194 protein-coding genes and 1 pseudogene (2 of these 195 running past the window's edge) are annotated in these 230686 nt (G+C 40.6%); 89 read left to right on the top strand and 106 right to left on the bottom strand.

Annotated features, from left to right (window positions below):
• From PSPO_RS17340 to PSPO_RS17320, 5 genes are all read left to right on the top strand, one after another.
• On the top strand, nucleotides 1-360 hold the 3' portion of the coding sequence (locus PSPO_RS17340) for a peroxiredoxin-like family protein (protein ID WP_010559285.1). 264 nt of this gene lie to the left of the window's left edge; the window shows 360 of its 624 coding nt (coding positions 265-624); the start codon falls outside the window, past its left edge; the stop codon is at nucleotides 358-360.
• A 249-nt stretch (nucleotides 361-609) separates the two neighbouring features.
• On the top strand, nucleotides 610-1488 hold the full coding sequence (locus PSPO_RS17335; protein ID WP_010559286.1) for an HDOD domain-containing protein: 879 nt from the start codon (nucleotides 610-612) through the stop codon (nucleotides 1486-1488).
• Nucleotides 1489-1570: 82 nt separating this feature from the next.
• Complete coding sequence (locus tag PSPO_RS17330; protein ID WP_021033029.1) at nucleotides 1571-3382, top strand: sensor histidine kinase; 1812 nt, start codon at nucleotides 1571-1573, stop codon at nucleotides 3380-3382.
• A gap of 168 nt (nucleotides 3383-3550) precedes the next feature.
• Nucleotides 3551-4249, top strand: a complete 699-nt coding sequence (locus tag PSPO_RS17325) for a hypothetical protein (RefSeq protein WP_010559288.1) — start codon at nucleotides 3551-3553, stop codon at nucleotides 4247-4249.
• Between the two features lie 67 nt (nucleotides 4250-4316).
• A complete protein-coding gene (locus PSPO_RS17320; RefSeq protein ID WP_010559289.1) occupies nucleotides 4317-5594 on the top strand; it encodes a S41 family peptidase in 1278 nt (425 codons plus the stop codon).
• Between the two features lie 81 nt (nucleotides 5595-5675).
• Here PSPO_RS17320 and PSPO_RS17315 read toward each other — a convergent pair whose 3' ends face one another.
• The 12 genes from PSPO_RS17315 to PSPO_RS17260 all read right to left on the bottom strand — a co-directional run bounded on the left by PSPO_RS17315 (nucleotide 5676) and on the right by PSPO_RS17260 (nucleotide 16866).
• Complete coding sequence (locus tag PSPO_RS17315; protein ID WP_010559290.1) at nucleotides 5676-8042, bottom strand: TonB-dependent hemoglobin/transferrin/lactoferrin family receptor; 2367 nt, start codon at nucleotides 8040-8042, stop codon at nucleotides 5676-5678.
• Between the two features lie 350 nt (nucleotides 8043-8392).
• Nucleotides 8393-9778, bottom strand: a complete 1386-nt coding sequence (locus PSPO_RS17310; RefSeq protein ID WP_040641731.1) for a DUF2271 domain-containing protein — start codon at nucleotides 9776-9778, stop codon at nucleotides 8393-8395.
• Nucleotides 9779-9844: 66 nt separating this feature from the next.
• Nucleotides 9845-10780, bottom strand: a complete 936-nt coding sequence (locus tag PSPO_RS17305; RefSeq protein WP_010559292.1) for an EF-hand domain-containing protein — start codon at nucleotides 10778-10780, stop codon at nucleotides 9845-9847.
• Between the two features lie 12 nt (nucleotides 10781-10792).
• Nucleotides 10793-11593, bottom strand: a complete 801-nt coding sequence (locus PSPO_RS17300) for a hypothetical protein (protein ID WP_010559293.1) — start codon at nucleotides 11591-11593, stop codon at nucleotides 10793-10795.
• Nucleotides 11586-12476: a metal ABC transporter permease gene (locus tag PSPO_RS17295; protein WP_010559294.1), complete on the bottom strand. Its 891-nt coding sequence runs from the start codon at nucleotides 12474-12476 to the stop codon at nucleotides 11586-11588. The genes PSPO_RS17300 and PSPO_RS17295 overlap by 8 nt, the downstream gene beginning before the upstream one ends.
• Before the next feature lie 7 nt (nucleotides 12477-12483).
• Complete coding sequence (locus PSPO_RS17290) at nucleotides 12484-13197, bottom strand: metal ABC transporter ATP-binding protein (protein ID WP_010559295.1); 714 nt, start codon at nucleotides 13195-13197, stop codon at nucleotides 12484-12486.
• A complete protein-coding gene (locus PSPO_RS17285) occupies nucleotides 13194-14090 on the bottom strand; it encodes a metal ABC transporter solute-binding protein, Zn/Mn family (RefSeq protein WP_010559296.1) in 897 nt (298 codons plus the stop codon). The genes PSPO_RS17290 and PSPO_RS17285 overlap by 4 nt, the downstream gene beginning before the upstream one ends.
• Nucleotides 14091-14098: 8 nt before the next feature.
• Nucleotides 14099-14617, bottom strand: coding sequence for a hypothetical protein (locus tag PSPO_RS17280; protein ID WP_010559297.1), 519 nt, complete (start codon nucleotides 14615-14617; stop codon nucleotides 14099-14101).
• The gene (locus PSPO_RS17275; RefSeq protein ID WP_010559298.1) at nucleotides 14601-14921 is read right to left on the bottom strand and encodes a hypothetical protein; all 321 of its coding nucleotides are present in this window, start codon (nucleotides 14919-14921) and stop codon (nucleotides 14601-14603) included. The genes PSPO_RS17280 and PSPO_RS17275 overlap by 17 nt, the downstream gene beginning before the upstream one ends.
• A 6-nt stretch (nucleotides 14922-14927) precedes the next feature.
• Nucleotides 14928-15749 carry a DUF4198 domain-containing protein gene (locus PSPO_RS17270; RefSeq protein WP_010559299.1) on the bottom strand — a complete coding sequence of 274 codons (822 nt, stop codon included), beginning with the start codon at nucleotides 15747-15749 and terminating at the stop codon, nucleotides 14928-14930.
• 2 nt (nucleotides 15750-15751) lie between these two features.
• Nucleotides 15752-16225: a DUF2271 domain-containing protein gene (locus PSPO_RS17265; RefSeq protein WP_010559300.1), complete on the bottom strand. Its 474-nt coding sequence runs from the start codon at nucleotides 16223-16225 to the stop codon at nucleotides 15752-15754.
• Between the two features lie 11 nt (nucleotides 16226-16236).
• Complete coding sequence (locus tag PSPO_RS17260; RefSeq protein ID WP_010559301.1) at nucleotides 16237-16866, bottom strand: PepSY-associated TM helix domain-containing protein; 630 nt, start codon at nucleotides 16864-16866, stop codon at nucleotides 16237-16239.
• A 231-nt stretch (nucleotides 16867-17097) separates the two neighbouring features.
• Between PSPO_RS17260 and PSPO_RS17255 the strand changes: the two genes are divergently transcribed.
• Nucleotides 17098-18909, top strand: coding sequence for a flavodoxin domain-containing protein (locus tag PSPO_RS17255; RefSeq protein ID WP_158523463.1), 1812 nt, complete (start codon nucleotides 17098-17100; stop codon nucleotides 18907-18909).
• Nucleotides 18910-18986: 77 nt separating this feature from the next.
• Here the strand turns inward: PSPO_RS17255 and PSPO_RS17250 are convergent, their stop codons facing one another.
• A complete protein-coding gene (locus PSPO_RS17250; protein ID WP_010559303.1) occupies nucleotides 18987-19616 on the bottom strand; it encodes a class I SAM-dependent methyltransferase in 630 nt (209 codons plus the stop codon).
• Nucleotides 19617-19848: 232 nt separating this feature from the next.
• Here PSPO_RS17250 and PSPO_RS17245 point away from each other — a divergent pair, with 232 nt between their 5' ends.
• From PSPO_RS17245 to PSPO_RS17215, 7 genes are all read left to right on the top strand, one after another.
• Complete coding sequence (locus PSPO_RS17245; RefSeq protein WP_158523462.1) at nucleotides 19849-20607, top strand: DUF3450 family protein; 759 nt, start codon at nucleotides 19849-19851, stop codon at nucleotides 20605-20607.
• Nucleotides 20604-21884 carry a MotA/TolQ/ExbB proton channel family protein gene (locus PSPO_RS17240; RefSeq protein WP_010559305.1) on the top strand — a complete coding sequence of 427 codons (1281 nt, stop codon included), beginning with the start codon at nucleotides 20604-20606 and terminating at the stop codon, nucleotides 21882-21884. Before PSPO_RS17245 ends, PSPO_RS17240 begins: the two co-directional genes overlap by 4 nt.
• Nucleotides 21881-22261 (top strand): MotA/TolQ/ExbB proton channel family protein, encoded by a 381-nt coding sequence (locus tag PSPO_RS17235; protein WP_010559306.1) that lies wholly within the window; start codon nucleotides 21881-21883, stop codon nucleotides 22259-22261. Before PSPO_RS17240 ends, PSPO_RS17235 begins: the two co-directional genes overlap by 4 nt.
• Nucleotides 22251-22652, top strand: coding sequence for an ExbD/TolR family protein (locus PSPO_RS17230; RefSeq protein ID WP_010559307.1), 402 nt, complete (start codon nucleotides 22251-22253; stop codon nucleotides 22650-22652). Before PSPO_RS17235 ends, PSPO_RS17230 begins: the two co-directional genes overlap by 11 nt.
• Nucleotides 22649-23287 carry an energy transducer TonB gene (locus PSPO_RS17225; RefSeq protein ID WP_010559308.1) on the top strand — a complete coding sequence of 213 codons (639 nt, stop codon included), beginning with the start codon at nucleotides 22649-22651 and terminating at the stop codon, nucleotides 23285-23287. Before PSPO_RS17230 ends, PSPO_RS17225 begins: the two co-directional genes overlap by 4 nt.
• On the top strand, nucleotides 23284-24627 hold the full coding sequence (locus PSPO_RS17220; RefSeq protein ID WP_010559309.1) for a tetratricopeptide repeat protein: 1344 nt from the start codon (nucleotides 23284-23286) through the stop codon (nucleotides 24625-24627). The genes PSPO_RS17225 and PSPO_RS17220 overlap by 4 nt, the downstream gene beginning before the upstream one ends.
• A 146-nt stretch (nucleotides 24628-24773) precedes the next feature.
• The gene (locus PSPO_RS17215) at nucleotides 24774-25208 is read left to right on the top strand and encodes a hypothetical protein (protein ID WP_010559310.1); all 435 of its coding nucleotides are present in this window, start codon (nucleotides 24774-24776) and stop codon (nucleotides 25206-25208) included.
• A gap of 76 nt (nucleotides 25209-25284) precedes the next feature.
• On the opposite strand, the gene PSPO_RS17210 is transcribed toward PSPO_RS17215, so the two are convergent.
• Nucleotides 25285-25812 (bottom strand): GNAT family N-acetyltransferase, encoded by a 528-nt coding sequence (locus PSPO_RS17210; protein WP_010559311.1) that lies wholly within the window; start codon nucleotides 25810-25812, stop codon nucleotides 25285-25287.
• Between the two features lie 108 nt (nucleotides 25813-25920).
• Nucleotides 25921-26808, bottom strand: a complete 888-nt coding sequence (locus tag PSPO_RS17205) for a cation diffusion facilitator family transporter (protein ID WP_021033026.1) — start codon at nucleotides 26806-26808, stop codon at nucleotides 25921-25923.
• 141 nt (nucleotides 26809-26949) lie between these two features.
• On the opposite strand from PSPO_RS17205, the gene PSPO_RS17200 reads away from it, so the two are divergent.
• Nucleotides 26950-28161 (top strand): M24 family metallopeptidase, encoded by a 1212-nt coding sequence (locus PSPO_RS17200; protein WP_010559313.1) that lies wholly within the window; start codon nucleotides 26950-26952, stop codon nucleotides 28159-28161.
• Nucleotides 28162-28199: 38 nt separating this feature from the next.
• Here PSPO_RS17200 and PSPO_RS17195 read toward each other — a convergent pair whose 3' ends face one another.
• Nucleotides 28200-28799 carry a hypothetical protein gene (locus PSPO_RS17195; protein ID WP_010559314.1) on the bottom strand — a complete coding sequence of 200 codons (600 nt, stop codon included), beginning with the start codon at nucleotides 28797-28799 and terminating at the stop codon, nucleotides 28200-28202.
• A 335-nt stretch (nucleotides 28800-29134) separates the two neighbouring features.
• Between PSPO_RS17195 and PSPO_RS17190 the strand changes: the two genes are divergently transcribed.
• Nucleotides 29135-30628: a leucyl aminopeptidase gene (locus PSPO_RS17190; RefSeq protein WP_010559315.1), complete on the top strand. Its 1494-nt coding sequence runs from the start codon at nucleotides 29135-29137 to the stop codon at nucleotides 30626-30628.
• 110 nt (nucleotides 30629-30738) lie between these two features.
• On the opposite strand, the gene PSPO_RS17185 is transcribed toward PSPO_RS17190, so the two are convergent.
• Entirely contained in the window at nucleotides 30739-32949 is a 2211-nt protein-coding gene (locus PSPO_RS17185; protein ID WP_010559316.1) for a carbohydrate binding family 9 domain-containing protein, read from the bottom strand.
• 211 nt (nucleotides 32950-33160) lie between these two features.
• Here PSPO_RS17185 and PSPO_RS17180 point away from each other — a divergent pair, with 211 nt between their 5' ends.
• A complete protein-coding gene (locus PSPO_RS17180; RefSeq protein ID WP_148665284.1) occupies nucleotides 33161-35989 on the top strand; it encodes an ATP-binding protein in 2829 nt (942 codons plus the stop codon).
• Between the two features lie 180 nt (nucleotides 35990-36169).
• On the opposite strand, the gene PSPO_RS17175 is transcribed toward PSPO_RS17180, so the two are convergent.
• Entirely contained in the window at nucleotides 36170-38191 is a 2022-nt protein-coding gene (locus PSPO_RS17175; protein WP_010559318.1) for a winged helix-turn-helix domain-containing protein, read from the bottom strand.
• Between the two features lie 242 nt (nucleotides 38192-38433).
• Here PSPO_RS17175 and PSPO_RS17170 point away from each other — a divergent pair, with 242 nt between their 5' ends.
• Both PSPO_RS17170 and PSPO_RS17165 read left to right on the top strand, forming a co-directional pair.
• The gene (locus tag PSPO_RS17170) at nucleotides 38434-39801 is read left to right on the top strand and encodes an L-serine ammonia-lyase (RefSeq protein WP_010559319.1); all 1368 of its coding nucleotides are present in this window, start codon (nucleotides 38434-38436) and stop codon (nucleotides 39799-39801) included.
• A gap of 76 nt (nucleotides 39802-39877) precedes the next feature.
• On the top strand, nucleotides 39878-41110 hold the full coding sequence (locus PSPO_RS17165) for a M12 family metallopeptidase (protein WP_158523461.1): 1233 nt from the start codon (nucleotides 39878-39880) through the stop codon (nucleotides 41108-41110).
• A gap of 102 nt (nucleotides 41111-41212) precedes the next feature.
• Here the strand turns inward: PSPO_RS17165 and PSPO_RS17160 are convergent, their stop codons facing one another.
• Complete coding sequence (locus PSPO_RS17160) at nucleotides 41213-41773, bottom strand: HD domain-containing protein (protein ID WP_010559321.1); 561 nt, start codon at nucleotides 41771-41773, stop codon at nucleotides 41213-41215.
• Between the two features lie 103 nt (nucleotides 41774-41876).
• On the opposite strand from PSPO_RS17160, the gene PSPO_RS17155 reads away from it, so the two are divergent.
• Nucleotides 41877-42830 carry a GlxA family transcriptional regulator gene (locus tag PSPO_RS17155; protein ID WP_010559322.1) on the top strand — a complete coding sequence of 318 codons (954 nt, stop codon included), beginning with the start codon at nucleotides 41877-41879 and terminating at the stop codon, nucleotides 42828-42830.
• Nucleotides 42831-42928: 98 nt separating this feature from the next.
• On the opposite strand, the gene PSPO_RS17150 is transcribed toward PSPO_RS17155, so the two are convergent.
• The 4 genes from PSPO_RS17150 to PSPO_RS17135 form a co-directional block, all read right to left on the bottom strand.
• Nucleotides 42929-43306: a ribosome recycling factor family protein gene (locus tag PSPO_RS17150; RefSeq protein WP_010559323.1), complete on the bottom strand. Its 378-nt coding sequence runs from the start codon at nucleotides 43304-43306 to the stop codon at nucleotides 42929-42931.
• Between the two features lie 140 nt (nucleotides 43307-43446).
• Nucleotides 43447-45393: a methyl-accepting chemotaxis protein gene (locus tag PSPO_RS17145; protein WP_148665283.1), complete on the bottom strand. Its 1947-nt coding sequence runs from the start codon at nucleotides 45391-45393 to the stop codon at nucleotides 43447-43449.
• A gap of 325 nt (nucleotides 45394-45718) precedes the next feature.
• Complete coding sequence (locus PSPO_RS17140; RefSeq protein WP_010559325.1) at nucleotides 45719-47659, bottom strand: methyl-accepting chemotaxis protein; 1941 nt, start codon at nucleotides 47657-47659, stop codon at nucleotides 45719-45721.
• A gap of 146 nt (nucleotides 47660-47805) precedes the next feature.
• Nucleotides 47806-50211, bottom strand: a complete 2406-nt coding sequence (locus tag PSPO_RS17135; RefSeq protein ID WP_010559326.1) for an alpha/beta hydrolase family protein — start codon at nucleotides 50209-50211, stop codon at nucleotides 47806-47808.
• Between the two features lie 229 nt (nucleotides 50212-50440).
• On the opposite strand from PSPO_RS17135, the gene PSPO_RS17130 reads away from it, so the two are divergent.
• Both PSPO_RS17130 and PSPO_RS17125 read left to right on the top strand, forming a co-directional pair.
• Complete coding sequence (locus PSPO_RS17130; RefSeq protein ID WP_010559327.1) at nucleotides 50441-51673, top strand: glycosyltransferase; 1233 nt, start codon at nucleotides 50441-50443, stop codon at nucleotides 51671-51673.
• Between the two features lie 140 nt (nucleotides 51674-51813).
• Complete coding sequence (locus tag PSPO_RS17125) at nucleotides 51814-53778, top strand: methyl-accepting chemotaxis protein (RefSeq protein ID WP_010559328.1); 1965 nt, start codon at nucleotides 51814-51816, stop codon at nucleotides 53776-53778.
• Between the two features lie 118 nt (nucleotides 53779-53896).
• On the opposite strand, the gene PSPO_RS17120 is transcribed toward PSPO_RS17125, so the two are convergent.
• Nucleotides 53897-54193 (bottom strand): antibiotic biosynthesis monooxygenase family protein, encoded by a 297-nt coding sequence (locus tag PSPO_RS17120; protein ID WP_010559329.1) that lies wholly within the window; start codon nucleotides 54191-54193, stop codon nucleotides 53897-53899.
• Between the two features lie 140 nt (nucleotides 54194-54333).
• Nucleotides 54334-55146, bottom strand: coding sequence for a substrate-binding periplasmic protein (locus PSPO_RS17115; RefSeq protein ID WP_084616544.1), 813 nt, complete (start codon nucleotides 55144-55146; stop codon nucleotides 54334-54336).
• Nucleotides 55147-55494: 348 nt separating this feature from the next.
• Between PSPO_RS17115 and PSPO_RS17110 the strand changes: the two genes are divergently transcribed.
• From PSPO_RS17110 to PSPO_RS17100, 3 genes are all read left to right on the top strand, one after another.
• Nucleotides 55495-56721 (top strand): threonine/serine exporter family protein, encoded by a 1227-nt coding sequence (locus PSPO_RS17110; RefSeq protein ID WP_010559331.1) that lies wholly within the window; start codon nucleotides 55495-55497, stop codon nucleotides 56719-56721.
• A 1012-nt stretch (nucleotides 56722-57733) separates the two neighbouring features.
• Nucleotides 57734-60286, top strand: a complete 2553-nt coding sequence (locus tag PSPO_RS17105) for a TonB-dependent receptor (RefSeq protein ID WP_010559332.1) — start codon at nucleotides 57734-57736, stop codon at nucleotides 60284-60286.
• Nucleotides 60287-60560: 274 nt separating this feature from the next.
• Nucleotides 60561-61946: a TonB family protein gene (locus PSPO_RS17100; protein ID WP_148665282.1), complete on the top strand. Its 1386-nt coding sequence runs from the start codon at nucleotides 60561-60563 to the stop codon at nucleotides 61944-61946.
• 29 nt (nucleotides 61947-61975) lie between these two features.
• Here the strand turns inward: PSPO_RS17100 and PSPO_RS17095 are convergent, their stop codons facing one another.
• Complete coding sequence (locus PSPO_RS17095; RefSeq protein WP_010559334.1) at nucleotides 61976-64027, bottom strand: winged helix-turn-helix domain-containing protein; 2052 nt, start codon at nucleotides 64025-64027, stop codon at nucleotides 61976-61978.
• 123 nt (nucleotides 64028-64150) lie between these two features.
• Between PSPO_RS17095 and PSPO_RS17090 the strand changes: the two genes are divergently transcribed.
• Nucleotides 64151-66778 carry a TonB-dependent receptor gene (locus PSPO_RS17090; RefSeq protein ID WP_010559335.1) on the top strand — a complete coding sequence of 876 codons (2628 nt, stop codon included), beginning with the start codon at nucleotides 64151-64153 and terminating at the stop codon, nucleotides 66776-66778.
• Nucleotides 66779-66907: 129 nt separating this feature from the next.
• Nucleotides 66908-68263 (top strand): hypothetical protein, encoded by a 1356-nt coding sequence (locus PSPO_RS17085; protein WP_010559336.1) that lies wholly within the window; start codon nucleotides 66908-66910, stop codon nucleotides 68261-68263.
• 266 nt (nucleotides 68264-68529) lie between these two features.
• Here PSPO_RS17085 and PSPO_RS17080 read toward each other — a convergent pair whose 3' ends face one another.
• On the bottom strand, nucleotides 68530-69024 hold the full coding sequence (locus tag PSPO_RS17080; RefSeq protein WP_021033025.1) for a hypothetical protein: 495 nt from the start codon (nucleotides 69022-69024) through the stop codon (nucleotides 68530-68532).
• 130 nt (nucleotides 69025-69154) lie between these two features.
• Nucleotides 69155-69505 (bottom strand): hypothetical protein, encoded by a 351-nt coding sequence (locus PSPO_RS17075; protein WP_010559338.1) that lies wholly within the window; start codon nucleotides 69503-69505, stop codon nucleotides 69155-69157.
• 97 nt (nucleotides 69506-69602) lie between these two features.
• Between PSPO_RS17075 and PSPO_RS17070 the strand changes: the two are divergent.
• Nucleotides 69603-69815 (top strand): annotated as a pseudogene (locus tag PSPO_RS17070) (IS110 family transposase); the annotation flags it as partial.
• Between the two features lie 896 nt (nucleotides 69816-70711).
• Here PSPO_RS17070 and PSPO_RS17060 read toward each other — a convergent pair.
• On the bottom strand, nucleotides 70712-71932 hold the full coding sequence (locus tag PSPO_RS17060) for an iron-containing alcohol dehydrogenase (protein WP_010559341.1): 1221 nt from the start codon (nucleotides 71930-71932) through the stop codon (nucleotides 70712-70714).
• Between the two features lie 108 nt (nucleotides 71933-72040).
• Between PSPO_RS17060 and PSPO_RS17055 the strand changes: the two genes are divergently transcribed.
• From PSPO_RS17055 to PSPO_RS17045, 3 genes are read left to right on the top strand one after another with little or no spacing between them, the layout of a single operon-like run.
• Nucleotides 72041-73264 carry a paraquat-inducible protein A gene (locus PSPO_RS17055; RefSeq protein ID WP_010559342.1) on the top strand — a complete coding sequence of 408 codons (1224 nt, stop codon included), beginning with the start codon at nucleotides 72041-72043 and terminating at the stop codon, nucleotides 73262-73264.
• A complete protein-coding gene (pqiB, locus tag PSPO_RS17050; RefSeq protein ID WP_010559343.1) occupies nucleotides 73261-74916 on the top strand; it encodes an intermembrane transport protein PqiB in 1656 nt (551 codons plus the stop codon). The genes PSPO_RS17055 and pqiB overlap by 4 nt, the downstream gene beginning before the upstream one ends.
• Nucleotides 74917-74920: 4 nt before the next feature.
• Nucleotides 74921-75526 carry a PqiC family protein gene (locus tag PSPO_RS17045; protein ID WP_010559344.1) on the top strand — a complete coding sequence of 202 codons (606 nt, stop codon included), beginning with the start codon at nucleotides 74921-74923 and terminating at the stop codon, nucleotides 75524-75526.
• On the opposite strand, the gene PSPO_RS17040 is transcribed toward PSPO_RS17045, so the two are convergent.
• The 6 genes from PSPO_RS17040 to PSPO_RS17015 form a co-directional block, all read right to left on the bottom strand.
• Complete coding sequence (locus tag PSPO_RS17040; protein ID WP_010559345.1) at nucleotides 75501-75995, bottom strand: GNAT family N-acetyltransferase; 495 nt, start codon at nucleotides 75993-75995, stop codon at nucleotides 75501-75503. The two genes, PSPO_RS17045 and PSPO_RS17040, sit on opposite strands and share 26 nt — an antisense overlap.
• Before the next feature lie 78 nt (nucleotides 75996-76073).
• Nucleotides 76074-76913, bottom strand: a complete 840-nt coding sequence (gene yghU, locus PSPO_RS17035) for a glutathione-dependent disulfide-bond oxidoreductase (protein WP_010559346.1) — start codon at nucleotides 76911-76913, stop codon at nucleotides 76074-76076.
• Nucleotides 76914-76944: 31 nt separating this feature from the next.
• Nucleotides 76945-77331: an MAPEG family protein gene (locus tag PSPO_RS17030; protein WP_010559347.1), complete on the bottom strand. Its 387-nt coding sequence runs from the start codon at nucleotides 77329-77331 to the stop codon at nucleotides 76945-76947.
• Between the two features lie 52 nt (nucleotides 77332-77383).
• Nucleotides 77384-79084 (bottom strand): bifunctional ornithine lipid synthase OlsF, encoded by a 1701-nt coding sequence (olsF, locus tag PSPO_RS17025; protein ID WP_040641793.1) that lies wholly within the window; start codon nucleotides 79082-79084, stop codon nucleotides 77384-77386.
• Nucleotides 79085-79214: 130 nt separating this feature from the next.
• Entirely contained in the window at nucleotides 79215-82100 is a 2886-nt protein-coding gene (locus PSPO_RS17020) for an insulinase family protein (protein ID WP_010559349.1), read from the bottom strand.
• 259 nt (nucleotides 82101-82359) lie between these two features.
• Nucleotides 82360-83130, bottom strand: coding sequence for a peptidylprolyl isomerase (locus tag PSPO_RS17015; protein WP_010559350.1), 771 nt, complete (start codon nucleotides 83128-83130; stop codon nucleotides 82360-82362).
• Between the two features lie 222 nt (nucleotides 83131-83352).
• Here PSPO_RS17015 and ushA point away from each other — a divergent pair, with 222 nt between their 5' ends.
• A complete protein-coding gene (ushA, locus tag PSPO_RS17010) occupies nucleotides 83353-84960 on the top strand; it encodes a bifunctional UDP-sugar hydrolase/5'-nucleotidase UshA (RefSeq protein WP_021033023.1) in 1608 nt (535 codons plus the stop codon).
• A 447-nt stretch (nucleotides 84961-85407) separates the two neighbouring features.
• Here the strand turns inward: ushA and PSPO_RS17005 are convergent, their stop codons facing one another.
• Together PSPO_RS17005 and PSPO_RS17000 are read right to left on the bottom strand one after the other, a co-directional pair.
• Nucleotides 85408-86343: a hypothetical protein gene (locus PSPO_RS17005; protein ID WP_010559352.1), complete on the bottom strand. Its 936-nt coding sequence runs from the start codon at nucleotides 86341-86343 to the stop codon at nucleotides 85408-85410.
• On the bottom strand, nucleotides 86330-87058 hold the full coding sequence (locus PSPO_RS17000; protein ID WP_148665281.1) for a type 2 periplasmic-binding domain-containing protein: 729 nt from the start codon (nucleotides 87056-87058) through the stop codon (nucleotides 86330-86332). The genes PSPO_RS17005 and PSPO_RS17000 overlap by 14 nt, the downstream gene beginning before the upstream one ends.
• A gap of 336 nt (nucleotides 87059-87394) precedes the next feature.
• Between PSPO_RS17000 and PSPO_RS16995 the strand changes: the two genes are divergently transcribed.
• The 3 genes from PSPO_RS16995 (at nucleotide 87395) to PSPO_RS16985 (ending at nucleotide 94733) form a co-directional block, all read left to right on the top strand.
• Nucleotides 87395-88216, top strand: coding sequence for a S1/P1 nuclease (locus PSPO_RS16995; protein ID WP_010559354.1), 822 nt, complete (start codon nucleotides 87395-87397; stop codon nucleotides 88214-88216).
• Nucleotides 88217-88290: 74 nt separating this feature from the next.
• Nucleotides 88291-91476, top strand: a complete 3186-nt coding sequence (locus PSPO_RS16990; RefSeq protein ID WP_010559355.1) for a TonB-dependent receptor — start codon at nucleotides 88291-88293, stop codon at nucleotides 91474-91476.
• Between the two features lie 164 nt (nucleotides 91477-91640).
• Nucleotides 91641-94733 carry a TonB-dependent receptor gene (locus PSPO_RS16985; RefSeq protein ID WP_010559356.1) on the top strand — a complete coding sequence of 1031 codons (3093 nt, stop codon included), beginning with the start codon at nucleotides 91641-91643 and terminating at the stop codon, nucleotides 94731-94733.
• A gap of 70 nt (nucleotides 94734-94803) precedes the next feature.
• Here the strand turns inward: PSPO_RS16985 and PSPO_RS16980 are convergent, their stop codons facing one another.
• Nucleotides 94804-95229, bottom strand: a complete 426-nt coding sequence (locus tag PSPO_RS16980) for a MarR family winged helix-turn-helix transcriptional regulator (protein WP_010559357.1) — start codon at nucleotides 95227-95229, stop codon at nucleotides 94804-94806.
• A gap of 224 nt (nucleotides 95230-95453) precedes the next feature.
• Here PSPO_RS16980 and hmgA point away from each other — a divergent pair, with 224 nt between their 5' ends.
• A complete protein-coding gene (gene hmgA / locus PSPO_RS16975; protein WP_010559358.1) occupies nucleotides 95454-96749 on the top strand; it encodes a homogentisate 1,2-dioxygenase in 1296 nt (431 codons plus the stop codon).
• A gap of 99 nt (nucleotides 96750-96848) precedes the next feature.
• Complete coding sequence (gene maiA / locus PSPO_RS16970) at nucleotides 96849-97475, top strand: maleylacetoacetate isomerase (RefSeq protein WP_010559359.1); 627 nt, start codon at nucleotides 96849-96851, stop codon at nucleotides 97473-97475.
• Nucleotides 97476-97481: 6 nt separating this feature from the next.
• On the opposite strand, the gene PSPO_RS16965 is transcribed toward maiA, so the two are convergent.
• Entirely contained in the window at nucleotides 97482-98288 is an 807-nt protein-coding gene (locus PSPO_RS16965) for a hypothetical protein (protein WP_233430575.1), read from the bottom strand.
• A gap of 140 nt (nucleotides 98289-98428) precedes the next feature.
• Between PSPO_RS16965 and PSPO_RS16960 the strand changes: the two genes are divergently transcribed.
• Complete coding sequence (locus PSPO_RS16960) at nucleotides 98429-98713, top strand: DUF1496 domain-containing protein (protein WP_010559361.1); 285 nt, start codon at nucleotides 98429-98431, stop codon at nucleotides 98711-98713.
• Nucleotides 98714-98748: 35 nt separating this feature from the next.
• On the opposite strand, the gene PSPO_RS16955 is transcribed toward PSPO_RS16960, so the two are convergent.
• Nucleotides 98749-99333: a hypothetical protein gene (locus PSPO_RS16955; RefSeq protein WP_010559362.1), complete on the bottom strand. Its 585-nt coding sequence runs from the start codon at nucleotides 99331-99333 to the stop codon at nucleotides 98749-98751.
• A 68-nt stretch (nucleotides 99334-99401) separates the two neighbouring features.
• Between PSPO_RS16955 and PSPO_RS16950 the strand changes: the two genes are divergently transcribed.
• Nucleotides 99402-100286, top strand: coding sequence for a LysR substrate-binding domain-containing protein (locus tag PSPO_RS16950; RefSeq protein ID WP_010559363.1), 885 nt, complete (start codon nucleotides 99402-99404; stop codon nucleotides 100284-100286).
• 159 nt (nucleotides 100287-100445) lie between these two features.
• Nucleotides 100446-101831, top strand: coding sequence for an aspartate ammonia-lyase (locus PSPO_RS16945; protein WP_021033022.1), 1386 nt, complete (start codon nucleotides 100446-100448; stop codon nucleotides 101829-101831).
• 192 nt (nucleotides 101832-102023) lie between these two features.
• Here the strand turns inward: PSPO_RS16945 and soxR are convergent, their stop codons facing one another.
• Nucleotides 102024-102464, bottom strand: a complete 441-nt coding sequence (gene soxR / locus PSPO_RS16940; RefSeq protein ID WP_010559365.1) for a redox-sensitive transcriptional activator SoxR — start codon at nucleotides 102462-102464, stop codon at nucleotides 102024-102026.
• A gap of 888 nt (nucleotides 102465-103352) precedes the next feature.
• Here soxR and PSPO_RS16935 point away from each other — a divergent pair.
• Together PSPO_RS16935 and PSPO_RS16930 are read left to right on the top strand one after the other, a co-directional pair.
• On the top strand, nucleotides 103353-104726 hold the full coding sequence (locus tag PSPO_RS16935) for a coiled-coil domain-containing protein (protein ID WP_010559366.1): 1374 nt from the start codon (nucleotides 103353-103355) through the stop codon (nucleotides 104724-104726).
• Between the two features lie 108 nt (nucleotides 104727-104834).
• Nucleotides 104835-106067: an EAL and HDOD domain-containing protein gene (locus PSPO_RS16930; protein ID WP_010559367.1), complete on the top strand. Its 1233-nt coding sequence runs from the start codon at nucleotides 104835-104837 to the stop codon at nucleotides 106065-106067.
• Between the two features lie 47 nt (nucleotides 106068-106114).
• On the opposite strand, the gene PSPO_RS16925 is transcribed toward PSPO_RS16930, so the two are convergent.
• The 4 genes from PSPO_RS16925 to PSPO_RS16910 all read right to left on the bottom strand — a co-directional run bounded on the left by PSPO_RS16925 (nucleotide 106115) and on the right by PSPO_RS16910 (nucleotide 111991).
• Nucleotides 106115-108688 carry a TonB-dependent receptor plug domain-containing protein gene (locus PSPO_RS16925; RefSeq protein WP_010559368.1) on the bottom strand — a complete coding sequence of 858 codons (2574 nt, stop codon included), beginning with the start codon at nucleotides 108686-108688 and terminating at the stop codon, nucleotides 106115-106117.
• Between the two features lie 140 nt (nucleotides 108689-108828).
• On the bottom strand, nucleotides 108829-109239 hold the full coding sequence (gene arfB, locus PSPO_RS16920; RefSeq protein ID WP_010559369.1) for an alternative ribosome rescue aminoacyl-tRNA hydrolase ArfB: 411 nt from the start codon (nucleotides 109237-109239) through the stop codon (nucleotides 108829-108831).
• Between the two features lie 137 nt (nucleotides 109240-109376).
• The gene (locus PSPO_RS16915; protein ID WP_021033021.1) at nucleotides 109377-109682 is read right to left on the bottom strand and encodes a DUF1294 domain-containing protein; all 306 of its coding nucleotides are present in this window, start codon (nucleotides 109680-109682) and stop codon (nucleotides 109377-109379) included.
• 338 nt (nucleotides 109683-110020) lie between these two features.
• Nucleotides 110021-111991: a BCCT family transporter gene (locus PSPO_RS16910; protein ID WP_010559371.1), complete on the bottom strand. Its 1971-nt coding sequence runs from the start codon at nucleotides 111989-111991 to the stop codon at nucleotides 110021-110023.
• A gap of 312 nt (nucleotides 111992-112303) precedes the next feature.
• On the opposite strand from PSPO_RS16910, the gene PSPO_RS16905 reads away from it, so the two are divergent.
• Nucleotides 112304-113233, top strand: coding sequence for a hypothetical protein (locus PSPO_RS16905; RefSeq protein WP_010559372.1), 930 nt, complete (start codon nucleotides 112304-112306; stop codon nucleotides 113231-113233).
• Nucleotides 113234-113337: 104 nt separating this feature from the next.
• Here PSPO_RS16905 and PSPO_RS16900 read toward each other — a convergent pair whose 3' ends face one another.
• Nucleotides 113338-113988, bottom strand: a complete 651-nt coding sequence (locus PSPO_RS16900) for a hypothetical protein (protein ID WP_010559373.1) — start codon at nucleotides 113986-113988, stop codon at nucleotides 113338-113340.
• A 180-nt stretch (nucleotides 113989-114168) separates the two neighbouring features.
• On the opposite strand from PSPO_RS16900, the gene PSPO_RS16895 reads away from it, so the two are divergent.
• Entirely contained in the window at nucleotides 114169-114861 is a 693-nt protein-coding gene (locus PSPO_RS16895; protein ID WP_010559374.1) for a glutathione S-transferase family protein, read from the top strand.
• On the opposite strand, the gene PSPO_RS16890 is transcribed toward PSPO_RS16895, so the two are convergent.
• On the bottom strand, nucleotides 114862-115830 hold the full coding sequence (locus PSPO_RS16890) for a DUF4382 domain-containing protein (RefSeq protein ID WP_010559375.1): 969 nt from the start codon (nucleotides 115828-115830) through the stop codon (nucleotides 114862-114864).
• A 239-nt stretch (nucleotides 115831-116069) separates the two neighbouring features.
• On the opposite strand from PSPO_RS16890, the gene PSPO_RS16885 reads away from it, so the two are divergent.
• Nucleotides 116070-116801, top strand: a complete 732-nt coding sequence (locus PSPO_RS16885; protein ID WP_010559376.1) for a glutathione peroxidase — start codon at nucleotides 116070-116072, stop codon at nucleotides 116799-116801.
• A gap of 32 nt (nucleotides 116802-116833) precedes the next feature.
• Here the strand turns inward: PSPO_RS16885 and PSPO_RS16880 are convergent, their stop codons facing one another.
• The 5 genes from PSPO_RS16880 to PSPO_RS16860 form a co-directional block, all read right to left on the bottom strand.
• Nucleotides 116834-117604 carry a hypothetical protein gene (locus PSPO_RS16880; RefSeq protein ID WP_021033020.1) on the bottom strand — a complete coding sequence of 257 codons (771 nt, stop codon included), beginning with the start codon at nucleotides 117602-117604 and terminating at the stop codon, nucleotides 116834-116836.
• A 353-nt stretch (nucleotides 117605-117957) separates the two neighbouring features.
• Entirely contained in the window at nucleotides 117958-120102 is a 2145-nt protein-coding gene (locus PSPO_RS16875) for an alkaline phosphatase family protein (RefSeq protein ID WP_010559378.1), read from the bottom strand.
• A 230-nt stretch (nucleotides 120103-120332) separates the two neighbouring features.
• Nucleotides 120333-120725 (bottom strand): hypothetical protein, encoded by a 393-nt coding sequence (locus tag PSPO_RS16870; protein WP_148665279.1) that lies wholly within the window; start codon nucleotides 120723-120725, stop codon nucleotides 120333-120335.
• Between the two features lie 491 nt (nucleotides 120726-121216).
• A complete protein-coding gene (locus PSPO_RS16865) occupies nucleotides 121217-121594 on the bottom strand; it encodes a hypothetical protein (protein WP_010559380.1) in 378 nt (125 codons plus the stop codon).
• A 194-nt stretch (nucleotides 121595-121788) separates the two neighbouring features.
• Complete coding sequence (locus tag PSPO_RS16860) at nucleotides 121789-122016, bottom strand: hypothetical protein (RefSeq protein WP_010559381.1); 228 nt, start codon at nucleotides 122014-122016, stop codon at nucleotides 121789-121791.
• Nucleotides 122017-122497: 481 nt separating this feature from the next.
• On the opposite strand from PSPO_RS16860, the gene PSPO_RS16850 reads away from it, so the two are divergent.
• On the top strand, nucleotides 122498-123127 hold the full coding sequence (locus PSPO_RS16850) for a LysE family translocator (RefSeq protein WP_010559383.1): 630 nt from the start codon (nucleotides 122498-122500) through the stop codon (nucleotides 123125-123127).
• On the opposite strand, the gene PSPO_RS16845 is transcribed toward PSPO_RS16850, so the two are convergent.
• On the bottom strand, nucleotides 123124-124278 hold the full coding sequence (locus tag PSPO_RS16845; RefSeq protein ID WP_010559384.1) for a murein transglycosylase domain-containing protein: 1155 nt from the start codon (nucleotides 124276-124278) through the stop codon (nucleotides 123124-123126). The genes PSPO_RS16850 and PSPO_RS16845 overlap by 4 nt on opposite strands.
• Before the next feature lie 166 nt (nucleotides 124279-124444).
• Between PSPO_RS16845 and PSPO_RS16840 the strand changes: the two genes are divergently transcribed.
• From PSPO_RS16840 to PSPO_RS16825, 4 genes are all read left to right on the top strand, one after another.
• Nucleotides 124445-125392 carry an alpha/beta fold hydrolase gene (locus PSPO_RS16840; RefSeq protein ID WP_010559385.1) on the top strand — a complete coding sequence of 316 codons (948 nt, stop codon included), beginning with the start codon at nucleotides 124445-124447 and terminating at the stop codon, nucleotides 125390-125392.
• Between the two features lie 79 nt (nucleotides 125393-125471).
• Nucleotides 125472-126026: a rhomboid family intramembrane serine protease gene (locus PSPO_RS16835; protein WP_010559386.1), complete on the top strand. Its 555-nt coding sequence runs from the start codon at nucleotides 125472-125474 to the stop codon at nucleotides 126024-126026.
• A gap of 272 nt (nucleotides 126027-126298) precedes the next feature.
• The gene (gene paeA / locus PSPO_RS16830; protein WP_010559387.1) at nucleotides 126299-127627 is read left to right on the top strand and encodes a polyamine export protein PaeA; all 1329 of its coding nucleotides are present in this window, start codon (nucleotides 126299-126301) and stop codon (nucleotides 127625-127627) included.
• A gap of 15 nt (nucleotides 127628-127642) precedes the next feature.
• Complete coding sequence (locus PSPO_RS16825; protein ID WP_010559388.1) at nucleotides 127643-128125, top strand: MgtC/SapB family protein; 483 nt, start codon at nucleotides 127643-127645, stop codon at nucleotides 128123-128125.
• Nucleotides 128126-128562: 437 nt separating this feature from the next.
• On the opposite strand, the gene tnpA is transcribed toward PSPO_RS16825, so the two are convergent.
• Nucleotides 128563-129003: an IS200/IS605 family transposase gene (gene tnpA, locus PSPO_RS16820; RefSeq protein WP_010559389.1), complete on the bottom strand. Its 441-nt coding sequence runs from the start codon at nucleotides 129001-129003 to the stop codon at nucleotides 128563-128565.
• 498 nt (nucleotides 129004-129501) lie between these two features.
• On the opposite strand from tnpA, the gene PSPO_RS16815 reads away from it, so the two are divergent.
• Entirely contained in the window at nucleotides 129502-136527 is a 7026-nt protein-coding gene (locus PSPO_RS16815) for an Ig-like domain-containing protein (protein WP_010559390.1), read from the top strand.
• A gap of 124 nt (nucleotides 136528-136651) precedes the next feature.
• On the top strand, nucleotides 136652-137686 hold the full coding sequence (locus PSPO_RS16810) for an NAD(P)H-dependent flavin oxidoreductase (RefSeq protein WP_010559391.1): 1035 nt from the start codon (nucleotides 136652-136654) through the stop codon (nucleotides 137684-137686).
• 72 nt (nucleotides 137687-137758) lie between these two features.
• Here PSPO_RS16810 and PSPO_RS16805 read toward each other — a convergent pair whose 3' ends face one another.
• Complete coding sequence (locus PSPO_RS16805) at nucleotides 137759-139798, bottom strand: S9 family peptidase (RefSeq protein WP_010559392.1); 2040 nt, start codon at nucleotides 139796-139798, stop codon at nucleotides 137759-137761.
• A 175-nt stretch (nucleotides 139799-139973) separates the two neighbouring features.
• Here PSPO_RS16805 and PSPO_RS16800 point away from each other — a divergent pair, with 175 nt between their 5' ends.
• A complete protein-coding gene (locus tag PSPO_RS16800; protein ID WP_010559393.1) occupies nucleotides 139974-141344 on the top strand; it encodes a hypothetical protein in 1371 nt (456 codons plus the stop codon).
• Between the two features lie 60 nt (nucleotides 141345-141404).
• On the opposite strand, the gene PSPO_RS16795 is transcribed toward PSPO_RS16800, so the two are convergent.
• Complete coding sequence (locus tag PSPO_RS16795; protein WP_158523460.1) at nucleotides 141405-143345, bottom strand: TonB-dependent receptor plug domain-containing protein; 1941 nt, start codon at nucleotides 143343-143345, stop codon at nucleotides 141405-141407.
• 139 nt (nucleotides 143346-143484) lie between these two features.
• Between PSPO_RS16795 and PSPO_RS16790 the strand changes: the two genes are divergently transcribed.
• From PSPO_RS16790 to PSPO_RS16765, 6 genes are all read left to right on the top strand, one after another.
• Nucleotides 143485-143877, top strand: coding sequence for a hypothetical protein (locus PSPO_RS16790; protein WP_010559395.1), 393 nt, complete (start codon nucleotides 143485-143487; stop codon nucleotides 143875-143877).
• Nucleotides 143878-144467: 590 nt separating this feature from the next.
• Complete coding sequence (gene betI, locus PSPO_RS16785; RefSeq protein ID WP_010559396.1) at nucleotides 144468-145058, top strand: transcriptional regulator BetI; 591 nt, start codon at nucleotides 144468-144470, stop codon at nucleotides 145056-145058.
• A gap of 2 nt (nucleotides 145059-145060) precedes the next feature.
• Nucleotides 145061-146524 carry a betaine-aldehyde dehydrogenase gene (gene betB / locus PSPO_RS16780; RefSeq protein WP_010559397.1) on the top strand — a complete coding sequence of 488 codons (1464 nt, stop codon included), beginning with the start codon at nucleotides 145061-145063 and terminating at the stop codon, nucleotides 146522-146524.
• Nucleotides 146525-146535: 11 nt separating this feature from the next.
• Nucleotides 146536-148185, top strand: a complete 1650-nt coding sequence (gene betA, locus PSPO_RS16775) for a choline dehydrogenase (protein ID WP_010559398.1) — start codon at nucleotides 146536-146538, stop codon at nucleotides 148183-148185.
• 134 nt (nucleotides 148186-148319) lie between these two features.
• Nucleotides 148320-149537 (top strand): choline transporter, encoded by a 1218-nt coding sequence (locus PSPO_RS16770; RefSeq protein WP_010559399.1) that lies wholly within the window; start codon nucleotides 148320-148322, stop codon nucleotides 149535-149537.
• Nucleotides 149538-149541: 4 nt separating this feature from the next.
• Complete coding sequence (locus PSPO_RS16765) at nucleotides 149542-150240, top strand: TorF family putative porin (protein ID WP_010559400.1); 699 nt, start codon at nucleotides 149542-149544, stop codon at nucleotides 150238-150240.
• A 67-nt stretch (nucleotides 150241-150307) separates the two neighbouring features.
• Here PSPO_RS16765 and PSPO_RS16760 read toward each other — a convergent pair whose 3' ends face one another.
• The 25 genes from PSPO_RS16760 to PSPO_RS16640 form a co-directional block, all read right to left on the bottom strand.
• Nucleotides 150308-150835: a hypothetical protein gene (locus tag PSPO_RS16760; RefSeq protein WP_010559401.1), complete on the bottom strand. Its 528-nt coding sequence runs from the start codon at nucleotides 150833-150835 to the stop codon at nucleotides 150308-150310.
• 68 nt (nucleotides 150836-150903) lie between these two features.
• Entirely contained in the window at nucleotides 150904-151164 is a 261-nt protein-coding gene (locus PSPO_RS16755) for a DUF3081 family protein (RefSeq protein WP_010559402.1), read from the bottom strand.
• Between the two features lie 67 nt (nucleotides 151165-151231).
• Nucleotides 151232-151447, bottom strand: coding sequence for a VF530 family protein (locus PSPO_RS16750; protein ID WP_010559403.1), 216 nt, complete (start codon nucleotides 151445-151447; stop codon nucleotides 151232-151234).
• Nucleotides 151448-151509: 62 nt separating this feature from the next.
• Complete coding sequence (locus PSPO_RS16745) at nucleotides 151510-151938, bottom strand: hypothetical protein (protein WP_010559404.1); 429 nt, start codon at nucleotides 151936-151938, stop codon at nucleotides 151510-151512.
• A gap of 9 nt (nucleotides 151939-151947) precedes the next feature.
• A complete protein-coding gene (locus tag PSPO_RS16740; RefSeq protein WP_010559405.1) occupies nucleotides 151948-152751 on the bottom strand; it encodes a MipA/OmpV family protein in 804 nt (267 codons plus the stop codon).
• A 3-nt stretch (nucleotides 152752-152754) separates the two neighbouring features.
• A complete protein-coding gene (locus tag PSPO_RS16735) occupies nucleotides 152755-153978 on the bottom strand; it encodes a beta-ketoacyl-ACP synthase (RefSeq protein WP_010559406.1) in 1224 nt (407 codons plus the stop codon).
• A complete protein-coding gene (gene fabG, locus PSPO_RS16730; protein WP_010559407.1) occupies nucleotides 153978-154703 on the bottom strand; it encodes a 3-oxoacyl-ACP reductase FabG in 726 nt (241 codons plus the stop codon). Before fabG ends, PSPO_RS16735 begins: the two co-directional genes overlap by 1 nt.
• Entirely contained in the window at nucleotides 154700-155155 is a 456-nt protein-coding gene (locus PSPO_RS16725; RefSeq protein ID WP_010559408.1) for a hotdog family protein, read from the bottom strand. Before PSPO_RS16725 ends, fabG begins: the two co-directional genes overlap by 4 nt.
• A gap of 150 nt (nucleotides 155156-155305) precedes the next feature.
• Entirely contained in the window at nucleotides 155306-156481 is a 1176-nt protein-coding gene (locus PSPO_RS16720; protein WP_010559409.1) for a beta-ketoacyl-ACP synthase, read from the bottom strand.
• A 1-nt stretch (nucleotide 156482) separates the two neighbouring features.
• Nucleotides 156483-157025 carry a DUF3261 domain-containing protein gene (locus tag PSPO_RS16715; protein ID WP_010559410.1) on the bottom strand — a complete coding sequence of 181 codons (543 nt, stop codon included), beginning with the start codon at nucleotides 157023-157025 and terminating at the stop codon, nucleotides 156483-156485.
• A complete protein-coding gene (locus tag PSPO_RS16710) occupies nucleotides 157007-158254 on the bottom strand; it encodes an NAD(P)/FAD-dependent oxidoreductase (protein WP_010559411.1) in 1248 nt (415 codons plus the stop codon). The genes PSPO_RS16715 and PSPO_RS16710 overlap by 19 nt, the downstream gene beginning before the upstream one ends.
• Nucleotides 158251-160494 carry an MMPL family transporter gene (locus PSPO_RS16705; protein ID WP_158523459.1) on the bottom strand — a complete coding sequence of 748 codons (2244 nt, stop codon included), beginning with the start codon at nucleotides 160492-160494 and terminating at the stop codon, nucleotides 158251-158253. The genes PSPO_RS16710 and PSPO_RS16705 overlap by 4 nt, the downstream gene beginning before the upstream one ends.
• A gap of 1 nt (nucleotide 160495) precedes the next feature.
• Nucleotides 160496-161035: an outer membrane lipoprotein carrier protein LolA gene (locus tag PSPO_RS16700; protein ID WP_010559413.1), complete on the bottom strand. Its 540-nt coding sequence runs from the start codon at nucleotides 161033-161035 to the stop codon at nucleotides 160496-160498.
• Entirely contained in the window at nucleotides 161028-161459 is a 432-nt protein-coding gene (locus PSPO_RS16695) for an acyl-CoA thioesterase (RefSeq protein WP_010559414.1), read from the bottom strand. Before PSPO_RS16695 ends, PSPO_RS16700 begins: the two co-directional genes overlap by 8 nt.
• Nucleotides 161452-163005: an HAL/PAL/TAL family ammonia-lyase gene (locus PSPO_RS16690; RefSeq protein WP_010559415.1), complete on the bottom strand. Its 1554-nt coding sequence runs from the start codon at nucleotides 163003-163005 to the stop codon at nucleotides 161452-161454. The genes PSPO_RS16695 and PSPO_RS16690 overlap by 8 nt, the downstream gene beginning before the upstream one ends.
• A gap of 13 nt (nucleotides 163006-163018) precedes the next feature.
• Entirely contained in the window at nucleotides 163019-163933 is a 915-nt protein-coding gene (locus tag PSPO_RS16685; RefSeq protein ID WP_040641709.1) for an LpxL/LpxP family acyltransferase, read from the bottom strand.
• 13 nt (nucleotides 163934-163946) lie between these two features.
• A complete protein-coding gene (locus tag PSPO_RS16680) occupies nucleotides 163947-164681 on the bottom strand; it encodes a glycosyltransferase family 2 protein (RefSeq protein WP_010559417.1) in 735 nt (244 codons plus the stop codon).
• A 4-nt stretch (nucleotides 164682-164685) separates the two neighbouring features.
• Nucleotides 164686-165042, bottom strand: coding sequence for an ApeI family dehydratase (locus tag PSPO_RS16675; RefSeq protein WP_010559418.1), 357 nt, complete (start codon nucleotides 165040-165042; stop codon nucleotides 164686-164688).
• The gene (locus PSPO_RS16670) at nucleotides 165035-166348 is read right to left on the bottom strand and encodes an AMP-binding protein (protein WP_010559419.1); all 1314 of its coding nucleotides are present in this window, start codon (nucleotides 166346-166348) and stop codon (nucleotides 165035-165037) included. Before PSPO_RS16670 ends, PSPO_RS16675 begins: the two co-directional genes overlap by 8 nt.
• A 6-nt stretch (nucleotides 166349-166354) precedes the next feature.
• Nucleotides 166355-166954 carry a COG4648 family protein gene (locus tag PSPO_RS16665; protein WP_010559420.1) on the bottom strand — a complete coding sequence of 200 codons (600 nt, stop codon included), beginning with the start codon at nucleotides 166952-166954 and terminating at the stop codon, nucleotides 166355-166357.
• A gap of 5 nt (nucleotides 166955-166959) precedes the next feature.
• A complete protein-coding gene (locus tag PSPO_RS16660) occupies nucleotides 166960-167208 on the bottom strand; it encodes an acyl carrier protein (RefSeq protein WP_010559421.1) in 249 nt (82 codons plus the stop codon).
• Between the two features lie 13 nt (nucleotides 167209-167221).
• Entirely contained in the window at nucleotides 167222-167476 is a 255-nt protein-coding gene (locus PSPO_RS16655; RefSeq protein ID WP_010559422.1) for a phosphopantetheine-binding protein, read from the bottom strand.
• Entirely contained in the window at nucleotides 167469-168242 is a 774-nt protein-coding gene (locus tag PSPO_RS16650) for a lysophospholipid acyltransferase family protein (RefSeq protein WP_010559423.1), read from the bottom strand. The genes PSPO_RS16655 and PSPO_RS16650 overlap by 8 nt, the downstream gene beginning before the upstream one ends.
• The gene (locus PSPO_RS16645) at nucleotides 168236-168967 is read right to left on the bottom strand and encodes a beta-ketoacyl synthase chain length factor (protein ID WP_010559424.1); all 732 of its coding nucleotides are present in this window, start codon (nucleotides 168965-168967) and stop codon (nucleotides 168236-168238) included. Before PSPO_RS16645 ends, PSPO_RS16650 begins: the two co-directional genes overlap by 7 nt.
• 154 nt (nucleotides 168968-169121) lie before the next feature.
• The gene (locus PSPO_RS16640) at nucleotides 169122-170348 is read right to left on the bottom strand and encodes an esterase/lipase family protein (protein ID WP_010559425.1); all 1227 of its coding nucleotides are present in this window, start codon (nucleotides 170346-170348) and stop codon (nucleotides 169122-169124) included.
• A 236-nt stretch (nucleotides 170349-170584) separates the two neighbouring features.
• Between PSPO_RS16640 and PSPO_RS16635 the strand changes: the two genes are divergently transcribed.
• A complete protein-coding gene (locus tag PSPO_RS16635; RefSeq protein ID WP_010559426.1) occupies nucleotides 170585-173176 on the top strand; it encodes a sensor domain-containing protein in 2592 nt (863 codons plus the stop codon).
• Nucleotides 173177-173202: 26 nt separating this feature from the next.
• Here the strand turns inward: PSPO_RS16635 and PSPO_RS16630 are convergent, their stop codons facing one another.
• The 3 genes from PSPO_RS16630 to PSPO_RS16620 form a co-directional block, all read right to left on the bottom strand.
• Nucleotides 173203-174582, bottom strand: a complete 1380-nt coding sequence (locus PSPO_RS16630; protein WP_010559427.1) for an MATE family efflux transporter — start codon at nucleotides 174580-174582, stop codon at nucleotides 173203-173205.
• 31 nt (nucleotides 174583-174613) lie between these two features.
• Nucleotides 174614-175060: a YaiI/YqxD family protein gene (locus PSPO_RS16625; protein WP_010559428.1), complete on the bottom strand. Its 447-nt coding sequence runs from the start codon at nucleotides 175058-175060 to the stop codon at nucleotides 174614-174616.
• An 81-nt stretch (nucleotides 175061-175141) separates the two neighbouring features.
• The gene (locus tag PSPO_RS16620) at nucleotides 175142-175468 is read right to left on the bottom strand and encodes a hypothetical protein (protein ID WP_010559429.1); all 327 of its coding nucleotides are present in this window, start codon (nucleotides 175466-175468) and stop codon (nucleotides 175142-175144) included.
• Nucleotides 175469-175647: 179 nt separating this feature from the next.
• Here PSPO_RS16620 and PSPO_RS16615 point away from each other — a divergent pair, with 179 nt between their 5' ends.
• The 3 genes from PSPO_RS16615 to PSPO_RS16605 all read left to right on the top strand — a co-directional run bounded on the left by PSPO_RS16615 (nucleotide 175648) and on the right by PSPO_RS16605 (nucleotide 178897).
• Nucleotides 175648-176478, top strand: coding sequence for a mechanosensitive ion channel family protein (locus tag PSPO_RS16615; RefSeq protein WP_010559430.1), 831 nt, complete (start codon nucleotides 175648-175650; stop codon nucleotides 176476-176478).
• A gap of 56 nt (nucleotides 176479-176534) precedes the next feature.
• Complete coding sequence (locus PSPO_RS16610; protein ID WP_010559431.1) at nucleotides 176535-176906, top strand: VOC family protein; 372 nt, start codon at nucleotides 176535-176537, stop codon at nucleotides 176904-176906.
• A 155-nt stretch (nucleotides 176907-177061) separates the two neighbouring features.
• Nucleotides 177062-178897 (top strand): DUF885 domain-containing protein, encoded by a 1836-nt coding sequence (locus PSPO_RS16605; protein WP_010559432.1) that lies wholly within the window; start codon nucleotides 177062-177064, stop codon nucleotides 178895-178897.
• A gap of 64 nt (nucleotides 178898-178961) precedes the next feature.
• Here PSPO_RS16605 and PSPO_RS16600 read toward each other — a convergent pair whose 3' ends face one another.
• Entirely contained in the window at nucleotides 178962-180257 is a 1296-nt protein-coding gene (locus PSPO_RS16600) for a Glu/Leu/Phe/Val family dehydrogenase (RefSeq protein ID WP_010559433.1), read from the bottom strand.
• Between the two features lie 329 nt (nucleotides 180258-180586).
• Between PSPO_RS16600 and PSPO_RS16595 the strand changes: the two genes are divergently transcribed.
• On the top strand, nucleotides 180587-181024 hold the full coding sequence (locus PSPO_RS16595; RefSeq protein WP_010559434.1) for an MgtC/SapB family protein: 438 nt from the start codon (nucleotides 180587-180589) through the stop codon (nucleotides 181022-181024).
• Between the two features lie 7 nt (nucleotides 181025-181031).
• Here the strand turns inward: PSPO_RS16595 and PSPO_RS16590 are convergent, their stop codons facing one another.
• From PSPO_RS16590 to PSPO_RS16580, 3 genes are read right to left on the bottom strand one after another with little or no spacing between them, the layout of a single operon-like run.
• On the bottom strand, nucleotides 181032-181286 hold the full coding sequence (locus PSPO_RS16590; protein WP_010559435.1) for a hypothetical protein: 255 nt from the start codon (nucleotides 181284-181286) through the stop codon (nucleotides 181032-181034).
• A gap of 1 nt (nucleotide 181287) precedes the next feature.
• Nucleotides 181288-181713, bottom strand: a complete 426-nt coding sequence (locus PSPO_RS16585) for a hypothetical protein (RefSeq protein WP_010559436.1) — start codon at nucleotides 181711-181713, stop codon at nucleotides 181288-181290.
• Nucleotides 181714-181728: 15 nt separating this feature from the next.
• Entirely contained in the window at nucleotides 181729-182046 is a 318-nt protein-coding gene (locus PSPO_RS16580) for a hypothetical protein (RefSeq protein WP_010559437.1), read from the bottom strand.
• Between the two features lie 721 nt (nucleotides 182047-182767).
• Between PSPO_RS16580 and PSPO_RS16575 the strand changes: the two genes are divergently transcribed.
• Both PSPO_RS16575 and PSPO_RS16570 read left to right on the top strand, forming a co-directional pair.
• Entirely contained in the window at nucleotides 182768-183583 is an 816-nt protein-coding gene (locus tag PSPO_RS16575) for an endonuclease/exonuclease/phosphatase family protein (RefSeq protein WP_233430574.1), read from the top strand.
• Nucleotides 183584-183772: 189 nt separating this feature from the next.
• Nucleotides 183773-184348, top strand: coding sequence for an outer membrane beta-barrel protein (locus PSPO_RS16570; protein WP_010559439.1), 576 nt, complete (start codon nucleotides 183773-183775; stop codon nucleotides 184346-184348).
• Nucleotides 184349-184434: 86 nt separating this feature from the next.
• Here PSPO_RS16570 and PSPO_RS16565 read toward each other — a convergent pair whose 3' ends face one another.
• The gene (locus PSPO_RS16565; RefSeq protein WP_010559440.1) at nucleotides 184435-184713 is read right to left on the bottom strand and encodes a superinfection immunity protein; all 279 of its coding nucleotides are present in this window, start codon (nucleotides 184711-184713) and stop codon (nucleotides 184435-184437) included.
• Between the two features lie 134 nt (nucleotides 184714-184847).
• Complete coding sequence (locus tag PSPO_RS16560; protein ID WP_010559441.1) at nucleotides 184848-185120, bottom strand: ribbon-helix-helix domain-containing protein; 273 nt, start codon at nucleotides 185118-185120, stop codon at nucleotides 184848-184850.
• Between the two features lie 15 nt (nucleotides 185121-185135).
• Between PSPO_RS16560 and PSPO_RS16555 the strand changes: the two genes are divergently transcribed.
• From PSPO_RS16555 to PSPO_RS16530, 7 genes are all read left to right on the top strand, one after another.
• Complete coding sequence (locus tag PSPO_RS16555; RefSeq protein ID WP_010559442.1) at nucleotides 185136-185531, top strand: VOC family protein; 396 nt, start codon at nucleotides 185136-185138, stop codon at nucleotides 185529-185531.
• Nucleotides 185532-185816: 285 nt separating this feature from the next.
• Nucleotides 185817-187892 carry a TonB-dependent receptor gene (locus PSPO_RS16550; RefSeq protein ID WP_010559443.1) on the top strand — a complete coding sequence of 692 codons (2076 nt, stop codon included), beginning with the start codon at nucleotides 185817-185819 and terminating at the stop codon, nucleotides 187890-187892.
• A gap of 99 nt (nucleotides 187893-187991) precedes the next feature.
• Complete coding sequence (locus PSPO_RS16545) at nucleotides 187992-189125, top strand: PepSY-associated TM helix domain-containing protein (protein ID WP_010559444.1); 1134 nt, start codon at nucleotides 187992-187994, stop codon at nucleotides 189123-189125.
• 215 nt (nucleotides 189126-189340) lie between these two features.
• A complete protein-coding gene (locus PSPO_RS21605) occupies nucleotides 189341-189595 on the top strand; it encodes a hypothetical protein (RefSeq protein WP_010559445.1) in 255 nt (84 codons plus the stop codon).
• 139 nt (nucleotides 189596-189734) lie between these two features.
• Nucleotides 189735-190199: a radical SAM family protein gene (locus PSPO_RS16540; protein ID WP_010559446.1), complete on the top strand. Its 465-nt coding sequence runs from the start codon at nucleotides 189735-189737 to the stop codon at nucleotides 190197-190199.
• Nucleotides 190200-190414: 215 nt separating this feature from the next.
• Complete coding sequence (locus PSPO_RS16535; RefSeq protein WP_010559447.1) at nucleotides 190415-190750, top strand: 5-carboxymethyl-2-hydroxymuconate Delta-isomerase; 336 nt, start codon at nucleotides 190415-190417, stop codon at nucleotides 190748-190750.
• 268 nt (nucleotides 190751-191018) lie between these two features.
• On the top strand, nucleotides 191019-191414 hold the full coding sequence (locus tag PSPO_RS16530) for an ExbD/TolR family protein (RefSeq protein WP_010559448.1): 396 nt from the start codon (nucleotides 191019-191021) through the stop codon (nucleotides 191412-191414).
• Between the two features lie 64 nt (nucleotides 191415-191478).
• On the opposite strand, the gene PSPO_RS16525 is transcribed toward PSPO_RS16530, so the two are convergent.
• On the bottom strand, nucleotides 191479-192249 hold the full coding sequence (locus PSPO_RS16525; RefSeq protein ID WP_010559449.1) for an isocitrate lyase/PEP mutase family protein: 771 nt from the start codon (nucleotides 192247-192249) through the stop codon (nucleotides 191479-191481).
• A gap of 125 nt (nucleotides 192250-192374) precedes the next feature.
• Between PSPO_RS16525 and PSPO_RS16520 the strand changes: the two genes are divergently transcribed.
• The gene (locus PSPO_RS16520) at nucleotides 192375-193304 is read left to right on the top strand and encodes a LysR substrate-binding domain-containing protein (protein ID WP_021033019.1); all 930 of its coding nucleotides are present in this window, start codon (nucleotides 192375-192377) and stop codon (nucleotides 193302-193304) included.
• 18 nt (nucleotides 193305-193322) lie between these two features.
• Here the strand turns inward: PSPO_RS16520 and PSPO_RS16515 are convergent, their stop codons facing one another.
• The 4 genes from PSPO_RS16515 to PSPO_RS16500 form a co-directional block, all read right to left on the bottom strand.
• Complete coding sequence (locus tag PSPO_RS16515) at nucleotides 193323-194066, bottom strand: LytR/AlgR family response regulator transcription factor (RefSeq protein ID WP_010559451.1); 744 nt, start codon at nucleotides 194064-194066, stop codon at nucleotides 193323-193325.
• 5 nt (nucleotides 194067-194071) lie between these two features.
• Complete coding sequence (locus tag PSPO_RS16510) at nucleotides 194072-195070, bottom strand: sensor histidine kinase (RefSeq protein WP_010559452.1); 999 nt, start codon at nucleotides 195068-195070, stop codon at nucleotides 194072-194074.
• 16 nt (nucleotides 195071-195086) lie between these two features.
• Entirely contained in the window at nucleotides 195087-195824 is a 738-nt protein-coding gene (locus PSPO_RS16505) for a hypothetical protein (RefSeq protein WP_010559453.1), read from the bottom strand.
• 194 nt (nucleotides 195825-196018) lie between these two features.
• A complete protein-coding gene (locus PSPO_RS16500) occupies nucleotides 196019-196708 on the bottom strand; it encodes a hypothetical protein (RefSeq protein WP_010559454.1) in 690 nt (229 codons plus the stop codon).
• Between the two features lie 178 nt (nucleotides 196709-196886).
• Here PSPO_RS16500 and PSPO_RS16495 point away from each other — a divergent pair, with 178 nt between their 5' ends.
• Nucleotides 196887-197630, top strand: a complete 744-nt coding sequence (locus PSPO_RS16495) for a substrate-binding periplasmic protein (RefSeq protein ID WP_040641708.1) — start codon at nucleotides 196887-196889, stop codon at nucleotides 197628-197630.
• A gap of 22 nt (nucleotides 197631-197652) precedes the next feature.
• Here PSPO_RS16495 and PSPO_RS16490 read toward each other — a convergent pair whose 3' ends face one another.
• Complete coding sequence (locus PSPO_RS16490; protein ID WP_021033018.1) at nucleotides 197653-198450, bottom strand: AraC family transcriptional regulator; 798 nt, start codon at nucleotides 198448-198450, stop codon at nucleotides 197653-197655.
• A gap of 120 nt (nucleotides 198451-198570) precedes the next feature.
• On the opposite strand from PSPO_RS16490, the gene PSPO_RS16485 reads away from it, so the two are divergent.
• Nucleotides 198571-199743 (top strand): MFS transporter, encoded by a 1173-nt coding sequence (locus tag PSPO_RS16485; RefSeq protein ID WP_010559457.1) that lies wholly within the window; start codon nucleotides 198571-198573, stop codon nucleotides 199741-199743.
• Nucleotides 199744-199822: 79 nt separating this feature from the next.
• On the opposite strand, the gene PSPO_RS16480 is transcribed toward PSPO_RS16485, so the two are convergent.
• Nucleotides 199823-200218 carry a MerC domain-containing protein gene (locus PSPO_RS16480; protein WP_010559458.1) on the bottom strand — a complete coding sequence of 132 codons (396 nt, stop codon included), beginning with the start codon at nucleotides 200216-200218 and terminating at the stop codon, nucleotides 199823-199825.
• A 203-nt stretch (nucleotides 200219-200421) separates the two neighbouring features.
• On the opposite strand from PSPO_RS16480, the gene PSPO_RS16475 reads away from it, so the two are divergent.
• Nucleotides 200422-201939 (top strand): serine hydrolase domain-containing protein, encoded by a 1518-nt coding sequence (locus tag PSPO_RS16475; RefSeq protein WP_010559459.1) that lies wholly within the window; start codon nucleotides 200422-200424, stop codon nucleotides 201937-201939.
• Nucleotides 201940-201993: 54 nt separating this feature from the next.
• Here PSPO_RS16475 and PSPO_RS16470 read toward each other — a convergent pair whose 3' ends face one another.
• Complete coding sequence (locus PSPO_RS16470; protein WP_010559460.1) at nucleotides 201994-203025, bottom strand: LacI family DNA-binding transcriptional regulator; 1032 nt, start codon at nucleotides 203023-203025, stop codon at nucleotides 201994-201996.
• Nucleotides 203026-203210: 185 nt separating this feature from the next.
• Here PSPO_RS16470 and PSPO_RS16465 point away from each other — a divergent pair, with 185 nt between their 5' ends.
• The 5 genes from PSPO_RS16465 to PSPO_RS16445 are packed head-to-tail and all read left to right on the top strand — an operon-like array spanning nucleotide 203211 to nucleotide 211489.
• Nucleotides 203211-205544: a GH92 family glycosyl hydrolase gene (locus PSPO_RS16465; protein ID WP_051320901.1), complete on the top strand. Its 2334-nt coding sequence runs from the start codon at nucleotides 203211-203213 to the stop codon at nucleotides 205542-205544.
• A gap of 20 nt (nucleotides 205545-205564) precedes the next feature.
• Complete coding sequence (locus PSPO_RS16460) at nucleotides 205565-208090, top strand: GH92 family glycosyl hydrolase (RefSeq protein WP_010559462.1); 2526 nt, start codon at nucleotides 205565-205567, stop codon at nucleotides 208088-208090.
• Complete coding sequence (locus PSPO_RS16455) at nucleotides 208090-209298, top strand: sugar MFS transporter (protein WP_010559463.1); 1209 nt, start codon at nucleotides 208090-208092, stop codon at nucleotides 209296-209298. Before PSPO_RS16460 ends, PSPO_RS16455 begins: the two co-directional genes overlap by 1 nt.
• The gene (locus tag PSPO_RS16450) at nucleotides 209295-210299 is read left to right on the top strand and encodes a carbohydrate kinase family protein (RefSeq protein ID WP_010559464.1); all 1005 of its coding nucleotides are present in this window, start codon (nucleotides 209295-209297) and stop codon (nucleotides 210297-210299) included. Before PSPO_RS16455 ends, PSPO_RS16450 begins: the two co-directional genes overlap by 4 nt.
• On the top strand, nucleotides 210296-211489 hold the full coding sequence (locus PSPO_RS16445; protein WP_010559465.1) for an AGE family epimerase/isomerase: 1194 nt from the start codon (nucleotides 210296-210298) through the stop codon (nucleotides 211487-211489). Before PSPO_RS16450 ends, PSPO_RS16445 begins: the two co-directional genes overlap by 4 nt.
• Before the next feature lie 89 nt (nucleotides 211490-211578).
• Here the strand turns inward: PSPO_RS16445 and PSPO_RS16440 are convergent, their stop codons facing one another.
• Together PSPO_RS16440 and PSPO_RS16435 are read right to left on the bottom strand one after the other, a co-directional pair.
• Nucleotides 211579-213693, bottom strand: a complete 2115-nt coding sequence (locus PSPO_RS16440; RefSeq protein ID WP_010559466.1) for a TonB-dependent receptor — start codon at nucleotides 213691-213693, stop codon at nucleotides 211579-211581.
• A gap of 21 nt (nucleotides 213694-213714) precedes the next feature.
• Complete coding sequence (locus PSPO_RS16435) at nucleotides 213715-215148, bottom strand: PepSY domain-containing protein (protein ID WP_010559467.1); 1434 nt, start codon at nucleotides 215146-215148, stop codon at nucleotides 213715-213717.
• 187 nt (nucleotides 215149-215335) lie between these two features.
• On the opposite strand from PSPO_RS16435, the gene bcsD reads away from it, so the two are divergent.
• The 3 genes from bcsD to PSPO_RS16425 all read left to right on the top strand — a co-directional run bounded on the left by bcsD (nucleotide 215336) and on the right by PSPO_RS16425 (nucleotide 216528).
• A complete protein-coding gene (bcsD, locus tag PSPO_RS16430; protein ID WP_010559468.1) occupies nucleotides 215336-215788 on the top strand; it encodes a cellulose biosynthesis protein BcsD in 453 nt (150 codons plus the stop codon).
• 8 nt (nucleotides 215789-215796) lie between these two features.
• A complete protein-coding gene (locus PSPO_RS21710; protein ID WP_158523458.1) occupies nucleotides 215797-215958 on the top strand; it encodes a hypothetical protein in 162 nt (53 codons plus the stop codon).
• 90 nt (nucleotides 215959-216048) lie between these two features.
• On the top strand, nucleotides 216049-216528 hold the full coding sequence (locus PSPO_RS16425; RefSeq protein WP_010559469.1) for a hypothetical protein: 480 nt from the start codon (nucleotides 216049-216051) through the stop codon (nucleotides 216526-216528).
• On the opposite strand, the gene PSPO_RS16420 is transcribed toward PSPO_RS16425, so the two are convergent.
• Nucleotides 216506-219145: a serine/threonine-protein kinase gene (locus PSPO_RS16420; protein WP_010559470.1), complete on the bottom strand. Its 2640-nt coding sequence runs from the start codon at nucleotides 219143-219145 to the stop codon at nucleotides 216506-216508. The two genes, PSPO_RS16425 and PSPO_RS16420, sit on opposite strands and share 23 nt — an antisense overlap.
• A gap of 98 nt (nucleotides 219146-219243) precedes the next feature.
• Between PSPO_RS16420 and PSPO_RS16415 the strand changes: the two genes are divergently transcribed.
• Entirely contained in the window at nucleotides 219244-220167 is a 924-nt protein-coding gene (locus PSPO_RS16415) for an FHA domain-containing protein (RefSeq protein WP_010559471.1), read from the top strand.
• 149 nt (nucleotides 220168-220316) lie between these two features.
• Here the strand turns inward: PSPO_RS16415 and PSPO_RS16410 are convergent, their stop codons facing one another.
• Complete coding sequence (locus PSPO_RS16410; RefSeq protein WP_010559472.1) at nucleotides 220317-221162, bottom strand: DUF2306 domain-containing protein; 846 nt, start codon at nucleotides 221160-221162, stop codon at nucleotides 220317-220319.
• Between the two features lie 187 nt (nucleotides 221163-221349).
• Here PSPO_RS16410 and PSPO_RS16405 point away from each other — a divergent pair, with 187 nt between their 5' ends.
• Nucleotides 221350-222444 (top strand): helix-turn-helix domain-containing protein, encoded by a 1095-nt coding sequence (locus PSPO_RS16405; RefSeq protein WP_010559473.1) that lies wholly within the window; start codon nucleotides 221350-221352, stop codon nucleotides 222442-222444.
• Nucleotides 222445-222506: 62 nt separating this feature from the next.
• Here PSPO_RS16405 and PSPO_RS16400 read toward each other — a convergent pair whose 3' ends face one another.
• From PSPO_RS16400 to PSPO_RS16390, 3 genes are all read right to left on the bottom strand, one after another.
• Entirely contained in the window at nucleotides 222507-223184 is a 678-nt protein-coding gene (locus PSPO_RS16400) for a manganese efflux pump (RefSeq protein ID WP_010559474.1), read from the bottom strand.
• Nucleotides 223168-224781 (bottom strand): hypothetical protein, encoded by a 1614-nt coding sequence (locus PSPO_RS16395; RefSeq protein ID WP_010559475.1) that lies wholly within the window; start codon nucleotides 224779-224781, stop codon nucleotides 223168-223170. Before PSPO_RS16395 ends, PSPO_RS16400 begins: the two co-directional genes overlap by 17 nt.
• A 219-nt stretch (nucleotides 224782-225000) precedes the next feature.
• Entirely contained in the window at nucleotides 225001-226827 is a 1827-nt protein-coding gene (locus PSPO_RS16390; protein WP_010559476.1) for an alkaline phosphatase PhoX, read from the bottom strand.
• Between the two features lie 505 nt (nucleotides 226828-227332).
• Between PSPO_RS16390 and PSPO_RS16385 the strand changes: the two genes are divergently transcribed.
• A complete protein-coding gene (locus tag PSPO_RS16385; RefSeq protein WP_010559477.1) occupies nucleotides 227333-227620 on the top strand; it encodes a hypothetical protein in 288 nt (95 codons plus the stop codon).
• Nucleotides 227621-227916: 296 nt separating this feature from the next.
• Here the strand turns inward: PSPO_RS16385 and PSPO_RS16380 are convergent, their stop codons facing one another.
• Nucleotides 227917-229686: an endonuclease gene (locus PSPO_RS16380; RefSeq protein ID WP_010559478.1), complete on the bottom strand. Its 1770-nt coding sequence runs from the start codon at nucleotides 229684-229686 to the stop codon at nucleotides 227917-227919.
• 316 nt (nucleotides 229687-230002) lie between these two features.
• Between PSPO_RS16380 and PSPO_RS21705 the strand changes: the two genes are divergently transcribed.
• Both PSPO_RS21705 and PSPO_RS16375 read left to right on the top strand, forming a co-directional pair.
• Nucleotides 230003-230176 carry a hypothetical protein gene (locus tag PSPO_RS21705; protein WP_158523457.1) on the top strand — a complete coding sequence of 58 codons (174 nt, stop codon included), beginning with the start codon at nucleotides 230003-230005 and terminating at the stop codon, nucleotides 230174-230176.
• Nucleotides 230177-230234: 58 nt separating this feature from the next.
• Nucleotides 230235-230686 carry the beginning of a TRAP transporter substrate-binding protein gene (locus PSPO_RS16375; RefSeq protein WP_010559479.1) on the top strand. It continues 673 nt past the right edge of the window, so 452 of the gene's 1125 nt are visible here — the first part of the coding sequence; the start codon lies at nucleotides 230235-230237; the stop codon falls past the right edge of the window.

Genomic DNA, 230686 nt, shown 5'->3' with positions numbered 1-230686 from the left:
AAGCAACTTGGCTTTAAACTCGTTGGCATTTCCACTGACGCACCGAAAGACCTAAGCAAAAGCGTTGAAACAATGTCACTGCAATACGATTTATTATCTGACTACAACAGCGAGATCAGCAAAGCCTTTGGTATTGCATTTTTTACTGACGCCAAAACAACTCAGCGCTATGTTAAACGCCTTAATTTAACCAACCCGCTAAAGCGTAACAAAGCCGGTGAACCTCGATTAGTATTACCTGTACCCGCTATTTACGTAATTGATGAAAAAGGATTAGTGCAGTTTAATTACGTAAACCCTAATTTTAAAGTTAGATTACATGAGGATGTTTTACTTAAAGTGGCTGAAGTTTATAAGTAAGCAACCAGCCTATTAATAGCCTCACGAAGCTAGATTCATGTTAAGCAATTTGAGTTAGCTAAATACACTGATTTAACACTGAATAACTTATTTGGGTAAATGCAATTGTGCTTATCAATCGTAAGCTTATTAAAATCACCAAACATCTGAGTAAGTAAACATTACTTTTATGTTGTAATTTGTTATCTCGAGTTTTGGTTAACTATACTTATTGGCAAATTGAAATGACTTTCATCTTAAGGTTTGTGAATGGCAACACGCCAAGCATCACCACAAGAACAGGTATCCGATTTGCCAATATTACCGACAATATTGGTCGAGTTGTTGAGCATTCCGCTTGATGATAAAGATTACTTCAACAAAATTGAAAAACTCGCAGAGCGCGATCCGCCCCTTGCCCTCAAAATAATTCAACTTAGCAACACCGCCAAACAAGCCGCTATTAAACCCATTCGCAGTATTAAAGATGCGATTGTACGCATGGGCACAAAAGAGGTATTTAACTTAATAAACTTAGTGGCACTGACCAAGGTATTTGTGCCCACCAGTCAATTTGAAAAACAATTGTGGCGTCAATCGTTAATCTCAGCGGAATTACTAAAAACCACCTATGACGTACTGTTACGCAGCGTGATCACCGCTGATATGGCTTACTTAGTTGGTTTATTACACGATATAGACATCACATTAAACCACAAACTGTATGCCAAGTACTTTGAATCGCTTGACGATTTAACCTGGTATTTACCAAAGCCCTATGAAAAGCACCGTATCGCTTATTTACAGCGTCAACACGCGTTTAATGGCGCAAAAATTTGTAAAACATGGCATATCCCAAGCCCTATTCCCGAGATAATTTACTTCCATCACCACGATAACCTGCCCGATAAATTTAAACAGTTTATGCCTTTGTTAGAGACAATTCGCCGAGTGCAGTTTTGCGATTTAACGACCCAAATTTATTTCACGCATCAGGCACTTGAGCTTGATGTATTAAATGAGTTAATCGCGAGCAATGAAATTCTACTTAGTTGGCAAAACCAGCACGCTAACTTTGCGCAATTGCTAAACCAACTGCCAACAGCCATATCGCTTGCTGAAGAAAAGTACCGTTTACTGGCCATTTAACGTTTGAAACTAACATAAGTTCAATCGTTTACAGCTAAATATTTTGACCTACACTTTATAAAAACGGATCAGGCAGCCAATTATGAAATTAAAAACAGCCTTTATAAGTTCGCAAGTCGCTTTGTTAATCAGTTTTATCGTGGTGCTCATTTGTGGTGCCATAATCTATCAAAACGTCACTAATCACTACCGAATTACGAAATTACTGACCGACTTTAAACAAGTATTGTCTGACACCGTTAATTTACAACAAGAGTTTTCTCTTGATAAAGACGAGCAAATGATGGAATGGTCAAAAGAACAATTTGATGATTATTCACAACTGCATTTTGCGTTATTTAAACAAGTCGCAGACATTGAAATCGCAACGCGACTGCTTACGCAAATTCAAGAAGCAATGCGCGAGTTTGAACAAAATCTCAATAAGCAAATCGCCATTCAAAAACAGCTTGGTTTTAATGAAGACCAAGGTATTCGAAGCAGCTTTAGAAAATCCATTCATGCAGTTCAAGCCGTTAGCCAGCAAATTGACGATAAAACCCTTGAGATAATGATATTAGAATTAAGGCGCCGAGAAAAAGACTACCTATTGCGCTGGGATAAAAAGTACTTAGAACTGCATAAAAAAATGTTTGTGCAAGCAAAGGCTTACCTACAAACTCATAACAGCGAATTAAAAAGCCAGTTGATTGATAATTTAAAAGACTATGATTACAACTTTACCCAATACACCGCCCTATTAAACACCATGGGGCAGTCGTCAACCCTAGGTGTTGCCGGTAAAAATAAAGTGCTGGCACAGGTTATTAATGAACGCTTTACTAACCTATCGTTACTATTAAACGAGCGCGCAAAAGACGCCAGTAATCAAGTGTTGTTCATCACATTCAGCGTTACATTTGTATTTTTAGCATTCAGTTTACTAAGCTCATTTTTAATTAATCGGCGTATTGGATATGGCTTGTTTGAGTTAAATACATTTATCAGCTCGATTTGCCAATCTGATACCTTTTCAATGCGCAGTAATATACGCGGTGATGATGAAGTAACCGATCTGGCTAAAAATATTGATAACCTACTTGCCCATATTGAGGAACTAATTAACCGCTTAAGTTTGGCGCAAAAGCGCTTAATTGAAGACGCGAAAATGGCAAGTCTTGGTACTATGGTAAAAGGATTTGCCCATGAATTAAATACACCCCTTGGCATTGCTATTACCAGCGAGTCACATTTACGAGATCAAGTAGAGCAACTAAAGCACTCATTTAACCAAGGCACATTGCAAAAAAACACCCTAGAGCAAATGATCTTGGATGCGGAAAATTGTTTAAGTTTGATGGAGTCAAATTTAAACCGTTCAGCTAATTTAATTAATAACTTTAAGCAAGTTGCGTCGCATCAAGAATACGACGAATTAGTCGAATTTAATGTCGAAACCTTTTTAAATAATCTGTTTGATAGCCTAAAACACGAACTTGATAAATACGATGTTAACGTTAGTGTCGAAGCGACAAATGGACTGGTTATTAAAAGCTATTTAGGTGCGTTTAATCAGATATTTACAATCCTTATTGTTAACAGTTTACGTCACGGCAGTGAACCAAATAAAACCTTAAACATTAATATCGTGGCGAAAATGGTGGGGGCAACACTGCACTTCCGTTACATGGATGACGGTGCAGGTGTAAAAGAGTCATTGCTCGACAAAATTTTCGAGCCCTTTGTAACAACAAAACGTGCCAAAGGCGGAACCGGTTTGGGGCTGAGTATTGTGTACAACTTGGTCACGCAACGCCTTAAAGGTGAAATCGAATTTCAAAGTATCGAAGGTGAAGGCGTATGTATTTACCTGCATTTTGATGACGTTGATTACAATCTTAAATTTGATGAGTAACAAGCTTGTTGATTTAGTTTTACAGCGTTATCGGGGTTACCATCTAGCAAAATACATAAACGGTTACTATTTTCGCTAAGCCATGCGCTCTAGAAATAGACAGCAAAGGTCAACACACTTAGCTTTCTGTGTTAATGTAAACGCGTATAAAGTTAATTGAATTACATTATGGATCAAGTTGTTAGCCATTTCATAGGCTTGCTTAAAACAGGCAATATAAAAGAAATCACCACCTTTTATTTAACGCAAACGCCTCAGAGTCAAGCACACATAATGCTGTTTTTAAACTTGCAGGCCAATAAAAGCGTAGAATCGTTTGATTATTTTCAACGTTTAAGTGTCACGCTAAACGGCGAACACCCGATGCCCACTCCGTTAGTAGCGCAGCTTAAAAATAACCAAGCATTATCGTTTTTTACGCCGTTATTGCAGAAAATGGCAAACTTTTCACTGCAAGATACAATGAAGCGCAATGTCTTACATTACCTATTTGTTGCCCGCGGTGAACACACAAACGTGCCCTTTACTTATGTTCGCTCACTCTTATTATTTGAAAGTAATGTGTTTTTACCAAAAGCACTGAGCCAACGTGAATCTAATGGGTTAACGCCGCTGGAGTGTTACCTGCATTTAAACATCCAAGGTACAGTGTTACCAAATCATGAACTCACTGCATTTATTGCGCTGTGTGAAATAGAGCGTAGCCAAATCACCTTAAACAGCGACAACTTAAATTCTGCATTAAAGCGATTTAAAAAACAGCGTGCCGATTTTGACCTAACACCCGATTACATCGAACAAAAATGTTTATTGCTAGCCAGTTACTACGGTGTCTCAGAGCAGTACATTACTACTTCGCTTAACTAGCTTAAGCTCTCAACAATTTGTAATCAACGACACAACAAATAAAACAATAACAAAGGTTTACCGATACATGCTTTCATCACTAAAAACTAAGTTAATTACACCACTTTGCCTGAGCTTGCCGACTTTAACGCTTGCTACGTTTAATATAAACGCTGCCACAGCGTTTAACGCAACAAGCGCATGGCAAGAGGTTGAACACGTACTGACAAAACAATACGCCTATTTTGATAGGTTAAACAATGCAAATACAGTATTGAACCAGTTTAAAAGTAAAGCGCTGAAGGCGAAAAACAAGGCTGAGTTTAATGACATTAGCCAGCAACTTATGCGTAACTTTTCCGACCCGCATTTAAACCTTGGTCCCTACGATAAAAAAGATTTTAGTGTGTTTCCAACCGGCTCAGATATCCGTGCTATTTATCAAAACGGCCAATTTATTGTGCAAGATATCAAAGCTGGTTCAGCTGCAGATAAAAGCACTCTCACATTAGGTTCAACAATTATAAAAATGGATAACCAGCCAATAAAGGCTCTTGTCGCCAGCTTATTTGGTCAAGGGTTTGAAACCTTATCGCCACAACAAATTGAGTATGGGGTAAATGTTGTACTTGGCGGCCTTCGTAAACAAACGCGAGCGATTACCTTTACTAATAACAAAGGGACTCAAAAAACCATTACACTTGCCGCCAGTTATGATGCGATTAATGCACTCAACGATGGTCCGACATTAAGCTACCGTAATTTAGATGGTCTCGGCTATATCCGCTTTAATAATTCCCTTGGTAACAACCAAACGGCGGCCTCGTTTAAAAAAGCGATTAACGCACTTAAGCATACACGCGCACTGATTATTGATTTGCGTAATACACCAAGTGGCGGCAATACTGGCGTTGCAGAACCCATTCTGGGTCACTTTGTTAGCGCAAAAACACCGTATCAAACCTATCGCACGCAAACGCTTAACATGGCGTATCACAAAGCACCAATGCAAACAGCGTTTGTTACGCCAACTAAACCGCACTATGCAAAACCATTTATTGTGCTTGCTGGTCGTTGGACCGGCAGTATGGGTGAAGGTATGACTATTGGACTTGACGCCCTTGGCGCACAAACCGTGATTGGCGCACCCATGGCCGACTTACTCGGTGGTATTAAAACAGTGACATTAAAACAAAGTGATGCGTGGCTAGAAATGGCATTTGAGCGTTTATATCATGTAAATGGCACGTTTAGAGAAGATTTTGAGCCACATATATTAGTTATCCCAACAGATAGAGATCATCAAGGTGGTGATCCAGCCCTTAATAAAGCGATTGAGTACTTACAACACTCTACCAGTATGTAACGGCTGAATATAAATAAAAAAGCCTGCATACAGTGCAGGCTTTGTTATTAAACCAACGGGAAATTTATGATTGATTAACGCTTAAAATCTAACGTTAATGTTGGCAGAAACACTTCTACCCGGCTCTGAGTAACGTTTAATGCCGTCGTTAGCAACACCGCCTCTAAAACCACCTGAACCTTCTGACACAAAACGAATGCGCTGCCAGTTGTAATATTCTTCATCGAATAAGTTACGTGCCGCGATATTAATCACCATGTTATCTGTGATATCGAAATTAGCGATTAAATCAACTACGGTCGATGTATCACTTAGGAAATCAGTCGCTTGAACCTGCTCACCTTGTGCATTTGTGGTGTATGCATCGCTTGCCTTTTTCTCAGCTTGGTGACGAACTTGCGCCATAACACGCCATAGTGACTTTGAATCATAACCAACACTGACAACTGCCGAGTCTGGCGAAACAGTTAACATTGGGTCGCCATTGTCATATTCACCTTCAGAATGGGTGTAAGCAGCGCGCAACTCTAAACCATTGTTAAAACGATAAAGCGCATCTAACTCAACACCTTGAACACTTGCTTCACCGATGTTTTCAGGTCGTTGATAGTCATCTGTCGTGACTTCCATTTGCTTGTAACAACCACATGATGGGTCGTACACGCGCTTTGTTGTTGGTATCGCTAAATCGCGGGTGTAAGTAACATTATCAATAAAGTCTGTGTACTCACTGTCAAATACCGACACACGTACTCGGCCGTTATCATTTTGCCATTGATAACCGAGCTCCATATTAAATGCTGATTCAGGTTTTAAATCATAGTTTGGTACAAGTTGCCAATCGTCAACCGTTGCACCGCGTGAGCCATAATAAACTTGCTCAACAGATGGCGCTCTAAAACCTGTGCCAAGGTCAACAATCACTGAGTGATTTGGTGTTATTTCATAGTTTGCAGAAAGCTGCCAAGTAAATGCATTCATATCAACGTCTTTAACAAGGCCTTGATCATTGGTGAAATACTGATCGAACTCTGGCTGATAGCTGTAATCGTCATATCGCAATCCCGCAGCTAACGTTAACGCGTCTGTTACAGTCACGCTATCACGTAAATACGCATTCCAAATCGCAACGTCTGTTTGAGGAATAAAGTTAGCATCTTTTATTGGATAATGGGTGGTGCCATCAGCAAGAGGGCGTCTTAATTGTTGATAACCTGAATCAGTTGTCAGCCCATTGTAACGGTGGTCCCACATATTATTTTCAAGTTCACGCGTTTCAAAACTTGTACCGTAAACAATATCGTGGCGCATTTGCCCAGTAACTAGTTGCTTTGAAAAATCAAATGCAAGGGTCGAAGTCTGTTGTGTTAGTTCGCGTTGCTCTTGACGTAAATACGCTTCTCCTAGCGCTAAGCATTGGTAACTCGGTGAGTATTCAAGACACGCCGCGTAGTGCATATTAGTTACACCAGAGGTGAATATATCTTGATAATCAAAACGTACCTCCAGCTCATCAAATGCTACGGTATCTAGTGTTAAGTAATAAAATACACCGTAACGGGCACGATTTTGTTCATCATCTGAAAAACGGCGCTGAATACTGCTTGAAACGCGCGATAGGTTTTCTACTTGCGACAGGTTATCGTCATTTTCAACAACAAAGCCTAGTTCATGAACGTCATTAAATTGATACTGGGTTTTAAATAACATTGCGTCGCTGTTAAAGTCGAGTGGATCTGGTTTTTCGCGCGATGCACCCGTTTTATCTGGGTTTCCAGAGTGGTTACTAGATTCACTGCCCTGGCGTTTTGTGTACATTAGTAGTGTTTCTAGCCCACCAAACTTGTTAGCCACTGCAATTGTGCCTTGCGCTTGTTCATCGCGCTCATCATAACCAAACTTGAAATAACCACGGGTTTGATTTTCATCGCCGTCAAGTAAATCTGAGGCACTCATGGTAGTAAACATCACTGCACCACCAAGCGAACCTGAACCACTGGTTACTGAGTTTGCACCTTTAACAATTTGAATGGCTTTCATATGCTCAATTTCAGTCGAGTTACGACTCGCTCGAAAATACTCATAAGGCGCAAATGAAGGGGGATCTAATGTTTCACCTTGGGTTAAGCCATCAACGGTAATCGCAATACGATCGCCTTCCATACCGCGAATATTAAAACCGTTATTACCAAAACGGCCCATACTTGCAACGTCTACACCTGGAATGTAGTCAGCAACATCATTAATATCCTGCATTAGGTTTGACGAAACTGACACGCTGTCGAGTTCCGTTTGTGACTTAGATTCAACGCGCTTGTTGGCAGATAATTTTGTTTTTTCTAGTGTTGTGACCTGCGTATTTGCCAAGGCATATGGGCTTACGCCCGCGATTGAAACAACTGATGCAAATGAAATTGCGGTGCTTAGCTTAGATAGAGTAAAGCGCAAAAGAGTATCCTCACATTTAAAATTCATAGTCATCGCACTCGGGACGTAATGATAATGATTCGCGTTTTTAATGCAAGGTAAATTATACTTTTTTTCGCAATACAGTTAACTGCGCTAAATCCACTACAGGAAAACAAATAAATGATTGATATATTAAAAATAATATAAATTTTATTGGTGATTTTTCGTCAAAACCAAGTTTGCACATTGAATTTAATTATCGTGAGCAGAACAGCATATAAGTAAAGCGCGTATTTTGAGAAAGTAAGCGGCAAATCCGTATGCCGTTTTTATGTAATTTACGCTAGAGCGTGTTAAGCAGAATTGCCTATTTCTTCGATTCTTGAGTTTTACGGCGTAATCGTCAGGCTAAGTTGCCCTATTTCCCCTTTGCCATCTTTAGTTATTGTGGCTTGTTTCGTGAGATTAAATGGCAACTTTTGATAACTGGTATCACCATGCTCTCGGCTAACTTCAATATGCAATATCAATTCATTTTCAGTGACAATTTGGCCTAAATCGTCCTCGCCAAACCAACTAATACTGTGTTGCCCCGGCTTTCGCGTTGCATGGGCAAGATGTGGAAAAACACTATTTTCCTTGCGCCCTACTTTTCGCCACCAACGCCTGCTTTGCTGCCACCACCTTTCACTATCACCAAGAATAGCCATTTGTTTTATTGGATTCCCTTTGGTATCTGATAGCCATATCGCAACATAAGGTTTACGGTAATCAGCAATATCAAATTCAGGTATCGTGTAATCAAATGTCAGCTTTGCCTTGTGTGTTGATACATCACGTTGTTGCCATGTTTTTGAATAAACAACGCGCCCGTCAGGCAAAAATAATACGCCTGCTACGTCATGCTTATTAAGCCAATCAATGGCATTTACACCATTCATTGTGGTTAACGCGGTTGCAATGGCATCGGCATTTGCAGTTGTTTTTGCAATTACCGCAGCACCGATAGGCTTTGTAATTGGCCAGCCATCGCGGGGGGCAAAAATATGGCTAAACGTATTGTGCTTAATTTGAAAATGACGAAACGCAAGGCCACTTGCTGCATATGCGTGATTTTCCAAATTAGTTAACATCACCTGCGTTGCGTTCTTAACATTTGGGTTTGTAAATGCGATTGGCCACGCGCCGTAATGACGACCATCGCCGCCAATATCAATTTTAAAGCGGCTTTCACTATAACGGGCAACAAGTAAGTCATACACTTTATCTATGATAAACCCTTTCGCGATACCATTAACATCAAGCGTTAGTTCCTCATCAAGGGTGATGTGCGACCCATTAATTAAGATTGTTTTATCGCGTAACGAACGGGCCTCGCGTCTTACCTCAATGCGCGATGGCATAGTTTGCGTTTGTTCAGCCTGTTGCCAAATTGGTAAAATACTGCCTAGTCGACAACTAAAGTGGTTAGCAGTACTTACTTGCCATTGCTGACATAACTTGAGTACGTCGATAAGCTCAACAGGTGCATTTTTTAGTTGTTTCTCACGATTTAAAATCGAAAGGGAACTACTTTTGTTATAGCGCGATAAAATCGTGTTCAAGCGTGTTAACTCTTGTTTAACTAGCTCAAACGCTTGGTCTTGCTCAGTCGCTGATACATTCTCTATAGTAAACTGAACAGATGTGCCTAAATAGGCCGTTGTGGCGTACTGTTTTGCCACTGCGTTAAATCCGCACACAAGTGCTGCGATTAAAACCACAAAACGCATCATTTACCTTTTTTAAATTTAAAGGGGGATTACTCCCCCTGAATGTTTGAAATTTTTGACCCGCAACCGTTACAGTTTACTGTCTTGTTTTTTGGCATCGCGGTTAGCTACTTGCGTGTTAGCCTTTTCATCAAACTCAACTTTGCCGTCTTTGTTTTTGTCATAACGTACAAAACTGCGCACACCTGACAATTGAAACTCCTCAAATGTCATACCATTGCTGTCTACATCAAGAATTGCAAAGCGTTTATCGGTACGTGCTACGCGTTTTTCACGGGCTTTTGCAATTTGCGTATCAAGTCGGTTTTCAAACTCTGCTAAATATTCGTCAAACACCAGTTGGCCGTCACCGTTTTCATCTGTTCTTGCGAACATTTCTTCACGTACTGCCATATATTCTTGCCAAGACACACTGCCATTGCCGTTAGCGTCGTAAATCGCAACCATGCCCTTTTTATTATGAGTTGTTGGCATTTTTACAACACGTTTCGCACTGGCTATTTTGCGCTCGCGTTGTTGTTTTTTAATTTCTTCTTCGCTTTTTTGCTCAGTTTTTTTACGCGGTTTATATTCAGGTTTCGGATCTTCATCGGTGATCATGCCGTTTTTATCCGTATCAAAAAAATCAAAACCGCGCTTTGCAACATCCATGTATTCGTCTTTCGACATTATGTCGTCGTCGTTTTTATCCATTGCGTTAAAGCGCATTTTTGTTTGCTTAACGCTTTGCTTACGCTCTTGTGCAATTTTTTGGTCGAGACGATTTTCGTATTCGTTACGGTATTCATCTAAGTTCACTAGACCGTCTTTATTTTCATCGGCAAGGTCAAAGCGTGTTTTTCGTGCTTTAAAAAACTCTTCAATCGTTACTTGTTGGTTGTTATCTGTATCCCAAGTATCAATCCAGCTATAGCTAAAATGGGATTTTTCTGCTGCTACAACTGAAAAACTATTAATTGCTGCAACCACAGCAATGGCCGATAAGGTTTTAATTGGACCTTTCATTTTCAACCTCTTTTATAATTGATAAAGTGTTTGGGATAATGCGTTATGATTGTTTTTTAAGCGCGCAATTAATGGCGCTTTGTTAAATCGACTAAAATCATCAATATGCCAGGTGTTGGGCGATGGCGTTTTCTTAACTTTGTCGACTAATAAGTAATTTAGGCCTATGGCTTGTGCGTCTTGCTGGGTCGCTAAATCTGTCGCAAAGCCATTAACAAACGGCGCCTGTTTCGCATTTGCCACCATAAATGCAACGTCATGCTTAATTAACAGCTCATTACTTGCGCGATTAATACTGCGAATTTGCGACGATAGCGCTTGTTGATTTGCATTGAACATCACAGAGAATTGAGGCCAAAGGCTCACTAAATCACGCTTCAAAATGCCTAGCATAAGTAGTAAGTTGTTATTATTAAGCCAAAAATACTCTTGTTGGTTTATTAACACGACTTTCTCGCCCTTTGGCAACAGGGCCTCAGCAATGTCAATTTCAACTACACGAATATTGCTTTGGCGCACACTGGCATATAAATCAAATTGTGGCTTTACTGAGCGCATTGATACATACGCATCAAACTGGTCAAATTTGCGCGTTTTGTTTTTCTCAATCCAGCTTGGGATGCGACTTACAGGTAAACGCTTTGGCGGTAAATAAGTCACTTGGATAGGCGTATTTTCAACCATTGCTGTCACTAAGCTATGGCTTATTGGACTCACAGTGACAATTTTCAAAAGCTTACTTTCGCTTGCCGCTGAAGCACCTACAGTCAAAGGCATTAAGGTTAACAACATGGCTAATATAAGATTACGCACGGGTGCTTACTCCTTTTACGCTGTGCACGCTAATGGCAAACACAAACCAACAACAGGCGGTTAAAATAATTGCGGGCCCAGTTGTAACAGCCCATTGCATATACATTGGCAGCAACACACCAATTAATGCGCTGGTTGTTGCAATCATTACTGACCATAGCAACATGCTGCGTAAGTTATGGGCTAATAATCGCGCACTTGCCGCAGGAATAAGCAACAATGCACCAACTAAAATTGCACCGATAATTTTCACGGCAGCGACTGTCATCAAGGCAATAAGCACAACAAAGCCATAATCATGCAACTTAGTGTTAATGCGCTGGCTCTTTGCAATTTCAGGCGCTATTGCCGTTAAGAATGCTTGATTTGAAAAACGCCATGCAAGCACCGCAATAATGACAAACATCACTACTAAAATAAGTAAGTCTTGTTCGTTCGCGGTGAGTACCGAACCAAATAACACTTGCTCTACTAAATGGGCGTTTACTTGTTGTGCAACCAACATTAAAAGCGCTGCCCCCATTGCCAAGGCAAACGCCAGAAAGACGCCAATTAATGCGTCATAAGGCACGGTCGTGCGCCCTCGCACCCACTGCAACGACAAGGCAAACAATAATGAAAACGCAAATAAGCTGATCCAAGGTGCGGTAATTGGCTCGCCAAGTAGAATACCGATGGATACGCCTGTGAGTGCTGAGTGACCAACTGCTTCTGATAAAAAGGCTAAGCGTTTCACCACTACTAAGGTGCCTAATGCTCCCAACAAAGGGCCAATTAGCAAAGACGCTAAAAAGGCATTAACCAAAAAACCATAGCTGAACATTTCTGGCAACAGACCAATATTCACTAGATTTGAAAAGAATGTATGTACTAGGTCCAACATAATGTTCCTACGCTGATGTTGCTAACTCAAATGGTGCGACATTCGGCTTTAAGCGGCCAAATACGTGTTCAATTGGACCATAGTCAACCAGTTGCCCATCAATTACCGCAACAAACTGACAATACAGCTCCACTACTTGCCAGTGGTGTTCAACCATAATCACGCTGCCACCCGCTTGGTGAAATTCTGATAACACATTGAGAATTAGTGCATGGCCTTCTTTGTCTACACCGGCAAGTGGTTCATCTAGCACCAGAATATCCGGTTGATTAATTAACGCAGCGCAAAGTAAAACGCGTTGTCTTTCGCCAGCCGATAATGTACCAAGGCGTTTGTTATTAAAGGATTCAATTTGCAAACGCGTCATAGCATTTCGTATTGCTTGCTTTTGCTTATGCCGAAACCAAACTGGGCGGGTATCGCATACCATAGTGAGGTAATCGCTTACGGTTATCGGTAAAGAGGGCTCAATAACCGCAATTTGTGGTAAATAACCAATTCGCCTGCCACTTTGCTCCGGCCAATCTAACGCGATTTGTCCGCGGTGTGGCACTTGCCCCATGAGGGCTTTAATCAATGTTGACTTACCACCGCCATTTGGCCCAACCACGCCTAGCCAAATTCCCGCAGGTACCGACAAGTTAACGTCATTTAACAGCAGGTTGTTGTTAATGCTGACACTTAAGTCACTAACACATACGATAGGAGCATGAATTGTCATAGCGTGTTACCTGATTTTGATGCAGCAAATGTCAACGCTTTGGCGAGCATAGTTAGGTTGTGTTTCATTTCGCGTTCAACCAAGTCTTGGCTGTACTGACCATGGGTCATATGCGAAAAGTGATACACTTTAATGCCGGTCGCTTTTTCAATTACATCAACATAGCTGTTTGCCATATTAAGTTCTGTAAACAGCACATCTATGTCGGCTTTTTTAATTTCATTAATCGTTTGTTGTAGCTGCGACGCACTTGGTGAGACCCCGTGCGCGGGCTCAACAACCGCTGAAACGGTTAAGCCAAACTCTTGCAATAAATAACCATACGCGTTGTGGGTGCTCGCTATTCGTACATTCGATAAATCATGATTGATTAAAATATCTTGCACTGGTTTTTTTAAAGCTCGCAATTTTTTGGCATATAAAAAAGCGTTTTTACTAAAATACTTAGCGTGCTCAGGCGCCAATTGACCAAGAGATTTTGCAATGGCATAAACTTGGCGAATTGCCGCATCGATAGAAACAAAGGTATGTGGATTCACCTTATGGTTTTTGCGCAGCAGCGGCACTTGGTCGTTGGCTTTTATCAGTGTAACGCCTTGCGGTTTTATGCGATTAAAACCATCGAGTGCAAAATCATCATGACCAATACCGTTAACGACCAGTGCGTCCATGTTTTTTAAACGGCCAATATCGGCAGGGCTTAAACTGTAATTGTGTGGATTAAATCCCGTTTCAATTAGCGGAATTACCTCACCTTGGTTACCCACAATATTTGCCACATAGGCATAATAAGGGTGTAAGGTCGTACCGACATGCAGCTTACCGTGCTGTGCATATGCGTTCGATAACGTGATGCAAAACGCCATCACACTAAACATAATTTTATAAAACAAGCGAACCTCTAATTTTGGTTAGTCTGGCTACTTACGTGTTGCCATTTATTATTGTTATTGCAAAGCGCGTTATCGTCATGATGTGCGTGCGCTGTCGCGCTATGAGTTTGTTCGCGCCACATCACTTGCCAGCCCGAATCCTGAAAGTTAAGGCGTAATTGGTAGTTATCGTGTTGATGTATAAAACACCCTGATTTCGGTGATTCAAATTCACGCTCGGAAAAAGGGTCAATCTGGTAGGTGATCAGCTCGTCTAATGTAGGCCTCATAGCCAATTCGCCTACACTGGATAAAATAGCGATTTCTTCTGCGGCATTTTGTAATTGGGTGCTAAGGCTTACAATATTTGCCGGCAGTGCAACACGTTTACTTCGCTCGCCTACCGTGAACACAAGAAGTAATGCTGCAAGCGCAAGTATTGACACAATAGCCACGACAAAATAGGCGTTTTCTTTACGCCCATCTTGCTGCGGCACAATCTCCACAAAGCCCGCTTGATAAAACGCGCGTTTATTCAAGTTCGGCATAATCAAACTCGGCAGGGCTTTCATGACCGGCGTCAAACACAATATAAAACTCGCCGTTTGGCTTGCTAAACGACACGCTGCCATCACTCTCGGTTTTTACTTCACGCAGTAACGCTTCATCGTATGAGTACACTTTGAGTATTACTTCACCTGCTAGACTGGCATCAGAATAACCTGCGGTGCAGCTAAGCAGTTTTGCATCTGTATTGCTGACATGGCAGTTTAGCGTTGGAAAATGGGCATGTGCTTTAGCGCATAGCGCTAAAGACAACATGCCAATCACAGGGGAAATCAGCTTTTTCATCGTGATTTACTCAAAAATCACTTCAAATGCGTAGTACACGCGGGTAATTTCTACATCCGCTTCAGCATCGGTACTATCGATTTTATGATTAACCTTTAGCATGTAGCGCCCGCCTTTTGCAAAATTGAAGCTCACAAGGCCATCTTTATCACTTTTCAGTTCAAGGGCTTTTGGATTTTCGCTGTATTGAGGGGCTTCCAGCTCAATCAGCACATCTTGATTTGCCACTGGTTTGCCGTTAAACAACAAGCTAACCGTTAAATCTTCACCGGTCACGTAATCTGACGGATGGGTGATTGGTAATACTTCAAAACCTTTATTTTTTGCTTTCAGTACATCGTTGCTGGGTGCTTTATTCGTCACGTACGACATTGCAATGGTTGTGTATGATGCCGTTTCTAAATCTCGTGCGCCTTTTGGTGCATTAGCCTTTGCCTGTGATTTATTGCCGCGGATATGTTTTTCAGTGTCTCGCTTACCAATTTTGTAGCGCGAGTGATAGTTTGGACCGCGATGATATTCAAGTGCATATGTGCCTTCGCCCTCAACACCTAAATCGAATGTTGAAAAACGCGCACCTTGATAAAAGCTGCCAATACGACGAACCTGTTTGCCGTCGGTAGCGAATACTTTAACGCCTTCACTTGGCATTGCAAAATCAGGTCTGTATGTGGTGTGTGACGCGGTGATTTGAACTGGCACGTCAACCGCCTTTTCGCTATTCACCGTAAAGTAACTTGGCCAAATATAAATATCATGGGCACTTGCTAAACCTGATGCCAAAGCAAGTGTTAGCCCTGCGGTTACGTTTACAAATTTGGATTTCATTATTATTTTCCTTTGATAATTGTTACAGCGCCAATTTCTTTATCAGCGTCTAAGTGATAGCGTTTTTGGTTATCTGAGAAGTCGATTGGCGTTTTTAACAGTGAACGACCGCCGTCTTCACGTACCACTTCGATAAACAGTTTGAATTGGCTTAAATCGCCAACATCAAGTGTTTCGCTGTATTTTCCAGGGCCTTTTGTCGCGCCAGTCACACCATCTGGTATGTCGCCATAACGCCCTTGTTTGCGCCACCAACGACGAATATCCACCAGCCATTTATCTTCTTTTCGTTTAGTTAAGTGCCAAAGCAACAACGTTTGATTTTGCGCTTTACTTTCAGCCCAAATTGCAACGTAAGGTTTGTGGTAGTCGCCGGTGGTAAAACTCGGTAATTCAAATTCAACTGTTAAGGTATTTGCATGCGCAGCGACAGATGCAAACAAAAGGGAAGTCACTGCAATTAACTGCTTAAGCATCGATACGTCTCCTAATGCATTAAAGTAATGATAAAGACAAACAAGCTACTACCGAGTAGCAAAGCGATGTTGGCGTTTTTGCGCTCCATGCGGTTAACCAAAACCAGCCAAAAACCGCTGATCGAAAACAGCACCATACAAATCGCGCTAATATCTGAAAGCACTCTCCATAAGCCCGATACGTGCTTTGCCCGATGAACATTGTTCAGCATATCGATAAGGGATAAGCGTCGTGTATCAACATGTGCTTGCCCTTCTTCAATAAATGCCTCAATTAGCGTGCTACCATTTGGGCCAGATAAATTCAAAATGACCAGACTATCTAATTCATCCCAATCAATTTCGAAGTCAACACCCGATACGCCATGTTCAACATCAAGCCAATGCAGCAAGGTTAAACTGTGGCTCGCATAATGAGTTGGCCAGTCGGGTAAATCGGTAAGACTTTTTGGCAGCGCAATGGTTTGCTGTTGTTTTTCAACGTCACCACCTTTCCAATCGGGGTGGTTTAGGTAAATGCCCGTAATTGCAAAAAACACCATCAACACCAATACCGGCATTGCACTGAAAATGTGTATTTTGCGCATAATGCGAGATACATAACTAACATCGAATTGCATTTGGCTATTTGACCTTGCCATACCACTAAAAAATCTTCGGTCTACTTATTTGTCGGGCAAATTCTACTAGCGTTCGCTGACACTTTGCAATAGCATATGATAATTATTTTCATTTCGATTTATAAATTAAACATGTTTCAGCTAGTCAAATATGGCAAAAACCTTATTAATTCTCAGCACACTAACTTATCGTATTTATTGAATTTATTTATAAAATTGCTTTTTCTATTGGGCTTTGTTTTATGGGCGTGGATGTTCTCGTTAAATTCAAGCCATACGCAAACACGCTTTTCAATTGAGGGGGTTACGCAACACAGTAATGGCGAAAAAGTATTCGATAGTTTTACCATTAAACAACTTGAGTTTTTCGATGAAACTCGCTTAATTGTGCTTAACCAAGAGTTTGAGATAATCAATTATCTGTCTAGCAGACAACTCGCCATCGCCCACCTATTAGAACAAATCGGCTTATTGTTTTGTGCTGTAATTGTGGTAATTTCATTGGTTCTTTGGAAGCAAAAACGGCAGCAAAAACTATCGCTATTTGCCCTTTGTTTTGTTGCATGTGTCCTATTTAGTGGCTGCTTTACCTTGTTTAACCTAGACGTAAACAACGGCTTATCACTGTATACATCAATAGGTATATTGAGTATCTGTTTTGTGTTTTATGCCTGCTGTTACAGTTTACTGAATGCCCGTAGTCAAACCGCGAGTACCTTGCTTGCATTCGCCAGTCAATCAGGCACTGCGATGTCGATTGCAGAGCGCTTTCATAAACAGCTACCGAATACCTTTGATCTGCGTTGTTTGTCTTCTCTCACACCTGATTGTTTAGGCCAGTATCGCCAAGTGCTTTTAATCGCTAGCACCTATGGCGAAGGTGCACCGCCAGAAACCGCGGTGACATTTCTTAATAAAATGAAGCAAACGCAAACGCTAACTAGCAAGGTGAATTTCTCAATTTTGGCGCTTGGCGATCGTACCTATCAGCATTTTTGTGCGTTTGGCCATCAGCTTGCACACTTATTATCATCAAAAGGTGCACAGCAAATTACCGATGTTATTGAAGTGGACCGCGGTGATAAAGATGCCATTAGCAATTGGTGGCAACAAATTAGCCACTTTATTGGCAAGGAGCAATCGACCGTTTCATTGACTGATAACTATCACCTTCTTAGTACCCACAGTAACATTTTAGTGAACTCACAAAAGCCTAAGCGCGCTGCACATAGAATAACCTTTAAAAACGAGTGTCTCACTTATCAAGCTGGCGATCTTTTGGAAGTAATACCCAAATACGACGCGATTAAGTGTCAACAAATGCTACGTGAAAAAGGCTTTGATTGTCAGCAACAGGTCATTTTTCAAAATACTGAAATGCCACTATTTGAAGCAGTAAGGCAATCGAATTGGCTTGGTGAAAGCGCTACATCAGCTCAACAACTTGTCGATGTGTTAACGCCGTTACCACCTCGGGTTTATTCAATTGCAAGCGCACCACACGAATCTCAATTAGAGATTTTTGTGCGTAGGCACTTCGATGACTTAGGTAAACCGGGACTTGCCTCAAATTACCTGTGTGATCTGAGTGAAAATGAACTGATAAGCGCTCGTATTAGGCATCATGCAAATTTCCATCTACCTAAACGCCACTGCCCCACCATTTTAATCGGTGCTGGCACGGGTATTGCGCCACTAATCAGCTTACTAAAAGGTATGTCAGTCAATGAGCAGCGTGTACCCGCTTGGCTATTCTTCGGTGAGCAATCAAAGAGTACGGATTTTTATTTTAAAGATGAAATTAATGCCATGCTTAGCGATAAATCACTGACTCACTTTACCCCAGCCTGGTCACGCGACGGTGGTGGTTATATTACTGAACAGCTAGAGCAACATGCTAGCAGTATTAAAAAGTGGATGCGTGACGATAACGCAATGATTTATTTATGCGGAAAACAAAAAGGGTTTGGCGAATCAGTTATCAGCTGTCTTAAATCAATTTTAGAAGAGCACGTCTACCAATCACTTATAGAAGCTAAACGCATTAGAGTGGATCTTTACTAGCTAGTTGATAAAGACAATTTATTATCGTTAACTACATTTAAAACTAAGGGCGATTTACTATAAAACCGCCCTTTGAATTAGCGTTTAATGCCCTGACACAGCAAAGCATGAGTATTAGTACCTAATAACTCTTGGCTTTTAAGTTCAAAACCAGAAGCGTTAAACAAGCTTTGACACAAATCAGGGGTGAGTACTGTGCTGTGCGTCGGCTTTTTACCATAGGTTTTATGGTAACGATACAATAACTTTGCACGATTAATCAGTGACATTTTATACATGGTAACGCTCATTACAATCACCTGACCAAACGGTTTTAATACGCGATGACACTCTTTAAGTAGCTTATTTTGTTCAGGTACAACGTGTAATAGGTTAGCCATAAACAAAGTATCAAAGCTGTTATCGCGATAAGGTAAATTAAAGCCATCTGCTAACTGAGTTTTTACGTTATCGCAATCACATAAGCGCTTTTGGCATACATTTAACATTTCCCTACTTACATCTGTTGCAGTAACCGACTCTGCATTGTCAGCCATCACTTTAGTATAAGTGCCATTACCACAACCGAGCTCTAGCACATGACCCGTACCATAAAACTTTGAAAGACGCGTTTTAATACGGTCTATCTCCAATTTACCCACGACATAATTGTTACGATTTTCAAAATCAGTCGCAAACTGCTGCCATTGATTATTTAACGCTATCATCTGTTGAAACTCCTTTTTCTTAACAAGTTAAGGAAACACTTGTTAGGTGTGTAGTTTTCGCAGCATTGCTCATTTAGTTGCAAAGACAATGCACGATTCAAGAATTTAAGTTTAATAGTGAGTTTATTTTAGTTGTAGATAGTAATGATAACAGTTATCATTTGCAATATATTTAATTTATAACTAACGCTGGTGTGGCGCTATGTCACTACTGGCGAATTTTTTTGTCACTATGAAGACTCCAAAAAAAATAAACTTGGCGCTATTAATTGCTACCGCCTGTCTGTTTGAAAGCCACGCAAGTACCGTAAAAGACTATCAATTACTGGTCGATAAATGGCTTAACTTACATAAACAACGTAATCAACTGATAGCCGATTGGCAAAGCCAAAAACCTTTGCTTGAGCAACGATTAAGTTTATTAAATATTGAAAAACAGCGATTAAAAGAAAAACTCGCACAAAGCAAGCAGCACAATGATGAAGTCAGTGAGCGCCGTAATCAGATTTTACGCGCGCAATCTAAACTTGAATCTGAGCAACACGAGCTTGCATTGTGGCTCGAACAATCAATTAGTTACGCTCACAGCCAGATAACAAGCCTGCCCCCTCCTTTAGCAAACACATGGCGGCAATCGCTTTTACAAATTACCGATGCATCGACTGACAGTGAAACCCTTGAAGTTTTGTTACTACTACAAAGCAAACGCCAAGCGTTTAGTCAGCGCATAAGTTTTGAAAAGTCCAAAATCACACTAGCAACAGGTAAACACGTGTTACTTGAACAAATCTACATCGGTGAAAAGCTTGCCTATATGAGTACGCCAGATGGTACACAGACTGGCATTGGGTTTGTTGCAAACAATCAGTGGCAATGGCAACTCAATAATGAAATGCCTTATGCCGACTTTGTAAAAGCAAAGGCCATGTTACAGCAACGACAAGAAGCCGATTTTATCGCTCTACCGGTAACCTTGGAGCAAACACAATGAAACTATATTTATGGTTAGTCACTGCGTTGCTTTGTGTTGTAGCCCCGCTTAAAGCAAGCGACGTAATTCAATCGTTACAACACGATATTAACAGTGCGCAAGCTGCACTCAACAAAACCGAAAAACAATTGGCACGTGAGAATAGTAATCTCAGCCGCGAATTGCTTAACGCTGAAAACGCTGTTCTGTTACTGCGTAAAGAAACTGAAGGCGTAATACGCGCACAAGATGAAGCAGCACTGTCGATAGAAGACGTTGAAAATCGCTTAAAACAATGGCAGCAACAGTCGCAATATCAAACACACCTGTTAACTCGTTATTTAAGTGAAAGCGAAATCACGCCAAAAAGTGACGACTTAACAGAGTTATTAGCACTTGCAAAAAAAAGCTTTGACGAAACACAACAAAGGCAGGGGCTGTTTTATCAAAGTGAGGTTGTATTTAGCGATGGAAATACACATCAAGCTGAGCTAATTGATATTGGCCCATTCACTTATTTTAAAAGCGATAATGCTGCGGGTTTAATTGAAAAATCTAGCCAGCACAATGAAGTCGCTGTATTACTAGAAAATGCGCATGATGCACTAACGCAGCTAAAAGACACCGGCAGTGCGTTATTGCCAATCGACCCAAGCAACGGCCGCGCTACCATGAGCTTAAAACAGCAAGAGAACATTATTTCGCACATCAGCAAAGGCGGTGTTTGGGTCGCACCGATATTACTGTTTGCACTTTTCGCGTTACTTATTTCAATTTACAAACTGGTTCAGCTTGCAAGGCTCGACAAAATCGTGCCCGCAGTAACAGAGCGCTTATCTAACCTTAATGGTGAGCACAGCACATTGAAACTGGGCAGCTGGCAAACCGAACTGGTCGAAATTTGTCAACGCACTCCAATTGGCCAATTAAGAGATGATTCACTGTTCAATGCCTTAAACGAACAAAAGAAGCAACTCGATAACTTACTTGGTGCAATTGCTGTAACAGCTGCAGTTGCGCCACTGCTTGGCCTTTTGGGAACAGTAAGCGGCATGATTGAAACCTTTAAATTAATGACCTTGTTTGGCGCAGGCGACCCGGCTGCAGTATCAGGTGGCATCTCAGAGGCGCTCGTAACAACCGAGCTCGGCCTTGTTGTGGCTATTCCGGCGTTACTTTGTCATGCATTTTTGTCACGAAAAGTTAAAAGCTACTATCATCAACTTGAACAGTGTGCCATTTCACTTAGCCAATTTAACTTTAACCAAAACATAGAATTACACAAAGGCGCGGCATGATCACATTAAACGAATTATCTCATCCTATTGTAATCGCCATTTTAGCGCTCGCGCTGTTTGTTTATTACCGTTTGGTGTATGCCTTTATTGCCCGCAAACAGGTGTGTTGCTGTGGCCTTGGCTTTTGGCAACAATCGCTCAATTTATGTATTTGCGCGCTACCGCTATTAGGTTTGCTTGGCACAATTATGGGATTATTAGATGCCTTTGTTGCCATGTCTTATGGCGAAACAATGGCCTTGGGCAACAGTTTAACCGCCGGCATATCAGACGCCCTATTTACAACACAACTTGGTTTGTTATTGGCCGTGCCTGCTTGGATCCTCTACAGCCTAGTTAATCGCAGCTTAAATGAAGTAGAGCGCCATGCAAGCTAACCTAAAACAACGATTACAAAACGAGCAACAGCAACACATCGATTTATCGCCATTAATCGACGTGGTGTTTATATTGCTTATTTTCTTTATTGTTACCACGGTTTTTGTAAAAGAAACGGGGGTAGAGGTTGATAAGCCTCAGGCATTATCACAACAAAAACTAGAGCGCAATCTAATTATGATTGCCATTACTAACGCCAAAGAAGTGGTTTACGATGGCAGCAATATTGGCGTTGCCGGCGTACGTTCGATTGTTAGCCAACTGACAAAAGACAAGCAACGCGCGGTGGTTATTCAGGCTGATAAACTGGTACCAACCGAGCTTTTGGTACAAGTAATTGACGAAAGTAAACTCGCGGGCGCGAGCAATGTGAGCATTGCCACACAATGAAGAAAGTAACTTCGCATTCAATTGCCTTACTGATTGCTTTTGCAATTCTTGCATCAGCACTTTCCCTTGTGATGCTTTCGCGTTTTTTGACTACAGGTGTGCAAAAACCGCTAACAGTGCGCAATATTGAGACCGTGAGTTTACCGCCGCCCCCTCCTCCTCCGCCACCAATGACGCAGCCACACGTAGACACTCCGCAAATTGCTATTAGCGCAAGTGGTGAGGGCCCACAAATCACCATGAGTTTAGTAAAACCAGAGGTAACCTATACACAACAGCCAATTGATATCACTTTTCAGGTAGATGACATCAACTGGAGCGACTCATTAGATGTTGATTGGCAGGCATTTGGTTTGAGTGACTTAGATTCCTTACCACGATCACTTGCGAATCTCAAATTCAACGTACCCAAAAAGATACGACGCAGCGGCGTAAAGCGTTTTGACATTGTGCTTGATATATTAATCAACGAACAAGGCAAAGTGACGCTAATTGATATTAAAGAGAATCCATTTCCCAGCTTTAAAAAAGAAATAAAACGTATTGTTAAAATTGCCCGCTTTACCCCGCCTAAAAAAAATGGCGAGAACGTAAAAGCGCGCTTTAACTGGCCTATTGAAGTAGAAACCATATGAAAATTACTCTGTTCTTAACACTGCTATTCATTTGTACTAGTGCAGCTTCTAGCAGCGCACACGTCGATATCGCGATAACTAAACCAAGTTGGGATTTTGAAATTAAATACGGTTTATTATCACAAGATGCTGCTAAGCTCACGGCTAACGAACAAACCATTGCAACAACAATAAAGCCACTACTTGCCAAATCCGACTATAACGGCGCGTGGCAAGCGGTAAAGCACTTAGAAATTAACACATTAAGCCCTGCGCTCGCGCAAGCGGTTGGTCAAATAGCACTACAAGTAAAACAGCTAGCGCACGCCGAGCGTGCTTTTCGCCATGCACTATCAAAAAGACCCGATTTACTGCCAAGCCACCGCGCACTTGCCGCAATTTATTTAAAGTTGGAAGATAATCAAAAAGCAGCAAAATATCTCGCGAGTGCATTAACATTAGGTGATCAAGATGCAAGTTTGTTTGCACAATTAGCTTATTTGCATATGCAGCAAGCTCAACCCTACGCCGCCATTGCTGGGTTTAGACAAGCGCTTTTTTTACAACCAGATAGCCTTGATTACAAAAAAGGATTGTTATGGGCGTTAACCCAAGCCGGCGATGTAAACGAAGCAACGGTTTTACTTAACCAACTAATTGAAAACACACCTAACGAGGCTGATCTTTGGTTGCATCTTAGCCAAATTCAATTGCAGCAAGGTAAAGAAAAGAACGCCCTCGCAAGTATTGAAGTAGCAAGACGTCTTGGCAATAATAACCCAACCAATCTATTACTTATTGCCCAACTCCATTTAAACCACGGTAGCAGTGACGCCGCTGTCAAATTATTAACAGAAATAATCAACAAAGATGACCCCGCTCATTTAACACAAATCGTTAACGCATTAACGGTTTTGATAAACCAAAATAACGTATCGCAAGCACAAGTACTTGCGTCAGTGCTTGAAAAACACAGCACTAAGCTTAACTTTAAACATCAAAGCATGCTGTTAACTTATCTAGCACTGTTAGCAGAGCGAAATGGTAAGACCAAAACAGCCGAGCAATACTTAACTCGCGCAATTGAAACCGATGCCAGTAACGGCAAAGCCTTACTTCAACTTGGCCAACTTTATCAACATAAAAAACAACTCTCGCAGGCAAATAATTATTATGTGCGGGCAAGTAGCCTTGATAATTATAAAGAGCAAGCGTGGTTGTTCAGCGCGCAAATCGCAATTGACCAAGGTCAATATGAGCGTGCGATCACACTATTAAATAATGCGTACCGTGAAAACCCAACACGACGTGATTTACTAGCCAATATTAAACAACTAGAGCGATTAAAACGCGTTCAATAACAGATAAGAATTACAATGAAGATTGAGTTTTTGCTCTAATTAAGCTTTTTGATTACTTGAATCTGATGTAATATCGGTCACGTGCATGTTTTCTCTTATCAGTTTTACGTGCACTTTCTATACATTAAATACAAGGAAAGTAACTAGTGAAGTATCTAATTTTATCGCTTAGTCTATTTTTAACCGCATGTAACTCAACAACAAATATTGACGTTGCAGACACCATGAACTTAATCGCGCAAGCCGAAGACAATGCGCCTGATGGTGTACAAGGTACATTTAAATTTTTAGTTAAAGCTACCGGAAGTTCACGCCATGGTGAAGTTTACCTTAACACTGAACACGATTATCGCGACCGACGTGCAGTAGCCATTGTATTATCGCCTTCAGTGGTACCAGAATTTACCAAAAATTATGGCAAAGCGCCTAACGCGTTTTTCACAGGCAAAGTGATTGAAGTTACGGGTGAAGCAAAACGCGAAATTATCGATTTTGTTTCAAATGGAAAAAGAACGGGTAAATACTATTTTCAAACTCATATCCGGGTGTCGTCACTTGAACAAATTAAGGTATTAAGCTAACCCCACAATTCGGGATTGTGCGCGAGATTAGCGCAATCCCAACCTTTAATAATCACTGACCGAACGCTCAGATTAACTAGCGTTGTAAACCATAAATAGCATGGTCGACTATGTTGCCATTAAGATTCTCGGCACGTGTAATTACCCCTTCTAACGAAAACCCAAGACGCTCACAGACATTTCGGCTTGCAGTATTGTTAACGGCAACTGCAATCTCAACTTTTTCCATTTCGTATTGCGTAAACGCCAGTTCAATCAATTTAGTAACGGCGCGCGTAACAATGCCCTTGCCCTGAAAATCACAACTAAGCCAGTAACCAATTTCAACTTTTTTAAGCGTATGATCAATGGAATTAAAACTCACATTTCCCACTAATTCGCCTTGATAAATCATGGCACACACCAGCGACTTGCCATTAGCATAATCAATCAGTGAGTGAGTAATAAAATTCGAGAAAAACGCAATGCTGTCGGCATGGCTTGGCCAAATCAACCAACGACTTAAATAATCACGTTGCTTTGTTACGATATCAAAATACGCCGTTGCAAACTTGGCATCAACTAACGCTAGTTTTAACGTGTTATCAACCGCTAGAGTATACATTATTCACCTCGTTAAGCGCTCTAAATCATTGGTATAGTTTCTTTAAAAAATAAAAAAGGGCCTTTTAGGCCCTTTTACACATCAGATTACGATTAACGTATTAATAAATCAACAATGTTTACACTGATGCGCTTCAATTTGCAGTACGCTGTGCTTTACCAAAAATTCTTGCAACAAGCACTTTTCGACGGCTAATTGACATAAATCGTGATGAAGTTCCTTGGTGCAACTCGGCTTTAAAACAATGTGTGCGCCGACGATAGTTTTACTGCCTTGCTTATCAACCGTTACATTGTGAACGCTACTAATGTGTTCTAGGTTGGTTAATCGTGATTCGATATCGGTCGCTGCAGGTAATGCGCTATCAGTTTCAACTAGACCATCAATGCATTTTTTGATCACTCGAAAACCTGTTATGAGGACAAAAGTGGCAATAATTAAACTTGAGAAAATATCGATATCTACCCAGCCGGTAAAATAAATCACTATGCCGGCGCTGAATGTTAATACCGTCGATAACAAGTCTAAAAAGCTGTGTAAGAATACCGCGTAAACGTTAACGCTTTCTTTGCGCCCTTGATACAACACGTAGGCCGATGCAGCATGAAATAAAAAACCTAGACCAGATACTGCCGTCATTAAAAAGGTATTTACTTCATGAGAGTGTTCTGCGTGATTTACAAGCTTATTGGTACTGGCAAAAATAATCGTCGCGGCGATGGCTAAATACAAAATACCGTTAATTAAGCCACCTATGAGCTCTGCTTTTTTATAACCCGCGTTATAGTTTTTTGCTAGGTGAATCGCAATGCTTGAGGCGATTAACGCCACTACCAACGAACTGTTATGAACAAATAAATGGCCAGCATCGGCCAGTACTGCCATTGAATTGGCAAAAAACGAAACAATAAATTGAATCACCATAAAAGTGCTTGTAATAGAAAGGGCGATGAGTAAACGGCGCCTTGCAGTTTTATGGGTGGTGATATCTGTCATGAATGGGGATAAGTTAGAAACTAAAATGTTATAGTGTTTCAATTATAACGGTTAGTTTTCATAAAATCACTCCTAGCGCTTCTAAAACCTAAAATAAAATGATAGATTTTGCATATTGCATACAATAAAGAGTATTTTCATATGACGATAGGTGTAGGTGGCAGCACAATAGAACAAGCTTTAGCCAAATTAGATAATATGACGCAACAGGTTGCGCCAATTTCAAACGACGAACTCAACGCCCGTTTACAAAAAGCGCAATCATTAATGCAACAGCAAGGCATTGCAGCTATGTATATTGACGCGGGTACTAACCTAACCTATTTTACCGGTTTAAAATGGTACAAAAGCGAGCGTTTAGTTGGTGCTATTTTGCCAGCAAAAGGAGAGCTATGTTACGTCGCCCCACATTTCGAACAAGGTTCACTGAACGATTACATGAAGCTAAATGGCGAGTTTTTTGGCTGGCATGAACATCAAAGCCCTTACGCGTTAATTGCAGAAATACTGCAAAAACAGGGGATCAACGAAGGCAAACTTGCTGTCGACCCAAGCGCTGGTTATTTTCTTGTCGACGGCATTATAAAAGCAAACCCGCAACTTACAGTGATTAACGCTGATGTTATTACCGCGCCTTGCCGTGAATGTAAATCTGATGCGGAAATTGCGCTGATGCAAACCGCGAAAAATATGACATTAGAAGTGCATAAAGCCGCAGCAAGCATTTTAAAACCTGGTATTACGACAAGCGAAGTTGAAGCGTTTATCAACCAAGCTCATAAAAAGGTTGGAGCATCAGGTTCATCGTTTTGCATTGTGCTGTTCGGTTTAGCAACATCTTTCCCCCATGGTGTAAAAGATCCTCAAGTACTACAAGAAAATGATTGGGTACTGATTGATACCGGCTGTATTGTTGAAGGCTATCATTCTGATATTACGCGTACTTATGCGTATGGTGAGGCAACTGACGAACAGCGTGCTGTATGGCAAGTAGAAAAAGAAGCGCAAATCGCTGCATTTAATGCCGCCAAAATTGGGCAAGCTTGTGAAGTGACCGATGCGGCTGCCCGCGTGGTAATTGATGCTGCTGGGTTTGGTCCAGAATACGAACTTCCAGGTTTACCACACCGTACAGGTCATGGTTGTGGCATGGATATTCACGAATCACCCTATTTAGTAAAAGGCGACACCACACCACTTGCTAAAGGTATGGTATTTAGTAACGAGCCGATGTTGGTATTACCGGGTAAATTTGGTGTCAGACTTGAAGATCATTTTTACATGACAGATGAAGGTCCAAAGTGGTTTACACAGCCAGCGCATAGCGTGGACGACCCATTTGGTTTGGCATAAACGCCACAAAAGCGCAGCTTACTAGAGTATGCTGCGCTTTATGACTGCAATCCCTGATAAAGTTGTTGGTTTTCATTACGGTGTAAGTTAAACAAAAACTTTCTTAAACGGTCACGTCCGCGTTGAACTTTGGCAATTTTCGCAGCTACAACATCGCGCTCCACTCGCACTGCTTCAAATTCTAGTGCCACTTGTTCTTCGTTAGGTAAGCTAATACATAACGACTTTTCGTTTAAAATACGCTTAAGGCTACGACGGTCGCTCACTCGAAACGCAATGCCGGTACTTGAAAGTGACAATAAGTCGTGTGCTTTACCTTTTTGGTCTTGCAATTCCACATTAACAAAATCACCGCCACGCCAACTGCGCTCACCATTTTGAATATCGACGATTTCAGGGGTACCAAGAACTGGTTTAAACTCACCGTTCTCAATTGTCATTTCGAGCGGAAACCACAACTGATAATGACTAATCTCAGCCAGTAATGTCAGTTTAGATTGCTCAAATACTTGATAAAGATTGCTTGGAATTTCAGATTTAATGCTAAGCGCATGGCCTGACTCCTCAGTTTGCTCAGGTGTTGATTTGTCTGCAAACATATTAGAGAAAAAAGCTAACTCTTCTTGTGATAATTCCATGCCCCAACCTTTCTTGTATTTAGAGCCTTCCACGTATGAATTGTTAATTTTTTATAGAGAAGAACGGGCTCTAGGTAACAAATGTCCCCATAAAGTTGTACAAACTTTATCGAAATTTTTGATTTAACTCAATGTTTCGACGGTGATTTTGTGTATTTAATCAACAAAATCGCGTTATTTTTGTAATGTATATTTGACAAAATGTAACCAAACGACTACCTAAGTGGCTTTTTTCTTGTTATTCGCCTCGCTAAACTGGCAACTAATCGTTTATCGATTAACATTTTGCTGGCGTTAATGTAAACATGCACAAATTTATATTTGAAGGATCTCACATGAAAAAGTCTTTATTAGCACTTGCGCTAACGGCGAGTACTGCGATGCCTGTTGCAGCTGAGCAGTTTAACTTTTCAAACGCTACGACCTCCGACGCAGATACACTTGTTTTATTCACCCATGAAAAGCAAGACGAAAACGTGTTTTCAAACTACCCTTTTGCACGCCAACTTAATCAAGCAATCGCTGCAAATGAATTTAGCGGTAAGTTTGCCACTAAGTTAGAAGTGGTTGCGCCACAAAACAGCATTTATAAGCGCGTAATGGTTATCGGTCTTGGCGATGACAACAGCTTGACACAATCAGAGCTGACAAAATTAGGCGGTAAGCTTTCTGGCATGTTAGAACAAAAATACATTAAGAATATTGCTGTTGATGCCTCATCATTTGCAAGCTCTGATCTTGCGCAACTTGCTCACGGCATTAACTTACGTGCATACCGTTTTGACAAATACCAAAAAGAAAAGCGTGAAGAAAAAGCGTTTACTTTTATTTCAACAAACGCAAACACTGCAAAACAAGAATACGCTCACTTAGCTAATATTGAAAAAGGTGTATTTCTAGCGCGTGACTTAATTTCTGAAGTCGCTACAGAAATGACACCAGTTGATTTTGCAAATGAAGCGAAAAAACTGAAAAAGATAGGTGTCGAAGTATCTGTATTAACACCAAAAGAAATCAAAGAACTTGGCATGGGTGCACTTGAAGCGGTTGGCCGTGGCAGCAATGAAGGTTCTCGTTTAGTTGTTGCCCATTATAAGGGCAGCGACGATGCACCCATTGCACTTGTAGGTAAAGGTATAACCTTTGATTCAGGTGGCTACAGCATTAAAACAGGTTCATCGATTGCGCGCATGAAATCTGATATGGCAGGTGCGGCAGCAGCGCTTGGTACGGTAAAAGCGCTTGCGTTAAACGAAGCGAAAGTTAACGTAGTTGCAGTAATGGGCATGGCCGCCAACATGGTATCGGAAAGCTCTGTTGCTCCTGGCGATGTTGTACGCACTGCAGCGGGTCACTCGGTAGAAATTCTAAATACTGATGCTGAAGGTCGTTTAGTACTGTCTGATGCGCTTTGGTATGCACGCACGCAATTTAAACCTCAAGTTATGGTCGATATTGCAACGCTTACTGGTTCAAAAGTACGTGCCGTTGGTAATCGCTATGCTGCAGTATTTTCAGATGATGACAGCCTAGTTGAATCTCTGACAGTTGCTGGTAAACAAGTAAATGAAAACCTATGGCGTTTACCACTAGGCTACAAAGATATGCTTAAAAGCCCGATTGCAGATTTCGCTAATATCGGTTCAGGTGGCCCGGGCGCTACAACTGCGGCGACTTTCCTACAACAGTTTGTGGGCGATACTAAGTGGGCGCACATTGATATAGCCGGTAATGCGCTTGCGTCATCAGCTAAAAATGAAGTGCCAAAAGGTGGTACAGGTTACAGCGTACGTTTATTAACACAATGGGTTGAGAATCAAGTTAAATAACTAACTTGACAGTACGACTTGATAGTGCGCTAAAAATAAAAAAGTGGGCATTGCCCACTTTTTTTGTGTTTAAGTGATCCGTAAAGATCAACACGTTCTAATACATAAGCTTAAAGCTGCCATGCATAACTAAATTTGGTAAAGAACGTACGCTCATTAGCTTTTAGACGTTGTTCGTCATCATCGCTAAACCCGTTGTCTGAATACCCTAAATAAAACAATGTTTGCGGGTTGAGCTTATATGAGTAAATCAACTGGGTGGCAAAATCACGCTCTTTATTGATCTGATTAGTAATCTCAAGCGGTGAATCACCATACTTGCCTACTTCATACTGCACAACAAGCTTCAACATGCTTTGCATATTAAATTTAAGGTTTACACGTAAGTCGGTTAGGTTAACGCGAAACGACAGAGCGTCATCGAGCTTCATTTCACTGTAAGTATGCGCGAGTTTAAACTGTAAATACTGATTCAAATCCCATGTTATTTTTGGGTTTAAATACAATGAATCACCAAGCTCCGCATTACGGTAATCGATGCGTTTACCTTCACGCGCATAAAGTGATATTTTTACATCACCCGTTGGCTTACCTGAAAACCACCAATCTCCATATTGTTCGTCGTAATAACGATTTCCATATTTCGTTTCACCTGCAATATACCCTACTTCTGTGTAAATATTGTAGATAGCCTCAAGGCCCGCGTATATTTCAAGTTCGCTGGCTAATTTATCGCCGTGTCGTTCGTAATTGATATCGTAATCGCCTTTCAGCCAATAATCCGTTACCGACTCGCCTTGTGGCATATACCAATGATAGCCGCCACCAACGAGGGCTTTTTCATAACCGGCACGTGTTACAAAACCTAAATCCGAACGAAAATCGGCATCAACTTGTCGATACGATGCTTTTAAATCATATGCTTTAGTGTTTCGTTGGTACTCAACATACGCGGTATGTCCTTGTTGATTTTCAGCAAGGTCAAAGTCAGTGACTAACTGTTCGGTGTTTTTAGTATCAGAATAGGCAAATTGATAGCGAATTTGGTCTTGTTCAGACAAATACGTTGCACCATCAACCGATGCTAAATTGTTATGATAGTTGCTACTTTGGCGGCTAGTAACCAACATACCTAAATTATCGCGTGAGCCGTAATCAAGTTGATAACTGGCAATCCCTGCATGCGCTTTTTCATCAACAACGGCTAGGTTAGACCCTTGCGTGCCAGGTAAAATCAGCGCACTTTGCTGGTCATTAGCATAAAGAACACCATAGGTGTGATTACCCGATTTACCCGTTAATTTTGCTCCCACATCTGGGTCAGCGATATTTCGGGTATGAACAAAGTTAAATAACTCCGTTTCAAATGTATCGGCTCCATCCAAGAAAAACGGGCGCTTTTCTTCATAAAACAAAGCAAATGTACTGTTTACATCAAGCTGGCTGGCATCAGCTTCAACTTGCGAAAAGTCGGGATTTATCGTTGCGTTAAGTACCGCATCCGATGAAATGCCGTAGCGAATATCTAAGCCTGGCTCAATGTCGGCATCACCATTTTGCCAACTGTCGTTGTCACGTACATCACTACGACTTGCCGTTAGTGTCGGTGTTAATTGTAAGTTTTGGCTTGGTTTTGCATGTTCAAAACCAGTAATTTTATCAAACTGACAGAAACTACATTTAATGTCGTAATCAAATTTTATATTTGAGAATTGATTTAACACACCACGTGGATAGTTACGGTATAGCGATAAACCCCATGTTTGCTTACCATCGACAAGCGGAAAACGAATTGCCGTAAATGGAATAACCATTTCTACGGTATAACCCGTATCCGTAATTTGGGTTTTCGCATCCCAAATCGCATCCCATGATGAGTCTTCTTCCCATGAACCATAATCGGTCATACGTGCATCGGCTTGTGCGCCAAGGGCGTTTACATAAAATTGGTAACCGGTGCGCTCATCATTGAAGGTATCGAGCATGACAATGACATTGTCATCAAACCACAAGTCATCGCGGTCACGAATGGACGCGCGAATTTTACCCGGTTCTGGGTCACTTGCCTTAAACGCAACATACAAGTTGTTACCATCTTGGTACATCCACACATGCGTTTCAAGCGACGCGGGAACTCCTTCTACCGGCTCTACTTCCCAAGCTAAGTCTACAAACGTCGCATTTTGCCAATGAGCCTCGTCTAATACGCCATCTACAACAATCGGTTGGTTAATATATTTAAGCTCAAAATTTTGTTTTGCAAACAGTGAAACACTTACCTGCAATAAAAAAATTGCACTAAGCCACGACAATTTTTTCACGACGCATCCTTACTTATTTTAATAATTTGTTAACATTTTCCATCTAAGCAATTCTAGTGCCAATGACCCGCCTTTGTAAACCCATCATTTATATACCTTTTTAATCATACTTTAGCGCTAGATAAGCAGCGCTATTTTACCGAATTTGCTTGAACTCTGGCGCGCACTTGCTTACAGTAAACGCCTATTAAATCAAGCAAAAGACGTTAAAATGGACAGCATTATAAAAAAAGGAATTTTACGCTTCGTAATTATTGCTGGCTTTTGCTTTTCTCAATTGATTTTTGCGCTAGATGACGAGGCGCTGACACAACAAATTGACAACATCAAACAACTTGATGATGTTAGCCAACAAATTGACGCATACCACGCAATCCAAACACAGCATCAGCTCAGTAATGAACAAACCGCACGCATTTTACATTTGATCGGGGCTAATTACGCAAAAATCAGTCAGCTAGAAAACGCAATAGCGCCACTTAAGCGCGCACTACTGTTAACAAAAAACTCGCGTAAACGCTCAGACATTAACAGACTGCTTGGATTAATTTACTACTACAGCGACCAACCCGAAGAAGCGATTGCCTACTATTCCAAAGCATTAGCATTTCATTTAGAACATAATGCCCAAGTTAAAGCCGCTCACCTTGAAAATAATATCGCGCTTGCGTACGAAAAACTCAACCAATTCTCGCGCGCGCTCGATTATTATCAACAAGCCGAACCTCGCTACGTTGAATACGGTACAAAACAAGACGTACTGGATGTAAAACTAAATCGCGCAGGCTTGCTTGCTAAGCTCGGGCACAATTATAAAGCGGTCGAAATATACGACGATCTACTTAACAATCATTACCACGAGTTAGATGAAGACACCCAATTTTTAACGCACAGTAACGTAGCCGTGTCGTTAAACGCGCTTGGTAAATACACCCGTGCTATTAAACATTTAAGTGATGCTAAAGCGATTTTAGTCAATAAAGATGACGCCTATCACTTAGCGTCTGTCGAACTAAACTTCGCGGATAGCTATATTTGGTTAACGGATTACCATCAAGCCCGCGTGCATATTGCTAATGCAGCAAAAATCGGCAAGAAGTTAAATAACCCGACAGTTAATTTTAGCGTTGCATATCACCTTTCTCGCGTCGCTATTGTGTTAGAAGAGCCTGAAATGGCGCTTGAGCAAATCAATAACGCTATCGATATCGCAAAAAAAACGGGTAACAAACAACTTTTACAAAAAGCTTATTCCCAAGCGTTGATCATTTATGGCGCCAATAATATGGTGTCTCAAGCGTATGGCGTGCGCAAACAGCAGCAACTTGTCAACACGGAAATCAAACAGCAAAACTTAAAAGAACGCCTCGCTCAAGAACAAGCATTCGAAGAGCGTAATCAACTCGAAACACGTGTCACCGAACTTGAAAAAGAAAAACAAATTCAAAAACTCGCAATAGAGAAATCAAAGCAACAGCGCATATTTTTTATCGTTGCAGGCCTTTTAAGCATTTTGTTGATAGTTGCAGCCCAGCGCCGTGCCCACGAGCGTAAAGCAAAGAAGCAGCTCGAAGTTATCGTGACGCAACGCACGCAAGAACTGCAAAAAACCAGTGAAGATTTACGTCAAGCAAGCTTAGTTAAATCAAAATTTCTTGCCAATATGAGCCATGAAATACGCACCCCGCTCACCGCAATTATTGGTCATTCAGAGGCGATGAGTAATGCCCATTATGATCTGCGTAACTTTAATAAAGATCTGGCGATCATAAATAACAATGGCAAGCACTTACTTGATTTAATCAATGATATTCTCGATATCAGCCGCATCGAAGAAAACAAACTAGAGCTGGATATCAGTACATTTAATGTAAGTGGCTTGATTGAAGAAATTGGCACTATGTTTACCACATTGGCCAATAAAAAGAATATCGATTTTTACATTATTAATGCCCTTGATGATGACTTTGCAATTAAAGCCGATCAATTCAGGTTAAAACAAATATTACTCAACCTATGCTCTAACGCTGTTAAATTTACCGACAAAGGCAGTGTTACCTTATCAATTCGTGAAACGTTTACAGGCATACGGTTTAACGTTATTGATACCGGCATTGGTATGGAAGAGCAACAACTTGAAGAAATATTCGATAGCTTTACCCAAGGCGATAGTAGTATTACCCGCAGATTTGGTGGCTCAGGATTAGGTTTATGCCTATCAGAACAACTCGCCAATTTAATGAGCGGTTCAATCTCTGTCACCAGTGAAGTGCACAAAGGCAGCGAATTTACACTTCATTTAAATGTTGAGAAAAGTAAAGTAGCTAAACCAATTACCGTTGCGCAACGCGATGACAAAGCCATTTTTGAAGGCCGCGTATTGATTGCAGAAGATCATGATGATAACCGCGAATTAATTGTACGTTTGTTGCGACATTTGGGTTTGGAAGTGGTTGCAGTGGAAAACGGTGCGCAAGCAGTTGAAGAATGCAAACACGGACGCTTTGATTTAGTACTGCTAGATATTCAAATGCCGATATTAGATGGCATAGGCGCATTAAAGCAACTTCAAGGTTCAGGGTTTACCCAGCCAATTGTCGCCATTACGGCAAATACCATGCAACACGAAGTATTGAGCTATCTTGAGCAGGGCTTTGCTGATCACATTAAAAAGCCGCTCGAACAAGAAAACTTTATCTCGACACTTAGAAAATACGTTAGCTATGACAGCAAATCTCGCAGTCACAAAGCAATTAATATTTCAAATACAGTTGACACGGGTGATCTTGCTGCTAATTTCGCAGCAGGGCTTGAACGCGAAAAAGCCGCAATAAAATCGCTTTACAGCAACGAAAGCTGGGAAGATTTACAACAAGCGTTACATAAACTGCGTGGTGCGGCGGCTATGTTTAAATATCATTCGATTGAAGAAGCCGCAGATTACTTTGAAAAAGCGTTGAAGTACAACGATAAAGAAGCGTATAGCGAAGCACTAGAAGGCATTGAATACGCTTTGTCGTCGAGTCAAAAAGTCGTTTAATCTGAATAAGTCTTAACTCGATCTGCCAGATTTGATTTATAGACCTTAATCAAACCTGACGGTGAATAGCTGATTTGTGCCAAGCTCGGCCGTTGGAAGTTTTCTTCATCTAACACAAATATATTCTTACGATCACATTTAATAGCTTTAAATAAAAATGAACCAAAGAAATTAAGTGTTTTAGAGTGCTATTTTACCAATTTCGGTAAACTCTTCTCTTATGGATGTTAGGATGAGCCTGTTAAACTCTTGTGAATAGCTAATATTACTAAACAAATCTACAGAACCCTTTGGCAAAGAAGTAATATATCTAGACTTACCTGCATGGAAAGAGTGATATTTAACGTCAATTGAGTGTTTAGCAAGTATTAAATAATATATCCCTTCTTCTGTAGCATACCAGCTAAAGTGACTCGCAAGTCCATCACTTTTTAATAAAGGTATCGAATTATCAAGACTTCCATTATTGTTGATTTTTGCTAACCACAACTGATGATCATCATATGATGAAAAAATAATTGTGTTGTTATTTAGATATTGTGCTTTAACAACTGGTTGCTCACTCAAAGTATCTATCTTATTGTCAACTAGAGAGAGGCTTTCCAGTTGAGTTCTTTTTAGACTGGTTGAACTTACAATTAAATTGCGTCCATCTTCTGACCAACTCGGAATACCATACGAAACATTTGTATTTTTAAACTCATTAATTAAGCCTGTATTCAAGTTAAAAATCATTATTTTGTTTATTTTAGAGTTCTGTGCTTGAACTAAAAATGCGATTTTCTCGCCATTTGGAGACCAGCTTAAAGATCTTATATCACTTTCTAAAAACGTTAACTGCTCTTCTTTGCCTCCATCCATTTCACTTATCCAAATTTCGTTATAACCACTTTTACCCGAAATAAAAGCCAATTTTTTAGTTGCACTTGAGTAGTGTCCCTCATATTGTGATACATCGGAGTTAAGTAACGTTTCTTTGATAGGGTTAGAATGTTCTAAGTTGATAAATGAAACATACTTATGAATTTTTTTGTGTGTAAAGAAAATCTCATTTTCAACTCTGCTAGAGCTTGGAGCAGAAAAATTTTCAATGCCCAAACTTTCAGGTTCTCCGCCACTCGCAATTACTTTGTAGCCTAAATACTTACCTGATTTTTCTGAACTAAAATAAATATTGTCGTCTATGTGGTAAGTTATACCCTTTAAATCACTCTCTGAATGTGTCAAAACCACTTCTTTACCACTAGATAAGTGAACAGATACAATTTGCTCTGATGTTAAATTATACCTTCTCTCTAAAAAGACAAACTCATCATTTAATGAAAAAACTGCAAATTTATCTTCGTAGTTACAATTTTCTGAATTACATCTGATCATAAATGGCGCTTTTGCACTATTTAATTCTTTAATAAACACTCTACTTTTGCCGCTTTTTTCATCAACTTTGTTATAAATCAACTTATTACCTGTTGAATTCGAGGACACATAAGTATTGATATCAGGCGAACAGTAATCAATTGAGGATGTTTGGGTTGCAGATAACTCTTTAGTTTTAATTACACAGTTTTCATTTTCAATGTCTATATAAGCAATACCTTTACCACTATCAATCCAAGCAGGACTATGCTTTTCACCAGGCCCATCCGTAACTTTTCGTAGTATATTTGTTGATTTTAAATCCAGAGCATAAATTTCATTTCTTTCTCCAGGCTTTTTCCATGCAAAAGTAAGCCAATTTATGTTTGGAGAAAATTCCACCTCTCCAACTTTTCCGTTTAGTTTCGCAATTACGTTAATTATCTTTGGTTGAGAACCATCAACAAATAAGATTTTATGAGAAAAATAAGCCAAAGATACAGTGGAGACAAGAGTTAGCATGGTAATTGCGAAAAATGTAACTTTTTTGTTTTTTTCGCTTATGACTTTTGGTTCTACAACTAGGCGGTACCCTAAACCACGCTTAGTTGAAATATACTCTGTATTATCAAATTCACTAAATGCTTTCCTTAGTAGCCATATTGTATTAGTGACTCCTTTTTCACCGACATAAAAGTTACCTTGCCAAACTTGTTCAATTAACTCCTCTCTTGAAACATATCGATGATAGTTCTTAATAAGGATACACAATACCTCAAAACATTTATTTTGACTCAGGCATAACTCAGTGTTCTCGAAGTGAACGCTTTGTAAATCTTTATCCACCAGAAATGAGCCTATTAAATACTTCGGCATTAATACCCTCTGTTAAATTAATAAGTTTATAGACCAATGATGCTTCAATTTAAGAAACCTGTCTACGAAATCGAGTTTATCTTAACTGATTGATATTTTTAACTATTGATATTCATAAGATATTCAAGAGACATTTATAGAGACTAATTTTATGCCCTTAGCTGTGTTTGATTGATATAAAAATGTACCTAATTAAACAACTAGCGATTTAAATGAACAGCATATTTGAAATCTTTTCTAGAGGTTTTGGACCTTCGAGCTCTCATACTGTTGGACCTACTAGAGCGGTTAATTCATTTTGTAATGAACTGATTGAAAAATCATTATTAGACACCGTTAATGAAATAAACATTGATTTATATGGTTCGCTTGCGAGCACTGGTATAGGGCATGGCACTGGGACTGCAATTATTTATGGATTAATGGGCTTCATTCCGGAAACGATCGATATCGTTTTAGCTAAAGTGAAGGCTGATTTAGTTAATGCCTCTGGTGTACTCCTTTTGAACGGAAGTAAATCTATAAGGTTTTATCCGAATGACAATATTCATTACAACCCTAGAGTTGAACTTTCTGGTCATCCTAATGGGATAAAAATAACAGCAAGTTTTGAAAATAAAAGCGAAGAGATGACACGAATTTATTACTCAATTGGCGGCGGTTTTGTTGTTTGTGAGAATGAAATTAACTCTTTGCATCATCATGAAGGGCCATTTAAGAATATCAAAACGTTTAGCGATATAAAAAAATTTTGTAATGAAAAATCTTGGAATTTATCTACTTTTGCTAGAAAAGTTGAAGAGCAATTTACAGACAATATTGACCAAGAGTGTTATCAACTTTGGACTGAAATGCAAAGCTGTATTGAGGCAGGTTTCCTGTCCTCTGATAGTATTTTGCCAGGTAATCTAAAAGTAAAAAGAAGAGCACCATCACTATATTTGAAGCTCAAACATCTTCTCGACTCCAATGATAGATCTTTAAGTGAATTAGATTTTCTGAATTTATGTGCAATGTCAGTAAATGAGGAGAATGCAGCTGGTAACAAAATAATTACAGCCCCAACTAATGGCGCCGCAGGTGTCATACCGTCAATCCTCAGTTATGTAAATTTTTACATCAAGCCTATAACCCCAAAAGTAGCTGCGGAGTTTTTTCTAATCGCAAATACCATCGCAAATATTTACAAGAAAAACGCTTCAATTTCTGGGGCTGAAGTTGGGTGTCAAGGTGAAGTTGGTGTTGCCTCTTCTATGGCTGCAGGAGCGTTAGCTCATATTTTAGGTGGAAGTATAGCTTCAATTGAAAATGCTGCAGAAATAGCCATGGAACACCATCTTGGAATGACTTGTGACCCTGTTCAAGGGTTAGTGCAAATACCATGCATTGAAAGAAATGCGATGGGAGCCGTCAAAGCTCTTAACGCAGCACGAATGGCTGTGTACTCACCCAATGAATCAAAGGTCTCGTTAGACGATGTTATTAAAACGATGTATGAAACGGGAACAGATATGAATTCTAAATACAAGGAAACGTCAGAAGGAGGATTAGCTATAAACGTCAAAACAATAATGTGTTAAATCATGGGGAGTTTTTATCTGAATGACTCACGCAACTATTTTAAAAATTTATATACATAATCTGATAGGGAAAAAAATGAAAATTAAATTCATGCTGTTAGCATCTGTTTTTTTATCAACATCAACATTCATGCATGCACTCGAACTAAAGAATAAACAAAATCTAAAAAAGACTCCCCCTGAAATTTTAAATCAGGATAGTATTTGGGGGTTCAATAGTGAGAATCGTGAACTTATAGATATATATACTTCTGATGGGGATAAAATCACAGTTGTTGACGTAGATGGCCTAGCATATCTGGGTGATATGATCTTGGGTAGTGTCGATGACCTTCAAACTTATGGTCTTAAAATATATAAAGAAGAAGATGACAATGACCTGAAAAGAGACTGGATAGGTACGCAAGCACATACTGTATATCCATCAACGGGTAAATTATGGAGGAACGGCGTTGTTCCTTATGTCTTTGATTCTAGCTTAGGCCCTTATGCGAAACAGGCTGTAATAAGTGCAATTCAGCAATGGAATACTAAGACTAATTTGAAGTTTGTTCCCCGAACAAATGAATATGATTACATATCAGTATCTGGCGGTAGATCTTGCTCTTCATGGGTTGGTAGAGTTGGCGGGAAACAAAAAGTAACGCTTAGTGAGTTATGTGGTCTGCACGCTGCACTCCATGAACTTGGCCATGCTGTTGGATTTTTTCATGAACATACAAGGCCTGACCGAGATAGTTATGTTCAGATCAACTATCAAAATATAATAAATGGAATGGAATATAATTTTCAGCAGAAAAGCATTAGTGACAGCACTGGCAGGGGTAATTATGACTATTATTCTATTATGCATTATCCTGCTAATGCATTCACTAAAAATGGATATAACACTATAACACCGTTAGTTTCAGGTGTTGATACGAGTTATATGGGATTTGGTAACTATCTTTCTGAAAATGATATCAACGCAGCTAACACACTGTATTCTAATTATATTCCACCGACAAATGTTGAAACCTACAGGGGACAACTAAGTGGTAACGGTGATTCTGATATTCAAATAAATGGCAATTACTTTGAATTTGAGGGCGGCAATTTAAGAGCTACCCTAAAAGGCCCTAGTTCAGCTAACTTCAATTTGTATTTGTATAAATGGAACAGCCTTACCGGTAGCTGGGCTCTGACTTCAAGTTCAACAAACACCAGTTCTAACGAAACAATTTATGTTAATGTTGATCAAGGGTCTTATTATTTTCTTGTTTACTCATTAAGCGGGTATGGCAGATATGAGCTAGATATAGAAAAGTAGATTCTGCATTTTATGCGGTCTGAAATAAGACCGCTTTTGATAACTCTCAAAAATCTCTATTTGCAGTACTATAAGTAAAGTGCCAACTACGGACTTTCAATACTAATTTTTATAGATATTTTTAATTCGCATCATCGGCAACGGATTCAATGGGTTTCGGCCTATCTGAATGAAAGTAAAGCGAATTAACGTCTTGTGAAAGTTTGCATTAGGAATAGCCTGTTTCACTTCCTTAATAAAGGATTTATCTACGCCGTTTTTTATAAAGCCTAATGAGAAGTCAACCAGATCTGCTTTTCTAAACACTTCTGCAAATTCGTTGTAAGGGCCTTTATATTCAGTAATCAAATGGTGCATATCAATGATAATTTGAATTTCTTCTTTCCAGTCATCAAGACCTTGCTTTTCTAACCACTGATGACAGTCTTGATACGATGGAACAAGGTAATCTACTCTGTCGTGAGTCCACAGTGCAATATCATGGAAAACTGCGGCTATTTGAATTTTCTTACTTTCTTCCTCTGAAATATTTGGCAATAAGAAATGACAATAATTAAGCATTCTGGTTATGTGATTTCTATAGCCGTCAAAATCTTTGTTAATTACATCACGAAACTGCTCTAAAATTTCATCAACAAGTTTAAAACTAGTAACGATTGCCATGTTTCACCCTTCAATAATTAAATTAGTGCATTCATTATATTGGTATGAATATTATACGATATGGCTATAATGGCATTAAATATTACTATCTGGCCAAAATTACATGAAAGAAGTCGTCATTGTTGCTTTTGAAGGAATTAGCTTATTCCACCTTTCAGTGCCAATAGCTATTTTTGCAGACGCTGTACTCGAAGAAAAAAGATTGTTTAATGTTCGAGTCTGTTCAGAAACAAACGGAAAAATAAACTCTTCAAATGGGTTAGGCATAGATATTGAAAACGACCCCTCTATTATTCATGAAGCAGATATAATCATTATTCCAAGCTGGCAACCTGAAAAGCATCCGAGTCCACATTTGATAGAACTGCTCGTCGACGCACACAATAATAAAAAGTTAATCGTTGGTTTGTGCCTAGGAGCTTATGCACTAGCGTATAGCGGACTACTGAAAGGCAAGAAAGCAACAACTCATTGGAAATACGGAGATGATTTTAAAACAAAATTTCCTCACACCTCTTGTGATATTAACCCCCTATATTTAGCTGAAAATAACATAATCACGTCTGCTGGAAGTGCTGCAGCTATCGATTGCTGCCTTTATATTGTAAGGCACTACTACGGGGTTAAAACAGCGAACAAAATTGCCAGAGTAATGGTTTCATCTCCAGAACGTAATGGCGGACAAAAACAATATATAGAGAATCCAACCATAGAAAAGCCAAGAGATGAGCGAATTGCAACGTTGATAAGTTTTGTTATACAAAACATTACATACAATCATACTTTAGAAAGTGCAGCTACCTTCTGCATGATGAGCACTCGTAGTTTCAGTCGAAATTTTAAATCATCCAATGGGATCAGTTTTACATCTTGGTTGATTAATCTTAGGCTTAACAAAAGCTTAGAATTATTAGAATCCACCCACTTTTCTGTCACCAAAATATCAGAGAGAACTGGCTTTAGCTCTGAACAAGTGTTTCGTAAGCATTTCAATAAAAGATTTGATACAACGCCAATGTCATGGAGAAAACTATTCAATAGTTCTCACGGGAATTGAAAAGTTACTTCTACGCCTACTTTTCGCTCATGGCAGCCTGTCAGGTGAAGTTCAAACCTATTTATCGAAACTGCAAGATCAAATATGCGCTACTACATTTAATCAAATGCTAAACTGTCGAGTGCCTGTCGCCCTTCAAGTAGGGTGCAATCGGTTTTTGCCATTAGTTGCGTAAGGGTAATCGTTGGGTTTCGCCTTACAATCTCAATTAGCTCACTTGCGCTTGCTTTTGGCTTTACACTTTTTAGTTGGGTAATCACCCATAACCAACTCGGCTCATTTTGCGTTTCTGCCAATTCAATAATTAGCGCAAACTGAGGCCAATCGCCTTGCAGTCGCCAGTTTCGAGACCGCCCTTTTCGCGTTAATTTTGCGCCAGAAGCCTTAATCAGCGCTTTTAACTCATTCGCTTGCGCGATACGTCGTACAAAACTGTTTAATTGAATTTCAAGCATGTTAACGGTTGGAATTTGCAAAGCACCTCAGTGTTAACAGGCTAAATAAATGCTAACAAGGCAACGTTTTATTTATGTAGTTGTTCTACACAGTAAAATTTACGTATTGTTAGCAAATTATTAAGCTTGTTAGAAAGGTCTACAGGTTACATAAATTGATATCACACTTTAAAGCGTGATATCAATTCAGATAGCTCATGTGACAGTGCATTCAATTGCTTTAATTGCTCGGTATCTTTCATCGCGATGCCATGGAATTGGCGAGATAAATCGGCGATTTCTACTGCCGACTCATTAATATGTTGAACCACATGATTTTGCTCTTCTGTCGCGGTGGCAATTTGCTGGTTCATGTCTTTTACTTCTGTGATACGCGCATCAATTAAGTTAAGCGTTTGGCTTGATTCAACCGAGCTTTCACTCACCGCTTTTGTCGTTTCAAAACCCTGTGCCATTGCTGACAGTACGGTTTCGGTTGATTGTTGAAACTGCTCAATTTGACTGCGGATTTGCTGGGTTGAACCTTGTGTTTTGCTTGCTAGTGTTCGCACTTCATCAGCGACCACCGCAAAGCCGCGCCCCTGCTCTCCAGCACGCGCCGCTTCAATTGCGGCATTAAGCGCAAGCAAATTTGTTTGCTCTGAAATAGCATTGATCACATCAACAATCGAGTTAATCGATTCCGCTTGGTTCGCCAATTGTTGAATATCCTGATGCGCTTTTTCAATTACGCTCGTTAATGCTTTCATTGCACTGGCATTTGATTCAACTTGGCTAATGCTTTGTTTAGTGTTATCTACTGCGTGCTCACTGCTTTTCGCTGTATCAAGGGCAAGGTGCGATACTTCTGCCACTGTTGTGCCCATTTCAGTAATGGCAGAGGCTACTTGCTCACTTAAACCGTCTTGTTGGAACGCCAAATCGGTAACTCGCTCGAACGATTTAACCAGTACCTGAATATCGTTTGCAAGCTGAGTTTCAATATCTTTAAGGCGTGTGATCATACGTTGATTGTTTTCAATTACCGCATTAAATCCTTTAGCTAAAGTACCCAATTCATCATGTCGACTGTCATCAAGTCGTACCGTTAAATCACCATCTTGCTGTGCCATGGCGAGTAGTTTATCTGAAATACCTGAGATATTTTTCGAAATACGATTGGCCAACAACACCATCACAACGATAAAACCAATCGCAATCACCAAACTTACTGCCACAGTTTTAAATAGCGCGCTAGTAATTTGGTCACTCAGTTCTGCACTAGGCAATAGCGCCACTAACGTTAAACCCGTACCTTCAAGTGACTGACTTGCCACGTAATGCTGTTCACCCATTAGGTCAAGGGTGCCGATTTGCGCACTTTCAAGCTGTTTAGACTGATTAATAAGCTGCTTAAGTGGTTGGTATTTTTCAATTTTATTAAAATCAGAACCAACTAATTGTTCATTGGGATGTGCTGCGAAGGTGTTATCATCCTTAATCAAAAATACATAGCCAGCTTCACCAATCTTATTGTTTTTAATGATATCGGTAATACGGCTAATATCGTAGCCAAGACCCGTTAAACCATAGTCTTTACCGTTTAAGTTAACTTTAACGTTCGTATACGCAATCAGCTTTTTCGTTTCTTGGTGAACAGCTACCGCAAGTTGTTGCTCAATTGGCTTTTGCATAAAGGCATAAAACCATGCATCTCGCGGATCGGTTGTTGAGATGGTTTTTAAAATGCCATCATTTTGGTAGTACTTGCCTGTCACACTTGATACTAAAAAGACGACTGCCGCATTGTTTTCAATTTTTATATGCTCGAAGTAATCTTGAATTTCAGGCCATTGCTCAGCGTTTTCACCCTCTTCAACCCATTTCATCAAAAAGCTGTTTTGTTCCATGCCTTTCGCTAGTGCAAGTGGGGTGTTTAGTTCTGCACGAATACTTGCTTCAACTTTACCCAGCAAAGCAGGAAAATATGCTTGATCGTTAAATTGTTCGAAAACTCGGTTAAATTGTGCACTGCTAAATAGCGTGGACAACAAGGTGCTTAACACTAATGCAAACGTAATGGTAAGGATTAACGCATTGCGAATACTGATATTGAGACGTTTTATCATACTACTGCTATCTGTTTGATAATTAGTAACACTTGGCATCAATTGCCAGGCAAATAGGTTTGAAGTTTATTATAATTGGTACAAGATTTCGAGCGGTTAATGTTAATTTACGCAACAATGTGATGACTTATCACGCCGAATAAGTAACGTACAAACAAAGCACTATTAGAGTTTTAGGGTTATTCGACATCAACAAAGTTAACGGCGGTTAATACAATAATCGCCTCAATGCACCTTTTATAATTGAATGAATTGGTATAGATGAAGCGCCAAAAATCACTACCCTGAACAAACGATATTTCAGGGCAGCCCATTTATTTTTGCTTTATACCGTAAATTCTGAAATAAGTGATGACAGCTCACTTGCTAAATGATTTAAGCGTTTTAGCTGTTGTTGATCTGCAACCGCTATATCGTTGAACTGCTTCGATAAATCAGCGATTTGTACTGCCGACTCATTAATATGTTGCACCACCACGTTTTGCTCTTCAGTCGCTGTAGCGATTTGCTGGTTCATATCTTTTACCGCGGTAATACTGCGGTCAATCGTGGTTAAAATTTCTGCCGACTGAGCCGATGTTTCACTTACTTTACTGGTGGTTTCATTGCCTTGTGCCATGGCATTGAGCACAATTTCGGTTGAACGTTGGAATTGATCAATTTGCCCGCGAATTTCTTGCGTCGAGCTTTGCGTTTTACTTGCAAGCGTTCTTACTTCGTCAGCAACAACTGCAAATCCACGTCCTTGTTCGCCTGCTCGCGCGGCTTCAATCGCGGCATTAAGTGCGAGTAAATTAGTTTGTTCTGAAATAGCGTTAATCACATCAACAATTGAATTAATCGACTCTGCCTGCCCTGCAAGTTCTTGAATATTTTGATACGCTTCGCCCATAACCTGCGTTAACTGGTTCATCGCCAATGTACTTGACTGCATTTGTTCGATACTTTGTTTCGTATCACTTACTGCATCTTCGCTGGTGTTAGCAGTATCAAGTGCAAGGTTTGACACCTCAGAAACCGTAGTACCCATTTCAGTAATAGCCGATGCCACTTGCTCACTCAGTGCATCTTGATTTGATGAAAGGCTCGTTACTTGGTCGAACGAATCGACTAGGGCTTGAATGTCTTGCGCCATTTGCAATTCGATGTCTTTGAGTTTAATCACCATTTTTTGATTGTTAGCAATAACCGCATTAAACCCACGCGCAAGATCACCGAGTTCATCTTGACGTGAATCATCCAAACGCATCGTCAAATCGCCGCCTTGATTACCCATTTCAAGCAGTTTGCTACCAATACTTGCAATACTGCGCGACACGCGATTAGCAATCCACACCATAAGCACAATAAACACACCCGCGATTACGCTGTTAACAGCAATTGTTAACATCATCGCTTTGGATATTTTGCTGCTCATTTCACTGGTTGGCATCAATGCAACCAACTGCCAACCGATGTCTTCTAAATTTTGCGTAGCTGCAAAATAGGTTTCGTTATCAAGTTTAATTTTTTCTAATTGCGTTTGCTGTGAAGCTGATTGAGACAGTAGCGCTGATAATGGTGAGTATTTGTTGATAGCTTGATAATCTTTACCCACAAACGCTTGGTTTGGGTGTGCAGCAATTTTGCCATCTGGGCGCAATAAAAATACATACCCTGTTTTGCCAATTTTATTCTGGTTTACAATATCGATAATTTTACTGATGTCGTAACCTAAACCAGTGAGACCTAAATCTTGCCCATTAGCGTTCACTTTTACATTAATAAAGGCGGTTAAGCGTTTTGACTGCTCGTCTACATCAACAGCCACTTGTTGGGTATTTGACGAGTGCATAAACTGAAAAAACCAACTGTCGCGATCACTACTTGCCGATAGCGTTTTTAAAATGCCATCGTTTTGATAGTAATTTAAGCTTTGCTGCGATACCCAAAACACAACGGCTGCGTCATTGGTGTTTTTAACATTGGCAAAATATTGTTGAATGCGGGGCCATTCATCATTTTTTTCGCCTTTTAACGCCCAATCAATTAAAAAGTCATTTTGCGCAAGTGCTTTCGATAACGCGATGGGCGTATTAAGTTCAGCACGAATACTGGCTTCTACTTTGCCAAGTAACGCCGGAAAATATTCTTGCTCGTTAAACTCATCGAACACAGAATTAAATTGATTACTGCTAAAAAGCGTTGAGAAAAGTGTACTTAAAACAAGTGCAAGTGTGATGGTGGCAATAAGTGCATTGCGAATGCTGATATCTGAAAGCTTCATGAATTGTTATTTTGGTTTTGGGTATAAAAAGCATAGACCAAAATTATCAATGTTATATGTTTTAAAACGAAATATTGCTAAAATAACAACAAAAAATCGCCAGCACGAATGCTGGCGATTTTTACATTTGCTAAGCGCTATTGAGTCTATTTACTCAATAAATGTTGCTCAAGCCACTGCTCTTGCTCCCAAAGCACATGCAAAATGCTCTCTCTTGCACGGTAGCCATGGCCTTCGTACGGTAACATTACCAATCTTGCTTCTTTACCTAAGCCTTTAAGCGCATTATACATACGCTCAGACTGCATTGGATAAGTACCAGAATTTGGGTCGTCTTTACCGTGGATCATTAACATCGGCTCATTAATTTTTTCCGCATGGAAAAACGGTGACATTGCTGAATACACGGCTTGCCCCTGCCAAAAATCACGTTCTTCACCCTGGAAACCAAACGGCGTTAATGTACGATTATATGCGCCACTTCGCGCAATACCGGTTTTAAATAGGTCACTGTGCGCTAACAAATTCGCTACCATAAATGCACCATACGAGTGACCCGCAATGGCTATGCGTGATTCATCAGCTACGCCTTTTTCAACCAGCGCATCAACCGCAGCTTGTGCACTGCTCACTAATTGCGTTCTAAAAGTATCATTAGGCTCACTGCCATCAACACCGACAATCGGCATTTTTGGATCATCAAATACCGCAATGCCTTTAGCTAAATACGGCATCGGTCCCCAATATCCAATATAGGTGAATTCATATGGTGAATCACGTACTTGCGATGCAACTGCTTTATCTTTGTATTCAAGCGGGTAAGCCCACATCAACACAGGTACTTTGCCGCCTTTGTAATCTGCAGGTAAATACAAAGTGCCACTCAATGCCACACCATCATCACGGGTATAGCTAATTTGTTCTTTTTTAATGTTTTTAAAGTCTGGGTAAGGGTGAGCAAATTCGGTAAATTGCGTCAGCGTATTTTGTTTTAAGTCACGAATGTAAAAATTCGGTTGTTCTGTTTTAGATTCACGTAGTGTAATCAGTTTTTCACCTGCATCATCAAGCACCGCACGCACACGTTCATAGTATGGCGCTTCGCTTTGCCAAACACGCTTTGACGATGCTGTTTTAATATCAAACTGATCTAAAAACGGAATATTGCCTTTGTCTGATGCGCCAGTACCAGTTAGCATCATGTATCGCTCGCCAACAACTTTTACCGCGCGCGTACCAAACTCAGTTTGTTCGTAAACAAAGTTGCCTGGGTCGTTATACGCGTCGTTGTACGAGCGTTCATTAAACAGTACGCGCGGACCGTCAGGGTTTTCTGGATTAATAATTTGCGTGCGAATTTTTCTGTCGCTAAAGCGCCAGTCACTCAACATAGCAACATTATCATTCGCCCATTCAATGCCAGCAAAACGGCGCTCAACTTTTGCAAATAGCTTTGGTTCACTGTTAAACGGTGCTTTCCAACTATAAACGAAGTCATGAAACGGCACGTCAGTTTTCATTGAGCCATTATCTTGCGCTTGTGCCCATACTAGCGTTGCAGGTTTATCAGCACGCCATGAAAAACTACGGCGATCTGTTCTTACACTGTCAAAACCTTGCGGAATATTTTCAGCAAGCGTTTGTTTTTCAACACTTGCAACGGGCTTTCCTTTTGAATCAATTACTTGCCAGTTGGTTGCAAAACGTGAATAAGGCACTAAATAAGAAAACGGTGCTTCTATTTGGCCAAGCAAAATGTAGTCACTGTTAGGCGAAGGTACAAAAGAGCGAATAATGCCCGGCTTTGCCAACTTTGTAACATTACCGCTAAGCGACACTTTAGCTAACTGGCCTAAGCCATAAAACGAGAAAAGGGCCTTATCGTGTGGTGTTTGCAGTAAATTTTGATATGTACGTACTGGTGCTTTTTCGCCACTTGTTTGCGATATAACGGGTACAATCGAGGCATTTTCTGCTGACGGTGCTTGGTTATTAGCATTCGCGGCAAGGTTAATTAATAATCCTTCACTATTAGGTAACCAGGTATAGGGGCGTGATGTAATCACCGAATTAAGCGGTGCGTTATCAACAGAGATCAAACGGCGCTCTGAAATATTAAAAAGGTATAACTGTGCCGTATGCGCTTGCTCAATAAAAAATGCAAGATGTTGACTGTCGGGAGACCATGACGGTGATAAAATACGTCCCTCTGGCAAGCCTTTAACCGTAAAGTTTTGACCATTTTCTAAGTGTTTAAACGTAATAGACAGATACTTTGAACGAGGTCGCGCTCGCGAGAAATTTTTAGGGTTTAACTTAATGCCTGCAAGTTTAAGTTCTGGTTTAGCAAGCTCTTGCAATGTTGCAATACGTTGACGCTCCAAAAACGCCATCCATTGATTATCGGGCGATAATCGCGTTGTTGGCGCTAGTTTCGCATCAACTAAATCGGCTAATGCTATACTTGGTGTTTGATAGCTATCTTGCTCATTAGCATGAGCAAACGAACCACAAAACACACCAGCAACAACCAATAATTTAAGTAGTTTCATTACTGTTCCTTGGTAGTGATTTTATTATTCAAGCAAACGAGAAGTGATATAAGCTTAATTTTGCAGCCTACGTTAGCCTTCCCTTCCTTACTTTTTATTTTAATTGATTACCATTCAATCATTTGAATCGTAAAACGACTTCAAGACTATTGATTATAATTAGCTTACTCAAGCAATTGCGTTAAATTTACGATAAAATGCGCCGATTATATTTTTGTTGAGAAACACCGTGAAAGTTCTTGTTATTGGTTATGTGTGGCCGGAGCCTAAATCATCTGCTGCAGGCAGCCATATTTTGTCGATTATGCAAACATTTTTGGGGCAAGGCTGGCAGGTAGAATTTGCCTCGCCTGCGCAAAAAACGCCGCATATGTTTGACCTTAATAACATTCACGTTTCAAGCGCTGAAATTACCCTAAATTGCGACAGTTTTAATGACTATATTGCGGCTTTCGACCCAGATATTGTGATGTTTGACCGCTTTATGATGGAAGAACAATTTGGCTGGCGTGTTGATACATACTGCCCTAACGCATTGAAAATCCTTGATACGGAAGATTTACAGAGCGTTAGAAACGCACGCCATTTAGCACATAAAGCGGGACGCCCATTAACAGCACAAGACTGGTCATCTGATCTTGCAAAGCGTGAAATTGCAGCTATTTTACGCTGTGATTTATCACTTATTATTTCAGACTATGAAATGAACTTGTTGCAAGCACAATACAAGCTTGAGCCAAGTTTATTGCATCACTTGCCCTTTATGTTTGATACCGATAAGTTAACAGAAAACCCAAGCTTTGAAGAGCGCCAGCATTTTGTCACCATAGGTAATTTTCGCCACGCACCAAACTGGGATAGTGTGTTATTTTTGCAGCAGATTTGGCCACAGATCCGTAAACAACTTCCAACCGCGGAACTGCATATTTATGGTTCGTATCCACCACCAAAAGCCACTGCTATTTCTAATGAAAAAACCGGTTTTATTGTAAAAGGCTGGTGCGATGACGCCTATGAAGTAGTAAAAAATGCCAAAGTGATGTTAAGCCCACTGCGTTTTGGTGCTGGTATAAAAGGAAAGTTTTTAGATGCCATGGTGTGTCAAACCCCTTCTATCACAACACCAATTGGCATTGAAGGCATGTTCGACAGTGAAAATTGGCCCGGCCTTGTGAGTGAGCACGCTGAAAATATTGTTACTGATGCTGTAAATTTATATTCGAATAGTGCACTGTGGCAACAAAAGTCATCTTTGTGCCATAACAAGCTGATTGAAAAATTTGCTAAAGCACCGCTAGCTTGCGACTTAATTGAAAAAATCAATTCGCTACGTAATGATTTAGAACAACATCGTTTGAATAATTTTACCGGACAAATGCTTAAACATCATATGCATGCGAGCACAAAATATATGTCGCAATGGATCACTGAAAAAAACAAATCGCGACATAACGACGAATAAAAAACGATATACATAAAAAGAGCATTATTAATAATTTAACATTATTGCTCATTTACAAAGAGTAACAATTCTCATTATATGACAGTTATATTACAATGTAACATATTGTACTTACTTTACTCTAAATCGTTTCAAACCGTATGAATCTTAAGCAAAAACTTTTATTTTCGTTTTTAGCACTGGCCTTAGTGCCAGTGTTTATTATTACTCTTATCGCAATTACAATTTCTAATAATGCACTTAAACAACAAGCATTTAATCAATTAACGTCAATCAAAAATATCAAAGCGACGGAAATACGTAATTACTTTGCCCAAAGCCAAGCCGATTTATCGTTAATTGCATCGTCATGGACCAACATGGATGATGTAACAAACGCAGAATTAGCTGAGAAAAAGCAAGACTACTTTAAGCGCTTTATCGAAACCAATCAGTATTACGATTTATTCTTGATTGATCTAAATGGTGATATTTTTTACAGCGTTGCTAAAGAATCAGACTACCAAACAAATTTGCTTGATGGCCCTTACGCCCAATCTGGCTTAGCAAGCCTGTTTAACAAAACAACGCGAAACCAGAGCTTTAATATTATCGATTTTTCGGCCTACGCACCGAGTAACAATGAGCCCGCTGCTTTTATCGCACAGCCAATTAGACAAAACGGCGAAATAAAAGGTGTGATTGCGTTACAATTATCAATCAACAAAATAAACACGTTAATGCAGCAACGCGAAGGTATGGGTGAAACTGGGGAGTCGTATATTGTTGGGCAAGATCATCGCATGCGCTCTGACTCATTTTTAGACCCGGCTGGTCGCAGCGTTAAAGCGAGTTTCGCTGGTAATATAACCGATAATGGCGTAAGCACCCTTGCTGTAACCAAAGGACTGAGCGGCGTCAGCAATACCGAAATTATTCAAGATTATAATGACAACGCTGTCTTGTCGGCATATATGCCAATCAACTTTGGCGATATAAACTGGGTACTTATATCAGAAATTGACGCCGCCGAGGCCTTTGCAGCAACCGCAACATTGAAATCATCGATTTTAATAATTTCGCTGTTTAGCTTAGTGTGTATTGTTGTTACTGCGCTACTTATTACCCGTTCAATTTTAAAACCAATTGGTGGCGAACCAAAAGATATTCATAAATTGGCGATGAAAATCGCTGATGGTGATTTAACACACCAATTTGGTAATCAGTACACCTTTGGTTTACTCAACTCAATGAAAAAAATGAACCAAAGTTTACATAGCATTATTAGTTCAATTATCTCTTCAAGCCAACAACTAACGGGCATGGCGTCGCAAACAAGCTCAACCAGCATCCAAGCCAAATCAAGCTTAGAGGAGCAACACGTTAGTATTGAACGCGTATCTGCTGCAATGCACGAAATGACCATTACCATTGAAGAAGTGGCAAATAACGCAAAAGATTGCTCTGAACAAACACAGCTGGCCAGCCTTAAAAGCAAAGAAGCGAACCGTGATATTCATGAGGCACTCAGTGCAATCGAACAGTTAGAAACGTCGTTAAACCAAGCTAACAGTGTTATTAATCAAGTCGAACGAAAAAGTATTGGTATTAATTCGGTGCTAGAAGTGATTCAAAGCGTTACTGAGCAAACCAACTTACTTGCGCTAAACGCCGCGATTGAAGCAGCCCGCGCAGGTGAACAAGGCCGCGGCTTTGCCGTGGTGGCAGATGAAGTTAGACAACTTGCCTTCAAAACGCAGCAATCTACGGCCAATATTGAGAAAATAATTCACGAATTACAATCAGATACACAATTTGCGGTTACTGCGATAGAGCAAAGTACCGAGCTTGCTAATACCACATTTGAAAAAGCCAAAAACAGTGAAGCAACCATGCACGATGTTTTAGCTGATATGGATATGATGACGCAAAATACCGAAGCAATTGCAACGGCGGCTGCGCAACAAAGTATTGCTGCTGAAGAAATAACCCAAAGCATTACCGCAATAAACAATGCAGCACTTGAAAACGCCGCAGGCGCAGAACTCATTGCTGACGCCAGTTTACAGCTAAAAGCGCTCACCGATGAATTAAATGTGATCGGGTCTAAATTTAAACTTAGCTAAACTGAATTAATAATTTAAGTGCCCAAGTTTTTGAAAGTGATCCGCTTTTAAGAACCTGGGCACTTTGTCTAATACAATTTGGTTTTATTGGCTTAGAATCAGTGATAAGTAACACTCATCACTTGCTTCTATCTTCTAATTCATCAAATGTTTCAACCGAAATGCGCTCGGCTATAGCTCGCATCTTCTGCATTTGATGGGGGTTACAATTACCCCAAAATTGTTGCCAATGTTGGCGTGAATGCCACTTAGCAACTGTGAGTATTTTTTCAGGATCATCACTTGAACGCAGCATAAAACTACCCAGCGCGCCCTCTACCGTACTATGAATCGTTTCGGTTGTTGTACGCCAAATTGTTTGAAATGCTTGTTGCTGCGCTACTGGCACTTTCCATTCGTATACCACTCTAAACATATTATTCCCTTAAAGTTACACCGATGACGTGTTGCGTCAGATTCTGGTGCAAAACTAGATAGGTGATTTTACAAAGGTGAAGAAGATTTACAACGTTAGCAAAATCACGATTACTAAATTGAGAATCTTACTTAAAAAATCTAACCATAAATACAGCGTTTAGCTAACGATAATTCTGATTCTGAAATCACACTTTGGGCTGTCGGAATATAACGCTTTTTAATTAACTGAATTTCGTTACTTTGATTTAACTCAATCAGCGCATTTTGTAGTTTCTCGACTATTTCAATCGGCATTGCCAAATTAAGCGCTAAATAGTTGCCCAGTAATGCCTCATCGCTTATTACAAATACAGGTTCAACTTCGTGCAATGCGAGTCTATCGCTGTCTATGTGGTATTGAAGTGTATTAGCGGATGCAATAAATAAATCTAACTTGCCTTTTTTAAACGCGTCAACTTCGCCAAATTTTTCTGAGTAAATAACGTAATTAACGTTTTCTTGCATGCCCCAATTTTGCAACACGTGTTCATAAACATCGCCTTTGTTTAAGCCCACTGTGTAATGGTTAAGTTGTTGTTTTGACTCAATGCTAATGTCGCTCCGATGAGCTAACTTGTAAAAACATGCGGGACTTGAAACTAATGGCCCAACCCATTGAAAATGTGCTTCGCGGTCTGGTAATCGGGAAGTCGAAACCAGCCCAGCAAAACGTTTTGATAATGACAATGCCATAGCACGCTGCCAAGGATACATTTTAAACTTGCACTTTATACCTGCGACTTCGCATGTACGGGCAACAATATCATGATTAATGCCTTTGATATTGTCGCCCTCTCGAAAGTTGTAAGGCGGAAAGTGTTCCGTATAAATAGTGACTGTTACATTCTCATACGCCTGCACTAGATTACTAAAACATACCGTTATAATGACAAGTTTGACTATCCAGTTCACGTTTACACCTCAATATCCTTTTCATACCAAACCATACCATTTGCATATTAATACATCGGCAAACAATACTAATAGGCCATACCTAACCAATTAGTTACACACATTACAGCACGTCATTCTATAACAATCAGCCTTGCGCTTTGACCTATGTTACTTTAACGTTAACATAAAATTAATAATTTATTTTATAAATTACCTTTGTTATCAATATGTATAAATTGATGGATGTTTTATTGATCTTGACCCGGATTTATTACAATTGTTGATATTTAACATAAACAAAACTAGACAAACCGTAAATAAAACATAAAATTTGCGAGTCATCACTGTATATGTAGATTTAAAACCTTGAACACAGCTAGTTTTACGCAAAAACGCCGCTTTATTGTAAAGCTTGGTAAAATGCTGCACAAATTCGGTACACCTGCTTACCGACTAGAAGCTCATCTAGAAAATTTAGCAACATTTTTAGGCTTAAAAGCGTCGTTTATAATTACACCAACTGCATTAACATTTGTTATCTGGACAGAGGGCCATGAAGACGAATATACCCATGCGGCGCGTGTTGCCCCAGGTGAATTAGACCTAGGCGCGCTTGCACGCAGTGATGAACTTGTTGATAAACTAACTGACTACACAATTACCTTAGAACAAGCCGACCACGCACTTGATGAAATAGCGAATTTACCTAACCCATACAACCGCTTTGTTACGGGTATTGCATTTGTTATGTCGGGCGGAGCATTTGCCATGCTCATGGGAACAAGTTGGAATGATGTACTTTGGTCAACGTTAATTAGCGGTGTTATTTATTTGTTTGTGCTGTGCTCAGAACGTTCGAAACGTGTTGCCCATATGCTTGAAGCTGTGGTTTCTATTGTTGCCGCCATTTTAGCGTGCGCGATAAGTGTTTACATCGACCCTGGCATCAATATACGCATGGTTATATTATCCGCCATCATTGTATTTATACCGGGCTTAGCATTAACACTTGGCCTGGCTGAGTTATCTGCACGTCACTTAGTTTCTGGTACTGCGCGCGTAATGGATGCCTTAATGCTGCTCTTTAAGCTCTATTTTGGCGCATTTTTAGGTATTGCAGTAGGCTTTTCGCTATTTGGTCAAACCGACTTTGTTGCACCACCACAAATGCCAAAATGGACTGCTTGGCTTGCCATCGCTATTTTATGTATGAGCTTAATCGTTATCTTTCGTACCAAAGCGAAACATGCAGTGTGGTCAATTGTGGCAGGCTTTGTCGCGTACGGTGCAAGTATCGCGGGCGCTCTGTATTTAGATTATGCACTCGGCACATTTGTTGGTGCATTTGCGGTTGGTGTTTACAGTAACTTATTTACACGTGTTGCCAATGCACCCGCATGTATTGTAGCAATGCAAGGTTTGATCGTATTGGTTCCCGGAAGTAAAACCTACATTGGATTAAACTCGTTAATCTCGGGGCAAGAATTTATTGCAAGCACAGGTATTGGCCAACAAACGTTTCTTATTTTTATGTCTCTTGTTGCCGGACTCATATTTGCAAACGTGGCATTGCCTCCAAAGAAAAGCCTTTAATATATATGAGTCGCCAACCTTAGGCGACTCACTTTTTCCACCAGCATTATTGGTTAACCATGGTACGGATCACTCAAGCTTTATATAGCGTTATCCAATATCATGTGATCAAACGACTCATTGCTCGAACGATCTGAGCCCGCTTTTTACTCCGACTTCATTTGACAAAAAATACCAACACCATAAGAAAATCCAATTAATTAGAGAGCCTTGCTCTTAGCCGTATCACTTCTTTTAAATATAAGCTTCTTTCAAATCAAAACGTGTTGTACCATGCTGTTTATTTGTTTTTTGAATCGTGTTATCACTTTGGTTATGTAAAACAACTAACGCGCAACCGCTCGCTCAGCATTCTATATATGCTCTCTGTCTCAGCCTTTTTTAAATACCTTCATCTGCGGCAAAAATTAACCACAAGAATCAATACCTTGTCATTTTATAGTCCTTTGGCTCCGTACACACACAAAAATGGTGCTAGTGCTTTCGAATGATTAATTTTTACTGCTCTAAATGGGACATTTTTACGGTAGTAAAATATCAAGCGCTTATTACCATCCACTTAGTAAAAGCGATTAATGAACAACACAACTAACTTGTTACTTACAACGTTTATTTTTTGAAACGGCCAACCAAGCGGCATGCTAAACAATAGGATTTTAATAGCCGCAACTGAAAATTTAACGATTAAATAACACATAAAACCTTGTTTCATCCGATTTCAATATCGAATAAGTATATGAACCAATTAATCTTCTACAAATTTCGTTAAATAAACTTAATTTATTAAAAACAACTTAACCTACAACACATTGTTATTAAAAACTATTTTAAATTTAATTTTATAATTCATAACTATTCACAATCAATCAATACGATTCATAACTAATCATGTAGCTATTACCCCAGCTTAAAACACATTCCGCATTGGGCAATTGTTAACGGTGTGTGATTTAAGCAAACAGTTACCGTTAAAACATAACAACTGATGGTTTTTACATCGCAAGGGGAAACAATGGCTATATCTACTAAGAATAAATTAAGCCTAGCTATTAGTCAGGCATTATTGGCTGCGAGCTTAAGCACAACATATGTACACGCTGCAGAAGAAAACACTGCTGAACAAAGCGACGTTGAGGTAATTCAGGTCCGCGGGATCCGTGGCAGCTTAGTGAAATCACTTAATACTAAACGTTTTTCTGGTTCGGTTGTTGATGCCGTAACCGCTGAAGACATTGGCAAATTTCCAGACCAAAACGTAGCAGAATCGCTTCAACGTATTACCGGCGTATCGATTTCACGTAATTTTGGTGAAGGTGAGCGAGTTAGTATTCGTGGTACGTCTGAAAGCCAAAACAGAACATTATTAAATGGCCAAGCTGTAGGCTCAGTCGATTGGTGGACAAACTCCCCTGCTAGTCGTGGTTTTAATTACACTATGCTTCCTTCAGAAATTGTATCTGGACTTGAAGTGTATAAGTCACCAGAAGCCGATATTGATGAGGGCTCTATTGGTGGTACAGTGATCGTTCGTACCCGTAAACCACTAGAATTAGAAGCCAATAAAATCGCTGGTAGCTTAATGGCGCAACACAGTGAAGTGTCAGGTGAAACTGACCCACAACTAAGTGGCTTATATTCATGGAAAAATGAAGACGAAACCTTTGGTGCACTAATCTCAGTGGTACGTCAGCAACGCAATTTACGCCGAGATGGTATTGAATCATGGAGCTGGACGCATCGCGATATTGAAATGGAAGATGGTACAGTTCATAAGAATGTTTATAGTTCTGGTGGCGGTGGGTCAGCCATGTTTTCGCAAGAGCGTGTCCGCACTGGTTTCAATGCATCAATACAATACCGTCCAAGTGATGCCTTAGACATTACCTTTAATGCCCTTGATTCAACATTAGAAGCTAACAATGAAAACCAAAACTTCTTGTGGTTACCTGGCTACGGCGGTTCAAAATATCAAGACGTGACTATTATTGATCATGACAAAGTTGGCAAAATGCTTATTGCAGGCACACTCGGTTTATCGCCAGATGACAATAATATTCTTGATGAGACCAAAGTACGTAACTCAGAACTTAGCACTGAGTCATACGATTTAAAAGCAGATTATCAAGGTGATATTTGGCAAACCTCAGTTCACTTAGGTTATACCAAAGGCTCAGGTGGTTCACACGCTGACCGCAGTGTTGGTTGGGGTGGTAACTACGTGCATTCATATGATGCGTCAAGCGTTGAAGATATGAAAACTAGCTATAGCGCTGATCCCGCTGATGGCACTAAATGGTCACTTGATTTCTTACGTTACGATCAAAATAACGCCAAAGACGACGAACATTATGTACAAGTAGACTTTAACCGCCCAGTTGATGTTGCAGTATTTAGTAGTATTAAATTTGGTGCTAAATATCGCGACCACAGTCGCTATAATGAGAAACGTCAAACTGCAACACGTACCGATTTAGGCTGGTCATTAGCCGATTATTCACTCCAAATGCCGTCGGATTATCTATCGGGTTTAGGATCAAATGGTACACTTAAAAACTACGCCATTACTGATTCAAACAAAGTACGTCGTGAAGGTGATGCCCTTGGTTGGCAATACAACTTATTAAAAGCAAGTACCTTTGAAGTAGAAGAGCAAATCCTGGCTGGTTACATTAAGGCAGATATTGATGCAGATAGTTTGCGCGGTAACTTAGGCGTGCGTTTGGTACAAACAAACCAAGATACAGGCGCTTACGTTGGTGAAAATTGGCAAACGCAATCAAAAGACTATTTTGATGTACTACCAAGCCTTAACTTAGCGATTGACTTAGATGATGACCTTATTATGCGACTTGCAGCTGCACGCGTAATGTCTCGCCCAGATTATAACTCAATGACACCATCGACTTCGTACAATCTAGAAACTAAAACCGGTACAGGTGGTAACCCAGATATCGACCCGTATCGTGCAAATCAGTTTGATGTAAGTATTGAATGGTACTTTGATGAAGCAAGTTTGTTCTCAGCGGCCCTATTCCACAAAGATATTCAATCTTTCTTAGACTCACAGCTAACGCTTGAAACTCACGAAGGTGTTGGTATATTGGTAAATCGCCCGGTAAATGGTCGTAGCGGTACAATTCAAGGTTTAGAGCTTGCAGTGCAGCACGATATTTATCAAGGCCTAGGTGTAATGGCTAACTACACCTATGTTGATGGTGAAGCGAAAGGTCCAAATGGTGAAGATATCACTATTCCTGGTAACTCTGAGCACACGATTAACCTAAGTGCATACTATGAAAATGAGTACCTAAACGGTCGTATTTCATACAACTACCGCACAGGCTATGATACAGGTCTTGGTTGGCCGGGTTATGTAGACGATTACGGACAAATTGATGCCAATCTTAACTACAACGTAACCGAGAACATTACATTAGTATTTGAAGCCATTAACTTAACCGACGAGCATACCTTTAGCTACCAAGAAAAAGGCGTAGAACAAGCACTAACCGGTGTTTATGCCGATGGCCGTCGCTATGTTGCAGGTGTTCGATTTAATTTTTAATTCTGAAAAAGAGTTTCACTGCGCTTAATTGCGCAGAGCTAACACAGGACTGCCCCCTATTAGAAAACTCTTACACTTCAGAACCCCCCAAAACAGCGAATGTAATGTTCGCTGTTTTTTTTGCTTTCAATTATTGCGCTACAAGCCATTAAAATTTCTTAAAAAAGTCGAAATATCAATTCAATTCCGCAGTAAGTTTGCGTATTCTTAACCCACTTTTTCGTTTTTTCGTTGCAAAACGTTTAAACCCCTTAGTCGATATTTGGTTTTGTCATTGCGTTATCTAATTACGACATTGTTGTTACTGTGTTTTTCGCTTATGCATTTCGGCTTGAAAGCCGACTTATTGAGCGCGTCAGTTAACTATACCAACGGCGAATATCAAAAAGCCTTAGATGAATTTTCACAGCTTGCAAAACTTGGTAATAGCGATGCAATGTTTAATATTGCCGTTATGCATTTACACGGCCGTGGCTTAAAAAAAGATATTAACAAAGCATATGCATGGTTTTCACTTGCCGGCGAATTCGGAATAACCGATGCTAAAAACACCGCAGAGTACATCGCCACGCAAACACAAAACAGTGACGCTTTACACCAAGCAAAGCAACAACTCGACTCTGAACTTAGCTATCAACGCTATGTGAACACATTAGCACCCCAATTTAACGAAACATTTAACACTTTAATTCAACCAATAAAGTCATTTAATGTTGATCCTGTGTATCCAGAACACGCGGTCGACCGCGGTATTGAAGGATGGGTATGGGTTGAATACGATATTGACGGTGCAGGATCCGTGGTCAACGCGCAAATCATTGATAGCTACCCGCAAAAAACATTTGATAACGCCATGCTAATGGCGTTAAAACGCTGGCGCTTTAAGCAAAGCGAGCAACTTCCCATCAAACGTCGTAGTTTGCTTTATCACTTCACCACATTTAAAGGTAAACGTTATCAGCAAGGGTTTTCGCGCCAGCAACGTGAATATCAAAAACACATTGCTGAAGTCATTGAACAGGCGGAGAATGGCAATGCTTTGTGGCAATACCGCATTGCACAATGGCTTACTACCGATAAACACAACGCCTCTAAATTGCTTAAATACCATTGGCCAAAAGAAAGCGAAGCGCAAAATCTTATGCTAAATGCTGCAAAAAATGGTTATCCCTTCGCGCAATATCGTATTGCAACACAGTTACTTGCCGGCGATAAAACCGCCCAAGACCGTAAAAAAGGACTTAACTGGCTGTTACTGAGCGCTCAAAATGGTTTTGCATCGGCGCAGTACCGTTTAGGCATCGAGTTATTAGTTAAAAAATCAGTTCATTACGATATGGAAAAAGCGCGCTTATGGTTAACCCAAGCAAGTGATAAAGGCCATCTGCTTGCAAAAGCCGCGCTCACCCGACTGGCTCTTAGCCAAGCTAATATTTCAGTAAGCGAATACAAAACACTGCATCAGCAAATCGATTCTGTGCTACAACAAAACGCGAATAACGCCGAAGCCTGGTACTTAAAGGCTAAACTTTCTTATCAACAAAATGACATTTCAAGTGCAAAAAAACAGCTAGACAGAGCAATTGATAACGCCAATGCGCAAAAAATTGATCTCAGTGAAATGAAAGCACTGAAACGAAAGCTTACTGCTAAACCTTAAGCTAAGATTTAACCTTACTACCACATCGCTTAATTATCAGTGGTTTTACTGATTAAAACCAAATCTGATTGGAGATTATCAACGAGATTCACAAGTACTATCTCACCATCGTGAGAACTGGTAATAGTCAGCGTATGATCTGGCGCATTACTAAATTGACTTAAATCTGCAACTTCACGATATTCTTGGCTTTCAAATTGATAATCAAACAATAATAAGGTTTCACCTTTTTTAACCATAAAATAAATACCGTCTCGATAGACGGATGGTGTGAATAATTGGCTTGAAGGTAAAATATTATCAATTAGCAAGGGGTCAAAAACACGTTCAGCTAAATACTTAGCCACATGATTAGCATAATTTCGAAAGCCCGTTGTCATAAGCGTTCGGTATTCTTTATTAGCAAGCATAAAATCTAATGCTAACGTTTGCGCGTTCGGCTGCGCTAATCCGGTAGACAAGTCAAAATACCAATTATTGCTGCTATTGCCATCATTTTTCGCATAGAACACACCATCGCCTTCTTTTTGCCAATACACATTGTCAAACTGCCCTTGTGCCATGGTAATACTATTTTTAGTTGTTAAATCAATCAGCGAAAGATGGGAATCTAAATAGCCTAAAAGTAAAAAATTACCGTTTGGTGAAAACGACATCAGTTCTGGCACGTTAGAATTTGAAAGCGACGTAATAAACTGCACACTGTCACTATTAACATGGCTAAGCCAAACGTCAGCCTTATTTAAGCGTTTATTTAAGGTTAAAAATGCGTACTTGTTACCTGTGTACGATACAACCGGCGCACGTACCGCATTCATTGACGAACCAAGTTGTTCAACACGATTGGATGAAATCGAAAATAGCCCCGTATTTGACTGGCTTTTACTTAATAGAATATCACCATTTTTTCTATTAATGCTGATTTCATCAATATCGCCACCCTCAATATTCATAGCGCCAATACGCTTATTGTGTTTATAAAAAGCCAACTTGTTGGATACAAGCCACAGCGTGTTATTGTCGGCCGCGAGCTTTTTAATACCGCGCTCTTCATGAGACAGCGTTGTCAAAAGTTTGCCATGAAAATCGCGTTTTTCCACGGTATTTGTCGCCGTATTAAGTGTGAATAATTGATTATCAGTCACACTTAATTCATCAACATTCTCAACAATCACGTTTGGACTATCAACCGCTCGAGGAAACGGTTCAAAGTTTAATGAATAACGCACCACACTGTGATTAAAGTGAGCTATCAGTAGGTTATCTTGCGGCCAACTCAATGCCATCTTATGCAAACCAGACGGGCAATCTGCTAATTTACTATCGAGTGATAAACGCCATGTTTCTATCGCACTAGCCGTTGATATCACCCGAATATTGCATTGCAACGCGTCGTTGCGAATATACGCCAACCATTTTTGATCAGGGGAAAATACACCGCGTTGCTCAGAGTAATTGGCATTTTTAATAACATGGGAAATGTGTTGCTGTAGGTCCATCACCGCTAAGTCGGTATTGCTTTTGCCAATTGCGCGATAGTTAAACACCATAAATCGCCCATCATTTGAAAAAGACGCGCCCTGCTCCACACCACCTCGCTGAGTAATGCGTCGCTCGGTATAATCATCGCCAAGCGCATAAGGCTTACTCAGATGCGAAAGCAGTAAGCTAAATAATCCACCTAACATTAAACATATTGCCCCCACAATCGCGACATTTTGCTGCTTAAACGATAACGCTTTTTGTTCAACCTGTGTTGCAGTAGCAATTAACTGATAGCCTACTCGCGGTACGGTACGAATAATACCTTGTTCGTTACGATCATCACCGATCGTTTTGCGCAACTGTGTTACCAACTTACTAAGCGAGTTATCGCTAACAATCACATTTGGCCAAATTTTATCGAGTAAGTCATCTCGCGATATTGCCTGCCCTTGTTGTTCAATCAGTAGCGCCAACAATATCAGCTGCTTGCTTTCAACCTTATGCCATGTACCCGCTCGTTTAATTCGCATTGCGCTGAAATCAACTAAAATTTTGTCTATTTGAATTAATGAGTTAGGTAACGAAGTGAGTGACAAAATTAGTCTAGCCTTATAGCACGTATAACAGTATTATGGTGATTGCATTTTAAGCGTTAACAATCGCTCAGTAAATACACGCAGTTCATATAATTCAGTCGTTTAAAGTGCAAAGGGGAGCATATGCAAACACACAATAATAAACAGGCACAACACCTTCGCTTTAAATTACGCGCAATGTCTTTGGCGTCGATAACTGCGTTTCTCTCTAACGGCGCGTTTGCAAATACTCCCGACATCGATCTCGACACCATTGAAATACGTGGCATTCACAAGAGCTTATTGCAATCACTTGCCGATAAAAAACAACACTCGGCAATTAGCGATGTTCTGAGTGCCCAAGAAATCGGGAAATTTCCCGACAAAAACGTTGCTGAAGCGCTTCAGCGTGTTACCGGTATTTCGCTTACGCGTGTGATGGGCGAAGGCGAGCGTATTGGTGTGCGCGGCACGACACCAGGGCAAAATAGAACGTTTTTAAACGGTCAAAATATCGCTTCAGCGGATTGGTGGATTTCATCGCAGCCAAATCGTGGCTTTAACTACACCATGTTACCCGCTGAACTTGTTAGCAAATTAGAGGTGTTTAAAACGCCACAAGCGAACCAAGATGAAGGTTCTCTTGGCGGAGCGATTAATATAAAAACCCATAGGCCACTAACGACCGACACCCAATTTATTGTCACGCTGCAAAGCCAATATAGCGACTTATCAAACGAGCTCGACCCGCAACTTGCTGCCTTTTATAACTATGTAAACAGTAATCGAGATTTTGGTATGTTGTTTACGTTAAACCGCCAGCAGCGCACCTTGCGCCGAGATGGTTTGGAGTCTTGGGGTTGGCATCAAGCACACTTTAAAAAACGCGATGATGGCAAATTAACATACAGCGACCATGACAGCGCTGACATAAAAAACATTTGGACCCCAAGTGGTGGCGGCTCTGCGGTGTTTCAACAAGAACGCTTGCGTACCAGCGCAACCATGGCGATTGATTATCAGCCAAGTGCCACGTGGCAATTTGAATTTGATGCCTTGTATTCACAGTTAGAAGCAGACAACACGAATCAAAATTTTTTGTGGCAACCGTCAAACGTATTCTCGCGCGGTGGCGTAATTAACGACTATCAAATCATCAATAATACCCTAGCGTACGCCGATTACTCGAAGGTAGACCCCGCAAATACCGAGCCCTTTAGTACCTCAATGGAAGCAATTTGGCGTCAATCAACCATTAAGACTAACAGTATTAACGTTAAAGCCATGCAATCTGTTAACTTATGGCAAAATGAATACCAGCTCGGTTTTACCCGCGGTAGCGGCGGTACGTACGACGACAATACATCGCAGTGGTCAGCAAATTCGGGATTTAGCGTCGATACCCGAAACAAACGCGACATTAAAACCCACTATGAACTCAATCCAAATCAAGCTGAAAACTGGTGGATAAGCGAAGTTAGAAACGACTCTCAGCACTCCGTTGATCAAGAGTGGTATTTACAAGCTGACTTTTCAAAGGCGCTTATTCATAATCTTATAGACAGTGTTGATTTTGGCATTAAATATCGCAATCACCAACGTGATTTTGAACGCTTACGTTCAAATAATGGCAGTTACAGCAATATTAAAGATACGCTCGATTGGACGCTCGCAAATTTTAGTGCGCCCTTTCCGAAAGACTATTTACACGGCATTGGTTCTGACGAAACACTTAAGCACTATGCATTTGCCGATACTCAATCTCTTGCAAACGCCTACCGCGATTACCCGTTTGAACAGCAAGTGGAGCAAGCCAGTCGCTTTGATATTCAAGAACAAACCAGTGCTTTATACACCAAGCTAAATTTACTTACTGATTTATTCCGCGCTAATGTGGGTGTGCGCATTGTTAATACCATTCAAGATGCGGGCGCCTATCAGCAAATCGCATCGCCCAGTAGTGCGCAAACTAACTTTGTGTGGCAAGCGCAAAGCAAACATTACACGGATATTCTGCCAAGCTTAAATTTAAATTTTGACTTAAAACGCGACCTGGCATTTCGCTTTGCTGCTGCAAAAGTTATGGCACGCGCCGAATACAATCATTTAATGCCATCAACCAATTACAACGTTACACAAGCGCAAGGACAAGGCGGCAACCCCGACCTCGACCCATATCGCGCGACTCAATATGATATGTCTCTCGAGTGGTATTTCTCAGACATTGGTTTGCTATCGGTTGCAGCGTTTGCCAAAGACGTTAAATCATTTATCGAGTTTAAACGTCAATTAGAAGTACACGAAGACATACTAATGACCATTGACCGACCGATTAACGGCGCAGGCGGTAATGTTTGGGGTATCGAATTGAGCTATCAACATGAGTTTTTACAAGGCCTTGGCATTATAACAAACTACACCTTTGTTGATGGTAAACGCGATGGTAACACCACGCAGCAAGCATTTATTCCGGGCACCTCAGAGCATACCTTTAACTTAACCGGTTATTTTGAGAATGAATGGCTGAGTGCCCGTATTTCCCACAACTATCGCACAGAATTCGCCACCGGCGTTGGCCTTGAAATGCAAGACGACTTTTCGCAAATTGACGCCACATTTAGCTATCATATTAATCCGAATTTATCGCTTAATCTTGAAGGGCTAAACCTCGGTGACGAAATTAGCTACCTCTACGAAGGCAGTCATTACTCACCAAAAGCGGTTTATCGTAACGGCAGGCGCTTTTATGTAGGGGTACGTTTTACTTACTAAAACTGTGAGAATATGTTACTCAAGTGACTTATTGTAACCCATTGTAATAGTAGGTAAAAATGGTTATAGCATTGATTTTCCCATGACATAATCAGGGTAGATAACAACCCAACTCATGGAAAAACAATAATGATAAATGTTAAAAATACAACGCTGTTTCTCGCCATTTCTATGCTTGCAGCCTGCGGTAGCAGTGACGATTCATCCGGCACAGGTTTCGTACAAATGTATAATGCCAGTGCCAATAGCCCAACGGTTTATCTCGAAATCGACAATACCGTACGCACCGGTGCGACGTTTGGTGAAGTAACCACCCGCCATAACTATAACCATGACGACTATGCGTTAAACTACGTTTATTTAAACGATAACGATGACTATATTCCGCTGCTGAGTGACGACGACACACTTGCCATTAAAAGCGATGTAAAGCTTTTAAAAGTCTTATCGGGCGACTACAGCGAGCCACGCATTGACGAATTTGCAATTAGCGAATTTGACGGCGAAGACAAAATTCAAATCAGCGCCATTAATACCATTTCAGATCAGCAAGAATACGATATTTACCTTGCTAAAGACGATTACGCTTTTGTGGATGCCGAGCTATTAACTTCAACCCAATATTTAGCGCTACCTGAACTACAAGAAAAAAGCGAAGATCATTACACCTTTTACATCACCCTCGCTGGCAGCGATGAGGTTATTTTTCAATCGAGTATGGTGGAGCTTGATGATGAACAAAGCTATATTGCCATGTTGCGCCCGAGTTTTTCATCGCAACCAGGTGGCATTACAGTTGATTTAGTTTCTGATGGTTCAAGCGTTACCTCGCTGACCCATGTTGATGCTATGTCGCAAATGCGTTTTTACAACGCGATTGATGAGTACGCAGCCGTTACCTTTAATGCGCTTAGCACCAAAGACGATATTACAACACCAGCAACCCCATCCGACACAGTAACCGATTATTTTCCAGCGAACGCAGGTACCTTTACCCTGTCGATGTTAGATAGCTCAAATAACCCTATCGTGAATAATTTTGTTGAGGCAGTTAACAAAAACACCTCTCTTATCAGTATTTTCTATCAACATACTGACGATTATCCTGCAATGATATCAATTACTGAGGATTTAACGCCAAACGCGGTATCGCATAATGTGCAAGTTGTTAACCTGATTGATCACTCTCCATATGATACAAATATCGCCAAAGTCGATATCTATTTTACTGAGGGTAATGAAACCATTGACGACACCACAAGCTACATCAAAAACATTGACGCATTCGCGACAAAATCGCTGGCGTTAGATTCGCAAAGTTACGATGTATCCGTCACTTATGAAGTAAACAACCAAACTATCAGCGTTTTACAAATGGCAGATATCGACTTTTCACAAACCGGTAATTACATTTTGATTTTGGAAGAAGATTCGAACGCCACAAGCGGCTATAAAATTACTCAGCTAAAAACCCTTGCCGAGTAAGCTCAGCTTATAAACGTTAATCAATCGCGGCGCAATCGTATGAAACACTATGCGCCGCGTTTGATATTAAGTATTCGCTAATTAAGTTTGATTTGAAACGCCAAAATTGCCTAAAAGGGATAATTAAAACCTGACAGGCAGATACGTGCCAAATTCGGTCGTTCGTAACGCTTGCCTAACCGGCGCAAAATAGCAGACTAAACTAAGCGAAGAATGAGCGCAAGCCTGCTGTTTTACGTCCATTGTTTAATTAACTTGTTATATGTCTATTGCTGAACACTCTCAAAATTAGATATTTCAAACAGCTTATTACCAAGTGTTACCAAATCAGTTAAGTTCCTGCGTTCTGTATTTGAATAAGGCGACCAAAGGCAAGTTTCAGAATAAGTACTTCCATTCTTGGGCTTAAAGCACCAAGTTGAGCCATCCATACCGCGAGAATCATCAGTTTTTATGGTAGCTTGGACCGCTCTATAAAGATCTTTAATAATTAAAGCTGTATTTGAGTCCAGCTCTGCTTTAGAGTCATGTTTCACAGTCGTTCTTAAAGGTCGCTTTACTGAAATAACCTCTGAATACTCAGAAATCAAATAGCTTTTTTTATCGTAACAAAATTTAAAGTTATAATTTCCATTGAATGATGTAACAACGCTTAATTCAAACAATTTGCCATTAAAAGCTCCATTTACAGAGCAGTTCGGTGGGGTAGCCGAAATAGCATTGAAGCTAAAGAAAATTAAAAATGTTAAAAGTATTCTCATATTTCACAGGGCATATAACGCCCGCATAAAATGCGGATAATGCTTGGCTAAAATTAGCGAAGAATGAGCGTCAACCAAGCGTTTGACGTCATTTTTGATGCGTTTGTTATGTTTATTTAGACTCTAAGCTTTAATTCATGATCTCGCCAAGTGTAAAACTTTCGCATTGGTTACCATTTAACTGAATAGTCAAATACAGTCCTGGTCTATTTTTCTTTGGAATAGGCACAAATAGATTTATTTCATTTTTATCAGCGCTAGAGTATTTAGCAGTGTTAACACCTTTATTGCTTGCGCTTAAAAACTCATTTAATAATTGTGCATCATCTGATGTGTATTGGCATTTACTTTGTTCAGGTGAATAGTTTCGAACACTCTTTATGATGTATTGAAGATAAAAGAAATCAACATCCAGTTCTGATTCACTGGCATGAGCGTTTAGAGAAAACAAAAGCAGTACTGAAATATAAAACTTTATCACCGATATTCCCTAGAAACATAACGAATGATATGGACTCCCCAACCACTTAGCCACAATGTGCCATAGTGGTAGTTGAACCAAAACGAGGAGAGTCCATATGTCTTTAATTAAAGTTGTTGGCATCGATTTAGCCAAATATGTTTTTAGTATCCATGGGGTTGATGAGCATAGCAAGTGCAAATTGTGTAAAACTATTAAACGAAACAACCTCTTAGCTGAAATTACTAAATTGCCACCTTGCTTAATTGGGATGGAAGCATGCTCAAGTGCTCATTATTGGGCAAGAGCGTTTACTAAACTCGGTCAGACCGAGAGCAATAAAACCTGTTTAGCCGGGAAGTAGCAAATACTGTCTAACGAATGAGGTCATTGCTCAAGCGCAAATCATCAGGGCGATAGCGTAGCAAAGCTAATAAACGCCGAATATAGAGCTGCTGTAAGATCTTCTTGTTGTCGAAGACGCCTATTGCTTGACAGAGAGGAGTCCATGTAGCCTGGTTATGGGGCGAGTTTAGGCTTGCTAAATGGTGAGGGACGAACCAGAGCAAGCCGTAACGAGTCCCTTTCATAAACCGCTTGTTATGTGCCCTAATACACCGTCTTAATGTGGTTATAAAAAATAACTTCGCACGGTAACGAGTCACATATAAATTTCGCATTTACTGTATCATACCCTGATTGATTCCTGTGCTCCTTAAACCGAACTTCAAAATAGCCATTATCATTAGCAATTTTATATATGGCGTCGCCTAGGTTTTTAGGCAATATTTTCGATATATGCCCCGATTCGATTATTGGAGCTCCATCATCAAATTTTGACTTTATCAATTCAATCGTTTGGATTGAAACATCACCCTTGATCTCTATCGACTCAGAGCCAATAGAGCTGACGGAAAATAAAAACACTAAACAATGTAAAAAATATTTCATGGGCACATAACATGTTTATAACGAGCTAATCGCGCGTTTTCTGAATGGCTCATTTGTAACAAACTTCATAACTATTTGCTAGTGCAATCAAAATGCAGCTGTGATGGCTTTTATCTCAGGACAAAAACGTGCAATTGGGGTGTTTTCCTGACTATGCAAGCAATATACTTTGACGAAATAGAAAATTAATTGTGATTTGCCGCTATTTACTCACTACAGCCCTCTAGCTAACACATACCCCCTAAAACCAATAGCAATATAAGAGTATCCCGAGCTTTACGTTAAAACTTGCTGTAAAACGTGATCAAAGCGAGTGCTTGACCAAAACTCTGGCACAGGGTAATCAGGGTGTGCTTCTTTCATCGCTGCGGTTGTTATATCTGGGATATCCTTAGCATCAAGCTCATCTACTTTGGTTGAAAGATTCGCCAATTCTTTTAATTCACGTATTTTTTCAATTACCAGCGCCGCTTTTTGTGATCGGTCGTCAATTTTGTTATCACCTAGCTCACAATAATCAGCAATAAGTGCTAATTTATCATGTATTGTCTCGCCATACTCCGTTAACACCACATCCAGCAATACAGCATTAGCAAGGCCATGGGCGACATGATATTTCGCACCAAGTTGATGGGCAATGGCATGCACATACCCTACCGATGTACGAGTAAACGCTTCACCCGCATAAAAGGATGCGTTTAGCAGGTTTTTTCGTACCTTAATGTTACTTGGTTCTTGAATTACTAATGGAAAATTATCAAAAATGAGTTTGCATGCGCTTAACGCTTTTTGATTAGTAAATTGCGTGCCGTTAATACCAATAAATGCTTCCAATGCGTGCGTTAACGCATCCATAGCAGTTGTGGCGGTAATAAATGGCGGTAAGCCTTGGCTTAATTCTGGCATTAATAACGCGTATTTTGGCGCTAAACAGTAATCTGCAATTGCGAATTTATCCTGCTGCTTGCGGTTTGAAACCACCGCTGCAACCGTTGTTTCTGAGCCTGTACCAGCGGTAGTTGGCACTGCCGTTAGCGGCGGTAAACGGCGCATCACCTTAAACAAGCCGCGTAATTGCGTTAATGCTTTATGTGGTTTTGCAGCGCGCACCCCTATTAGTTTTGCGCCATCAATCACCGAGCCACCGCCAATTGCAACAATGCCTTGGCACTTATCGTGTGTATAAAGCATAAAACCCGATTCAATTTCGTTAATGTCGGGATCAGGTAAAATACCTGAATAAATAGACGTGCTAATGCCAGCACTTTCAAGGGCATTAATTACAGGAGCTGCTATGCCGAGTGAAAGCAAGGTTTTGTCGGTAACCACCAGTAAACGCTCAATGTTTTGTTGCTTTAGCTCGGCAAGCCAGATATCGATTTGCGTGCTTTTAAAGCACTTAGGTCGTGGGATAGGATAAACAAACAATGCAAGGCGTAACGCCATGTGATAGCAACGATACAGCAGCCGTTTAGTCAGTCCAATTGATTGCGCCATGGTTGTACTCTTTTATTGTTATTAGAGCAAATATCCTAGCACAATTTCTTGCCTTACAATCAAGGATATAAGAAAATCAAAGAGTAACAAGACAAAGTAAGCACCTGAATGGAAATACAACTCGCGTGTCATCACTGCGATCAAATAGTCAGTATCCCAACGCTCAGCCATGGGGAGCATGCCTATTGCCCAAATTGTCATACCTTATTAAGCCGCACAATTAACGCGCGCGCTCAAAAAGTGGTTGCGCTTAGTATCGCGTCACTTATCTTACTATTTAGCGCCTTACTCTACCCGTTTATCTCGTTTAGCAATCAAGGGTTAAGCCAAACCATCAATTTGCTCGACGCGGCAAAAATATTGTTTTATCAAGATAACTTTTTCGTCGCTGCACTGATTGATATCACCATTATTGGTTTGCCTTTTGTGTTATTAACTCTGTTTATTCCGCTTCATATGGGGGCTTTGTATGTGTTACCTAAGCCGCTTTCGCGATTTTGCTTAAAAACGATTTACTACTTAAAACCTTGGGTTATGTCGGAAATATTCCTAATTGGCGTGCTGATCAGCATGATTAAAATTATGGCAATGGCTGAAATTACCTTTGGTTTAAGTTTTTGGGCTTTTTCCGCTTTTGTACTGTGTTATTCGCTCACGCTATATTATTACGACAGCCATAGTTTGTGGTTACAACTCGCCGACCAAAACAAAATAGCAATTGATGAAAGCTTAGGCTCGCGCGCTAAAAATCAAAATTTGCGAGCGTGTCATGTTTGTCAGTTATTAACTTACGACGATACGTGTTCGCGCTGTAATAGCAAAACGTCGGTACGCAATACACAACATATTCAATGGGTTTTAGCATTTACCATCACGTCGCTAATTTGTTATATACCAGCGAATTTTTTCCCAATAATGCACACTTGGATTTTCTCAATTGACGAACCGTCCACTATTCTTAATGGTGTTTTTACACTGTGGCAGATTGGCTCGTACCCAATCGCTATCATTATTTTTATAGCCAGTATTTGTATTCCTATCGGCAAATTGTTTGTATTATTTTGGCTGTGTTATTTAGTTACAAAAAAACAACACATTAGTAGAAAACAAGCAGCACGTGCTTATGTTTTAATAGAGCTTGTTGGTAAATGGTCAATGATCGATGTGTTTGTTGTAGTTATTTTAGTTTCATTAGTACAATTAGGCGTTTTAATGTCGATAACAATTGGTGTTGGTGCAATCTTTTTTGCAATTATGGTGATCACCTCGATGATTGCTGCGCAACTATTCGACCCACGTTTAATCTGGGATAAAAAGAGGTTTTCTGAATGAGCCCTACTGCCGCTATTAGTAAAAAGCGAACGCTCTCACCTATCTGGATCATTCCACTTATTGCTGTGTTTGTTGCAAGTTGGATGTTTTATCAATACCAACAAAGCCAAGGCACGACTATTTACATTACCATGCCAAACGCAGAAGGCGTGATCCCCGGCAAAACAGAAATTAAAGTACGCAGCGTAAAAATGGGTGTCATTGCCCAAGTGCGCCTTGCTGAAGATCAAACCACAGTTGTTGCGCGCGCGGTAATTGATAAAGATTACGAGCATTTACTTAATCAAGACGCAAAAATATGGATTGTTAAAACGCGCATCGACGAAACCGGTATTTCTGGGTTAAACACCTTGTTATCGGGTGTTTATTTTGAATTTTTACCGGGTGAAAGTGATGCCAGAACCCGCCAATTTACACTACTTGATACGCCGCCCCAAATTCCCGATAACATAAAAGGTCAGCGCTATTTGCTTACCAGTAAAAATACCAATGTAATTGATGTTGGTACCACAATTTATTATAACGGCTACAGTGTTGGACAAGTTGAAACGGCTAAGTTTGATTGGCAACAGCAGATTATGCGCTATGGCATTTTTATTCGCTCACCTTATGAAAATCTGGTCACAGAAAATGTGGTGTTTTGGGTAAACTCAGCGATTGAAGTTGACCTATCGGCTGACGGGATTAATTTTAAAACCAGTTCACTGGCAAAAATGCTGAAAGGCGGTATTTCGTTTGCCATTCCTGAGGGCGAAAAACCCGATGCTTTAGCCAAGCAAAATCAAACATTCAGATTAAACAGCGATTACCAAAAAGCGCTAGAACATCGCTACGACGAGTACGATTACTATGTTATTCAGTTTGAGCAATCAATTCGCGGCTTAACGCCGGGTGCGCCAGTTGAATATCGCGGTATTCGTATTGGTACTGTTGAAGAAGCGCCTGCGATGTTAGTGATTGATAATCGCCCTGCCCATTTTTCAACTGACAGTACAGCTGTACCGGTTAAGATTAAAATTGAATATAAGCGTATTTTCCACGATACCAAAATTGCCAAAGAGTTCTGGCAAAATAGCCTAGATGGCTGGATTGAAAAAGGCTTAAGAGCATCCCTTAAAACTGGTAATTTACTCACCGGTTCAATTTATATTGATTTTGATTTATACCAAGATGTTGAGCCATTTCAGCAGTCTGAATTTGCTGGCTTAAAAGTGTTTCCAAGCACCTCTAGTGGCTTTAGCGTAATGGCGAACCAAGTATCGGAATTACTAGCGAAGTTTAATAATTTAGATATGCAAACACCGCTCAATAGCTTTGATAAAACAATGAACGAATACAACACATTCGCCGTTGAACTGCGCGAACTGTTAAATCGAAAAGACACGCAAACTCTGCCTAATGAGTTTAATGAAACCTTAGCACAAGTAGAAAAATCGATGGCAACATTTGATGAAACCATGTTGCAGTTTGAAAAAACCATGTCAGATTACGAGAAAGGTTCTGCTATTTATCACGAATTAAACAGCACGCTTGATCAGTTAAAACAGTTAGCAGAGCAATTGCAGCCATTGTCAAAAGGCTTAAACGAGCAACCTAATATGTTTATTTTTGATAAACAATTGGCAACCGATCCAACCCCAAGGAAACAATAACACAATGCGTATTTTACTGGTTTCAGTTCTTTTTTTATTATTGGGCGGGTGTAGCAGCCAAGTTGACACTATTAGTTATTACCAGCTTGATGGCGGCGAATTTGCACCAAATAAATTAGGTAAACAAGCACGCGCTAATATCATTGTCAGTAACCCTAAGTTAACCGGGCATCTTGCCAATCGCGGTATTGCTGTAGAGGTTGCACCATTGCAAATACAAAGCGCCAACGGCCATTTGTGGAGCAGCAGTCCCAGTGAATTGTTACTGCAAGCAAGCGTAGTTAATCTTGATAACCAGTTGTCGCAAAGCCGCGTTATTCCCCTACAGTTAGAATCTGCAATTAATGCCACGTTACCAACCTTTCGCGTAGATTATTATCTGACTAAGTTTCAAGCGAATCAGAACGGCGAAGGTGTAATAGCGGGCATAGTAACGGTATATAAACTTGAGCATACCTCAGCTACTATCGTGTATAGCCAAGGCTTTAATCAAGCCGTATCGCTTGACGATGACGGCTACGGCCCGCTTGTTAGCGCGTTAAATAGTGCATGGAACAATGTCAACAACGCGGTTGCAACTGAGCTTAAAGCGCTAATTGATAAAGGTTAGAAACCCCTTCATAACCGGCAAGTTCAAATTGCTTAATAAACTTAAAGCCAAGTTTTTCAAGCACGTTAATTGACGCGTTATTAGTGGGTGAAGTAATGGCATTTAATGTGTCAAAGCCGTGCTTATTGCGGGCACGTTCAATGGTTTTTCGCGCAGCTTCTGCCACATAACCTTGCTTTGTAAACTCATCAAGTAACGAATAGCCAAGATCAGGAATGTCAAAATCAGGGCGTGTTACTAAGCCACATACGCCAACAAAACAATTACGGTCGAGATCTTTTATACCCCATAAACCATAACCATATTGCTGGTAGGGCTGAATGTACTTTTCTTCAAGGTGCTTTGCTGCACTGTTTAGATTATACACCCCTTTATCACCAATGTGCTCTTTAAAACTCGCTTGCGTTACTAACTTAAAAATGAACTCAGCATCGGCAGTGGTTAATTCTTGTAGCGCGATATTTTTCACATTTATCCTTACAACCAAAAATAAATAAAATATACAATTTTATTTTAAATATAACTAGGGCATATTAACTTTTACGGTTTAATTAAAATCGTCCGCACTATGGCGTTCGTGCAATTGCTCACTTTCATCGCCCCAACTGCGGTTTACTCTACGGCCTCGTTGCACAGCTGGTCGTTCAATTATACGGTCTGCCCATGCCTTTAAATGTGGGTATTCATCTACCGCTAAAAACTCAGCAGCGTCATATAAATCACCGCGTACTAATACACCGTACCACGGCCAAATTGCCATATCAGCAATCGTGTAGGTGTCACCACACATGTATTTATTGTTTGCTAAGTGTTTGTTTAGTAGATCCAACTGGCGTTTTACTTCCATAGTAAATCGGTTAATTGGGTATTCCAGTGGCTCAGGTGCATACGCGTAAAAATGACCAAACCCGCCACCTAATGCGGGGCCGCTGCCCATTTGCCAAAATAGCCAAGATAAACATTTCGCCCTGTCATTTGCATTTTGCGGAATAAAACAATTAAATTTTTCAGCGAGGTAAAGCAAAATCGCACCTGATTCAAACACAGGTGTGGTTAATGATGTTGAGGTATCAAGCAGCGCAGGAATTTTAGAGTTAGGGTTAACCTCGACAAAACCTGAACTGAACTGTTCGCCTTCCATAATATCAATTAAGTACGCATCGTATTCAGCGTCTTTAATACCCACTTCAATTAGTTCTTCGAGCAGAATCGTCACCTTTACACCATTTGGCGTAGCAAGTGAATAAAGTTGCAGCGGATGTTTTCCTTGAGGCAAGGTTTTATCGTGTGTCGCACCTGACTCAGGACGATTAATATTAGCAAATTTGCCACCGTTTCCTGCTTGCCATTGCCACACTTTTGGCGGCGTATATTGATTATTAGCCATAACTAACCTCACTGAATTTTAAGGCGATTTGTTAACGATATAAAAGATAGAGTATTGCGATACTGCTAAGCAAGATAGATAAGAAGGTTAATGCCATACCAGTTACGCGAAACACTAATTTTTCATGTAGCATGCTGACACCATAGGCATGAGAAATACGCCCAACAAGCAGTGCAACACCTAGTCCATGAACAAACAGTGATGCAGCACCTAGGTATTCGGCAAATCCGATTAATATTAAACTAATTGGTACGTATTCTTGAAAGTTACCGTGCGCTCGCATTTTCTTTTGCAGCAGTTTGTCACCACCATCGCCTAACGCGACAAGAATTTTTTTGCGGCGCGTTAGCGTTGCTACACTCAAATAAATGTAAATTAAGCCTAGCAGCGCCGCATAAAGAGGAATAACAGATATCACAACAAAACCCTTTTTGTTTTCTTATTAACCTGACATATTCCTGCTGTTAAATCTACTGATTTAAATAACGTTTTCGTTTGTTTTGTTTCAATGTATTTAAATCAACTAAAACAAGGCCATCAACACTATTATTAAAGTCTGGGTCAACACCAAAACACAAAAACTTAACGCCACCAGGCTCACACAACTCGGTATATTGTTTGTATAAAGTGGGGATCGCTACACCTTGCTCTGCCAATGTGCTTTTGAGTGCTTTGAAGTCTTCTTTGTAGTCGTTTGTGTAATTTGGCAATTCATGCGTGTTTGTGTAGCGATACGGATTGTTTGATGTTGCTAATGTGCTTTGATGAGCAAAATAATGGGAATAAAAGCTTACCAGCTGATCTTTTGCAGGTTCAGGTAACGTACCGCTTATACTAACAGGACCAAATAGATAGCGAATTTCAGGATGATGTTGCAAATACGCGCCTATACCAAACCATAAATAATCTAAGCTGCGTTTGCCCCAGTATTTTGGCTGCACAAAGCTGCGACCAAGTTCGAGTCCTTTTGCAAAATAAGGAGCCATTTCGTCTTTGTAATTCACAAGCGTTGACGAATATAACCCAGCGCTTTTTGCATTGTGTGTTAAAACATCAGCACGACCAAAACGGTATGCGCCGACAATTTCTAATTCGTCTTTGTCCCACAAAATCAGATGTAAATAATCGCTATCGTATTTATCTATATCGCGCTTTTGGTTTGTGCCCTCACCCACCGCACGAAACGCGATTTCGCGTAAGCGGCCAATTTCACGCATAATTACGCAGCTATCACCATGCTGATACAAGTAGATCATTTTTCCATCATGGGTTTCCCCAAGCAATTTACATTTTTCACGAATTAAGCGGCTTAAATTTGCTTTATTCTCTGGCAAGGCAATGCATTTTTCAGTTTGAAAATAGCCTGGTTTACCATCACCAATGGCATAAATATGTTTTTTAAACAGTTTAGTTAATTGCGTATCATGAAGCGGCGAATCAGCAAATGCACTATGTGGAATAAGCGCGCCGATGCGTATAGGAAAATTACGTTTGCGTTGCTTAAACATTTCATTCACTAACAAGAACGACGCAAGCGGTTTATAAAGCATTGAAACGCTGTAAAACATGGGGGAATTTTTAGCATCAACATGCATTGGCAGTATGGGCGCTTGATACGCTTTTGCGATTTTCAAAAAGCCTTTTTGCCAAAAGGTATCGCGCACCCCTGTTGGTCTTAAACGTGACACTTCGCCAGCAGGAAAGATCAGCAACACACCTTCATCGCTTAAATGTTCTTTTATTCGATTGACGGTAATTTTGCTGGTTGTGCCTTTAATGTTATCAACTGGCACTAACATTTCTTGTAGCGGCGCTAAGCTATAAAGCAGTTGGTTTGCCATCACGCGAATATCGCTACGCACTTCACTAATTAATTTAATCAATGCCAATGCATCGAGTGAGCCAATTGGGTGATTAGCGATTATCACCAAACGTCCTGATGCAGGAATATGCAGCTTTTCGCTATCTCGCACCGAATAACTAACATCAAAATAATCAAGTACTTGCTCTACAAAATCAAGTCCTGATAAATGCGGAAAATCATTTTCAAATTGATGAAAATCCCCTTCGTGCATTAAATTTTTTAATAATTTGCTGCTTGATTTATAAAGCAAAGGGTTATTTATAAGTTGCGGAAATTGTTTTGCGATTACTTGGTCGACATGGATCATAACATTGGCCATAAAGCTGTTTTAAGTTCAGCATATGAAGCAAATGTGACGCGAATATTGAGTTTATATTGAACAATTGTGACGCATAAAAAAGGCGAGCATTTGCTCGCCTTTCACAAAAAACTATCAATTAATTTTGATAATCAAGTACCTGACCTGCATTTGTAAAATCAGAAATAATCGTCTGATTATCGATTTTGCCAAATGCCTTGTCCGCAAATTTAGTACCGCGCATTTGCACGTTTAAGCGCGCTGCATCTTTATTAAGTACCGTTTTTGCGTAAAAGTCTTTAACATCAGCAAGTGTTACTTGTTCTACTTCTTTGATCAGCTCAGCTTTTGAGTTGAAATCAAAGTTTTCTTCATACCAATCTGATAAGTATGGTCTTAATTCATCACCTAGGTTTTTCGGTTGCTCGTTTAGCTTGATCAGAACCGCATTTTTAAGTTGCGCAAACGTCTCTTCGCTAATTGCATCAAGCTCTTTTTTGTACTCAAGCTTGTATTCATCGAAACGCGCCTGCATTTCACCTGGGCCTTTAACTGGTGTTTGAATATACATACCAAAACCAACATAGTCGTCAAGCGTGGTGCTAAAGCCACCTACTGCGTAGGCTAGTTGCTCTTCGGTACGTAATTTATCGAATACTTTATTGCTAAAGTGACCTTGTAAAACAAGCCCTTGCGCTTCTTGTTTCTTACCTTTTACTGGGTGCATATGCATATCAACTAAAGCAACATCGGCTACGTCAATATCACGTTGTACGCTAAATACTTGACCAGCTTTTGGTAACCACGCTTTCGCGCGTGCGTATTGCGTTGTCGTCACCTCGCTAGGTAGCGCTTTTTCAAGACTAGATACAACGGTTTTCACGTCATTCTGGTCGTAGTTACCAAACATAAATACGCGTACTTGGTTGTTAGTAAGTACCTGCTGCATTACTTTGTTTAAGTCGCTAATTGAAAGCGATTTTGCACGTTCAATCAGTGCAGCGTCTTCATAACTGCCTTGGCTTGTTACTTTATAAAACGCATTGAATGCTTGGCTGTAAGGGAAGTTTTTGCTCTTGTTTGCAACGGCACGTAAGAAACGGTCTTTCGCTTGGTTAAACTCAAGTTCGGTTGGCTCGACACGTAATTCGTTCATACCGGCTACAATCAGTTCGCTTTGTTTATCGGTAAAACCATTTACAGTGAATACCACACCGTTTGAATCAGAAAGGCTCATAGACATACCGCCCACACCTGCTTCTGTATTCAATGCAACGACATTCTTACTGTATAAGTCTTGCCAAACTGATAATAGAATCGCTGTGTCCATATCGCTAAGCGTTGCTGGGTTATTAATATACACTTTCAGCATGCCTTTTGGCTGGTGCGAGAAGTTTTTGCTCGCAAACTGCCATACTTTAATATGCTTAGTGTCGTGAACAAGTTGCGGCTTCTCTTTAATTTCATTGCTCACGGCTTTTAAATCAAAGCTTTCTGGCAATAAACGATTTACTGCAGGCAAGTTCATTGCAACGTTTGTTGGCGCTTTCCAGCTGTTAATTTCGTCTTGTGAAATATCAGCAATGCGGTAGTTACCATCATAGAAATGAAGTGTACTGTCTGTTTCTTCTTTTTGGCTTACGTACCAAATTTTTAACGTTTCAGGTGTAAGTTGATCAAGCACTTGTTCAATTGCTTTTTCGTCAAACTGACCATAATAATATGGTGCATTAATCACATGATTCGTTGGATAAACTTGCATTGCGCCTGCAAGGTTAGATACATAACCAAATTCATCGCCTTTTTCTAAGAATTTGAACTGGTTATTAAGTGATGTTCTGATTTCATCAAAGTACTTCTTATCAACGCCTTTTTCGCGAATAAGGTCGATGTACTGCATGATAATGGCAACAATCTCATCACGGTGTTCCATACCACTGTCTGTTAACGTGACATCGATTGAGAACGTACCATAGTTACCATAATGTGAAGGCGATGCATTAGCACCGAGATCTGAGATCCAACCCTTTTCACGTAATAACGTAGCTGGTGTGCCCGGCATTTCTGAATAAATTAGGTATGACAGAAAACGATTTGGCTTGAGCGCAAATTGGTCGCTATTGTTTTCGATTGTGAAGTCGAGTGTTAATTGTTTAACGTCTTTGTTTGGCTTATAAAATACCTTTTTACCGCCAACTTTCGTTAAGTCAACTTTTGCTGTAACACTCGGCTTTTCAATATTTTTATTTTTAATATCTGAAAAGTATTTATTCGCTAGCGCTTCCATCTCAGCAAGTGGCTTATTGCTAAGTAATGCTACTTTCATGATATTTGATGAATAATATTTATCAAAAAAGGCAACGGTTTCAGTGTGTAGCTTGCTGCCTTCTTTATCACCAAGGGTTTCTAAATTACCGATTAAAAAGCGGTTTGCCGGGTGTTCGCCCATCATTTTACGAGCCAGTTTGAACTGACCAAAGAAATCAAGCTCGCGACGCATTGACCATTCAGCGTTTACAGCGTTCTTTTCTTTGTCGGTATACTCTGGATAAAGCTTCGGTGATTTAAAGAAATCAGAAAAACGATCAAGCCCTTCTTCAAATGCATCGTTGTTCGCTTTGAACATATAGTTGGTAATATCTAACCAAGTATATGCATTATGAGCACCACCATTTTTGGTCATAAACTCTGAATATTCGTTAGTATCAGGAAAACGTTCAGTGCCTAAAAACAACATATGCTCTAAATAATGCGCCATACCTTGTTGTGTCATTGGATCATGCAATAAACCAACACCCACACTGAGCGCTGCAGCAGATTTATCAACACTTGGGTCTGACACTAAAACAACTTCAATCTCGTTGCTTAATTTTAATGTTTTGTATTCGCGGTTATCGTTCGGGCTAACAACCAATGATTCTGCGTAAAGATTTGGATTATTCGAAGAGGTATTAGCTTGGTTAGTTGCATTACAGCCAACTAAAACAGCAAGTGCTAATGCACTTAGGCTAAGTGCTTTTTTCATAATGGTTCCCTAGAGTTATAAATACAAAAAACGCTCTAGTGTCTTGTCATAGAGCGTTTTTTAATACCAATTCTACTAAATAGGTAATCACCTAGCGCATTGGATAAATTAAACGCTGAAGCATAAAAGTTAGCCCGCTAGAATGATTAATCAATTAAGTGAATTGATATACATTTATTCCACTATAAAAAAGCAGTGATTAAATGCAATACTTTAATTGTATTATTTGTAACGGTTTGTCAACAAATGAGATTTTGCGTTAGCGCGCTAACACAGGCTTGCGCTTGCGTCGCCAAATTAACGCACTCGCCATTAAACCCAATAATGCGCCAAAGCTACCACCTGAATCATCCGACGTTACTGGCGGCTTTGGTGGCTCTTTTATTAAGGTATTTTCCTTTGGTGTTAAATCACTTGCGGTGTCACTGTTGCTATCAATAATCGTAACGTTTTCGATGGTAATTAAACGTTCAGCGCCAAGCGATGCATTACCATTTTTAAGGTCTGTACACTGCTCTTCCGTTGTATTTACGAGTGGGTATTCATTACACGCAAAATTAGATAACTGGTCAATTAAATCCATGCCTTCACCAATTACTTGGCCAAACACCGTAAAACCACCATTTTGTGTATCTAAGTTAGCGCTATTATCTTTTAGGTTGATAAACCACTGACTTGTCGCACTATTAGGGTTATTAGCCACTTTTGCCATTGCAATAGTGCCACGTACGTTAGAATAAACAGGCTCATTTACCACAGTACCATAGGTATCGATAGGTAAAAATTTACTGCCGTTATAGGTGTAGCCACCACCTTGCAGTACGAAGTCCGTTATTAAGCGGTGAAACACCACTTCATTGTAACGCTCGTCATTAACATATTTTAGAAAGTTCTCGACTGTTTTTGGTGTAGTTTCATCAAACAGGTTTATTTGAAAGTTGCCTTGTGTAGTTTGAACCTCAACAATCGTTGCCTGCGCAGCGCCCGCAAATAAGCCAGCAGCTAAGAGAGATAGTTTTAGCTTGTCCATAATTTCCCGTGAATATTTTGTTAATTTTTATCGACAGCAGCTTACAGACTATTTGCTAATATGGCTATAAAACTCACGTGATAATTACAATTAATAACACTCCTTTAACAATAATTACGAGGTTTTGCGATTTCGGCCTACGCAACCGGACAATTGTCCGCCCATAATTTTATTGTGATGGTTAGAATAATAGCGTTTGTTAATTAACTGCCGAAATTTATAATGATTACTGTGCGCTCTTTCACTTTTTTAGCACTCTCTATGCTGTTTATGAACAACAGCTACGCGACAAATAACGAGCAAAAGCTCACCATTTTGCACACCAATGACCACCACGGACGCTTTTGGCGCAATGAGCAAGGTGAGTATGGTATGGCGGCAAGAAAAACGCTTATTGACCGTTTACGTGCTGAGGCAAAAGCGAAAAATCATCAAGTGCTGTTGTTATCAGGTGGTGATATAAACACAGGCGTGCCTGAATCCGATTTACAATACGCTGAACCAGATTTTAAAGGCATGAGCTTAATTGGCTACGATGCCATGGCTATCGGTAATCACGAGTTTGATAATTCACTAGACATTCTAGATAAACAAATTGCGTGGGCAAACTTCCCTCTGCTCTCGGCAAACATATTTAACAAAAAAACGGGTGAGCATGCATACCAGCCTTACCAAATCATTAAACGTGACGATTTAACAATTGCGGTAATTGGTTTAACCACAGTCGATACGGCTAAAATCGCAAACCCTGATTATGTAGGTCATTTTGAATTTCGTACACCCGCAGATGCTGCAGCTCCTTTACTAGAAAAACTCGAAAAAACCTACCAACCCGATATTACAATCGCCGTAACGCACATGGGGCATTACGTTGATGCTAAACATGGCATTAACGCGCCAGGCGACGTGACTTTGGCTCGTACACTAAATGCAGGTGCGTTGGACCTTATTATTGGTGGACATTCACAAGAGCCTGTTTGTATGGAAGGTGACAATACTGCTGATAGCGACTTTTTACCAGGCGATGAATGCCGTCCAGATCGTCAAAATGGCACATGGATTATGCAAGCGCATGAATGGGGTAAGTATGTTGGTAAAGCTGAGTTTTCACTGAAAAACAACGCGCTTACACTACTAAGTTATGAGCTTATTCCGGTTAATATGCTGCGCGAGACAAAGCAAGATGGTCAAACCGTCAAAAAGCTTGCATCAGAAAAGATCCCGGAAGATCCTAAAATGCTCGCATTTTTAACACCGTACCAAGAGAAAGGTTCAGCAAAAATTTCACAGCCGATCGGTGAATTAATCGGTGATTTAGAAGGTTCGCGTAATAAAGTTCGCTTTGTGCAAACCAATCTAGGCCGTTTGATTGCAAAAGCACAAAGTGAAAGTGTTGGTGCAGATTTCGGTATCATAAGCGGTGGTGGTATTCGCGATTCAATTAAAGCGGGCGATGTTAGCTACAAAGATATTTTGCAGGTTCACCCATTTAAAAACCGCATTACCTATCTTGAACTAAAAGGCCAAGAACTGGTTGATTACATCAGTTTAGCTGCCAGTTTTCCACCGGATTCAGGCGCCTACTGCCAGTTTTATGGCATAGAATTTAAAAAAGAAAATGATGAATTAACCATCACTAGTATTGGGAACAAACCTTTTGATGCCAATAAACGCTATCGTTTTACACTCAATAGCTATAATGCAGCAGGCGGTGATGGCTACCCGAATATGACAAAACACCCGCATTTTGTTGCAACCGACACAATTGACGCTGAAGTATTGAAAAATTACTTTTTGCAAAACTCTCCGGTTGATGCCACTAAGATTTAAACCCTCCCTGCTAAAAGACGTAAGCTAACACTTACGTCTTTTACCTTTCATAGTATAAAGCTTGTGTTTCCATGCTTAGTCCCTACTACGAAAATAAGGTTTTTAATTGATTTGAGTATTTCATTTAATTAGAAACATAAAAACCAAATTAGATATTTTAGCTACCGGATCTAACTTCGAATGATCCTCAAATGAATTTTATCAGGTTTGACGGAGTAGAAATTGAAGTTGCTACAAGCCCAGAAACCTAACAAATAACAATCGTTATAATGATAAAGCCCGTACTTTTTAACCACGTCTACTCGGTTTTGCTAAATTGGGAGAATAAAGATTAAACGCGTTACCAAATATTGAATAACTCAAAAATTTATCAAATTAGAGGTCGATAAACGCATATGCTTTAGAAACTTAAAAGCATAATACGTATCATCGACAAAGTTCTTACGATTATTTACCGATTATTTCAATTTGATCAGTATCAACATTACGTAATCCATAATGATGAAGCTTTGAACGTGACCCTTCTCCATGGGCTTTTGGTGGATAGAGCATGTCTTTTAGTTCAATATCATCCAATAGAATTTCATCTAGCGCAGCACGAATTTCACTTAGCGTTTTCTCTAAACTATTTGAAAAGTTCGGCCTTTTACGAATAGTGTGTCCTAGTTCCGTTAAACGATAAAAATACTTGTTTGCAAGGCTAACAAGTTCATCTGGTAGCTCTTTATTTTGGTTAAGTAAAACATCTGGTTGTGCCATGCAATATTCAATCAATGCTGTATAAAAACATAATGGCTTGTTAGCAAGTGGTACGCTTGTGTGAGTACGACTGTTAATCAGCAATTTTTGTTCAAGGTCGATAACCAGTCTCGCTCGCTCTTCGTCAATACTCTCTACTACCAAATTGTTTTTTGTTAACTTCAAGTCATAACGGTAGTTAACTAAAAAATAAAATCCGATACTTGCGATGAGTGCTAACCACGAAAAATAATCAAACAAGCCCAATTTTTTTAGCGAGAAAGCGAATCGCACTACTTGTGTAGGCGTACTAAATTGATGGGTTATAACTTTACGATTTGAGCCAACATCGTAGTTATTTGACTGAATAGCCAATACCTTTGGTAATAGAGGATGGTGCGTTAACTTTTCATTTAATGCCGTAATGTAATTTGCCACAGCCAGATCATTGCCAGCACTACTTTTATTTGGATCAGGCAAAGGTAAGCGATTTAAGTCTTTTGCGATTCTATTTTCAATATGTTGTGTTAACTGGTACTCAGCATTAACAAGATTTATGCGTTTGGCTACGCCATAGACCAACTGAAATACCAAAAAGACTAATATGCACAGCAAAATCTGCTTATTTTTTTTAACATTCAACATAACTTTCTACATCTTTAAAATAGGGAGAGGTTTGGGCATTTGCATGGCGGTGAATAATTTGATTAATTGCACATACAAGCTCTGTGTTTTCGGTCTCCATTTTAAAATACCAACGACTTCCACTCACTTTACTGCTAATCGGTGTAATGTAATTTTCCAAAAAGCGGTCCATATCGTCTTGCTTCCAATACGATGCAATCACATCGACTTTTCCTTCAGCTAGCAGATCTCTCAGAGCAGAATGTGAGTTAGCCTGCACAATGTCCAAATTATCAACGTTAATATTTAAACGTTTAAACAGCGTTCTCGGTAAAATGTAGCCAGAACGGCTACTTGGGTAATCCAACAAGCCAATACGTTTATCAATAAAATACTCTTTTTCAAGCTTTGGTTTTTCATTTAACGAGATAAAGAATGCCGTGTAATCAGGATAGGCAAGCAAGGTTTTATAGTTAAAAGTGTATTCACTTTTAAAGGCAACCATTAAATTCTCTTTAGTCATGATTAAATCAGCGTTACCTCGCCCGATAAAATCTAACGCATCACTCATATTATGGCCCCAGTTTAACTGCACTTGGCCAAACTGCTTTGCAACAATCGGGTTATTACAAAAATACGGTATAAGCTGCTTTGCTAACTGCTCTGTTGGCACATAAATATTGAACGTATTTTCATTTTCTGACAACGCTTTATCACATTGTTGCTTGACAGACATAAAAGTATCAATTGCCTTTAATTTGGTTGGGTATTGAGAGCTCCCTAGAAAACCAAAAAGAACAATTAATATACAAAAAACAGCTGTTATTACCGCTTTTGAAAACAAAAAGTTATATTTCATTTTAATTGTTATTATCTATGCTCAATTCAAGCCTCAATTTCATCACGTATATTTACTTATTGCAATAGGTAAATTTATTTAAAAAACATAAGTCATTGATTTTGTTATTTTGTTAACAAGTAATTATGAATCCTAATGAGTCCTTTCTATTTTTGTAAAACTAAGGACAATTAGCCTTGTTGATAACAACTACATACAATTAAAAAGATGATTATGAGCTTACGTTCTTTGATATTAATTGCTCTTACGCTAACGCACTTTCAAGCGGCTGCATGGAGTCAAAATGGGCATCGTATAATCGGCAAGATTGCCGACAATCATTTAACTGCTGACACTCGTAATGCTATTGCTCCATTATTACAAGGCGATAAACTGGCTGAAGTAACCACTTGGGCTGATGAAATGCGCTCTAACCCAGAACCCTTCTGGCAAAAAGAGTCGGGTAAGTGGCACTATATTAATATCGCTTCGGCAGATGAATTTAAACCTCACCATTACCATCTTTCAGCCACCGAAGGCGAAGTTACTGATATTTACGCTGGTATTTTGAAAGCCACCGCGGTGCTTAAAAGCGCGAACACCTCATTAAAAGACAAGCAGTTTTATTTTCGTTTCCTCACTCATTTAGTTGGCGATATTCATCAACCAATGCACGCTGGTCGCAGTGAAGACTGGGGTGGAAATAAAATAAAAGTGAAATTTTTCGGTAAAGAAACCAATTTACACTCATTGTGGGATAAAGATTTAGTTGAAAGCGAAAACCTTTCTTACAGTGAATTTGCCGAGTTTATTGATACAAACGACGCAAAGCTTATTTCTACTTACCTATCCTCAGAGCCCAAAGATTGGGTGCTTGAATCATTTCATTTAGCACAAGGTTTGTATGATATCGGTAACGGTGAATTTAAATATCATTACGTTTACGAGCAAATGCCTGTAATTAAACAGCGTTTACTACAAGGCGGAATTAGATTAGCTGGTTTGTTAAACCACATTTTTGACGAATCGGCACACGCGAAAGCAGTTACTAAGTAATCTGCTAACGCATGAACAAAAGCAATAAAATTTTTAAAACTAACTTTCAAATTTAGTTACACGGGAAACTACTAATGAAAACGCAACTACGTAAAAGCGCTTTAACACTTGCTGTTGCTGCTTGTTTGGGTGCATCTGGTGCAGTTTATGCGACAGAAACCTCATCAGCAATGCGCGGTAAAATTACTACGCCTGCAGGAGAAGCTGCTGCTAACGTTAAAATTAAATTAATTCACGAGCCATCGGGTACGGTTACTGAATATACAACGAACGACGCAGGTGCATTCCTTGCTAAAGGTCTTCGTGTTGGTGGTCCTTACACTGTAATCATCGATTCAGATAAGTATAAAGATATCACTAAAGATCGTATTTACTTAAGCCTTGGTCAAACAAGCCGTATTAGCGAGCAACTTGAACCATTAACGATGGAAACAATTCAAGTAACAGGTGTTAGCTATACACAACAAGCTGGCGGAGCAAACAGTGCATTCGGTGCAGAAATCATCGAAAATGCACCAAGCTTCAACCGTGATATTAAAGATATTGCGCGTATTAACCCACTAGCGACAGTAACTGGTTCTGGTGAATTAACAATTGCTGGTAACAACCCACGTACTAACGCTTTAACCGTTGATGGCATCTCACAAAATGATGATTTCGGCCTAAACTTCAGTGGTTACCCATCACAACAGCCGCCAGTATCACTTGATGCTATTGAGCAGGTTACTGTTGACTTTGCACCATTCTCAGCATCTAAAGGTAACTTTGGTGGCGGTACAATTAACGCGGTAACTAAGTCAGGTACAAACGAGTTTAAGTTTTCTGGCTATTATGAAACATCAACACCAGATATGGCTGGTGACGTAGATCGTCTAGTTGAAATTAAAGGTGAAGACGAGCGTACGTACGAAACCGAAAAAGTAGACCCAATTCAAACTGAAGCACGTTACGGTTTCAGTGTTGGTGGTCCAATTATCAAAGACAAACTATTTTTCTTTGCAAACTACACATCATGGCGTAGTGAGTTAGAAATGGATTACGGTTTTGAAGGTTCAGGTGCAACTCACCTTTACAACACAACTGAAGAAAACTTCAACCGTTTCTTATCTATCTTAGAAACAGAATATGGTATGACGGATTCTTTAGGTGGCGATCCTGAAGATACCAACGATACATTAATCAGTAAAATCACCTGGAATATTAACGACTCGCACCGTCTAGACTTCACTTACCAGTGGCAAGACGACCAAGATGAGCGTAATTTCGGTAATGGTGGCGACACTGTGATGTTAGCATCAAACCGCTACACTTATGTTAATACATTCAATAACTTCGCAACTAAGATTTATTCAGATTGGAACGATGACTTCTCATCAGAGATCAGCATTAGCCACAAAGATGTAACAACTGAGAGCAACACTAACTCAAACATCGGTAGCGTACTAGTTGAAGAGTATTTCCGTGGTCCTGCTTACCAGTTTGGTATGGATCAATTCCGTCATGCGAACTACGCAGAAAACCAAAATACTGCGCTTGCATTTGATGGTACATACCTTCTTGGTGACCATGAGATTAAATTTGGTGCTAAGTACGAGCGTTTACGTTTATACAACCTATTTGCAGCAAACTCTTTAGGTTCATGGGAATTTGATAGCTTTGATGGTTTTGCAAACCGTGAAGTTGGTAACTTCCGTGGTAGCTACGATTTTGACTATGCAAATGCCTACACAAACGATTCAAAAGACACGGCCTATGACGCAACGCGTAGCCAAATTGCACTATACATCGAAGACACTTTCTATCCACACGATGACGTTGAGTTAACTGCTGGTGTGCGTTATGAGCGTTTATCTTCTGATGATAAACCACGCCTTAACGAAGCGTTCTTAGAAACTTATGGTTTCAGCAACCAAGAAAATCTTGATGGCTTAGACATCATTCTTCCACGTATTGGTTTCCAATGGTTTGCGAGCGACGACTTGACAGTTAAAGGTGGTGTAGGCCGTTTCCAAGGTGGTATCCCTAACGTTTGGTATAACAACCCATTCCAGAACGATGGTATTACTTTTGTAGCAGCACCAAGCAGTGCAATTGCTGATTACTATTCGCAAAACCCTGCAGATATTACAGAAGTACCTCAGACCATCCAAGATTCACTAGTGCCAGGTGCGGGTAGCACTAACTACACGGATCCTAACTTTGAGCTGCCATCAAGCTGGCGTGCACAGTTAGGCTTTGATTACAACTTCTCAATTGAAGGTTTTGGTGATGACTACATTTGGTCAGCAGAACTTGCGTATGAGAAGAAACAAAATGAAGCTGTTTGGAAAAACACAGCACTTAAAGAAGTGGGTTTAGCAGCTGATGGCGAACGTGTAATTTACGAAAGCCGTTACGAAGGTGACAAAGCTGACAACTTCGACATTATGATGACTAATGCTGATGACGATGGTCGCTCAATTATCTTTGTTACGTCACTTGCGAAAAACTGGGATAACGGTGTAAGCATGACCATGAGTTACACGCACCAAGATATCGAAGAAAACCACGTAGGTTCTTCATCTCGTGCACAAAGTAACTATAAGCATAACATTGTTAAGAGCCGTAACATGGACATGGCTGCGCGCGGTCACTACGAAATTGAGCATAGCTTTAAGTTAAACCTAAACTACAAGCGTGAGTTCTTTGACGGTTACGAAACACGTTTCGATATGTTCTTTGAACGTCGCTCAGGTCGCCCTTTCAGCTGGGTAATGGGCATGTATAAAGATAGTGATTTAGGTGATACTCGCGACTTCTACTCAAACAGTGCATACCTTGCTTACATCCCAACGGGTGCTGATGATCCAAATGTAAACTGGGAAGAGTCTGGTATTTCTTGGGAAGAATTAAGCGCGCTTATGAATAAAGCTGGTTTAAGTGCTTCAGGTTCAATTATGGACCGTAACTCTGATAGCCAACCTTGGGTAACTAAGATGGATATCAGCATTAAGCAAGAGATCCCTGGTTTTGCAAAAGGTCACAAAGCGCAAGTTTACTTAATGGTTGATAACTTCGCTAACTTGCTTAACAGCGATTGGGGTGTTGAAAAACGTCTAACATACCCGAACCAAACACTTTATGACTTTGGTGGCTTAGATGATCAAGGCCGTTATATTCTTGACAAACGTTTTGATGGCGCAAGCACATTAAACTACAGCACAATCGATATTGGCTCGTCAGCGTGGCAAGCTAAGATTGGTGTAAGCTACAAGTTCTAAACTAAAAACCCCTTGAAAATAAAAGCCCAGCATTTGCTGGGCTTTTTTTTACACTGAAATAAATTGGACTAAACTATTGCAGTGTAACCAAAAAGTAATAATTTTAATAAAAGCTTAATGATGCTGTTTTAGGCTTACTAAAACTACTATCAAGGGAAAGATCTATGAACACGTTCTTCAACAAAAAACTACTGCCACTTGCAGTCGCAAGCTGTCTATGTTCAACACTGGTGTATGCAAATGATACGTCATCGTCTTTAAAAGGTAACATTGTAGGGCCTAACGGTAACCCTGCCACTGGCACACAAATAACGATTATCCACTTACCTTCTGGTTCAGTAAAAACTGCAACTGTTAACGACGCAGGCTTATTTAGCGCAAAAGGCCTTCGTGTTGGTGGCCCATATCAAGTAATCGTTGATTCAAACGAGTTTGAAGACACTATGGTAGAAAATATTTATCTTACATTAGGTAAAGAATACCCATTAAGTGTGCAGCTTCAATCAGCATCAGCAATGGAGCAAATACTTGTTACTGGTCGCCCTCTTTCAATGCAATCGGGCGGTACAGGGCCTGCAAGTAACTTCACCTTAAATGATTTACAAAGTAAGCCTGCAATTAATCGCGATATTAAAGACATTATTCGAACCGATCCGAGGATCTATATAAACGAGGCGGCAAGCGATGCGATTCAGTGCGCTGGCGGTAATCCACGTTTTAACAGTTTAACTGTTGATGGCGCACGTATGAACGATAATTTTGGCTTGAACAGTAACGGTTATCCGACTGAGCGCATGCCCTTTTCTTTTGATGCGATAGACCAAGTAGCAGTTGAACTCGCGCCGTTTGATGTGCAATACGGCGGGTTTACGTCATGTAACATCAATGCGGTTACAAAATCAGGTAATAATGACGTTAGCGGCAGCGTATTTTTTGATTACACCAGTGATGCATTAAAGGGTGATTCAATTGAAGGAACTCACGTCGACACAGGTGACTACAGCGAAAAACGTTATGGCTTTAATGTTGGTTTACCACTAATAAAAGATAAATTATTTTTCTTCACCTCTTATGAAGAGCTTGATGGCGCACAAATTTTTGATTACACGCCCTTTGCAAATGGAAAAGTAAGCCAAGCTACGATTGACCGCATTACGCAAATTGCTAAAACGAATTACGGTTATGATCCTGGTAGCATGATCCCAAGTTTACCGGTTGAAGATGAAAAATTATTAGTCAAATTAGACTGGAACATCAGCGACGATCACCGTGCAAGCCTAGTATATAACTATAATGATGGTTATACTCTAAGCGAATCAGATTCGGGCTCAAGTGCCCTATCTTTATCAAATCACTTTTATGAACGCGGCGCCAAATTACAATCTTTCGTTTCGTCACTTTATTCCGATTGGACCGATGACTTTTCAACTGAAGTACGCATTGGCTATTCGAAGTTAGATAATCGTCAAATATCTATTGATGCGGCATCAGGTTTTGGCGAAATGCGTATATCAACGCCTGACGCCGATGTTTTTATTGGCCCTGATGACTCGCGACAAGCAAACAAACTAAAATACGACAACTTATCACTAAAGCTGGCGGGTACTTACTTTTTAGATAACCATGAAATATCGTTTGGTTATGAACGCGAGTCACTCGATGTTTTTAATATGTTTGTCCAGCATAATGAAGGCGAATACCGTTTTAGTTCAATTGATGATTTTGAAAACGGTATTGCTCGCGTATATTACGGCAACGCACAAAGTCACAACCCAAAAGACGCTGCTGGTGAATTTGAGTACGCGCTCAATACATTTTATGCGCAAGACACCTACGACTTAATTGATTACGATTTAACACTGACGTTTGGTTTACGTTATGATGTGTATACCAGTGATGATGTTCCAGAGTACAGTGCGAATTTTGAACAGCGTTACGGTTTTTCAAATCAACAAAACTTAGATGGCGTTGATTTGCTGCAACCACGTTTTGGCTTTAACTGGGTTTACAACGACCAATTAGAACTACGCGGTGGCTTTGGTTTATATTCTGGCGGTAACCCGAATGTTTGGATTTCAAACAGTTATTCAAACGATGGGATTCGTAATATTCAGGTCGATAAGAAAAACCTTCAAATTTTGGGACCAGATGCAATAGCGTTTAATGGTTCAGGGCGCCCCGGTTACGATATTCCAGTTGAACTTTATGACGCGGTTTCGCAAGGTGGCGCCGATGATAGCACTAATGTAACCGATCCAAACTTTGAAATTCCGTCGGAATGGAAGTTTGCCTTAGGTGGTACCTATATCACAGAGTCAAACTACATCTTTAACTTAGATTACCTGTATACCGATAAACAAGATTCCGCTGTGATCCGAAACCTAGCTGATGAAATCACGGGAACTGCGCCGGACGGACGCCCAGTGTATTCAGGAGTTAACCACCCTCGAGAATCCGATCTGTTATTGACAAATGTCAAAGGCAGCGACGGTTACTCCCATGTACTTTCTTTTGCTTTTAATAAATCGTTTGATAACGGTTTTGATATTGCAGCTTCTTATGCATATACCATTGCGAAAGAAGTGCACCCAATGACAAGTTCTGTGGCGTTTTCAAACTATCATCGAATAGCCGTAAGTGACCCTGAAAACCCGGGGGTTTCTACATCCAATTACGAGGTGCCACATCGTTTTACCTTCTCCGCAGGCTATGTGCATGAATTTATTGATGGCTTAGAAACGCGATTCAACCTATTTGGTCAAGTTAGCCAAACTAACCCGTATTCATACACTTTTTCGTCTTCTACCGGTGGTTTAGGGTTTAATGACGAGGACCGTCAGCTTTTGTATGTACCGCAAAACAATGATGCAAACGTCGTTTATGGTGATGACTTTGACCTAGAAGCATTTAATGCTTGGGTTAGTTCTGAAGGATTAAAACGCGGCGAAATACAAGATAGAAATGAAATCGATGGTGATTGGTGGACAACTATTGATTTCAAAGTTGAGCAGCAATTTCCTGGGTTTAACGATGGCCACTCAGGTTCAGCCTACTTTATCGTTAAAAACATCGGCAACATGCTAAATGATGACTGGGGTGTATTGAAACGTGGTAGTGCATTCCAACGTGCTGTCACCGCGGATATAAATGACCAAGGACAATATGTGTTTGAGGAATTTCATAATCCGTCAGGTACCAGTGTAGAAGTTAATCCATCACTTTGGGAAATTCGTTTAGGCGTTCGTTACAACTTCTAATACAAAGTATTATTAACTAAAAATGCCCAGCTCATGCTGGGCATTTTTGATTTTAAAGCAACTTACGAAACTAATCGGTCACATCATCGAGCTTATTTATAATGGTAAATAATGTACTTTGCTCTTCGTGTGTTAACTTATCAAATAATGCATTTTGCCAATTATTTGCATCACTTGCTAATTGGAAAAACAATTGTTCACCTGCTTTTGTTAGGGCAAGCACCGTTGCACGTTTATCTTTTTCGTCTTGCATACCCACAACAATGCCTTTTTCTATTAATTGCTTTACCGCTCGTGATGCGGTGGACTTATCAAGCTCTGCCCTATCGCAGATATCTCTCGCGGTTAAGTTTGATTGCTGCGCTAAATGCGCAATCACACGCCATTGGGGTACTGTTAATCCATACTTATCGGCGTATACTTTTGCAAAACTATTACTGAGTGCATTACTAAGACGCGCCAGGCGATATGGTAAGAACGAATCAAGAGTTATCATAATGTGTTTGTTTTAGAAATTTTCAGCTAGTGTGACGCTAACTTATGCGTTTTACAAGCAAGCCTAGAACACACTACACCGCTTAAGTCATTTTTAATCAAGATGCCCTTGGCCCGTTTACCCTATATCATAAGACGAGCAATAACGTTATAAACCATTCAATGTACACTTGCATTTAGTCTCACGTGAGACTATATTGGTTAAAAATCACAATGGGAGTGACTATGAGTTTTCCAGAATATGACTATTTAACCGGCTTTGGTAACGAGTTTGAAACAGAAGCCCTTGAGGGTGCATTGCCTATCGGCCAGTTTTCACCGCAGAAAGTAAAGTACGATTTATACGCTGAACAATACAACACCACAGCGTTTACAGCACCGCGTGCAGATAATCGTCGTAATTGGTTTTATCGCATCCGTCCTTCTGTTGTACAAGGCGATTATTCACCGCTTGACAACGGTTTACTGCGCACTGCACCAATCACTGAGGTGCCAACACCTCCGACTATGCTTCGCTGGAACCCGATTGATATTCCAACTGAAAAAACTGACTTTGTCGACGGCTTAATCACCATGGCTGCAAATGGCAGTGCCAATGGTCAAACAGGTATTGGTATTCATGTTTACGTAGCAAATAGCTCAATGGATGGTCGCTACTTTTATAATGCCGATGGTGAATTACTCTTTGTGCCACAACACGGCGCTCTGGTACTTCATACTGAATGCGGTAAACTTGCAATCAAACCTGGGGAAATTGCCGTAATTCCACGTGGCATTAAGTTCTCGGTTGAACTAATTGAAGCTACTGCGCGTGGTTATATTTGCGAAAATTACGGTCATCCTTATATTCTGCCTGAGCGCGGTCCAGTAGGCGCAAATGGTTATACCAATGAGCGTGACTTCCAGTATCCTGTTGCCGCATTTGAAGATATTGAAGGCGACTTTGAACTTGTCGCTAAGTTTAATGGCAACTTGTTCCGCTGCGATATCGGTCACTCGCCACTTGATGTTGTTGCTTGGACAGGTAATAGTGCGCCTTACAAGTACGATCTTTCGCGTTTTAACGTAATGAACACGGTAAGTTTTGATCACCCAGATCCATCAATTTTTACCGTATTAACTTCGCCTTCAGGCACTGCCGGCGTTGCAAATGTCGATTTTGTGATCTTCCCACCACGTTGGATGGTTGCAGAAAATACCTTCAGACCACCTTATTATCATCGTAATATTATGAGTGAGTTTATGGGCTTAATTGAAGGTGTATACGATGCAAAAGAACACGGTTTTGTACCTGGTGGAATGAGCTTACATAACTGCATGTCGCCACATGGCCCTGAAGCAGACGTCTTTGAAAAAGCATCAAATGCAGAGCTTGAACCACAGCGTTATGAAAACACGCTCGCATTTATGTTTGAATCGCGTTACGTTATTTCACCAACCAAGTATGCACTTGAAGGTAAAGAGCGTCAGCAGAATTACCTAGATTGCTGGAAAGGCATTAAGAAATATTTTAGTCAGTAATATCTTTTCACTTAAATTGCTGATCACATACTTAACAAAGTTAGTGTAAAAAGAACGGACAGCCGTTCTTTTTTGTTCGTGCTTAAAGGACTTAATTTTATGAAACTTTATACTTATTTTCGCTCATCTGCTGCTTATCGTGTTCGTATTGCGCTTAATTTAAAAGCTTTAGATCACGAAATGGTACCGGTAAATCTTCTAAAAAGTGAACAACAAAGCAACGATTACCTAAACGTCAATCCACAAGGTTTACTGCCTGCGCTGGAAACCGAAAAAGGTAAGTTAGGTCAATCGCTTGCGATTTTAGAGTACCTTGACGAAATTCACCCACAAACGCCATTGTTACCGAATGATCCTTGGCAAAAAGCACAAGTACGCAGTTTTGCCTATGCAATTGCTTGTGACATTCACCCAATCGATAATTTACGCGTATTAAAGTATTTAACCGGTGAACTCAATGTAACCGAAGAGCAAAAAACTGCTTGGTATTTACATTGGATCCAAATTGGCTTTGAAAAACTAGAAAAGCAAATTGGTGCAACGGATTTTTGTTGTGGCGATACTCCGAGCCTTGCCGATGTATGCTTAGTGCCACAAGTATTTAATGCATTACGATTTGGCCTTGATATGGCACAATTCCCAAAAATTAATGCGATTTATCAACGTTGTAACAGCATACAAGCATTTATTGATGCCGCACCTGAAAACCAGCTTGATGCAAACTAAGTTACCCTAGTCGAATAAAGGATCAGCTACTTTAATAGTGCGCCAGTCTTTTACATCGTCATTTAAAAAGCCTGCCTCTCGGTAGGCTTTTTCAATTAGGCCTCGGTCTCGCAGTATTTTTAGCCCACGCTGCAACGCTTCAAACGTTTGCTGTCCTAAAGGGTGTTTTTTAGAAACGACAAAGTGACGACTATCATTAAGCGCAACTTTGACATTGGGAATAGCAAAAATTTTATAGTCGGGACCAATGTAAGAAAAGTTATGCTGCTTTTTAAACGGCGCTAACATGCCATCAATCCAGCCTCGGCTAACCATTTTAGCCATTACGATCCAATCAGATTCATGCACAAGCTTTTTAGGTTTTAAACTTTGTAAGGTGACCCAATCAACATGCCAATCTTTACTTGAGACAATTGTCATGTCCGAAAGCGATAATGTCTTTGCATTATAGTTTGCAACGTTTTGTTCAGATGTAAACACACCCGCGTAGTACTCACCTTTACGAATGAGCGGCCCACTAATATATAAATTATCCTTATACCGCTCAGTCGCACTCAACCAAAGTGAATCAAACGATAGCAGTAACAGGCCTTCGTTTAGCAACTTCAAATTACGCGCATCGTAATTGCCATAAATAAAGTTAAATTGAATATCAGCACCGCCTAATAGCAGCGCTTGTTGTATAAGAATAAATTCAACGACATCGCGCTGGGCATTTTTACCCGAATAATCTGTAATATCTAAGATTGGCGTTTTGCCAATAATGTCCTTAGCATAGAAATAAATATCGGTTTCAACCGTGATATCTATCACTTTACTGTGCAGAGGTATACTTAGAAATAATAAAAATAAAGCAAAAAAACGACATAACATGGTATTTACGCTACTCTGCTCTTAGCAACTCTTTAAGGTTAGAAGTGAATGAATAAATTCACAAATATAAGGAAACAACAATGAGAGTGTTGGCTTTAGTACTTCCAATGTTGATTGTCTCTTCGTTAGCGACAGCACAAACACCAAAAAAGCATATTTGGCTAGAAGCTGAGGTAAATCATTTAATCTGTTGGTATGACGATAAAAAATATACCCTAGGTGCGGTAATTGAGGTTAACGACACAAGGTTAATTTGTACACAAAGATACCCTAACCAAGAAAATGGTCCTGTGGCATGGTATCAGCTTGATAAAAAAGGCAATATTATTTACCCAAAAACAAAGCCCAAGATTACGGTAAATTAAACGCGACTCAATTGGCTTTGCTGCTAAACATCAAGCTAATTAGACATACGCGCGACATAATGGCTCGTCAAACGGTTGTTGCTGTATGTTGTCAAAGTTAATGTAAACGCACTTGGGCTGCGCTTTAACACGCGATTAATAAGATGATACACAGTACCTGCTCGACTAACTGACCAAACACTAACATGAGTAGACGACAGTGCCTCTATCCAAATATCGCCAGCTTCGTTATTTTGATCAAACCGCAGGTAACCTTGATTTGCATATAAGGTTAAACTTTGGATCCGTTGTGTAAATTCATCACGCTCTTGGGCTTTGGTTTTCGCGCTTAAAACCATAGAGTCATCATTAGTAAAAACCATTTCCAGTCTGTGAGATTTGGCCACCTTACGCGCATTAGCAAGCTCTTCACCAATACAATAAAACCCATCACTTTTTCCAACCCACGAACCGCTCAAGTCTTTAAACAAGCGATTCAAGCTCGCTTCTTGACTGCGCGTTAATTTATTATTCGCAGGTAAATCTGCTAAACCAACTTTGCTCGGTGGGGCACTAAGGCATTGCGCTGCGCTTAATGTAAAGCTTGCGAGTAAAATAACTAACATCATTGTTATACGCATAGTATGATCCTTTTAAATCAATGTGAGCATTGCTCAGTACTGTACTCTAAATTAGTTTGATACGTTAAATGAACATAGAAACCAAATGGTTACAAGACTTTCTTATTCTAAGTGAAACTAAAAACTTTAGTTTAGCTGCACAATTACGATTTGTAACCCAACCGGCATTTAGCCGTCGAATTCAAGCATTAGAAAAAAGTTTGGGGTGCAAACTCATTGATAGACGCACCAACCCACTTAGTCTCACCAAAGAAGGCATTGCATTTCAACCAACTGCACAATCAGTGTTACATTTACTCAACAACTCCGCTGAAAAGTTACGGGCAACAAGCTATGCCCAAGAGCTAAAAATAGCCGCAACTCATACATTGGCGCTGGGGGTGTTTCCAAAAATATTAAAAACTCTAAAGCGACAGTTACCTAATGTCAGCGCTGAGCTTCAAATCGCCGATGCGGACGACTGTACAAAACTACTCAAAAGTAATAATTGTGACTATTTACTTGCATTTCATGATGAAGAATTGCTAGGTGAAGGTTATGAGCGTTTTGAACTTGGCGCAGTAAAACTATTGCCGGTCGCACTGAGTTCTCAAATTAATACGTGGCAAACGGCAACTAAAGTACCCTACCTTGCTTATCAAGCTTCAATTTTTCTCGGCCGTACCGTTGATAATGCACTAGACCAGCAAACAAAAAGCAGACTTGATAAAGTGGCGAGTTCATCAATGGCAGACAGTTTAAAAACCATGGTAATGCAAGGTCTAGGTATGGCATGGCTGCCTGAATTCGCGATTGAAAAAGAGCTTCAAGAAGAAAAGCTCAGCATCATCACCGGATTTGATGCCATCAATAATCTAAGCGTTAGCTTATATCGAATTCCTTCTAGCGATCATACAAAATCTATTTACTGGCAAGGCATAACACAAGCTTTAGAAAATGACGACTTAAACTAACGTTGAATGAGTAAAAGTAATCATTATAACGCTAGGCGATATGGAAACTTCCCTGTGCTATGCATAATTTGCATAACCAAAACCTATTTAAAGCATTAGTCTTTAACCTAGCTTATCGGTAATCTTGCGCCGACTCTCACCAATACAAGACAAAAAACAATGCGTATAGAATCTGATCTTCTCGGTACAATGACAATTGAAAACAATGTACTCTATGGCATACAAACTCAGCGCGCAGTAAATAACTTTCCGTTAAGTGACAAGACACTTTCACAATACCCTGCGATGATTAAATCACTCGCCTACGTTAAAGCAGCCTGTGTTCGCGCAAACCAGCAAATAGGTCTAATTAACGATGAAAAAGCTGATGCAATTTTTGCATCATGCAATGATCTAATTGATGGCCAGTATCATGATCAATTTCCTGTTGGCATGATCCAAGGCGGCGCTGGCACATCAACCAATATGAATGCCAACGAAGTAATCGCTAATATCGCACTGCAAAAGTTAGGACATCCTCTCGGGGCCTACCAATTTATACACCCTAATAGCGATGTAAACTTGTCGCAATCAACCAACGATGTTTACCCAAGCGCCATTCGCCTAAGTATCTTGCTACAACAGCCAAAGCTGATAGCCAGCCTAGAAGGCTTGATTGAACGTTTTTCTGAAAAATCTCAAGAATTTAAACATATTCTTAAGCTGGCCAGAACCCAATTGCAAGATGCAGTTCCAATGACATTAGGACAAGAGTTTGCGGGGTTCGCATCAACGCTACGTGAAGAAGTAAAGTTACTTAATCAGTTAAGCCCATTCTTCTATGAAATCAACTTAGGTGGAACCGCGGTTGGAACAGGGATAAATACCAAAAAAGGCTATGCTGAAGTAGCAATCAAGCAGTTAGCATGTTTAACTGAACTACCCTTTGTTAAGGCCGAAGATTTAATTGAGGCCAGCTCTGATATGGGCGCGTTTGTAATTTACTCATCAGCACTTAAACGTCTTGCAATCAAGTTATCTAAAATTGCCAATGATTTACGCTTATTAAGTATGGGTCCACGCGCAGGGTTAAGCGAAATAAATTTACCAGCAAAACAACCGGGTAGTTCAATTATGCCGGCTAAGGTTAACCCGGTTATTCCCGAAGCCGTAAGCCAAGTCGCATATCAAGTAATTGGATTAGACTCAGCAATCAGTATGGCGGCTGAAGCCGGACAACTGCAATTAAACGCAATGGAGCCGTTAATAGCATTTAATATTATGGAAGAAATGGCGCTACTAACTAACGCATGTAGCATGTTCGACCAGCACTGCGTTTCAGGCATTAGTGCAAACCATGAGCGTTGTCATTATTTATTAGACAATAGCCTCGCGCTTGTTACGGCGTTAAATCCATTTATTGGTTACGACGCTGCCACCGACATAGCTAAAGACGCATTAAGTTCAGGTAAAAATATCAAAGACTTGGTGTTGGAAAAAGGGATCCTTAGTGAATCTCAACTAGCAGATATTATGCAACCAGAAAAATTGACTGAACCTGCATAAGGCTTAAGCACTTTTAATAAATAAAGTGTATAGCAAATGCTATACACTTTGTTTGCAACGCAATACTAAGCGTTGTTTGATGTGTTTATCGATTATTTCGCACCAAGCTATCGCATGATAAATGACGAGCCATAAAAATTAATTGCTAACAAAAACAGAAACTTAATTCCAACCCAACTTAATTCTACACCACTATTTTCGCTCTAGAATAACGGCTCCCTCGCCCTCTTCCTTTAAGCAATCATCTTGGTTATATAAGTGGCACCTTTCCAACGACAAACAACCGCAACCAATACACGATGTGAGAGAGTCTTTTAGCTTTTCAATATATAAAATCTGTTGGGTTAACTTATCACGCCACGCAGTAGCGATGTGTTCCCAGTCACTAACCGTAGGTGTACGTTCATTAGGTAATTGCGACAAAATTGCTTTAATATCACTTAAACTAACACCAATTTTCTGGCCCGCTTTAATTAATGCGATCCGTCTTAATACATCCGGTTTATATCGCCTTTGGTTGCCACTATTACGCCAACTACGAATTAACCCTTTTTCTTCGTAAAAGTGGAGCGTCGAGACTTTTACCCCAGCACGTTTTGCAATATTTCCAACCGAAAGGTTCGCATCAGCCATAACTAAAATTGTTCACTGTTTAATTCTATAAAATACCCGTACATTTATATAATAAGTGATGAAGAACTCAAGTATGACAAGAAAAAATTACGACAAAATAAGTAACAAGCTATGTCTCGGTTGATGTGTAAATACATCGTATTTTACTTCATTAAACCGACCGTATTTAAGATATAAGAATACATAAAAATGAATATGCAAAGGGCAATGGTTTTAGGTTTACACTACGCCAAAGAAAGCACCTATTAAGATACTATACTTGTATTCTAAAATTACTTTTAAAATACCGCCATAGATAACTTGCTTAATGCAAATCTTCGCCTACGCCTCATGCTAAATCACGAAGTAATGTGTTAATCATATAAAAGCTTGTGGTAATTTTATTTGGCTGAGTCTAAAACTCGTATGTATGCTGCAGCTTGTTTACGTTCGTTAACCTTATTCCTTATGTAAACAGTAAGTTAAGGCTAACAAAATAATTTACGGTGATTACTTCAATTCACTTTTGATATCACTGCAAATAACAGCCCTAGTCATCCCAATTTAACGCATATATCTAATTAAATTTTATGCTAAAACTTCGAGTAATCGACTAAATTAGTTAAAAGAAAACAATTTTTATTATAGTACCTAATTATTAACCAAAAGTTATAAAACAGGATTTAAAATAATTAATACTTATATAAAACCACTAACTAGTTCTAAATTGGCAATTAAATACGCTAACTAGAGTTGATCTTTTCTGGACAAAATTGCTATTGTTACAACATGCCGTTATTTTCATTTAGATGAAGTGAAAGTCTAAGCGACTTGAATTGAAATTAATACTTTATCATTAACGGCAAAAATTAGTCCCCAAAACTATGTATGCTCTACAAGGATAGAGAAATGACAACAAATTACGCAAAAGTAAAAGAATTGTGCGACCAACTGGTTTCTGATGGAAAGCCAGTGTCGGTTGAGGCCATTTTACAAGAATGTGAAGGCAGCACTGCGAGTATTCTTGCACACTATCAACGTTGGCGCAGTGAGTCGCAAGACACACGCCAAGCGACAGCTGATACAGGATCATTAAGTGACGAGTATATGGCTGCATTTCACCGCGAGATTAAACGTTTCTCAAATGCTATTAATCGTGATTTCGAAGTTCAACTTGAACGTGCTATTGAAGCCGAAAAGTTCGCTATCCTAAGCCTACAAAAAACAGAACAAATTACCGGTGAATTAACCGAAAAATTACAAATGCTTGAAGCGCGTTTAGAAGAAGAAACAAGCCAATTCAAGCAGACAATCGCTGAAGTCGAAGACAATGCTGATGTTGAAATTGCATCACTAAAAGAACATCACGAAAAGCAACTTCAAGACCTTACTGAGTCGAAAAATCAAACAATTGAAGATATGCGAATTGCCAATGAAAACACAATTGAGCAATTAAAGGCTAATAACGCTGCAACCGTTGCAGAATTAAAAGAGTCGAGCGAACGCACCATTGCTGAGCTGAAACAGTCTGGTGAAGCAAAAGTAAGCGAGCTTACTGAGAATGTTGCAAGCCAAGTACAAACTCTTGAAGCGGCACTTGAAGAAAAAGACTCGAAAATCCAAGCATTATTACAAGAAAAAAACTCTACACTTTCTCAGCTTTCACAGTTAGAGCAAACTGCAAATACACATGCAGCGAAAGCAGAGCAGCATAACTCGGAAGTTGAAGATCTTCGCCAAGCAAAAGAAGCAATGCAAGCACAGCTTAAACAAGCTGAGCAAAGCATTGAAATGATGAAGAAACAAAACCTTGAGCTATCACAGCATAACCAAGATCAGCAAACAGCGGTCAAAGGTGCAAAAGAGCAAATCGAAGAAATGCAGACGCAGCTGGCTGAGGCTCAGAAGATTGCGACAAGCTTTGAAAGTGAAAAAGAAAACTTACTTAAGCAAATGGACTTTGTTAAGAACAATTCAACCGCTACTATTCAGCGCTTAACGCAAAACTCTGATCAAAACCTCGCTAAGATCAGACTACTTGAAGAAAAACTTGTTAGCGAACAGCAAAACGCATGGCGTTATGAGAATGAAAACGAGAAGCTACAAGAGCAACTTGAATTTATTAAGCAAAACTCTGCAACGACTGTAGAACGTTTAACACGCAGCGCCGAAAAAGCGATGGCACGTGTGCGCGATCTAGAGCGTGAAGTAGATGATGCTAAGTTAGAACTTGAACAAATACGCGCTCAAAACAACGTTGTGCCACTACAAGATCAAGCATAACCATATTGGTTAGTGAATTGGAAAAAGGGTCATTTGACCCTTTTTTATTATTGCAAAAATGCTAAAAAAAGCTAAATTGAAAGGTAAATCGCTAATTTTAAAAACAAATTGAAAATTTACACAGCACGTCAAGCAGTATTAAATCACAAAAAAAGATTAGTCGCCTATGAGCTACTATTTCGTAATAGCCGCGCTAATTCATTTCCTACCGTAGACCCAGTTATTGCCACCTCAAAACTTATCGCCGATAGTCAGTTTATTATCGGATTAAGGCGCTTAACGTCTGGTAAAAAAGCGCTCATTAAGTTTCCACATCTTGGTATATTGCAAAAGCAGCCTGAGCTGTTACCAAGCAACGATTTTATTGTTGAGTTAATGACAGACTTCGTGCCTAATCAAGAAGTGTATGAAGCATGCCGTAGCTTATTTCACAAAAACTATGTGCTAGCACTTGATCCCTACACTCCCGATTTTGACTGGCAACCTTATTGCAACTTATGCCGCTTGGTGAAATTTGATATTAGTAGAACGCCGTTAAACACGGTCATTGCCGATATTAATAAGTTAAAGCAACAAAAAAACCTCAAACTAATGGCGACAAAAATTGAAACTCATGAAGATTTCGAACTCGCCAAACAACTTGGCTTCGATTACTTTCAAGGGTACTTCTTATGTCGCCCACAATTAATTGAACAGCAAGATATGGTAAGCCACTCACAAACTGTGGTGTTGCTCTATACCGAACTTGTAAAAGAAGAGCTTAATTACGACAAAATCGCTAATCTGGTTGAGCAAGATGCTGCGCTTTGCTACAAATTACTGCGCTTTATCAATTCGGGTCTGTTTCCTACTCGCGAAGAAATTAACTCAATTAAACAAGGCTTGATTTACCTTGGTGACCAAAACGCGAAGCGTTTTTTAAACCTAGTTGTTACTGCGCACTTTGCTAAAGACAAGCCCCACGAACTAATTCGCATGTCGACCATTCGAGCCAAATTTTGCGATGTAATTGCGCAAAAAATCGCGCCAAGTTTAAAAAGTAAGTCATTCTTGGTTGGTCTTTTCTCCTTATTAGATGCCATTTTCGATCGCTCTATGGACGTAATTATCAAACAGCTCCCACTCGGAAAAGACATTAGCGATGCATTAATTGGCGAAGAGAATCTCAATCGAAATATTCTTGAACTCGTGCTTAGTTATGAATCTGGTAATTGGCAAAAAATAGAATCACAGTGTAACAAACTAAAACTCGATCAAGCGGATTTACCAGCGTTTTATTATGAAGCCATAAAGTGGAGTGATATTTTATATAACTGTACCCAGCAAGAAGACCCGCTATAAAAAAGCCCAGCAACTTGGCTGGGCTTTGACGTTATATAACTTATATATTAAAACATATAGCTTAATTTCACGTAGTAGAAACCACCGTTGTAGTCGTACGGACCACTTTCGTAATATTTAGCACCTAGTACACCATACGAAGCAGTTGGTAGTTTTTGTGCTTCTTGGTCGAATATGTTGTTTGCACCAACAGCTGCTTTAAAGCTCTCATTAATGAAATAACTCACTTCCGCATCAAAGGTAAATGATGAATCCGCAATTTCATTCCAACAACCGTCTAAACAATCATCATCTGCATGCACTGCGAAGTATTCGCCGAAGTAGTTAGCGCGCACAAACATGCTAATATCATCCCAGTTTTGGGTAATTGTGAACGTAGCACGGTGTTGAGGCATGCCTTCTTCTAAACGTTTTACTTTACCGTCGCTTGTGGTTGCTGGGTTAAACGCATCAACCGTTGTTTCATTCCAGTTATACGCTAACGCAAATTTTGTTGCGCCATTGAGTAAATCGGCTGAATAGTTAGCAACAATATCAACACCTTGTGTTGTAGTATCAAAGTCATTTGCGAAGTAGGTAACGGCCGAGATTAACTCTGGGTTTTGTACACCAAGCGATCTAAGTTCAGCATAATCTTCTTCACGTACAGTGATTTGACTAGACTGCGCGATACGATCTGTTACTTCAATGTTGTAGTAATCAACTGTTAAGAAGAAATCATCATACTCATATACAGTACCTAATGCATAACTTGTTGATTCTTCCGGTGTCAGCTCTTTACCACCATAAAACGCAGAAAGTGGATCTGTTGGCGGCGCTAAGAAACTTTGAATTAATTCACCGCCTACAAGTGATGTTGCCGTATTTACAACATTTGCCTGACCAACGGTCGGTGCTCTAAAACCAGTACTTGTTGAACCACGGATCTGCCAATCATCTGAAATAGCATATTGCAGTGTTAACTTGTAGTTCGCTGTATCACCAAAGGTATTGTAATCTTCGTAACGAAGTGCCGCGCCAAATAGCAAGCTTTCAGTTAAATACGCTTCAGCGTCAACATATGCCGCCCAGTTACGACGAGTATTAGTTCCTTGAGATTCAGGACCAAAGCCTTTAAAGCCATGCGAACCAATATTAAAGCCTTGGTCTGCGTATGGTCCGGCTTTCCATGAGGCTTCTTCTCCTGACACTATTTCGAACGATTCTTCTCTAAATTCAAAACCACCAGCAAGGTTAAGCGGATCATCTAAACCCACCTCAACTGATTTAACTAAATCAAAGTTAAATGTCTTTTCAAGTTGAATATATTTACCCGTATCAAAATCAACTGGCGTGTCTAAACCAAGTGATGGGTTAAGCGAGTTATAAAGGTAGAAATCCGCTGCATTTCGACCTACTGAGCCGCTTAAATCAAAATAAACTTCATCTAACCAGCCACCACTAATCTCACCTTCAACACCCATGGTAAGCGATGTATCAACGATGTTACCAGCAAATTGCGGCGTGTAACCACCTGGGAAAATCATGTTCATTGAGAAACAGTTAGGATCAGCAACCATATCTTTATATGCTTGCGTATCAAGTACATCCGGTACATTTGCCGGTACAACAGCACATGTTCTAGGACCGCCATTTGCTTGACCAATATCACCAATTAGCAAAGTTTCGCCGCCATCGTTTGAATAAACATTACTGCGGTTATGTGGATTACGATAGTAAAAGCCACCTGTTGCATCACGTTCAGAATAGTTACCAAACATGTAGAATTCTTTATCATTGCCTAAATCAAGGCCAACGTTACCAAACACCGACAAGTCGTCTTCAATTTCTGGATTACCCCATACTTGCGCAGGATCATTGATGTAAGTGTTACCTGCGTCAGCAAGGCCCCCAGCATCTGGGCGCTGAACTGAACGGCTCGTCGCATCGGCATTTTTTAATGCGAAAGACAAGTTAGCAAAGCCGTCATCAGTAAATGGCATGCCAATATTACCTTCAATTGTCGTGGTGTCGCCGTCACCTTCAAAGTACTCACCGTATTTAACTGTGATACTGCCACCTTCGGCTGAATCTTTTAACACAAAATTCATTACGCCCGCGATGGCATCTGAACCGTATTGCGCTGCAGCACCGTCTCGCAGCACTTCAACTTGTTTTAAAGCGATGCTTGGAATTACCGAAATATCTGGACCTTGTGCGCCATCATTTACACCACCACCTTGAAACGCAATAACTGACGCACGGTGACGACGTTTACCGTTCACAAGCACTAAGGTGCTGTCAGACGATAAACCACGAAGGTTAACAGGGCGAATTAATGTTGCGGCATCACTGATAGGTTGTTGACGCACATTAAATGAAGGAACTTGGCTTACAAGTAGCTCTAGCATGTCAGATGAACCATGCTTTTCTAAATCATCACCACCGATAATATCAATCGGCACAGGTGAATCGGCGATTGAACGTGGCGCAGAGCGTGTACCTACTACGGCGATTTTTTCGACGTCTTTTTTAATCTCTTCGGTGTTATTTTCTTCTGCTAATGCAGAATAAGACATGGTTGATACGAGTGTTGATGAGCAGGCAAGTAGTATTGCCTTACGTAGCGCTTTAATTTTCATAATTTCCCTAGCAACTTAGTTAATTATTATGTAAACGTATTTAACATACTATTTACATAAATAGACTAAATTGGGGATTTTTCAAGTATAAAATTGAATAAAATGTATCGTTAGCGCAATTTTTATACTAAAACCGTGAATTATATAATTTTTCCTCTCAGCGCTTTCGTATAACTGTGTTTTTTCTTGCTGTCTAATCGCTTTCGTTGGGAGCTTTTTGTCGGTTTTGTTGCGCGGCGTTTTTTTTGCACAATCATCGCCGATTGAATAAGCGCTTTAAGCCTATCTAGGGCATCTTGTTTGTTTTGCTCTTGGGTCCTAAATGATTGCGATTTAATTACAATAACACCATCGTTAGTAATGCGGCTGTCATTAAGAGCAAGTAGCTTTTCCTTATAAATTTGTGGCAAGCTACTACGTTTAATATCAAATCGCAGGTGAATTGCAGTTGCTACCTTATTCACGTTTTGTCCACCACTGCCTTGTGAGCGAATCGCTGTTAACTCAAGCTCCCAATCGGCAATACTGACTGAATTTGAAATTTGTAACATGTAAAACCCTCTGTTACCTAGATTGATAAAATTAACGTGTTTCGCATTTAACTCTATTGAGGCGGTTATAATCATAAAACCGGATGAAACAACGCGCGCGCATTCAACTGCTAAAATTGTGGTACTGTAATAGCGTGTTAGCCATTAAAATCGGTTAAAACAGGCAATAATGCCAGCACTGCAACACACAAAATATTTACACTAATTGTCAGCAAAAACCATTTTCGAAACGGTTGTTTTAGTGTTTTATGCCTAAAAAACGCTTGCGCAAATACAGCACCTAACCAGCCACCTAACACATCATAAATATGAAGCGTCGATTCAGGCACACGCACTTTATCTTTTTTTGCTTTGTACTTATCAATACCATAAACAATAAAGGTGAAAACACTCATCACGATGTACACAGGGACGAGCCAAAACGGCAATAACGTTAACCACACTAAACAGGCTATTACTAGGCAAAATAATATTACAAATAAGATCATTAAGATGAGAAATCAGTTATCTAAATCAGCACCACGCAGTCTATCAGATTACGGACGTAAGGTTTGTAAAATTCAAATCAATATAAGTTCTGATAAATTGCTAACTTGGTAGCGAGTCGAATACTTACCAACCGTACCAAGTTTTATCGCTGTTGTGGTCAGCATCAAAAGTCGTCTTGTTAGTTTAAAATAAAAGCTGTGCTCTCATTCACACGATACTAAATAGCAAAATATCAAGCGACGTTTAGCCAGTACACATAAAAAAGGGCGACACACAGTTCGCCCCATTTCATTTAGTTATTGCTTACTGTAACCGTCTCATCGCGCAACAAATGTAAAAAGTGCATGTGCTTTTGGTATTGATCAATTACATCGTTAATAACCGCATTCTCAGACCATCCCATAATGTCGTAGTCTTGACCACCTTCTACTAAATGCACCTCAGCGCGATAGTAACACTCCTCGTCTTCGTCGCTGTTAAAGCTCGGTTGTACGTGTTTTTTCTTATGAACACCGTAAACAAAGTCATGTTCGTCGCCGTGATACACTTTTAAAATAAGCCCTGAATCTTTAACAATTATCTCAGTCTGAATATCATTAAGTTCGAATTGATTTTTCAACGCTTTAAACGCCCGCTTTACAACTTTATTAATAAAATCAGCCGTGTTCTTTTTGTCAGGCGTTGACACAATATTATTGAGTTTTTCTTGCCAGTCTTCACCATCAACATAATGATTTGTCGGCGTTATGTTCATTTGTAAACTGTCCATCTTTGCAGCTTCAATTTGCAGCGCTTTAACTAAACCAAAACACGCAAATAGCAACACGATAGCAAAGGGTAACGCGCTGGCAATTGTCATGGTTTGTAATGCGTTCAAGCCCCCCACTAAGCTTAACACCGCAGCAACTACACCAACGCCGATAGCCCAATACAAACGTTGCCAAAGTGGTGTATCGTCCTCACCATTTGAGCACAGCATATTAATTACCATTGCGCCTGAATCGCATGATGTTACAAAGAAAATAACAATCATTAATATCGAAAGCCCAGTTAAGAATGCACTCCATGGAAAGGCTTCTAAAAACACAAACAGAGCAACGGCCGAATCACTACTTACCATCTCCATTAACGACACATAACCTTGCTCTACCACAAGATAAATTGCGCTATTACCAAAAATAGTCATCCATAATAGAGTAAAGGCTGTAGGCACAACCATTACACCTAATATAAATTCACGAATGGTACGCCCTTTTGAAATACGGGCTATAAACAATCCTACAAATGGCGCCCATGCAAGCCACCACCCCCAATAAAAAATGGTCCAGCCACCAATCCAACTTTTCTTTTCATAGGCAAATAAATTAAATGTATTTGACACAATTTCAGACAAGTACTGGCCCACGTTTTGTACATATGCCTGAAGTAGAAATACCGAAGGCCCAAGTACAAAAATAAAAATCAACAAGGCAATAGCTAGCAACATATTAGTTTCGGACAAAATTTTAATGCCCTTATCAAGCCCAGTTGCGACTGAAATAGATGCAAGTGCAGTAATTGCAAGCATAATAAGCACTTGGTTAAGTACACTTACATCAATATCGAATAAATAATTCAGTCCTGAGTTTACTTGGCTTGCGCCCAATCCAAGCGATGTGGCCACACCAAATACCGTACTCACAACCGCAAACACATCAACGACATGTCCTTGCCAGCCATAGATTTTATCACCAATAATCGGGTGTAAAGCAGAGCGAAGCGTTAGCGGTAAGCGATGACGGTAACTAAAATACGCAAGCACCAAGGCCACGATGGCATATATCCCCCATGCATGAAAACCCCAATGGAAAAAGGTTATTTTCATCGCTTCTCTAATTGCATCAAGGGAGTTGACCTCAGCAGTTGGTGGCGACACATAATGCATAATCGGCTCAGCAACACCGAAAAACATCAAACCAATGCCCATACCCGCAGCAAACAGCATGGCAATCCAAGTTGATAACTTATAGTCTGGCGTAGAATGATCCGGCCCGAGTTTCACCGAGCCGAAGCGTGATAAACTCAAATACAAGACAAAACCAAGGATAATGGCGACCGCCAAGATATAGAACCAACCACCGTTCGTAACTATGGTTGATTGCAATGAGTTATATAGTTCATTGGAAAATTCTGGCGCCATAATCGCCACAATCAAAAGAACAGATATAACAAAAGACGCAGGTAAAAAAACCGCTTTATTTAGAACATTTGTTTTAGTTTGCATAAGTCAGGGAATTTGCTTAGTACTCTAATTATTATAATGCAATATTGAGGCGTATTCTTAACTTTTTATACTAAGTATCCAATTTCTAAGTTCAAAATATAACTATGACACGCTAAAAAAGCATGGTTTATAAAAATTAACCTAACAATAGAAATAATTCGACATCTTAACGATAGTAAATGCATTTATCTCCAACTCTATAAACATTTAGCAAATTACCTGAGTAACAAAGTTCAGATTAGTATAAAAAACACTCAAATTTAAATTTTTTATGCCGATGATAAGTTACGGATAATTGTAATTGGATGACATATGAAAATTGAAAGCGCAAATGTAAAACTTGAAAACACCTATGTCGGTGAATTTGTATCAGAGCGGCGAGAAACTCCCATCACTCCCCCGAGCGAACCGAGTGTGCAAAAAGTAGAGCATTCTTTGGAGGATATTTCACTTGAAGACGATGCAAAAATTCATATTCTAAAATTACTTATTCAAGAGCTTACCGGTAAAGAAATTGATTGGTTTGACAAAAACGAAATGGAGCAGCCCGACCCAAGCCAACCAGTAGACGCAAACACGAGTCAACCAGACGGCCCTATCGAAGTTATCATTGAAAGACTTAACCATGAACATCAAAGTAACGACCTAAAACTTGCAGGAGAACTCAAGCTTGAAAGTGGTCGGGAGATCAGGTTTGAGTTCAAGTTAGCGTTTGAGCAAACTCATACCGAGTATCAACGGTCAATTGAAACCATAAATATGAAAGACCCGCTTGTGATTAGTTTTACCAATAAGCCGGTGTCTTTAAGCGCTCGTGAACACGGATTTGATATCGACGCTGATGGTGAACAAGATAAAATTGCACATCTTGACAAAGGGTTTGGCTATTTAGCACTTGATCGAAACAACAATGGCAAAATTGATAATGGTAACGAGCTTTTTGGTGCACTAAGTGGTAACGGCTTTAACGACCTTAGCCAATACGATGAAGACGGGAACGGCTTTATTGATGAAAACGACAGTATCTTTCAGTCGCTACACGTATGGGTTAAAAATGAAAATGAAGATCGACTTATATCACTAAGTGACGCAAATATTGGTGCCATAGGGCTACAACACGCCCAAACACCGCTTAATATCCGTAACGACGGTGAACTTAAAGGTGCAGTCCGTCAATCGGGATTTTATTTGAATAACAACGGTCAAGTTGGTTTATTACAACAAATTGACCTTGTGGTTTAAGTCTTCACTTTTAACTTTGAATATACTACCAGGTGCGAGCCCATGTGTTATGTCGAGATATATTTATTACGTCTTTTACAAAGCACATGGCAGCCCTATACCCCTTACTTACTCGCTAGCAGACGTTTTTTCTCTAGCTTAAACTGTGCATTCAATTCATCAATTAATGCTAAAAGTACAGTTTGGTCGTCATTACTTAGCGCTAACTTTGTTTGCAAACGCGAATCAAACGGGCTTTCAGCAATGTTCGATAAATGATTTAAGTATGCATCCGTATGCAACAACATCGCACCCACTTTACTTTGAATATTAAGCACACACAAAGCGAGATCATTTGACGCCAGCATTTCGATTTGTTTTACCGCCAAGCTTATTTTTAATTGATCATCTTGCACCGTTTGCCGAGTATTGCTGATAAGCACTTGAAAGTCTTTTTTTAACTGAAGCTCTTTATTTGGATTATTTAGCTCTACCGCTGCATTTGTATCTTCTAAAAAGGCTTTCGATGCTGCATCTAACTTTTCAGCGATTTCAGATTTATGACGAAAAATCATTTCGCCCAATAACGTTTGAAATACCAGAAGTTGGTTAGCCGTTATTTCGAATAATTTTAGGTGTGCGTGCCCTGTTATATTATCCGTAACCGCATTCTCCTTTTGTTGATGCTGTTTAAAAAGAATAATAAAAATCAGCACAATAATCAGGCTCAAGGCAATTTGTGCGTTATTTTCAATCAGTAAAATAATGTCAGACATAAGTAGTGTTTGCTTTTTTGCTTAATTCAATCATGGTTTTAGAGATTTTTGAAGCGTTATCAGTTAGTCTGGTCATTAAATACACATAAACATCACTACTGACACTCCCTGACAAACAAATCGTTATTATTAACAAAAACGACAAGGACAAGGACAAAGACAAAGACAAGGACAGTAATTATGATTACACTCTACGAATTTCCACCCGCTTTTGGCCTTACCAACGCAAGCCCATTTGCGCTTAAGCTTGAAGCCTACTGCAAATTGGCCAAAATAGAATACCAAGTGAAATATCGTATTGATTCAGAAAAAATGCCAAAAAAGAAGTTCCCCGTGGCATTGATCAACAACGAATTAGTCGCCGATTCAAATATTATTCTCGCGCAATTAGATCAAACAGCGCAACTTGATGCTTCACTAAGCAACAAGCAGCATGCACTTGGTTATTTGATTAAAGAGTTAATTGAAGAAAAACTGTATTGGTGCTTAGTTTATAGCCGCTGGGTTGATGACGCTTTTTGGCCGACAACTAAAGCCGAGTTATTTTCAGAAATGCCCAGAGTTCTCAAACTCTTTGTACCAAATTTAGTAAGAAAGAACCTAATTACAAGCATTTATGCGCAAGGGCTTGGGCGACATTCAACAACGCAAATATATGATTTTGCAATTGAAGCAGTAACGCATTTGGCTAACTTACTGGGAGAAAAACCTTATTTTGTATCTGATTATATGACTCAATATGACTGCGCTGCCTATGCAACATTAACCAACCTATTAAATGGAAAACTTGAAACACCAATAAAAGCAGCGATTGAACAAAAGCCTAATTTAGTGGCTTACATCAATCGCTGTTATGAATCATGTGGTGTTTAGTTAAAAATTAACGTCGCTTACATTACCTGAGGTCACAATAACAGATGTACTTTGTCCCTCTGGTGATGGAATGGTTAAGCCATCAAATTGAATGTTGTCATCAACTAAGTCGTTACAGCGAAGCGCTACAACATAATCACCAGCTTCAACAAAACCAAATTCAAATTCACCGGCAACACTGGCATTCACGCTAGCAAGTGGCGCAGATGCCGTTGGTGCTTCACCAGTAAAGCTTTCATCTTCAGCATCAAACAAATCACCTAACTCAGTGGCATCACCTGAATATAGATACACAGTACACGGCCCTAAGTTTAAATTTTCAGCTGAAATAGTACCACTTACTCCGCCTGCATTACTTACCACCTTAATACCGTGTGGTTTTAAAATAAAACCGTTTTTCGATGGATCGTTACCACGCTGCACAAGCGAACTTCTTAAATCAAATTCTATGGTATACGCAGGTGTGTCACCTTGTTGTTCAAGTGTTGCATCAACTGCAAATTCACCTAAACGCAAACGCGAGCTAGGCACTTTAATTGCGTATAAATTCGCATCATTATCAAGCTCTACGTAAGAGCTTGTATCTACAATTACTAATTCTAATTTGTAGTTACCTTGATCTAAGGTAATTCCAGCAAGTTCATCGATGATCTTCTTTTGACCTGCACCTTGGTATTCAAGCAAATTAATAACGATTGACTGAACACTTGTTCCATCTTCTAAAACAAACTCTTCAACTAACGTTTCTTCTGACACTTCACCTGCGTCATCAAGCGCTAAAATTTTAATTGTCTCTATTTCAATTACCACTGCAATTGCATCATCTACCGGTGCATCACTTACGCCAAGCGAAAACTTTGCTTGTTGTTCGCCGGTTACTGGCGGTACCGTTACATCATCATCGTTATATGAACTGCCACCGCACGCGGTAATTAACATAGATAAAAGTAATACGAAATAAATTTTCATAATGGACCCTTTGTTCGCACTACACCATTATAGTAGATTGCATAAGGCTCATAGATACGTACATTGTATGAGTTTCGCGGTGTTCATTAAAAACAATCAAATAGCATGAGGAAAATTTAACTAACCTTGCACAATCGATTAAATAGATTAATTACACCCATTTAATCCATTAGAGCTTAGATTAGTTAATTGGCATACTAAACCCAGTTAAAAAATACAGATATATAGAAGGGCGTACCATGTTGAAAGATATTTCGGGACAATCAGTACCACAAGTCACTTTACCAATTTTTGCTAACAACGAATGGCAAACAGTAACAACAGATGACTTATTTAAAGGCAAAACAGTGGTGGTATTTTCACTACCGGGTGCATTTACACCAACCTGTTCATCAACCCATTTGCCACGCTTTAACGAACTTGCCAATACCTTTAAAGCTAATGGCGTAGACGATATTTTATGTGTATCGGTTAACGATAGCTTTGTTATGTCAGCATGGGCAAATGACCAAGAAGCTGACAATATTCGCTTAATTCCAGATGGTACAGGTGAATTTACCCACGGCATGGGTATGCTTGTTGACAAAAGCGCGATTGGCTTTGGCAAGCGCAGTTGGCGCTACTCAATGCTGGTAAAAGATGGCGTAATTGAAAAAATGTTTATTGAACCAGAGGTAGACGGCGACCCGTTTGAAGTATCAGACGCCGATACCATGCTTGATTACATTAACCCTAATGCGGTTAAACCAAAGCCTGTTGCATTATTTACGAAACCGAACTGCCCATATTGCCAAAATGCAAAACGATTACTCGATAAGCATGGCTTTAATTATGAAGAGATTGTTCTGGGCAAAGACGCAACCTTAACAAGCTTAAAAGCTATGTCAGGGCGAGAAACCGTGCCACAAGTCTTTATTGGTGGTAAGCACATTGGTGGCTCAGACGATTTAGAAAGCTACTTTCAGGACTAACCATATATAGAAAGGCTGTATCTGCAGCCTTTTTAAAATCTAAACTCTACATTGAAATGAGCACCCGTCTCATTATTAGTACGTTCAAACCATTCGGCACGGTGATGCACAACTTCTCCGGTGACTGCAAGCCAAGTTAACACTTCATACTCTAAAGCCAAACTCAAACCATACGCATTACCTTTGTCTGAGAAATAAGACGCTACACACGTTTTGTTCCAGCCACAGCCTTCATTAATGGTTACATTTTGCTCCACATCATAGTGTTCGAATAGATAATATTTACCATCTACATCACCATTTTGATAAAACACACTACCGTACAATATGGCTTGACGATTCAAGCGATATCCTGCAATCAAGGACAAATCATAACTTTTTTGTTCCATTGACCAATCATTATATTGCTTTGTAGGGCTTTCGCTGCGCTTAGCCCAAATATAACCAAGGCTGCCAGCTAACGACAGGTTGCCCGTTTTCTTCTGCTCAAGCGGTGCGCCTAACATTTGGTATTTTAAGCTAACTTGATTTTCACCGTTATCAACAAAACGTGCCTCAAAACCTTTACCTAGTGTCATCGCCGCTGAGAAACGCAGCGTATTATCTCGTTCGCTCTTTTTATTTTTATTTATGGCGATTTGGTTTGAGCTATCGGAGCCTGCGGTAATGTTAAAATGGAAAGGTTGGCTATTAACTTCGGGGCTATCAAATCGCGCCATGCGCGGTTTCACTTCAGGCGTCGATTCACACCCTGCAAGCACAATACTTGATACCACCGTACTTATGACAATCAGCTTGTTCAAAAGAAAGTCCTTTTAAATAAAATATGTGCCAATGATACGGTGATTTTCTTTTCTAATTCAAACCATTGTGTAAATAAACGTAATCAGCAGCCGTATTAAAACACCTTGTAAATCGATGACTACATCACGGCTTACAACATCAATAGCGCGTATTAAAGTAAAGAGATAAAAGACATAACCCACCACCAAAGAGATAATGGGTTAGTGTTAACTAGAGCGTGTTAACCCCTACTGTCTATTTCTACAGCGCTTTGTTGTCGCTTTTTTACCTAGACCACAAAGCCTACAAAGCAGCGCCGCGATTAAAACTATTTGGATTTGGACAGAATTCAAACCGTAAATAACAACACGCGCTAGAGTAGTTCAATACGAAATGTGTCCATATTTGGTGTGCAATCCCACTTGGCATTTCGCTCATTACTGAGTTTAGATGCATCCCACTCCAAGCCACATATTTGGCCGCTTGCTTCGGTGACAATACGTGTTTGATTACTGTCATTCACCAGCCAAATTGAGATTAAGTCACCCGATGAATTTTCATCAAACTTTGCATTGCGTTCATTAGCATGCTTAGACGAGTCCCATTCAAACGCGCCTTTATTACCATTGGCGACTAAATAACCATCTGCAATTAATTTGTTGCCATCATTAGTGATGCCCGTAACTGTAAACGTCATTGGATCGGCATTGCCGGTACAATCCCATTTCGCGTTACGCTCATTAAAAAAGCGGCTGTTATCCCATTCCAAACCACACGTTTCGCCGTTAACTTCGGTTGTGATCACCAAAGACACATCTTGACCAACTTGAATGTTTGATTGCTGGGTTAAATAGCGATTTTGCACATTGTTAAGTAAAGTGTTTAATTCAGTACCTTGCCCTTTGTTATAAATAGTGCGCACTTCATCAAGGCTCAGCGCACGGTGCCACACGGCAAAATCATCCAAATCGGCTTTTAAATTATAAGTATAATTACCGGTACCATCTTGCCCAATATTCCAGTTAAGCTCTGAGTTAATGTCACCCACATTAGCAATATCACCAGCGATAATATTAAGCTCACCCGTTGGACTTCCTGCGTACATAGTGGCAACACCATTACGGTCAAACGTTGCAACCAGTAACCACCAGCCATTAAAGCTGTAATCGATTGGATCGATGTCTTTTCTGTCGGCACCTGATGACGCTAAATTAATGCCAAAGTCATCGCCATTGCCTTCGTTAGCAAGTAATAATGTGCCGCGATTAGCCCCACTTGCCCAGTTTTTATTACCAACAATCACGGGATCACCAGCTTGGTCGCCACTTACTCTAAACCATGTCATCAAGGTAAAGTTTGTATCTGTGCCAAAATTCAATTCTGTTGGTTTACCTAATGTCAGGTATTCTTTGTCGTCGTTAAGCTTTACATATTGACCAAACTTACCACCCGCTTGCAAATTTGGCGTGCCCCCGCCTACTTGAGCGTGAAGCGCATTGCCTGATGCATCAAGATAGTTGCCATCAAATGGTAAATAGGTTTTAAGGTCTTGCTTGATGCCATTATCGTTAACAACACGCACTAAGTTACCCTGCACAACACCATCCATATTTGCCAGCACAGCTAAACCATGATGGGCAAGTACTGTAGGCGCTGCATCATAATTATGAGGAACACCCGCTAAATAGCCTTGTTTAGCGGTTTTAGATGACACTAAAAATGGAATAGTATAGTTATCTGCTGCATGAATACCGTGCGATGAACCACGTCCACCGTGATCAGATGTCAGAACAATTTGCCAATCTTCACTGTCAAAGTTAGGACGATTTTTAATGGCAGCCAAGATGCGACCAATTTGACTATCAACATCGTTTATTTCATTTATATAACCGTTATCTGACGCCGCAAAACAACATGCATGCCCTGCACCATCTACGTCATCAAGAAACAGAAATAATGCATCGACATCAGTCCCGTGCTGCCAATTTGACGCTGTAAAGGTGCCATTAATGATATCAACCGCATTTTGTGTATTCGTTGCATCATCTGCATCTATTTTTACATCTGCGCTATTGGCAATTTGCATATCGGTGCTCCATGTCACCAAATAGGCAGTGTTTAGTGATGGGTTTGCTTGCTCTAATAAGGTCAAATAATGAGGGTGCGCTGCATAATTGCCCCCCGCCACGTCACTATTGCCTGTAACACCACTTTTATTTGATGTAACCCCCGTCATAATACCCACGTGATTAGGGCCACTGTTTGGCGCTGCGTCCTTCATTGTTTGCGCATAATGTGCAAATGCGGTGTTATAGCCATTCGCCCAATTACCACTAATCAAGTTATCAAGATTAGGAGTATGCGCATTTTCAATACCGTCGCCACGCAAGCCATCAACGGCTATCAGCAATGAATGTGTTTTTGCTAAGACAGAAGTGGACATTGCCACACCAGCAAGCAACAACGACACTTTAGCGATTTGCTTTATTGGGTAACTGCACGACATGTTTTTTTTCATAATAATTCCTGTTAGATTGGATTTTTAACTTGGTCTAGACCAATAAAAACTTTAAAGCTAACGTATTACTATTAAGTGATTTTGAAGTGACAAAGCAGTAACAATTTGATTAAAAATACATCAAAGCGTAATGAGAATTTGTAAATTAAATCCAAGCTCCATTTAACTGGCTACTAAGGAATGGTTTTAAACCCCAACGATAAAAGCAATAGCGGCACAACCTTTAAACTTCATCTCCACCAACCAAAAATTGAATTTGCGCCAAGTAAGCTGCCTAAGCCAATAATAGTGAGTACGATAGAAGGTACAGCAAGGGAAAATACATTATTGATGCGCACACGTTGATGCTTGCCTTCACCACCTACCAGTACTTCAACGTTATCGTTGATATGATAGAAAGCTGCAATGACGGCATCTTCACATAAGAATTCTTTTCTTTCGTGATTATCAAAGTATTCAATTAACAAATGTTTATTGCGCCCACCGCTAGATATGCCATCATGATTTATGGTTACCAAATCAATTACGCTACCTTGATAAATACTTGCGTTTTTACGAAAGCGTAAGCGCGTTATAAGTAGCCAAATAGCGACAGATAAACACACCACACTAACAAAAAGCATGTAATAACCCATTAGCGCTTTCCAATAGTAGGTCTATCTTTACTAAAAAACCCTATCCACGTTGAAATAACACACAAAGACGCGTCAACAATAACGCTTGTGTAAAATTTAAAAGGCTGATCAGTCGCATTGACTATGACTTCGTTACCCTGAACGCGATAGGAATAATCACCATCTAACATGGTTATCAGCCCCAGTGCAGTTGCGATACTAAACACACGAAAAAACCAGCGCGTGCGCCGTTCGGTATACATTAGCGTATTGCCTTATTTGGTAAATTTGTCTTTAACATTCTTTGTAAAAGTAACCGCGCAATTAGAGATTAAGTTACTGTACACAAAATAAAGTGATATGTAGAAAAGTATTAAGTAAGCAAGTTTTTCAAAAGCACATAATCAACGTCATGGAAAATCGACTTTCAAAAAAGCGGCATATATTGAGTTAAAAATACACTCAAAGCCGTTTAACCGTGGCTAAATTTGCTGAATAAATTAAACTTTGCAGCCATACTGCAAAAGCCAGTTTTCTGCTTGTTGCAAACTAGTGACTTTAATGAACGGGACGTGTGCATTTTCAATGTGATGTTGAATATGTTGACCTTGTTCTTCGCTATCAACCAGCCAACACTCCGCTATTTGATTATTTCTTGTAAGTTGAATCGTTTTGTTATGTTTATAGTTACTAACGTCTTCAGACACTCGCCATCCACGTAAATCGGCAAAGAGCGCCCAAGGAGTATTTCTAACCCGCGAAATGGTTTCATCAAGCAAGGTTAAATAACCAATATCAGCTTGAATATCCCAGTTTCCTGCAATCTTAACAACCACAAGATTATGTTTAAGTGACACGCTATAAACAGGTTCAATCATAGTTTTAACAACAGCTACTTTTTATTACTTTAAGTAAGTTATTAACTTCACACTCTTTATACAAGAATAGCGCTTATGCATTGTAAAAACGAACATTAAATTGTGTAGGCAAACAGAGTTTTTAAAACGTGTTAGAGCCTTAACGAACAGTAATTTCGTGTTTACGCAAAAAAGCCAGCAAATGCTGGCTTAATTTATTTCTCGTTTTGCTCGTCACTTGCTTCGGCTTTTTGTTCTTTTTGCTGTTTTACAATGGCAATGGTTTGCTCAATTTTTGGGTCAGGTAACACCATGTGAACTAATGCCCCAAGAACATACGCGCCGGTTTTGCGCTTTTTCGCCCAACCAACCATTTTCCAAAACAAAAACAGTAAAAATGCCCAAACAAAAACCAGCACAAAAAGTGTGATTGCTTGTGTCATAACGTTTCCTTTTTAATATTTACGTTTATTAACAAGGGGCGCGTTATATATGGCTATAAGATTTGTTAAACAGGTAGGTATCGCGCTTTAAAAAGCTAATGAAAGGGGGCACATAATCGTAACCTGTGGCAACAAATTGCAACAAGCTTTTAAACTGAAGTTTGGTAGTGAAAGTATAAGCTGTGTTTTTACGAATGTATTTATTGGATGAAACCAACTTTGACGCGGCTGCATTCATCGCTGGTTGAGGCTGTGAGATTAACGTGCGGGTTAGATTAAATGGTAGCAACGCTGATATTACAACTAACAGCAGTAAGAGTGTTTTTATTATGTGTACGCTACGTTTATCCATATTCTTTTAATAAGGCCGTTTTTAAATAATTCAAATTGTTAAAGTTGAAAAATTTAAATACTGCAAAGTTTTTAATTACCGCACTACAAATTACCTGTTAACTTAAGCAAAAACCGCTTAGGAATAACAATGGATATAAATACCTGGGTTATGTACTTTTTATCAGTGTTAGTGCTAACCGCATCACCGGGGCCAAGCGCGTTATTTTGTATGACACGCGCGGTAAGTTCCGGCACGCTCGGCGGTTTTATTGCTGCACTTGGCAGTTTAATTGCTATTACTCTTATTCTTACGCTTTCATTTACCGGATTAGGCGTGCTTATCGCAACATCGGAGCTTGCGTTTACATTAGTAAAATATTTAGGCGCTGCATATTTGGTGTATTTGGGAGTTCAGTCGTTTCGCTCAAAAGCGGATAATTTAGCAAAAGTAGAAGTCAATTCATCAAACAAACGGTTACTAACAGATAACTTTTTTCAAGGCTTTATTGTCGGTGCCAGTAACCCTAAAGCAATTGTCTTTTTCACTGCCTTGTTTCCACAATTCATCAATCCAAATGGCTCTTTGCTTAGTCAGTACAGTATCTTCGCCATTACCTTTATATTGTTAGAATTAAGCTGGTTAATGTTTTACGTAGTGCTCGGGGTTAAATCGTCAAATTGGTTGTATCGCAATAACAGAATGCGTCTTTTTAACAGATTAACCGGCTCTGTGTTTATCAGCGCAGGCACCTTATTATCATTATCAAACCGCGGTTAGTGATATTTCTGTTTTGCGTTTGTGACTTTCTCTAGGTATCTGCGGGACTCTTGACGAGGGTGGTGATGGCGCAAACGTTGATACACCGCACCTGGGCTTTGTCGATTAATCAGTTTAACCGCGGTATCGCGATTGCTGTGATAGGTTTTTAACACATTGCCCGCACCACCGTTATAGGCTGAAATAACCGTATATTCTCGACTTTTTTTATTCGCAACACCTTTTAGGTAACGGGTGTTTAAAATCTTTAAGTAAGCGGTGCCAATATCAATATTATAGTTTGGCTGCATAAGCTGTGCTTTGCTTGGCTGCCCAGTTTTTCCTTTTTCAAGTTTGAATACATCTCGCCCTGCAGTTGCAGGCATTATTTGCATTAAACCATACGCATTAGAGCGACTTACCGCGTACGGATTAAACGCGCTCTCAGTTTCAATCACCGCATAAATGAGCGCAGCATCAATATTATAACGTTTGGCTGCAGCTAACACCGCATTGCTGTACTTTAAATGACGCAAATGCTGATGTTCGTTAACGAGCTTAAAGCTCACAGAACTAAACTGACGGTTATCGTCGTGCTCTACCTTTGTATAGTGATCCACAAGATAATTTGCGTAACGCCTAGCGCGCCACTCAAAGCGCACTAATTCTCCGTCATGGTCGCGAACTTGCGGATACAAAAATGGCTCACCACTTAGGTTGGGGGCATTACTTGAAAATATATCGGTCGTTGACGGATCATCGGTTGTAAGTAATGTTTCAAACACTGCCTGTGCCAGTTTTAAAGCTACCTTTTTTGTAGCAATGGTTTCTACCTTTACTGTGCCTTTTTCAAAATCGACAATGGCGCGCGCTTGATAATTGTTTGAATACTTTACATAGCGTTTGTTACTTGGCAGCGAACTGTGTTTATTGCCCCAAATACGTTTAATGACGGAATCTAGCTCATCAAAAAGTTGCTTTATTCGGCGCGTATCGGTTTTGATAGCGGCTTTTGATTGCTCAACACCTTTGGCGATGGCAACAATATCATGGGGGTTTTGCTCAATTTGCTTAGAGAGTTTTTCCAGTGCTCTGGGCGATTTTACATCGACGGTCGATTTACAACTTGCAACACTTAATAACAACCCAATTAATAGTAATCTGTGTTGCATGCCCTAACCTACGCCTTCGTAAACTTAAGGTTAGTGTAAAATAAAGCACTTTAAAATCAATATAAAACATAACAAATTGCTAGCGCCTAGCGTGCTATCGCGTTGTCATTTATCTGAAAACTAGCTTTGTTACTTTACAGTTATATTGCCAAATTAGCGGTAACTTATGCCGAGTGTACGACTAAAAAATGGCGTGCGCCTCCACTATGAAGACCACGGCGACCCAACACACCCCGCAGTTATTCTCATTATGGGTTTAGGTGCACAAATGACGGTTTGGCCAGACCCGTTCTATTACGGATTAGCACAAAAAGGACTGCGGGTGATCCGATTTGATAATCGCGATGTGGGGCTTTCAAGTCATTTTGATCAATGTGGCAACCCTAATCTGCTAAAGATTTGGCTAACAAAGCCCTTTAACAAAGGGGCCTTAGCCCCCTATACGCTTGATGAGATGGCATGCGATGTGGTTGGGCTGATGAAAGCACTTAAAATTAAAAAAGCCCATATAATTGGTGCATCCATGGGGGGCATGATTGGGCAAATTGTTGCAGCTAAGCATAAAAAGAAAGTGCTCAGCCTAACCTCTATCATGTCTTCGTCTTACAATATTCCCCTTTCTAAACAAGGCTTAAAGGTATTGTTTACACTCGCTAAACATCAACCCAAAAGCGTATGTAAAGATGCATTTATAGACTACACGGTAAAGTTAAATCAGCTGATAGGCAGTCCTAATTTCCCGCAACATGAGCAAGCGCTGTATCAACAAGCCAAACAGAATGTAGAGCGTAGCCTTAACCCCAATGGCATAAAACGGCAACTTGCAGCAATTGCGGCAAGCCAAAATCGAAAACACTTATTAGCTGCGATTAAAGTGCCTACACTTGTTATTCACGGTGTGCACGACCCGGTTATTCCTGTTAAAGCGGGCTATCAAACGGCGCAAGCAATTAAACGTTCAAAACTGAAATCCATCAATGGCATGGGACATGACTTTCCCCCTCAATTAATGACCAAATTAACCAAGTGGATATATAAACACGTGCAAAAGGCGCAAAAGCGTCATTTAAAAAAGCAAATGGCAAAGCAACATTTAGCCAACATTCAGAATTAGTGGTTGCCAATACCATTGAAAACGATAGAGTGAGTAACTACAAATCAAACAACGTACATAACTACGCATAAAACGCATCATGCATATAAAGCAACCTATAAGAATTATTTTTGCACTACTTGCTATTTTGTTCAGTGTGCAACTCGTAAATGCCATTAGCCAAGGCGCGGTATCAGGGCTAGGTATCTACCCCAGAACGCTAAACGGGTTAGCAGGAATTATCTTTGCGCCGTGGATCCATCACAGCTGGCAACATTTATTATCAAACGCGGCTCCGCTCGCAGTGCTTGCGTTTATTACATTACAACAAGGATTAAAGCGCTTTTTATTAGTGTACTTATTTATTTCAATTGTTGCGGGTAGCGCAGTATGGGTGTTTGCCTTTGACGGATATCACGCGGGTGCAAGTACCATGGTATTTGGCCTTATTGCGTATATTCTAAGCAATGCCATATTTAGCCGGAATATTTTTAATCTGATCCTCGCCATTATCATCTGTTTTTTATACGCCGGTGTAATTTACTCTCTTACCCAATTTATTCCAGGTGTGAGTTGGAGCAGTCATTTCTTTGGTTTTATTGCCGGACTTATTGCGGGAAAAGTTTTTAATAGCGCCCCGCAGAAACGCCCTTAAAACTTTGTTTTTTAATGAAAATTTAATTATTAAAAAATAGATTGCAGCGCGCTTTATTTTGCATAATAATTGCGCGCTTTTATCACCTTTCAGATAAATTCCAATTCGCATGTTTTTAAGCCTAAAAACACTGCTGAAAGCACTAAAAGCGTCACCCAAGGCGTGAAAATGCAGCAACTAATACGTGATTGCTGCTTCTCCACCGGACTGTGCAAAAATTAACTCGTAACGCGAATTGGTCAATTATGCTCACATCTAGTTTGGAGAATGAAATGAGTGATTTATTGGGTATTAGTTTGCTTATTCTGTTCGGCGCGTTGTTCGCTATGTCGGAGATAGCTATTGCTGCCGCCCGTAAAATTAAGTTACGTGTTATGGCTGACGAAGGCAGCAAAAATGCTAATGCAGTGCTTAAGTTGCAAGAACAGCCCGGCGGATTTTTTGCGATGATCCAAATCGCGTTAAACGCGATTGCCATTCTTGGCGGGATAATTGGCGAGCAAACCTTAACACCTTACACATCAGAGCTGGTTAGCCTAGTGTATACCGGTGATTTAGCAGGACAAATTAGCTTTTTACTGTCGTTTTTGATTATTACATCGCTGTTTATTTTGTTTGCTGACCTATTGCCTAAACGCATTGCCATGATTATGCCCGAAACGGTCGCGTTACGAGTGGTTAACTTAATGAATTGGTTAACACTTGCACTAACACCTTTTGTGATTTTATTTAATGGTATTAGCAATATTGTTCTGCGGATTTTTAAGCTACCGACCCAGCGAGAAGAAATCGTTACAACGGAAGACATTGTGGCGGTAATGGAAGCGGGTGCACAAGATGGTTCATTGCAACAGCAAGAGTATCGTTTAATTGGCAACGTGTTTGAATTAGAAGCACGCACTTTGCCAACGGTTATGACGACGCGTGAATCGATTGTCTTTTTTGATATTAACGAAGATAGCGAGAGTATTTGCAGCAAGATTTTAGCGCATCCGCACAATCAATTTTTAGTATGTGATGGCCAATTAGATAAGCTTGTTGGCACGATTGAATCTAAAGTAATTCTTAAACAAATTCTTGAAACGGGTAAAGCACACCTTAATCCCGATATTTTAACTAAAGAGGTTGTTTACTTACCCGAAACCTTAACGCTATCAGAGGCGCTAAATGCGTTTAAATCGGCATCGACCCAATTTGCTGTAGTGGTAAATGAATACGCGCTAATTGTTGGTGTTGTCACCATTAAGGATTTAATGAGTTGTTTTATGGGGGATTTAGTGCAATTTGATGGTGAAGAGCAAATTGTTAAACGCGACGCAAATTCGTGGCTTGTAGATGGTGCTACGCCTATAGTTGATTTAATGAAGTTGCTTGAAATTGATGAATTCCCTGATGAAAATCAGTACGAAACAACAGCTGGGTTTATTATTTACTTGATGAAACGCATTCCAAAGCGCGCAGATTTTGTCACTCATGCAGGTTATAAATTTGAAGCAGTAGATATCGATGGCATTCGAGTTGATCAGCTGCTGATCACTCGTCTGCTCGATGAAACATTAATTGACCCTAAACCACAGCATCAAACTGATGCGAATACGTAATAACATGGATAACAATTGGATATTATTAGTTATTTATCAATAAGCCCATTTCAATGGACAAAAGTTGGCGCTGCAATTTGTTGCGGCTTTATTATTGGCTTAGAACGTCAACTGCGCGGCAAGCCTGTGGGGATTCGAACATCAGCCCTTATTGTGCTTGGTACTTACATGTTTATTGCTGCGTCAAACTCACTAAATAATGATGTCACTGATACATCGCGTATCATCGGACAAGTTGTCACTGGCGTTGGCTTTTTAGGTGCCGGCGTTATGCTTGCCAAAGACGGTATTGTGGTTGGAGTTACCTCAGCTGCAACTATTTGGGTACTCGCCGCAATAGGTGTTGCGATTGATATTTCGGGCGAACTAGGTGCAATTAAATTGAGTATTTTAGTGGTCGTTATTTTATACGGTGTAGACGTGCTAGAAGACTATTTTACCTCACTTACTCGTGGCGTACATGCACGCTTTAATGGTTGGAAAAAACGCAATAAGTAGCGCATCAAGCGCTACTTACTCGCTAAAGCGCAAACATCTGTACTTTTAGCAACGTGACGAATTACGTTCAAAACAATCAATCTACCTTTGTAAAACACCTAGGGTCTGTTGACCTTTCAAGTTCGTTTTTGCAGCAGTTTGATTGGGTTTTATACAAGGCAGAGGCTGCGTGGCATAGTTATTCTATGTGGGCCAGCCGATAACACAGTAGAAAAGCCAATCAAGCGCTGCCGAACGGTTCTTTTGAGCGCACTTTTCTCATTGTTGCCTATATGGATGTAGGTAAGGGGCGTGAGCAGGACGCGGAAGCTTTGCTCGATATTCGCTTAGATTACTAGGCCACACATCGAGCGCCGCGATAAAAGCACGCTCAAACAGAGTAAAACATCCACCTTCTAAAGAAGGTGGCTTTGTGTTGCCCCCCTAAAAGGGGGCTTTCAATCCATTAACCGCATTTGTGAATCTTCTTCCTGGCGTTCACGTGTTTCTTGGTGCCTAACATAACGTCTTATTATTTCTTCATTAATCCCTACTGAATCAACAAAGTAACCTCTTTGCCAAAAGTGATTACCCCATAACTTGTTTTTCCGTAAATGCGGATATTTATTGAATAACTTTAAGGCTATTTTTCCTTTCAGAGCTCCCATTAACTGAGAAATTGAAAGCTTCGGAGGAACTTTCACTACTAAATGGACATGGTCAACTTGTACATTTAACTCTAAAACAATACACCCTAACTGCTTACAATAAACGTAAATACTACGATAAACATCCTTACCAAGCTTATTTTTCAAAATCCGAAACCTATATTTCGGAGTCCAAACTACATGATATTGACACCGCCAAAATACATGCGATGCTTGTTCATATCTACTCATGTTTTATCCTCTATGACTTCGCTAAAAATCACTTTGGATTTAACATGAGTAGCATTTACAGGCAAAGCCCTTTAAATGATAACCACCTACTGAAGTAGGTGGTTTAGGGCTGAAAACAAAAATAGAACAGCAAAGATCAACAGACCCTAGTATTCCCCTGCTTGCTCGATAACATGCAACTAATCAAGAAATTAGCAATTAAAAATATCCATATAGAAATTAAGGTTTCTGTATTTTATTATTTACATTTTTGCGATAGATCAATGCAAAACATCTTTATAAACAGCTACTGTTAAGCACGCACTTTCCCTACTTCCCCTAAGCTTACTGGCTTTGGTCTCAAGTATCTAAAGTGCTTAGAATAATTTTAGCTGTTATAAAGTGTAATAATTTTCTAATCATTTTTTACGACAAACATTTTCATTACGTTTCAACTTAACGTAAAATCTCGGAAAAAATTTCTTTATATTTTACTCTGTTAGCCAGTTGGAGCCCCCTATGAAACTAAACGCTGTCAGAACACTTGTATGTGCAGCCCTTGCTACGTCAGGTTTTTCAGCCTATTCACAATGCCACAGCCCGATTTATGGTATTGCCAGTGATGCAGGCCAAGGTGTTATTCATAAGCTAGATGAATACACAGGTCAAAGCCTGTCAAACTCAATCGCACTTTATGATTCTGCCGCAATCGCACTCGATAAAGCGTCACAGCGTTTATATTATGTTTCAGTTCCACAAAATAATGGCCACAGTTACCTTGCATATTATGATATTAACTCGGGTTCACATCATCAGGTTGGTAAAACTAAATTCACTTACCGCTTGGTAAGCGATCCGAGCCAAAATTTACTGTGGGCCGCACACGACGATACCTTATTTACCATAGATCCAACGACAGGTTATGTCGCAATTTATGGAGAGCTTACAGGCTTTCGCAATGAACAAGATAAAAACTGGGGTGATTTAACCTTTATTGGCGACGACTTATATTTAGTCAGTAAAAACAGTTTGTATCGCATTGATACAACAGCGTTAACCGTTGAGATTGTTAACCAGCATAACCTAGCATTAGCGACAGGGGCCGCTAAAAACCAGGTAGGCGAATTAATTTTCTCACGTCAGGATAATTTAGGTGGCTCTGAATTTTTCGCTTACGACATGGGTAAATCATCACTCAGCTATTTATCAACCAGTACTCATCGTTTTACCGATTTAGCATCGGCTAACTGTGGCAGCGATGGTTCAGACCAATCTGGTGGTGAAGACAGCTACTATAAAATCAGTGCAATTTACAGCCTAGATAAAAGCCCTGAAGAAGGTGATGAAGCGCACATCCGCGTGAAATTCAACAAAATCCTCGATGATGACAAAGATTTAAACTTAAAATTAAGCAGCGGTACCGCACAAAAAGGGCAAGATTTTAATACCACAGCGTTTATTTCATTTAACCGTGGCGAAAGCTATCCGTATTTAGTGGACTTAGCGAGCCCACAAAAGATCTCGGTACCGCCAGGTGGTCGTCATATCGATATTTTGCTTGATTTAAATGATGACGGCAAAGATGAAGATACAGAATACTTCACACTCGAAGCATGGCACAGAGATACACTGTCGGATCGCCTAACACTCAATCAAGATATTCTCGACCCATCAAGTAACCAAGGTGATCTTCGCGTCAACGCAGTTTATTCACGTCATACTGATGACCTTGTTGAAGAAGGCCGCACTATTAAATTCCGTTTGAAGTTCAATAAAGATTTAGTACTGCCAACTCTACTAAACCTTGAGCTTGACGCACTTTCGGCAACGATGGGCGATGACTTTTCAGCCAACGCGAATATTTCATTCGACCGTGGTGAAACCTTTGTACAAAACGTTGACTTATCTTCGCGCAAAGAAATTTTGGTACCACCAGGTGGTCGCTATGTTGATATCCAATTTGAATCTTATGAAGATGATATTGACGAAGGTTTTGAAGCATTAAAACTTAATGCATGGCACCGTGCTGACCAATCTGATCATGAATTTGAAATTATCCGCATTCATGACGAAGACGCAGATCTTGAATTAGCAAAAGACGCGGTGCATTCGGTTTTTGCGCTCGATAGTAATGTAGAAGAAGGTGAATTTGTAACCTTTAGAGTTCTGTTTAATCAACCACTTAATGATGATGCAAAACTACGTTTGCGTTTAAATGATGGCGCAGCAACCGCGCAACGAGATTACAATCCAAATGCAGAAATCTCGCTTGATGGCGGCATTACGTGGCCAATGGAATACGATTTATCATCAAAACAACGCCCTCTTATTCCTGAAGGCACTGAATATGTAGATGTTCGCGTGCATACTTTGCGCGACGATGAAGTAGAAAACAGCGAAGATTTCAATCTAGCTGCCTATTTAATTAGCGGTGGCACGGATACACAAACAACAACAGTTACCATTTCAGATCGCACCGAAAATAGCGATGACTTCCCTGAAGTAAGTAGCATTACGGCAACGCCATTTAAAGTATCTGAAGGTAACTCAGCACTATTCAATGTGTGCCTAGACGGTACCACTACACAAACACAAGACTATTATTTAGAAGTAAATCCTGACACTGCGGTGCTTGCCGACATTGACCCTGTTGCATATATCAGCTTCGATCAAGGTATCACATTTAACACTCAAATTGACCTATCGAATACTGCCACGGTTGCAGTGCCACAAGGATTGCGTTGTTTTGATGTAAAAGTGACAACTGCTAACGACACTCTTGACGAACAACAAGAGCAGCTAGTAATTGCAGCTTGGGGTAAAGACGACGGTATCGACCGTAAAGCGCAGGCGCTTATCATCGAAAATGAAGTTCAGCACACTGCACCAGAAGTAGCTGGCATTTTTCTTGATACAAAACAAGTAATCGAGGGTGAACCACACTTATTTACGGTGGTATTAGCGGAAGCTACCAGTGCACCTGCTGTTTATAAGCTGGCGTTGAAAGATGACTCTGCAATACAAAATAAAGACTATGCTACCGAGGTAAACTACAGTACTGATAACGGTAGCACGTGGACAACCACAACGATTACCAATGAGTTGGAAATCACTATTCCAGAGGGAATTAATCAGTTTAAGGTTAAGGTTGCAACATTAGCAGACGAAGAAGCTGAAGACACCGAAACATATAACTTCAGCGTGAATGAAGACACTATTGCAGCGCAAATTCTGGATAACCCAAATTCTATACCGGCACGCTTAATCGAAAATGCACCGCGAGAGTATGAAGTTGCTGAAGGCAACTACGCGGTATTTGAGTTAAGTTTAGATAAACAAGTATTCACGACACAAAACGTATTTGTAGAATTAAAGTCAGACGACGCAACAGCAAATGACGACTTTGATTCTCAAGCTGAATTCTCATTTGACGATGGCGCTTTCTGGCAGACAATCGACCTTAGCGCAGCGAATTCATTCTTGCTTGAAAAAGATACGCAAGATTTCCTTGTTCGCGTATCGATTATTAAAGATCAACACGCAGACGAAGAAATTGAAACCCTGCAATTACATGCATGGACTCAGCAAGAGCAACTCGATTTAATTGAAGCGCCAGTATTACTTATTGATGCGACGCCTAAAAATGCGGTAATTGATTTTATCAGCACTGATAAAAATCCAATGATGGAAGGTGAAGAAGTCACTTTCAATGTTGTGTTTGACCGTAAGTTAGAGAAATCACAATCACTCAGCTTCAATGTGATTGGTTTAAATGATACTACCAATGACGACTTCTTAAATTCAGGATACGTTTCACTTGATAACGGCGTTACCTGGCAAGAAATGTCGCTGGTTGAAAATAAATCGGTTAACGTACCAGCTGAAATTCAAAATGTATTAATTAAAGTAACCTCTTTAGTTGATGATAGGGTTGAAGAAAATGAAGCTTATGAGCTATCGGCATGGTTTGAAGAAACCAGCAAACACGCTAAAGCAGTATCAGTAACTGACGGCACAGCACCAAAACCACAAGTAATGTCGGTTATAGCAATGCCAGATCCTGTGTCAGAAGGTGCTACAACCACATTTGAGGTTACGTTAGATAGCAAAGTAGAACGCGAAATTAGCTTCCCGTTCCAGTTAGTTGACGGTAATGCGCTTGCACAAGAAGATTACGATACAACCGTTGAGGTCAGCTTTGACTTAGGCCAGAGCTGGCAAACCGTTTTACTTGCTTCAACACAAGATATTACGTTACCTGAAAACACAGATACTGTACTTGTTAAAGTAGCAACACTTACGAATGACGAGTTTGAGCAGTCTGAAAGCTTTGCGTTAGTGGTAGATAACGTGGTTGGCAATGTATTTATTAATGACGATGACAATGCCGAGCCGATCGCAAACCCAGATACCCTTGAAATCAATGAAGATGAGTTCGCTGAATCAATTGCGATTATCGCAAACGACGAAGATCCAAACTTCGATCCGCTGGTTATTTTAGGTACGCCTACATCATTACACGGCGTAGTGACTGTAAACGACGACAACAGTATCAACTATCAACCAAAAGCTGATTACAATGGTAAAGATATTATCATTTATAGCATTAGCGATGGTCGTGGTGGCGTAGCAACAAGCCAAGTTACCGTTGAAATTGCGGCTGTAAATGATGAACCACGTCAAACAGAACGCACGCTTACAACAAAAGAAGATGTTGAGATTACCAATATTAACTTGCTAGAAGGCGTAACTGATCCAGAAGGTGAAGCACTTTCAATTATTGGCAACCCAGTTGCAACAAACGGCCAATTAATTGATGCCGGTAACGGACAGTTCACTTACAAACCAAATGAAAATTACTTTGGTGACGATGAAATCCTTTTCGTGGTAAGTGATGGTGAAACCGAATTAAACGCAAAGATTGCCGTTACAGTGACACCAGTTAATGATCTACCTACCGCAGAAACTGCTTCGCTAACGGTTGCAGAAGACAGCAAAAACGAGATTGTTGATACCAGCCCTTATACCCATGATGTAGATGGTGATACCTTAACGGTAACGAATGCCACAGCTAACCACGGTGAAGTAAGCGTTAACCCTGATGGCACACTAAGCTATTCGCCAAAAGAAAATTATGCTGGTAGCGATCAGATTAGCTACACGGTAGTCGATGGTAACGGTGGTTCGGTAGTCGGTATTATCAATGTACTGGTAACAGGTGAAACGGATGCACCAAACGCAAATAACGATGAAGCACAAACCGATGAAGACCAGAAAATCGATGTGATTGATGTGCTAGCAAACGATAGTGATCCTGACAACGATACATTAACAGTAACTCAAGCAGAGTCTGACCACGGTGTTGTTACTATCAACGCTAATGGCACGCTAAGTTACCAGCCAAACGATAACTTCTTCGGTAAAGATACTATTCGCTACACCATTAACGATGGTGAATTAAGTGACAGTGCAGTGGTTGTTGTTACGGTAAATGCGGTAAACGACGATCCAACAACAACTGAAAAAATCATTGAAGTGGATGAAGACTCTAAAAATAATGTCGTTGATTTAACTCAACATATTTCAGATGTTGATGAAGACCCTGCAAAAGCAGTATCGGCTACTGCGTTACACGGTAGCGTAGAAGTAAAATCAGACGGTAGCTTGCGTTATACACCAAACCTAAATTACTACGGTGACGATACCATCACTTACCAAGTTGAAGATGGTAAAGGTGGCACAGCAGAAGGTGTTGTAAAAGTAACCGTAAAACCACTTGATGATGCGCCAATTACACGTAGTGATTACCTTTCAATCAATGAAGATGAATCAGTTACTGGCTTTGATGCACTAAAAAATGATGAAGACCCAGACGGTCAATCAATTTCATTGGTCTCTGCAACAACTGCAAAAGGCAAAGTAACGGTTAACGGTAATCTTATTAATTACAAACCAGATGCTGATTTTAATGGCGAAGTCGGCATTGAGTACACCATTACTGATGGCGAAAATCAATCAACTGGCTACATTACAATTGATGTAATGCCTGTTAACGATGCGCCTACCATGCAACCAGTATCAGTTGCCGTTGATGAAAACTCAAAAAATAACGCGATTAATATTCTCGATAAAATTGAAGATAAAGATGGTGACAACGCTAAACCGGTTTCAGTATCAACTGATGACGGTATCGTTTCAGTAGATGGCAATGGGATTATTTACTTTACGCCAACCAAAGACTTTGTTGGAACGGCGAAAATTGATGTCACAGTGTCAGATGGTAACGGTGGTTCAGTAACCGGCTCCATTACTGTGGTAGTAAACTCGGTAAATCAACCACCGCTGGCTGTAGATGATGGCATTCAAGCATTCCAAGACACGCCACTTTACAACGTTGATGTACTTTGGAACGACTCAGATCTTAACGGTGATGATTTAACGCTGATTTCTGCGGTTGCTAATCACGGTACCGTGGTAATTGATAGCAACCAAAACCTGACCTACACACCAGATGTTGGCTTCCATGGTCAAGATTGGATTACATACACCATCAAAGATCCTGAAGGTTTAACTGACAGTGCTTTAGTAGATGTACGTGTTAAACAAAACAACGCACCGTCAGCAAATAACGATGTTGCAACAATTGATCAAGATACGTCGCTAACACGCTTCAATGTACTTGCAAACGATAGCGACCAAGACTCCGATGCCCTTAGCGTTACAAACGCTGTTGCAAACGTTGGCGTAGCACAGGTAAACAGTGATAAAACCATTACCTTTACGCCACCTGCAAACTGGGTTGGTAAAGCACGTATTACTTACACTGTGAGCGATGGTAAAACAAACGGTACTGCACAAGCGGTACTTGAAGTGACAGTACTTTCGACTAACCAAGCACCCGTTGCGAACCCAGATTCAGCATCGGTAACGCAAGGTGAGCGTTTATCGTCAATTAATGTACTCGGTAACGACAACGACCCTGATGGCGATACTCTAACCGTAACCAGTGTTAGTGCCAGCCATGGTAGTGCAACAATTAACAGTAACGGTACAGTGCGTTATCAAGCACCTGAAAATTATGAGGGTCTAGTAGTCGTTACATACGGTATTAGTGATGGCAAAGGTGGCACCGCTTCAAGCCAAGTGAATATCAATGTAACTAAAGCATTAGCCCAATGTATTACAGAATCTGGCAATGGTTTAACATTTGCACCAGGTACCAGTATTGCATTTGCCCACAAACGTAGTGCCGATTATCAACAAGCGTATAAAGTGCTCTCTAATGGTACTGCGATATCCAATTGGCAATACCCAGAGAATACTAGCAGTTGGGTAGAACGCGCAACACTAACAGGTGGCAATACATTCTCGATAACGTACAAGTTTAAAGAACATAACCGTACTTGGAAGTATGGTAGCTGTAACACCGTTTTAGGTAGCAATAACACAGGTTACATAAACTGTGACGATACCGGTGGTGATGGCGACTATAATGATACGCAGCTTCGCTTCCGTATCACCAATGCAAATGGTGTGTGTAAATAACACTCGTTGAGTCAGCTTATTAAAGGCCTGCAATTGCAGGCCTTTTTATTGCCGAAAACTATTCCATCTTGGGTTAATAGTTTGTAAACTCTAACACATCTGACCAGTTAAATAGGCAATACCTATGCAAACGCGCATTACCGAACTTTTTGGCATTGAACACCCTATCGTATTACCCGGCATGAGCTGGATTTCAACCCCAGAATTAGTCGCGGCAGTGTGTAATGCTGGCGGTTTAGGTATTTTGGCGTCAGGTCCACTTAGCCAACAACAAACCCGAGATGCAATTGCAACAATCCGCTCGCTTACCGATAAGCCATTTGGCATTGGCATTACGTTAATGATGCCTGGCGCGAAGCAAAACGCCAAAATCGCACTCGAGCTACAAGTACCTGTGATTAACTTTTCACTTGGTAAAGGTGATTGGCTTGTCGAAGGCGCGAAACAATATGGCGGTAAAGTAATCGCCACAGTGGTGACAGAGAAACATGCCCTTGCCGCACAAAAATCAGGGGTCGACGCACTGCTAGTGACCGGACATGAAGCCGCCGCTCATGGCGGCGAAGTTACATCGCTATGTTTAGTACCCAATATTGTCGATATTGTGGATATTCCTGTAATCGCTGCAGGTGGTTTTGCCGACAGTCGAGGTTTAGTGGCAGCTCTCGCCCTTGGCGCAGACGCAGTCGCAATGGGCTCTCGTTTTGCAACCAGTCTTGAGAGCCCGGTGCACCAAAATGTTAAAAATGCGGTGATAGAAAAGCGCGTCGCAGATACTATTTATTCTAAGAATTTTGATGGTCTTTATGCGCGCGTAATGAAAACACCGGCAGCACAAAAAGCCACTAAAAAGCCAATGAACTTTTTAATCGCCACCATTAAGTCCTTTAAAGCAGCAAAAATGGTCGATATGCCAATGTGGAAACTGCTTATCGGCTTAGTAGCCCAGTTTGATAAAATAAAAATGTTGTCATTATTTGGTGCCGCTACCGAAAAACTTGAAGCTGCAACCATCGATGGCGATTTAGAAAACGGTGTGCAATTTATCGGTCAATCGCAAGGGGTTATTCATGAGGTTAAGTCGGTACAACAAATAATGAACGATGTTGTTTCAGGGGCCGAAACGCGTATTCAAACACTCGCTAATAAACAAACTTAATGTGTTACTCCCAGTTAGTTAGATAATAAAAAGCCCCGATAATTCGGGGCTTTTTATTATCTAAAACACACTTTATTGGGTGCGATATTTTTCAAACCACGCCATTATATTGCCAACTTTCTGGATCAAGTTACTTGGCCTTGCCGCAATACCATGACTTGCTTTAGGAATACGCACCATTGCCGAATCTACTTTACGCAGTTGTAATGCTTGATAATACTGCTCAGTTTCACTCATCGGCGTACGCACATCTTCTTCGCCAGTTAATAGCATTGTTGGTGTAGTGACATTGCCCACCAGCGAGAGTGGCGAACGTGCCCATAAATGTTCAACGTGATCCCATGGCATGCCTGGCATCCAATATTTTGTAAAATACGAGTAACCATCAGCGGTCAGAGCAAAGCTAAGCCAGTTAATCACAGGCTTTGCCACTACCGCGGCCTTAAAGCGATCAGTTTTACCCACAATCCAAGCAGTTAAAACACCACCACCAGAGCCACCCGTAACAAACAAGTTATTACTATCAATATACGGTTTCGCAACCATGCCATCAACAACATCCATTAAATCGTTGTAATCTTGCGAAGGATAATTGTGATGGATAAGATTCGCGAAATCTTCACCATAAGACGTACTGCCGCGCGGATTCGCCCACACAACAACATAGCCTTTTGCAGCCATTAACTGCACTTCGGTACTAAAATTTGGACCATAAGCAGTATGTGGGCCTCCGTGAATTTCTAAAATCAGCGGATACTTTTTATTTTTATCAAAATTAGGTGGCAGCGCATACCAAGCTTGAATATCACGACCATCAACCGTTGATTTAACAGTTATTTCACCCATTTCAGCGGTTGTTTTATGGGCGAGTAAATCTTCATTTAAAGAGGTGACTTTACGCGTTTTTCCCTTTTTAACCATCGCAAGGTCAGCAGGTCGATTAGCATTGGCTAGTGTCACAACCAGTTCATTAGTATCTACTACCGCAAATTCACCCGAAGTATACGGACGCCCTAAAGACTGACCGCCCAGTTTGGCAATTTTCTCTGTGATTTTTCCTTTCAGGTTTACATAGCCTACATATTTTTGGCCAAAATCGTCGTAGCTAAAGTAAAGACCACGACCTTTTGTATCCCACTTAGGGTTGCCTATTGGTCTATCGAGTTTCGCAGTTAAATTTTCAACATCAGAACCGTCATTGTTCATAATAAAAATGTCGTTATTTTGGCTCGATAGTTTTTTATCATCAAAACGCAAATACGCAATCTTTTTACCATTTGGCGATATCACTGGCGCAGCATCAGGGCCTTCGCGCTTGGTCACATTAGTGGTTTCGCCCGAAGCAACATTAATTTGATAAATGTCTGACTCACGTGGTCTGTCTTGCCAATCAGGGTGACGGTCGCCACTAATAAATATCTGCTCACCATCTTGGCTCCACGCGATATTGCCGTCATGATGGAAATCGCCTGTAGTGATTTGACGAGGCGTGCCGCCTTCTGCTGGCACAATATAAATATGGCGATAGCCATGGGGTAAAAATCCACGTCCGTCGCTACGATAACTCATTTGATCAATATACTTTGCAGTACCGGCCCAATTAGCCCCTTTTGGTTTTTTCGGCATTTCGCTAAAAATACCTTTCGCCTCTTGTGGTTTAAACATAGAAAACGCGATCCATTGACCATTTGGTGACCAACTTATACTACTTACGCCATGCTCCACATTCGTTACGCGAGCCGTGTCGCCACTTTGCAACCAACGCACATAAAGTTGATTGTCGCCCTCTTCATTTGAAATATACGCCAGCTTTTTTCCATCCGGTGAAAAACGCGCCATGCGATACTGAGCCTTACCTGAAAGTAGCGGCGTGTGGGCTTTGCTGCTGAGATTATACTGCCACAAGTTGATGCGTGTACTGTCACTCATAATGTCCATGCTACGACGCTCATAAACAATACTGTCACCACTTGGGCTAACTTGAGGTGATGCTGCATATTCAATGTTAAACACATCTTCATATTGCCAAGTTGCATTATCACTGGCAATTGCCGGGCCTGCGCTTAAACTGACTAATCCTGCTAACAGCGTCGTTTTTATTATTTTACTCATAAAAAAGGATCCATTTTTATTGGTTGCTTAGGCAATGTAGCAACTCAATTCATTTTTGCAACATGCCTAAGATAGATTGCATATTGACGGGTTTAAACGCGCTTTATAATTTAACATCATGTTATTAAAGTAGATTTATGCTATGCTTAATAGCGATAACTAAAGCAGAAAAGGAGTGCTCAATATCGACAGAGACGTAAAACTCAGTCAAGATGAAAGCTTATCAATTAAGTTAAGCTATTTATTGCTTCCCAAAGAAACGCAGCGCCTCGACCTGTATTTTTCTTTGCCCGTAGAAATGGGCATCAACACCAGCACCTTAAACGAAGAAGACTATTTTCACGCCCATGTGAAAAGCCACAGTGCCTATTATTCTGAGCAATTACATTTACCCTTAGTGCGCAGCCGTTTTATTAGTCAGTCAAAAGGTGAAAAATCCGACTATCGCTTGAATTTAAATCTGTACTCATACCAAATTCGCTTGGCACTTGAGGCTGATATTAAACACACGTTAAACATTAAGGATGCCGAGGTGTTTTACCCGGCAGCCACTGAATTGGTTGAACAAGCAGGCGTGCTATTGAAGAAATTACGCCGCTACACACCACCAGATAAAAAACTAAAATCTTATTTCGACAACGCCGATAACTACTTAAGTTGGCACTGTGAACAAATGTTTTTAAAGCTGTTGTCAAAAGGTCCGAAAAGCAGTGAGTTTGCAAAAGCGCGTGATACATTGCGTGATTTTTGTCGCAGTGAAAGTGCCTACCGTGAAGAGCGTGAGTACAATTCTAAACAAACCCTAGAGGACCCCAATCGCATCACCAACAAAATGCGCTTACTGCAAAGGCTAATCGAATATGGTGTGGTGTTTAGTAAAGAAACCAAAAACCTTAACTTAAACCTGCAGCGTTTGGTACGTGGCACCGTCACAGCGGTTATGATGGCGTTTGTGATGTTTTTAGTTCTTAATGCGCGTTCAAATTTCCAAGAAGTTACATTAGCGCTGATTGCCATGTTGGGGGTTATTTATGGCCTACGTGAAACATTCAAAGAAGATTTAACCCGCGTAATTTGGCGCAAAATAAGGCAAGGGCGCCCCAAATGGCGACATATATTTAAGAGCAGTGCAGATAATAAAACCATTCATACCCAAACTGTATGGCTTGAGCATATTCGTCGAAAAGCACTACCCGATGATGTCGAGAATTTATTTAAAAAACGACGTCAGCAGAATAAGCAAGCGGCACACTTAATTCATTATCGCTGTGATAGTAAAGTGATTGCTAAAGCGTTTTTACCGGGCTATGAAGAAATTCAGCAGCAAGTGTTTTTTAACTTAACCCCATTTGTCAGATACTTAAAAAAAGGTGCAGGCAAACTCTACAGTTTGGATGGCAGCAAAGTATCGGGTCAATCGGTAGAAAGACGTTATCAGATAAACTTAGTGGTTACCTATTCGGCTAATGGCACAAAAACAGCTAAACGCTATAAAATTACCTTAAACCGCTCTGCGATTGTCAGCATTGAAGCAATGCCTGATTAGGGCTCTCTTAGAACTAAACTAAAGCGTAATTTAAACGAGAGCGAAGCAATCGTTTATGTGTTAGTTAAAGGCATATTGGTAACTTAACACCAGTTGCCTGCCTTTTCCTGGCACCGCGCCATCCCAAACTCGCGGATCAAAAATGCTATAGTCTTTATCAAATAGGTTTTCACCTGTTAGTGACAGCGTATGCCGCTCAAAACTACGCGCTAATTTTATGTTTACTAACGTGTACCTCGGTTGATAATAGCGAAAATCATCACTGCGCTCAGCTTCAATTTTGTCACGCCACAAGGCATTGATATGAATATCGATAAAATCGGTTGGATAACTCAACTGTAGATTAGCAAAACGCTTAAAGCTTTGATTAATTGGCTCGTCAAATAACTGCGTGTAGTTAGCGGTTATTTGTAGCTTGTGATAGAGCTTTTTAGCGGATAATTCCACCCCAGACATATTCTCATTAACACTGTTTTCAAAGGTAAAAAAGCTGGTTCCGGCGGTTGGTACTAAATTAATAAAATCCCTTAATTGATTGTTAAATAACACAGCTTCAAGTGATGTACTTTTGCCATTGTAAAGCCACGCCAGCTCGGTTGTTTTAACGTATTCAGACGTTAAGTTAGGGTTACCTTTAGTAACACTGTCGCTTGAGTAAAGCTCATTATTAACCGGAGTTCTAAATGACTCGCCGTATTGAAGCTTAATAGTTTGATTATCAAATGCATGCCAAATCGCTGAAAAACGTGGTGATAATTTACTATCTAGGTCTTTAATGTCATCGTATCGCGCACCAATAAAAAACAACCAGCTTGGATTTAACTGCCATTTTAATTGGCTATATGCGCCATAAAAATCATGCGAAGCACGTAGCGCTGCAAATTCAGGAATGTTCTCAATCCGTTGTAATCCGCCTAAATAAAACGCATCGTTTGGAATAATTACCTGACTATCAAAATCATAAAAATTGGTGGTAACACCCGCTTGATATTGGCTGGCATGTCGGTATTCAAAACCTGAGTTTAATTGCTTATCGTTTGATAACTTGTAGTTATGGGTAAACTTTAACTTACTCCACTGCGTTCGCCAGTTTGGCCCAGTGAGAAAATCATTACTGACAATACCCGCTTCTTTTGGTAACACCATGCCAGAAGAATCAATTTGAAAATTAGCGTAGCTTGCCAGCACATCAATTTCATGATGATCATTTTGCCATAATTGATGCTGCAAACTAATGCTGGCAGACTGACTGGCATGTACATTTTGTTTACTAAAACCACCGAGGTTTATAAACTCATCCAGTTGGTTTTCAATAAAATGAAAACGCAATTCGCTATTTTGGTAGTCCAATTGTGCGTTTACAAATACATGCTTCAAAGGGTCGTTAACCGTTAATTGCTCCCCTACGTGGTATGATTGCCCATCACTGTGTTGTAACGACACATTCGCACTGAAGCTCATTTGCTCCTGTGCATTTGCGTAACTGCCACTGAGCGCTTTATAACCGTGCTCGCCAATCGCAACTTCAAACCTTTTGTGTGCTTTTTTAGTAATAAAATTAACCACACCTAAAAACGCATTGCTGCCGTAAAGGGCCGAACCAGGGCCACGAATAATTTCAACTTTTTCAAGCACAGACGCCGCAATAAAGGGAGTATAAACCGTGGCTTTACCAAACGATGTTTCGTTTAAACGCACACCATCAAGTAAAATTAACAAATAGCCATTGTCTAACCTTACCCCTCTGGCATGCTCTTTTGGCACAGCACCAACCCAATCTCCACGAGCCATTTGCATACCAGGTACATAGTTCAATACATCAAACGCATTGTTTACACCTAAGGCTGTGAGCTGCTTTTCATCAAACACCGTAATAGTAGAGGGAACCGTTGCTTTTGTTTCCAGTGTATTACTGGCAATAGTGACTTCAATTTCACTCAGCTGATACAAATCGAGCGCGAAGAGATCGGAATTTGTTGCACAAAAAGCATGTTCAGACACACTTAGCATAAGCGCAAACGGCAGCAGTGTTACACAACGAAAAGGCAATATTGGCATTATTATTAGTGTATGATACTTACAAAATATATATTTTAAGAATAGTAAAAAGTGCCGCAACAGCAAGTGGTTAAAGAAAAATATGAACGATACAATCAGTAAAAACCTGCCTAATATGCCCTTGTTTCAGGTTGTGGTATGCCATGTAATGAAACAAACTCAAACGGCATTTCCCAATAAAATAGACATTTCATGCTCTACGTTAGCGCACATGTTAATTAATCAAGGTGGCTTTAATTGCGATTCGGCGCTTGATTTAGCAATTGAAATTAGCGCCGCTATTGATTGGCTGGAAAAAGCCGGACTAATTTGGTTTGGAGGCCATGAGCTTAATGATTATTTTGACGTAACCTTATCAAAACATGCATTAGCAAAATTACTGTCTGACATAAATGGCAGCAACTTGGCATCGCAGCTCGCCACAGCCACCACAAACGAACAACAACTTGCTGTAGTAAAGCAACTCATTGCTTAACACTAAAATAAGGGTAACTTACCGTAATTAAAGGTTAGTTACCCTGTTTACCCATCTCAAAAAAACTTCCTGCTATTCTTTTTTATTATGCCAATTCTGTTAAGTATGAAATCAGGAATAGTCCTGGATAAATGAACTGATAACAAGGCGGAATTTTTCTTATGTACGTGTTCTACATTGATAAATTCTAACGCAGTTAGCATGATGTTTAGTCCACTACGATGATCAGCTACTTAAGTGAATCGGTATTGTTGCCTTAATACCCTATGCATCCACATAAACTTCATTAACCAAACAGCCTCTTTTTGAGAGCCATTTCTTATATTAACGCCAGCTAAAAATTGCCCCGCATTTATCGGAATATCAATTTACTTACAGTAGAAATAGTTTTAATTGTAATAATATGACAACAAAACAAATTATTTTTAAACAATTTCAATAACGGGATAGAACCAATAAATTCAATAACTTGCAATTTGACATCATTGCAAAAACATACATAAACACAAACATTAACACGACCTTAGATTTGAAATATTAGTTAGAGTTCATTAGAATTTATTTTTATTGAACAATCAATTAATAAAAATATGCCTAAAGTTGGATACGAACCCATACGTCGTCAACAGCTGATTGACGCCACATTAAACTCAGTTGCCGAGCTCGGATTAAAAGCGACAACGATTAATACCATTAGCAAACGTGCTGGATTGTCCTCGGGCATTATCAGTCACTACTTTGGCAGTAAGAATGGGTTAATTGAAGCGACCGTGCGTTACTTACTAACTAGTTTAAAATCCAGCTTAATCTCAAAAATCGACGAAAACATAAGTCAGCAACAACGTCTTATGTTAATCGTCGAAGCAAATTTCTCAGTTGTACAAAAGCAGGCTCATGTCACCAAAACGTGGCTGAGTTTTTGGGCAGAATCAATGCATGACGAACAATTACACCGCTTGCAAGCGGTTAACGCAAAACGTCTGTACAGCAATTTACTGTATTCGTTCAAAACGTTATTGCCTTATGAACAAGCATTACAAGCTGCAACCCTTAGCGCAGCGATGATCGACGGCCTTTGGTTACGTGCCGTATTAACCAAAGCAAACGAAGCCGAATTTAGCAATGCCGAATTGCTTGCTAAAAACTACGTTAACTCTCTAATTCCCGTGTGTCAGGATTAATTATGTCTCTTCCTAAATTGCTCAACTTTATTCATGGCGAACTGCTTGAAAACAAATCAGGTCAGTCGTTTGATGTTATCAATCCCGCTACAAACGAGGTTATTTACCAAACTGAAATCGCAGACGACTTTATAAAAGAGCAAGCCATTGAAAGTGCCAAGCAAGGTTTTGCCACTTGGTCAGCAATGAGCGCTGTAGAACGTAGCCGAATTTTATTAAAAGCGGTTGCCCTATTGCGTGAGCGCAACGACGATTTGGCAAAAATTGAAGTACTGGATACAGGTAAGCCAATTCAAGAAGCCGATTGTGTGGATATTGAAACGGGTGCCGATGTTATCGAGTATTTTGCAGGTCTTGCCCCAACACAACTAGGTTCACAGCAAACGGTTGGTAATGACTTCTTTTATACGCGAAAAGAACCTTTAGGCATTTGCGCCGGTATTGGCGCATGGAACTATCCACTTCAAATTGCCTGCTGGAAATCGGGCCCAGCACTTGCGGCAGGTAACGTATTAATTTTCAAACCATCTGAAGAAACACCTCGCGGTGCGGTTGAACTAGCCAAAATATTTATTGAAGCTGGCATGCCAGCAGGTGTATTCAACGTGGTACACGGCGCAGGCGATGTTGGTCAATGGTTAACAACACATTCAGATATTGAAAAAGTCTCGTTCACTGGTGAAGTGGGCACAGGCCAAAAAGTGATGCAAAGTGCGGCCAGTAACTTAAAAGAAGTGACCATGGAACTGGGCGGTAAATCGCCGCTAATCGTGTTCGATGATGCCGAAATCAGCGAAGCGGTAAGCGCTGCAATGCTTGGTAACTTCTATACCCAAGGTGAAGTGTGTACCAACTGTACCCGTGTTTATGTTCAAAGAAATGTTTATGATAAGTTTATCGAAGAGTTAAAAAGCCGCGCCGAGAATAACATTGTAATGGGCGATCCACTCGATCCAAATGTTAATTTAGGCGCGCTAATTTCGAAAAAACACTTAGCCTTGGTTTTAAACTACATCGAGCTTGGTAAACAGCAAGGTGCCACGGTTTTAACTGGGGGTTATCAGGCAACACCAGAATCTGCACCTAACGGTAACTTCGTTGCGCCAACTATTTTTGTCGATTGCAGTGACGACATGACCATAGTCAAAGAAGAAATTTTTGGCCCGGTAATGTGTGTACTGCCGTTTGACGATGAAGACGACGTGATTAAACGCGCTAATAACACAGAACTTGGTTTAGCCGCGGGTGTGTTTAGTCAAAACATAAAACGCGCTCACCGCGTGATTCATCAATTAAATGCCGGTATTTGTTGGATAAACAGCTATGGCAATTCGCCTGCTGAAATGCCCGTTGGCGGATACAAGCGCTCAGGTATCGGCCGCGAAAACGGTGTTGAAACACTGAATAGTTACACCCAAACCAAATCAATTTATGTTGGCATGAGCCAAATTGAAAGCCCATTTTAGCGAGTAATTTTATGCAGTACGATTATATTATTGTCGGCGCAGGCTCAGCTGGGTGTGTGCTCGCCAACCGTTTATCTGAAAATCCTGATCATTCGGTACTTTTATTGGAAACCGGTGGTTCAGATAAAAGTATTTTTATTCAAATGCCAACGGCGTTATCAATTCCAATGAATGGCGATAAATACGCATGGCAATTCCATACTGAAAAAGAGCCGTATCTTAATAATCGCAGTATGCACTGCCCGCGTGGCAAGGTATTGGGTGGCTCTTCGTCAATTAATGGCATGGTGTACGTACGTGGTCATGCAAAAGATTTTGACGAATGGGCCGAACACGGCGCAGAAAACTGGGATTACCAAGCGTGCTTACCTTACTTTAAAAAAGCCGAAAGCTGGTATTTAGGTGAAGATAATTATCGCGGCGGCAATGGTGAACTTGGCGTTAATAACGGTAATGAGATGGCTAACCCTTTGTACCGGGCGTTTATCGAAGCGGGTAAACAAGCAGGCTATGACCATACTCACGACTACAACGGTGAAAACCAAGAAGGTTTTGGCCCAATGCATATGACCGTTAAAAACGGCATTCGCTGCTCGGCAAGTCGCGCTTATTTAGATCCAATAAAGCACCGCAAAAATTTAACTATCATAACCAATGCACTGGTAACTAAAGTGCGTTTGGAAGGCAAAAAAGCCACGGGTGTAAACTACACCATTAAAGGGAAAGCGCATCGTGCCATTGTTAATAAAGAGGTTATTTTAAGCGCGGGGCCGATTGGCTCACCCCATATTTTGCAATTATCGGGCATTGGACCACGCGACGTGCTTGAACAAGCCGGCGTAAAAGTGCAGCACGAGTTACCAGGCGTCGGTCAAAACTTACAAGATCATCTAGAGTTTTATTTTCAGTACAAATGTAAAAAGCCAATTACGTTAAACGGTAAATTGGGGCTGATTTCAAAAGGTTTAATTGGCGCACAATGGTTGTTTGCAAAATCAGGTCTTGGAGTTACTAACCACTTTGAATCCTGTGCGTTTATTCGCTCAAAAGCGGGCGTTGAATGGCCTGATATTCAATATCACTTTTTACCTGCGGCGATTCGTTACGATGGTAAATCGGCATTTGATGGCCATGGTTTTCAGGTACATGTAGGCCACAACAAACCGAAAAGCCGTGGTGCAGTGACAATTCAATCCTCTGATCCGAGTATTGCACCAAAGATTCAGTTTAATTACTTACAGCACCCCGACGATATTGAAGGGTTCCGCGCTTGCGTACGCTTAACTCGCGAAATTATCGCACAGCCTGCGTTTGATGATTACCGCGACAGTGAAATTCAACCTGGCGAACAAATTCAAACTGACGAAGAAATTGATGCCTTTGTGCGTGATGCCGTTGAAAGTGCTTATCACCCAAGTTGCTCATGCAAAATGGGTGAAGACGATATGGCGGTAGTAAATTCAAATACGCAAGTGCGTGGAATAAGTAATTTATGCGTGGTGGACTCTTCAATTTTCCCAACCATACCGAATGGCAATTTAAATGCGCCAACCATTATGGTTGCAGAAAAGGCGGCTGACATCATTTTGGCAAAGCCAGCGCTTAATTCAACCGCAGTGCCTGTTGGCATTAAGCCAGATTGGCAGCAGCAACAGCGCTAAAAATTGGTAGTAGCGATTAAAGCATCACAACTTTCATCGTTATTTTCAACAAATAGCAACTCGCTATTGATTAACTATGACAACAACAAATAGGAAAACTATGGACTATTTTTACTTATACTGGGAGGGTGACAATGACCTTATGGCTTAGTGCTGGCATTTTGTTCACCTTACTTTCAATCGCCTTTATTTTATATAAATGGGGCAATATGCAAGTAGTGGGTGTCACCCCTGTTAAAACCTTTACCTTTATTGCAATTCTGTTTACATCTGGCCTCGACGTTGGCCTGATCATGTTTCCGCTAACCGAGTTTGCCGGTTATGCAGACATAAAAGCAAGCCCAGAATATGGCTTCACAAACCCACTCGCGATTGAGTTTGGTTTTTGGGGATTCTTAATTTGGGGTTTCTACTTTTTGACCTGTTTTTATTTCTGTGTAATTGAACCTAAAGTGAAATTTTTCGAAATTCCACTGGTAAAATTGGTTAACAACGTGGTGATTATCGGCACATGTGCGTTTACCGCCTTTTTGTTACTGAGTAACTTGCCATGGTACCTACCTGCGGTAGGTGATGGCGAATCAATTGTGCCAACATTTTACTTAATTGTATTTGCTGCAATTTGTTTTGCTGCTTATTCAAGTACCAGTATTCGTTATGTACGCTTTTTAAGTATTACAACAACCTGGGTATTTATCGCGTTAATTGTTGCTATGTGGGCAGGCGCCTTTGTATTTGGCGACAGCGAAATGAGTGCCTATACAAATAACTTAGCACTGATTGGCGACTACTTTGCGAATATTCACCATTTTGTATTGCCGCTTAACGACTACCATGAATTCTATTTATTCTGGTGGTTTGCGTGGAGCATTATGATAGGTCAATTCACCTCTCGTTTTGTTGGTGGACTTAAAACTTACCAAGTACTCGCAGCGATGTTAATTTTCCCGTCAATTCCAATTGCTGCTTGGTTTGCCGTGCTGTATCACTACCATGATGCTGGTATTGCAACCGATGGTCTGGTGAACTTTGCCATGGTATTTGTCGGTATTGTGTTTGTGATCAACTCACTAGACTCACTGATCCGCTTGTACACAGATAACCTTAACCTTACCGTCGCCCGTTTAGGTAAGCGCAATTATCTGTTGCTAAATATTGTTGCACTTTCACTTTTAACACTATTATTTAAACTGAACTTTTTACAAATCCAATGGGTTGGTGCCATTGTTATTGCGATTTTCTTTGCTGGTTTTGGTTTTATTTTGGTTAATAAATTCAAAACGGTTAAGACTATTCAAAGTTCTCCAAAAGAAAACGCAATTGATTTTAATAAAATAGAGACAATAAGCTAATCATATGAAAAATTTAATTAAATTATCACTAATCCCGGTTGCAGTAATGACAAGCGTGGCGCATGCCGATTGGAGTACAACGGTAACTGGGGCATCTGACTACACTTTCAACGGTGTTAGCCAAACCATGAACGACCCAGCGCTACAGGTTAGTCTCGACAAATCATTTGAAAATGGCTTTTACGCGGGTAGTTGGGCATCAAATGTCGATTTTGGTGACGATACTAACATTGAGTGGGATTTTTACGCTGGTCACTATATCAGCCTTAACGATGCGTTAAGCCTTGATTATGGTATCGCGTATTACACCTACCACGGCGCAAGCTATTCAGATGATGGTAACTACCCTGAAGCTTACGCAAAATTTGGCTATTCATCAGCCTTGGGTAACACCGAGTTTAACTTCTGGTACAGCTGGGATTACTTTGGCACAGGTGCAGGCCACACTATTGCGATGCTAGCGCATTCTTATGAAATCGCGCCAAATCATGCACTACGTGCAAGTTTTGATGTATCAAACTCACTTGATGGCGATAAGTGGTTATGGGATGGCAATAATTCGTCATACCATCACTATCGGTTAGCCTATCAAACCAGCTTTAAAGGGTTTAACCTAGAGCTTGCGGCAGAAAACACAAACCTTGATTGGGACACCGCAGATGAGCGCTTAGTGTTCTCTATTTCAAGAACATTCTCGCTGTAACCTGCAATATTTAAACGCATAAAAGTAAAAAGGCGCACATTGCGCCTTTTCTTTTACCTAAATTAAATTAACCTAGCTCTGCCAAACGGGCAATTAGCTCATTGAGCGCAGCAACACTAAAACCGCTGTCATAAAAATAAACAACGTTACCCTTTTCATCTAACAACAAAACCCTTGCGTTGTTTGGTTTTTCATTGCCGGTAAAAGCCTGAATACGCTCACCGTCCTCATAAATTGTAATTACCCCACCCCATAACTCTTTTGGAATGCCGCGCCGCATACCCTCGTCTATTTGCGTGCTAAACATGCGCGGAAACATGCCTGCAATAGTGGGTAATTCAAAAGCAACCACATCCACTTCTTTCATATCAAGTCCAATTAACCAGCGATCAATATCAAATTGCGAATCTTGTTTATAGCCAATTAAATATACACTCGGCTTGCCAGCAACATGCGCTGGTAAACTCACTGTTTGCTTTTCTAAACTCGTGCCTGTGACATTTGGAAACCGTTTACCTTCAATATCTTGGTTTGGATAATGCGTTGTGCATCCGGTAACTAACAGTAAAAGAATTACAATAACTATCTGTCTCATAAGCTCCTCGCGCGTATCGTTTTTTAAATTAAATTTTTAGATTTAAGTTAGGTAGCTAAGGGAACGCGCTATTCTACTTCTTTAACCAAAGATTCGAGTTTGCTCATAAACACGTCTTTTAATTTACTGTGTTCATAATCAAGATGATAGGTGTTGTGAAAGCCAAAACGTAGCAATACACCATTTCCTTTCAGGTAAATGGTGTAGCCGTCAATATCAGAAAACGCGGTGATCCCTTGATAGAGTTTACCGTCTTCAAAGTCTTCGCCTTTTTGGTAGATAAGGTCGAATACTTTCAATAATAGTTTGGCGTCTAGCTCGTTTTTCATAATTAAGCACTCCCTGATTTCTCAAATTGTTACTTAATTATAGTGAGTTACTGGACGTTTAGATCAGTTAGCGGAACGTATCAAGGTAAAGTGCTTCAACTTTATCACGTGCCCATTGGGTACGACGTAAAAATTTTAGCGATGATTTGATTGAAGGATCGTTTGAAAAACAGTTAATTTTAATCTCGCGGTAAAGACCATCCCAACCATACTCTTCGACCAATTGTGTCACAATTTTCTCTAACGTTAAGCCATGTAATGGGTTATTTGGTTGGTTTTGCATTTTTGCTGCCTTAAATATTAAAAAAGCCCTAAACGGGCTTTTTTTAAAGAATGGTTGAACTCTTATAGTTTAACCAAATCACCTTTTAATGTCACACCGGCCATTACAAAACCTGCGCCACATTCAAATTCAGTATCACTTACAAATTCGCGTTTTTTGTAGTACGAACTGATATTCATTACGGCATTCATGCCTTCTCTACGCGCGCGCTCTTGTAATGATTTCAATGCGCTAAGCATTACCCATTGGCACGCTTCTTTATCGCTTTTGTTGAACGCGTTGGTTTTTTTATTGGTTTGCACTTCACCGTAAGTTGACTTTACTTCGCCCGCTTTTTGCTTACCAAAAAATAGTTTAATGTTTGGATCAAGCGCTTGCTCAGCTTTTGCTGTGCTTAGTAGCTCTTCAACCGAGTAACGACCAATATCATCACGCGCCGTTGCAGTACTTGCAGCAAGTGCAAGCGAAACACCAAGAATTAATTTTTTCATTACTTCTCCCTAATTTTTTAATGAATAAAACTTCCATGCAAAGCCAAAACCAAGTGCAACGTTGTGATTATCACGCAACAGGGGACTTTGCTGATTTGCACTGTGTGAATAATTATAATAACGAAGAAAACCGCCGGCCCAAAGCCAATCGTTATCGTAAGTTAATCCTAAACTAAATACCGATGCAAGATAACCCGCATCAGCATCAAAAGACAAACGGTCAATTGTTTGAAATTGTTCAGCAACGTGATAAAAGTAGCTGTTGTATGCATGGCTGCCAAAACGGGTACTAAAACGTCCAGTAAGGTTTACCTGATGCGGACCGTCTTGATAAATCTGCTGCCCCGCCTCTAGCATAACGCCATACACACTGCCGATATCGTCAATATCTCCGCCATCAAATGCGTACGCTTTTCGAATAAAAGGTGAAATATATAAATAGTCGTCTGAGGTAGGATTACCAAAACTAAAATATTGATAGCTTGGGCCTATTTCGCCGACCCAGGCAAGGTCGTCCATGCCTTCGCGGGCACGATTATCTTTACTTGATACGGCAATGGCACCACCTGCACTGACACTAATATAATGATTAGTTGCAACTTCATAAAATGATTCGAATTCGTTGCGCTCTACTTTATAGTGTTCTTTCTCAATGTGAATGTACGGCAGCGGCACCATATAACTTTCGTTTTGTTCCGCGCCTAAATAATGCGGGAGCGATGAATAAAACGCGCCAATACCAAACGTGACTTCATCGGCAACACTGAGTGTTGAGATAAACAGCAAGCTAAGTGCAATCCATCGCATCAACATGATTTACGACCAGCGTTTGAAGATTAACGAGGTATTGATCCCACCAAACGCAAAGTTGTTACTCATCACATAATCGGTGTTGATTTCACGCCCCTCTACATTTAAGTAATCGAGTGGCGCACATTCTGGGTCGACATTATCTAAGTTCGTCGTGCCACCAAACCAATTGTCTTGCATCATATGAATGCTCGCCCACGCTTCAATAGCGCCGCACGCGCCTAAGGTGTGTCCTAAATAACTCTTTAACGAACTAATCGGCACCTTACCTAACGCATTGAAAGTTGCATGAGATTCAGCAATGTCACCACGGTCAGTTGAAGTGCCGTGAGCATTCACGTAACCAATTTGAGATTTTTCTATACCCGCCTCGGCAATTGCTTGCTCAATCGCCACTTGCATGGTTTCGCTGGTTGGTTGGGTTACATGTTGCCCGTCTGAATTACAGCCAAAGCCAACAATTTCGGCAATAATATGTGCGCCACGCGCTTGTGCGTGTTCTAACTCTTCTAAAATAAAGGTACATGCACCTTCACCAATCACTAGGCCATCACGGTCTTTATCAAACGGGCGTGGGGTTTGTTTTGGCGTGTCATTTTTGCAGCTGGTTGCGTACAAGGTATCAAATACTGCAGCTTCGGTTACACACAGCTCTTCTGCGCCACCGGCCACCATTAGCTTTTGACGACCAAATTTAATCGCCTCAAAGGCATAGCCCAAACCTTGTGAACCCGATGTACATGCCGAGCTTGTCGTAATAACACGGCCTTTTAAGCCAAAAAATACGCCCACGTTAACTGGCGCGGTATGCGCCATCATTTGAATATAACTCGTTGCTGTCACACCCGTCATTTCGCCACTGTCCATCATGCGGCCAAATGGAATAAGCGGCGCAGTAGACCCGATTGATGAGCCGTACGCGATACCTGTATCGCCATTAGTCAACGATGGGTGCTCTAAAAGGCCAGCTTGTTCGAGAGCTAATTCTGTTGCGCGCGTTGCCATAAGTGATACCCGTCCCATTGAACGGATCTTTTTGCGTGAATAATGCTTAGGCTTTTCAAAATGCTTCACTGGCGCGCCCAAATTGGTATTTAAGCCATTAATAAATGTCCAATCTGGCATTGTCTCTACTGCGTTTTCACCTGTTTTTAAGGCACTTTTAAACGTTTGCCAATCATCGCCTAGCGCAGTAATCGCAGACATTCCTGTTACAACAACGCGTTTCACTAAACTAACCCACCATTTACCGAAATAACCTGACGCGTAATATAGGCAGCGTCATCTGACATTAAAAATGCCACTGTACCCGCCACTTCTTTTGGCTCTGCCATACGGCGCATAGGTACCATTTTTAAAATCTCATCGACTGGTAAATCATCAACCATATCGGTTGCAACTAAACCCGGTGCGACGCAATTTACTGTAATTTTACGTTTTGCCACTTCCAGCGCCAGTGCCTTAGTTGCACCAATTAAACCCGCTTTTGCTGCGCTATAGTTAACCTGACCACGGTTACCTGCAATGCCCGATACCGACGCCATAGTGATAATGCGGCCGCCTTTACGAGTTTGGATCATCGGCATCACCAAAGGTTGCACTACGTTGTAAAAACCATCTAATCCTGTGGTTAATACTTCATCCCACTCTTCACCTGTCATTGCAGGAAAGGCAGTATCGCGTGTTACACCGGCATTGCAGACAACGCCATAATACGCTCCATGGGCTTCGACATCCGCAAGCAATGCTTGCTGCGTTTTTTTACGGTCACATACGTCAAATTGAACAAGGCTAACGTGACGGCCAAGTGCTTCTATTTGTTCTTTTACTTGCATTGCCGCGTCAATGCCACTGCGGCAATGAAGCGTAATATCGAATCCGTCTTCGGCCAATCTTAATGCGATGGCCTTGCCAATTCCGCGACTTGAGCCAGTTACTAATACACGTTTTGTCATTGTTGTTCCTTTAAAAACTGCACAGGATCATCTGGTTGAAAGACATTGATTTTAGCTTCAGCAAGAACCGTATCTGCATGCAGAATTTGGCATTCAAATACACTTAACCCTGTTTCTTCTTGAAACAGTTTTTTAACCGAAACAGCTAACGTCTGCCCTAGCGTAAACTCAGGAGTAAATGTCTTATATTTACGCGAACCAATTAAAAATCCAATTTTAACCGCAGCATTGTCATCGAGTGCTAAAGCACCTGCGTATGCTGCGATAGATTGTGCCATATATTCAGTACCAATGTAACTTGCAACTGATTGAGTTTGTTCGTTAAAAAACGCTGATTGTGCAGAGATATCGACCTCGCAAACTGCAGAGTCTTGATCATAGCTCACCAAGCGAGTGAGTAAGATCATTGGGTCGGCGTGAGGAAGCACCGCTTCAATCGAATAATGTGTCATGAATTAACCTAAGTTTCGGATTAAGGGTGCAAAATAAACAACGCCCAAATAGGGCGTGAGCACTTAATCGAGTTTACTTGCGCTGGCACTTAGTAATTAGCACAGGTGCCTAGCGTTACATTTTTAATTCGGTGTTTTTCCGTTGATGCGCTAATTACCAAAAACAAGTGACACATTATTGCCACCAAACGCAAACGAGTTGGATAAACAAAAGCGTATTTTACCAGAAGAATTCGATGCTGCGAGTCTAATTGGCGAAAGTTTTTCATCCAGTTCCGCTACGGGGTAATTGGCAGGAATAATCTCGCCTTTATTGAAATCACTTAGTAGCAACCAACAGATCCCCGCTTCCAATGCCCCAGCCGCACCAAGCGTATGACCGGTAACACCTTTGGTTGAACTCACTAAACAATCAAAACCAAGAGTATGAATGGCATTCGCTTCCATTTCATCGTTTTTCGGTGTGCCGGTACCATGGGCGTTAATGTAACCAATCTCTTTGGCATCGATACCTGCGTCTTGCAAGGCTTTCGTCATGCTTGCAATCGCACCACGGCCAGACGGTTCAGGCGCTGAAACATGATACGCATCAGAGCTTTCACCTGCACCACATAAACGCACAGTAGCAGGCTGTTTACTCATCACAAAAAGTGCCGCTGCCTCGCCAATATTAATACCATCACGCTCGCTGTGAAACGGTTTACAGTATTCAGCTGCGGTCGATTCAAGCGCTTTAAAACCATTTAAGGTCATTTTACATAAACTATCTACGCCGCCACAAAGCACCACATCTGCGATACCCGATTCAATTAAACCGCGCGCACTGACTAATGCTTTACCGCTTGAGCTACAGGCTGTTGAAATGGTGTAACAAGGGCCACTCGCACCCGTAATATGCGCTAAATATTCACTTGGCGCGTGTAATTCTTGCTGACGATAATTAAAATGCGCTGGGTAATCACCCGCATCTGTAAATTGCTGATAGGCGCTTTCGCCTTCACTAATAGCGCTAGTGCTGGTGCCTAAAACAATGGCAATACGTTGTTTTTCAAATTGTTTTGTTAGCGCTGAAAATGTTTGCTCAATTTGTTTGAACGCGGTTAACAACAATTGATTATTGCGCGTATTAAAATGTGGTTCGCAAATTTCTGGTAACGTTGCGCTTACAGCACCGACAAAAAATTCAGTTCCGTCATTGCCCGGTTTATCAAATTTGGTCAGTAATTGCGGCGGTGATAATTCACTGTTTGACAGTGCTGCCATCACACTTTGCTTACTGTCGCCTAGGCTACAAACAAGCCCTAAGTCATTTAAACCGATTGCCATATTAGTTTATCTCTTCGATAGTGATTGTGTAGTGACGACGCATGTGGGTAATTGTCGTAGTGGTGTCTGTGTAGCGAATGCGCATTACCTCGCCATTTAGGTCGCTAATAATGCGTGCGTCTTGCTGCTGCGTAATGGATGCACCAAGTAGCCCTTGCTTTACATTTGTAAGCGGCCATGTTGCCAATTGCATATCGGCTAGCATATGGCTTGGGTACAAATTAATGCCGGGTAAATGGTTTTCAACGTGATAATTACCGTCTTTGAACAGCGATAATGAGAATAAACTTATTCCTTGCGCTGTTAGCGCAACTAAATTGAGTTGCTGCTCGGAACGTTCGCTTTGTAACAACAAGGTATTTTCCTCATCACCCCGTGTTACTGTGACCAATTGCAATGCAGACATTTTTGGCCAACTTTCAGGTACTGCTTGTAATTTATAGTGAATTTCGTGATCAAGCGACACCGTATCAATACGGTGTGCACTTGAACAACCTACTACCAATAAACACAGTATTAGTAAGGTTACTGATACTCTTTGCATAACTTCGCTAATACATCTAAACGACGCTCGCTATGCGCAACGTATGGATTACTTGTATCCCACGCATAACCAGCAAGAATTGAGCATACCATTTGTCTGATTTGCGGATCTTGCTCTTTATGGAAGATAACGTCTTGGAAACGACCGTCATACCACGCGGTAACAAAGGTTTTAAAGCAATCAACACCTTGCTTAAGCGGATCTGCATATTGTGTAGCAAGATCTACTTCTTTGCCATCGAGCAAATCATTTACCACAGGTGCAATTAAACACGCAGAGCGAAGTGCAATGGTTACGCCACTTGAAAATACAGGATCTAGGAACTCACCAGCATTGCCTAACAGTGCAAAACGCTCGCCATGTAAACGTGTTACGTCCGCTGAATAGCCTTTAATTTGGCGCGCAGGTGCAATCGCTTTGGCATTTTTTAGTAATTGAGATAAGTTGGGTACTTGATTGATATAATCAAACAAAATCTCTTGGTGTTCGCGCTCAGCTGCCACAACTTTTTCAGGCTCAATTACTACACCAATACTTGCCGTACCATCTGAAAATGGAATTAACCAATACCACACATCTGAATGCTCTGGATGAACAGTAATTAGAATTTTATTGCGATCAAAGTTAGCATCATCAATATTGTCTTCAACATGCGTGAAATAAGAACTGCGCACCGGGAATTTTGACGGTTTTTCTAAATCGAGTAAACGCGGTAACACGCGACCAAAGCCGCTTGCGTCTAATACAAATTTTGCCTCAACCGTGTAGGTTTCACCGCTTTGGTCAATCACAATTAAACGCATAAAATCTGCGTGTTCAGTCACTTCAATTACAGTATGACGATAACGAATTGTAACCCCTTGCTGCGCTGCACCATCGGCAAGTAATTTATCAAAGTCTGCACGTTTTACTTGAAACGTAGTACCCGGTCCTTCGGTAAATTTATCGGTAAAGTCGAAAAAGGTGTGTTCGCCTGATTTTTCAAATGCGGCACCATTTTTAAACTGAAAGCCAAGTGCATCCGCTTGTGAATTTAAACTATCAACTAAGCCAGCTTCAGCTAAATAGGTCATGCACTGAGGTAATAAGCTCTCGCCAATTGAAAAGCGTGGGAATGTTTCACGCTCAAGCACGACAACCTTTTTTCCTTGTTTATTTAATAAACTACTTGCAACTGCGCCTGAAGGACCTGCACCAATTACAACTACATCAACTTTTTCTACCTTCATTTCCTTTCCTTGACAATACAGGGAGCCAATAGGTAAAGGCTCACTAACCCGATAACTAAGGTTAAACCAAAACTAAAAACAGCCGGTGTTTTACTCAATATTAATATGCCAAACACCAAACATGATGAACATAATGATAAACTTATTGCCTGCAAGTTACTTTGGCACAAGCCTTTACTACGATAAAAAATTAGATAATCAATTGCCAGCGCTAAAATTAAAATTGTTGCGAGGTAATTAAATAAATTCACCGCACCTTGTATCCAACTCGAGAGTAACAATGCACACAGCGTCACTAAACCAATGATTAGCCCTGACAATAACGCCGTAACCAAGTCAAAACGCAGTGCCATAACGAGCATTGCAACCACTGCACTTAATGCCATAAGTCCCATTACTGTAGAGCGATAATGACCTAATGCATCTGAAATTTCTTGACGTTTATCAAGTAAATGCAAGAAATCTCCATGTTCGTTTAATAATTCATTCAGGGTATCACTCGTTAATGTGTCAACATTAAACCAAAGCACCGCATTGTGCACATCTTCAAACACTAAATGAAGCGGTAACAGCTGCTTAAGTGGCGACTGTTTAAATTCGCTCACCGTTAATGGCGAATATTGCTCAACCCCCACATTAATACCAAGCGAATTACTCACCTCAGTATAGTGACCCGCCACTACTTTATTTTGTAGTAAGGTGTAGGTAGTTTGCTGCGCATTTAGTGACGGCAAGTAATTTGCCAAACTGTTTACTTCAACCTGATTGGCGTTTTTTTCCAACCATTTAACTACCGTCTCTTGTTTTTCAAGCGCCGACTGCATGGAGTCAGCAGTCAATAAAAAGTGGTGCTTATTACTTTGGCCAAGTAAAGTGAGGTTAAACATTTCATTATGTTTAAGTGTCTCACTTGTATTACTCAAAACAGCCACGTCATCTTGATGCACAATCGGTTTCACTAAAAAGCCAAGGGAGAACAATACAACTAATACTGCCAATAACTTCGCTTTTTCACGGTTCAATAGCATTAACACATTCGCCCAAGCAATACGCGGTTTTTTAAGCTTAAGATCAAGCGCATACTGACAAAAAAGAGAAAACACAAGCGCACCAAGCAGACCAAAAATCATAAACACTGCGACTTGTTGTAATAAGGCCATTGGTGAAAAGCTATAAAGTGCATAACCTGCGGCAGTTGTTACAAAGCCAAGAACCAAGCTCGTTGTAATAGTGTTTTTTTCCGCGCACAGCACATGGAATAAGTAATCTATGGCGACGCCAATTAAGGTCACTGAAAACACTAAACCAATCAATTCAATGTTATCGAATACTAATACCAGCGCGGCCATACCCCAAATGCAGGCGTTTGAAATTGTCACCAGCATCAGCCCAATAACAATTAAATTTCTAAAAAATACGAGTACAAGCAACACCACTGCAACCAAGCTAATAATGCCAAATGTCGAAATTTCGTATTCTGCTTGTTGCGCATTTTCACTGCCATGAAAGGCAAAGCCTGAGAAATAAATCCGGCTGTTATATTCAGCCTCAAACTGGCTAATTAAACCGGTAATTTGTTGCGTTAATGCGATATTTTGCGAAAAGTCTGCGCCGTTTTCAGTTAGCATAAAACGCGCAAGATAAAAGGTTTTGTGCGCGTCATCCGCGGCAAAAATCTGTTGTTGCGACCGTGACAGCTGAACTTTAAACAAGCCATCTTGCTGCCCCATACTGCCCGTATGCGACACGCCATTTAGAAAACTTGCCAATGCTAATGTTGGGTCGCTCGATAGCGAGCTTGCACTTAAAGTACTGTCTGGCTTGGTTAATTCTGCCAAAGTGTAATTGAGTAATTCACTGGGTTCTGACAGTTGGCTAGGATAACTGCTCGACATTAAACTGCCTGGATAACGGGAGTAAAACGCCACCACTTCGTCGAGCTTAATATCAGGTGGTGGTATGTAAGTCAGCGCAGCATTTTTCTCTAGCCTTTGCTTAAACGCCAGTAACGCGTGTTTGTTGCCACTACTAAACACCAGCTGCCCTGATGAGCGCTGCTGTATAATTGCCTTCGCTTGCGTAATCGCAGGAGACGTAATTACATCAGATTGTGGCACCACTGCTAAAATATCACTGCTAAACTGTGTGTCGCCGCTGGTAAACTGCTTTGCGATAATTGCACAAAACAACGCAGCAATCACAACAAAGGCAAGCGTGATGGAAATTCTGTGAGAATTCAACTTAATTAGCCGCGGCATAGGTTAAATTGATCTCAGTGGTATGCCCCGCTTGCTCACTGAGCACAATTCGCGAGATGGTGCCTGTTCCACACAGTTTTACCGCACTAAACACTTGGTCAAGCGGCTCATTTGCCGACAAGTTTATGCAATTATCTGCCACCGATTGAACCTGTAAATAGTCAGACAACTTAACCGGATCTTGCAATAACAAGGCTTGTAGCAGCGGAATATAAAGATCAGCATTCGTCATTTGGCTTTCATTTCCGCGATGATCTTTGCTGTAAATGCCTTGTTCATCCATGCGGATTGTTGAAGCAATCGGTGTTTTTTGCTGCCACACAAAGCCGCTTTGATCGGCACTAAAGCTACCAGCGGAAACAATACTGTTTTTTAACACTTTAATTTTTTTGTGTTGCTCAAATTGTCCACTAACCTTGCTCTGATTAACAAGCTTTAGCTCACTAAACGCATCAACAAGCGTGGTATTTGCGTTTGCAAAAAACGCCACAAACGCAATACAAACTAACAATGCGCTACGCATCTAACACCTTTGATAGTTTTTCAATCAGTGCTGGCGGGCTCACATACTGCATTTCACCATCACTAATGCCCACCGCAACCTGAACCGAATAACCTTTTGTAAGCTTTTCGCCAGTTTCTTTACAGCTGATCACATAATCAATTTTTATGCGGTTTTCGTATTCTTTTAAATACGCAGTTACTACAATCACTTGGCGAAAACGCGCAGGTTTGATGTATTTACAACGCATATCGATGATCGGCCACATAAAGCCAGAGGCTGCCATTTCATCATAATCGTAATCAAACAAGCGCAACAGTTCACAACGTGCTACCTCAAAGTAACGGGCATAGTTACCATGCCACACCACTTGCATTGGGTCGCAATCGTGGAACGGTACATCAATTTCAACCTGCGTAGTTAATAGCGCATCTCGACTATTCATATAACTTCCATTTCTGCTGTTGAATTGCATCGACTGTGTCACGCAAAGTACGCTCAAGCGGGCGGTCTTCATCAAGATTCGGGAAATAACCAGTAATGTCTTGATACATTTCGGTTAATCCATTGGCAAGACTGTCGGCATCAACTTCGCCGCGCTCTTTACGAATACGTAATGCTTGAATTGACGCTAACAACGTACTTGCTAATACTTGCTCTGTTAATTGAATAACGCGCAGTGCGTCACGCGCTGCAATGGTGCCCATGCTCACTTTATCTTGGTTATGACATTCAGTAGAACGAGAGAATACACTTGCCGGCATTGTTAGTTTTAACGCTTCAGCAGTATATGCAGATGCGCCAATTTGCACAGCTTTAAAACCATGGTTAATGTACTGACGCTCTGGGTCGCCATTTGATAAGTTACTTGGCAAGCCATTGTTAAACTTACTATCAACTAATGACGCAATTTGACGGTCGGCTAAATCAGCTAAGTTAGCAACCGCCGTTTTCAGCGTATCCATTGCCATTGCAATATGGCCACCGTAAAAATGACCTCCGTGCAACACGTGTTCACCAATACCATCAATAATTGGGTTATCGTTTGCCGAGTTTAGCTCGTTTTCAATTAACTGACGTAACCAAGGTAAGGTATCTGCTAGCACGCCAATAATGTGCGGCGCACAGCGAATAGAATAACGGTCTTGTAGACGGTCGGCATTGCGCGGGTGAGTATGATAATTTAGGTCGTCACGGATCCAAGCCGCCACTTGTTGTTGCCCTGCATGCGGTTTTACCGAGAATAAAATATCATCGAAATGGTGTGAATTTCCCATTAACCCTAAGCTCGCAAGTGACGTAAGGCGAGTCGCAAGTTTGACAAGGTATTCGGCGCGGTCGTAAGCAAGACATGCAAGAGCTGTCATCACCGCCGTACCATTCATAATCGCCAAGCCTTCTTTAGGTCTTAACGTAAGCGGCGTTAGGTTGAGGGCTTTCATCACATCGCCACTATTTGCCACTTCACCATTAAAATACACATCGCGTTCGCCAACTAAGGCACCGGCAACGTATGAAAGTGGGGTTAAATCACCACTTGCGCCCACTGAACCTTCTTGTGGAATAACAGGCACAACATCGTGGTTTAGGTATTCTTTTAACAGCGTCAGCATATCCCAGCTAACACCCGAGTAACCTTGTGCTAAAGAGTTTAATCGGGTCGCGAGTATTGCGCGACCCTGCTCTTTCGAAAATACATCGCCTAAACCACAGCCGTGAAAACGCGTTAAATGCAGTGGTAATTCATTTACTAGCGATAGGGGTACGGCGCGCGTTACGGAATCGCCGTATCCAGTTGTTACACCGTAAATTACTCCGTCTTCTGCGAGTAATTTATCTAAAAAGGCAACGCCTGCGTCAATGCGTTGAGTAAATCCGGTATCATTCGACAGCTTAGCCTGTGTGTGTCCTTTTGCTATCGCGACAATATCTTCAATTGAAAGCGGTCCTTGGCCGAATGTCAGTGGCCCTGTTTGCTGTTGATTAATCACTTCTTACTCCGAACTAATCTCGGCTGACTTTACTGTCGTCAGTCCAAAAATCATAAAAATTAAACCATTGGTAAGGATACTGACTCGCAAAAAAACTCAGACGATCTGAAAAATGCTGAATTGTTGTTTGTAGATCCTGCTGTCGTGTTTTACGGCTAAACTTTAACTTATCCGCAACTTTTTCAAAAATAACTAAATAGCGGTTATGCGCTTTTAAACAAAATAAATAATACACCGGGCATTCGAGTAAACTCGCAAGAATAAATGGCCCTTGTGAAAACGGTGCTGGTTTACCCATGAAATTACAATAGTTTACCCTGCCAGCGACGCTTGAGCTAGTGCGGTCACCAACAATCACTATTACTTCGCCATCATCAATTTTTTGTTTCAGTAAAATCGCCAAGGTTGGGCTCATGTCCGTAACTTGGATGAGATTTACTTTGGCATCGGCATTGATTTGTTGCAGCACCTTATTAAATTCAACTGCATGATGGGTAAACACTAAAACGTTTATAGTTACTGCGTAACGGCCTTGACTGAGCGCCCTACATACTTCCAAATTACCTAAATGAGAGCCAATGAAAATGGCGCCTTGCTTACTTTTTTGTAATTCAGCAAATTCTTCATGATTTTGATATTGAATGGCGTCGAGTGAGATTTTGCCAAGCCACGCGTCAATTTTATCAAACGCTGAATCAGCAAATTTGCAAAAATGTTTTAACCCTTGCCAAAAACCAGCTTTGACTGGCTGATTGTTATGCTGAGCCACTTGGTTTAAAAACGCGATGCTCGCCGCACGTTGCGTTTTACCTGTGCAGTAAAAATAAAACACCACGGGAAACAACATTAACCACAATACACGACGCCCAACCAAGCGATAAAAGCCCAGTAAAATGCGCATGCCAAGCAAGGTACCACGCTCTTGCATTGTCGACCAATGTTTAGCCACGCAGTTTTCTCCAAAGCAGTAATGGAATGCGTGGTAACATGCCGAAAAACAAGCGTGTGTGCATCCAGCTGATTAGCACGTTATCTTCAAATGCGCGAAAGTGTGAGCTACCGCCTTCTGGGTAGATAACTTTCGTTGGCATAAACCGACTTGGCGTACCACGCCAGAATAGGCGCACCATGATTTCAATATCAAAATCCATGCGCTTGCCAAGCTGCTTATCACGCAGCAGTGCCGCCGTTTCTTTCACTGGATAACAGCGAAAGCCACACATTGAATCTTTTACACTGAACGATAAGGTTTCAATCCATACCCAAAAATGAGTAATGTAACGACTGTATAAACGCACTTTCGGTACAGATTCATCATAAATAGGCTGGCCGCTAATGACGCTGTCGGGATACTTTTTGCCAAGGTAGATTAAGGTTTGAATATCGGTTAGGTCGTGTTGACCATCTGCATCAACTTGTATTGCGTGGCTATAACCCAATTTATCGGCTGTTAATAAACCAGTTTGTACCGCGCCACCTTTGCCCTGATTTTCACTGTGTTCAATCAAAGTTAATAACGGAAACTGAGACTCGCATTGACGCATGACAGCGCTCGCATCCGCTGTTGAGCCGTCATTTACCATAATAATCGGTAAATCGAGGGCACTTAGCTCCGTTAGAACCGATTCAATCACAGCAACATGATTATAATTTGGAATAACAATACACGCGTGCATAACGTTAGCAGTGCACCACTACACGGCCTGATGAATGCTGACCATGTTCTGAGTGAAAACTAAAGGTAAATTTGTTGTCGTTTTTCTTGGTGAGAGTCAGCTCAACCTCTGAATTTGCAACAATCACCACTTGAAACTTCAATACTTCAACAGAATCAACCAGCGCAGAACTCAATGAAAAGTATTGCTGTGCGTATTTTACTGCCCAATCTAACTGCACAACACCGGCTAAAATCGGTGCTTGTGGAAAGTGACCGTTAAAATAATCTAAACTACCGTCAACCCAAAGAGTGAGTTTTACCGTATCGTCTTGCTCTTCAACGGCGCGTACTTCTGGTAATGATTCTTGTAACTTAGTCAAATAACTTCTCCAATTCTGCAAATACGTACTTACCTTGGCTGTTAACTGGCAACTCATCCACATAACGAAATTTACGTGGCATGCACACCGCCTCAAACTGCCCAGCAAGTACTTGCTTTAAGCGCTTATTGAGCGCTAGTTTACCGTTTTTATTCAATTCGCCAAGCCCAGCGGCAGACAATTGTGCAACTAATCCAAGTTGCTGGCGAAATCCGTGCGTTAACAAAACCACTTTACACTGGGTAATCGCACTATCGTCGCTTAATACACGCTCAAGTGCATCTAAATTAACGCGTTTTTCTTCAAGTTTAATGGTGCGGTCTAAACGACCGGACAAACTAAAGCGCCCGTCTTCTAAAATCTCACCACAATCTTGAGTGACAAACATTGCATCATCAAAATAAGGCGATTTAACTGCCAGCTGCTGCTGATGCTTTAATACCGTTATACCGTCAAAGCACTGCCATGGTTCAGTTTTAAACTCAGAGACTTGGCGATACGCAATGCCGCCCGTTTCAGTGCTGCCATATATTTGCGTCGCCGCAACGCCCAATTGCTGAACCAAGGTCACTGCACTGTTGTCACTAAGCGGTCCGCCTGATGAAAATACTCCCGCAATATTGTGTTTAACTGAAACACATACATTGTCGCGTATAAGGCGGTCAATAAATGCGGGACTGGTAATAATAACCGAAGGCTGTGTCGCGACTAAGGCGCGTAATTGTTCAGGAAATTCAACAAATGTGAGGTTTACTGTGTAATTAGCACGTAACGGCCAAAATAATTTAAATAGCAGTCCATAAATGTGCTGATGAGATACCGTCGCAACGATTTGGCAATCAGAATCAAATTCAAAGGTATTGCACAAATTTGTAAGCTCAGCATTAATATGCTGCCAAGACTTTACCACAGGCTTACCGTAACCTGTTGAGCCCGAAGTATAAAATGTAAGTTTTCCAGACTCTGGTAGCGTTAACGCATCGGCAGATTGCTGTAACGATTCCGTTAAAGTAAGGGAGTCAAGCGAAAGGTGTTTGTCGCCACTAAATTCATCTACCAACACATAGTCGGCATCTTCACTGGCGATCTGGATATTTTCTGGCTGCCCGTTGGCTGGAAATATAACATCAAAACCTGCATGTGCGGCCGCGAGCAAACGTACCAAAAACACATCACTTGCAGCATGGTATAACACCAAAGACTGCGCACCGGTTTGCTGTTTAAACACGCGTAATTGATTGGCAAGTGCCGTTACCGCATTAGCACAGATATCTCTATCTAAAATCGAAGGGCTGGTTGTATGCATACTAATTTAATGCTTAAGCTCGTGACGCTGCTTTACAACATGACGAACAAGTAACTCACCTGCCATTAGTACGCCCATTAAAATGTACGCAATCAATCCGTTGTATAGCGTCCAAAGCGCAATATCTCCAAGGTATATGGTGTAACATGCAAGTGCAATATTAATGCTAAAGAATAGGCACCACACTTTGGTGACATTTCGCGTATAAGCAATAACATGTTCTGGTAATGTTACATTTTGCTTGTCTTTGCTTTTACGTTTTTCATCGAGTAGCGCAAAGGTTTCTATCACCGTAGGCCCTTTGAACAATGAATACGCAAACGTGACAAGCATAGTGCCTGATATAAGCACAGGGTAAAACAAAGTAACCTTGCTGTTATCAAGTAACCACGCCAATGCAACACATACGCTGCCTAATACCGTTGCCGGTAAAAGCCATGGCATGGTGCTACTGGCCGCCCGTGTAAATACATAGCGACCAACAATGGCGATGAGTAAAACAGGTGCAATACTGGAAATACTCGCATACTGCAGGCCAAAATAAATAAGCACTGGGTAGGCCAGTAATAATACAATGAATACTGTATTCAGTATTGCTTTTATCATGTGTTTTACGCTGAAACCAACTTGCTTACTTCGTTTACCACATCTTCTACAGTGCGTACTTGCTTAAACGCTTCAGGATCAATCTTTTGTCCTGTGATTTCACGCAATTTCACTACCAGATCAACGGCATCAATACTGTCGAGATCTAAATCTTGATAAAGGTTTGCCTCAAGCGAAATATCGTCTTGATCTATTTCAAATTCTTCCACCAAGATATCAGTTAATACTGCGAAGATTTCTTGTTGTGTTTTCATACCCTACCCGCTGTTATGCGTTTTGTTCAATAAACGCTGCTAACGCATCAACCGATGCAAAATGCTGCTTTGTTTCTTCTGAGTTTGCGTCAATTTTAATATCAAACTCTTTTTTAATCGCTAAGCCAAGCTCTAGCGCATCAATGCTATCAAGGCCCAAACCATCAATAAAAAGTGGTTCGCTGTCGTTAATATCATCAACGGTAATATCTTCTAAATCTAATGATTCAATAATGAGCTTCTTGATTTTAATTTTTAAATCACTCATAGCTGTCTAATTCTCCTTGAAAAAATGCCTGCATATCGCGCGTAAAACTACGCGCATGCTGCGTCAATTTCGACGCTTCAAAACTGGGTAATTGCAATTGTTGTTTCGTCATTGCGAGATCAAATTTAGCCTGCGTAGGCGCCACTTCGTACCACATTTCTGACTTGGTTAACGTTGACGGTGCAACATGAATTAACACCGAAACGATATCAGCACGACAGCGCAGTGCGATATTTGCAGCGCCTCGTTTAAATTTTAACGCTTGACCAGGTGTCGTACGAGTGCCCTCGGGAAACACGATCAAGTTATTTCCCGCAGCAAGTGATGCTGCACAATCCGTTAGTAAGCCCTCAGGGCTTTCATTGCTTATATAACCGGTGGATTTTATCACACCTCGCATAAATGGGTTACTAAATAAATGTGCTTTAACAACACAATCTGCATTGGGAATAAGTGAAATAAGTACCACAACATCAATCAAGGTCGGGTGATTAGCAAGTACTAACTTGCCTGTTAAATTGGCAAATTTAGTTCGATCAGCAATAGTGAATTTAAAGATTCCTAATGCGCCCATCAAGCCAACAAAAAACTTAAACAGCAAATGCACTGTATAGCGCGCTGCCTTGCGGCGCTTTTCTTCATCGCGATAAATAAGGTACTGAATAGGCAATACAATTAGCGGAACTAACAATCCACCTAAGCCAAACACCGCAAAACAAAATCCGGTTGCGACAATGCGCCAGCAGCGTCCTAGCTTGGTTAACAATGCGTTACCTCATCAATATGCAAGTGCCATGCACTTTGACTACCGAGCACAAGCGCGTCGTTAGTTTTGTTTGTCGCTAAAAATTCAACAAACTGTTTTGCCTGTAACGGTGTATTGTTAGGCGTATCGCTAGGAGTTAACGACAGCGTAATACCATCTTCATTGTCTTTAGATACGACAAATGCACACGCCAAATCACAACTATTCACATCGTCAAATCGTGCATAATCGTCTGGTAGTGGTTGATCGCAATACACAACGAGTACTTCGGATATATTCGGGTTATTTAACTGAATGCTTGCTTCAATTAATGCCATCAGCAGGGTGTTATCGCCAGCCGCAATACTGTTCATTGGCTGTTGATTATTCGTCAAAATCGAATAAAGCCCAATGACTGCATTATGAACAGATAGGCCAAACGATGTTGGGCTGATCACTTCTTGGTGAGCTAAATCTTTTAAAATACTTGATGTACGGTGAAAGTCGCCATGTTGCGATGCAAATACAACGGGCATCGATTCTGCACCACTTTTCTCGGCGCTATTTGCTGCAACAAACAACGCCATTTTTGCATAGTGACTGAGTCGTCGGCGTTGCATTGCTGGAACCCAATCCAATTGTGGGCTTTTGCTCGTTGGATCAAACATTTCAATTTTTGCGTTGGCGAGCTGTGCTTGGTCCTTAGCTTTACACCAATAATTAAAATGTGAGAGCACCATTTTCATGTGATGTGCGTCCATGTTGTTTGAAAATGAGGCGAAACTATAAAAAAACTGCGCAAAAGAAGCAATGCTAAAACGCAAGAATGTTAAATTTATGCGTACTTTAGACTATTTTTAACTCAAATAACTGTATTTAACGACATGTTAATAGCATGTTTCAGTTAGCGGATGCTGAATTTGACAACGTGCTCATAATAAAATTAATAAACTTTGGCTCTTTCAACACCCCTGCATGCGATGCATTAAAGCCCATCATTTTATTTGCTTCACGCTGAATATTAAGCGGAATTTGACTAGATAATGCCACAACGCCATCATCACTTGCACCGTCTTGATAGGAAAATACCAAAGCGTAATTAATTTCTGGCTGCAGTGTCTGAGTATGTAACTGATTAACATAGTCACTGTTAGTTGCAACATCACGCCATGAGTTAATTACAAGGGGCGAACTTTCAACCCCTTTTCGAGCACTTTGCATACCCAATAACGGACTGTTTACCGTAATAAAATGATTAATTTTATAGTTACGTGCATGACCTTGATGACTTAGTGCGTAACCTCGGGTAATAAGCCCACCCATGCTGTGCGCTAACACCGAAACCGCATCAAAACCATAGCGTTTTTGCATAACCTCAATACTTTCTAACAAATAGTCTTTAACCAAATGCAGTCCTACGCCACTTGGGTAGTACAATACCCACACTTGATAGTCAGAATCTTCAAGCGCCGCAACTAAAGTGGAAAATTCGCGCGGGTTGCCCATCATGCCATGCACTAGAATAAGCGGTTCTTTTTTAGCGTTATACGGAGACAACATAAATAAACCAGACTCCACTTGTGCAAGAAAATCAAGCGGCCGCCAAAATCCCATATCAACATTATGGGCATCAAACATAGCGTGCTCTAAATTCGCTAACTTGCCGATATTATTAATATTGTAATTATCACTGTATTGAACCGCATACCCTTTTTTTACAGGCTTTGCGAAGTGAATTGGTTTAGCTTTGTATTTGGCTTTATCGTTAAGCGTAATTGCTTGTAACATGCCAACCGAGTCAACATAAGCAACGCCTGTTTCATTGTCGTCGTAGGTCAAATTGTGATTACTGTCTTGGTATACAGCAACGTAATAAGTGCCTGGTTTTAGGTAGAATTTAAACTGCCCATTGCTATCAAGTAGTTTCTGATTTTCTATCGAGAAAGTGTTGTCGTTACGGCTTAATACAGCAACTACAAGTTCGCCACCATCTGAATTAGATTGATAATCAACTCGGCCATTTATTTCAGCAACACTGTCGAGTAATTGAGATTGTTGTTTAGCTTGGCGAAAATGCTGACAACCAATTAAGCTCAAAACACAGCAAAGTAGTAAAATATGTCTCATCGAATTCCCTTCGCGCTAGTCACACGCAACTTACCTGTTGATAAATATCTTATTATCACAATCAGCAAAGGCGCAACATGTGTTTGATATTTGTGCTGATACATCATGTGTAGCGCAATAAAGTTGCGATAAACGTGATCGTACACCCTTTTGTTAACGATTAATTACATCAACTTATTGCAATAATTACGACTATAGTTGAATAATGTACCGTCGTTAGCCAAATTTAACTAATTATGCCCGTAGTATTTGCTTGTTTGTTATTTTTTCCGCTTTTCTTATTTGCCAATACCGAATTTGAGCAAATTTTTGATGATCACACCGCTGTAATGCTGTTGATTGAACCAAAATCAGGGAAAATTGTAAAAGCCAATCAGGCTGCGGCGGATTTTTATGGCTACAGCTCGCAAACACTGCAAAGCAAAACCATTCAAGAAATTAACTTATTCACCGCAGAGCAAGTCGCAGAAGAGCGTAAAAACGCCCACCGACAAAAGCGTAACTATTTTATCTTTCGCCATCAAACTGCAACGGGTGACATTAAAACCGTTGAAGTTTATTCAATACCCATTGAGTTTCATGGTGCAACGCTGCTTTATTCGGTCATTAAAGATATTTCCACACAACGACAATATCAAAGCGAAATTTGGCAATACCAAAAAAACTTAGAACAAATGGTTGATAGCCAAGTTGCGATTATTAAGACCAAAAACAATAAAATACATGCCATTTACATTGCAGGTTTAGTGGTACTAATTACGCTTGCACTGTTTTTAACCTATTTGCTACGCATCACCCGAAAAGCGCAAAAATACAGTATCAAACTCAGTCAAATAGTAGAGCAAAGCCCTTCCGCAATTATCACAACTGACCTACAGGGTTACATTGATTATCAAAATAAGCACTCTGAAAGTGCACTTTTTGCAAAATTATCATCAAGTAAACGAAGCTTATTTGATGAATTACGTGATTTAACGCAACTTCGCGACGAATTTGATAACGCTATTAGCACCAATACCCCTTGGGTTGACCGTATTAATCTAGGACAAGAGCAACAGTGGCTCCATGTGCACCTTTATCCACTTATTAATAACCAGCAAAAAAAAGACGGCTATGTCCTTATTCTCAATGATATTTCAAAGCAAAAGCAGGATGAGAAACAGCTTAGACTCAGCTCTACTGTATTTCGTACCGCCAATGAAGCGGTAATGATTTGTGATAAAAATTATAGAATTCAAGCAGTAAATGAAGCCTTTACAGAAATCACAGGCTATCACAGTGACGAAGTGTTGAATAAGACACCTGATATACTGAGTTCCGACCTGCAAACTGAACCTTTTTACGCCAATATGCAACATCAACTTGATGAAAATAACCAATGGCAAGGTGAAATTTGTAATCGTCGTAAAAACGGTGAGCTTTATTATGAATGGCTTTCAATCACCGCCCTTCGTGATAATAATGGTGAGATTGATGCATTTGTGGCACTGTTTAGCGACATCACAAAGCGGAAAACAGCAGAAAATAAAATTTACCAGCAAGCTAACTTCGACTCACTTACTGGACTTGCTAACCGCAACTTATTCTCAGATCGTTTTGAGCAAGCACTAAATAAAGCACAGCGTGAGCACTCATTTCTGGCGCTATTGTTCATCGACTTAGATGGCTTTAAACACGTAAATGATACCCTTGGCCATTCACAAGGCGATACCCTTTTACAGCAAACCGCAACGCGCCTGAGTAGTACATTACGTAAATCAGATACTATTTCTCGTTTGGGTGGAGATGAATTTGCGGTGCTTATCGCAAGCGATAATAATCAGTTTAAAGTTGACCGAGTCGCCCATAAAATTCAAGCAGCAATAGCCGCCCCTTATCAACTTGATAACGCTCAAGGATTTGTCTCTGCTAGCATCGGAATAACAACTTATCCGAATGACGGTAAAGACGTTGAAACACTGATGCGAAAAGCCGATAGCGCCATGTATAAAGCGAAAGCAAAAGGTAAAAATAACTTTCAATTTTTTACCGCCGAAATGGACGAAAAAGCACAAAAAAGGCGCACTCTTGAAGGCGAATTACGAACCGCAATCGATAACCAACAGTTTTTCATTGATTACCAACCAATTTTTGATGCTAAACATAATATTATTTATGCGTGTGAAGCATTAGTACGTTGGCATCACCCCACCAAAGGTCTTGTTTCACCTGACCAATTTATTGAACTTGCTGAAGAAATTGGAGTGATTGCCAATATTGGTGAGTTTGTTTTAGAACAGGCCTGTGTTACCGCAGCAAAGTGGCAAGACGAATATAAAAATGCACCTGGTATCAGCGTAAACATTTCGACTATTCAATTCCAACGCGATGATTTTATTGCCACAATAAAAAGTACGCTTGAAGTTAGTGGCTTGCCAAGCAATAAGCTAATTTTAGAGATTACCGAAAGCTTACTCATTGAAAACGATAAAAAAACCATTGCCCAACTCACTATGTTAGCTAATTTAGGCGTAAAAATAGCCATCGATGATTTTGGCACTGGCTATTCATCGCTCAGCTATTTAAAGAAATTCCCGGTGCATAAACTCAAAATTGATAGAAGCTTCATCAAAGACGTTGAACATAACGCAGAAAGCCAAGCCCTTACCAAAGCCATTATTGCGATGAGTAAAAGCTTAAAACTTGAAGTAATTGCCGAAGGCGTTGAGCTCAATGCGCAGATGCACTGGTTAACCGCATCGGATTGCTCGCTAATTCAAGGCTATTGGTTTGCCAAGCCCGTTGATGCGTTAACGATTAAAGAGCTGCTCGCTGAGCACAACGGTTAGCATCCCCTTTCAGCTATACCACTCACTTATTTTGCCACGGCGCAAGTTTGCTCTGGCGTGTTACTTGGCGCTTTAACCAGCTTTTTATTAAATTCACGACGAATTAACAGGTGGCTGACCAAAGCTTGAATAAACACAGTAACAATTGAACAATACCAAATTTGTTCAATGTAAAAGTCGTCTTGATTCACTAAATAAACAACTGAAATCGCAAACAGTGACAAGCGCACAAAGGTGCTCAGTAAAGCGGGCCACGTATTTCCAAGCGCTTGAAACATGCCTGAAATAGCAAATACATAGCCAGCAGGAACAAAATTAAGGCCAACAAAACTCAAGAACGTTGCTGCAACCAACACCACGTTGACATTGTCACTAAAACCGGTAACAAATAGCTCAGGTACCCATAAACACAGGACCATTAACATGCCCATTAATGAGCACGTTAAAAACGCGGTAATGTGAAAGGTTTCGTATACGCGTGAGATTTTCCGCGCTGCAAAATTTTGTCCAGCGATAGCAGGCGCAGCAAAGGCAATAGCCATAACCGGTAAAAATAGCGATTGCATAATACGCCCACCTAAACCAAAGCCGGCTTGTGCTTCAGCAGATACACGACTAAGCGCCCAATAAATTAACGACATGTACAAAAAGGTCAGTAAAAATTCGCCGCCCGACGGTAAACCAATATTAAGTACTTTGCGTATCGTTTTCGCTTTTAACGCAAACGATAACCAGCGCACTTGAAGATATTGCTCTTGTTTATTGAAATAACGCACCAAAAGCACAAACGATAGCAACATTGAAATACTGCTCGCCAGACCCGCACCAACGACACCGAGCTCAATGCCAAGCCCCCACCCCGTGATCAGAATAGGCGATAGAATAATGTTAGCGATAATACCAATCACCGAAATCGACATAACCGGTTTTACAATACCAGTACCGCGCAGCGCAGCACTTAATGCGGTAAATACAAACTGCAGCAGTAATGACGGTAAAAACCAATAAAAGTAACTCTCGGCTAATGCTTGTGTAGCAATATCGGCGGTCATAAAGGCGAAAAATACGTGACCAAATGCGTAGCCTATCGCTGCGCAAAACAGGGTTGCCCAATTGGCAAGCGCTAACGTTTGATTAAATACGTGACTGGCTTGGCGCTGCTTTTTTCGCCCGACCGCATGCGATACTAGTGTTGCACAACCAATATTGAGTACTTGCGTTAATGCCATAACAAAGAAAAACACACTTGATGCATTACTCACAGCGGCAATCGCGGCACTGCCTAGTTGACCAACAAAATACAAATCAACTAAGAAATACAGTGTTTGAATAAGCAGACCAATGGCGATTGGCACTGCCATTGAAATAATGTGTTTTGGAATGCTTCCTTTCGTAAGATCGTGCATAACTGCGCAACTTTCCTTTTAAACAATAAAGCTAACCGAGCCTTGCAAGCGCTTTATCAAGCTCATCTGCAAAGGCTTTTTTATCAGTGTTTGATAACGCGCTCGGGCCACCTGTTTCAACGCCACTGGCACGCAAAGTATCAAAAAAATCACGCATATTTAAACGCGCTTTAATGTTACTTGCAGTTAATAACTCGCCGCGCGGGGTGAGCGCAATCGCTTCTTTAGTGATCACTTCATCGGCGAGTGGAATATCTTGCGTAATTATTAAATCGCCCGCGACTACACGTTTAGCAATTTCGTTATCGGCAACATCAAATCCTTTTTCTACCTGTAATCGCTTGATAAAACGAGACGGTGGAATGCGGAAACTGTGATTAGCAATAAAGGTTGTGTTGATCTGTGTACGCTCTGCTGCACGAAATAAAATCTCTTTAATTGCAACAGGGCATGCATCTGCATCGACCCAGATATTCATAAAGTTCCTAGGCTCTTAAATAAAAATGCAGTATACGGAAGCGACTAACTGAATGCGAGTGATTCTTAACGGCGAAATGTGTTAACGCTTATTTTTAAGCGACAACATAAACTGCTCTACTTTTAAGGTCAGGAATTGCTCTACCTGCTCTTCCATGCTGTCGACAGTAAAGTCATTTACGCTTAACACACGTTCGGCTTGCTCTTCTGAAATTAACTTACCGTTCAGTAAAAACTCCCATTCAGGTAAGGTTTTATCATAGCGAGGGACCACATCAAGGGTGACAAACGGATAGGTAAAATCAACCCGATTTATCAATCGGCAAAAATCTTCAATGTAATCAGTACCCGTTGGCCCTAAACACCCAGGCTCTAAACGAAAGCATATTGCTAATTTTAAATAGGACATACCTCTTCCTTTAAACACGCAACATAGAATAAAACTACTTTACAAACTATGTGATGTAAAAGTGCAAACCGCAAGTTAATGTTTAATAAACTTTCTATGTGTATAAATTATAGCTATGACGCTTGAAGCACCGTTTAAGATAGCCTAGTGTATAGCTTTTAACGTTAGGTTAACAAAATATGGAAGAATTTATCGCTCAGCTCGATCTCAATCAATATCTGCCAACAGCACTTGATTGGGCAACCAACCTATTACTTGCCTTCGCCATTTTAATTATTGGTATTTGGCTTGCTGGCAAAGTAAATAAAGCCATCATCAAAATCTCTAATCGTCATGCACAACTAGACGATACCTTGTTTAAGTTTTTTGGCAGTGTCGCTAAATACACCATTTTGGCATTTGTCGGTATTGCGGTCTTAAACCGTTTTGGTGTTCAAACAGCCTCAATAATTGCACTGCTAGGTGCCGCTGGGCTTGCGGTTGGTTTAGCACTGCAGGGCACCTTATCGAACCTTGCTGCGGGTGTAATGCTGCTTATATTTAGGCCTTATAAAGTGGATGATTTTATTGAAACGGGCGACCAATTCGGCAAAGTGGCTGAAATAGACATGTTCACCACCATTTTACAAACCTTTGATAACCAGCGTATTATCATTCCTAATAGCGATATTTGGGGCAATAAAATTGTCAATCACTCTCACCATAAGATACGTGGTGTTGATATGCGTTTTGGCATCGCCTATGACGAGAACATCGACGCTGCTCGCACAGTTATTAATAAGGTATTAGACGCGCACCCACATATTTTGAATGACCCTAAACCCTTTGTTGAAGTTGAAACCCTCAACAACAGTTCGGTCGATTTCTTAGTACGTCCGTTTTGTTCCGGTGAACATTATTTCGATATTTTGTATTCGGTACCCGAGCAAGTTAAAAAAGCGCTTGATGATGCCAATATTGAAATTCCATTCCCTCACCGTAAAGTTATTTTAGTTAATGAGAACAAATAAATAACGTGTAGGCATGCGTTGAAAGCGCATGCCTACAGTTTAGTTTAAGGATTTAAATGAACTTAAACCAAGTAACATTACCGGTAACGCAAATGAGTGATGCCGTTACATTTTACCAAACGCTCGGTTTTGAACTTATTGTCGATACACCGCATTATGCGCGTTTTGCCTGCCCAGAGGGCGAATCAACATTTTCGCTGTCACTTGAAGAAAATGCCGTTAATGGCGCCACGATTTATTTTGAACATGCACAGCTCGATAACTGGGTTGCTGACTTACAAGCAAAAGGCGTTATATTTTCCCAGCTACCAACTGTTCAACGATACCTGTGGCGAGAAGCCGTGTTATTTGACCCTTCAGGCAATAAAATCAAGCTATACTGGGCAGGTGAAAACCGCTTAAATCCGCCATGGCGAGTGTCCCGTTAGCTGCTATTTCGTCTACCAACATGTATTGTAGTCAAACGTCATATCTTAATAATCTCACTGCCCCTTTAGCCTTAAAGCCAGGTTAATCGATTGTTAATTAATTTGATTTCGGTATCATAGCAAGGGATGCAAACAACAACTTATATGGAAGCCCAATGATTAGAAAAATAATAAAGTGGCTAGTGCTGAGTATTTTATTACTGGCATTTTTAGCAGGGGCATTTGTTGCCCATGAATGGTACGCCAAAAAACCATTGCGATTTAAATCGTACGTTGACCGTACTATGGTAAAAATGGCCTTTGACAGCCCAGAAACACTGACCTCACTTGGCTTTTTAGAAAGTTTAGGCTTTAACAGCCACAATGCAGAGCTTGATGATGCAAGCCTTGCTAAAGACGACGAAATGTTCGCCCTGTTACCTGAAATTAGACAAGGTGTACTGCAATATGACGACAGCGAACTCGACAAATCTGATCAAATGTCGAAAGAGATTGCACTCTATTTACTTGATTTTGCTGTTGATGCCACCGAGTTTCGCTACCACAGTTATCCGGTAAACCAATTATTTGGCATTCAAAACGGCTTCCCAAGTTTTATGGATGCGCAGCACCAAGTTAATTCGGTTGAAGATGCAAATAACTACATAAGCCGTTTAAACCAAGTTAAACGCAAGTTTAGTCAAAGCTTAGAGGGGCTAAAATTACGTGAAGAAAAAAACATTATTCCACCGCGTTTTGTAATTGACCGCGTACTTGACGAAATGACCACCTTTGTTGCAACCCCTATCAACGAGAATATTCTTTACACCTCATTGCAAGATAAAATGATTAAAGCAGGAGAAAGTGGTAGTGCGGTTTTTGACGACCAAACTCAAGCGAAGATCCTTGCTGACGTTGAGATTGCAATGACAGAATCAGTGCATCCTGCTTATCAGCTGTTTATCGATTACTTTAGCGCACTTCGCGATAAAGCCAATACGGATGATGGCTTTTGGAAGTTACCAAATGGTGATAAAGCTTATGCCAGCTCACTTAAATTTTTCACTACCACCAACTACACTGCCGACTTTATTCATCAAACAGGGTTAAGTGAAGTCGCGCGAATTCAGGGAGAAATTCTCACAATTTTAAATAGCGAAGGATTTGATACCAGCCTTGGCTTTAGCACGGCTATTGAAGCGTTAAAAGCCGATGAGCGTTTTTATTATCCTGATACCGATGAAGGTCGCGAACAAATTTTAGCGGACTATCAAACCATCCTAGATGAGATTGACCAAGGACTTGATGGCGCGTTTAATATTCGACCAAATGCAGGTATGAAAGTGCGTCGCATTCCTGAATTTAAAGAAAAAACCGCACCGGGTGCCTATTATCAACAGCCCGCTATTGATGGTTCACGCCCTGGGTTATTTTTTGCCAATTTATACGATATTAAAGCCACCCCGAAATACTCAATGCGCACCCTCGCCTACCACGAAGGTATTCCTGGCCACCATTTTCAAATTGCCATTGGAATGGAAGCTGAAGGCTTGCCGCTTTTTAGACGCATGTCGCCATTTACTGCTTACACTGAAGGCTGGGCACTTTATGCGGAACAAGTTGCGTGGGAGTTAGGCTTTCAAAACGACCCTTACGATAATATTGGCCGCTTACAAGCAGAGCTTTTCAGAGCAGTACGCTTAGTAGTCGATACAGGTATTCACCATAAACGTTGGACACGTGAAGTAGCTATTGACTATATGCTTAAAAATACCGGCATGGCAGAGTCCGATGTTACCTCTGAAATTGAGCGTTATATTGTGATGCCAGGCCAAGCAACCGCCTATAAAGTCGGTATGATGAAAATCTTAGAAATTCGTGAAAACGCCAAACAAACGCTAGGTGATAAGTTCGATTTAGCTGAGTTTCATGATGTGGTGCTTAAAAACGGCGCCGTGCCTCTAGATATCTTAGCGCGGATTGTTGATGACTATGTCAAAAGCAAACAATAATTTATTAAAAACGTAATACATAAAGAGCAGCTTAAGCTGCTCTTTTTATCCAAATCTACTTTCTTTAACGATTCGATTGCGCATTAAAGTAATCAGTTGTGCCGTGCGCTTCAATAGCTTCGGTTAAAGCACGCAACGCTACGTTATATACACTGTCGCGTAGTGTAATGTCTTTTTCTTGATAGATTTGCCAAGCATTTTCAAACGCTTTTTCAAGCTTTTGATGCAGCTTTTCTTCTACTTTATCGAGTGACCATTGCTCGCCTTGTCTGTTTTGCAGCCATTCAAAATAACTTACGATAACACCACCAGCATTTGCCAAAATATCCGGCACCACTGTTACGTTATTTTGCTGCAAAACACTATCTGCCTCGCTTTCAACGGGACCATTAGCAATTTCAACAATGTTCTTAGCGCGCACATCATTGGCATTATCACGGGTGATCACACTATCGAGCGCTGCAGGGATTAAAATATCAACATCTAAAGTAAGCAGTTCTTGATTGCTAATGTGTTTAAACTCTTGCACTTCGCAAACCGATTGTTCGCAGTACACCGCAGAGAGTTTTTTGCTGCGCTGCTTTTCTTGGAAAATACTGTCGACATCCAGTCCTTGTTCTCGATAAATCCCCCCTTGCGAATCGCTTATAGCAACGATATTAAAGCCTGCTTGCTGCAGCAATTTAGCGCAGTGGTAACCACCGTTACCAAAACCTTGTATCGCCACAGTGAGCTCTTGTGGGTTTAAGCCCAGTTTTTTAACCAACATTTGCGTACAAATAAATGCCCCGCGACCTGTTGCACTTTCGCGCCCTAAACTACCGCCAAGCGATATTGGTTTTCCGGTGATTACCGCGGGCGCTTTACTGCGCGTTATTTTTTCGTATTCGTCCATCATCCAACCCATAATACGTGCATTGGTGTAAACATCAGGTGCTGGAATATCGGTATCGGGGCCAATAAAATCGGCCATCGCACGCACATACGCACGAGATAATCGTTCAAGTTCCATAGGCGATAGCGTTTTTGGGTTCACAGTAACCCCACCCTTACCGCCACCTAACGGTAACCCCACCACAGCACATTTTAGTGTCATCCAAAACGCGAGTGCTTCTACTTCGTCTTGATTCACCGCTTGATGAAAGCGAATACCGCCTTTGCACGGGCCTAAGATATCGTTATAGCGACAACGATAGCCTTTAAAATAAGCTAAACGACCACTGTCTAAACGTACGGGTAAATTACACGCTAATGTAGCGTGTGGGTGACTCAGTGCTTCAATCACTTGCTTGGAGGTATTTGCTTGCTCTCCAATTCGTTGCAAGCGCTCTATTGCACTTACCAATACAGAATTACTCATACACTATCCTTAATTATGAACACTTCAATTAACAGCCATTATTCTTACGTGGCTAGCCTAATACTAGAGCGTGTCGAACTTTACAGTCTAGGCTACTTTAGGGTAACAGTAATAACTCACCTGGTTAAACGCATCACGTCGTTGCCAATCGACTTTGGATAATAAATTACGTTACACTGTTTTAAACGAGTGGCCCTAGTCGACACACTGCGTATTTACATAAGTGTTTGGTTTTATTATAGACCTTATCCAATACACTGTTTTGTAACGTTACGATCAGTTTGCCTGCGCACACTGTATATTAAACCCATGTTAAAGATGAGAAACGGATGTTCGAGATAGATTTAGATTTCACCTTAATAATGTTTCACTTTAAACAACTTGGTATCGCATTTTTGTTGTCGTTACCGATTGCATTAAACCGTGAATCAAGAGAAAACGGCGCTGGTCTTCGAACATTTCCACTCGTAACCATTGCCTCGTGCGCTTTTATGCTGGTTGGTATTAATGTGTTTGAAGGTTCTGACGCCGAAGCAAGGGTAATGTATGGCATTATCACAGGTATGGGATTTATTGGTGGCGGTGCTATTTTCAGAGATAAAGACAGCGTAAAAGGCACAGCTACCGCAGCTGGACTTTGGAATACAGGTGCAATTGGCGTATCTGTAGCGTACAGCCGCTATGAAATTAGTATTGTGTTGTCGTTTATTGGTTTTTTAATCTTTCAGTTCTCTGAAGTACTCAAGCCTAAACAAAACGCCAAATAATAGCGCGTTACTTTATTAATAAGCTGATAATTTTAATTAAGTCGGAATGGGATGAACCGCATTTTTGGTTATCAGGATTATCCATTAACCCTTTTACAAAGCCCGCCCCAAAAGATGCCATAAGCCCTTCTTTTGACGATAAAATCGATTTCACATTCGTTTTTGCAACTTGTGTGTTGTAGTCATCAAACCCCTTTACCGCGAGGTATTCGGCTTTGGCTTTTTCAAGTTGGTGTAGATCATCTTTAAGTAAAAACTCCATGTTAGTCTCCGTTTAAAAGTAAAGACGCACTCGCTTTAAACCCCACGCGATGCCAAATACGCTTAAGCTGAATAAATAGCCATACAGCTAATGCACTGTTTAAAAGTAACAAGCTTCCAATTACCAAGGCTAAACTAGGATACATTTTATACAGCGTTAGCCCAACCACTGCATTAAGCAAGAGCCAAATTACACTGACAATCACGACCAGTGTTAAACAAATCGCGAATGAGAGTAACGCAGCGCTGAGGCTAACTTTAGCCTCAGCCGCTACTAGGTTTTTTGACGTGATGAGCTTGGCAATTTTACTTTCAAGCAATGCTGTTACGCTTTCGAATGTTTGCGCCAGCTTCGCCTCGTTTTCAGGCTGCTGATTTGGCTCGCTTTGATTGTTAAAACCGCCCTGCTCGGGACCCATGTTGTCCATCGTCTTAAACCTATATTATTTACGTTTAATAATTGCAGACACCAACATACCGAGTGAAAATGCAATACCTGCTGTTGCTACTGGGTTTTCTACTGCGTATTTTTTAACGGCTGACTTTTCCCACTTAGCTTTCATTTCCTGCTGCTTTTGAGATAGGGTTTCTGAGCTTGAATGCGCGGTTTCGCGCAATGTTTCTTCCGCTGTACCAACTTTTTCAGTGATGGTATCGACTGAATCATGCATAGAGCTATTCAATTTATCGGCAATCGGATGACCATTTGATGCGTTTTGCTTAGCTTTTGAATTCGATGCATTTTGATTAGATGTAGCCATTACAAGTTTCCTTCTTTTGTCGTGTAAAAATATCTTGCTTAGACTTGATGCAACAATAAAACCAACTTTTAATTCTCATATAATCAATAACTTAAATATTTTTCGTGCTATTTAGTGATAACTTATGTGAATCTTTTACATATCTACTGGTAAATTTTTCAAACCACTGTGCAAGGATTACGTTTCAAACGCGTAATTCCGCCTGCAACAAGTACTTGTGCCTTTCTGCCTAAAACTAATTTCTTGTTAAGTTATAAGGCGTTAAAACAGCACTAAACGTCATAACAAGTGAATTGCTACGGATAAATGTACAGTGGCACAACAATTGATTAGTTAGAAGGTGTTACCCATCTTTAAAATATTAAAATGCGCAAAGTTAGGGCTATCAGCTAACTAAGAGTGCAATGAATCTGTACTTAGTCACCACTAAAGTGCGCCACTTAAATAAGGAATTTCAATGATTGCGACACTTATTACGCTAACGGTTTTATTTATAGCAGCAACGTTAATTCCTATCGTGCGAAAGTCGCATTGGGTAATTAGGGTATTTGACTTTCCAAGGGTTCAGTTGTGTACGCTTGGGACAAGTTTACTGATATGGCAAATATTCATATTGGGTGATAAACCCAACATATTTTATGTGTTACCTGTTTTAACACTCTGCGCAATAATTTGGCACTTGTTGTGGATATTGCCTTACACGCGATGCTGGCCAACAGAGGTGAAAGCGGCCTCTAAACACAGTGCATTAGACGAGATAACAATTCTCAACACAAACGTATTGATGACAAACCACAACGCCAAAGCACTTATTGAACTCATTAAAACGCATAAGCCCGATATTATTGTTACGCTAGAATCCGATCGGTGGTGGGAAGACGCACTCAAGGGCATAACAAAACGCTATCCCTACCGTGTTAAATGTCCTCTAGATAACCTTTACGGTATGCATGTTTTCTCCACATTACCCATAAGTGATGAACGTATCGAATTTTTAGTTGAACAATACGTACCATCAATCCATGCGTCATTTACACTAAAAAACGGCGTTAAGCTACAAGCTCACTTTTTACACCCTGCACCGCCAAGCCCTTCGGAAAATACCTATTCATCTGAACGTGATGCCGAGCTAATTGTGGTGGCGAAAAAAATAGCGAAATCAAAGCAACCCATTTTAGTTTCAGGCGATCTTAACGACGTAGCTTGGTCTTATACAACTCGATTATTTAGAAAGATAAGTGGGTTACTTGATCCAAGAATCGGCCGAGGCATGTTTAATACGTTTCATACTAAGTATTGGTTTGCCCGTTGGCCTTTAGATCATATGTTTCATAGCGAGCATTTTACCTTACATAAAATAACTCGTCTGCCATCCATCGGTTCTGATCATTTCCCTCTGCTCACGACCTTAGTATATGAACCAAAGTCGCAAGATAGTCATGTTGATGCAGACAGAGAAGATAAGAAAACAGCTGATCACCTAACACAAAAAGAAAGCGTAACTACTCATGATGTGCCTAAACCAAGTACACAGTAGTTTAACTGGTTGTTATTTCAAACTTTCAGTCTGTAAAAAATTCATACACTGTGTTGTTACTACAAAAGCAAAGTAGGTAAATGGTGCATACCAAAAATATAACTAATTGAATTAAAAGAATAAATTTATTGGAACATTGTTTGCTACTTAAAGTTGACTTTAAAAGTTTAACATTAACAAGGATTTACTATGAAAAGCACATCATTATTATCATTAATCTTATCGTCAATTTTAGTAGCACCAGCTCTTGCGAAAGAAGAAGCTGATGTAGATCATCGCGGTGTTTATGTGGGTGGCGGTTATGGATTAATAAGCGCCAGTGGTGACGATGATTTTGATGATGACGACGACGCATACAATGTGTTTATTGGCACCCAGTTTAATCAAATGATCAGTTTAGAAGCGGGCTATTTGGATTTTGGTAAGTTTGGCAACGATACCTTTAACACCAAACTCGATGGTTATACGTTAGGACTTAAGCTTGGTTTACCTGTTACTGAACGTATAACGCTGTTTGTAAAAGGCGGTAATTATTGGTGGGATGCCGATTTAAGCGGCTTTGATAATACGCTATCACTTGATGGCAATGAGCTATTTTACGGCGCTGGTGCATCATTTGCTATTTCAAAAAACTGGCAACTTAATCTAGATTACACCCGCTACGACTTTGAATTTGAAGATGATGAGATTGGCATTTTTTCAAATGTAGATAAATTCAATGGTGAAGTCGACTACGCAAGTCTTTCGGTGCAATACACCTTTTAATCAATAAAATCAGCGCTAACGGCCGCTGATGATTTTTAATATTTTCGCCCTTTTTACTGCTAATGCTGTAAAAAGGGCGTTTTATATTAGCTTGCTTCGCTTGATGACGCAGGTTTGCGCGATTTAGTCACCGCTTTTTCAACACTTTTACCGGTTACAGCCCAAATCATCAGGCCCGACCACGCAATAAGTGAAAAACCCGCTGGCACACATGCCGCTGCGATTAATTTTGCATGTTTGCGATTAAAGAAAAACGCCAGAACTGCCGGTAAAAACCATAAAACTAAGCTTGCTAATGCAACAGCTAATATAAACACCGGTTCTGCGTTGGCAAAAAGATCTTCAAAAAAAGTAAGTGTTTCCATAATCGTATTCTCAATAAAAGTAACTGGGGCCAGACTACTTGGCTATGAGAAATAACTTGGCAAAAAATGCTCAGCGGCAAAATGCGGTGATTAATGGTTAACACCCAATGTAGTACCTAGATACTACCCGTTAATTAACCAAGTGGTTTACTATTTAGCGCATAGGTTAAACACGTTACACGCAGCATTGATGCGAGATTTTTAACACTGCCATGGCGTTCAATTACTTCTTGATACAAGGTGGAAATAAACTCCGGCACTGTTACTTTTTCATCGGCTGCTATACGCTCGAGAATTTGCCAGATTTTATTTTCTAGCGAAATACTTGTCACCACCCCCTGAATGCGTATTGAACGCTTGGTGCTATCGTAAGATGTTTGCGGCTCTTGAGCATATAATTCACACATAAGGTATTCCTAACAATGGCAAAAATGATTCACAGTATGATCCGCGTAGTAGACGAATCAAAATCACTGCAATTCTATCAAAACATACTTAACTTAACAGAAAAACGCCGGATTACTTTCGATAGCTTTTGCTTAATTTACTTAGGTAATGATGAATCAGATTTTGAACTTGAACTGACTGTAAATTTTGACCAAAAAGCACAGTATGATTTGGGTAACGGTTACGGCCACCTCGCAGTAAGCGCTGAAAATATAGAGGCACTACATCAAAAAGCAGTTTCTCTTGGTTATCAACCAAAAGACGTTAAAGAGTTTTATAACGGTGACTCACTCGTTGCGAAATTCTTTTTCATCAACGATCCAGACGGTTACGCGATTGAAGTAATTGAGCGTTCAGATACGTTTAACTAAATCACAATGCGAATACAGAGTAAAACAAATGCTTACAGTGTATTCGTATCAAATCTCAGCAACAGTTCTAAGCTCTTTTTATATCTTAACTGCCAAAATCTATTGATAATAAAGAGCTTTAAACACACACTGTTAACTTGTGTATAAATCACCAATATTAAACCTATAACAGAAACATAATGAATAAAATACACTAATAAATAAAAATTATTATCATTACCTATTCCAATTTTATTGTGATTTACATAGAATGCCCGCACTTTTTCAGGGATATTTAGGTTTAGTATGAAGTTAAATCACATTACCAAAGCAATTACACTTTCACTTTTATCGCTTTCACCAACTGTTGTAGCAGACGAAAAGAAAATAGAAGTTATTGAAGTTAAAGGTACTTACTTTAACGATTACAAAGTTGATGACGCCTCTGGCGCAATGCGTACAAACACATCGCTACTCGAAACAGCGCAATCAGTAACCGTTATTCCAGAAACAATTATCGACGAGCAGCTAGCAACAACCTTAGGTGAAGTATTAATTAACGACGCTAGCCTTTCACCAGGTTCAAAACAACGCAACCGTGAAGTATTTAACGCACGAGGCTTTACTCTTAGTTCATCAAACGGCTATTTACGTGATGGACATCAACACTGGTCGCACTACCAACAACCTATCGAAACACTTTCGCGAGTAGAAGTAGTAAAAGGGCCTTCAAGTGTGCTTTATGGTCAATCTGCTCCGGGTGGTTTAGTTAATATGGTAACTAAAAAGCCAACTTCCTCGTCATTATTAGACATCAGTGCTGATGCAGACCAAAACGGTTCAACGCGTTTTATGCTTGATGCCGGCGGTAACATATTAGAAAACCTAAACTATCGTGGTGTTTTAGTTAAGCAAGATGTGGTATTTGAACGAGAGTATGCAAATGGCGACAACCGTGAGCGCGATCGCTTTCTAGGTTACCTTGCTTTGGATTATGCAATCACTGAAGACCTCATTGTGAATGTGTACTATGACCAAACAGACGACAAAGCGGGTCTTGATACAGGTGCTTGGTTAAACAGCAATGGTGAAGTAATTGGTGACAAAGACTACATTTATGATTTTTCATGGGCATTTACTGATATTCGCGTAAACAACTTTGGCACAAAAATCGATTATCACCTAACAAATGACTGGCAAATGACCTTTGGTTACAACGAGCAAACCTTTGAGCGCCAACGCTTTGAGTCTGCACCGCGTAAACCTGCAGATTATGTGGTTGGCGATAGCTATCAATCACGCCCATATGATCGCTTTGATGATTGGCAATTCAAAACAATGTATTTCGATGTAAAAGGTGAATTTAATACCGGTAGCATCCGTCATAATCTACTTGTAGGTGTAAATAGCCTAGATTATTACTATGGTCAGTTACGTGTAAAAGCAGCAAGTGTTGATTACATACCCGGTGGCACAGAGCCTAGTCGCCCTGATATAAGTTATAAAACAGACGATACGCTGTACACTAGCGAGTACGATTTCTACGGCATTTATTTACAAGATTTAATTACCTTCAACGATAAATGGCAAGTATCTGTTGGTGGTCGTTTTGATAAACAAAATAAAGAAGGTGCTGACAGCGAGTCATTTGTGCCGAAATTTGGCGTACTATTCCACCCTATTTCAGATGCAACAATTTACTTAAGCTATGCAGAAGGGTTTGAACCTCAACGTAGCGAAACATTAAATGACGAAACCGACAAAAACCACGGCATGAAACTTGATGCAGTGACATCAGAGCAAATAGAGCTTGGTTTAAAATGGCAAGTATCTGACCGTTTAATGCTAGATACAGCTGTGTTTGATATAGAAAAAAGTGGCGTTTTAGTCAGTGAGTCACTGGTTGACGACCCTAACTTTGACACTATAACAACCCAAGCAGGTCTGCAGCGCCATAAAGGTTTTGAAGCGTCCGCGCAAGGTGCAGTTACGGATACCCTTTTCTTAATGGCATCAACAATGTACTTAGATGCTCAGTACGAACGCGATAGTAACTACGAAGGTAAAACACCTGTTGATGCACCTAAGTGGTCTGCATCGCTTTGGTCTCGCTACGAAATGACAGAAAATCTTGCATTAAACGCCGGCCTAATTTATCAGGGCGAGCGCTTTGCAGACGCTAATAATACCATCACAAAAGACGCATATTACCGTCTTGACCTAGGTGCTACATTCAGCACACAAATTGCAGGACAAGATACTGATTTCCGATTCAATATCGAAAACGCCTTAGATGAAGACTACCTTGCAGGTGGCGGTGTAAATAATGTCACCATTGGTGATGCGCGCACAGCACGCTTTGAGGTACGAGTGTCACTATAGACATACCTTTACAACGTATTAATCCGTCAACTTAATACATATCAAAAGCGAGCTAAACAGTGTTTAGCTCGCTTTTACCGTTATAATGAGCAATAAAATATGAGTATAAGAAAAGCCTTTTTTTGGCTTCACCTAATTATTGGTTGCATCGCTGCCCTATTTATTTTTTTAATGTCGGTCACCGGTGCACTACTTACCTATGAACGCCAAATTATTCACAGCGCAGAGCAACAAGATTATCCGCAAGCACCTTCTGCAAACACGCAAAAACTTACGCTTGAACAAATAAATACTATTGCCAGTACCCTAGAGCATAAAAAGCCGTTAAGTATTGCGATTAGAAACGAACAAAACGCCTTTATTCAAATTAAAGAAGGCCGCAAAACCCTTGCCTATTTAAACCCATACAACGGCGAACAAATTAACGAACCTGGGCTTGCAACTAAAACATTCATGCGTAAATTGCGCGCTTTTCATCGCTGGCTAACCCTTGACGGTAAGTTTAGTGAGACAGGTCGCTGGGTTAATGGCATCGCTAATGTTATTTTCTTTGTGTTAGTGCTTTCGGGTCTTTATTTGTGGTTACCAAAACGCTTTAATAAACGCGCGTTTAAACAAAAGCTTACTTTTGGTAAGTCTTACCCAAACACCAATGCGCGCGATTACCAATGGCATAATGTGTACGGTATTTATTTAGCGCCGGTACTTGCGGTACTCATTGCAACGGCTTTCTTTTTCTCTTTTAAATGGCCGGGTAATACCTTAAAAGAAATGGTATCTAACGATGCGAAAGTTGAGCAGCTAAAAGCGTCGCCATTAAATAATGGCACGCCAAAATCGCTTAATGTACTATTTGAAAATGCAATTAACCACAAACCAGAGTGGCAACGTGCACAGTTTACACTTACTACTAAACCTATGGATAAAATAGCGTTTAGTCTTGATACCGGCACAGGGGGCGAGCCACAAAAACGCTTAACGGTAACGGTAGATACACAAACTGGCGCTGTATTACAAACGCTCACCTTTGATGATTTATCAACATATCGAAAAGCACGTAGTTACATTCGCTTTTTACACACAGGCGAAGCATACGGCATTATCGGCCAAACCATCGCAGGATTTGCCTCATTATTAGCGTGCTTGATCGTTTATACAGGCATTATGTTATCGTGGCGCCGCTGGCAAAACTATCGCGCGCGCAAAGCTAAATTAGCGCTAGGAACCGCTTAATACAATTAATCATAAAAGGCTAACGCGTGTGTTAGCCTTGTTATTTAGCACCCCCTAATTTGCCAAAACACTTATACGTTGTTCGCAATAAAAAGTACTGATAACCTTAAGAAGGTTTTATATAATAATTTGTTAGTTCAAAAATTTTGTTTTTTTCATAATTAATATAACAAAGATTTGCATTAATAATGTGTTCGTAATTCAAGGAATGAATCATGCTAAGTTTACCAAATTGGATTGGGCTACCTCTTGGGGTCGCTTTTTTAATTTCAGCGGCTGCCATATTTTTGTATATTGATAAAAGAGCTTTTCTTCGACGAAATGAAGCTGGTATAGAAGAATATAGTTCTTATAGTTCGATGATCTTTTCCTCAGTTTTCGAAAAACTTTTAATTTTAATAGGTGTCGTATTAACGATAATTGGTTTATTCCAAAGTGCTTATCATGGGTTCCAGTTATTTTTTGGTTAATCATGAACAATTACTTGTAACATTTTCTGCAGGTAATCTTATGTTTATACCTGCGTACTTTTTACGAAAAGAAGGATTACGTCATCTTCATGAAATTGAAAATGATTCATAACAAGTAGCCACAGGCAGATTAAATAGCATGTTGAAATTCTTGATTTTTAGTATCTTGATATTTTTTTCTTTAGCTGTATACGCAGGTGGCAGTATTGAGAAGGAAATACAAGTACTATCAAAACTACTATCAGATCAAAACGCAGAGTTGGTAAAAAAATCGGTTTATCTAAAAGAGAGTGAAGAAAATAGTTTCATTGTTGCAACTTTTTCACTCGAAGGCTTTCTTGGGGGCAATAACTTTCAACAGTATGTTGCCGTCTATAAGCCCGAGTTCAAAACTGCTGATCAGCCGCCTTTTCAACAATTTGGGAAACCAAAATACAGGTTGGTAGGCGTTCGCCAGCTCTGCCCATCTCCAACTGTATCCTTTCACCAAAGCTCTCTAGAGATAAAGGACGGAAAAATTACAGGTGTATGTGAAGCACATAAAAGCCAAACCGATGGCGAAATAAAGTTTAGCTTAGTGTTAGGCCCCTACAACATAGAATAAAAAGATTAACAAGCAAAAGTCGAGCGGTAATCAATGCTGGAAGTTAGATGTAAAGGAAGTTCCGAGTAGTCCGAACGTTTCAAAAAACAAGAGTTTAAGCTATTTATAAGTGCTACTCGAAATGGCAGTGTTTGAGTCGAAACTCATCCTTTTTTAACAAACCAATACTGGCCCGATAGCTGGGCATTTTGCAAAATTAAGTACAGGAGAAGCTAATGCCACATTGCGTAATTGAGCATTCAGATGATATTGATGGAAATATGTTAATTGAAGCTGTTCATAAAGGGGCGTTAGCGTCTGAATTGTTTGAACCGACGGGCAGCGATATCAAAGTGAGGGCGACTTCATTTTCAGAGTACAAAACTGGCGTTGTCGACTTTAACTTTGCGCATGTAACACTTAAAATACTCTCAGGGCGCACAGTCGAACAAAAAACGATGTTATCTAATACCGTATTAGATAAGTTAAGCGGTCTTTCACTTACAAACTGCTCAATCTCTGTAGAAGTGCAAGATATTGACCGCACTAGCTATGCAAAAGTAATAGTATAAAACTTGCGAATTTTACAAGCGAAACTGTTAGCGTTTAGCCCATAAAACACGGCCGTCTCAGTTTCGCAACGTTAATACATCTCACCGCGTATCAGCTTTTCTAGCCATACCCTAGTTTTCCGACACCCTACCCACTTACTAAGCTGTAACGAATAAGCATAAATAAAATGTAACCAAACATTAATATTAACAATGGGTTAAATAGCAGGTTACAACTCTTGCCTAGGCTTAAGTTGATGGAAAAATAACAATCAACGAGGAGTCTTACATGACCAAACACAAGGTAAATACACAAAACGCAGAAGTAGACATGAACCCAATGCTGGATATTGTGTTTATCCTGCTTATCTTTTTTATTGTTACCACCAGCTTTAATCGGCCAACTGCGCTTGATTTAAACCGTATGAAAGAAAACAAACAAACGCTTACGCAAACAATTACACCGCAATTTCATATCACCGAAGATAATCGTGTAATGCTAAATAATAAGGTAATTGACTCACAATCAATCGCCATAAATTTGGCCCGCCTTGACGCTAATGGCGAGATTACAGCGATTTCAGTTACTGCCGATAAAGAAAGCACGCATAACACCTTAGTGCATTTGTTAAATGAAATTAAAGGCTATACCTCAGCACCAGTATCACTGGGCAGCGCACTATAAAATTAAAAGGCTAACCGTATGGTTAGCCTTGTTTCACACAGCAAATATTACCCAAACTACTAAATTAATCGAAAAGTGCTGTAAAGCGTTTTTGTTTGTTTATTGTTGATAAAAGTATCGATAAATTAGTTTGATGCTTCTCAAACACAAAATTTCCCATACTAATACGATTTACTCCTAGCTTCGCTAACGTATCGAAATCAGCTAGATCTGGCATACACATCACATTTAACGGCAGTGATACACATTCACGTACTTTTGAAATCTCGTTAAGGTCAGTAATACACGGTACAAACAGCCCCGTTGCGCCAACTGCCTGATAGAGCTGCCCACGTTTAATGGTTTCTTGTAGTTTATCGTCGCACTCTAAAATATAGGTATCAGTGCGCACATTTATAAACACATCACAGTTATGTTGTTTTAATACCTGTTGAATGTGCGAAAGAAAACTGGCGAACTCATCTGCATTTTTGAGCACTCGGGTACCATTATTCACCTTGCTGTCTTCAATATTTATACCTACGACACCGAGGTTTACAAGTCGCATAATATTGGTTGCAACCACTTCTGGATCATCGCTATAACCAGATTCCAAATCGACCGTCAGTGGTAAATCGGTATTTACTAAAATCCGTTCAACAACCATTAGTAACGTTTCAAACGGCATGCTTTCGCCGTCTTCATAGCCAAATTGAGCGGCAACCGCAGCACTTGATGTACCAATAGCATTAAAGCCAGCGTGTTTTGCTGCGAGCGCGCTAGGTACATCCCACACGTTAGCTATTAATACTGCTGTTTGACCAAAATGGAGTTGATTGAAGAGTGTATAAGTCATTATGTTTTCCTAACTAAATAAATGTTAGGCGTAGTGTGCGTAATGGAGTGTTACTAAACCAACGATATAAATCGACTTGTATTATAAGATAAACTTATAATACTAAAAAACAATAACCTAAAGTCATGTTTAAAAATCTACCTAACCTAAAGTTATTACGTACGTTTGAAGCAGCTGCACGCCACCAAAGTTATGGCTTGGCAGCGCAAGAGTTATGTATTTCACAAGCCGCAGTTAGCCAACAAATGCGAATGTTAGAGCAAGCTATAGGTATTACATTGTTTAACAGGCAAAACAAAAACATGGTACTGACTAAACACGGTAAGCGCTTCTACACGGCCACATTTAACGCACTCAATACGGTACAAACGGCACTTAATACACTTCGCGAAAACGACCTGTTTGGTAGTTTAACCATTACCTCCACTGTGGCATTTACTAACTTATGGCTAATGCCTAGGCTTAGTAAATTTGCAAATTTATATCCCAACATTCAAATAAACGTGGTGCCATCACCTAATTTCGAAGACTTAGCTAACAGCGATATTGATTTAGCGATTCGATTTGGGCAAACAGTAGAGCAGCATACGCCTAAAAATTATCAATGCGAACAGTTTGGTGAGGATAAGGTGCTGCCAGTGTGTGCTGTGTCGCTTCAGCAACAACACAGGTTTAGTAAAGCAAGCGACCTATTGAGCACTTGGCTTGTAAGTTTAGATAAACCCAACCCTTATGATTGGGCAAGCTGGTTTGAATCACACGGTAACCTAGACTATCAAACTCATAATAAATGGACCTATGTGCCAAGTACCGATATGGCAATCAATGCTGTGCTTAACGGTCATGGATTTACCTTAGCAGCAGAGTACTTATGCAAAGAGCTAATTGCACAGAACAAATTATGTGTGCCGATTAATATTGCCCACCCAAACACAGTAAAGCGCTATTTTGTTTATCCTACAGCGCTTAAAAGTAATCAACGACTTGCTGCGTTTACAGCGTGGCTAAAAAGTGAAATGAGTTCAACGGGTCACGACAACCCAGCTGTTACGTGAAATCCAATCTATGCGCGGTTAACTGGCTAGCCACTTTTTAAACTCGCTGGTGCGTGTTTTACTGGTGATCAGGGGTTCGTTAATGTGACTTACGTTTACCGCCAGCGTTTCTTTACCGTAATTTTCAAATGACGTAACAAAGTGAATATTCACAATATCACTGCGATTAAGCCGAAAAAAGTGATCGGGGTTAAGTTCAGCTTCAAGCTCGGTCATCGAATTGCCCGATAACAAATGGTGATTACCCGCACTATCGTACGCCGAAAGTACGCCCGACGCGGCGCGAATGCACACCACATCTTCTACATTTAAAATGCTCACGGCATTGGCGTGTTTCAGTAAAAAACGCGATTTATAGCGTTTTTCACTTTGATTTTGAATAAGCTGTTTGGTTTGAGTTAAATTTGCTTTTAACGACTCATAATTTGTCATTGCATTTGTAAAGCGCTTATAGGTAAAGGGCTTTAATAAATACGCGATGCCTTGGTTATCAAAAGCCTCGGTCCAAAATGCGTTATATGAGGTCGTAAATATAACGGGGCAAGGTAAATCGATTTCTTTAAAGGCGTTAAATACTTGGCCATCGAGCAATTCAATATCAGAAAAGATTAGGTCAACTTCAGGTTCAGTTTGAAAAAACGCAATGACATCGGCGACCTTGTCGCATATTTTTAGCACATTGGCATTAGCATCAAAGCGCGTGATGTAATTAACCAGTTTTTCCGCCGCCAGCGGCTCATCTTCAATAATGACAATATTCATGCTACTTAAACTCCAAGAGGCAATGTGAGTGTAAAATGGCTGTCGCTTTCATCTACTAAAATAGGTTGGTTAAAAATGGCTTGGCACTGGGCATTTAAATGCGTCAAACCTATTTTGCTCGAGGGTGCTTTAAATTCTTTTAAGCGAAGCGGGTTTCTAATTACGATGCAATCGCTTTGAATATCTATTGTAATTTCAAGCGGGTTATCGTTACTTGCTGCGTTATGTTTTACCACATTTTCAATGGCAAGTTGCAGCGCACACGGGATAATTTCTGATGTATTAGTCTCCTCGCCTTGTGTCACATTGAGCGTGTAGGCACCATTAAAGCGTGTATTGATAAGTGCCATATAATGGTTAGCAAACGCCAACTCATGGCTAAGTGGCACTAAATTTTTTGACTTATGTTCAAGAATATAACGATAAATATCGCTGAACTGGGCTAAATATTCCTCGGCCTCATCGGGATCTTTCACAATTAAGGCCGACAAGACATTTAAGTTATTAAATAAAAAATGCGGGTCGATATGCTGTTGCAGGGTTTTTACTTGGCTATCGAGCAAGGCTTTGTCTTTTTTCGCCAAAACTAATTGCTGCCTTTGTAGTCGTGTTACCAACTCAAAGGCCAGCGAATAAGCGCCTACTAATGCATGTAACAAGGCATTCATACCAAGCGTTGCAACCATGTGCATGCTATCGACTTGCTGAATACCAATGGCAGTTTCAAGCGCTATAACAAGCGAAGTCACTAACGTACTAAACACTAAGTTACTGGTAAAAAACACTTTAGCAATGTGCGCCGTTATTGAGCTGTTACCTTGTTTTACAACGCGATAAACCTTAAGGGTTAGCCACTGGGCAATTACGCACTGCAAAAATATCCAAAACGGCGCATCTAAATGAATATTAAGGCTTTGCCCATTTGGGGTAGTTAATAGTGCTGCGTAAAGCACTATTAACAATGAAAATACAAATAGAACCAGATAATTAATTGCCTTTGGCACGTGCTTATTCCTATTATTATTGTTCAGCGGTTTCTGGAAGGCGCATAATAACCTTTCCATTGGCATCTAAAAACTCTAGTTTGGCTTCACCGTCTTTCGTTACAACCATTTGAATACGTTTTTTACCATCTGCATCATTTAATTGCAGGCGAGAATCACCATTTAGCGTGCCGTAAAATGCGCGGCGTGCACCGAGTAATTTATTCTCAACCATGTAGTTTTCAATTTCATTCATGGTTTTTGTATCGCCCGCTTTTTGCGCTTCCATAAAGCGGTTGGTCATGTCAAAGTCCATTGCGCTGTCTGGTCTATCCATCACGGTTAAACCAGTGATCATGTAATCATCCATTTCGATGTGTTGCATCATTAAAGTTTGGTCTTGGTTGTAACGGTCAAATGACATGTGCAGACCATGATTTACTTTGTCATTTACCTTTTCGCCGCGAAACACAAAGCCACCGTTTTCTGTACCTTCATCGTTGTAGAAAATCATACCTGGGCGCGGTGAATTGTGTTTAAACACTTCTTTACCTTGCTTAATGGCACCTGGCGATTTATCTGAGTTAGCGAGTACCATGCGGTTATAACCATTTTTCTCTACAATGTTTAAGCGCTCGACACTAATTTCTTCAAATTCAGCTACCGTTGGCTTGGCAAGGCCAACATAGCCCGCCAGTGACACTAAACCAATGCTAAGTGCTGCGTTAATACGTTTTTGTACAGTAAGTTGTTTTTCTACGTTGTTGTTATTCATGTTGTTATCTCGTTGTTCGTCGTTATGAGCTGATAGGGTCTAGACTAACCACAAAAACTTCGCGTTTTAATGCAAAAACAACAAGTGGGGGGAAAATACGAATTAACAGGGGGAAAAATCAAATAAATGATTTTCCCACCCCTAAAAGCCGAAAATTGGCTGCGTTATAAGCGGAAATCAGCAGTTTAAAAGTGCTAGTTAATGTAAATAATCAAGAATTCACAATTTAGAATATGCTTTTTTGATAATTGTTTTGTGGGTTTATACACATCAGCGGGGCGCGGGCCTAAATGCGTTTGTTTTTCTTCCTTTGCCAACTTAAATGTTTGGCTTATTTCATTAAAATCGACCGTAAGATGTTTGTCTGCAAAAAACCATTGGCCCTTAAGTGTGTCGATTTTATCGCTGCCATCACCTAATAGTTCATATTCTAAAACCGCTTGTCCGTCTTTGTTAAGCGCGAGTGTGCCGTCGGCAACATCGCAATATTGCGTGCGTAAATAAGGCGGTAAATCAACTTGCTCTTTACTGCCTGGTTTTCGCAGATAAAGCCCTAAATGTGCTTTGGAATAATAATGATTGCCTTCGCTAAAACGAAATTCGCGCGATGTTTTATGGCCGTTCGCCAAAAGCCAATTATCAAGCAGCGCAATAACATCTGGCTGATTGTAGGTTGGGTTTAAGGCAAGCGATGCATCAGGAAACATCGCAGGCAGTGGAATATCGCTTAACACCACATCTATTTTTTGCTTTACGAGTTGCTCGCTCAGGCTACTTTTTAAGGCAGCAACTTCATTTTTAGAGTAGCCCTTTGTCACTAGGTGCAATTGTGTATTGGCACACGCAGTTAAAAATAAACACAATAAGAGCGTTAAATATTTCATATACATCCTTTTAATTACAAATGTAATCTTAACCCTAATAATTACACATGTAATCTTTTGCTTCAAACAATTATTTCCACTCTTGTGATTCAACGCAAAAAAGTAATCATTTTTGATTTAAAGCACCCCATGCTTAAGGTAGGCTATTACTTTACGTTTAGTTGTTGTGACCGCCCTTATGCTCAAGTATGTTTGTTTAGCACTGGTTCTTTTTGCATGTGATTTGTTTTCATGTGACATTACCGTGCGAGTTGAGCAATATTCTGCACAATCACAGAAAGTTACGGGCCGCTGGCAAGGACTCGATGTTGAACTCGCCGAGCTATTATTAAATGAAGCACACTGTGAATTCGATTTTATCGATTTACCTTGGGCGCGCTCGCTTAAGTTGCTCGAAAATGGTGAAATTGATTTGATGATGTCGGTTACTAAAACCGACGAACGCGAGCAGTTTGCCTACTTTGTTGGTCCGCAACGTTTTGAAACCTTAGTATTTGTTAGCCCACCAATGAGTGAAAAAATCACTCAAGTTACACAGCTTTTTTCACTAAATAACCCCGTTGCTATTCAAACAGGGTCGTTCTACGGCGAAGCCTTTATGAGCACCTTGGCACAGTCTGAACGGAATAAAGATAAAATTGTTTGGGTGACAAATAATCAAACCAAAGCCATTTTATTAAAATCGCAGCGTATTTCAGGATACCTTGAGGCCAAACTCAATATCATGTTTGAACAACAGCAAGGCACGGCAATGCCAAACTTGAAAATTCATCCGCTTATTGTAAACAAGGCAGCGGTTTATTTTGCGTTCAGCAAGCAGAGCGTTTCACCTGCGCTTGTTAGCAAACTAAAACACGCGTTTTTGGTGCTACAAAAAAGCGGGAAAATCGACGCTATTTTGGCTAAATACGGCGCTAAGTAATCGCAAAAACCAAAAACCTAAATCAGCTTTTATTTACGTGATGTGATTTTACATAGGCATTTGGGGCGACGCCAAAATAATGTTTAAATGCGGTATTAAATGCCGACACCGATTCAAAGCCGAGTTCATGTGCAATATCTTGCTGGCGATATCCTGCTTCCAGTAACTCTACCGCTTTAAATGCTTTAAGCTTTTGTTTCCACTGTGAAAACCCCATATTCATTTGCTTATTGAACAAACGACTCAGGGTACGGCTTGATGCACCTACTTTTTCACCCCACTGTTCAATGGTGAGTTTATTCCCAGGGTTAGCTAAAAGCTCACTGATAATTGGCATTAAGCGCACATCTTCACTTAGTGGCATCACAAAGTTAGTTTCTTTGGCAAGTTCAATACGGTCAATAAACACATCGATAAAACGCTGAGTTTTATCATCTAATTGATAGTCATCTTGCCACGTGCAGATCTCTAAAATAAGCGCACGGAGCACACTGTCGACTTCAATTGATTTGGCAGATGTGCCTAAGCGCTCGGTATACTTTTCATCAATATAAACACTGCGAAATTTGCCGCCGTAGCGACAAAAACTTTCATGCTCAAGCCCTGGTGGTAACCAAAGTGCTTGTTGCGGCGGAATAATAAATTTGCCTTCGGGGGTAAAAAGCGTGAGTACACCATTACTAGTATAAGCAAGCTGCCCCCACGTATGTTTATGGGTTTTTACATGCTCCCACGGCGGCATATTGGTGGCTCTTGGCAACACAGGTCTACCAAGGGTTTTCTTTTTAAAGCGAGAAGGTGTTGAGCGCCATTGGTTCATTAACGAGTATTACAATCTTGTCTGATTTTATAAATAGAATGTCATATATTCGATAACATGACAAAGCTTTACTGCTTTACACTTTTAGCGTTCTTATTCAAAACCGACAGGAGCGTCACTTTGCTTAACGCTATCAAATCTTATAAAGCCAGTCCCTTTAGCTTTTTAGCTATTGCCGGTGCGGCAATGGCATTTACCTTTTCAACGTGGAATGCGCTGTTAAATAACTTTGCAATAGAAGCCGCTGATTTTAACGGCGCGAACATAGGCATGTTACAGTCACTTCGAGAAATACCAGGGTTTCTTGCCTTTACTGCGGTGTTTGTATTACTGGTATTAAAAGAACAAACCTTTGCACTTATCTCACTTGCACTTTTAGTAATCGGTGTAGCACTTACTGGGTTATTCCCCACCGTTTACGGCTTGTACGCCACAACCGTGCTGATGTCGATTGGCTTTCATTACTATGAGACGATTAATCAATCACTGAGTTTGCAGTGGTTTAGTAAAGACGAAGCGCCAGAAAAACTCGGTAAGTTACTGTCTATCAAATCAATTGCGTCACTGTGCGCATTTGCCATAATTTGGTTCTTGTTTACCTTTATGGCAACCTCATATCAGTTTGTTTATTTGTTTGTTGGCGGTATTGGCTTACTTGCCACTGCGTGGTTGTGGTTATCTCACCCAGAGTTTCAACAGCACACTTCACAGCATAGAAAGCTGATTTTAAGAAAAGAATACACCCTCTTCTATTTACTTACTTTTTTCTCAGGTGCAAGGCGTCAAATCTTTATGGTGTTTGCTGGGTTTTTAATGGTCGAAAAGTTTGGTTATGGCGTTGCTGAAATTTCAGCGCTTTATATGCTCAATCACTTACTAAATATTTTTATTGCACCAAAAATTGGCAAAATGATCGGTAAGATTGGCGAGCAGCGCGCCTTATCAATCGAATATATTGGCCTAATTTTTGTATTTATCGGCTATGCTATTGTCGAAAGTGCAACTGGCGCTGCCGTGTTATATGTGATTGACCATATCTTTTTTGCGATGGCAATTGCTATAAAAACCTACTTCCAGAAAATCGCTCGCCCTGAAGACATTGCGGCAACGGCTGGCGTAAGTTTCACTATCAACCATATCGCTGCAGTAATTATTCCAGCAAGTTTTGGTTTAGTGTGGCTTTACGATAATTCATTAGTATTTTATTTTGGTGCTGTGCTTGCGTTTTGTTCACTGATATTAAGTCAGTTTATTAACCCACATTTGGCACGAAAAGAAGCAACGTTGGTGTAACTTCTTTTGTAATCACTACGTGTTAAGCATTTAAATATTTTAGATACTTAACACGCATACTATGTGTTAAAGCAAGAATTTATTCGGGACAGGTTTGATGGCTACATTCAAGCTGTTTACACAAACGATAATTTTGAACATGTCCAATAATTACAAAAAGCGAGCCAATCAAGGTTAACCCTTTTTCAAAGAGCTCACCAAAATCATGGCCAAATAATATTGCAGCAATTAAGAGTAATAACCCACTTAAGCCCCAGCCTAATACACGCCATGCTTTATGTCGTCTACAGCCCATAAATAATGCACTGCAACTGGTTAATAACACTGCAACAACCAGCATTTGGTGAAACGCTTCGTCAGCAAGCGTTTGTAAACCAATTGAAGGGATAAGCACAATCCCAATTGGCAATAATAAGCAGTGCACGATACACAATGAAGAAATACTAATGGCTAATTTATCTAAACGTTGTTGCACGAAAAGGTTCTCATTACAAATAATGAGATAATATAACATCTCTATTGGTGTTATCAATAAGGATTATAAATCCTGCCCTAAAAGTGCAACAGCACACTTACACAAAGCAACAGTTTCTCACAAAGCCTCACTAACACTTACAGAAAACCAATCCTGCGCATTTTATAGTCTATTTGATGTTACTTTTTATCAAGGAATATAGAATGAAACACACACTCTCTTTAATCACATTTGCACTGTTAGTTACTGGCTGCGGCGGCTCGTCAAAAAAAGACGATGATGTTGTTGTAGTACCCCCTCCTTCAGCATTAATGCAACAAGCAGAACAAGACCGCATCAATAATAATGCGGGTGCAATTTCACTTGCCATTTATCATAAAGGCGAAGTCGTTTTTGCTGATGCCGTTGGCAATAAATACCCAAATAGTAATGAAAAAGCGGATAAAAATACCCTTTTTCAAATCGGGTCTACCACCAAAGTACTTACCAATATCGCCACACTTCAACTTGTTGAACAAAATCGTTTAGCACTAGACGATAAACTAGTTGATCACCTGCCCAATATAAACTTCCCTATTGAACACACCGATTTTTGGCAAGCAATTGAGCTTGAATGGTTAATGACCCACAAGGGTGCATTTGAAGATGACTATGAAGGCATTAGTGAAGATTCAGATTTAATTTCGTTTATGCGAGATGAATACACCATTGATAACGGCGTACTCAACCAACCTGGTATTTTCTACAACTATTCTAACCCTAATTATTCATATTTAGGTGCCGTAATAGCATTAAGAGGTGGGCTTGATTATGCAAGCTATGTTGAGCAAGAAGTGTTTACGCCACTTGCTATGACACGCTCAACATTTTCAAATGAAAAAGTAAAAGCTGATGGTAATTTTGCGCTTAGTATTGATGACGGCAGTGAGAAAATCAAAAAGCATACCAGTATTGATGAATTACTTAGCTCAGAAGTAGTATTACCTGCAGGTGGCAATACTTGGTCAACACCAACAGAAATGCTTAATTTGGCAAAGCTCTTACTGAATGGTAATGAAAACGTGCTAACGCTGGCATCCTCACAAACACTTACCAACAAACACGTGTTAATACCCAATCCGCTACCTGTTCATTACGGCTATGGCATGTTTGTAAGCGATGGTTTTATGTATGACAATAAATGGTACCCAATTAGGCATTTTGAACACGGTGGCAATGCGAATGCTTACACCAGCTTGTTTTACGTATTTCCAGATCATGACTTAGCCATTTCAGTACTCAGCAGCGGTGAATCAGATAACTTATCAGGCACATTAATTGCGGCGCTTAAGCACGTCAATGTGCTGCCAGAAGCACAGCCGTTTGAATTACCAGCAGTTAACACTGAGTTATTCGATAAATTCGCTGGTGAATACACCATTTATGGTTTGGATTTAACCATTACAAACATATCGGGCAAGCTACAGGTTTCGATGCCAGAACTTGACGCACAAGGGGTAAGTTATAGCGAAACACTCACGCCTGTCTCTGCCAATATGTTTGTTTTAACACTAAATGATCAACAGTTAACCTTTAACTTTGTCTCAACCAATGAAGGGCTAAGCTATGACTACTTTGTGAGTCGGCAAGCCGTTGCAACACGAAAGTCTGTTAGCACTGGTGTGGGGCTAAATTCACATAATGCGTTACAACTAAACAAGCTTCTCAAAACTAACGACTAATCATCAATAACGATCAGCCGAGACTCTCTCGGCTGATGTTTAACACGCTAACACTTAAGAGCTACGCTCAATTAAGCTAACAGGCACTTGTTTTAAATTTTCAGGCTTATCGCCTTTTAAAATTTCGCACACCGCTTTGGCTATATCGTCAGCGTCAATTTTTACTGTACTTAGCGGCACACTCATTAATTTTGAGTCGTCCAAATCATCAAAACCAATCACGCCAACATCATGTCCCGGTTTAATATTTTGCTCGGCTAAATATTCCATCACGCCATAAGCCACAATATCGTTAAAACACATAACCGACTCAATCGAAGGTACTTTTTCTAAGCACATCGACATCGCCAATCGTCCGCCTTGGCGGTTAGTCGCACTATTAAATACCCAAGAGCTTACATCTGAGTGTTCATTAATAGCGTTGTTAAAACCCAATAATCGTTGATGATAATCCGAAATCGCATCATCCCCCCCAATAAACGCAATTTGTTTATGGCCGCGTTTTATTAGTGCTTTGGTGGCGGTGTAAACCCCCTTTTCATTGTCAGGAAGTACGCAGGGTATGGTGCTGCCGCTTACTTGACGCATAATACTCACCACTTGGGTTTGCATAGTTTGCAGCTCTTCAAGCCACTTCGCTTCAGTATTTGGCGCAGGACAGATAATAAAGGCTTTAACGCGATATTCTTTTAACTTGGCAACAATTTGCGTTTGTGTTTCAACATCTTCACTGGTGTTAACTAGCGTTGCCATTAGCCCGAGCTGACGCACATGTTTTTCAAGCGCCACCGCCAATTTGGCCGAATAGGGGTTGGTTAAATCGTTAATAACAATGGCCACTAAGTCCGATGATTTACTGCGCATGGCAGCAGCATCTCGGTTATACACATAACCGGTTTCTTCAATCGCCTTTAGCACTTTATCTTTTGCTTTCGCACTTGCTTTTTCACTGCCGCGTAAAACTAACGATACAGTTGATTTAGACACCCCAGCAACGCGGGCAACATCATGAACTGTAACGGATTTTTTATCCTGTTGAGGGGACGCTTTTAGTGATTTATTTAATGAGGAGGTGTGATTTACCACTCAGCTTACCAGCTATAAATTTCGTTATTATGGCTTGTATTCTAACAAACTGATCAGTATATTCAAACTAAAATTGGAACGTTCCATTTTTGTTTTATTTTGGCATGAGGCACACAATGAAAACAATAAGCCAGCACTGGCAACGTACAAAAAACACCGCTTTTTCCCTGTTTGCAAGCGGTGCAATGATGCTGACAATCCCTGTTGTATCGGCAAATACCCAATATGTAGACCCCTTTATTGGCACTGGTGGTGACGGCCATACGTTTCCAGGAGCCGTTGTACCATTTGGCATGGTGCAGTTAAGTCCTGATACCGATTCGGTGTTTCGCGGTATCAACCCTCAACCCGAAATTTATAAACGCTGCGCGGGTTATCACTATGATGACACCACCATTGTTGGCTTCTCTCACACTCATTTTAGTGGCACAGGGCATTCTGATTTAGGTGACTTACTGATGATGCCTATTACAGGAGAGGTCAAATTAGACGCGGGCACAGCCAAAAACCCCGATGCAGGATACCGCTCGCGCTTTAGCCATCAAAACGAAAGTGCCAAACCTGGCTATTACCAAGTATTGCTTGAAGACTACAAGATTAATGCTGAGCTAACCGCCACCACCCGTGTTGGCATGCATAAATACACCTTTAAAGAGCATGATAAAGGCAGCGTATTACTCGATTTAACCCATGGTATTTATAACTTTAAAAACAAAGTAATTTGGAGTGATGTGCGCGTTATCAACGACCGCACTATCTTGGCTTACCGTGCAACCAATGGTTGGGCGAACAATCGTCAAATGTACTTTGCTATCGAGTTTTCAAAGCCCTTTAAAGACATTGAACTGATTAACCTCGATAACAGCCGTTATCGCTGTAATGGGTGTTTAAGTGAAGGAAGCGGTAAAAAGCCATCAACCATTGTTAATTACAAAATTCCAGAAGCCGCAGGTAAAGCCCTTAAAGTCGTTGCTGATTTTGATAATTTACAAGGCAACCCGCTATTGGTTAAGGTGGGTGTTTCTGCGGTGAGCAAATCCAATGCCCTTGAAAATTTAAACAGTGAAATTCCCCATTGGGATTTTGATAAAGTGGTAAAGCAAGCAGATGATGTTTGGCTTAAATCCCTCGATAAATTTGAAATTGAAGGCTCACTTTCACAAAAACGTCAATTTTTCACCTCGGTTTATCATGCGCTGCAAGCACCAAGTGTGTATCAAGACGTCAACGGCCAGTACCGTGGTGTTGATGGTGAAATTCACCAAGCAAAAGATCACACCCATTACACCTTGTTTTCGCTTTGGGATACCTACCGTGCACTTCATCCGCTCTTAACGTATGTCGAGCCAGACAAAGTATCTGACATGATTGCCTCGATGCTTGATCATTACCAACAAAGTTATGACAAAATGCTGCCTATTTGGTCATTCCATGGCCACGAAACTTGGACCATGATCGGCTATCATGCGGTGTCGGTTATTGCTGATGCCTACCTAAAAGGGATTCGTGATTTTGATGTTGCCCTTGCCAAAGAAGCGATTTTAGCAACCGCAAACCACCCGCATTACGATGCCATTCCAGAATACAAACACTATGGCTATGTACCGCTTGATGTATTGCCAGAATCAACCTCGATCACCCTTGAATACGCTTACGACGACTATGCCATTAGCCAATTTTTAACAGCTCTTGGCGATAATGAACTTGCAGCTGAGTACTATGAGCGTGCAACGTATTATCAAAATGTCTTTGACCCAAGCGTTAAATTTATGCGCGGTCGCATGAAAGATGGTTCTTGGAACCCAGATTTCGACCCGCAAGAAGCGAAATACATGGGCGCATTTACCGAAGGTAACAGCTATCAATACAGCTTTTATGTGCCACAAGACGTGCACGGTTTAATTAACTTAAAAGGGGGCGACAAAGCCTTTATTGCACGCCTTGATGAGCTTTTTGAGACTGAACTTGCCTATGAAAAAATCAAAGAGCATGAAGACATTGCGGGTTTAATTGGCCAATACGCTCACGGTAACGAGCCAAGCCATCATATTGCTTATTTATACAATTACGCAGGTGAGCCATGGCGTACACAAGCGCGCATTCGCCAAATTATGGATACCCTATCATCAGACAAACCTGATGGCCTTGCTGGAAATGACGACGTTGGGCAAATGTCAGCATGGTATATCTTCTCGGCGATGGGTTTTTACCCTGTTGCTCCAGGTGATTTAAGTTATGCACTTGGTGCACCACAACTGCCAAAAATTACTTTAAAACTCGCCAATAAAAAGCAATTTACCGTGCTTGCAAAGAATCTATCAGCAGATAACAAATTTGTAAGCCAAGTATCACTTAATGGCAAACCATTAAATCGCAGTTACATTACGCACGACGATATTATCTCAGGTGGCACCCTTGAATTCACCATGTCTGCAAAACCAAACAAAACCTTTGGTAATGCGTTATCGTCGCGTCCACCGTCACTGAGTAATCCGAAAAATCCAAATACATTGCATTAAAATTTTAATAAGAAACAACTATGAAACAGATTCTCTCTCGTTCATTGATGCTATTAACCCCGCTGCTGGCGCTAAGCGCCTGTGGCACGCATCAAGCTGATACCAGCAAAAATGAAAAAAGCGCCACAACACAAACCGATTATGTGCAAAACCCCGCGCAATTTGTAAACCCGTTTATTGGTACCAAAGGTCCATTTAACCATCGCCAAGCCGCAAACGTGGTACCGGGTGCTGTAAAACCGTTTGGTATGTTTAACTTTGGCCCTGAGCACGCGTATACCAAAGAGCTGATGGCAGAAAGTGAAGGCATTAGTAAACGTATCAACGAAGACGATGTGCGCATTCCCGTTTCGCCCGGTGGCTATAACTGGCAAGCAACGCGCTTAAAAGGCTTTTCATTTACCCGTTTATCGGGCACTGGCTGTTTAGGTGCATCAGGTGATGTGCCAGTGCTGCCTTTTAATCAAGCGATTAAACACTCCCCTGCCAGCGATAAAATTAATGCCTACTATGGCGCTAATTTTAGCCACGACGATGAAACGGCTATTCCTGGTTATTACCAAGTAGGACTCGATTCAGGTATTGATGTGCGTTTAGCGGCTACCGACCGCACCGGTATTGCTGAATTTACGTTTGCGTCAAAAGAGCAGGCAAAACTCATTTTTAGAACGGCTTACTCGCAACTGGGTAGTGGCGATGCGTTTACCAAAGTCGATGTTGCCAAAGGCGAAGTGTCAGGTTATGTCACAAGTGGTAACTTCTGTGGCTACCTTGGCGAATACAACCGCCGCGATTACTACACACTGCATTTTGTTGCCAAAATTGATGCGCCCATTACCGGCAGTGGCGCGTATGTCGACGACACAGTTTCGCCTAATGCGACCTCGAGTAAAGGCGGTATGGGTTATGGCGATACGGGCGTGCCTGAATGGGGTAAAGGCTCTGGCCTTTGGGTAGATTTAGACGTAAACGCTAACCAGCCTGTTACCATGCGTGTGGGTATTTCTTACGTGAGTCTTGAAAATGCCCGTGAAAACCTAGAAAAAGAGCAAGCAAGCCAAAGCTTTGCACAAGTAAAAGGCAACGCCTATGCCGCATGGAATGATGCCCTTGGCCGCGTAAAGGTAAAATCAAACGATAGCGATTTGTTAACCACCTTTTATACGGCGCTGTTTCACAGCCAATTTCATCCTAATATCTTTAGTGATGTAAACGGTGAGTACCGCGGTTTTGACCAACAAGTGCATACTGTGAACGCTAACCAAACAGCGCAATATGCCAATTTTTCTGGCTGGGATGTCTATCGCTCACAGTTGCAGTTAATTAGCTTAACCCACCCAAATGTGGCAAGTGATATTGCCCAATCGCTGTTTAATCAAGCCAATCAGTTTAACGGCATTTGGGATAGATGGACGCACAACAATGGACCAACAGGGGTAATGAGCGGTGATCCATCAACTATTACAATTGCCAATTTTAAAGCCTTTGGCGCTGATAAATTTGATGTCGCAGGTGCTTATCAATCGCTTTATAAAGCAGCCACAGAGCCAACTGAATATGATTTATCAAACGTTGGCTGCCCGGTATTTTGTCGCGGTCAAAAACCATCGCTCGATGAATGGTTAAGCCTTAATTACTTATCAGATCAATCTAATTCGTGGGAAGGTGCCAGCGAAACACTAGAGCAAGTTTCTGCTGACTTTGCGCTTTCGCAGCTTGCAGCGCGCCTTGGCAAAACGAAACATAGCCAAGCCTTACTTATGCGTTCAGGTTACTGGAAAAACCTTTATAACCCTAAAGCCACAGAGCAGTTAGGTTATATTCAAGGGCGCAACCAAGACGGCAGCTGGAAAGACAAATTTGACCCATTTAGCGGCCACCTGTTTGTTGAAGGCAGCCCAGCGCAATATTTATGGATGTTGCCTTTTGACGGCCAAGGCCTAAACGAATTGTTGGGTGGCGATGACGTAATGGCATCACGTTTAGATAATCACTTCCGTAAGCCCGATGGTAGCTGGGTGCTGTATCGCGATTCAGCCGAATATGCCGATGTCTCAAACCAGCCATCAATTGCCACTCCATGGATGTATTTATATACCGGTAAAGCCTATAAAACGCAGCAAACTGTGCGCGAAACCATGAAGCAACTTTGGCATAACACGGTATCTGGCATTCCAGGGCAAGACGATTTAGGGCAAATGTCGTCATGGTATGTGTTCTCAGCCCTTGGCATGTATCCGTTTTATCCAGGGCGCGCCGATATGGTGCTTTCAAGCCCAGCGTTTGAAAAAGCAAAAATTGGCAATATTAGCATTAGCGCACCAAACGCAAGCGCGGATCACATTTACATTGATACGCTAACGGTAAACGGCCAACCGTCAATGCAAAGCTGGATTAACGAAAACCATGTAAACGCACCACAGCACCTTGAATTTACCCTTAGTACTACGCCAAATAAAGCGTTTGGCCAAGCTGAAGCGCATCGTCCGCCGTCATTTTCAACATCATCAACCGTGGCAACTAAGCTTGTTGGAGATAAATCCTAATGGCCAAGCAAATTAATCAAACCATGGCGTTTTACGCCATGACCAGCTTGTTTTTTATCTGGGGTTTTATTACCGCACTGAATGATATTTTAATCCCGTTTTTAAAAGCCGAGTTTTCACTTAGTTATACTCAAGCCATGTTGGTGCAGTTTTGCTTTTTTGGCGCTTACTTTTTAGTGTCGCCGCTGGCAGGGCGCGTGGTTGCAAAGTTTGGCTATCGCAATGGTGTATTTATTGGGTTATCAACCCTTGCCCTTGGCTGCCTGCTGTTTATTCCGGCAGCCAGCATTAAAGAATATGTGCTATTTTTAGCGGCATTGTTTGTACTTGCAGGCGGTATTACCGTGCTGCAAGTATCGGCAAACCCGTATGTGAACTGTTTGGGTGAGGAAAAACACGCCGCAAGTCGCTTAAATCTGGCACAAGCAATTAACTCCCTTGGCCATACCGCAGGGCCATTGTTTGGTACTTACTTTATTTTGTCGGCAACTTCGCAAAATGCAGGTGCCGAACAAGTACAACTGCCGTATTTTTTAATCGCCCTTGCTGCGATAACCATAGCCTGCTCCTTTAAGTTTATTGAATTACCAAAACTTGATTTTGAAGAGCAAACTTCTGCGCAAACTAAAGAGTCAATTTGGCAACATAAGCACCTTGTTTTAGGCGCACTTGGCATCTTTTTGTATGTAGGTGCTGAAGTGTCGATTGGTGGCTTTTTAGTAAACTATTTTGAATCACCTGAAATTGGCGGATTAACCACCGCACAGGCAGGTCATATGGTGGCCTATTATTGGGGTGGCGCGATGATTGGGCGCTTTATTGGCTCTGCGTTAATGCGCCAATTCTCGCCAAGTTATGTACTCGCCTTCAATGCCATTATGGCGGTTGTGCTGTTAATTGTTACGGTATTTAGCAGCGGCAAAATCGCAATGTGGAGTGTACTGGCCGTTGGCTTTTTTAACTCGATTATGTTCCCAACCATCTTTAGTTTAGCTATTCGCGGTTTAGGGCAGCTTACTGCAAAAGGTTCGGGATTACTATGCCAGGCTATTGTGGGTGGTGCGGTGTTCCCGTTAATCCAAGCGGTTGTTGCCGATGCATTTTCAGTGCAGCTTAGCTTTTTAGTGCCCGTATTTGCGTATCTGTATATTGTGTTTTTTGCCATTAGCCAGCACCGCGTTCGCGCTCATAAGGAGTTACCAGCATGAGCAAGGTGATCTGTTACGGTGAAGCCTTGATTGATTTTCTACAAATTAATCAACAATCACAAGATGGCATTAATTTATCTGATTACCGTCAGTTTCCAGGCGGTGCACCGGCAAACGCAGCGGTTGCCCTTGCCAAACTCGGTGGCAAATCGCATTTCGTTGGGCAAGTAGGTGATGATCAATTTGGCCATTTTTTAATAAATAGCCTTCGTCATTATGGCGTAAATACCGACTGTACGCTTATTCATAAAAGTGCCCCAACACCACTTGCGTTTGTGCATTTAGATGAGCACGGTGAACGCAGTTTTACCTTTATGCGAAAAGACAGCGCCGACTTAAAACTGCGCCCAGATGAAATCAAATCTCAGTGGTTTAAACAAGCCTCACTAGTTCATTTTTGCAGTAATACGCTCACCGAAAAAGGCGCTGTAAACACCACACAAACGGTACTAGAACACGCAAACGCAAACAACTTAACCATCTGTTTTGATGTCAATTTACGCGCTAATTTATGGCCAGATTCAGCACTTAATATCGCGCTTATTAATGAATTTGTTGAAAAGGCGCAGGTGGTGAAATTTGCTCGTGAAGAGTTTGAACTACTTTGTCAGAATGCGCCTGAAGATTATATAAACCGCTGCTTTAACGGCAATTGTGAGCTGCTACTTATCACAAATGGTGGTGATGACATTGAATACATAACCAAACATTGCCGAGGCAGTATTAGCCCAGCTAAAGCAAAGGTGGTTGATACCACTGCAGGCGGTGACGGTTTTATAGGTGCAATTTTGTATTTATTAAGTAAGTGCATCACCCTAGACGCACTTTTAAACAACGAAAATGCACTTAGAAGCGCCATTGCATTTGCCAGTTGTGCCGGTGCGCTTGCCGTAAGTCGTCAAGGCGCATTCCCTGCACTGCCCTCATTAAACGAGGTAGACACCCTTTTTAACCAGCAATTTAGCGCCCTCACCGGCGCATTTTTTAGAGAACGCACGTGAACTTTTATAACGCTGATTTTTTAACACATCACAGCCAGTCGATTGTTAACTTTTATACCGAGCGCGCTGTCGATAACGAGCTTGGCGGCTATTACCAAAACTATTTAGACGATGGCACCTTGTTTAATACAGGGTTTCGTCAACTAGTGAGCAGTACCCGCATGGTAATCAACTTTTGCCGCGCCGCTAAGCATTTTAAAAACAACGAGTATTTAAACTTTGCTAAGCATGGCCTTGATTACATTGAAAATCATCATTGGATTGCAAATAGCAAACAATACGCGTGGACGCTTGACGATAACCAACCTAAGGATATGACCCAGCAAGCCTATGGCTATGCTTTTGTGTTACTTTGCTACGCCCACTGTTACAAAGCAGGCGTGATTTCATCTGATAGAAAGATTAATGAAACCTTTGAACTGCTCGAATCGCGTTTTTGGCAAGCCAATGAAGGCATTTACGCCGATACCATTTACGCCAACGGCGAGCTATGTGAATACCGCGGCCAAAACGCCAATATGCATATTTGCGAAGCGCTTATTGGTGCCTACAGTGCAACCAATGAGCGCCGTTATTTAAAACGAGCACAGCACCTTGCTGAGCGTTTTTGTTTTGAATTATCAGCGCATAGCAATGGCTTAGTGTACGAGCACTTTACTCCTTCGCTTTTGCCTGATTTTGATTACAACAAAGACGATGCTAAAAACCTCTATCGCCCGTGGGGATTTCAACCAGGTCACCAAACAGAATGGGCAAAATTATTACTGCAAATTAACTTTTTTGATGCGAAACCAAAATTTGCTGCAAAGGCGCAGCACTTGTTTGATGTTGCCTTTGCTAACGCATGGGATAACGCCCATGGCGGTTTAGTGTATGGCTTTGATACGCACTATAACACCTGCGACAGCGACAAATACTTTTGGGTGCAAGCGGAAAGCTTTGCAGCCGCAGCGTTACTTTTTGATGCAACTCAAAATGACGCTTATTTAAACCATTACAACGCACTTTGGCAGTATTGCTGGCAGTATTTTGTCGATCATGACCATGGTGCGTGGTATCGGGTATTAAAAGAAAATAATCAAAAGTACAGTGATAAAAAAAGCGAAGCAGGAGCAAAGTGCGACTATCACACACTCGGCGCGTGTTTTGATGTATTGGAATTTACCACCAACCCGTTTCCAACCAATTAACACATTCCCTCAATGTGCCTCAAAGCCAAGCATTGTGCTTGGCTTTTTTAATTTAATTTCAATTATGTAAACACGGTGCTGCTATGCGTTTAGAAGCGGTATTTTAAACCCACATAAACAGTACGTGGCATGCCTGGCTGAATTTGTGTTTTCCCGTAGCGAATTTCAGCTTGTAATGCATACTGCTTATCTGTGATATTAGATATTCGCGCATGCACTTCAAATACATTGTTTATTGCATAATTAGCCTTTAAATTACCGATTGTATAACCTGAATATTCACGGGTGTTTTCACTGTCCATCCAGTAGTCTCCAATACTTTGCATTTCAGCAATTATATGAAGGCCAGATATCGCTTTGCTCTTATAGTTTAAGCGAACGTTGGCAACATAATCAGGTGCCATAGGTAAGCTGTTGCCCGATAAATCGACTTCACTTGATTGTTTAGTGCGATAATCAACGCGCCCTTGATCTTGAATGTAATAATCAAATTCATGATTAGATTGCGAATAAGCTAAAGCCAGAGACCAAATAGGATTGATCCGATAATCCACACCAAGCTCAAACCCTTGGTGATTAACACTTGCAGCATTAACACGGTAACTAGCGCCAAAATCATCATAGGCAGTCACAATGGCATCTTTTACATCCATAAAATAATATGCCAATTCAACACTAAGCTTATCTAAGTTTGCTTTATAACCCACTTCATAAGTGTCGGACGTTTCTTCATCCAACGAGCCTAGTTGTGCGCTGGTTTCTTTAGTTTTCAAATGATAAAGCTCTGACGCTGTTGGAATACGAATGGCATTGGCAAAACGCGCGTAAACACTCATTTGCTTATCAAGCAAATAATTCACACTCACTTTTGGGCTTAAGTGCTGGTAGCTGTCACTGCGGCTAGCAATTGAACGATTACCGAAGCCGTCATCGTCATAAACAGCCAGATTATTATCAAACTCATAACGGTTATTATCGTAACGTAGCCCTAAACTGTAGCTCAGTGCATCGGTTAGATAACCAATGTGTTGAATGTAAGGCGATATGCCAGTAAAGCTGGTCTTATCATCATAAAAAACATGCCCTTCTGGATAGGTCGCCGCTCCCCAGCCCGTTGTGATACGCGTAGTGGGTTGAAAAGAATAAGCATCACCTTCTGAATATTCAAAGTCAACACCCACGGTAGTTTCAAAGTCGTTTTTATGCACAAAGTTACTTAACGCAAGTAAGCCAAAAGTGGTCACACTCGATTCAACTTGCGGCATATTAGGCTGCCAAGTCGCGACATAGTTATTGTCTCTAAATCGTGCGTATGGAATAACAGAGGCAAACACGTCATCACCTTGATATTGATATTCAGAACTCAAACGCATGTAATCGGTTTTACGCCTTGGATCTAGTGCCTCAACTTCCTCTGGTAAGCCAGATTGCGTTGGGTCATCGGCAAACTGTTCACCATTAAGCGAACTTTGCATTTGCTGATCTAATGTTGATGCAATAAAGCTGGTTTTGATACTTTGCTGCGCATCAATATGCAATTCATGTAATGTATTAAACTCAAATTTTTCAAGGTGACTGTTGTCACGCCAACCATCATTGTTTAGATAGCCAGCAGATATGCGAACACCATTATCCTCTCCCATTAAATGTGTATAACTTCCGTTGTAACGTTGATAATTATGCTCACCTATTGTTGCTGATAATTCATTTTTATTGGCGCTAACTGGTGCAGAAATCACATTTACCGTTGCAGCAACCGCACCGGATCCATATAAGCTAGTACCTGCGCCTTTCATTACCTCTAAACGCGATAATGACGAATTACTGCTCGCCCACCAAAGCGCGTTATGGTTATAAAACGCCGCTGATTGCAACGGAATATTATCTTGCAAATAAAGCGTGTAACCGCCGTAATTTATTGGCATGCGAATAGCAGCATTATGCCCTTGCCCACCGGAGAGCTGGTTAATCAACACACCCGAAATCGTTTGCAGCGACTCAGATAAATGTTGTGCATTGTCTTTTTCAATCACCTCACTGCTAACACTGCCAATACTTAATGCTTGTTCAGTATTAGCTTTCCCTAAGCGATTTGCTGTAACCGTAATTTTTTCAATGTCTTCATTCATCGCTTCATCAGCCAGCACATTAAAGTGCGAAAAAACTGCGAGCGCAAGTAATGAGCGCTTGAAACAAACAGTCATGAATAAAATTCCTTATTTCGATTAATTATTAATTTGATTAAATGTACTGCGGCGCTTAGTTAATGTTGCTCTGCGTTTGTATCGAGAGATATAAAGCAACAAACCAAGTATTGTTGTGCTGAGTAATGCGATAATTATCAGCGTAATGATGCTATCTCGTAATCCTTTACCAATTGGATTCAAAAAGTGGTATTTATGCAGATAACCAAAATGCCAACTGCGAGCTTGCTGCCAAGGCGTATCAATTGCTGCAATGTAACCAGTGTGGACCTCAACACTATAAATGGTGGGATCATTATCAAAAGTGACTTGAACAACAGGTAGCCGCTTGTTGATAAAGGCATAGCTTGGACCAAATTTATCGACTTTTTGCCACGTTTCTATAGGTGCTGAAAGGTTTAATTGCTGCGCCAAAATTGTTTCTACTAAAGCAAGATCATTCAACTTAAGTTGCGATTGCTGCCAATAGCTAAATGAGCGGCTTCGCTTTTGAAAGTGAACAATTTGGCTAATCATTTCGCCATGAATATTAACCAACTGAAAATTGTGGCCACCGGATTTTCTTAAGCTATTAATAGGATCATGCTTTAACTGCTTACTAGAAAGCGTGTTACTAGGAACAATTTGCCTAAATGTTTCTGGAAATAGCTTATCAATTAGAATATGCATACTACTGGTTGAAAAGCCCAACAAGCACACACTGAGTGAAATGCCAAATAAACGATGTAATCGTTGTTTTGAATAACGGGTGTCTTTGATTTTACGCCACAGTAAGGAGTACGCAACTACGCCACTTAACGCCATCAAAAACAACGACACACTGATAACAAGCATGGGAACAATACGTGTTAAATCATGGGTATTTCCCAAAAAACTGAAAGTATGTAGTTGACCAAACCAATACGACACAGACTCCCTTAATGGCGTATTATGTGCAGCGATACGTTTACCCAAAGTATCTATGTAAATTAAGCTCTTGTCCGCTAATTCCATTTTATAGACAGGCAAAATACGGTTTATTTTACTATAACCAAAAGTAAACGTAGTTAGCTTATGAATCGAACGCGTTGTTTTACCTGACCATTTTGTCGCCAAATACTCTGCATAAACAGCATCGCTTAAGTCATGCGATAACTCTGCTGTCTCAATATCAAAGTACTTAGTGTGCAATTCACCATTAACATTTTGCGAAATTTGATAATAATAGCGATTCTGGTAATCAACTAGACTAGCGTGACTAAATGCAAAAATCGCGTGTTTTTCTAACACTCTGTCAAGCGGGACATAATGTGCGATAGCAGCAGAATTGATCGTGACTGGCTGGGGAATAATGCGTTCAGCTTTAGTAAAATGAGACATAAAAGGGTGTAGTAAACCCGACGCAGCCCACAGCATAAATGGCACACATGCAAATAACGCAAATCGCTTATGCCACACCAAAAATGATTTAATCATATAACTCATTTAATTATTAATTTTTAGTGCTTATTGTATTTATCTGTAACTACTTTTTGATGCGACATAATGTCGCAGTTTACAAATCACCTTGGTGTAATAAAACGTGATACACCCAATGCGCACCTTATCCTATTCTTGGATGCATAAGATTTATGTCTGTGAGTAGGTTACTTTGCAATACGCTATGCATTTAAAATCATTAGTAAAACAAAATATTTCAGGGCAGTGGCAATTTTTTGTAAGTTCGTTATTCGACACCTTAGAAGCATCTTATCCTGCACAAGAGCGAGTTTCGTTTTTAACTAAAATGGGCAAACATGCCAGCCGCTCGTTAGACATTCACCCTGAGCTAACATTAGTAGAACTCAATGAACGCATAAACCAGTTTTGGTTTGAACGTCGCTGGGGTCACTGCAATATCTTTGAAAAAGACAATGGCTTAGTCATTGAACATTACATTTCACCGCTCTGTGCTATTTTAAAACCCGAACACCAAGAATACGGTGACGCGTTTTTAACAGGGCTTTATTCCGAGTGGTTAAAAAACGCCAGCGCACCATACCAAGGCATTATTAAGAAAGTGAATGCTGAAAACATTGATGACATTGCAGTGCGTTTAAGCTACCACGTCATTTAGGAAAGACTATGACGACTCAATATACTGCTTGTAACAATGTTATTCATGTCACTTTTTCAAAAAAGCAAATGCATTCTAAGTACATGCCAAAACGAGATGAAACACTCGCAGAAATGTTTAAACGACATAAGGTTGTGGTGCCTTCTGATCTGATTTTTAAATACAAATAAAGTAAATAAAGTCAGGCAGTTGCCGATAATAAGAAGCGTTATAAAAGTATAACTAAAATTCTCTCCCAAAATAAAATAGGAATTCACATAATGTATGATAACCCTACAGTCATTATCACCGTTAAGTTAAATGAGATTTTTGCAGCAATTAAAAGTAAAGTGGTTTATTGCAAAGACAATTTTGCAATGGTAGGTGACACTTTCATTAGCTATGAAGTTGATAAGCAGTCTGATCCAGATAGTTTAATTGATATTTCAGGTCCGTCCGGCGATTCATTTGATCCGCCAACAATTACCATTAAACCAGGCACAACAGTCGATTTTGTTGTTAACCCAACGGATAATGATGGTCAACCAGTTTATTTTGAGTGGTTTCATGACCCAGCGCTTAAAGCATTACGTTTAGGCGTCGCGTCTAATGCTACTCGTTATCAGGCACTGGATAATGCACAATTTCCGGTAGATGTAACAATGACTATCATTGCTCAATTTGATATTCAAGGCCAATCAGAAGAGTTTACGATTGGTTGGGATCCGATTATTGTAGTTAAAGATGTTGATCCTCAATAATTGACCGGAGTTCTGGTTCATTCCAGTTTTTCCAAAGGGGAGACGTTATCGCCTCCTCTTTTGGGTAACCTTTTGCTATCGCCAACTTTAATTTTTTAAGTGCGCTTTTAGCATCATTCAGCGCATCATAGGCCTGTGCGGCAAGATAAAACTCGATGGCATTTTCCCGATGCGATAATGAATCTAGTATTTGTAACGCATCCACGCTTTCACCGATGCGTGCTTTATAATAAGCCCAAGCAAGTTTAGCACGGCTGTTTTGTTTATTAATTGAAAATACTTTTTCCGCTAAATCAGCCGCTTGTTTGTAGGTAGAGTTTGTATCTGGGTGTTTAGTTAACCAATACGAATCCGCCAAATTGCCCCAACTGACGTAATTTTGTTTATCTATTGCAATTGACATTTTATAGGCTGCAATTGCCTCTGAATATTGACCCAATATAAAGTGAAATCCGCCAATATTAGAATGACCTGTTGCGGTTGGGTTTAAAGTATTACCCTCTTTTGCATAGCTTAATGCCGATTGCAAATCGCCTTTACCATAGAAACTTGCCGAAAGACCAATATAGGCGTTGCTATTTTTTGGCGTTAAGGAAACTAATCGCTGATAGGTTGCAATAGCCTTATCGTATTGCGCAGTTCGGTAGTACAAGCGCCCTAACTGATTAAGTCCTTTCCAATGATTAGGTGTAATTTTTAGCGCTGCCTTATAACTTTGCTCAGCTAATGCATTTTCTTTTAGTTGTTGATAGGCCCTTGCCAATTCAAAGTGAAGGTACTCATCATTTGGGTTTTCTATTACTAGAGCTTTTAGTAAATTACTTGCTTTTTCTGCATTACCACGCCTAAGCGCAAGCGAATGTGCCAAATAGCCAACTTGAACGTGGTTTTGGTCAAGTTCAGCAAGCTGCTTGATAGTTTTTTCATAAAGTAGTAACCAATGCTCATTTTTAGTGTCGTGAAATTTATTCCTGTAGGCAAACGCTAGCCCCTCATACGGCTTTATGAATAAAGCATCTAATTCAATGGCTTGTTTAAAGTGGTCAATCGCAGTATCGATATAATTTTTTTGGTCTGAGCGAAAGGTATAACCAATTGCAGCAATATAGTGTTTATAGGCGCCATCAAACTCAGTACCTTTACTTGCCATATTACTTTTTGGCCAATTAAGCATGGTAATAGCTTCATCAAACACTGCTTGGTTTGAGGCAAATAAGTCTTTTGCATTTACCTTAAATTGCTGCTGCTTTAGTGCAACACCTGATGCACCGTCTATCAGCTCTAAATTGATTAAGCGCTGAGAGCCTAAATGCTGAATACTGCCGGTTAATACTAAATCGGCACCATAGCGTTTGTGTACGTCATCAACGGTTAAATTTTTCAGTTTGGCTACTTCGGCGCTTGGAATAACCCAGCTATTGGTTTTTTCTCTACCCACTTTGCCAAGCTCGGTGCTTAACGTTACCGCTAAGCCTTGGCAAAACAGCTGTACTTGCGGGTCGTCATTAATATTTTGTAATGGCAATACCGCGATACGTTTATTCTCGCTAATGCGCTTTTCAAGTATCTGCTGATTGCTAGGCGGGAATAAAATAGGCTGTAAAAGGACTGCCATTACACCTAAAAACACCGCTGATAGACTGACTTTTTGCCAAGGCGCACGTCGTTGCCACCAGTTTGGCTTTTGCACTAAGGCGTCGTTTAAATCGGTAAAAGCGTCAATAACATCTGAAAGAACAGGCCTTGTTGATGGCTCAACCACCAGCAAGCTTTGAATAAGGGTGATTATCGCTTCGGGTAATTGTGTGTGTTTATCAGCTAGATTTTTAGCTTCACCTGTTGTGATTTGTGCTTTTATCACTTCAAGTGATTTTCCATCAAAGGCTTTTTCACCAGAAAATAACTCAAATAACACGGCGCCAAGGGCATACAAATCGCTTTGTTTGCTGGCGTTTTGCCCTAAATAAAGCTCAGGCGCTAAGTAAGTTGGCGAGCCGATTATTGCTGCCTGTGACTCACCACCGAGTACATGGGATAAACCAAAGTCGAGTACTTTAAGCTGATTATGTATATCAAACATAATGTTATCAGGCTTGATATCACAGTGCAGAATGTCGTTTTTATGGGCGTATTCAATGGCATTGCACAGCTGCAGCGCAATATGGGCTTTTTCTTTTAATGGTAGCTGTGTGGCGATTTTTGCTTTTAGGCTATCGCCGTCAACCCACTCCATCACTATGGCAAGCTGTTCATCATTTTGAATAATTTCATGAATGGTAACAATATTGGGGTGGCTTAATTTACTGGCGAGTTTGGCTTCTTGCACTAAGTCGCTTTGCTTATCCGTGTTTGGTACAAGTTTGAGGGCGACAATACGATCCAACACAGGATCTTTAGCTTTTAAAATTGTGGCAAAGCCACCTGAAACCGTGCCTAAAACTTCAAAGTCACTGAGGTTTCGCTGGGTGACAATAGCAGCTTCTTTTGCTACATCACTTGCGGGTGTAATAACTTGTGTTATTTCTAAATCACCGCCCGTGTTAGTTTCGTTACAACGAGTGCAAGTAGCGGTTGAAACATCTAACGCGTTGCCACAGTGCTGGCATAATTTACTCATAGTGCAAAGCTTTTATTATTGTTGATTGTAATTAAGCAAAGTTACATCACATAATAACGGCAAAAGATTCCAATACCAAGCGTTGATATGAGGGAAAAATGGGTACATTTACTAATTCGGTTACAGAGCAAACAATTCAGCTGCGAGACCACCACATTATTGGCCGTCACCCAGAAACAGCACACACCTTAATTAGAGAAACTTCGGTTTCACGTAGCCACTGTTTAATTGAATGGCAACAAGGTAATTGGTTCTTACAAGACATCAGTGCCAACGGCACTTACATTAATGGCAAACGCGTTGCTAAAAACATCAAACACGACTTAAAAGTAAATGATGTTGTGCAGTTTGGCGATAGTGAAAGCGTAAAATGGCAAGTTTCGAGTTTAGAGCAGCCATGTCCATTTTTAAAAAGCACCAATGAAAGTGTGAGTGACTTTGCCCTTAACCACCACGTAAACATGCTTAATTGCGATGACCAAGAACAAATGATCAGCCAAACGCTCTCTGGCCAATGGTTACTTGAGCAAGAAGGTAATGTTAAAGCCATTCATAACGGCGATTTAGTACGTTACCAAGGCAATCAATACATTTTAATTGCGCCAAGCGATATTGACGCGACACAAGAGTGCGAACAGACCGCCGAGCACACCGTAGATGTGAACTTTACAGTAAGCCAAAACGAAGAGCACGTTGGTGTGCTTGTAAATATTGATGGTCAATCAATTGATTTAGAAGACAGAACGCACCACTACTTGGTGTTATTACTGGCGCGTAAATACGTGGAAGACAAACAAAACAACGTACCCGACAGCGAAGCGGGTTGGCTTGATAAAAGCCTGTTAATGCGCCAAACACGTATGGAAGAAACCCATATCAACACGCAGTTTTATCGTTTTAGAAAGCAGCTGCATACTGCGGCGAAAAAACTAAATTTAGACGTTGATATTATTGCTAGACGCCGCGGCGAAATTCGCTTGCAGTGCAACACGATTAATATTGCACAAAGCAAAGTAGCTTAAAACCGTTTAACGTGCCCTCGCACTGCTCAATGTGAGCAAGCGCAACTAATGAATCGCCCCTTGGTTGCGCTTTTTTGTGGCTGAAATTTACTTTTCGCTAATCATGCATGCTACGCGGAGCGAGTTAACACTACTCACTACCGTGGCTGTTAAAAAAGCGCGTAAAAAACCTTTTCAATGCGTGGCAGCCACATCATCATAGTTGCCGCCCCTACCCCAATTAATGTAATCGTTGCGCCAAACACCGACATAAACGCAACCAGCCATTTTACTAAAAGGTTATTTGTACGTTTTGCCCAAAATACGAGTTCTGCAATGAACATAGGTAACAAGTAACAAGCAAAAGACATCGCGATATCCGCAGGCCCATCAAGATTACGTGAATTACCAAGCGGTCCCTGATTTACCACAAACCAGCCCATTAAGTACAAACGGAACGTCCAAACCCCATTTACCAACAAAAAGCTGTGCACAGCAAAACGCTGATGCACGTTAAATTGTTTTTTACACGCGGTACGCCATGCAAAATAGATAAAAATAGGAATTAGAATACCGTTTAGCGTAATGCCCATTGAACCAATATCGCTAAAGCGCATGCCCGTCACCCAAGTAAGGTATAAACCGGTTACCGCACCACTAATACCCAAAATAAAGAAGATGCGACCATTGATCCGGTGAAAACGCGGATAGTTGTTTCTAATTGTTGGTACCAACTGTGAAATACCACACAGTGCCAAGATAATTGCTGGTACCACATGAGAAAAAAACATCACGCCATCAAACACGCGTTTATCTTGCACCCCTTGCCCTGGTAACAAATTATGTGTCACCTCGCTGTTACCAGCGATTGTGGGCATGACATATAAAATAAGAATGTATAACGCGAACATCCACTGCCCCAAAAGAGCGGTAACAAACCAGGTTTTAACGCTTTTATCTAAGATTAGTTGTGGTGATAAACCGTTTTTCACACCATCTGCTAGTAAACTTTGCATAACTGCCCCAAATTTTTAATTTATTGATTTAGTTAACAAATTGGCACACCAAATATTAAATTTCGCGCCGAGTTTGAAATTCGGCATACAAAAAATACGAAAAAGTTACTTACAAATAGCAAATTGATTGATAGGTGCGGGCTGGTTACACTTAGTGCTAGTTTAATTCTGGTTTTGACATATTGTTATGACCCTTTCGAGTTTTTATATTTTAGTGCTTTGCATCAGCATTGGCGGTTTAATTGCGCAACTGTTTGTACGTGAAAAGCAACTACCGCACATCTTATTTGCAGTATTTTGTGGCTCAATCGCCATGACACTGACGCAAAAACTAAGCGGCGATGCTATTGGCGCTTATAAATATTTAATTGGCTTAGGAACCGTAGCGACCTGCAACTGCTATTGGTTATTGTCGCGTAGCTTTTTTCGCCAAGAAAAAGCCATTGAACGGCACCACTTGGCCTTTGCGCTTGTCATTTCAATGCTCATTTTCGTTAAACAAGGTTATTTGTTTGCAAGCTCAACTGCATTAATTAATGCAAGTGAGCAGTCGCTATTTCGCCATGCACTGTCTGAAATCACCATATTGCTGTCATCGTGCGTGTTGGTTTTATCATTTTGGGAAGGGTGTCGCGGCTTTAGAAGCGCTTCAAAAAAAGAGCAACTACAACGCGTGTGGTTTTTATCAACCTTCGCACTAGCGGTAGGCATTAGCAAGTTGAGCAACTACATCTTTGCCAGTGATGTAGCAGCAAAGCAGTGGGTGGTCACAGCCATTATTTTAATAGTAGTTGTTAATACTCACATTTTGCTTATCTGGCGAAATAAAATCCACTGGCAACAACACGCTGGTACAGAAAATACAGTTAAAGATTTCGTGGCGGCAACAGAACCCCGTGTTTTACCATCTGACAATGACGTGTTACTTGCCGCACAAATTAGCCAATTAATTGAAAACGAATCCTTATTTTTACAAGCTAATCTCAAGGTCGCAGATGTAGCTCGTCACTTAGATGTGCCTGAATACCGTGTTAGCCGTGCGTTAAAAACGCACATTAGTGATAAAAATTTCAATCAATACATAAATGGGCTGCGTATTGAGCACGCCAAAGAGTTATTGGCCGATACAACTAAACAAGATTGGTCGGTATTAGTGGTTAGCCTTGAAAGCGGGTTTGCTTCTGTAGGGCCATTTAGCCGCGCGTTTAAAAGCAAAACAGGTGTTACTCCCAACCAATTTCGTCAAATGCATGTGAGTGAGGCGTTAGTTAACGCAAGTTAACAAGCACGATTGTTGCTGCGGTTGTTGCTAATAAATTAAAAAGGGCCTGAGCCCTTTTTTAATTACGATAAGGCAGTTGAAAATAACGGCCGTTGTTTTACCAATACAATGCGAATAATAATCGCGCTTAACGCAAAAATTTGCCAGTCGGGTACATCCAACGCAAAGGTATAGCGCATCAATGCCAGCAAACCAAAATAACCAATCGCCGCGTATTGCAGCCACAACCAAACAAATGGCGTATTATTTTGCCTGCACGCTAAGCGCTTGCCAACTTTAAGCCCAGCAAGAGTAAATAGATACACCACAGCGCCCACCACAAGAAATGATGTCCAGACAAACACGGTTTGCCACTCTACTACTTGCGCCGACTTTGCAGGCCCCGACCAAAGCGCATCCCAACTTACCGCAACAATCAACGACCACGAAATGGTAGCGACCAACGGATCGGTTTCATCATCGGCAAATATCTCGTGATATAAATACACCGCAATAAAGCCAATTGCGACAATACCCAACATCGGCGTTAGCCAAGGCAGCCATTTGATACCGTAAAAACTCAGTAAATAGCCACACATAGGTAAAAGTGTGTGTGAGCCAACCACGCCGGTGATCCATTTCGTGCGTGTTTTACGGCACGTAAGCTTGGTACTATAAAGCGCTGTTACTAGGGCTACATCCATGCCAATCGCAGCACCCATCAGTAAACAGGCAATAAGGTATTCAGCGGCGAACTGCATTGTCTTCACCCATTAACCATGCAAGTCTAATATCCCACTTATGGTGATGCTCAGGCGCAAGTGGTGCTTGCTTGTCATCAACCTGTTCAAGTACATTTTTGGCTTTGCTGATATTGGCATCGCGACCAAATAAAAAGCTTTGCTCCTGCACTATGGTTTTATAGGCTTTGTTGAGTTTAAGCGCGCGCTCTTTTGACGGCATAATTAGTTCATAAATGCTGCTAAGGTTAGCAACTTTATCGCGTTTTACTGTGCCATCACTGTCGAACCAGCGCAGTAACATTTCTTGATTTTGCCTAAACTCATCACCGCCGCCGACGCGTTGAAGGTACGTTAAGAACTCCCCTTGCGATTCGCCTAGCGTAGGAACATCTTTTTGCGCTTTTAAGTCGATATAACGCCAACCGAGTTTGCCTTCTACTTTACGTGGAAACGAAAAGGTTTGGTCGATAGTCGTGCCAACGGTTTTATGACAGCCATTACAAAACATCAGCTCTTGATAATGTTGCGGGCGAAGTTTGCCTTGTTGGTCTTCAATATAACCATTAATGGTCCAACTAAAGCCGTTATCAATACCGCGCTCGCCAATTGAAATGGTTTTAGGTAATTGTTCAAACTCTTTTTCTTTTGCCTCAAGCGTGTACGCACCGCGCAGCTTGTTGGCTGATTTGAATCCGTGCTTTTTCATATAACGCACTTCTTTCATGCGCGGGGCATTGTAAATTTCGCCTTTTTCATCAACCCCTAAATACCGCACTGTGTGTAAGAGCTCTGTGCCTTTTGGGTACAGCATACTGTGAAGTGGCACTTGTTTAGCATCACCCAAGTAGTGGCTTTGTTTATTTATTTGCGTGACTTTGCCAAGCGTGCCGTCGTTATTTAAATCAACATTAATAATACGCTCGTCAATTTCTGGGGTAGAAATTGTTGGTAACTCTTTAATTGCCATTTCTACCAAGCTTAAGTTAGCAAAATACACATCGAGATTAAATTCGCCGTTTATTTCACGAAAGGCGTTAGGCAAGCGGATCATCGCATCACCGGTTGAGCCATTTGTTGGCCAAAAGGTACTTGGAAACGGCTTGTAGTTAAATGCAACCCAATGACTGTTATCTTTTGCAAGCCCTTGCTGGTTAAAGGCTTTTTCAGGGTACGCCAAATTATTAATAAACATTGCATTGGCTTGAGGCGATGTATGATGAGTGTGTGCAAACTGACCATAGTTATCTTGATTAACGTAAGCCAAAATGGCGTCGTCACTGATGCCTTTAATTAAGTCGGAGCGATCAATAAACAGGTTTTTCCAACTGTTGTTCATGCCTTCATCTGAAAACTGATAATCGCCCTGTAAATCGCCGTCATTCATAATATTTGGGCGTTTTTCGCTGTGCTTATAGGTTTGGTGACAGGCATAACACGGGTTGTTTTTGCCTTCGGTTTTGGTGTAACACTGCGGTGGGATCACCGCCTCAGGGTTATAAATTTCATTGTGTTTAATGTAATCGAGCGCGTTATGACTGGCATTTTGTTTGTTTGCAAAAACACAAAAACTCGCAAACGTTATAAACGCAGCAAGTACAAGGTTTAGGTATTTCATACTCATTCTTCCAACTAAATGAGAAGTGCTTATACCAATTCTGTTAAGTATGTGATCAAGAGTCGAACTGGATAAATGAAATGATAACAAGGCAGAATTTTTCTTATGTAGTTGTTCTACATTGATAAATTCTAACGCAGTTAGCATGATATTTAGTCCGCTAGGATGATCCGCTACTTAAGTAAACTGGTATTATTCACTTCTCTTAAAAACAATTGCTTACTTTTTCACAGGCTCATAAAGCCAAAGCGTATTGTTTTCTTGGAAACCGTCTTCACCAATGATGATACGGCCGTCGTCCATAACGATTACGTTGTCAGGCTGTGAAAGTTGGTCAACATCACAACGTGCTGCTCCTGATAAGCTGCTGCGGTAGGTTGAACCCATTACTAATGGTTCGATGCGGCTGATGTTATAACCTTCTTCTAGTTTTGCACGATAAACACCACCACAATCTTTAACGCGGCTTGATAGCTGAATATCGCCTTCGTTATCAATTAGCGTGTTATCTAAATCGGCAATTGCAAGGTACACGTACGCATCACGTACATCTTCACCATCAATGGTATTTACGCCTTCAATTGCTTCTTGTGCACGCTTGGTATTTATTGAAATACCTTCTAGCTTACGCCACTCTGCTGTTGCCCCTTTTAAACGTGCTGCTTGACGTGACTCTAGGAATACCGCTCGGTTATCCATCGGCTCACCCGCAGTCACTTTACCGCCGCCATTGGCAACCGTTGGGTAAGTTGCCGCGCCATTTGCCCACGCTTCCACGTCAGCCATGGTCATGTAGTTTGACTCGCCCTCAACATATTGATCGGTACCAATACCGTCAAAATCAGCAATCCATGCTTCAATCATTGTGTTGTCGCCGTGGCCAAGTTCAACCCAAGCAACATCAAAACCCGTTGTCGCTGGGTCATTCTGACCAACATCTTGGGTTAATTTGGCACCGTAAAGCGTACCTGCACTTAAATCTTCTGGCGTATCGGCAACAAATTTAAACAACACACCACCGGTATCATCTTGCGATAGATACACAGTTTTACCATCTGGCATTACCGTTGCATTTTCATGCTCAAAACGACCCAATGCGTAGTGCTTAACTACCATTGGTTCATTTGATGTTGGGTTTTGTACTTCTGCAATATAACCATAGCGATACGGGTTTGGCGCATCCGGTGCTGTAAGTTGCCACATGTAACCAATGATATCTGTGTTCATTACTGCAGGGTTGTTCCAATCTGGGTGAGTAGTAGTATCTACTTTAGAGTTTACGATCCATTCTTCAGATGTGAGCGGTGTATTCCATGGCGTTACTGAACCAAAACAGTTTGCCGCTGTGCCTTTTACACCATCAAAATCAAGCATCATGGCATCAGTAACTGTCCAGCTGCCTTGATTATCTTTTTCAAGCGCCATACGGCTCATCCCACCTGGGTACATTTCCCAGTTAGTGAATAGGTAACCTTTACCTGCGCCCGTTTGAATAAAGCCGTTAAAGTCGGGCATATCGTTTTCAAGAATAAGCTCATCTCCCACCATTGAATAAATATGACCCAGTCCTTTTGGTAATTTACCTTCATAAGTATCACCAGTTTGACCTAGCACTTGATACTGACCATACGCACTCATAACTGTTTGACGCTCTGCATCGCTCACCGGTACTGGTGAATCAATCAGTGTTTCAGGTAGGTTATTAAAATTAACACCAGCAAGTACACCCACAGTACCTGTGTGGAATGTTTTACCTGCAGCATTCGTTACAGTATTGCTGTCTGATGGGTGCTGGGCGTTGAAAAATAAATCACCTTCTTGTGATAAAAAGATACCCGTCACTTCTGCGCCTGTTGGCACTGTTGCTAGGCGCGTTAGTTTACCAGCTGAACCATCGCTACCATTTGTGCCATCTAAACCATCAGTACCATTTTGGCCTGCTGCCCCTGTTGAGCCTTGTGCGCCATCATCGCCATCTGAACAAGCCGTTAGCGCGAGTAATACTGACAGCGCAAGTGCGCTCATTTTTATTTTTTTATGTTCCATTTTATTTTCCATAAGTGACGGTAATTAAATTCGCGCCCTATGGTGTCGCGTTAATATGAAAAATAAGTTACTGAATAATTAATAAAAGAAGTCGGTTTGATTACGTTACATGCTTAGCGAACCCATTAAGGTTTTATTTAGGCATACACATTAAACTCAACGTGCAAACCTTAGATACAACATAGAATTGTACTTGAGATACGTGTAAAGATGAGAGTTACTTATGTGGAATGACGTTCTGTGTAACTATTCTAAATTTCTTTTTATCAGTGTTGTAACAGGAGACCCTTTCGAACGGATATTTGAAAACTACTTTTCAGCACTTATTTTATATCTAATCACAATGAGCAAATATCGCTCGTTCACATACATTCAATTTATTTCTTATAACTTAATTAATTTTTCAATAGATTAAGATTTTGTTATTTTGCTTTTTCGTATTGTACAAGCTAAGCAACTTTGTAAAGCCTGATTTGTGCACTTTTATATGTTTGAGGGATAAACAGTGAATGATATTGAAAGAAATAAGCTAATAAAAACAAGTTGGCAATTACATAGTTTGGTAGAAGATAGTTACCTCAATAACTCCGCTACCAAGGGAGATGAAGAGTGGCTAGAAAAGCAGCGTATTCTGTTAGCAGATATGGCTATTCATTTATTACAAACAGCTATGAAGCCAGGAAGTATCGAACTTGATAAACTAAAAAATAATCTTCACTCCATTTTGACCATCACAGATCAGTTTTTACCGCACTCTGGACTCAAACAAGCAACAGATAAGCTTTACGAATAAAAATAAAAGTTAATTAAACTAAGTTTGCTAATACTTACCGCTATTCGGCTTCGCCAAAAGATTTTAGCCTTCGCTTATATGCGAACAGGGCAATACTTAAAAGCAACAGAGGGGTTTTCACACGCGCTAACGCTGTATAAAAAAAATGGCGGTACTGATTATACTGTGGTCGATTTTTTGAATAACATGATTAGTGACGCAAATACCAAACTTATGCATTAAGTTAATACAAAAAAAGCGCCAGATGTCATTGGCGCTTTTTTCTAAAATTTTGATTTACCTAACTATAAGTACCGTTAGTTAAAGGTAATAGACCAACTGTTTAGCGTGCCCGTATCTTTACGATAGTTGTCTTCTACCCGTAGCTGCCACTCGCCGTTTGCAACCGATGAGGTTGTTACTGCGTATTGCGCTTTTACGTCATTAGCAGAGTCTGAGCCATTTTTACTTTTAAGCGTAAACTCGCTGCCGTCGGGAGCGATTAACACCAAACTAATATCACCACGATAGGTATGCGTTATATCTACATCAACCGTAATAGTGTTGGCACTGCCAAAACGCGTTATCGCTAAGTTTGATGTTACTGACGCGTTATCTGGAATTGCCGTTGCTGTCGTATTGGTAAATACTGACTGCGCAGGCTCAGTTGGTGTTGTGCTACCACCTTCAAATGTTTGACCTGAATTTACTTGATTTGATGTAGCCGATGCCAAGTGCCAACTAAAGTCACTATACACTTTGCCTGTACCTTTAAGTTGTAATGATGTTCCAACAAGAGTACTTGTGCTTTGTGCAATGCCAATGTCGGTTGATGTTAACCCTTTTGCAGGGCCATCAGTTGCAGTTAGCTTGCCTTCATAACTTAAAAATTGCACCACTTCGTTTTTCGAATTTATCAATGCTATGCCATCAGCCGCGCCATTTTGCAAACCTGCAATCGCAAAAAATTGCGTCCCGAAACCACCCTGCTGATCTGCAAGTACGCCCGATAAACTTACGGTTTTATATGCGCTGCCGCCATTGCCATTGTATGCCACCAGCGACCAACCGCTCAAATCAATGCCCGCTGCACCTGCAATTTCAACACCTTCGTTTACGTCGGTGCCGTCATTGTCATAATGAAGCTCGTTAATCCAAGGCGTGCTGTCACTTTGTGTGGTCGGTGTGCCAGTATCAGGGCCTTCACCTGAACAGTTGCTTTCAAATACACATGCAACAAATTCTGGGTGGTCAATAAATGGATTACGATTGCCTTGATGCTCAAAGATTGCGTCGTTTCGGCGCGTTTCAAAACTGTCTACGGGATCGGCTTTATGCCATGCCAGCAAAGTTGATTTTAGTCCCATATAAGCAATCGCTTCATTGCCACCTGTTTTTGAGCCCTCAATTAACATGCGATCATCGGTCAGAATAAGATCAGGTTCTAACACCCCTGTGACTGAGTGACTACCACCTTCATAACGCACTGCTAAGTACATAAGTGCACGCGCTACATCACCACGGCGTGCAGGCCACGTTTGCCATGCTCCCGTCGCACCCGAACCCAGCGTTAAGTTAATATCATCTGAGCCACCGCCGCGATTATTGTTAAGCTCCGTTGCTTTTACCATGCACGCTGCATCGCTGCACGTTGCATACGGTTTATTACTGCGGCTTGAGTTATAACTGCTATCAGCAATAAACAAATGGTGCAAATCTGTGTAAGGGTAATTATTGCTGCCGTCACTTGGAAAGCCGTACGATTTTGGCCAACTGTGCTCGCGATTATACTGAGTGTTGCCGCCGCCAACTTTTGCATAGCTCGCGTTTTTATACACATCAATCACGTTATTACTATTTGCCGGATCTTGATCCGCAATTTCCAGTACATCCCAAGTGTCGGTGCTTGATGAAGTATACGGAATTTTAGTATGCCCTTTAATGATGTTATGTAGGGTTTGTTTTAGTTTAGTTGGCGAAGATTGATCAGCCGACTGATAGTAATTTTCAGGTGCTGCTGCCAGCGATTGCGTTGCACAACTTGCAACAATGATTGGCGTTACGATTTTTAAGCGTGAGAGATTCATGGTTATCCATTTGTTTTTATTAAAAATTCAAATCAATACCATCCTTTGTATACTGCTTCCTGTGCAATTTTTTGAAATTATTGCCGCGCTACTTTAAAGCATTGTTTTTACAATTTCCTTACATTTAGAGCCAAAACTCTATTTAAATCTCGAATGAGCCAGCTGTAAGCCATACAGAGCAAGGGGTTTGCAGTTTCGATAACAAATGTAAACAAGAGGTAAAAATAGTTGTTTAAAATTTCTTCAAACTGTGTCATTAATTTGTAATCAAAAACGGGTAAACCAAAAGATGAGGATGTAATTCATCGGTGGCAATATGATGACAACTAAACGATACCTAATTGAATTTGCAATCAGTGAAGATGACAGCGTGCAACGTTATGTGGCAGGACCTAATCTATCACTTGACGGCGTAACCGCGTGGGCAGAAAAACTAGAGCAAGAAGAGGAGATTTTTGAGTCTTTTACGATTAAAGATGTATCTGACTAGCAAAGAAAACAGCCCTAGCGCGCATTGAAAGCATTCTGAATTTGGCTAAACTTAAAATATGCCAATATCACGTCGTTATTTTATCAAATCGTCGAGCGCGCTTGTTGCAAGCTCGCTTTTTCAGGTTGGCTATTTAAACGCAGCAACAACCCTACCAAATGCCGATGATTTGGCACAAGACAACGAAATTAAACAGCGTAGTGAACATACCTTAGTATTCGCATCGCCCTATCACACCTCAGATGCCTCATTCGTTCCACATTTACATATCGAGTTTAAACGCAATATTCAATCCCTGTCACAAGGCAAGATATATGTTGATATTCAAGGACAAGGGGCAATGGGCATTGGTACCGACCTTATGGCTGCGGTATCGCGGGGACGCATTGATGCAGCACTTATTTCGGTTGCTAATTTATCGCGTGCGTTACCACTTCTAGATATCTTAAACATTCCGTTTTGGGCAGGTGACGATCAAGCCTTGCTAAACCTCATCAGCTCGCCCTACTG

Origin of the sequence: Pseudoalteromonas spongiae UST010723-006 (assembly GCF_000238255.3) — a bacterium.
Lineage (GTDB): Bacteria > Pseudomonadota > Gammaproteobacteria > Enterobacterales > Alteromonadaceae > Pseudoalteromonas > Pseudoalteromonas spongiae.
The sequence above is the reverse complement of the archived record's forward strand: the minus strand, read 5'-3'. Positions and strand labels throughout refer to the sequence as shown.

Excerpts from the sequence above, each read along its gene's own strand:
- PSPO_RS17335 (WP_010559286.1), top strand. The coding sequence starts at position 610 with ATGGCAACACGCCAAGCATCACCACAAGAACAGGTATCCGATTTGCCA.
- PSPO_RS17330 (WP_021033029.1), top strand. The coding sequence starts at position 1,571 with ATGAAATTAAAAACAGCCTTTATAAGTTCGCAAGTCGCTTTGTTAATC.
- PSPO_RS17325 (WP_010559288.1), top strand. The coding sequence starts at position 3,551 with ATGGATCAAGTTGTTAGCCATTTCATAGGCTTGCTTAAAACAGGCAAT.
- PSPO_RS17320 (WP_010559289.1), top strand. The coding sequence starts at position 4,317 with ATGCTTTCATCACTAAAAACTAAGTTAATTACACCACTTTGCCTGAGC.
- PSPO_RS17310 (WP_040641731.1), bottom strand. The coding sequence starts at position 9,778 with ATGATGCGTTTTGTGGTTTTAATCGCAGCACTTGTGTGCGGATTTAAC.
- PSPO_RS17305 (WP_010559292.1), bottom strand. The coding sequence starts at position 10,780 with ATGAAAGGTCCAATTAAAACCTTATCGGCCATTGCTGTGGTTGCAGCA.
- PSPO_RS17295 (WP_010559294.1), bottom strand. The coding sequence starts at position 12,476 with ATGTTGGACCTAGTACATACATTCTTTTCAAATCTAGTGAATATTGGT.
- PSPO_RS17290 (WP_010559295.1), bottom strand. The coding sequence starts at position 13,197 with ATGACAATTCATGCTCCTATCGTATGTGTTAGTGACTTAAGTGTCAGC.
- PSPO_RS17280 (WP_010559297.1), bottom strand. The coding sequence starts at position 14,617 with ATGCCGAACTTGAATAAACGCGCGTTTTATCAAGCGGGCTTTGTGGAG.
- PSPO_RS17275 (WP_010559298.1), bottom strand. The coding sequence starts at position 14,921 with ATGAAAAAGCTGATTTCCCCTGTGATTGGCATGTTGTCTTTAGCGCTA.
- PSPO_RS17270 (WP_010559299.1), bottom strand. The coding sequence starts at position 15,749 with ATGAAATCCAAATTTGTAAACGTAACCGCAGGGCTAACACTTGCTTTG.
- PSPO_RS17265 (WP_010559300.1), bottom strand. The coding sequence starts at position 16,225 with ATGCTTAAGCAGTTAATTGCAGTGACTTCCCTTTTGTTTGCATCTGTC.
- PSPO_RS17260 (WP_010559301.1), bottom strand. The coding sequence starts at position 16,866 with ATGGCAAGGTCAAATAGCCAAATGCAATTCGATGTTAGTTATGTATCT.
- PSPO_RS17255 (WP_158523463.1), top strand. The coding sequence starts at position 17,098 with ATGTTCTCGTTAAATTCAAGCCATACGCAAACACGCTTTTCAATTGAG.
- PSPO_RS17250 (WP_010559303.1), bottom strand. The coding sequence starts at position 19,616 with ATGATAGCGTTAAATAATCAATGGCAGCAGTTTGCGACTGATTTTGAA.
- PSPO_RS17245 (WP_158523462.1), top strand. The coding sequence starts at position 19,849 with ATGAAGACTCCAAAAAAAATAAACTTGGCGCTATTAATTGCTACCGCC.
- PSPO_RS17240 (WP_010559305.1), top strand. The coding sequence starts at position 20,604 with ATGAAACTATATTTATGGTTAGTCACTGCGTTGCTTTGTGTTGTAGCC.
- PSPO_RS17235 (WP_010559306.1), top strand. The coding sequence starts at position 21,881 with ATGATCACATTAAACGAATTATCTCATCCTATTGTAATCGCCATTTTA.
- PSPO_RS17230 (WP_010559307.1), top strand. The coding sequence starts at position 22,251 with ATGCAAGCTAACCTAAAACAACGATTACAAAACGAGCAACAGCAACAC.
- PSPO_RS17225 (WP_010559308.1), top strand. The coding sequence starts at position 22,649 with ATGAAGAAAGTAACTTCGCATTCAATTGCCTTACTGATTGCTTTTGCA.
- PSPO_RS17220 (WP_010559309.1), top strand. The coding sequence starts at position 23,284 with ATGAAAATTACTCTGTTCTTAACACTGCTATTCATTTGTACTAGTGCA.
- PSPO_RS17210 (WP_010559311.1), bottom strand. The coding sequence starts at position 25,812 with ATGTATACTCTAGCGGTTGATAACACGTTAAAACTAGCGTTAGTTGAT.
- PSPO_RS17205 (WP_021033026.1), bottom strand. The coding sequence starts at position 26,808 with ATGACAGATATCACCACCCATAAAACTGCAAGGCGCCGTTTACTCATC.
- PSPO_RS17200 (WP_010559313.1), top strand. The coding sequence starts at position 26,950 with ATGACGATAGGTGTAGGTGGCAGCACAATAGAACAAGCTTTAGCCAAA.
- PSPO_RS17195 (WP_010559314.1), bottom strand. The coding sequence starts at position 28,799 with ATGGAATTATCACAAGAAGAGTTAGCTTTTTTCTCTAATATGTTTGCA.
- PSPO_RS17190 (WP_010559315.1), top strand. The coding sequence starts at position 29,135 with ATGAAAAAGTCTTTATTAGCACTTGCGCTAACGGCGAGTACTGCGATG.
- PSPO_RS17180 (WP_148665284.1), top strand. The coding sequence starts at position 33,161 with ATGGACAGCATTATAAAAAAAGGAATTTTACGCTTCGTAATTATTGCT.
- PSPO_RS17170 (WP_010559319.1), top strand. The coding sequence starts at position 38,434 with ATGAACAGCATATTTGAAATCTTTTCTAGAGGTTTTGGACCTTCGAGC.
- PSPO_RS17165 (WP_158523461.1), top strand. The coding sequence starts at position 39,878 with ATGAAAATTAAATTCATGCTGTTAGCATCTGTTTTTTTATCAACATCA.
- PSPO_RS17160 (WP_010559321.1), bottom strand. The coding sequence starts at position 41,773 with ATGGCAATCGTTACTAGTTTTAAACTTGTTGATGAAATTTTAGAGCAG.
- PSPO_RS17155 (WP_010559322.1), top strand. The coding sequence starts at position 41,877 with ATGAAAGAAGTCGTCATTGTTGCTTTTGAAGGAATTAGCTTATTCCAC.
- PSPO_RS17145 (WP_148665283.1), bottom strand. The coding sequence starts at position 45,393 with ATGATAAAACGTCTCAATATCAGTATTCGCAATGCGTTAATCCTTACC.
- PSPO_RS17140 (WP_010559325.1), bottom strand. The coding sequence starts at position 47,659 with ATGAAGCTTTCAGATATCAGCATTCGCAATGCACTTATTGCCACCATC.
- PSPO_RS17135 (WP_010559326.1), bottom strand. The coding sequence starts at position 50,211 with ATGAAACTACTTAAATTATTGGTTGTTGCTGGTGTGTTTTGTGGTTCG.
- PSPO_RS17125 (WP_010559328.1), top strand. The coding sequence starts at position 51,814 with ATGAATCTTAAGCAAAAACTTTTATTTTCGTTTTTAGCACTGGCCTTA.
- PSPO_RS17120 (WP_010559329.1), bottom strand. The coding sequence starts at position 54,193 with ATGTTTAGAGTGGTATACGAATGGAAAGTGCCAGTAGCGCAGCAACAA.
- PSPO_RS17105 (WP_010559332.1), top strand. The coding sequence starts at position 57,734 with ATGGCTATATCTACTAAGAATAAATTAAGCCTAGCTATTAGTCAGGCA.
- PSPO_RS17090 (WP_010559335.1), top strand. The coding sequence starts at position 64,151 with ATGCAAACACACAATAATAAACAGGCACAACACCTTCGCTTTAAATTA.
- PSPO_RS17085 (WP_010559336.1), top strand. The coding sequence starts at position 66,908 with ATGATAAATGTTAAAAATACAACGCTGTTTCTCGCCATTTCTATGCTT.
- PSPO_RS17080 (WP_021033025.1), bottom strand. The coding sequence starts at position 69,024 with ATGAGAATACTTTTAACATTTTTAATTTTCTTTAGCTTCAATGCTATT.
- PSPO_RS17060 (WP_010559341.1), bottom strand. The coding sequence starts at position 71,932 with ATGGCGCAATCAATTGGACTGACTAAACGGCTGCTGTATCGTTGCTAT.
- PSPO_RS17055 (WP_010559342.1), top strand. The coding sequence starts at position 72,041 with ATGGAAATACAACTCGCGTGTCATCACTGCGATCAAATAGTCAGTATC.
- pqiB (WP_010559343.1), top strand. The coding sequence starts at position 73,261 with ATGAGCCCTACTGCCGCTATTAGTAAAAAGCGAACGCTCTCACCTATC.
- PSPO_RS17045 (WP_010559344.1), top strand. The coding sequence starts at position 74,921 with ATGCGTATTTTACTGGTTTCAGTTCTTTTTTTATTATTGGGCGGGTGT.
- yghU (WP_010559346.1), bottom strand. The coding sequence starts at position 76,913 with ATGGCTAATAATCAATATACGCCGCCAAAAGTGTGGCAATGGCAAGCA.
- olsF (WP_040641793.1), bottom strand. The coding sequence starts at position 79,084 with ATGATCCATGTCGACCAAGTAATCGCAAAACAATTTCCGCAACTTATA.
- PSPO_RS17020 (WP_010559349.1), bottom strand. The coding sequence starts at position 82,100 with ATGAAAAAAGCACTTAGCCTAAGTGCATTAGCACTTGCTGTTTTAGTT.
- PSPO_RS17015 (WP_010559350.1), bottom strand. The coding sequence starts at position 83,130 with ATGGACAAGCTAAAACTATCTCTCTTAGCTGCTGGCTTATTTGCGGGC.
- ushA (WP_021033023.1), top strand. The coding sequence starts at position 83,353 with ATGATTACTGTGCGCTCTTTCACTTTTTTAGCACTCTCTATGCTGTTT.
- PSPO_RS17005 (WP_010559352.1), bottom strand. The coding sequence starts at position 86,343 with ATGTTGAATGTTAAAAAAAATAAGCAGATTTTGCTGTGCATATTAGTC.
- PSPO_RS17000 (WP_148665281.1), bottom strand. The coding sequence starts at position 87,058 with ATGTCTGTCAAGCAACAATGTGATAAAGCGTTGTCAGAAAATGAAAAT.
- PSPO_RS16995 (WP_010559354.1), top strand. The coding sequence starts at position 87,395 with ATGAGCTTACGTTCTTTGATATTAATTGCTCTTACGCTAACGCACTTT.
- PSPO_RS16990 (WP_010559355.1), top strand. The coding sequence starts at position 88,291 with ATGAAAACGCAACTACGTAAAAGCGCTTTAACACTTGCTGTTGCTGCT.
- PSPO_RS16985 (WP_010559356.1), top strand. The coding sequence starts at position 91,641 with ATGAACACGTTCTTCAACAAAAAACTACTGCCACTTGCAGTCGCAAGC.
- PSPO_RS16980 (WP_010559357.1), bottom strand. The coding sequence starts at position 95,229 with ATGATAACTCTTGATTCGTTCTTACCATATCGCCTGGCGCGTCTTAGT.
- hmgA (WP_010559358.1), top strand. The coding sequence starts at position 95,454 with ATGAGTTTTCCAGAATATGACTATTTAACCGGCTTTGGTAACGAGTTT.
- maiA (WP_010559359.1), top strand. The coding sequence starts at position 96,849 with ATGAAACTTTATACTTATTTTCGCTCATCTGCTGCTTATCGTGTTCGT.
- PSPO_RS16960 (WP_010559361.1), top strand. The coding sequence starts at position 98,429 with ATGAGAGTGTTGGCTTTAGTACTTCCAATGTTGATTGTCTCTTCGTTA.
- PSPO_RS16955 (WP_010559362.1), bottom strand. The coding sequence starts at position 99,333 with ATGCGTATAACAATGATGTTAGTTATTTTACTCGCAAGCTTTACATTA.
- PSPO_RS16950 (WP_010559363.1), top strand. The coding sequence starts at position 99,402 with ATGAACATAGAAACCAAATGGTTACAAGACTTTCTTATTCTAAGTGAA.
- PSPO_RS16945 (WP_021033022.1), top strand. The coding sequence starts at position 100,446 with ATGCGTATAGAATCTGATCTTCTCGGTACAATGACAATTGAAAACAAT.
- soxR (WP_010559365.1), bottom strand. The coding sequence starts at position 102,464 with ATGGCTGATGCGAACCTTTCGGTTGGAAATATTGCAAAACGTGCTGGG.
- PSPO_RS16935 (WP_010559366.1), top strand. The coding sequence starts at position 103,353 with ATGACAACAAATTACGCAAAAGTAAAAGAATTGTGCGACCAACTGGTT.
- PSPO_RS16925 (WP_010559368.1), bottom strand. The coding sequence starts at position 108,688 with ATGAAAATTAAAGCGCTACGTAAGGCAATACTACTTGCCTGCTCATCA.
- arfB (WP_010559369.1), bottom strand. The coding sequence starts at position 109,239 with ATGTTACAAATTTCAAATTCAGTCAGTATTGCCGATTGGGAGCTTGAG.
- PSPO_RS16910 (WP_010559371.1), bottom strand. The coding sequence starts at position 111,991 with ATGCAAACTAAAACAAATGTTCTAAATAAAGCGGTTTTTTTACCTGCG.
- PSPO_RS16905 (WP_010559372.1), top strand. The coding sequence starts at position 112,304 with ATGAAAATTGAAAGCGCAAATGTAAAACTTGAAAACACCTATGTCGGT.
- PSPO_RS16900 (WP_010559373.1), bottom strand. The coding sequence starts at position 113,988 with ATGTCTGACATTATTTTACTGATTGAAAATAACGCACAAATTGCCTTG.
- PSPO_RS16895 (WP_010559374.1), top strand. The coding sequence starts at position 114,169 with ATGATTACACTCTACGAATTTCCACCCGCTTTTGGCCTTACCAACGCA.
- PSPO_RS16890 (WP_010559375.1), bottom strand. The coding sequence starts at position 115,830 with ATGAAAATTTATTTCGTATTACTTTTATCTATGTTAATTACCGCGTGC.
- PSPO_RS16885 (WP_010559376.1), top strand. The coding sequence starts at position 116,070 with ATGTTGAAAGATATTTCGGGACAATCAGTACCACAAGTCACTTTACCA.
- PSPO_RS16875 (WP_010559378.1), bottom strand. The coding sequence starts at position 120,102 with ATGAAAAAAAACATGTCGTGCAGTTACCCAATAAAGCAAATCGCTAAA.
- PSPO_RS16870 (WP_148665279.1), bottom strand. The coding sequence starts at position 120,725 with ATGCTTTTTGTTAGTGTGGTGTGTTTATCTGTCGCTATTTGGCTACTT.
- PSPO_RS16865 (WP_010559380.1), bottom strand. The coding sequence starts at position 121,594 with ATGATTGAACCTGTTTATAGCGTGTCACTTAAACATAATCTTGTGGTT.
- PSPO_RS16860 (WP_010559381.1), bottom strand. The coding sequence starts at position 122,016 with ATGACACAAGCAATCACACTTTTTGTGCTGGTTTTTGTTTGGGCATTT.
- PSPO_RS16850 (WP_010559383.1), top strand. The coding sequence starts at position 122,498 with ATGGATATAAATACCTGGGTTATGTACTTTTTATCAGTGTTAGTGCTA.
- PSPO_RS16845 (WP_010559384.1), bottom strand. The coding sequence starts at position 124,278 with ATGCAACACAGATTACTATTAATTGGGTTGTTATTAAGTGTTGCAAGT.
- PSPO_RS16840 (WP_010559385.1), top strand. The coding sequence starts at position 124,445 with ATGCCGAGTGTACGACTAAAAAATGGCGTGCGCCTCCACTATGAAGAC.
- PSPO_RS16835 (WP_010559386.1), top strand. The coding sequence starts at position 125,472 with ATGCATATAAAGCAACCTATAAGAATTATTTTTGCACTACTTGCTATT.
- paeA (WP_010559387.1), top strand. The coding sequence starts at position 126,299 with ATGAGTGATTTATTGGGTATTAGTTTGCTTATTCTGTTCGGCGCGTTG.
- tnpA (WP_010559389.1), bottom strand. The coding sequence starts at position 129,003 with ATGAGTAGATATGAACAAGCATCGCATGTATTTTGGCGGTGTCAATAT.
- PSPO_RS16815 (WP_010559390.1), top strand. The coding sequence starts at position 129,502 with ATGAAACTAAACGCTGTCAGAACACTTGTATGTGCAGCCCTTGCTACG.
- PSPO_RS16810 (WP_010559391.1), top strand. The coding sequence starts at position 136,652 with ATGCAAACGCGCATTACCGAACTTTTTGGCATTGAACACCCTATCGTA.
- PSPO_RS16805 (WP_010559392.1), bottom strand. The coding sequence starts at position 139,798 with ATGAGTAAAATAATAAAAACGACGCTGTTAGCAGGATTAGTCAGTTTA.
- PSPO_RS16790 (WP_010559395.1), top strand. The coding sequence starts at position 143,485 with ATGAACGATACAATCAGTAAAAACCTGCCTAATATGCCCTTGTTTCAG.
- betI (WP_010559396.1), top strand. The coding sequence starts at position 144,468 with ATGCCTAAAGTTGGATACGAACCCATACGTCGTCAACAGCTGATTGAC.
- betB (WP_010559397.1), top strand. The coding sequence starts at position 145,061 with ATGTCTCTTCCTAAATTGCTCAACTTTATTCATGGCGAACTGCTTGAA.
- betA (WP_010559398.1), top strand. The coding sequence starts at position 146,536 with ATGCAGTACGATTATATTATTGTCGGCGCAGGCTCAGCTGGGTGTGTG.
- PSPO_RS16770 (WP_010559399.1), top strand. The coding sequence starts at position 148,320 with ATGACCTTATGGCTTAGTGCTGGCATTTTGTTCACCTTACTTTCAATC.
- PSPO_RS16765 (WP_010559400.1), top strand. The coding sequence starts at position 149,542 with ATGAAAAATTTAATTAAATTATCACTAATCCCGGTTGCAGTAATGACA.
- PSPO_RS16760 (WP_010559401.1), bottom strand. The coding sequence starts at position 150,835 with ATGAGACAGATAGTTATTGTAATTCTTTTACTGTTAGTTACCGGATGC.
- PSPO_RS16755 (WP_010559402.1), bottom strand. The coding sequence starts at position 151,164 with ATGAAAAACGAGCTAGACGCCAAACTATTATTGAAAGTATTCGACCTT.
- PSPO_RS16750 (WP_010559403.1), bottom strand. The coding sequence starts at position 151,447 with ATGCAAAACCAACCAAATAACCCATTACATGGCTTAACGTTAGAGAAA.
- PSPO_RS16745 (WP_010559404.1), bottom strand. The coding sequence starts at position 151,938 with ATGAAAAAATTAATTCTTGGTGTTTCGCTTGCACTTGCTGCAAGTACT.
- PSPO_RS16740 (WP_010559405.1), bottom strand. The coding sequence starts at position 152,751 with ATGTTGATGCGATGGATTGCACTTAGCTTGCTGTTTATCTCAACACTC.
- fabG (WP_010559407.1), bottom strand. The coding sequence starts at position 154,703 with ATGACAAAACGTGTATTAGTAACTGGCTCAAGTCGCGGAATTGGCAAG.
- PSPO_RS16725 (WP_010559408.1), bottom strand. The coding sequence starts at position 155,155 with ATGACACATTATTCGATTGAAGCGGTGCTTCCTCACGCCGACCCAATG.
- PSPO_RS16720 (WP_010559409.1), bottom strand. The coding sequence starts at position 156,481 with ATGGCAATCGGTTTAAATGACTTAGGGCTTGTTTGTAGCCTAGGCGAC.
- PSPO_RS16715 (WP_010559410.1), bottom strand. The coding sequence starts at position 157,025 with ATGCAAAGAGTATCAGTAACCTTACTAATACTGTGTTTATTGGTAGTA.
- PSPO_RS16710 (WP_010559411.1), bottom strand. The coding sequence starts at position 158,254 with ATGAAGGTAGAAAAAGTTGATGTAGTTGTAATTGGTGCAGGTCCTTCA.
- PSPO_RS16700 (WP_010559413.1), bottom strand. The coding sequence starts at position 161,035 with ATGCGTAGCGCATTGTTAGTTTGTATTGCGTTTGTGGCGTTTTTTGCA.
- PSPO_RS16695 (WP_010559414.1), bottom strand. The coding sequence starts at position 161,459 with ATGAATAGTCGAGATGCGCTATTAACTACGCAGGTTGAAATTGATGTA.
- PSPO_RS16685 (WP_040641709.1), bottom strand. The coding sequence starts at position 163,933 with ATGCAAGAGCGTGGTACCTTGCTTGGCATGCGCATTTTACTGGGCTTT.
- PSPO_RS16680 (WP_010559417.1), bottom strand. The coding sequence starts at position 164,681 with ATGCACGCGTGTATTGTTATTCCAAATTATAATCATGTTGCTGTGATT.
- PSPO_RS16670 (WP_010559419.1), bottom strand. The coding sequence starts at position 166,348 with ATGCATACAACCAGCCCTTCGATTTTAGATAGAGATATCTGTGCTAAT.
- PSPO_RS16665 (WP_010559420.1), bottom strand. The coding sequence starts at position 166,954 with ATGATAAAAGCAATACTGAATACAGTATTCATTGTATTATTACTGGCC.
- PSPO_RS16660 (WP_010559421.1), bottom strand. The coding sequence starts at position 167,208 with ATGAAAACACAACAAGAAATCTTCGCAGTATTAACTGATATCTTGGTG.
- PSPO_RS16655 (WP_010559422.1), bottom strand. The coding sequence starts at position 167,476 with ATGAGTGATTTAAAAATTAAAATCAAGAAGCTCATTATTGAATCATTA.
- PSPO_RS16645 (WP_010559424.1), bottom strand. The coding sequence starts at position 168,967 with ATGAAAATGGTGCTCTCACATTTTAATTATTGGTGTAAAGCTAAGGAC.
- PSPO_RS16640 (WP_010559425.1), bottom strand. The coding sequence starts at position 170,348 with ATGAGACATATTTTACTACTTTGCTGTGTTTTGAGCTTAATTGGTTGT.
- PSPO_RS16635 (WP_010559426.1), top strand. The coding sequence starts at position 170,585 with ATGCCCGTAGTATTTGCTTGTTTGTTATTTTTTCCGCTTTTCTTATTT.
- PSPO_RS16630 (WP_010559427.1), bottom strand. The coding sequence starts at position 174,582 with ATGCACGATCTTACGAAAGGAAGCATTCCAAAACACATTATTTCAATG.
- PSPO_RS16625 (WP_010559428.1), bottom strand. The coding sequence starts at position 175,060 with ATGAATATCTGGGTCGATGCAGATGCATGCCCTGTTGCAATTAAAGAG.
- PSPO_RS16620 (WP_010559429.1), bottom strand. The coding sequence starts at position 175,468 with ATGTCCTATTTAAAATTAGCAATATGCTTTCGTTTAGAGCCTGGGTGT.
- PSPO_RS16615 (WP_010559430.1), top strand. The coding sequence starts at position 175,648 with ATGGAAGAATTTATCGCTCAGCTCGATCTCAATCAATATCTGCCAACA.
- PSPO_RS16610 (WP_010559431.1), top strand. The coding sequence starts at position 176,535 with ATGAACTTAAACCAAGTAACATTACCGGTAACGCAAATGAGTGATGCC.
- PSPO_RS16605 (WP_010559432.1), top strand. The coding sequence starts at position 177,062 with ATGATTAGAAAAATAATAAAGTGGCTAGTGCTGAGTATTTTATTACTG.
- PSPO_RS16600 (WP_010559433.1), bottom strand. The coding sequence starts at position 180,257 with ATGAGTAATTCTGTATTGGTAAGTGCAATAGAGCGCTTGCAACGAATT.
- PSPO_RS16595 (WP_010559434.1), top strand. The coding sequence starts at position 180,587 with ATGTTCGAGATAGATTTAGATTTCACCTTAATAATGTTTCACTTTAAA.
- PSPO_RS16590 (WP_010559435.1), bottom strand. The coding sequence starts at position 181,286 with ATGGAGTTTTTACTTAAAGATGATCTACACCAACTTGAAAAAGCCAAA.
- PSPO_RS16585 (WP_010559436.1), bottom strand. The coding sequence starts at position 181,713 with ATGGACAACATGGGTCCCGAGCAGGGCGGTTTTAACAATCAAAGCGAG.
- PSPO_RS16580 (WP_010559437.1), bottom strand. The coding sequence starts at position 182,046 with ATGGCTACATCTAATCAAAATGCATCGAATTCAAAAGCTAAGCAAAAC.
- PSPO_RS16570 (WP_010559439.1), top strand. The coding sequence starts at position 183,773 with ATGAAAAGCACATCATTATTATCATTAATCTTATCGTCAATTTTAGTA.
- PSPO_RS16565 (WP_010559440.1), bottom strand. The coding sequence starts at position 184,713 with ATGGAAACACTTACTTTTTTTGAAGATCTTTTTGCCAACGCAGAACCG.
- PSPO_RS16560 (WP_010559441.1), bottom strand. The coding sequence starts at position 185,120 with ATGTGTGAATTATATGCTCAAGAGCCGCAAACATCTTACGATAGCACC.
- PSPO_RS16555 (WP_010559442.1), top strand. The coding sequence starts at position 185,136 with ATGGCAAAAATGATTCACAGTATGATCCGCGTAGTAGACGAATCAAAA.
- PSPO_RS16550 (WP_010559443.1), top strand. The coding sequence starts at position 185,817 with ATGAAGTTAAATCACATTACCAAAGCAATTACACTTTCACTTTTATCG.
- PSPO_RS16545 (WP_010559444.1), top strand. The coding sequence starts at position 187,992 with ATGAGTATAAGAAAAGCCTTTTTTTGGCTTCACCTAATTATTGGTTGC.
- PSPO_RS21605 (WP_010559445.1), top strand. The coding sequence starts at position 189,341 with ATGCTAAGTTTACCAAATTGGATTGGGCTACCTCTTGGGGTCGCTTTT.
- PSPO_RS16540 (WP_010559446.1), top strand. The coding sequence starts at position 189,735 with ATGTTGAAATTCTTGATTTTTAGTATCTTGATATTTTTTTCTTTAGCT.
- PSPO_RS16535 (WP_010559447.1), top strand. The coding sequence starts at position 190,415 with ATGCCACATTGCGTAATTGAGCATTCAGATGATATTGATGGAAATATG.
- PSPO_RS16530 (WP_010559448.1), top strand. The coding sequence starts at position 191,019 with ATGACCAAACACAAGGTAAATACACAAAACGCAGAAGTAGACATGAAC.
- PSPO_RS16525 (WP_010559449.1), bottom strand. The coding sequence starts at position 192,249 with ATGACTTATACACTCTTCAATCAACTCCATTTTGGTCAAACAGCAGTA.
- PSPO_RS16520 (WP_021033019.1), top strand. The coding sequence starts at position 192,375 with ATGTTTAAAAATCTACCTAACCTAAAGTTATTACGTACGTTTGAAGCA.
- PSPO_RS16515 (WP_010559451.1), bottom strand. The coding sequence starts at position 194,066 with ATGAATATTGTCATTATTGAAGATGAGCCGCTGGCGGCGGAAAAACTG.
- PSPO_RS16505 (WP_010559453.1), bottom strand. The coding sequence starts at position 195,824 with ATGAATAACAACAACGTAGAAAAACAACTTACTGTACAAAAACGTATT.
- PSPO_RS16500 (WP_010559454.1), bottom strand. The coding sequence starts at position 196,708 with ATGAAATATTTAACGCTCTTATTGTGTTTATTTTTAACTGCGTGTGCC.
- PSPO_RS16495 (WP_040641708.1), top strand. The coding sequence starts at position 196,887 with ATGCTCAAGTATGTTTGTTTAGCACTGGTTCTTTTTGCATGTGATTTG.
- PSPO_RS16490 (WP_021033018.1), bottom strand. The coding sequence starts at position 198,450 with ATGAACCAATGGCGCTCAACACCTTCTCGCTTTAAAAAGAAAACCCTT.
- PSPO_RS16475 (WP_010559459.1), top strand. The coding sequence starts at position 200,422 with ATGAAACACACACTCTCTTTAATCACATTTGCACTGTTAGTTACTGGC.
- PSPO_RS16465 (WP_051320901.1), top strand. The coding sequence starts at position 203,211 with ATGATGCTGACAATCCCTGTTGTATCGGCAAATACCCAATATGTAGAC.
- PSPO_RS16460 (WP_010559462.1), top strand. The coding sequence starts at position 205,565 with ATGAAACAGATTCTCTCTCGTTCATTGATGCTATTAACCCCGCTGCTG.
- PSPO_RS16455 (WP_010559463.1), top strand. The coding sequence starts at position 208,090 with ATGGCCAAGCAAATTAATCAAACCATGGCGTTTTACGCCATGACCAGC.
- PSPO_RS16450 (WP_010559464.1), top strand. The coding sequence starts at position 209,295 with ATGAGCAAGGTGATCTGTTACGGTGAAGCCTTGATTGATTTTCTACAA.
- PSPO_RS16440 (WP_010559466.1), bottom strand. The coding sequence starts at position 213,693 with ATGACTGTTTGTTTCAAGCGCTCATTACTTGCGCTCGCAGTTTTTTCG.
- PSPO_RS16435 (WP_010559467.1), bottom strand. The coding sequence starts at position 215,148 with ATGATTAAATCATTTTTGGTGTGGCATAAGCGATTTGCGTTATTTGCA.
- bcsD (WP_010559468.1), top strand. The coding sequence starts at position 215,336 with ATGCATTTAAAATCATTAGTAAAACAAAATATTTCAGGGCAGTGGCAA.
- PSPO_RS21710 (WP_158523458.1), top strand. The coding sequence starts at position 215,797 with ATGACGACTCAATATACTGCTTGTAACAATGTTATTCATGTCACTTTT.
- PSPO_RS16425 (WP_010559469.1), top strand. The coding sequence starts at position 216,049 with ATGTATGATAACCCTACAGTCATTATCACCGTTAAGTTAAATGAGATT.
- PSPO_RS16420 (WP_010559470.1), bottom strand. The coding sequence starts at position 219,145 with ATGAGTAAATTATGCCAGCACTGTGGCAACGCGTTAGATGTTTCAACC.
- PSPO_RS16415 (WP_010559471.1), top strand. The coding sequence starts at position 219,244 with ATGGGTACATTTACTAATTCGGTTACAGAGCAAACAATTCAGCTGCGA.
- PSPO_RS16410 (WP_010559472.1), bottom strand. The coding sequence starts at position 221,162 with ATGCAAAGTTTACTAGCAGATGGTGTGAAAAACGGTTTATCACCACAA.
- PSPO_RS16405 (WP_010559473.1), top strand. The coding sequence starts at position 221,350 with ATGACCCTTTCGAGTTTTTATATTTTAGTGCTTTGCATCAGCATTGGC.
- PSPO_RS16400 (WP_010559474.1), bottom strand. The coding sequence starts at position 223,184 with ATGCAGTTCGCCGCTGAATACCTTATTGCCTGTTTACTGATGGGTGCT.
- PSPO_RS16395 (WP_010559475.1), bottom strand. The coding sequence starts at position 224,781 with ATGAAATACCTAAACCTTGTACTTGCTGCGTTTATAACGTTTGCGAGT.
- PSPO_RS16390 (WP_010559476.1), bottom strand. The coding sequence starts at position 226,827 with ATGGAACATAAAAAAATAAAAATGAGCGCACTTGCGCTGTCAGTATTA.
- PSPO_RS16380 (WP_010559478.1), bottom strand. The coding sequence starts at position 229,686 with ATGAATCTCTCACGCTTAAAAATCGTAACGCCAATCATTGTTGCAAGT.
- PSPO_RS21705 (WP_158523457.1), top strand. The coding sequence starts at position 230,003 with ATGATGACAACTAAACGATACCTAATTGAATTTGCAATCAGTGAAGAT.